Annotated in this window: 226 protein-coding genes and 2 tRNA genes (1 of these 228 running past the window's edge); 105 read left to right on the top strand and 123 right to left on the bottom strand. The window is 66.2% G+C overall.

The genetic code is table 11. The features are described from left to right. From P1K30_RS05990 to P1K30_RS05935, 12 genes are all read right to left on the bottom strand, one after another. Positions 1–666: the 5' portion of a DNA recombination protein RmuC gene (locus tag P1K30_RS05990; RefSeq protein ID WP_275631783.1), read on the bottom strand. 504 nt of this gene lie to the left of the window's left edge; the window shows 666 of its 1,170 coding nt (coding positions 1–666); the start codon lies at positions 664–666; the stop codon falls past the left edge of the window. Continuing rightward, positions 663–2,582: a DNA mismatch repair endonuclease MutL gene (gene mutL / locus P1K30_RS05985; protein ID WP_275631782.1), complete on the bottom strand. Its 1,920-nt coding sequence runs from the start codon at positions 2,580–2,582 to the stop codon at positions 663–665. The genes P1K30_RS05990 and mutL overlap by 4 nt, the downstream gene beginning before the upstream one ends. Before the next feature lie 20 nt (positions 2,583–2,602). Beyond that, positions 2,603–3,433, bottom strand: a complete 831-nt coding sequence (locus P1K30_RS05980; protein ID WP_275631781.1) for a UPF0280 family protein — start codon at positions 3,431–3,433, stop codon at positions 2,603–2,605. Then, entirely contained in the window at positions 3,433–4,902 is a 1,470-nt protein-coding gene (locus P1K30_RS05975) for a 6-hydroxynicotinate reductase (protein WP_275631780.1), read from the bottom strand. The genes P1K30_RS05980 and P1K30_RS05975 overlap by 1 nt, the downstream gene beginning before the upstream one ends. Before the next feature lie 124 nt (positions 4,903–5,026). Beyond that, positions 5,027–7,741 (bottom strand): molybdopterin-dependent oxidoreductase, encoded by a 2,715-nt coding sequence (locus tag P1K30_RS05970; RefSeq protein WP_275631779.1) that lies wholly within the window; start codon positions 7,739–7,741, stop codon positions 5,027–5,029. Then, positions 7,738–8,592 carry an FAD binding domain-containing protein gene (locus P1K30_RS05965; RefSeq protein WP_275631778.1) on the bottom strand — a complete coding sequence of 285 codons (855 nt, stop codon included), beginning with the start codon at positions 8,590–8,592 and terminating at the stop codon, positions 7,738–7,740. Before P1K30_RS05965 ends, P1K30_RS05970 begins: the two co-directional genes overlap by 4 nt. A 163-nt stretch (positions 8,593–8,755) precedes the next feature. Continuing rightward, a complete protein-coding gene (locus tag P1K30_RS05960; protein WP_275631777.1) occupies positions 8,756–9,451 on the bottom strand; it encodes an ABC transporter ATP-binding protein in 696 nt (231 codons plus the stop codon). Further along, a complete protein-coding gene (locus P1K30_RS05955; RefSeq protein WP_275631776.1) occupies positions 9,444–10,148 on the bottom strand; it encodes an ABC transporter ATP-binding protein in 705 nt (234 codons plus the stop codon). Before P1K30_RS05955 ends, P1K30_RS05960 begins: the two co-directional genes overlap by 8 nt. Beyond that, positions 10,145–11,089 carry a branched-chain amino acid ABC transporter permease gene (locus P1K30_RS05950; RefSeq protein WP_275631775.1) on the bottom strand — a complete coding sequence of 315 codons (945 nt, stop codon included), beginning with the start codon at positions 11,087–11,089 and terminating at the stop codon, positions 10,145–10,147. Before P1K30_RS05950 ends, P1K30_RS05955 begins: the two co-directional genes overlap by 4 nt. Next, positions 11,086–12,012 (bottom strand): branched-chain amino acid ABC transporter permease, encoded by a 927-nt coding sequence (locus P1K30_RS05945; RefSeq protein WP_275631774.1) that lies wholly within the window; start codon positions 12,010–12,012, stop codon positions 11,086–11,088. The genes P1K30_RS05950 and P1K30_RS05945 overlap by 4 nt, the downstream gene beginning before the upstream one ends. A 218-nt stretch (positions 12,013–12,230) precedes the next feature. Continuing rightward, positions 12,231–13,511, bottom strand: coding sequence for an ABC transporter substrate-binding protein (locus tag P1K30_RS05940; RefSeq protein WP_275631773.1), 1,281 nt, complete (start codon positions 13,509–13,511; stop codon positions 12,231–12,233). Between the two features lie 79 nt (positions 13,512–13,590). Next, entirely contained in the window at positions 13,591–14,970 is a 1,380-nt protein-coding gene (locus P1K30_RS05935; RefSeq protein WP_275631772.1) for a hypothetical protein, read from the bottom strand. A gap of 44 nt (positions 14,971–15,014) precedes the next feature. Between P1K30_RS05935 and P1K30_RS05930 the strand changes: the two genes are divergently transcribed. The 6 genes from P1K30_RS05930 to P1K30_RS05905 all read left to right on the top strand — a co-directional run bounded on the left by P1K30_RS05930 (position 15,015) and on the right by P1K30_RS05905 (position 22,943). Then, positions 15,015–15,749, top strand: a complete 735-nt coding sequence (locus P1K30_RS05930; protein WP_275631771.1) for a copper chaperone PCu(A)C domain-containing protein — start codon at positions 15,015–15,017, stop codon at positions 15,747–15,749. Positions 15,750–15,803: 54 nt separating this feature from the next. Then, positions 15,804–17,852: a hydantoinase/oxoprolinase family protein gene (locus tag P1K30_RS05925; RefSeq protein ID WP_275631770.1), complete on the top strand. Its 2,049-nt coding sequence runs from the start codon at positions 15,804–15,806 to the stop codon at positions 17,850–17,852. Then, the gene (locus P1K30_RS05920) at positions 17,849–19,510 is read left to right on the top strand and encodes a hydantoinase B/oxoprolinase family protein (RefSeq protein ID WP_275631769.1); all 1,662 of its coding nucleotides are present in this window, start codon (positions 17,849–17,851) and stop codon (positions 19,508–19,510) included. Before P1K30_RS05925 ends, P1K30_RS05920 begins: the two co-directional genes overlap by 4 nt. 392 nt (positions 19,511–19,902) lie before the next feature. Continuing rightward, complete coding sequence (locus P1K30_RS05915; RefSeq protein ID WP_275631768.1) at positions 19,903–21,456, top strand: hybrid sensor histidine kinase/response regulator; 1,554 nt, start codon at positions 19,903–19,905, stop codon at positions 21,454–21,456. Positions 21,457–21,555: 99 nt separating this feature from the next. Beyond that, the gene (locus P1K30_RS05910; RefSeq protein WP_275631767.1) at positions 21,556–22,353 is read left to right on the top strand and encodes an SDR family oxidoreductase; all 798 of its coding nucleotides are present in this window, start codon (positions 21,556–21,558) and stop codon (positions 22,351–22,353) included. A gap of 146 nt (positions 22,354–22,499) precedes the next feature. Beyond that, positions 22,500–22,943, top strand: coding sequence for an RrF2 family transcriptional regulator (locus P1K30_RS05905; RefSeq protein ID WP_275631766.1), 444 nt, complete (start codon positions 22,500–22,502; stop codon positions 22,941–22,943). 14 nt (positions 22,944–22,957) lie between these two features. Here the strand turns inward: P1K30_RS05905 and P1K30_RS05900 are convergent, their stop codons facing one another. The 3 genes from P1K30_RS05900 to P1K30_RS05890 all read right to left on the bottom strand — a co-directional run bounded on the left by P1K30_RS05900 (position 22,958) and on the right by P1K30_RS05890 (position 25,878). Further along, positions 22,958–24,100, bottom strand: coding sequence for a saccharopine dehydrogenase family protein (locus P1K30_RS05900; protein ID WP_275631765.1), 1,143 nt, complete (start codon positions 24,098–24,100; stop codon positions 22,958–22,960). 68 nt (positions 24,101–24,168) lie between these two features. After that, positions 24,169–25,215, bottom strand: a complete 1,047-nt coding sequence (locus tag P1K30_RS05895) for a saccharopine dehydrogenase (RefSeq protein WP_275631764.1) — start codon at positions 25,213–25,215, stop codon at positions 24,169–24,171. A gap of 9 nt (positions 25,216–25,224) precedes the next feature. Beyond that, complete coding sequence (locus P1K30_RS05890; protein WP_275631763.1) at positions 25,225–25,878, bottom strand: histidine phosphatase family protein; 654 nt, start codon at positions 25,876–25,878, stop codon at positions 25,225–25,227. Between the two features lie 148 nt (positions 25,879–26,026). Here P1K30_RS05890 and P1K30_RS05885 point away from each other — a divergent pair, with 148 nt between their 5' ends. Then, entirely contained in the window at positions 26,027–27,223 is a 1,197-nt protein-coding gene (locus P1K30_RS05885; RefSeq protein WP_275631762.1) for a hydantoinase/carbamoylase family amidase, read from the top strand. Between the two features lie 4 nt (positions 27,224–27,227). On the opposite strand, the gene P1K30_RS05880 is transcribed toward P1K30_RS05885, so the two are convergent. Next, the gene (locus tag P1K30_RS05880) at positions 27,228–27,389 is read right to left on the bottom strand and encodes a hypothetical protein (protein ID WP_275631761.1); all 162 of its coding nucleotides are present in this window, start codon (positions 27,387–27,389) and stop codon (positions 27,228–27,230) included. Positions 27,390–27,554: 165 nt separating this feature from the next. On the opposite strand from P1K30_RS05880, the gene P1K30_RS05875 reads away from it, so the two are divergent. The 10 genes from P1K30_RS05875 to P1K30_RS05830 all read left to right on the top strand — a co-directional run bounded on the left by P1K30_RS05875 (position 27,555) and on the right by P1K30_RS05830 (position 37,106). After that, on the top strand, positions 27,555–29,525 hold the full coding sequence (locus P1K30_RS05875) for an AMP-binding protein (protein ID WP_275631760.1): 1,971 nt from the start codon (positions 27,555–27,557) through the stop codon (positions 29,523–29,525). Next, positions 29,522–30,079 carry a hypothetical protein gene (locus tag P1K30_RS05870; protein WP_275631759.1) on the top strand — a complete coding sequence of 186 codons (558 nt, stop codon included), beginning with the start codon at positions 29,522–29,524 and terminating at the stop codon, positions 30,077–30,079. The genes P1K30_RS05875 and P1K30_RS05870 overlap by 4 nt, the downstream gene beginning before the upstream one ends. Next, the gene (locus P1K30_RS05865; RefSeq protein WP_275631758.1) at positions 30,076–30,894 is read left to right on the top strand and encodes an ABC transporter ATP-binding protein; all 819 of its coding nucleotides are present in this window, start codon (positions 30,076–30,078) and stop codon (positions 30,892–30,894) included. Before P1K30_RS05870 ends, P1K30_RS05865 begins: the two co-directional genes overlap by 4 nt. A gap of 56 nt (positions 30,895–30,950) precedes the next feature. Beyond that, on the top strand, positions 30,951–31,937 hold the full coding sequence (locus P1K30_RS05860) for a branched-chain amino acid ABC transporter permease (protein ID WP_275631757.1): 987 nt from the start codon (positions 30,951–30,953) through the stop codon (positions 31,935–31,937). Positions 31,938–31,977: 40 nt separating this feature from the next. Further along, positions 31,978–32,175 carry a hypothetical protein gene (locus tag P1K30_RS05855; RefSeq protein WP_275631756.1) on the top strand — a complete coding sequence of 66 codons (198 nt, stop codon included), beginning with the start codon at positions 31,978–31,980 and terminating at the stop codon, positions 32,173–32,175. A 25-nt stretch (positions 32,176–32,200) separates the two neighbouring features. After that, positions 32,201–32,425, top strand: a complete 225-nt coding sequence (locus P1K30_RS05850; RefSeq protein ID WP_275631755.1) for a hypothetical protein — start codon at positions 32,201–32,203, stop codon at positions 32,423–32,425. Next, the gene (locus tag P1K30_RS05845) at positions 32,426–33,502 is read left to right on the top strand and encodes a branched-chain amino acid ABC transporter permease (RefSeq protein ID WP_275631754.1); all 1,077 of its coding nucleotides are present in this window, start codon (positions 32,426–32,428) and stop codon (positions 33,500–33,502) included. An 82-nt stretch (positions 33,503–33,584) separates the two neighbouring features. Continuing rightward, the gene (locus P1K30_RS05840; RefSeq protein ID WP_275631753.1) at positions 33,585–34,868 is read left to right on the top strand and encodes an ABC transporter substrate-binding protein; all 1,284 of its coding nucleotides are present in this window, start codon (positions 33,585–33,587) and stop codon (positions 34,866–34,868) included. 118 nt (positions 34,869–34,986) lie between these two features. Continuing rightward, positions 34,987–35,811 (top strand): ABC transporter ATP-binding protein, encoded by an 825-nt coding sequence (locus P1K30_RS05835; protein ID WP_275631752.1) that lies wholly within the window; start codon positions 34,987–34,989, stop codon positions 35,809–35,811. Positions 35,812–35,882: 71 nt separating this feature from the next. Next, positions 35,883–37,106: a phenylacetate--CoA ligase family protein gene (locus P1K30_RS05830; RefSeq protein ID WP_275631751.1), complete on the top strand. Its 1,224-nt coding sequence runs from the start codon at positions 35,883–35,885 to the stop codon at positions 37,104–37,106. A 90-nt stretch (positions 37,107–37,196) separates the two neighbouring features. On the opposite strand, the gene ykgO is transcribed toward P1K30_RS05830, so the two are convergent. Both ykgO and P1K30_RS05820 read right to left on the bottom strand, forming a co-directional pair. Next, entirely contained in the window at positions 37,197–37,322 is a 126-nt protein-coding gene (ykgO, locus tag P1K30_RS05825) for a type B 50S ribosomal protein L36 (protein ID WP_039685556.1), read from the bottom strand. A 65-nt stretch (positions 37,323–37,387) separates the two neighbouring features. Next, positions 37,388–37,462: transfer RNA gene (locus tag P1K30_RS05820), tRNA-Val, on the bottom strand. Positions 37,463–37,612: 150 nt separating this feature from the next. Here P1K30_RS05820 and P1K30_RS05815 point away from each other — a divergent pair. Continuing rightward, a complete protein-coding gene (locus P1K30_RS05815) occupies positions 37,613–38,473 on the top strand; it encodes an N-formylglutamate amidohydrolase (protein ID WP_275631750.1) in 861 nt (286 codons plus the stop codon). Positions 38,474–38,837: 364 nt separating this feature from the next. On the opposite strand, the gene P1K30_RS05810 is transcribed toward P1K30_RS05815, so the two are convergent. Together P1K30_RS05810 and P1K30_RS05805 are read right to left on the bottom strand one after the other, a co-directional pair. Beyond that, positions 38,838–39,983: an iron-containing alcohol dehydrogenase gene (locus P1K30_RS05810; protein WP_275631749.1), complete on the bottom strand. Its 1,146-nt coding sequence runs from the start codon at positions 39,981–39,983 to the stop codon at positions 38,838–38,840. A 2-nt stretch (positions 39,984–39,985) separates the two neighbouring features. After that, a complete protein-coding gene (locus P1K30_RS05805; RefSeq protein WP_275631748.1) occupies positions 39,986–41,362 on the bottom strand; it encodes an aldehyde dehydrogenase family protein in 1,377 nt (458 codons plus the stop codon). Between the two features lie 550 nt (positions 41,363–41,912). Here P1K30_RS05805 and P1K30_RS05800 point away from each other — a divergent pair. The 7 genes from P1K30_RS05800 to P1K30_RS05770 are packed head-to-tail and all read left to right on the top strand — an operon-like array spanning position 41,913 to position 49,350. Beyond that, positions 41,913–44,042: an SEL1-like repeat protein gene (locus P1K30_RS05800; protein WP_275631747.1), complete on the top strand. Its 2,130-nt coding sequence runs from the start codon at positions 41,913–41,915 to the stop codon at positions 44,040–44,042. A 32-nt stretch (positions 44,043–44,074) separates the two neighbouring features. Next, positions 44,075–44,839 carry a DUF459 domain-containing protein gene (locus P1K30_RS05795; RefSeq protein ID WP_275631746.1) on the top strand — a complete coding sequence of 255 codons (765 nt, stop codon included), beginning with the start codon at positions 44,075–44,077 and terminating at the stop codon, positions 44,837–44,839. Further along, positions 44,823–45,719: a DUF459 domain-containing protein gene (locus tag P1K30_RS05790; protein WP_275631745.1), complete on the top strand. Its 897-nt coding sequence runs from the start codon at positions 44,823–44,825 to the stop codon at positions 45,717–45,719. The genes P1K30_RS05795 and P1K30_RS05790 overlap by 17 nt, the downstream gene beginning before the upstream one ends. 3 nt (positions 45,720–45,722) lie before the next feature. Further along, positions 45,723–47,114: an MBOAT family O-acyltransferase gene (locus P1K30_RS05785; protein ID WP_275631744.1), complete on the top strand. Its 1,392-nt coding sequence runs from the start codon at positions 45,723–45,725 to the stop codon at positions 47,112–47,114. Between the two features lie 7 nt (positions 47,115–47,121). Next, positions 47,122–47,355: a hypothetical protein gene (locus P1K30_RS05780; RefSeq protein ID WP_275631743.1), complete on the top strand. Its 234-nt coding sequence runs from the start codon at positions 47,122–47,124 to the stop codon at positions 47,353–47,355. A gap of 19 nt (positions 47,356–47,374) precedes the next feature. Further along, entirely contained in the window at positions 47,375–48,166 is a 792-nt protein-coding gene (locus P1K30_RS05775) for a L,D-transpeptidase (RefSeq protein ID WP_275631742.1), read from the top strand. Next, the gene (locus P1K30_RS05770; RefSeq protein WP_275631741.1) at positions 48,163–49,350 is read left to right on the top strand and encodes a CapA family protein; all 1,188 of its coding nucleotides are present in this window, start codon (positions 48,163–48,165) and stop codon (positions 49,348–49,350) included. Before P1K30_RS05775 ends, P1K30_RS05770 begins: the two co-directional genes overlap by 4 nt. A gap of 4 nt (positions 49,351–49,354) precedes the next feature. On the opposite strand, the gene P1K30_RS05765 is transcribed toward P1K30_RS05770, so the two are convergent. The 11 genes from P1K30_RS05765 to P1K30_RS05715 all read right to left on the bottom strand — a co-directional run bounded on the left by P1K30_RS05765 (position 49,355) and on the right by P1K30_RS05715 (position 58,704). Next, positions 49,355–50,128 (bottom strand): TIGR02186 family protein, encoded by a 774-nt coding sequence (locus tag P1K30_RS05765; protein WP_275631740.1) that lies wholly within the window; start codon positions 50,126–50,128, stop codon positions 49,355–49,357. A 4-nt stretch (positions 50,129–50,132) separates the two neighbouring features. Further along, complete coding sequence (locus P1K30_RS05760; RefSeq protein WP_275631739.1) at positions 50,133–51,047, bottom strand: sulfite exporter TauE/SafE family protein; 915 nt, start codon at positions 51,045–51,047, stop codon at positions 50,133–50,135. 103 nt (positions 51,048–51,150) lie between these two features. Continuing rightward, on the bottom strand, positions 51,151–51,960 hold the full coding sequence (locus P1K30_RS05755; RefSeq protein ID WP_275631738.1) for a purine-nucleoside phosphorylase: 810 nt from the start codon (positions 51,958–51,960) through the stop codon (positions 51,151–51,153). A 54-nt stretch (positions 51,961–52,014) separates the two neighbouring features. Then, the gene (locus P1K30_RS05750) at positions 52,015–52,980 is read right to left on the bottom strand and encodes an ABC transporter permease (RefSeq protein WP_275631737.1); all 966 of its coding nucleotides are present in this window, start codon (positions 52,978–52,980) and stop codon (positions 52,015–52,017) included. A gap of 3 nt (positions 52,981–52,983) precedes the next feature. Beyond that, positions 52,984–54,075, bottom strand: coding sequence for an ABC transporter permease (locus P1K30_RS05745; RefSeq protein WP_275631736.1), 1,092 nt, complete (start codon positions 54,073–54,075; stop codon positions 52,984–52,986). 40 nt (positions 54,076–54,115) lie between these two features. After that, positions 54,116–54,250, bottom strand: coding sequence for a hypothetical protein (locus P1K30_RS05740; RefSeq protein ID WP_275631735.1), 135 nt, complete (start codon positions 54,248–54,250; stop codon positions 54,116–54,118). A 57-nt stretch (positions 54,251–54,307) separates the two neighbouring features. Then, the gene (locus P1K30_RS05735) at positions 54,308–55,930 is read right to left on the bottom strand and encodes an ABC transporter ATP-binding protein (protein WP_275631734.1); all 1,623 of its coding nucleotides are present in this window, start codon (positions 55,928–55,930) and stop codon (positions 54,308–54,310) included. A 2-nt stretch (positions 55,931–55,932) separates the two neighbouring features. Continuing rightward, complete coding sequence (locus P1K30_RS05730) at positions 55,933–56,931, bottom strand: BMP family lipoprotein (protein ID WP_275631733.1); 999 nt, start codon at positions 56,929–56,931, stop codon at positions 55,933–55,935. Between the two features lie 162 nt (positions 56,932–57,093). Further along, complete coding sequence (locus P1K30_RS05725; protein WP_275631732.1) at positions 57,094–57,513, bottom strand: GNAT family N-acetyltransferase; 420 nt, start codon at positions 57,511–57,513, stop codon at positions 57,094–57,096. Continuing rightward, complete coding sequence (tsaB, locus tag P1K30_RS05720) at positions 57,510–58,154, bottom strand: tRNA (adenosine(37)-N6)-threonylcarbamoyltransferase complex dimerization subunit type 1 TsaB (protein WP_275631731.1); 645 nt, start codon at positions 58,152–58,154, stop codon at positions 57,510–57,512. Before tsaB ends, P1K30_RS05725 begins: the two co-directional genes overlap by 4 nt. After that, positions 58,147–58,704 carry a NifU family protein gene (locus P1K30_RS05715; RefSeq protein ID WP_275631730.1) on the bottom strand — a complete coding sequence of 186 codons (558 nt, stop codon included), beginning with the start codon at positions 58,702–58,704 and terminating at the stop codon, positions 58,147–58,149. Before P1K30_RS05715 ends, tsaB begins: the two co-directional genes overlap by 8 nt. A 226-nt stretch (positions 58,705–58,930) precedes the next feature. On the opposite strand from P1K30_RS05715, the gene P1K30_RS05710 reads away from it, so the two are divergent. Continuing rightward, positions 58,931–61,234: a M10 family metallopeptidase C-terminal domain-containing protein gene (locus P1K30_RS05710; protein ID WP_275631729.1), complete on the top strand. Its 2,304-nt coding sequence runs from the start codon at positions 58,931–58,933 to the stop codon at positions 61,232–61,234. Positions 61,235–61,252: 18 nt separating this feature from the next. Here the strand turns inward: P1K30_RS05710 and P1K30_RS05705 are convergent, their stop codons facing one another. Together P1K30_RS05705 and P1K30_RS05700 are read right to left on the bottom strand one after the other, a co-directional pair. Beyond that, a complete protein-coding gene (locus P1K30_RS05705) occupies positions 61,253–61,708 on the bottom strand; it encodes a universal stress protein (protein WP_275631728.1) in 456 nt (151 codons plus the stop codon). A 75-nt stretch (positions 61,709–61,783) separates the two neighbouring features. Continuing rightward, positions 61,784–62,647 (bottom strand): branched-chain amino acid aminotransferase, encoded by an 864-nt coding sequence (locus P1K30_RS05700; protein ID WP_275631727.1) that lies wholly within the window; start codon positions 62,645–62,647, stop codon positions 61,784–61,786. A gap of 533 nt (positions 62,648–63,180) precedes the next feature. On the opposite strand from P1K30_RS05700, the gene P1K30_RS05695 reads away from it, so the two are divergent. Further along, positions 63,181–64,002, top strand: coding sequence for a transglutaminase family protein (locus P1K30_RS05695; RefSeq protein ID WP_275631726.1), 822 nt, complete (start codon positions 63,181–63,183; stop codon positions 64,000–64,002). Here the strand turns inward: P1K30_RS05695 and P1K30_RS05690 are convergent. Beyond that, the gene (locus tag P1K30_RS05690; RefSeq protein WP_275631725.1) at positions 63,990–65,072 is read right to left on the bottom strand and encodes a hypothetical protein; all 1,083 of its coding nucleotides are present in this window, start codon (positions 65,070–65,072) and stop codon (positions 63,990–63,992) included. The genes P1K30_RS05695 and P1K30_RS05690 overlap by 13 nt on opposite strands. Positions 65,073–65,076: 4 nt before the next feature. Continuing rightward, on the bottom strand, positions 65,077–66,093 hold the full coding sequence (gene trpS, locus P1K30_RS05685; protein WP_275631724.1) for a tryptophan--tRNA ligase: 1,017 nt from the start codon (positions 66,091–66,093) through the stop codon (positions 65,077–65,079). Positions 66,094–66,166: 73 nt separating this feature from the next. Here trpS and P1K30_RS05680 point away from each other — a divergent pair, with 73 nt between their 5' ends. Continuing rightward, positions 66,167–66,859, top strand: a complete 693-nt coding sequence (locus P1K30_RS05680) for a rhomboid family intramembrane serine protease (RefSeq protein ID WP_275631723.1) — start codon at positions 66,167–66,169, stop codon at positions 66,857–66,859. A 1-nt stretch (position 66,860) separates the two neighbouring features. Here the strand turns inward: P1K30_RS05680 and murJ are convergent, their stop codons facing one another. From murJ to P1K30_RS05665, 3 genes are all read right to left on the bottom strand, one after another. Beyond that, the gene (gene murJ, locus P1K30_RS05675) at positions 66,861–68,399 is read right to left on the bottom strand and encodes a murein biosynthesis integral membrane protein MurJ (RefSeq protein WP_275631722.1); all 1,539 of its coding nucleotides are present in this window, start codon (positions 68,397–68,399) and stop codon (positions 66,861–66,863) included. 95 nt (positions 68,400–68,494) lie between these two features. Next, a complete protein-coding gene (locus P1K30_RS05670) occupies positions 68,495–71,326 on the bottom strand; it encodes a [protein-PII] uridylyltransferase (protein WP_275631721.1) in 2,832 nt (943 codons plus the stop codon). Beyond that, positions 71,286–72,464 (bottom strand): penicillin-binding protein activator, encoded by a 1,179-nt coding sequence (locus P1K30_RS05665; RefSeq protein WP_275631720.1) that lies wholly within the window; start codon positions 72,462–72,464, stop codon positions 71,286–71,288. Before P1K30_RS05665 ends, P1K30_RS05670 begins: the two co-directional genes overlap by 41 nt. Before the next feature lie 95 nt (positions 72,465–72,559). Between P1K30_RS05665 and rsmI the strand changes: the two genes are divergently transcribed. The 4 genes from rsmI (at position 72,560) to P1K30_RS05645 (ending at position 75,770) form a co-directional block, all read left to right on the top strand. Further along, entirely contained in the window at positions 72,560–73,420 is an 861-nt protein-coding gene (gene rsmI, locus P1K30_RS05660; protein ID WP_275631719.1) for a 16S rRNA (cytidine(1402)-2'-O)-methyltransferase, read from the top strand. Positions 73,421–73,488: 68 nt separating this feature from the next. Then, entirely contained in the window at positions 73,489–73,842 is a 354-nt protein-coding gene (locus tag P1K30_RS05655) for a YraN family protein (protein ID WP_275631718.1), read from the top strand. Positions 73,843–73,911: 69 nt separating this feature from the next. Beyond that, complete coding sequence (gene gshB, locus P1K30_RS05650; RefSeq protein ID WP_275631717.1) at positions 73,912–74,859, top strand: glutathione synthase; 948 nt, start codon at positions 73,912–73,914, stop codon at positions 74,857–74,859. Beyond that, entirely contained in the window at positions 74,856–75,770 is a 915-nt protein-coding gene (locus P1K30_RS05645; protein WP_275631716.1) for an alpha/beta hydrolase fold domain-containing protein, read from the top strand. The genes gshB and P1K30_RS05645 overlap by 4 nt, the downstream gene beginning before the upstream one ends. On the opposite strand, the gene P1K30_RS05640 is transcribed toward P1K30_RS05645, so the two are convergent. The 4 genes from P1K30_RS05640 to cobU form a co-directional block, all read right to left on the bottom strand. Next, a complete protein-coding gene (locus P1K30_RS05640; RefSeq protein WP_275631715.1) occupies positions 75,730–77,250 on the bottom strand; it encodes a YifB family Mg chelatase-like AAA ATPase in 1,521 nt (506 codons plus the stop codon). The two genes, P1K30_RS05645 and P1K30_RS05640, sit on opposite strands and share 41 nt — an antisense overlap. Positions 77,251–77,316: 66 nt before the next feature. Continuing rightward, a complete protein-coding gene (locus tag P1K30_RS05635) occupies positions 77,317–78,195 on the bottom strand; it encodes a glutathione S-transferase (protein WP_275631714.1) in 879 nt (292 codons plus the stop codon). A 60-nt stretch (positions 78,196–78,255) separates the two neighbouring features. Continuing rightward, a complete protein-coding gene (locus P1K30_RS05630) occupies positions 78,256–78,828 on the bottom strand; it encodes a histidine phosphatase family protein (RefSeq protein ID WP_275631713.1) in 573 nt (190 codons plus the stop codon). Further along, a complete protein-coding gene (cobU, locus tag P1K30_RS05625; RefSeq protein WP_275631712.1) occupies positions 78,825–79,358 on the bottom strand; it encodes a bifunctional adenosylcobinamide kinase/adenosylcobinamide-phosphate guanylyltransferase in 534 nt (177 codons plus the stop codon). Before cobU ends, P1K30_RS05630 begins: the two co-directional genes overlap by 4 nt. A 105-nt stretch (positions 79,359–79,463) precedes the next feature. Between cobU and P1K30_RS05620 the strand changes: the two genes are divergently transcribed. The 10 genes from P1K30_RS05620 to P1K30_RS05575 all read left to right on the top strand — a co-directional run bounded on the left by P1K30_RS05620 (position 79,464) and on the right by P1K30_RS05575 (position 88,918). Next, the gene (locus P1K30_RS05620) at positions 79,464–80,342 is read left to right on the top strand and encodes an RNA polymerase factor sigma-32 (RefSeq protein ID WP_275631711.1); all 879 of its coding nucleotides are present in this window, start codon (positions 79,464–79,466) and stop codon (positions 80,340–80,342) included. Then, positions 80,339–81,160, top strand: coding sequence for a ChaN family lipoprotein (locus tag P1K30_RS05615; protein WP_275631710.1), 822 nt, complete (start codon positions 80,339–80,341; stop codon positions 81,158–81,160). Before P1K30_RS05620 ends, P1K30_RS05615 begins: the two co-directional genes overlap by 4 nt. Positions 81,161–81,262: 102 nt before the next feature. Continuing rightward, positions 81,263–82,462: a bifunctional phosphopantothenoylcysteine decarboxylase/phosphopantothenate--cysteine ligase CoaBC gene (coaBC, locus tag P1K30_RS05610; RefSeq protein WP_275631709.1), complete on the top strand. Its 1,200-nt coding sequence runs from the start codon at positions 81,263–81,265 to the stop codon at positions 82,460–82,462. 66 nt (positions 82,463–82,528) lie between these two features. Next, on the top strand, positions 82,529–82,999 hold the full coding sequence (gene dut / locus P1K30_RS05605) for a dUTP diphosphatase (RefSeq protein WP_275631708.1): 471 nt from the start codon (positions 82,529–82,531) through the stop codon (positions 82,997–82,999). Then, entirely contained in the window at positions 82,999–84,060 is a 1,062-nt protein-coding gene (locus P1K30_RS05600) for a HesA/MoeB/ThiF family protein (protein ID WP_275631707.1), read from the top strand. The genes dut and P1K30_RS05600 overlap by 1 nt, the downstream gene beginning before the upstream one ends. Further along, positions 84,045–84,530: a GNAT family N-acetyltransferase gene (locus P1K30_RS05595; RefSeq protein WP_275631706.1), complete on the top strand. Its 486-nt coding sequence runs from the start codon at positions 84,045–84,047 to the stop codon at positions 84,528–84,530. Before P1K30_RS05600 ends, P1K30_RS05595 begins: the two co-directional genes overlap by 16 nt. A gap of 73 nt (positions 84,531–84,603) precedes the next feature. Further along, complete coding sequence (locus P1K30_RS05590; protein WP_275631705.1) at positions 84,604–85,404, top strand: transporter substrate-binding domain-containing protein; 801 nt, start codon at positions 84,604–84,606, stop codon at positions 85,402–85,404. 39 nt (positions 85,405–85,443) lie between these two features. Further along, positions 85,444–86,241, top strand: coding sequence for an amino acid ABC transporter permease (locus P1K30_RS05585; protein ID WP_379560230.1), 798 nt, complete (start codon positions 85,444–85,446; stop codon positions 86,239–86,241). 66 nt (positions 86,242–86,307) lie between these two features. Further along, positions 86,308–88,335: a M3 family metallopeptidase gene (locus tag P1K30_RS05580; protein ID WP_275631704.1), complete on the top strand. Its 2,028-nt coding sequence runs from the start codon at positions 86,308–86,310 to the stop codon at positions 88,333–88,335. A gap of 238 nt (positions 88,336–88,573) precedes the next feature. Further along, positions 88,574–88,918: a hypothetical protein gene (locus P1K30_RS05575; protein ID WP_275631703.1), complete on the top strand. Its 345-nt coding sequence runs from the start codon at positions 88,574–88,576 to the stop codon at positions 88,916–88,918. Positions 88,919–88,921: 3 nt separating this feature from the next. On the opposite strand, the gene rnhA is transcribed toward P1K30_RS05575, so the two are convergent. The 7 genes from rnhA to P1K30_RS05540 all read right to left on the bottom strand — a co-directional run bounded on the left by rnhA (position 88,922) and on the right by P1K30_RS05540 (position 93,364). After that, entirely contained in the window at positions 88,922–89,380 is a 459-nt protein-coding gene (gene rnhA / locus P1K30_RS05570) for a ribonuclease HI (RefSeq protein WP_275631702.1), read from the bottom strand. 48 nt (positions 89,381–89,428) lie between these two features. Then, on the bottom strand, positions 89,429–89,884 hold the full coding sequence (locus tag P1K30_RS05565) for a DUF3429 domain-containing protein (protein ID WP_275631701.1): 456 nt from the start codon (positions 89,882–89,884) through the stop codon (positions 89,429–89,431). After that, positions 89,877–90,464, bottom strand: coding sequence for a class I SAM-dependent DNA methyltransferase (locus P1K30_RS05560; RefSeq protein ID WP_275631700.1), 588 nt, complete (start codon positions 90,462–90,464; stop codon positions 89,877–89,879). Before P1K30_RS05560 ends, P1K30_RS05565 begins: the two co-directional genes overlap by 8 nt. After that, positions 90,461–91,072, bottom strand: a complete 612-nt coding sequence (locus P1K30_RS05555) for a LysE family translocator (protein WP_275631699.1) — start codon at positions 91,070–91,072, stop codon at positions 90,461–90,463. The genes P1K30_RS05560 and P1K30_RS05555 overlap by 4 nt, the downstream gene beginning before the upstream one ends. A gap of 57 nt (positions 91,073–91,129) precedes the next feature. Then, the gene (gene ispH / locus P1K30_RS05550; RefSeq protein WP_275631698.1) at positions 91,130–92,080 is read right to left on the bottom strand and encodes a 4-hydroxy-3-methylbut-2-enyl diphosphate reductase; all 951 of its coding nucleotides are present in this window, start codon (positions 92,078–92,080) and stop codon (positions 91,130–91,132) included. Positions 92,081–92,092: 12 nt separating this feature from the next. Further along, positions 92,093–92,647, bottom strand: a complete 555-nt coding sequence (locus tag P1K30_RS05545; protein ID WP_275631697.1) for a dihydrofolate reductase family protein — start codon at positions 92,645–92,647, stop codon at positions 92,093–92,095. Between the two features lie 144 nt (positions 92,648–92,791). Continuing rightward, complete coding sequence (locus P1K30_RS05540; RefSeq protein WP_275632276.1) at positions 92,792–93,364, bottom strand: LabA-like NYN domain-containing protein; 573 nt, start codon at positions 93,362–93,364, stop codon at positions 92,792–92,794. Between the two features lie 476 nt (positions 93,365–93,840). Between P1K30_RS05540 and rpoZ the strand changes: the two genes are divergently transcribed. From rpoZ to P1K30_RS05520, 4 genes are read left to right on the top strand one after another with little or no spacing between them, the layout of a single operon-like run. Beyond that, positions 93,841–94,194 (top strand): DNA-directed RNA polymerase subunit omega, encoded by a 354-nt coding sequence (gene rpoZ / locus P1K30_RS05535; protein WP_275631696.1) that lies wholly within the window; start codon positions 93,841–93,843, stop codon positions 94,192–94,194. Between the two features lie 39 nt (positions 94,195–94,233). After that, entirely contained in the window at positions 94,234–96,354 is a 2,121-nt protein-coding gene (locus P1K30_RS05530; protein WP_275632275.1) for a RelA/SpoT family protein, read from the top strand. 18 nt (positions 96,355–96,372) lie between these two features. Beyond that, positions 96,373–97,032 carry a DUF2062 domain-containing protein gene (locus tag P1K30_RS05525; RefSeq protein ID WP_275631695.1) on the top strand — a complete coding sequence of 220 codons (660 nt, stop codon included), beginning with the start codon at positions 96,373–96,375 and terminating at the stop codon, positions 97,030–97,032. Between the two features lie 9 nt (positions 97,033–97,041). Then, entirely contained in the window at positions 97,042–97,791 is a 750-nt protein-coding gene (locus P1K30_RS05520; RefSeq protein ID WP_275631694.1) for a pyridoxine 5'-phosphate synthase, read from the top strand. Between the two features lie 45 nt (positions 97,792–97,836). Here the strand turns inward: P1K30_RS05520 and P1K30_RS05515 are convergent, their stop codons facing one another. The 7 genes from P1K30_RS05515 to P1K30_RS05485 all read right to left on the bottom strand — a co-directional run bounded on the left by P1K30_RS05515 (position 97,837) and on the right by P1K30_RS05485 (position 106,515). Continuing rightward, a complete protein-coding gene (locus P1K30_RS05515; RefSeq protein WP_275631693.1) occupies positions 97,837–99,150 on the bottom strand; it encodes a M16 family metallopeptidase in 1,314 nt (437 codons plus the stop codon). Beyond that, a complete protein-coding gene (locus P1K30_RS05510; protein ID WP_275631692.1) occupies positions 99,147–100,487 on the bottom strand; it encodes a M16 family metallopeptidase in 1,341 nt (446 codons plus the stop codon). Before P1K30_RS05510 ends, P1K30_RS05515 begins: the two co-directional genes overlap by 4 nt. Before the next feature lie 141 nt (positions 100,488–100,628). Beyond that, complete coding sequence (locus P1K30_RS05505; protein WP_275631691.1) at positions 100,629–101,141, bottom strand: DUF3035 domain-containing protein; 513 nt, start codon at positions 101,139–101,141, stop codon at positions 100,629–100,631. Between the two features lie 61 nt (positions 101,142–101,202). Further along, positions 101,203–101,685, bottom strand: a complete 483-nt coding sequence (lspA, locus tag P1K30_RS05500; protein ID WP_275631690.1) for a signal peptidase II — start codon at positions 101,683–101,685, stop codon at positions 101,203–101,205. A gap of 110 nt (positions 101,686–101,795) precedes the next feature. Then, on the bottom strand, positions 101,796–103,385 hold the full coding sequence (purH, locus tag P1K30_RS05495; RefSeq protein WP_275631689.1) for a bifunctional phosphoribosylaminoimidazolecarboxamide formyltransferase/IMP cyclohydrolase: 1,590 nt from the start codon (positions 103,383–103,385) through the stop codon (positions 101,796–101,798). A gap of 12 nt (positions 103,386–103,397) precedes the next feature. Then, entirely contained in the window at positions 103,398–105,104 is a 1,707-nt protein-coding gene (locus P1K30_RS05490; protein ID WP_275631688.1) for a heparinase II/III family protein, read from the bottom strand. 130 nt (positions 105,105–105,234) lie between these two features. Then, positions 105,235–106,515: an RsmB/NOP family class I SAM-dependent RNA methyltransferase gene (locus tag P1K30_RS05485; RefSeq protein WP_275631687.1), complete on the bottom strand. Its 1,281-nt coding sequence runs from the start codon at positions 106,513–106,515 to the stop codon at positions 105,235–105,237. A gap of 76 nt (positions 106,516–106,591) precedes the next feature. On the opposite strand from P1K30_RS05485, the gene P1K30_RS05480 reads away from it, so the two are divergent. Beyond that, entirely contained in the window at positions 106,592–106,771 is a 180-nt protein-coding gene (locus tag P1K30_RS05480) for a DUF1674 domain-containing protein (protein ID WP_275631686.1), read from the top strand. 102 nt (positions 106,772–106,873) lie between these two features. On the opposite strand, the gene dapB is transcribed toward P1K30_RS05480, so the two are convergent. Then, positions 106,874–107,686 (bottom strand): 4-hydroxy-tetrahydrodipicolinate reductase, encoded by an 813-nt coding sequence (dapB, locus tag P1K30_RS05475; protein WP_275631685.1) that lies wholly within the window; start codon positions 107,684–107,686, stop codon positions 106,874–106,876. Between the two features lie 112 nt (positions 107,687–107,798). Between dapB and rbfA the strand changes: the two genes are divergently transcribed. The 4 genes from rbfA to P1K30_RS05455 are packed head-to-tail and all read left to right on the top strand — an operon-like array spanning position 107,799 to position 110,404. Continuing rightward, entirely contained in the window at positions 107,799–108,197 is a 399-nt protein-coding gene (gene rbfA, locus P1K30_RS05470; protein WP_275631684.1) for a 30S ribosome-binding factor RbfA, read from the top strand. Beyond that, positions 108,184–108,939, top strand: a complete 756-nt coding sequence (locus P1K30_RS05465) for a phosphodiester glycosidase family protein (protein WP_275631683.1) — start codon at positions 108,184–108,186, stop codon at positions 108,937–108,939. Before rbfA ends, P1K30_RS05465 begins: the two co-directional genes overlap by 14 nt. Before the next feature lie 53 nt (positions 108,940–108,992). Beyond that, complete coding sequence (gene truB, locus P1K30_RS05460; RefSeq protein ID WP_275631682.1) at positions 108,993–109,898, top strand: tRNA pseudouridine(55) synthase TruB; 906 nt, start codon at positions 108,993–108,995, stop codon at positions 109,896–109,898. Beyond that, positions 109,895–110,404, top strand: coding sequence for a DUF1643 domain-containing protein (locus P1K30_RS05455; protein ID WP_275631681.1), 510 nt, complete (start codon positions 109,895–109,897; stop codon positions 110,402–110,404). The genes truB and P1K30_RS05455 overlap by 4 nt, the downstream gene beginning before the upstream one ends. Positions 110,405–110,428: 24 nt before the next feature. On the opposite strand, the gene P1K30_RS05450 is transcribed toward P1K30_RS05455, so the two are convergent. The 3 genes from P1K30_RS05450 to P1K30_RS05440 form a co-directional block, all read right to left on the bottom strand. Next, positions 110,429–111,118 (bottom strand): anti-sigma factor, encoded by a 690-nt coding sequence (locus tag P1K30_RS05450; protein WP_275631680.1) that lies wholly within the window; start codon positions 111,116–111,118, stop codon positions 110,429–110,431. Then, the gene (locus P1K30_RS05445) at positions 111,115–111,657 is read right to left on the bottom strand and encodes a sigma-70 family RNA polymerase sigma factor (protein WP_275631679.1); all 543 of its coding nucleotides are present in this window, start codon (positions 111,655–111,657) and stop codon (positions 111,115–111,117) included. Before P1K30_RS05445 ends, P1K30_RS05450 begins: the two co-directional genes overlap by 4 nt. An 85-nt stretch (positions 111,658–111,742) precedes the next feature. Further along, positions 111,743–113,152 carry an FAD-binding oxidoreductase gene (locus tag P1K30_RS05440; RefSeq protein WP_275631678.1) on the bottom strand — a complete coding sequence of 470 codons (1,410 nt, stop codon included), beginning with the start codon at positions 113,150–113,152 and terminating at the stop codon, positions 111,743–111,745. 97 nt (positions 113,153–113,249) lie between these two features. On the opposite strand from P1K30_RS05440, the gene P1K30_RS05435 reads away from it, so the two are divergent. Beyond that, positions 113,250–115,289, top strand: coding sequence for an NADH:flavin oxidoreductase (locus tag P1K30_RS05435; RefSeq protein WP_275632274.1), 2,040 nt, complete (start codon positions 113,250–113,252; stop codon positions 115,287–115,289). A 78-nt stretch (positions 115,290–115,367) separates the two neighbouring features. Here P1K30_RS05435 and hemN read toward each other — a convergent pair whose 3' ends face one another. Further along, positions 115,368–116,723, bottom strand: a complete 1,356-nt coding sequence (gene hemN / locus P1K30_RS05430) for an oxygen-independent coproporphyrinogen III oxidase (protein ID WP_275631677.1) — start codon at positions 116,721–116,723, stop codon at positions 115,368–115,370. 68 nt (positions 116,724–116,791) lie between these two features. On the opposite strand from hemN, the gene fnrL reads away from it, so the two are divergent. Next, the gene (gene fnrL, locus P1K30_RS05425; protein ID WP_275631676.1) at positions 116,792–117,532 is read left to right on the top strand and encodes a transcriptional regulator FnrL; all 741 of its coding nucleotides are present in this window, start codon (positions 116,792–116,794) and stop codon (positions 117,530–117,532) included. A 21-nt stretch (positions 117,533–117,553) separates the two neighbouring features. Here the strand turns inward: fnrL and P1K30_RS05420 are convergent, their stop codons facing one another. Then, positions 117,554–118,393 carry a universal stress protein gene (locus tag P1K30_RS05420; protein ID WP_275631675.1) on the bottom strand — a complete coding sequence of 280 codons (840 nt, stop codon included), beginning with the start codon at positions 118,391–118,393 and terminating at the stop codon, positions 117,554–117,556. A gap of 206 nt (positions 118,394–118,599) precedes the next feature. Here P1K30_RS05420 and ccoN point away from each other — a divergent pair, with 206 nt between their 5' ends. The 4 genes from ccoN to ccoP are packed head-to-tail and all read left to right on the top strand — an operon-like array spanning position 118,600 to position 122,063. Further along, positions 118,600–120,201 (top strand): cytochrome-c oxidase, cbb3-type subunit I, encoded by a 1,602-nt coding sequence (gene ccoN, locus P1K30_RS05415; protein WP_275631674.1) that lies wholly within the window; start codon positions 118,600–118,602, stop codon positions 120,199–120,201. Positions 120,202–120,213: 12 nt separating this feature from the next. Then, positions 120,214–120,987, top strand: coding sequence for a cytochrome-c oxidase, cbb3-type subunit II (ccoO, locus tag P1K30_RS05410; RefSeq protein ID WP_275631673.1), 774 nt, complete (start codon positions 120,214–120,216; stop codon positions 120,985–120,987). Between the two features lie 9 nt (positions 120,988–120,996). Then, positions 120,997–121,179 (top strand): cbb3-type cytochrome oxidase subunit 3, encoded by a 183-nt coding sequence (locus P1K30_RS05405; RefSeq protein WP_275631672.1) that lies wholly within the window; start codon positions 120,997–120,999, stop codon positions 121,177–121,179. Beyond that, entirely contained in the window at positions 121,176–122,063 is an 888-nt protein-coding gene (ccoP, locus tag P1K30_RS05400) for a cytochrome-c oxidase, cbb3-type subunit III (protein WP_275631671.1), read from the top strand. The genes P1K30_RS05405 and ccoP overlap by 4 nt, the downstream gene beginning before the upstream one ends. 147 nt (positions 122,064–122,210) lie before the next feature. Here the strand turns inward: ccoP and P1K30_RS05395 are convergent, their stop codons facing one another. Then, positions 122,211–122,468: a hypothetical protein gene (locus tag P1K30_RS05395; protein ID WP_275631670.1), complete on the bottom strand. Its 258-nt coding sequence runs from the start codon at positions 122,466–122,468 to the stop codon at positions 122,211–122,213. Between the two features lie 104 nt (positions 122,469–122,572). Between P1K30_RS05395 and P1K30_RS05390 the strand changes: the two genes are divergently transcribed. The 6 genes from P1K30_RS05390 to P1K30_RS05365 all read left to right on the top strand — a co-directional run bounded on the left by P1K30_RS05390 (position 122,573) and on the right by P1K30_RS05365 (position 128,642). Continuing rightward, complete coding sequence (locus P1K30_RS05390; protein ID WP_338052344.1) at positions 122,573–123,451, top strand: LysR family transcriptional regulator; 879 nt, start codon at positions 122,573–122,575, stop codon at positions 123,449–123,451. A 153-nt stretch (positions 123,452–123,604) separates the two neighbouring features. Further along, positions 123,605–125,143, top strand: coding sequence for an RdxA/RdxB/FixG family protein (locus tag P1K30_RS05385; RefSeq protein WP_275631669.1), 1,539 nt, complete (start codon positions 123,605–123,607; stop codon positions 125,141–125,143). After that, entirely contained in the window at positions 125,140–125,598 is a 459-nt protein-coding gene (locus P1K30_RS05380; RefSeq protein ID WP_275631668.1) for a FixH family protein, read from the top strand. Before P1K30_RS05385 ends, P1K30_RS05380 begins: the two co-directional genes overlap by 4 nt. Position 125,599: 1 nt before the next feature. Beyond that, the gene (locus P1K30_RS05375; RefSeq protein WP_275631667.1) at positions 125,600–127,780 is read left to right on the top strand and encodes a heavy metal translocating P-type ATPase; all 2,181 of its coding nucleotides are present in this window, start codon (positions 125,600–125,602) and stop codon (positions 127,778–127,780) included. A gap of 1 nt (position 127,781) precedes the next feature. After that, positions 127,782–127,943, top strand: a complete 162-nt coding sequence (gene ccoS / locus P1K30_RS05370) for a cbb3-type cytochrome oxidase assembly protein CcoS (protein ID WP_275631666.1) — start codon at positions 127,782–127,784, stop codon at positions 127,941–127,943. A gap of 33 nt (positions 127,944–127,976) precedes the next feature. Further along, complete coding sequence (locus tag P1K30_RS05365; protein WP_275631665.1) at positions 127,977–128,642, top strand: DNA-3-methyladenine glycosylase I; 666 nt, start codon at positions 127,977–127,979, stop codon at positions 128,640–128,642. Here P1K30_RS05365 and P1K30_RS05360 read toward each other — a convergent pair. The 3 genes from P1K30_RS05360 to P1K30_RS05350 form a co-directional block, all read right to left on the bottom strand. After that, complete coding sequence (locus P1K30_RS05360) at positions 128,639–129,484, bottom strand: 4-(cytidine 5'-diphospho)-2-C-methyl-D-erythritol kinase (RefSeq protein WP_275631664.1); 846 nt, start codon at positions 129,482–129,484, stop codon at positions 128,639–128,641. The genes P1K30_RS05365 and P1K30_RS05360 overlap by 4 nt on opposite strands. Then, positions 129,477–131,186, bottom strand: coding sequence for a tetratricopeptide repeat protein (locus P1K30_RS05355; RefSeq protein WP_275631663.1), 1,710 nt, complete (start codon positions 131,184–131,186; stop codon positions 129,477–129,479). Before P1K30_RS05355 ends, P1K30_RS05360 begins: the two co-directional genes overlap by 8 nt. Positions 131,187–131,424: 238 nt before the next feature. Next, a complete protein-coding gene (locus P1K30_RS05350) occupies positions 131,425–133,071 on the bottom strand; it encodes an electron transfer flavoprotein-ubiquinone oxidoreductase (RefSeq protein ID WP_275631662.1) in 1,647 nt (548 codons plus the stop codon). Between the two features lie 167 nt (positions 133,072–133,238). Here P1K30_RS05350 and P1K30_RS05345 point away from each other — a divergent pair, with 167 nt between their 5' ends. From P1K30_RS05345 to P1K30_RS05325, 5 genes are all read left to right on the top strand, one after another. After that, positions 133,239–133,622 carry a VOC family protein gene (locus P1K30_RS05345; RefSeq protein WP_275631661.1) on the top strand — a complete coding sequence of 128 codons (384 nt, stop codon included), beginning with the start codon at positions 133,239–133,241 and terminating at the stop codon, positions 133,620–133,622. A 115-nt stretch (positions 133,623–133,737) separates the two neighbouring features. Beyond that, positions 133,738–134,208 carry a transcription elongation factor GreA gene (greA, locus tag P1K30_RS05340; protein ID WP_275631660.1) on the top strand — a complete coding sequence of 157 codons (471 nt, stop codon included), beginning with the start codon at positions 133,738–133,740 and terminating at the stop codon, positions 134,206–134,208. Between the two features lie 33 nt (positions 134,209–134,241). Then, a complete protein-coding gene (locus tag P1K30_RS05335) occupies positions 134,242–135,252 on the top strand; it encodes a hypothetical protein (RefSeq protein ID WP_275631659.1) in 1,011 nt (336 codons plus the stop codon). After that, the gene (locus P1K30_RS05330) at positions 135,249–135,956 is read left to right on the top strand and encodes an AzlC family ABC transporter permease (protein ID WP_275631658.1); all 708 of its coding nucleotides are present in this window, start codon (positions 135,249–135,251) and stop codon (positions 135,954–135,956) included. The genes P1K30_RS05335 and P1K30_RS05330 overlap by 4 nt, the downstream gene beginning before the upstream one ends. Beyond that, positions 135,953–136,282: an AzlD domain-containing protein gene (locus tag P1K30_RS05325; protein ID WP_275631657.1), complete on the top strand. Its 330-nt coding sequence runs from the start codon at positions 135,953–135,955 to the stop codon at positions 136,280–136,282. Before P1K30_RS05330 ends, P1K30_RS05325 begins: the two co-directional genes overlap by 4 nt. A gap of 31 nt (positions 136,283–136,313) precedes the next feature. Here P1K30_RS05325 and P1K30_RS05320 read toward each other — a convergent pair whose 3' ends face one another. From P1K30_RS05320 to P1K30_RS05300, 5 genes are all read right to left on the bottom strand, one after another. Further along, positions 136,314–136,910: a hypothetical protein gene (locus P1K30_RS05320; protein ID WP_275631656.1), complete on the bottom strand. Its 597-nt coding sequence runs from the start codon at positions 136,908–136,910 to the stop codon at positions 136,314–136,316. Between the two features lie 25 nt (positions 136,911–136,935). After that, complete coding sequence (locus P1K30_RS05315; RefSeq protein WP_275631655.1) at positions 136,936–137,070, bottom strand: aa3-type cytochrome c oxidase subunit IV; 135 nt, start codon at positions 137,068–137,070, stop codon at positions 136,936–136,938. An 87-nt stretch (positions 137,071–137,157) separates the two neighbouring features. Further along, the gene (locus P1K30_RS05310; protein WP_275631654.1) at positions 137,158–137,670 is read right to left on the bottom strand and encodes a DUF6173 family protein; all 513 of its coding nucleotides are present in this window, start codon (positions 137,668–137,670) and stop codon (positions 137,158–137,160) included. Continuing rightward, positions 137,648–138,715 carry an MBL fold metallo-hydrolase gene (locus P1K30_RS05305; protein WP_275631653.1) on the bottom strand — a complete coding sequence of 356 codons (1,068 nt, stop codon included), beginning with the start codon at positions 138,713–138,715 and terminating at the stop codon, positions 137,648–137,650. Before P1K30_RS05305 ends, P1K30_RS05310 begins: the two co-directional genes overlap by 23 nt. Continuing rightward, positions 138,715–140,430, bottom strand: a complete 1,716-nt coding sequence (locus tag P1K30_RS05300; RefSeq protein WP_275631652.1) for an acyl-CoA dehydrogenase family protein — start codon at positions 140,428–140,430, stop codon at positions 138,715–138,717. The genes P1K30_RS05305 and P1K30_RS05300 overlap by 1 nt, the downstream gene beginning before the upstream one ends. A 97-nt stretch (positions 140,431–140,527) precedes the next feature. Between P1K30_RS05300 and P1K30_RS05295 the strand changes: the two genes are divergently transcribed. Further along, positions 140,528–141,493, top strand: a complete 966-nt coding sequence (locus P1K30_RS05295; protein WP_275632272.1) for an L-threonylcarbamoyladenylate synthase — start codon at positions 140,528–140,530, stop codon at positions 141,491–141,493. A 41-nt stretch (positions 141,494–141,534) separates the two neighbouring features. Here P1K30_RS05295 and P1K30_RS05290 read toward each other — a convergent pair whose 3' ends face one another. Further along, complete coding sequence (locus P1K30_RS05290; protein ID WP_275631651.1) at positions 141,535–142,110, bottom strand: YqgE/AlgH family protein; 576 nt, start codon at positions 142,108–142,110, stop codon at positions 141,535–141,537. A 94-nt stretch (positions 142,111–142,204) separates the two neighbouring features. On the opposite strand from P1K30_RS05290, the gene P1K30_RS05285 reads away from it, so the two are divergent. Next, entirely contained in the window at positions 142,205–143,053 is an 849-nt protein-coding gene (locus P1K30_RS05285) for a protein-disulfide reductase DsbD domain-containing protein (RefSeq protein WP_275631650.1), read from the top strand. Positions 143,054–143,071: 18 nt separating this feature from the next. On the opposite strand, the gene P1K30_RS05280 is transcribed toward P1K30_RS05285, so the two are convergent. From P1K30_RS05280 to P1K30_RS05250, 7 genes are all read right to left on the bottom strand, one after another. After that, entirely contained in the window at positions 143,072–146,491 is a 3,420-nt protein-coding gene (locus P1K30_RS05280) for an efflux RND transporter permease subunit (protein WP_275631649.1), read from the bottom strand. A 38-nt stretch (positions 146,492–146,529) separates the two neighbouring features. Continuing rightward, positions 146,530–147,996, bottom strand: a complete 1,467-nt coding sequence (locus P1K30_RS05275) for an efflux RND transporter periplasmic adaptor subunit (RefSeq protein WP_275631648.1) — start codon at positions 147,994–147,996, stop codon at positions 146,530–146,532. A 303-nt stretch (positions 147,997–148,299) separates the two neighbouring features. Next, positions 148,300–148,842, bottom strand: a complete 543-nt coding sequence (gene moaB / locus P1K30_RS05270) for a molybdenum cofactor biosynthesis protein B (RefSeq protein WP_275631647.1) — start codon at positions 148,840–148,842, stop codon at positions 148,300–148,302. Then, positions 148,839–149,462, bottom strand: coding sequence for a LysE family translocator (locus P1K30_RS05265; RefSeq protein WP_275631646.1), 624 nt, complete (start codon positions 149,460–149,462; stop codon positions 148,839–148,841). The genes moaB and P1K30_RS05265 overlap by 4 nt, the downstream gene beginning before the upstream one ends. Beyond that, the gene (locus P1K30_RS05260; protein WP_275631645.1) at positions 149,459–150,058 is read right to left on the bottom strand and encodes a metallophosphoesterase family protein; all 600 of its coding nucleotides are present in this window, start codon (positions 150,056–150,058) and stop codon (positions 149,459–149,461) included. The genes P1K30_RS05265 and P1K30_RS05260 overlap by 4 nt, the downstream gene beginning before the upstream one ends. Beyond that, a complete protein-coding gene (locus P1K30_RS05255; RefSeq protein ID WP_275632271.1) occupies positions 150,055–150,843 on the bottom strand; it encodes a uracil-DNA glycosylase in 789 nt (262 codons plus the stop codon). Before P1K30_RS05255 ends, P1K30_RS05260 begins: the two co-directional genes overlap by 4 nt. A gap of 62 nt (positions 150,844–150,905) precedes the next feature. After that, complete coding sequence (locus P1K30_RS05250; protein ID WP_275631644.1) at positions 150,906–151,355, bottom strand: GNAT family N-acetyltransferase; 450 nt, start codon at positions 151,353–151,355, stop codon at positions 150,906–150,908. Positions 151,356–151,670: 315 nt separating this feature from the next. Here P1K30_RS05250 and P1K30_RS05245 point away from each other — a divergent pair, with 315 nt between their 5' ends. From P1K30_RS05245 to pyrC, 5 genes are all read left to right on the top strand, one after another. Next, positions 151,671–152,651: an aspartate carbamoyltransferase catalytic subunit gene (locus P1K30_RS05245; RefSeq protein ID WP_275631643.1), complete on the top strand. Its 981-nt coding sequence runs from the start codon at positions 151,671–151,673 to the stop codon at positions 152,649–152,651. Continuing rightward, entirely contained in the window at positions 152,644–153,099 is a 456-nt protein-coding gene (locus tag P1K30_RS05240) for a hypothetical protein (protein ID WP_275631642.1), read from the top strand. Before P1K30_RS05245 ends, P1K30_RS05240 begins: the two co-directional genes overlap by 8 nt. Further along, positions 153,096–153,671, top strand: a complete 576-nt coding sequence (locus P1K30_RS05235) for a hypothetical protein (protein ID WP_275631641.1) — start codon at positions 153,096–153,098, stop codon at positions 153,669–153,671. The genes P1K30_RS05240 and P1K30_RS05235 overlap by 4 nt, the downstream gene beginning before the upstream one ends. Continuing rightward, on the top strand, positions 153,668–154,195 hold the full coding sequence (locus P1K30_RS05230; protein WP_275631640.1) for a PH domain-containing protein: 528 nt from the start codon (positions 153,668–153,670) through the stop codon (positions 154,193–154,195). Before P1K30_RS05235 ends, P1K30_RS05230 begins: the two co-directional genes overlap by 4 nt. A 73-nt stretch (positions 154,196–154,268) precedes the next feature. Next, entirely contained in the window at positions 154,269–155,546 is a 1,278-nt protein-coding gene (pyrC, locus tag P1K30_RS05225) for a dihydroorotase (RefSeq protein ID WP_275631639.1), read from the top strand. A 57-nt stretch (positions 155,547–155,603) separates the two neighbouring features. Here pyrC and P1K30_RS05220 read toward each other — a convergent pair whose 3' ends face one another. After that, positions 155,604–156,599 carry a polyprenyl synthetase family protein gene (locus tag P1K30_RS05220; RefSeq protein WP_275631638.1) on the bottom strand — a complete coding sequence of 332 codons (996 nt, stop codon included), beginning with the start codon at positions 156,597–156,599 and terminating at the stop codon, positions 155,604–155,606. Between the two features lie 61 nt (positions 156,600–156,660). Here P1K30_RS05220 and P1K30_RS05215 point away from each other — a divergent pair, with 61 nt between their 5' ends. The 3 genes from P1K30_RS05215 (at position 156,661) to P1K30_RS05205 (ending at position 157,904) form a co-directional block, all read left to right on the top strand. After that, positions 156,661–156,876, top strand: coding sequence for a putative signal transducing protein (locus P1K30_RS05215; protein ID WP_275631637.1), 216 nt, complete (start codon positions 156,661–156,663; stop codon positions 156,874–156,876). Continuing rightward, positions 156,869–157,642 carry a tRNA1(Val) (adenine(37)-N6)-methyltransferase gene (locus tag P1K30_RS05210; protein WP_275631636.1) on the top strand — a complete coding sequence of 258 codons (774 nt, stop codon included), beginning with the start codon at positions 156,869–156,871 and terminating at the stop codon, positions 157,640–157,642. The genes P1K30_RS05215 and P1K30_RS05210 overlap by 8 nt, the downstream gene beginning before the upstream one ends. Positions 157,643–157,736: 94 nt before the next feature. After that, positions 157,737–157,904: a YdcH family protein gene (locus P1K30_RS05205; RefSeq protein WP_275631635.1), complete on the top strand. Its 168-nt coding sequence runs from the start codon at positions 157,737–157,739 to the stop codon at positions 157,902–157,904. Between the two features lie 190 nt (positions 157,905–158,094). Here the strand turns inward: P1K30_RS05205 and phbB are convergent, their stop codons facing one another. From phbB to P1K30_RS05185, 4 genes are all read right to left on the bottom strand, one after another. Then, positions 158,095–158,817: an acetoacetyl-CoA reductase gene (gene phbB, locus P1K30_RS05200; protein ID WP_275631634.1), complete on the bottom strand. Its 723-nt coding sequence runs from the start codon at positions 158,815–158,817 to the stop codon at positions 158,095–158,097. Positions 158,818–158,877: 60 nt separating this feature from the next. Next, a complete protein-coding gene (locus P1K30_RS05195) occupies positions 158,878–159,705 on the bottom strand; it encodes a patatin-like phospholipase family protein (RefSeq protein WP_275631633.1) in 828 nt (275 codons plus the stop codon). Between the two features lie 36 nt (positions 159,706–159,741). Beyond that, positions 159,742–160,917, bottom strand: coding sequence for an acetyl-CoA C-acetyltransferase (locus P1K30_RS05190; protein WP_275631632.1), 1,176 nt, complete (start codon positions 160,915–160,917; stop codon positions 159,742–159,744). Between the two features lie 200 nt (positions 160,918–161,117). Beyond that, positions 161,118–161,957, bottom strand: coding sequence for an EAL domain-containing protein (locus P1K30_RS05185; protein ID WP_275631631.1), 840 nt, complete (start codon positions 161,955–161,957; stop codon positions 161,118–161,120). A 123-nt stretch (positions 161,958–162,080) separates the two neighbouring features. Here P1K30_RS05185 and P1K30_RS05180 point away from each other — a divergent pair, with 123 nt between their 5' ends. Next, positions 162,081–162,659, top strand: a complete 579-nt coding sequence (locus tag P1K30_RS05180) for a DNA-3-methyladenine glycosylase I (protein WP_275631630.1) — start codon at positions 162,081–162,083, stop codon at positions 162,657–162,659. Between the two features lie 4 nt (positions 162,660–162,663). Here the strand turns inward: P1K30_RS05180 and P1K30_RS05175 are convergent, their stop codons facing one another. After that, on the bottom strand, positions 162,664–163,227 hold the full coding sequence (locus P1K30_RS05175) for a TlpA family protein disulfide reductase (RefSeq protein ID WP_275631629.1): 564 nt from the start codon (positions 163,225–163,227) through the stop codon (positions 162,664–162,666). A 27-nt stretch (positions 163,228–163,254) separates the two neighbouring features. Here P1K30_RS05175 and argH point away from each other — a divergent pair, with 27 nt between their 5' ends. The 3 genes from argH to P1K30_RS05160 are packed head-to-tail and all read left to right on the top strand — an operon-like array spanning position 163,255 to position 165,107. After that, a complete protein-coding gene (gene argH, locus P1K30_RS05170) occupies positions 163,255–164,646 on the top strand; it encodes an argininosuccinate lyase (protein WP_275631628.1) in 1,392 nt (463 codons plus the stop codon). Next, the gene (locus tag P1K30_RS05165) at positions 164,643–164,786 is read left to right on the top strand and encodes a hypothetical protein (protein WP_275631627.1); all 144 of its coding nucleotides are present in this window, start codon (positions 164,643–164,645) and stop codon (positions 164,784–164,786) included. The genes argH and P1K30_RS05165 overlap by 4 nt, the downstream gene beginning before the upstream one ends. Before the next feature lie 3 nt (positions 164,787–164,789). Further along, entirely contained in the window at positions 164,790–165,107 is a 318-nt protein-coding gene (locus tag P1K30_RS05160; RefSeq protein WP_275631626.1) for a DUF2834 domain-containing protein, read from the top strand. Here the strand turns inward: P1K30_RS05160 and P1K30_RS05155 are convergent. The 5 genes from P1K30_RS05155 to P1K30_RS05135 form a co-directional block, all read right to left on the bottom strand. Then, positions 165,104–165,838: a glutamine amidotransferase gene (locus tag P1K30_RS05155; protein ID WP_275632270.1), complete on the bottom strand. Its 735-nt coding sequence runs from the start codon at positions 165,836–165,838 to the stop codon at positions 165,104–165,106. The two genes, P1K30_RS05160 and P1K30_RS05155, sit on opposite strands and share 4 nt — an antisense overlap. Positions 165,839–165,913: 75 nt before the next feature. Further along, on the bottom strand, positions 165,914–168,007 hold the full coding sequence (locus P1K30_RS05150; protein ID WP_275631625.1) for a methyl-accepting chemotaxis protein: 2,094 nt from the start codon (positions 168,005–168,007) through the stop codon (positions 165,914–165,916). A gap of 71 nt (positions 168,008–168,078) precedes the next feature. Continuing rightward, positions 168,079–168,837 carry a LamB/YcsF family protein gene (locus P1K30_RS05145; RefSeq protein ID WP_275631624.1) on the bottom strand — a complete coding sequence of 253 codons (759 nt, stop codon included), beginning with the start codon at positions 168,835–168,837 and terminating at the stop codon, positions 168,079–168,081. Further along, positions 168,834–169,841 (bottom strand): 5-oxoprolinase subunit C family protein, encoded by a 1,008-nt coding sequence (locus P1K30_RS05140; protein WP_275631623.1) that lies wholly within the window; start codon positions 169,839–169,841, stop codon positions 168,834–168,836. The genes P1K30_RS05145 and P1K30_RS05140 overlap by 4 nt, the downstream gene beginning before the upstream one ends. After that, complete coding sequence (locus tag P1K30_RS05135; RefSeq protein ID WP_275631622.1) at positions 169,838–170,566, bottom strand: 5-oxoprolinase subunit B family protein; 729 nt, start codon at positions 170,564–170,566, stop codon at positions 169,838–169,840. The genes P1K30_RS05140 and P1K30_RS05135 overlap by 4 nt, the downstream gene beginning before the upstream one ends. Positions 170,567–170,696: 130 nt before the next feature. Here P1K30_RS05135 and mtnA point away from each other — a divergent pair, with 130 nt between their 5' ends. Beyond that, on the top strand, positions 170,697–171,779 hold the full coding sequence (gene mtnA, locus P1K30_RS05130) for an S-methyl-5-thioribose-1-phosphate isomerase (protein WP_275631621.1): 1,083 nt from the start codon (positions 170,697–170,699) through the stop codon (positions 171,777–171,779). A gap of 153 nt (positions 171,780–171,932) precedes the next feature. Here mtnA and P1K30_RS05125 read toward each other — a convergent pair whose 3' ends face one another. From P1K30_RS05125 to P1K30_RS05065, 13 genes are all read right to left on the bottom strand, one after another. After that, positions 171,933–172,445 (bottom strand): SRPBCC family protein, encoded by a 513-nt coding sequence (locus P1K30_RS05125; protein WP_275631620.1) that lies wholly within the window; start codon positions 172,443–172,445, stop codon positions 171,933–171,935. 69 nt (positions 172,446–172,514) lie between these two features. After that, the gene (locus P1K30_RS05120; RefSeq protein WP_275631619.1) at positions 172,515–173,261 is read right to left on the bottom strand and encodes a sulfite exporter TauE/SafE family protein; all 747 of its coding nucleotides are present in this window, start codon (positions 173,259–173,261) and stop codon (positions 172,515–172,517) included. A 77-nt stretch (positions 173,262–173,338) separates the two neighbouring features. Then, on the bottom strand, positions 173,339–173,959 hold the full coding sequence (locus P1K30_RS05115) for an SOS response-associated peptidase (RefSeq protein ID WP_275631618.1): 621 nt from the start codon (positions 173,957–173,959) through the stop codon (positions 173,339–173,341). Between the two features lie 10 nt (positions 173,960–173,969). After that, entirely contained in the window at positions 173,970–175,307 is a 1,338-nt protein-coding gene (locus tag P1K30_RS05110; RefSeq protein WP_275631617.1) for a dicarboxylate/amino acid:cation symporter, read from the bottom strand. A gap of 155 nt (positions 175,308–175,462) precedes the next feature. After that, on the bottom strand, positions 175,463–175,897 hold the full coding sequence (locus P1K30_RS05105; RefSeq protein ID WP_275631616.1) for a PACE efflux transporter: 435 nt from the start codon (positions 175,895–175,897) through the stop codon (positions 175,463–175,465). Positions 175,898–175,918: 21 nt separating this feature from the next. Next, positions 175,919–176,971 (bottom strand): ABC transporter ATP-binding protein, encoded by a 1,053-nt coding sequence (locus tag P1K30_RS05100; protein ID WP_275631615.1) that lies wholly within the window; start codon positions 176,969–176,971, stop codon positions 175,919–175,921. Next, positions 176,959–178,224 carry an MGH1-like glycoside hydrolase domain-containing protein gene (locus P1K30_RS05095; RefSeq protein WP_275631614.1) on the bottom strand — a complete coding sequence of 422 codons (1,266 nt, stop codon included), beginning with the start codon at positions 178,222–178,224 and terminating at the stop codon, positions 176,959–176,961. Before P1K30_RS05095 ends, P1K30_RS05100 begins: the two co-directional genes overlap by 13 nt. 168 nt (positions 178,225–178,392) lie before the next feature. Further along, positions 178,393–179,610, bottom strand: a complete 1,218-nt coding sequence (locus tag P1K30_RS05090) for a carbohydrate ABC transporter permease (protein ID WP_275631613.1) — start codon at positions 179,608–179,610, stop codon at positions 178,393–178,395. 115 nt (positions 179,611–179,725) lie between these two features. Further along, positions 179,726–180,973 (bottom strand): sugar ABC transporter permease, encoded by a 1,248-nt coding sequence (locus P1K30_RS05085; RefSeq protein WP_275631612.1) that lies wholly within the window; start codon positions 180,971–180,973, stop codon positions 179,726–179,728. Positions 180,974–181,057: 84 nt separating this feature from the next. Continuing rightward, the gene (locus tag P1K30_RS05080; protein WP_275631611.1) at positions 181,058–182,365 is read right to left on the bottom strand and encodes an ABC transporter substrate-binding protein; all 1,308 of its coding nucleotides are present in this window, start codon (positions 182,363–182,365) and stop codon (positions 181,058–181,060) included. Between the two features lie 266 nt (positions 182,366–182,631). After that, positions 182,632–183,438: a metal ABC transporter permease gene (locus tag P1K30_RS05075; RefSeq protein WP_275631610.1), complete on the bottom strand. Its 807-nt coding sequence runs from the start codon at positions 183,436–183,438 to the stop codon at positions 182,632–182,634. After that, positions 183,435–184,220 carry an ATP-binding cassette domain-containing protein gene (locus tag P1K30_RS05070; RefSeq protein ID WP_275631609.1) on the bottom strand — a complete coding sequence of 262 codons (786 nt, stop codon included), beginning with the start codon at positions 184,218–184,220 and terminating at the stop codon, positions 183,435–183,437. The genes P1K30_RS05075 and P1K30_RS05070 overlap by 4 nt, the downstream gene beginning before the upstream one ends. Further along, positions 184,217–184,693, bottom strand: a complete 477-nt coding sequence (locus P1K30_RS05065; RefSeq protein ID WP_275631608.1) for a Fur family transcriptional regulator — start codon at positions 184,691–184,693, stop codon at positions 184,217–184,219. Before P1K30_RS05065 ends, P1K30_RS05070 begins: the two co-directional genes overlap by 4 nt. Before the next feature lie 87 nt (positions 184,694–184,780). Here P1K30_RS05065 and P1K30_RS05060 point away from each other — a divergent pair, with 87 nt between their 5' ends. Continuing rightward, positions 184,781–185,737: a zinc ABC transporter substrate-binding protein gene (locus tag P1K30_RS05060; protein WP_275631607.1), complete on the top strand. Its 957-nt coding sequence runs from the start codon at positions 184,781–184,783 to the stop codon at positions 185,735–185,737. Here P1K30_RS05060 and P1K30_RS05055 read toward each other — a convergent pair. Then, positions 185,734–186,372: an exopolysaccharide biosynthesis protein gene (locus P1K30_RS05055; protein WP_275631606.1), complete on the bottom strand. Its 639-nt coding sequence runs from the start codon at positions 186,370–186,372 to the stop codon at positions 185,734–185,736. The genes P1K30_RS05060 and P1K30_RS05055 overlap by 4 nt on opposite strands. Positions 186,373–186,666: 294 nt before the next feature. Between P1K30_RS05055 and P1K30_RS05050 the strand changes: the two genes are divergently transcribed. From P1K30_RS05050 to P1K30_RS05035, 4 genes are read left to right on the top strand one after another with little or no spacing between them, the layout of a single operon-like run. Then, positions 186,667–187,728, top strand: a complete 1,062-nt coding sequence (locus P1K30_RS05050) for an efflux RND transporter periplasmic adaptor subunit (RefSeq protein WP_275631605.1) — start codon at positions 186,667–186,669, stop codon at positions 187,726–187,728. Next, positions 187,725–188,810: an efflux RND transporter periplasmic adaptor subunit gene (locus P1K30_RS05045; RefSeq protein WP_275631604.1), complete on the top strand. Its 1,086-nt coding sequence runs from the start codon at positions 187,725–187,727 to the stop codon at positions 188,808–188,810. The genes P1K30_RS05050 and P1K30_RS05045 overlap by 4 nt, the downstream gene beginning before the upstream one ends. After that, positions 188,807–191,848, top strand: a complete 3,042-nt coding sequence (locus P1K30_RS05040) for an efflux RND transporter permease subunit (RefSeq protein ID WP_275631603.1) — start codon at positions 188,807–188,809, stop codon at positions 191,846–191,848. Before P1K30_RS05045 ends, P1K30_RS05040 begins: the two co-directional genes overlap by 4 nt. Beyond that, positions 191,848–192,528 carry a TetR/AcrR family transcriptional regulator gene (locus P1K30_RS05035; RefSeq protein ID WP_275631602.1) on the top strand — a complete coding sequence of 227 codons (681 nt, stop codon included), beginning with the start codon at positions 191,848–191,850 and terminating at the stop codon, positions 192,526–192,528. The genes P1K30_RS05040 and P1K30_RS05035 overlap by 1 nt, the downstream gene beginning before the upstream one ends. A gap of 66 nt (positions 192,529–192,594) precedes the next feature. Here P1K30_RS05035 and P1K30_RS05030 read toward each other — a convergent pair whose 3' ends face one another. The 4 genes from P1K30_RS05030 to ectA are packed head-to-tail and all read right to left on the bottom strand — an operon-like array spanning position 192,595 to position 196,324. Beyond that, on the bottom strand, positions 192,595–194,031 hold the full coding sequence (locus P1K30_RS05030) for an aspartate kinase (RefSeq protein ID WP_275631601.1): 1,437 nt from the start codon (positions 194,029–194,031) through the stop codon (positions 192,595–192,597). Positions 194,032–194,034: 3 nt separating this feature from the next. Then, a complete protein-coding gene (locus P1K30_RS05025; protein ID WP_275631600.1) occupies positions 194,035–194,436 on the bottom strand; it encodes an ectoine synthase in 402 nt (133 codons plus the stop codon). 6 nt (positions 194,437–194,442) lie between these two features. Continuing rightward, positions 194,443–195,735, bottom strand: coding sequence for a diaminobutyrate--2-oxoglutarate transaminase (gene ectB / locus P1K30_RS05020; RefSeq protein ID WP_275631599.1), 1,293 nt, complete (start codon positions 195,733–195,735; stop codon positions 194,443–194,445). Between the two features lie 55 nt (positions 195,736–195,790). Further along, on the bottom strand, positions 195,791–196,324 hold the full coding sequence (gene ectA / locus P1K30_RS05015; protein ID WP_275631598.1) for a diaminobutyrate acetyltransferase: 534 nt from the start codon (positions 196,322–196,324) through the stop codon (positions 195,791–195,793). Positions 196,325–196,550: 226 nt separating this feature from the next. Here ectA and P1K30_RS05010 point away from each other — a divergent pair, with 226 nt between their 5' ends. The 7 genes from P1K30_RS05010 (at position 196,551) to P1K30_RS04980 (ending at position 203,830) form a co-directional block, all read left to right on the top strand. Continuing rightward, the gene (locus P1K30_RS05010; RefSeq protein WP_275631597.1) at positions 196,551–197,057 is read left to right on the top strand and encodes a MarR family winged helix-turn-helix transcriptional regulator; all 507 of its coding nucleotides are present in this window, start codon (positions 196,551–196,553) and stop codon (positions 197,055–197,057) included. A 94-nt stretch (positions 197,058–197,151) separates the two neighbouring features. After that, a tRNA-Met gene (locus P1K30_RS05005) sits at positions 197,152–197,228 on the top strand. 211 nt (positions 197,229–197,439) lie between these two features. Continuing rightward, complete coding sequence (locus P1K30_RS05000) at positions 197,440–198,969, top strand: ABC transporter substrate-binding protein (protein ID WP_275631596.1); 1,530 nt, start codon at positions 197,440–197,442, stop codon at positions 198,967–198,969. Positions 198,970–199,027: 58 nt separating this feature from the next. Further along, positions 199,028–199,945, top strand: a complete 918-nt coding sequence (locus P1K30_RS04995) for an ABC transporter permease (RefSeq protein WP_275631595.1) — start codon at positions 199,028–199,030, stop codon at positions 199,943–199,945. Next, positions 199,942–200,862, top strand: coding sequence for an ABC transporter permease (locus P1K30_RS04990; RefSeq protein ID WP_275631594.1), 921 nt, complete (start codon positions 199,942–199,944; stop codon positions 200,860–200,862). Before P1K30_RS04995 ends, P1K30_RS04990 begins: the two co-directional genes overlap by 4 nt. Beyond that, complete coding sequence (locus P1K30_RS04985; protein ID WP_275631593.1) at positions 200,859–202,490, top strand: dipeptide ABC transporter ATP-binding protein; 1,632 nt, start codon at positions 200,859–200,861, stop codon at positions 202,488–202,490. Before P1K30_RS04990 ends, P1K30_RS04985 begins: the two co-directional genes overlap by 4 nt. After that, a complete protein-coding gene (locus tag P1K30_RS04980) occupies positions 202,487–203,830 on the top strand; it encodes a lyase family protein (protein WP_275631592.1) in 1,344 nt (447 codons plus the stop codon). The genes P1K30_RS04985 and P1K30_RS04980 overlap by 4 nt, the downstream gene beginning before the upstream one ends. Here the strand turns inward: P1K30_RS04980 and P1K30_RS04975 are convergent. Next, complete coding sequence (locus P1K30_RS04975; protein WP_275631591.1) at positions 203,818–204,747, bottom strand: LysR family transcriptional regulator; 930 nt, start codon at positions 204,745–204,747, stop codon at positions 203,818–203,820. The genes P1K30_RS04980 and P1K30_RS04975 overlap by 13 nt on opposite strands. A 54-nt stretch (positions 204,748–204,801) precedes the next feature. Continuing rightward, positions 204,802–205,029, bottom strand: a complete 228-nt coding sequence (locus tag P1K30_RS04970) for a hypothetical protein (RefSeq protein WP_275631590.1) — start codon at positions 205,027–205,029, stop codon at positions 204,802–204,804. A gap of 243 nt (positions 205,030–205,272) precedes the next feature. On the opposite strand from P1K30_RS04970, the gene P1K30_RS04965 reads away from it, so the two are divergent. The 6 genes from P1K30_RS04965 to P1K30_RS04940 all read left to right on the top strand — a co-directional run bounded on the left by P1K30_RS04965 (position 205,273) and on the right by P1K30_RS04940 (position 210,977). Further along, complete coding sequence (locus P1K30_RS04965) at positions 205,273–206,007, top strand: GntR family transcriptional regulator (RefSeq protein WP_275631589.1); 735 nt, start codon at positions 205,273–205,275, stop codon at positions 206,005–206,007. Between the two features lie 19 nt (positions 206,008–206,026). Beyond that, complete coding sequence (ligM, locus tag P1K30_RS04960; RefSeq protein WP_275631588.1) at positions 206,027–207,427, top strand: vanillate/3-O-methylgallate O-demethylase; 1,401 nt, start codon at positions 206,027–206,029, stop codon at positions 207,425–207,427. A gap of 90 nt (positions 207,428–207,517) precedes the next feature. Next, positions 207,518–208,498, top strand: a complete 981-nt coding sequence (locus tag P1K30_RS04955) for a TRAP transporter substrate-binding protein (protein ID WP_275631587.1) — start codon at positions 207,518–207,520, stop codon at positions 208,496–208,498. 7 nt (positions 208,499–208,505) lie between these two features. Then, entirely contained in the window at positions 208,506–209,015 is a 510-nt protein-coding gene (locus P1K30_RS04950; RefSeq protein ID WP_275631586.1) for a TRAP transporter small permease, read from the top strand. Beyond that, on the top strand, positions 209,012–210,316 hold the full coding sequence (locus tag P1K30_RS04945; protein ID WP_275631585.1) for a TRAP transporter large permease: 1,305 nt from the start codon (positions 209,012–209,014) through the stop codon (positions 210,314–210,316). The genes P1K30_RS04950 and P1K30_RS04945 overlap by 4 nt, the downstream gene beginning before the upstream one ends. Positions 210,317–210,389: 73 nt before the next feature. Beyond that, the gene (locus P1K30_RS04940; protein WP_275632269.1) at positions 210,390–210,977 is read left to right on the top strand and encodes a VOC family protein; all 588 of its coding nucleotides are present in this window, start codon (positions 210,390–210,392) and stop codon (positions 210,975–210,977) included. Positions 210,978–211,120: 143 nt separating this feature from the next. Here P1K30_RS04940 and P1K30_RS04935 read toward each other — a convergent pair whose 3' ends face one another. The 4 genes from P1K30_RS04935 to P1K30_RS04920 are packed head-to-tail and all read right to left on the bottom strand — an operon-like array spanning position 211,121 to position 215,078. Further along, positions 211,121–211,870: an SDR family NAD(P)-dependent oxidoreductase gene (locus tag P1K30_RS04935; RefSeq protein ID WP_275631584.1), complete on the bottom strand. Its 750-nt coding sequence runs from the start codon at positions 211,868–211,870 to the stop codon at positions 211,121–211,123. Further along, a complete protein-coding gene (locus P1K30_RS04930; RefSeq protein WP_275631583.1) occupies positions 211,863–213,020 on the bottom strand; it encodes an SAM-dependent methyltransferase in 1,158 nt (385 codons plus the stop codon). The genes P1K30_RS04935 and P1K30_RS04930 overlap by 8 nt, the downstream gene beginning before the upstream one ends. Before the next feature lies 1 nt (position 213,021). Continuing rightward, on the bottom strand, positions 213,022–213,792 hold the full coding sequence (locus P1K30_RS04925; protein ID WP_275631582.1) for a DUF1365 domain-containing protein: 771 nt from the start codon (positions 213,790–213,792) through the stop codon (positions 213,022–213,024). Next, positions 213,789–215,078 carry an NAD(P)/FAD-dependent oxidoreductase gene (locus P1K30_RS04920; protein ID WP_275631581.1) on the bottom strand — a complete coding sequence of 430 codons (1,290 nt, stop codon included), beginning with the start codon at positions 215,076–215,078 and terminating at the stop codon, positions 213,789–213,791. The genes P1K30_RS04925 and P1K30_RS04920 overlap by 4 nt, the downstream gene beginning before the upstream one ends. Before the next feature lie 222 nt (positions 215,079–215,300). On the opposite strand from P1K30_RS04920, the gene P1K30_RS04915 reads away from it, so the two are divergent. Continuing rightward, complete coding sequence (locus tag P1K30_RS04915) at positions 215,301–215,822, top strand: sigma-70 family RNA polymerase sigma factor (protein ID WP_275632268.1); 522 nt, start codon at positions 215,301–215,303, stop codon at positions 215,820–215,822. Beyond that, the gene (locus tag P1K30_RS04910; protein ID WP_275631580.1) at positions 215,819–216,454 is read left to right on the top strand and encodes a ChrR family anti-sigma-E factor; all 636 of its coding nucleotides are present in this window, start codon (positions 215,819–215,821) and stop codon (positions 216,452–216,454) included. The genes P1K30_RS04915 and P1K30_RS04910 overlap by 4 nt, the downstream gene beginning before the upstream one ends. A gap of 64 nt (positions 216,455–216,518) precedes the next feature. Here P1K30_RS04910 and P1K30_RS04905 read toward each other — a convergent pair whose 3' ends face one another. Next, positions 216,519–217,661, bottom strand: coding sequence for an alpha-D-ribose 1-methylphosphonate 5-triphosphate diphosphatase (locus tag P1K30_RS04905; protein ID WP_275631579.1), 1,143 nt, complete (start codon positions 217,659–217,661; stop codon positions 216,519–216,521). A 49-nt stretch (positions 217,662–217,710) separates the two neighbouring features. On the opposite strand from P1K30_RS04905, the gene P1K30_RS04900 reads away from it, so the two are divergent. After that, positions 217,711–218,385, top strand: coding sequence for a DUF1045 domain-containing protein (locus P1K30_RS04900; RefSeq protein ID WP_275631578.1), 675 nt, complete (start codon positions 217,711–217,713; stop codon positions 218,383–218,385). Here the strand turns inward: P1K30_RS04900 and phnN are convergent. From phnN to P1K30_RS04865, 7 genes are read right to left on the bottom strand one after another with little or no spacing between them, the layout of a single operon-like run. Further along, entirely contained in the window at positions 218,367–218,909 is a 543-nt protein-coding gene (gene phnN, locus P1K30_RS04895) for a phosphonate metabolism protein/1,5-bisphosphokinase (PRPP-forming) PhnN (RefSeq protein WP_275631577.1), read from the bottom strand. The two genes, P1K30_RS04900 and phnN, sit on opposite strands and share 19 nt — an antisense overlap. Then, positions 218,906–219,589 (bottom strand): phosphonate C-P lyase system protein PhnL, encoded by a 684-nt coding sequence (phnL, locus tag P1K30_RS04890; protein ID WP_275632267.1) that lies wholly within the window; start codon positions 219,587–219,589, stop codon positions 218,906–218,908. The genes phnN and phnL overlap by 4 nt, the downstream gene beginning before the upstream one ends. Continuing rightward, positions 219,586–219,843, bottom strand: a complete 258-nt coding sequence (locus P1K30_RS04885; RefSeq protein ID WP_275631576.1) for a hypothetical protein — start codon at positions 219,841–219,843, stop codon at positions 219,586–219,588. Before P1K30_RS04885 ends, phnL begins: the two co-directional genes overlap by 4 nt. A gap of 2 nt (positions 219,844–219,845) precedes the next feature. Then, entirely contained in the window at positions 219,846–220,634 is a 789-nt protein-coding gene (phnK, locus tag P1K30_RS04880) for a phosphonate C-P lyase system protein PhnK (protein ID WP_275631575.1), read from the bottom strand. After that, the gene (locus tag P1K30_RS04875) at positions 220,621–221,022 is read right to left on the bottom strand and encodes a VOC family protein (protein ID WP_275631574.1); all 402 of its coding nucleotides are present in this window, start codon (positions 221,020–221,022) and stop codon (positions 220,621–220,623) included. The genes phnK and P1K30_RS04875 overlap by 14 nt, the downstream gene beginning before the upstream one ends. Beyond that, positions 221,019–221,891, bottom strand: coding sequence for an alpha-D-ribose 1-methylphosphonate 5-phosphate C-P-lyase PhnJ (locus P1K30_RS04870; protein WP_275631573.1), 873 nt, complete (start codon positions 221,889–221,891; stop codon positions 221,019–221,021). The genes P1K30_RS04875 and P1K30_RS04870 overlap by 4 nt, the downstream gene beginning before the upstream one ends. 4 nt (positions 221,892–221,895) lie before the next feature. Beyond that, entirely contained in the window at positions 221,896–222,741 is an 846-nt protein-coding gene (locus tag P1K30_RS04865) for an EamA family transporter (RefSeq protein WP_275631572.1), read from the bottom strand. An 89-nt stretch (positions 222,742–222,830) separates the two neighbouring features. Here P1K30_RS04865 and P1K30_RS04860 point away from each other — a divergent pair, with 89 nt between their 5' ends. Further along, positions 222,831–223,088 (top strand): hypothetical protein, encoded by a 258-nt coding sequence (locus P1K30_RS04860; protein WP_275631571.1) that lies wholly within the window; start codon positions 222,831–222,833, stop codon positions 223,086–223,088. Between the two features lie 5 nt (positions 223,089–223,093). On the opposite strand, the gene P1K30_RS04855 is transcribed toward P1K30_RS04860, so the two are convergent. After that, positions 223,094–223,460, bottom strand: a 367-nt coding sequence (locus P1K30_RS04855; protein WP_275631570.1) for an endonuclease domain-containing protein, incomplete at its 5' end; no start/stop codon positions are given.

The following is a 223,460-nucleotide window of genomic DNA, read 5'->3' as shown; positions in this document are numbered from 1 at the left end:
CTTGTCCTCTGCCGCGCGAAGCCGTTCGTAGGCTTCCAGCGGGAACTTTGCGTCGATGACGATGGGGCCCGGAGGTTCCGGCAGATGGATCAGGCAATCGGCGCGCCGACCGTTCGACAGGGTGGCCTGCAGCGTATAGCTGTCCGACGGCAGAGCCTTGCCCACGATGTCGTTCAACTGGATTTCCCCGAACGCCCCGCGCGTCTGCTTGTTCGACAGGATGTCCTGCAGCGACAGCACGTCGCCCGACAGCCGCGTGATGTTCTCCTGCGCCTTGTCGATCGCTTCCAGCCGTTCCTGCAGCGCCCCAAGCGACCGGGCGGTGCGGGTGGCTGATCCCTGAAGCGCCTCGCCCGTTACCCGGCTGACCTCGGCCAGCCGCTGTTCCATCAGTTGCAGCGTCTGCGCCTGCTGCACCGCCTGCGCCTCGGACACGGAATTCAGCCCGCCGAACAGCTGTTGCTGCCCGTCCGACAGCATTTGCACGCGCTGCCCCAGCCCCGCCATATGCGCCGAAACCTTCTCGGCCGCGGCGGCGGACCGGCCTGCGCGGCGGATCGAGACGATCAGAAGCAGGACAAGAAGCAGCATCAGCCCGCCGCCGCCAAGCGCGACCCAGACGACGGGATCCTGCAGCGAATAGGCGGTGCCGCCGATCTCGATCATGTGCGGCCGAACAGCCGTTCGATGTCGGACAGCTTCAGTTCGACATAGGTCGGACGTCCGTGGTTGCACTGGCCGGAATGCGGCGTCGCTTCCATCTCGCGCAGCAGTGCGTTCATCTCGTCGCCGGTCATGCGGCGCCCGGACCGGACCGATCCGTGGCAGGCAACGCGGGACAGCACCGCCTCGATCCGGTCCTTCACGGTCTGGCTGTCGCCCATGTCGGCAAGTTCGTCCACGATGTCGCGCAGCATGGCGGCGGCATCGACCTGCCCAAGGATCGCGGGCGTTTCGCGTACCGCCACGGCTCCGGCGCCGAAGGGTTCGATCGTCAGGCCCAGACGTTGCAGGTCGTCGGCCAAGTCCAGCAGGGCGGACGCATCGCCGTCCGACATTTCGACCACCTCGGGGATCAGCAGCGCCTGCGCGGCGACGCCGTTCTCGGCCATCTGGCGTTTCAGCTTCTCGTACACCAGCCGCTCGTGCGCCGCGTGCTGGTCGACGATGACCATGCCGTCGTCGGTCTGGGCGATGATGTAGTTCTGGTGAACCTGCCCGCGCGCCGCACCAAGCGGCAGATGCGCGGGCGTCGCGTCGGGCGTGTCATTCTCGATCACGGGCTCGACCCGCGCCTGCCGCGCCCCGGTTTCGGCAAAGCCGTACTGCGGGGCAGGAGCGGAGGAGGCCTGCCAATCAGGTGCCTGCCAGTCACGGGCTTCGGTCAGCGCGCGCGACGAGGCATGGTGCGGCGCGGCATACCCGCCGCGTGGGCGGTCCATCTGGTACACGCGCGGCGCGGAGGCTTCGGGTGCCTCTGGCCGCATCGCGCCCAGCGTCGCACCAGCCACGGTGGTCGAGGCGCGGTGCCCGGCTTCGGCCAGCGCGTGCCGCAGGCCAGATACGATAAGACCGCGCGCGATGCCGGGTTCGCGGAACCGGACCTCGGACTTGGCGGGGTGGACGTTGACGTCGACAAGGTGCGGGTCGCACTCGATGAACAGCACCGCCGCCGGATGCCGGTCGCGCGACAGGTAATCGGAATAGGCCGCCCGCAGCGCACCCAGCAGCATCTTGTCGCGCACCGGTCGTCCGTTGACGAACAGGTACTGCGCCACCGAGGACCCGCGCGAATAGGTCGGCAGCGCGGCATAGCCCGACAGCGACAGCCCGTTGCGGTCGGCCCCGATCCGCAGCGCGTTCTCGGCGAACTCGGCCCCAAGGATGCGCCCAAGCCGCCCGTGCAAGGCGTCGAACAGATCACCCGTTTCGGGATCGGCGCGGAAGGTCACGCGCCCCTCGCCGCCGCCAGAGACGTCGCGCAGCGTGAAGCCGACATAGGGCTCGGCCATCGCCAGCCGCTTGATCACGTCGCCCACCGCCTGACTTTCGGCGCGGTCGCTGCGCATGAATTTCAGCCGCGCGGGGGTAGCGAAGAAGATGTCGCGCAACTCGACCACCGTGCCCCGGTTCAGCGCGGCGGGTTTCACCGGGTCGATCCGGCTGCCGGAAACGGCGATGGTCGCCGCTTCGTTGCCTGAGCGCGAGGTGATCGTCAGCCGCCCGACCGCCCCCAGCGAGGGCAGGGCTTCTCCGCGGAAACCGAAGCTGTGGATGTTCAGCAGGTCGGTCCCGTCGATCTTCGACGTCGCGTGCCGGGACAGCGCCAGCGGCAGTTCGTCGGCGGGGATGCCGTGCCCATCGTCGGTGACGCGGATCAGAGTCTTGCCGCCATCGGCGACGGCGACCTCGATCCGGGTCGCGCCCGCGTCCAAAGCGTTCTCGACCAGTTCCTTCACCGCCGAGGCGGGACGTTCCACGACTTCGCCGGCGGCGATCCGGTTGATCGCGGCTTCGTCAAGCTGACGGATCGGGGTGCGGATGCTTTCCGCTGGGTCTATCTTGGGGTGTGCGCTGGACATGCCACAAGGGATAGCATGGCTCAGCGCGATTCTGCCACGGGGAAAAGATCACCCGTGGTGCGCGTGTCACCGCCCAGCACCAACAGCGCGGCCACGATCAGCCCGCTTGCCCGGTACCGTTCGGCGGCGGCCATGCCGCGGCTGAGGGCCATCGCTTGCTCTGCCTCGGTCAGGGGCAGAACCTCGACGGTCACGGGGCGCGGGCCAAGGTCGCTGTCGGGGAACAGTTCGCGCGCCGGGGTGCGCAGGATGCCGGGATGATCGGGCAGGTCGACGGCGTTGGCGATCATCGTCGCGGCGGCGTCGGCCTGCGCCGCACTGGTGGCCAGCACGGTCACGCTGTCCGCGATGCCAAGCGAGTGGCTGCGCCCCTGCCAGCCTGAGGTGGCGATGCCCCGCACCGGGCCGTCGAACGGCAGGTCGATGCGCGCCGGGACCGGCCCCGCCAAGGCCGCGCTGGCCTGTTCGCCGGCGGTCAGATGAAAGGCGATGTCGCCGCCGTTGTTGGCATGGGCGCGCGTTACGCCGTCCCCCGCCATCGCGGCCACGATCTCGTCCGCGACCGATCCCGCGACGGCGGCCATCGGCGTGACAAACTCTGGCGTGAAAGGCGTGACCGCGTTCAGCATGCGCTGGGCGACCGGACCATCGACAGTTGGAAATTCCGTGGCCGGTGTGCGCAGCATCGGCAGTTCGGTCACCAGTTCTTCCAGCAGCCCGTCGAACCGTGCCGCCGCGCGGCGAAGCGCGTCTTCGCGCGCCGGGCCAGCGGCATCCGCGATGATGTCCATCGGGCCGTGATGCAGATGCAGCCGCCCGTCGGGCAGCGTCGCGGCGGATGCGCGTTGCATCAGGGTTTTCCAGTGGCTTTGATCGCCGTCCCGTACTCGCCGCCCGTCGCGATGATGTCGTCCAGCGACCGAATTTCGGACGTGTGTCCGCCAAGGGCGGCGTAGTCGTCGCTGCGCAGCGTGAATTCCAGCGGCGCCACCAGCGCGGGGGTCGGAACCGACCCGAAGGACCGCGCGGGCAGGGTGGTGACGTCGACCATCAGGGTGATGCCGCCACCGGGCCAGACATAGACCGACGCGCCGCCGCTGGTGACCGTGGTCTTCAGCGCCTGCACGGACCGGGTCAGCGCCACGGGATTGCGCGTCACCCCGGCGCGCAGCGAACCGCCCGCGCCCCCCATGAACATCACCGTGCACAGCGCGGGTTCGCAGTTCTCTTCGATCAGCGCGACCGTCGGTTGCAGCGCCGGGGGCAGCGGTCCGGGTTCGGGGACAAGGTCGTCGTTCAGCACGTAATAGCCGTACTGTTCTCCGGTGGTGGACACCATCAGCAGGGTCAGACCGGGCCGCGCGCCCTTTTCGGGGCGCCACGGTCCAAGGATGGTCAGCGGATCGTCGATGTTGGTGCCGCCCCAGCCAAGCCCGGGTTCGGCGACTTGGAAATAGCGGCCCGGCGTGGACCGGCGGCCCTTGATGCGGATGCCGGTGTCGGGCCAGCCGATCACCTTGCCCGCCTGATGTTCACTGACGACGCCGGTTATATGGTCGTCGACGACGACAACCTCGTCCACCAGCCCCTGCCACTGGTCCGCGAACATGCCGATGGTGGCCGACCCGCAGCCCACGCGCATTTTCTCTTCGCGCTGACCGTCCACGATCGGCGGTTGCCCTGCCTGCACCACGACCTCGGCCCCGGTATCGACATTCAGCGTCACTGCCTCGCCGTTGCACAGGGCCAGCATCGCCTCGCAGGTCGCGCGCCCCTCGGCCTTGGAGCCGCCGGTCAAGTGATCGACGCCGCCCAGCGACAGCATCTGGCTGCCGTACTCGGCGGTGGTGACGTGGCCAATGACCTCGCCCCCGGCGCGCACGGCGGCGGCTTCGGGCCCAAGGTGGCGGTCGGTGTCGATCTTCACCTTCACACCGCAGTAGCTGAAGATCGCCTCGGTCACGACGGTGACGAAATCGGCGCCGTCGATGCTGCGCGACACAAGGAACGGCGCGGGTTTGTAATCCGGATAAGTCGTGCCCGCGCCGATGGCGGTGGGAACCAGCGCACTGTCGGGGGCAATCGTCCCGTCCCAGTCGCGGGCAAGGAAGGGCACCACCTCTTGTCCGGCGGCAAGGCGGCTGTCGAGGATCGTCAGCGGATCGCAGCGGACGATCTGACCGTTCTCGTTGGCATAGCGGTCGCAGGCCCCGGCGCGGCCCTCGGCGATGTAGCACATGACCGGGCAGGCATCACAGCGGATCTTGTCGGCCTTGACGCGCGGGGTCTCACCTTCAGAGGTATCGGCGCGGGTGGTCATGTGGCGATTGAGGGGAATAGGGCAGCGCGCGGCCGCGGGTGGGGGTGAAGCCCCCGCCCGGGAGGGCGGTCGGGGGCTGCCCGGCGGTGCCGCCGGGCGGGCGTCGTATGGGAAAGGATCGGCATCATTGTCCCGCCTCCCGGATCGCGGCCAACACCCGATGCGGCAGCGCGGGCAGCCGCGTGATCCGCGCGCCGCTGGCATGGCGGATCCCGTTCAGGATCGCGGGTGCGGTGGGGATCAGGACATGCTCTCCCAAACCTTTTGCACCCAGCGGCCCCTCGGGGTCGGGTTTCTCGATAAAGATCGTCTGGATTTCAGGCATGTCGCCGGTGGTCGGGATCAGGTAATCGTGCAGGTTCTCGGTGCGGCCGGGGATGTACTCCTCCATCAGCGCCATCCCCAGGCCTTGGGCAATCCCGCCCTCGACCTGCCCCTCGGCCAGCAAGGGGTTCATCACCCGCCCAAGATCATGCGCCGCCGTCATGTGAAGCACGCGAACGGTACCGAGCGTCGCGTCCACTTCAACCTCGGCCACCTGCGCGCCATAGCCGTAAACGGCGTAGGGTTCGCCCTGCCCGTTCTCGTCCAAGGGGCGGGTCGGCGGGTCATAGGTTTCTTCTGCCGACAGCACATAGCCCAGCGGGTTCGCCGGAAGGTCGGCAAGGTGGATCGTGCGGATCGCGCGGCCATCAGTGACGGTCAGCGCGCCGTCCTGCAAAGACAGTTTCGCGGCGGCGCCGGCGTTGGTCAGCGACAGGATCTCGCTGCGCAGCATTTGCCCCGCACGCAGCGCGGCATTGCCGGTCACGAAGGTCTGGCGCGAGGCAGAGGTCTTGCCGCAATCCGGCGTCAGCGCGGTGTCGCCGTCGATCAGCGCGACCTGTCCGACAGGCAGCCCAAGCGCGTCCGCGAAGATCTGCGCGATCACCGTGTTCGCGCCCTGTCCGATGTCCGCCGCCCCCTGATGCAGCACCAGCGTCCCGTCGCGGCGAAGCCCCGCGCGGATCGTCGAGGGGTTCGGCAACCCGGTGTTCCCGCAGCCGTACCAGCAGGACGCGACGCCGACGCCGCGCAGCCTGCGGGGGTCCGTGGTGTCGGCCCGCGCCAGCGCCTGCTGCCACGCGGGGCGCAGCGCCTCCAGACACTCGGCTATCCCGATGCCGCCGGGCGTCTGGCCGCAGACGGTGGTGTCACCGTCGCGCAGCGCGTTCACGATGCGGAATTCCAGCCGGTCGATGCCGGCCTTGATCGCAAGGTCGTCGTACAGGGTTTCCTGCACCAGCGCGGCCTGCGGAACGCCAAAGCCGCGAAACGCCCCGGCGGCGGGGCCGTTGGTGTGCATCGCGCGGGCCTCGGCGTGGTAGTTCGGCGTGCGGTAGGGGCCCGAGGCATGGACAGGAACACGCACCGCGACGGTCGGGCCCCAGCTGGCATAGGCGCCTGTGTTGAAATCCCCGTCGAAGGTCATCCCCGTCACGTGGCCCGCCGCATCGCAACCGGCGCGGCCTTTCATCTTCGCGGGGTGCCGCTTGGTGGTCGAGGCCATGCTTTCGCTGCGGCTGTAGATCATCCGGCAGGGCCGTCCGGTCTTCAGCGTGGCAAGCCCGATCAGCGGCTGCAGCGACACGTCGAGCTTCGCGCCGAAGCCGCCGCCCGTCGCCGCAGGCTGCACGCGGACGCGGTCGGTCGGAAGCGCAAGCACCTTGGCCGTCTCGTCCCGGTCCATCACCGGCGCCTGCGTGCAGGCGCGGATCACCAGCGTGTCGCCATCCATCCACGCGATGCCAGCCTCGGGTTCGATATAGGCGTGTTCCACAAAGCCGGTTTCGACCTGCGCGTCCGACACGAAGGTGGCGTCCCGAAGCGCGGCGGTGGTGTCGCCGCATCGGACAAGCCCCCGGATCATCAGGTTGCCCGGGCGATGCGGATGAAGATCGGCGGGCGGGGCGGACGCAAGGTCGGTGACGGCAGGCGTTGGGGTCCACTTCACAGGAAACGTCGACAGGTCCAGCGCGTCCAGCACGGCGGTTTCGGCGACGACGATCGCGATGGCTTCGCCCCGCTGCCGCACCGACGTTTCTGCCAGGACCGGCTGATCGACATAGTCGGGGATGGTGCCGAACAGGTTCGGACCGGGTATATCGGCGGCGGTAAGAACCAGCACCGGGCCGGGTGCCGCTGCGGTCCATGCTGCGGTGTCGCCCAGCGTGAATGTTGCAGCATGATGCGGCGACCGGATGGCGCGCACCTCTAGCGTGTCGGGCAGGACAAGGTCCGCACCGTACACCTCGGTTCCTGCAACCTTCGGCCCGCCGTCCAGCCGTTCCAGCCGTGCCCCTACGGCAGCGCCCGTCTTTGGGCTGTCGGGTTCAGAAAGTCCCGACATGTCGCAAACCGCGTCGATGATCTTGGCGTAGCCGGTACAGCGGCACAGCACGCCGCCCAAGGCATCCTCGACCTCGCGGCGGCTGGGCGAGGCGTTTTTCTGCAGCAATGCTGCGGCTGCGACCAGCATTCCGGGCGTGCAAATGCCGCACTGCGCCGCGCCGTGCCGCAGGAAGGATCGCTGCAACATCGGGACGATTTTCTGTACCCCTTCGACGGTCGTGACCTCTGCCCCGTCGACGCGGATCGCGGGTGTCAGGCAGGCGCACACCGGGCTGCCGTTCAGCAGAACCGTGCAAGCGCCGCAGTCCCCGGCATCGCAGCCGATCTTGGTGCCGAACTGTTGCAGATCCTCGCGCAGCACCTCTGACAAGCGGCGACCGGGTGCGGCGGCGAAGGGCGTATCGACGCCATTCAGGCGCATGGTTCGGGTGCCGAACGGCTGGTTCATGCCGCGATCCCCACGCGTTTTTCTGCGCAGCGAAGTACCAGTCTGCGGACCAGCTCGGTTGCGGCCTCTATCCGGTATTCCGCGTCCCCGCGAATGTCGTCGATGGGCGAAAGATGCGGCGCGACCGCGTCGGTCGTCACCTTATTGACCGCAGCGGATAGCGGCACGCCTTCTAAGGCGCGCTCTAACCCGGACAGGCGAGCGGCGACCGGGCCGCACGCGCCGACCGAAAGCGCAGCGCGGGTGATCGCGCCACCTTCGGTCTCGAACCGGGCGGCGGCCATCGCGATCGAGATGACAAGATAACGGCGCGCGCCAAGCTTCAGGAAATCGCCCTGTCCCGCAGCGGTCGTGGCGGGAACGCGGATGGCGGTCACCATCTCTTCCGGGCGCAGTGCCGTGCGGCGCGCGCCGGTCAGAAACTGTGCCAGCGGCAGGCTGCGGTTCGCCGTGGCGGATGCAAGTTCGACGGTCGCGTCCAGCGTCATCAGGCACGGTGCCCCGTCACCGGCGGGCGACGCGGTGCACAGGTTGCCCGCCACCGTGCCCGCGGTCTGGATCTGCACCGACCCGACCTCGCGCGCGGCGCGCTTCAGCCCGTCGAACGCGGGCGGCAGATGCGCGCGGATCAGTTCGGCCCATGTCACGCCCGCCCCGATCCGCCAGCCCGCGTCATCGCGGGTGATGCCGGACAGCTCGGAAATGGCGGTGATGTCGAGGATGTCTCCGGGCAGCGCCTTGGCCTGCGTCGCGGGATAAAGGTCGGTGCAGCCGGCGGCGATGGTCACCGGTCCCGACGCCAGAATCTCCAGCGCGTCCGCAAGGGTGGAGGGGCTGTGGTAAGCCGGCAATCGGCGCTCCCTTTGACTGTCCGGTCAAAGCCTGCGCGGCGGATGCGGCACCTGTCAATGCCGGCCGTGCGAGGACGGCTTTGTCGTTGGCGCGGTGCATGGAAAACGGTCGCCTGCGGGAACCCGAGCGACCGCTTGCGGTCACTGGGCGGGCCCTGCCGAGTCAGACGCCAAGGTAGCGGTCGATTGCGGAATGATCGGCGCGCAGATCGGCGGCGTCCCATGTTTCGCGGGTCTGCCCGTTCTCAAGGAACGTCACCCGGTCGGCCACCGCAAGCACAGCGTCGATCCGCTGTTCGACCAGAAGGATCGCCGTGCCTTCGCCGCGCAGCCGCACGATCACGTCGCGGATCGCGGCGATCATCGAGGGTTGCAGCCCCTCGGTCGGCTCGTCCAGCAGCAGCACCTTGGGTTCCGTGCACAGCGCACGCGCGGTGGCCAGCATCTGTTGCTCGCCGCCCGACAGCGTCTGCGCCCGCTGCGACATCCGCTCGCGCAGGCGGGGGAACAGGTCCAGCGCGCGTTCGCGTACGGCAGGCGCGGAACGGCGGGTCATCAGCCCGATCTCTAGGTTCTGCGCGACGGTCAGTTCCCCGAACAACCGCCGTCCCTGCGGGATGTACCCGACGCCGGTCCGGCCGACCCGGTGCGCGGGCAGCGCGCCGATCTCTGCCCCGTCCAGATGAATGGTTCCGCTCCAGACAGGCAGCAGCCCCGCGATGGCCTTCATCGTCGTGGTCTTGCCGGCCCCGTTGCGGCCCAGCAGGCAATGGATCTCGCCCGCCTGCACGTCCAGCGACACGTCGCGCAGCACCTGCGCCGCGCCATAGCCGGTGGACACATCGCGCAGCTCAAGCATCCTCGGTCCCCAGATAGGCGGCCTGCACCGTGCGGTCGGCGCGGATCTGGTCGGGATCGCCCTCGGCAAGGATCTCTCCGAAGTTCAGGACGGTGATGCGGTCGGCCGTCTGCATGACCACGGCCATGTTGTGCTCGATCAGCAGGATCGTGGTTTCGGCCTTCAGTTCGCGGATCAGGGCGCAGAAGGCGTCGATCTCGGTGTCCGAAAGGCCCTGCGTCGGTTCGTCGAGGATCAGAAGCCGTGGCTTCTGCGCCAGCCCCATCGCGATCTCCAGCAGCCGCTGGTGGCCATAGCTCAGGTCGCCGGCCAGTTGCTCGGCGCGGTCGGCCAGCCCGACCCGGTCCAGCGCATGGGTCACGTCCGACAGGGGACCATTCCGGCGGCGCACGGCAAGCGCCACGTTCTCGTGGCAGGTCAGCCGCCCGAAGATGCTGGTGATCTGGAAGGTATAGGCCATGCCCGCCCGGATGCGCCGGTGCGCGGGCAGGGCGGTCACGTCGTGCCCGTCGAACGACACGCTGCCCGCGCTGGGCTCGATCCGCCCGCACAGCATCCCGACGAAGGTGGTCTTACCCGCGCCGTTGGGTCCGATCAGCGCGCGCACCTCGCCTTCGGGCAGGTCAAAATCAACCTCGTGCACCGCGCGCAGGCCCGAGAAGCTTTTCGACAGGCCACGGGTCGACAGCAGCGTCATGGCAGCCACCGCCAGACGCGCGCCCGCAACTCTCCGCCGATGCCCTGCCGGGCGAATAGCGTCACCGCGATCAGCACCGCGCCGACCACCGCCATATAGGCCGAGGTGAAGCCCGAGGTGATGTTGATCAGGTAGAAGATGAACAGCGTCCCGATGAACGGGCCGATCAGGGTGCCGAAGCCGCCCAGCAGCACCCACAGCAGCGGCAGGATCGAATACTGCACGCCCGCGAAACTTGCGCCCGCGTAGCCGAACAGCAGGCCATAGGCCGCCCCCGCCGCCGCCGACATCGTGCCCGACGCGGTCACCGCCGCAAGCTTGTGGCGGAACGTGTCATAGCCCAGCATCTGCGCGCGCGGCTCGTTCTCGCGGATCGCGATCAGGACCTTGCCGAAGGACGACCGCACCAGCCACAGCGACAGGCCAAGGCAGACCGAGAACAGCACCCACGCCGCGATATAGCGGGTCGTGTCGTTGGTCAGGTCCAGCCCCCACAGCATCCGCTCGGCGCGCTGCAGCACAAGGCCGTCGTCGGCGTTCGTCCACTCGCCGAAGTACAGGATCGTCAGGAACGCCGCCTGCGCGAACATCAGCGTCACGATCATGAAGGCGACACCGGCGGTCCGCAGTGCCAGCGCGCCCACCGCCAGCGACAGAAGCGCGCCCGACACCAGCCCCGCCAGCATCGCGGGGGCGGGCGTCCAGCCAAGGTGCTTTACCGTCAGCGCCATGCCGTACATGCCCGCCGAGAAGAACATCGCGTGGCCCAGCGACAGCAGCCCGGTGTAGCCGAACAGCAGGTTGTATCCCATCGCGTAGGTGGCCAGCACCATGACGCGGGCAAGGTTGCCGTGGTGATAGACGGGCAGCAGCCAGTTCAGCGCCAGCAGCAGTGCGACAAGCGCACCGTGCAACAGCAGGACGCGGGTCGTAACGCTCATGCCGTGCGGGTTCCGAACAGGCCCTGCGGTCGGAATACCAGCACCAGCGCCACCAGAAGCGTCGCAAGGATCTTGGCCAGCGTCGGCGAAAAGAAGACGCTGATGATGCCGTCCGACAGCCCGATCAGCAACGCCGCGACCACGGTGCCGGGCAGGCTGCCGAGGCCCCCGATGATGACCACGATGAAGGACAGCAAAAGCGGATCGCCGCCCATCAGGTAATGCGCCTGCTGCACCGGCACGATCAGCACCGCCGCCAAGGCCGCCAGCCCGGCGCCAAGGCCGAAGGTAAAGGCATAGACGCGTTCGACCGGGATGCCGAAGGCCTGCGCCATCTCGCCGTCCAGTTGGGTCGCGCGCATGATCAGGCCGATCTTGGTGTGCCGCATCAACAGCCAGACCACGCCCAGCAGCGCCGCCGCCGCGCCGATCACGAACAGCTTGTACGACGTAGTTGACAGCCCCCACGGCCAATACAGTTGCCAGCCGCTGTCGCCGCGTTCGAACCATGGCAGCGCAAGGCGCGTGTTGAACGGCGGCTCGACCGGGCGGGCGTCGGGGCCGTAGGTCATCAGCGTGACCTGCTGGATCACGTACAGAAGGCCGATGGTGATCACGATGGTCCGTTCGGGATCGTACTCGATCCGCTTCAGCAGGGTCATGTCCGCAAAGGCCGCCAGCACGCCGACCAGCAAGGGCGCGATCACTGCTGCCGCGACGAAGCCGACCCATGCGGGGCCGCCGAACCACGACGACACCCACCACGCCAGCACCGCGCCCAGCATGAAGAATTCGCCGTGCGCCACGTTCACGACCCGCATGATGCCGAACACAAGGCTCAGGCCGACGGCGGTCAAGGCCAGCACCGCAGCGGTGACCGCGCCCTCCAGCGTTGCAAGCATCAGATAGGGACCGAATTCCATGCCGGTGACGTTGCCCGGTAAGGTCCCGGCGGGCAAGCGCAATCCCGCGTTTCGTCGCTGTCGAATCGGACACAGCCGCGATCTTGGGCGCCCGTTCCGGCCAAGGGTCAAACGCGCAGGCGCGACGGAACGGGGGGCGGCGTGATGCGCGCGGGGTTACGCCGCCGCGCGCACAGACCGAGGATCGTCGCGGCCCCAGTACGGGGCCGCGGCGCGCATCAGAAGGACATCGTGGTGTAGTCGACCTCGTCCGGGTACATCCCGTCCTCGATCGAGGTTTCTGCCACCACGTTCAGACGGCCGTCCCCGACTTGGCTGATGTACTGGTGGCCGAACACCTGGTGTGTCTTGCCGTTGAACACCTTGTCGCCCTGCGGGTGGGCGTTCGACTGCGGCATGTCGGTCATCGCCTCGACCGCCTCGACCAGCGCCTGCCGGTCGTCGGGTCCGGCGTAGCTCGCGGCCTCCATCCCGGCCTTGATGACGTGCAGCGTTTCCCAGCAGCCGAACATGTGGGCGTAGGTGGACACGTCGGACGGGTCGGACACCGATGCCCCGTTGGCATCCACGCCCACCTTTTCGCGGTAGAACGTGTCGTACTCGTTGTTGCCCTGCGAGTAGCGCGGGTTGCCTTCCCAGAAATAGGTGCCGTCCAGGAATTCCAGCCCCGGAGACGACAGGTCGATCGCCTCGAGCGAGTCGATGAAGCCGAAGATGGCGGGCGCGGACGGGCCGAAGAATTCGCCCATTTCCCGCACGAAGGTCAGGACGGCGGGGCCGATCATGACGTGATACACGACCTCGGTCTCGCGCGGGATCTGCGGGAAGTAGCGGGTGAACGAGGTTTCGGTGGGCGGGATCGGCACCATGCCGACGATCTCGCCCCCGGCAGCCTCGATCGCGGGCGGAAGGTTGTCGCGGTGATCGTGGCCGAAGGCATAATCGGGGTAGATGATCGTCACCTTCTTGCCGATCGAATTGGCGATAAAGGGTGCCACCGCCGAAACCTGGCTTTTGACGTCGGTGATGCCCGGCTGCAGCGTCCAGCGGTTCAGCGCGCCCGACGCGACGTGGTGACCTTCCGAGACGACGAAATACGGCAGCTTCAGTTCACCAGCGCGCGGGGCAGAGCCCATGACGACGTGGCTGAACAGGGTGCCGAAGGCGATGTCGCAGCCGTGCTGGTTGGCGAACCGTTCAATGACCTCGGCGCCACGGCGCGGGTCGGTGCCATCGTCCTCGGCGATGATCTCGATGGGCCGGCCGTTGATGCCGCCGGCCTCGTTGATCAGCGCGGCGGCTGCGGTGGTCGTGCGGTCGTACCAGCGGCCATACGCGGCGCCGATGCCGGTGCTGTGCACCTGAAAGCCGATCTTGATCGGTTCTGCCGTTTGTGCGTGGGTGTAGCGCGCCCAGAGCGGAAGCGACGCGGCGGCGGCCCCGCCTGCGGCCAGCGTCTTCAGCGCGCCCCGTCGTGTGGTGGATGTCGTGTCGGTCATCGGAAACCCCCCGGTTTGGATCCGTTGCCCGGCAATGGTGCGGGGCAACTCTTGTATATGTCCACGAAAATCCCGCCGATTAGAAGCGTGGTGACGACAACAGCCAGAGACCGAACAAAGTGTAGGCAATCATGAACGCCGCCAAAGGCGCCTGACTAAGCGCGGCGCGGCGGTGGGATCCGAAGGCGCGGATCGCGATGGCGTGGGCGACAAGAACCGCAAGGACATGACCGGCGACCACCGCCCCGGCCTGCGTCAGAAAGATCCTGCGAACGGTGTCGGTCGTGTTGAAGAACCCGGTCGAGACATAGAACTGCCCCAGCCCCAGCAGATCGGCCCCGGTCAGGAACGGATCGCTAAGCGCGACCAGCGCGTATTGCCCGTCGACCATGAAGCTCGTGAGATAATGCGCAACGTGATACCCCAACGCGATGGGCAGCATCGAGGGCGCGAACAGCGCGAAGGCCCGCATCAGGCTCATGTCGCTGCGCGCCAGACGAAGACCGGGCCACAGCGTCAGGGCAAGAACGGCGACAAGCAGCAGGTTGGCCAGCACAAGCCCCAGCAGGTTTTGCACCACGATGAAGGAACGGCCCGGAAACTCGAGCGGGTTCAGGCCCAGCCGCGTCAACCACCAGAACGTCTCGTTCACGCCATCGAAGCTGCCGCACCCAAGCAGCAGCACCGAGATCAAGGCCAGCCCCGGCCCGGCCCCGCGCGTTGCGATCTGCCAGCCGGGAAGCCCCGCCCGCATGCGGCCGCCGCGCCGCCCGAACATGCCCAGCCGGGCGAAGGCGGTCAGCGACAGCGTCAGCCCCTCGCCCCGCCGCAGCCAGCGCGGACCGAAGATACAGGACGCCACGAAGGTGGCCAGCCAGTAGACCGACACCAGCGCGGCCAGCCGGTCGGGGTCGGACGGGGCGGGATCGGCCAGCAGAAAGCCCATGAAGGCAAGGAAAGTCAGGGCGCCGGGCCACGCCCCGCGCACCCGATAGACGGGCCACGCCCCGAACGCGCGGTGCAGCACCGCCAGCGGGCCCGACCACGGGTTCACCCAGCGCCAGACGTCACCCAGCAGCCCCTGCACCGTGACCATCCCGATCCAGAAGATCGTCCAGACCGTCAGGGGCAGCGGATTCGCCAGCGGATCGCGCGGGCCAAGGAAACCTGCGGTCACGACGACCAGCAGGAACAGGAACGACAGGCAACTGGTAAGCACGGGCAACAGTCCGGGCCGCGCCCGCCACAGCCGGACCGTCGCGAACAGCCGTGTCATCAGCCCCGCCGGGGCAAAGGCCAGCAGCACGACGGTGGCCGCAACCGCCGCAACCCCGGCGCCGGTGTAGACATCTGTCGGTAAAAGCAGCACCAGCCCCTGTTCCGATGCGTGCGCATCCGCCTGCGCGGGCAACAGCAGCGGCAGGGCCTTGTACAGCGGCGACAGACGTTTAGGCTTCATGCGATGATCTTTAGCCGGTGGTGCGCCCGTTGAAACCCCTCGCCTTGCTCGGAGCTTTCCTGATCCTCGTGATGGCGGGGGGAGTCCTTGTGCTGTCGGGCCTGTTCCGGACCGCGCCGCCGGTCACCGTCACCGACGCGGTTCTGGTTCCGATGGGCGACGGTCTTGCCCTGACGCTTGCCATCGACAACCCCGGCGGGCCGGACCGTCTTCTTGGCGTGTCGACCGAGGCGGGTCGCCTGCCGTTCATGAACGCTGGCGGCGCCGAGGTGCTGGCCATTCCGGCGGGGGCGAAACCGTCGCTGTCGATGGACGGGGCGCATGCCATGCTGACAGGGTTGGACGATGCCGAAGACGGGCGCCTTGTGCCGGTCACGCTGGACTTCGAAGTCGCGGGTTCGGTGGCGACGCGGGCGCGGATCGATAGCGCCGCCTCGATGTCGCATGATGAAAGCTACGTGGTCCCCGAGGACGAGACCGCGCCAACCATCACGCTGGAGGCAGAGGCCTTCGACAGCGGCTGGCTGATCCGCATCGCGACGACAGATTTCACTTTCGACCCGGATGCGGTGGACGCCGCCCACGTTCCGGGCGCGGGGCATGCGCACATGTACCTGAACGGGCTGAAGCTGGGCCGCGTGTTCGGTGGTGAATACCGGATCGGCATCCTGCCGCCCGGAACGCATAGCTTGCGCGTGGCGCTGAACACCAACGATCACCGCGCCTATGCAACCGCCGACGGGCCGGTGTCGGCCAGTGTGACGCTGACGGCGGATTGACACCCGGCATGGCGCGGTCGTTCACTGGTGCAAAAGGTGGAACGGGCGGGCAGCATGCACAGTGAGGGAACCGGGCAGGTGGCGGGTGTCGACGTGGGCGGCACGTTCACCGATCTTGTGCGTCTGGACCAGCAAACCGGAGAGGTGCGGCTGGCCAAGGTTGCCTCGACCCTCGACAATCAAGCGTTCGGGGTGCTCAACGCGTTGAGCGCGGCAGAGACCGACCTTGCCGCGCTGGACCTGATCGTCCACGGCACCACCACGACGACGAACGCGGTGCTGGAACGCAAGCTGTCGCGCACCGGGCTGATTACAACGCGGGGCTTCCGCGATGTGCTGGAAATGGGACGCCGCACCCGCCCGCAGCCCTATGGCATGAAGGGTAGCTTCCGCCCGATCATCCCGCGCAACCTGCGCCTGGAAGTGCCCGAGCGGATGGACGCTGCCGGGCAGGTCCTGATCCCGCTGGACGGCGACGCGGTGCGCGACGCCGCGAAGGCGCTGCTGGACGCGGGCTGCGAATCCGTCGTCGTCCATTTTCTGCACTCCTATGCCAACCCCGCGCACGAACTGGCCTGCGGCGAGATCCTGCGCGGGGTCTGGCCGAACGATCACATCACGCTGGGCCACGCGCTGCTGTCGGAAAGCCGCGAATTCGAGCGGGGCGTGACGGCGGCGGTCAATGCCTCGGTCCAGCCATTGCTGGCGCGCTATATCCGGCGGCTCGAAGACGCGCTGGCCGAGGGGGGGTATGGCAGCGAGTTGCTGGTGATGAACGGCAACGGCGGCATGGTGTCGTCGCGGCGGGTCGCGGACGAGGCGGCGAAGACGGTGATGTCCGGCCCGGCCTCGGGCGTGATGGCGGCGGCCTACACGGGCCGCGCGGCGGGCATCGGAGAGCTGATCACCTACGACATGGGCGGAACCTCGACCGACGTGGCGCTGATCCGGGGGGCAGAGCCGCAGGTCTCGAACGAGACCGAGATCGAGTACGCGATGCCGATCCACGTTCCGATGGTCGACGTGCGCACCGTGGGTGCGGGGGGCGGGTCCATCGCGCGGGTGGATGCGGCGGGGCTGTTGCAGGTGGGGCCCGAAAGCGCGGGCTCTGTGCCGGGGCCGATCTGCTATGGCCGGGGCGGTTCGCAACCGACGATCTCGGACGCGAACTTGCTGCTCGGCCGGTTGGACCCGGCGCGGCTGGCGGTCGAGGGCGGCGTGTCGCTGGACACGGTGCGGGATGCCTTCGCGGCGCTGGGCGCGCCGCTGGGGCTGGACGCCGGGCAAGCGGCCGAGGCGGTGATCCGCGTGGCCAACGCGCGGATGGCGGGGGCCATTCGGATGGTGTCCGTGTCGCTGGGCGCCGATCCGCGCGACTTCGCGTTGTTCGCCTTCGGGGGCGCGGGGCCGCTGCATGCCTGCGCTTTGGCAAAGGAACTGGGCATTCCACGCGTGCTGGTGCCGCCCCGTCCGGGCATCACCAACGCCATCGGCTGCGTGGTTGCGGACCTGCGGCACGACTACGTCCGCACGCTGGGGCGCCCGCTGGACACGCTGGACATGGACACGCTGCGCGCCGCCTTCGACGAACAGGCCGCCGAGGGCGAGGCGCTGATCGCGGCGGAACGGGTGCGGCTGGCGTGCGTGCGGCGGGTGCATTCGGTGGACATGCAGTTCATTGGCCAGACCCACCTGATCCGCGTTCCGGTGCCGGACCCGGCCATTTCGCGCGCGGCGCTGCAAGAGGCGTTCGAGCGGGTCTATTTCGACCGCTTCCGCGTGCAGTTGTCCGAAATCCGCGCAAGCGTGGTGAACGTGAACACCTCGGTGATCGGAGAACGGCTGCCGATCGACCTGTCGACGCTGATCGATCCCACGGGGCGGAAGGGGGCTGTCGCCGAGGCGCAGACCGGCGAGCGGCCCGTGCGGTTTGGCGACGCGGTGTTCGACACGCCGGTTTATCGCCGCGAGTGGCTGCCGCTGAACGCGGTGATCGAAGGGCCGGCGGTGGTCGAGCAGATGGACACGACCGTGCTGCTGGAACCCGGCGACGTGGCGCGTGGCGATGCGCAAGGGAACTTGCTGGTGGAGGTGGCAGAATGACCCTCGACCCCATCACCCTGTCCGTCATTCAGGCGGGCCTGCAGCAAGTCTGCGACGAGATGGATCTGTCCTTCTCGCGCGCCGCTTTCTCTCCGGTTATCGCAGAGGCGAACGACCGCTCGGATGGCATCTATGCCGCCGAAGACGGCGCGCTGATCGCGCAGGGTGCGGGCGGGCTGCCGGTGTTCGTCGGCACGATGCAGTATTCCACCCGCGTCCTGACCGAACGCATCGCCAGCGGAGAGACCGCGCCGCCAGAGCCGGGCGACGTGTATATCGTCAACGATCCCTACCTTGGCGGCACCCACCTCATGGATGTGCGTTTCGCCCGCCCGTTCTATCGACACGGCGAACTGTATTGCTGGCTGTCCAACACCGGCCATTGGCCCGACACCGGCGGCGCCGTGCCCGGCGGTTTTTCCGCCAGCGCGACGGCGGTGGAACAAGAGGGGCTGCGCCTGCCGCCGGTGAAGCTGTTCAAGCGCGGCACGATGGACCGCGAGATCTATCAGATCATCTGTTCGAACATCCGCGTGGCCGACCAGCGGATCGGCGACGTCAAGGCACAGGCCGCCGCGCTGGAGGTCGGAGAGGACCGGATGAACGCGCTGATGGACCGCTACGGCGACGACACCGTGACCGAGGCCATCGCCGAACTGCGCCGTCGCGCGGCGCAGCAGATGCGGACTTTCATCGCGGGCATTCCCGACGGGTGTTACAAGGCGACCGCATGGATCGACAGCGACGGCGTGGTGAACGAGCCGCTTGCGATCCGGCTGGCCGTGACGCGCCGGGACGACGGGCTGGTGTTCGATTTCACCGGCTCCAGCGCGCCCTGCCTTGGTCCGATGAACTCGGTCCGGGCGACGACGCTGTCGTCGGTCTACCTTGCCGTGCGCCACATCTTCCCCGAGGTGCCGATCAGCGCGGGCGCGTTCGAGCCGCTGGACGTCACCGGGATCGAGGGCACGTTTCTGGATGCGCAGTACCCGCGCCCGGTGTCGGGCTGCGCCGCCGAGGTCAGCCAGCGCATCGCCGAGGCGGTGTTTGCCGCGCTGGTGCAGGCGCTGCCCGACCGGGTGACGGCGGCGCCCGCCGGCACCTCTGGCAACTTCGCGCTGGGCGGGTTCGATCCCGAACGCGGCCGCAGCTATGTGATGTACCAGCTATCGGGCGGCGGCTATGGCGGCAGCGCGGACGGTGACGGCCTGTCGAACGGCTGTTCGACCATCGGCATCTCGAAGGCGCCGCCAGTCGAGATCATGGAGCAGGCCTTTCCGGTCCTTTACCACCACTATCGACTGCACGAGGGTTCGGGCGGCGCCGGAAAACATCGGGGCGGCTTTGGGCTGGACTACATGGTCGAACTGCGGCGGGGCGAGGCCCGGGCGAGTTTCGTGATGGACCACGGCCGGTTCGGTCCGCAGGGCGCGCTGGGCGGCGAGGACGGCGCGCCGAACGCGGTGACGGTCTGGCGTGACGGCGCGGCGCATGTGCCCGAGCATCTGTCGAAAGAACAGGACATTCCGCTGACAGCAGGCGACAGGGTTCACGTCCGGACGCCGGGCGGGGGCGGGTACGGCGATCCGGCTGAACGGGACCCGGACCTGAAACGGGAAGACAGTGTCCAAGGATATTATTTGAATAGACAGCCCTGAAGATAACACTGTTAAATTTTATATCTTAATAAGAATCTTGGTTTAATTGACTTGCTGGCGCCGTGAATGGCCCAAAATAACTTTTCTTTACTGCTATCAGATGTAAATATCCTGATTAATTCCTCACTTAGTGAGGGTTTGAGTGCTTATCATGTTTCGCTCTTTATGGGTGCTTGCGGTCGAGGCGAATTATGTGGGTCTGGGGGTTAGGGGAAACCGTCATGTCCAGTACAGATTCCGATATGTGTCGTATTTCGGCTGTTTCAGATCGCACGTTGCTTGCCGGAAAGATGTTCATTGGCACGCTTCTTTTGGGACTTGTCATCGCCCCGTGGGCGCCTCTTTGGGTGGTTCCGAATTTACATGCCGCCGTGCTGTCTTTTGTTGGCCTGATGGCCCTTGCGACATTCTCCATTGTCTGTCGCCAGCCGCGCGCGCATTCAGCCGACGCCGACCCTGCCCCGTCGAGCGATGTGTTGGAACTGGCGGGGCAGGCGTCGGGGCTGGGCTATGCGGTCTGGAACATGGACACGCAGACGTGCGAGGCGTGCACGGTCGAGATGGCGTCGGTCTTCGGGATGCCGCGCGATGCATTCATGGCGCGGATGCCGCGGCCAAGGGATCTTGCGGACGCCTTGCGCCCCGATGAAAGGGACGGCCTGCGCGCTGCGGTCGCCGGTCTGCCCGGGCCGGGCGCGGGTGTCTCGCGCGATCTGAAGGTGCGCGCCGACAGGAACGGACGGACGCGCCGGATCCGGCTGGTGTTCCACGATGTGCCCGGACCGGACAGCAGGGTGATGTGCGTGGCGCAGGATGTCTCTGGCGCCCACCGGGCCGCCCGCGACGATGCCGAGTCGCAGCGGATGCAAAGCATGGGGCGGCTGACCAGCGGGGTCGCCCACGACTTCAACAATTTCCTGTCGGTAATCCTTGGCAATCTCGACCTGCTGGACGTCACGCAGGACCAGACGCAGCGGCAGGCCCTGTTGGACGAGGTGTCGGCCGCCGCGGCGCGGGCGCGGGATCTGACCGGCAACCTGCTGGGGTTTGCGCGCCGCCCGCAGGACCGGACAGAGCTTTTTCGGCTGGACGCCATCGTGGCCGAGATGACGCCGTTGCTGCGGCGTGCTCTTCCGCCGCGGATCGCGCTAGTTCAGCACATGGATGACGTGACCGCGCTGGTGCGGGTCGAACGCGGGTTGATCGACAGCGTTCTGATGAACCTTGTCCTGAATGCCCGGGACGCGATGAAGACCGCGGGCGGGCGGCTGACGCTATCCGGGCAGGACGTACAGGACGACACCGGTCGTTGGGTGGTGCTTTCGGTCAGCGACACCGGCGAGGGCATGACGGAAGACGTGCGCGCCAATCTCTTCCAGCCGTTCTTCAGCACGCGCGGTGCCGACACCAACACCGGGCTTGGCCTGTCGATGGTCCACACGATGGTGTCGGGCGCGGGCGGACGGATCGAGGTGGACAGCGCGCCGGGGCAGGGCGCGACCTTCCGCGTGTTCCTGCCGGCAGAGGACCCGGCGAATGCGGCACCGGATCGCCTTGGCGCGGTGCCGGCGTCCGAGGGTGCCGCGCTGCGTGTTCTGCTGGTCGAGGATGACCCGGCGGTCGCGCGTGTCCTACTGCGCCAGCTTGCGCTGATGGGGCATCGGGTGACACTGGCCGGCGATGCCGTGGACGCCGAAACGGTGCATGCCAGCGACGGTCCTTTCGATCTGCTGCTATCCGACGTGCGCCTGCCGGGCGCGTTGCAGGGCCCGGATCTGGCCGGAAAGCTGCGCGAGGTGGCGCCGGGACTGGCGGTGATCTACCTGACCGGCCAGCACGAATCCGGGCCGTTCAAGCCTGCGGGTCCCGTGCTTCACAAACCGGTGGGCCGCGCCGAGCTGTTGCACGCGGTCGTCACCGCGCTTGCGCTTGCGCGCAGCACCTGAACGCACCCAGCTGTCTTCCCACGTCGCAATGAACGCCTGTCGCCTTGACCCCGTGCGGCAATGCTGCGCCAATCGCGCGACGACAGAAGGAGACGCCCCATGACCGATTACCATGCCGATACCTGCGCCCTGATCACCGGCGGCACGCAGGGGCTGGGCTTGGCCATCGCGCGCGAGATGATCGCGCAGGGGTGCAAGCAGCTGGTGCTGGCGTCGATCGACGCCCAGACCGGCCCCTCGGTCGCGGCAGAGCTGTCGGTCGACGGGGTGACGGCGCATTTCCTGCACGTCGACATGGGCGATCACGCCGCCGCCGCGCGGATGGTGGACGAGGCCGCAGGGCTCATGGGGCGCGTCACCGCGCTGGTCAACGGCGCGGCGATCATGGACCGGGGGTCCATTCTGGACACCACGCCAGAGCTGTGGGACCGCATAATGGAGGTGAATGCCAAGGGTCCGTTCTTTGCGCTGCAACGCTTTGCGCAGCGGTGTGTGGACGAAGGGATCGCCGGCACCGTCGTGAACATCCTGTCGATCACCGTCCACGGCGGCACATCGTTCCTTGCGCCCTACGGCGCGTCGAAGGCGGCGCTGTTGTTCACCACGAAGAACTCGGCCGCTACGCTATCAAAGCACCGCATCCGCGTGAACGCGATCAACGTGGGCTGGATGGACACGCCCGGAGAAAACGTCACCCAGCAGAAATGGCACGGCCGCGGTCCCGGCTGGCAGAAAGAGGTCGAGGCGACCCTGCCGTTCGGAATGCTGGTGAAGCCCGAGCATGTCGCGGGACAGGTGGCGTTCCTGCTGGGGCCGCAATCCGGCGTCGTCACCGGATCGGTCATCGACTTTGACCAGCAGGTGATCGGCGCCTACATGGACACCGACGCGACCTAAGGGATCGGGAGTCGCTGAGCCGGTTTCAAAACGTGCGGGCGGGAAACATCATTTCCCGTGATTAATGCGCACTTGATTTACATCAATAACGGTCCGGGGACCCGGTGCTACTGGCAATGGATGCCGTAGGATCAGGAGTCCGGCCGATGAGAATTACCAAACGCACCAATCTTGCCATGCGCGTGCTGATGTTCTGCGCGGTCCACAAGGACCGGAACGTCACCAAGGCCGAGATTGCCGAAGGCTGCAATTCATCCGAGAACCACCTTGGCCACGTCGTGAACCGGCTGGCGCAGCTTGGGTTCCTGACGACGATCCGCGGCAGGCGCGGTGGCATCCGGCTTGGTCGCCCTGCGGCGGACATTTCCGTCGGCGAGGTGTTCCGCAAACTGGAGGCCGAGGTGCCGCTGGTCGAATGCATGGTCGCGGACGAGAACACCTGCCCGCTGGTCGGCGCATGCCGGTTGCGCGGGTGTATCCTTGGCGCGATGGAAGCGTTCTACGCCCATCTCGACAAGGTGGTGCTGGACGAACTGGTCGCATCGAACGACGGCCTGTGCCGGATCTTCGAATACGCCGAAGTCGCCTGACCCGGCACGCCGGCTCAGCGCAGCTGGTCGACGACCTGTAGGTGCTGCGCCAGCCGGTCGACCAGTTCCATCCACCGCGCGACCAGTTTGGGATCCTTGGGCGCGGCGCTGACGCCCGCCGGGATCTCGTGCGCCATCACGGCCTTGACCGCCAGCGCCACCGGTTCCGACACCAGCCGTGCCATCGCGGTGCCGCGCGCGTCGCCCCATGCGTCCATGACGTAGGTCTTGTGATACACCGGCTTGCCGTGGTCCTCGGCCTTCAGGTCGACGCACAGCACGACGCGGTCGGGTTCGCCATCGTCATAGGCGTTCTTCTTCCACAGGTCCGCCGACATCTCGGCGATGCGGGCGTCGCCCTCGGGCCCCTCCAGCGTTTCGATCTCTGCGAAGATGTCGGACCACGCATCAGCCCAGCCGTTCAGGCGCAGGGTACCGCGCACGAATTCCTTCACCGGCCAACCCTGTTCGAACCCGTATTCCGCCATGAACGGCACCGAGTCGCGGTTCGGGTACACCTCGAAGCTTTCCGGTTGCGGCAGGGGCGCGGTGTAATGGCTGATCGCATCCCACGGGCGTTTCACCTCGAACTCGGTGAAGTCGCGGATCGACCGCGACGGCGACCGCAGCGCCTTCAGCACACCGGCGGGCGCCCACGAGAACTTGTAGCGGAACGCGTTCGAGATTTTCGGCACGCCGCCGCAGTAGGACAGGAAGGACAGCGTGTTCTTCGGGTTGTACGCGGCAGAGGCGCGGTAGTCCGCCATCAGCCAGTGCGCCATGACATGGTCGATGCCCGGGTCCAGCCCCACCTCGTTGACCAGCGCGACGCCCGCGGTCCGCGCGCTGTCGTCCAAAGCGCGCATCTCGGGCGCGATGTACGACGACGACACGAAATGCGCGCCCTTCGCGATTGCCAGTTCGGCCAGCGGAACGTGCCAGTCGGCCGGCAGCATCGACACGATGACGTCGCCCTTCTCGGTCGCCTCTGCCACAGCGTCGAGGTCGAAGGCACGGATGTCCTCTGCGATGTCGCCGACCGCCTCGCGGGCTTTGTCCACGGTGCGGTTCCAGACAGTGATCTTGTGGCCGTCCGCGATCAGGCTGCGCAGGCCGGGGATGGCGGAAAGGCCGGTGCCGCACCAGTGGATGGTCATGCGAAGGCTCCTGTCTTTTGGCCGGAACGGTCTTGCGTCCGGCGGGGATGGTTCCGGTCAGACGACGATCAGGCGTGCTTGTCGAATTCCGCTTTTGCCCGCGCCCAGACGCCGCTGTCCAGCGCGTCGAGGGTCAGCAGCGACGGCAGAAGCTGGGCTGCGTAATCCTCCGAGCTTTCGGCGGGCAACAGCGAGGGTAGGTTGTCGATGGCGGTGACGTCCAGCGGCGGCCGCCCGGCGGTCCGGGTCGCGGGGTCTTCCCACGTCGTCGCGCGGTTGTAGACCTTGATCGGTGAGAAATCCGACGTCGGATCGCAGGCGATGTCGCCGATCACGGTCAGGCGCCGGTCCGCCGTGACGGCAGAGCGCGGCACGAAGACGGGGCAGCCGGGGTTGGCAAGGATGCAGTTCAGGAAGATCTCGTGCTGCAACACTTCGGGGAACGGGCCGCCGTGGGCGGTTTCTGCCATGTCCCATTTCGTTGTCTCGACCCCCATCGCGGCGCACAGGTCCGACGCGCCGGTGCCGACGCGGCCAAGCGCGCCGATCACGAGGGCGCGGGGCCGGGGCTGGCCCGTGGCGTCGAGTTCCTTTGACAGGTCCGCTTTCAGCGCGTCCGACGACGGGTAAACACCGACCGGACCGCAGATCGAGCCGCGCTGCTGTGCCGCCCAGCACTTCAACGCCACCGCAGCGCCCGCGAACCCCGCCCAATAGCCAAAGGCGGCAACCCGGCGGCCGCTCTCGTCCGTAAGGTATTCAAGGTCGTACAGCTTTCCGCCGCCCAGCTTGAACCGGTCCAGCAACATGCGCCCGTCCGGCTGACCCTTGTAGGCGTGACCGAACATGATGTGCCGGTGGATCAATGGCGAGTTCGCCTCGGGCAGTTCCTTCAGCCCGAACACGATGGCGTCGGCGGGCGCGTCGGGCCAAGAGCCTTCAGGCGCGATGTCGCAGCCCGCCGCGCGGTAGCCGTCGATCGGGATCGCGCGGCTGCCGCTGTCCTCGACGGTGACGCGCATACCCTTTTCGATCAGCGCCTTCGCGCCGTCGGGCATCAGGCCGACCCGCTGTTCGTGATCCCGTTGTTCGGCGCGGACCCAAAGATGTGTCATGGCTGGCTCCTAGTAGGTCGTGCGGGCATGGGCGCGGTCTTCGGCGTCAAGATGCGGTGTTGCGTTGAACCCGGCAAGGATGGTGCCGTGCGGCGCCACCATCACGCGGTGAACCGACGAATTGCGGATCGGCATCAGGACATGCGCCATGCGGCGCGGATCAAGCTGCAACAGGTGGCGCATCACCATCCCGATCACCCCGCCCGACGTCACGCACAGCACCCGCACGCCGGGTTCGGCGGCGGCCTGCAGCACGGCGGCGACGCGGCTTTCGAAGTCGGCGAAGGTTTCCTGCCCGCGGATCAGCGCGCCGTGCCATGCTTCCATGACCTCGACGATGTGGGTCGCGAAGTCCTCTGGCCCGGCGGGCATCGGCCGGCCCGAGTGATCGCGCAGCGCGGCGCCGAGGTTGAAGTAATCCATCTCGTTCAGGCGGGTGTCTTCCTCGGGCGTGGCACCCACCGCGCCGATCGCCTCGGCGGTCTGGCGGTGGCGGCGCAGGCTGCCCATCAGTACCCGGTCGAACGGCGCTTCGTGGGTGCGCAGCCAGTCGCCCAGCCACAGCGCCTGCTGGCGGCCAAGGTCCGACAGACGGTCGTACCCTTCCTCGTCCTGCGAGGCGGAATTTGCCTGTCCGTGACGGACCAGGATGACTTCACCCATCGTATGCTCCTTTCCCGGTGGCTTAGCGTGGGCGGGGCGCAAGGTCACGCCCGGAACGCGGGCGAATTGCCCGACGTCAACAGGGCATGGCGAAAACGATCATGATAAATTACAATCGGGCGGAAACCGTCAGCCCGAGGTGCTTCCAATGATCCCTGTTCAACCCGACCGTTTCTTGGCCGATCTCCATGCGTTGCGGCAATTCGGGGCGTCGGGAATCGGCAAGGGCGTGATCCGGCCCGCCTATTCCGACGCCGACATCGAGGCTCGAAAATGGCTGGCGGGGCGGATGGCCGAGGCCGGGCTAAAGCCGCGGTTCGATCCGGTGGGCAACCTGTTCGGGCTGGCCGGCGACCGCAGCCTGCTGATGGGCTCGCATTCCGACAGCCAGCCCGAGGGCGGCTGGCTGGACGGGGCGCTGGGCGTGATCTGCGGGCTGGAGGTGGCGCGCGCCGCGAAAGAGGCGGGCGGCCCGCCGGTGTCGGTCGTGTCGTTTCAGGACGAGGAAGGCCGCTGGGGCGTGACCACCGGAAGCACGGTCTGGCGGGGCAAGCTGTCGCTGGAGGACGCCGACCGGCTGACCGACCACGGCGGGCTGTCCTTCGGGGACGCGCGGGCGCGGATGGCGGACCTTGCGGGGGATTGGGTGTCGCCCGAGATGTTCACCGGCTTCATGGAGGCGCATATCGAGCAGGGGCCGTGGCTGGAACAGTCGGGCGAGACCATTGGTGTGGTGAACGCCATCGTCGGCATCCGCGACATGCGCATCACCTTCACGGGCCAGCAGAACCACGCGGGCACCACGCCGATGCACCTGCGGCGGGACGCGTTTCAGGGACTGGCGGCGTTCAACGCGAAGATCGCAGAGCGGTTCAAGGGTCTTGTCACCGACGCCACCGTCTGGACCATCGGGCATGTCGCGCTGACGCCCTCGGCCTCGTCCATCGTGCCGGGGAAGGCCGTGTTTTCAATGCAGTGGCGCGACGGCGATGCCGCGCGGCTGGACCGCATGGAACGGATTATCCGCGACACCGCCGCCGAGGTGGCGGACGAACGCGGGCTGGGGCTGTCGTTCGGAGAGATGCTGGGCCTCGATCCGGTGGACATGGACGCGCGGCTGCAGGACGCGCTGGCCGAAGCGGCGGAAGAGGTCGCGCCGGGCAAGTGGCGGCGGATGCCCTCGGGCGCGTTGCATGACGCGACGAACCTGTCGCACCTGATGCCGGTGTCGATGATGTTCGTGCCCTCTATCGGCGGCATCAGCCACGACTTCACCGAAGACACGGACGAGGCGGATCTTGTCGCTGGCCTGAACGTGCTGGCCCGCGCGGCGGCAAAGCTGTGATCGCCTAGCCGCCGATCAGGCCGCGCACCACCGGCAGCGCAAGGCTGGCGGCCATGCCCACCCCGGCGCCCACGGCCAGCCGGACCGCAAGGCGCGGCATCGCCGGAGACGCGGCGCTCAGCCCGCTGCAGACGAGGGCGTAAAAGGCGATTGCGACCGGGTCCATGCGGCGATCCTACCACGGATGACGCAAGGGCAAAGCGTTTCCGCCACACGCGCCGCACCGGAAATCCGTTGACAGGACGCATGCAAAAGAAACAATCTTTCGTACGTTCCGCCGTTGGGAGGCGGTCGGAGCGTGTGGCCGGGCCGGCCACAAGGGAGGAGATGCGTGCCGAACCAGAGCAGCCCTGCGGCTGACCTAGTATCCGTTCCCGCGCTTCTGGCGCGAAACGCCCGAGAGTTCGGCGCGCGCCCTGCATATCGCGAAAAGGAATATGGGATCTGGCAATGCTGGACCTGGTCCGAGACGGCGGACGAGATCCGGTCGCTGGCGCTGGGCCTTCTGGCGCTGGGCGTGAACCGCGGCGACTATGTCGCGGTGATCGGGCGGAACCGCCCGGCGCTGTACTGGTCGATGGTCGCGGCGCAGATGTGCGGCGCCATCCCGGTGCCGCTGTACCAGGACGCGGTGGCCGAAGAGATGGCCTATGTGCTGGAACACTGCGGCGCGCGCTTCGCGGTCTGCGGCGATCAGGAACAGGTCGACAAGGTGATCGAGGTGCAAGAGACCGTGCCCGCGATCGAGCATATCCTGTACCTCGATCCGCGCGGGATGCGGAAATACGACCATTCTCGCCTTCACGCCCTGTCGGACGTCACGGCCGAGGGACGTGCCGCGCACGAACGCTTCGAAAAGGAACTGGACGCGCGCATCGCCGCCATCGGGTACGACGATACGTGCGTGATGCTGTACACCTCGGGGACGACCGGGCGGCCCAAGGGTGTCGTCCTGTCGAACCGCAATATCATCGAGTCGTCCAAGGCGTCTTCGGCCTTCGACCACCTGCGCGCAACGGACGAGGTGCTGGCTTATCTGCCGATGGCATGGGTGGGCGATTTCATCTTCTCGGTCGGGCAGGCCTATTGGAACGGGTTCTGCGTGAACTGCCCGGAAAGCCCGGCGACGATGCACGACAACCTGCACGAGATCGCGCCGACGTATTTCTTCGCGCCACCTCGCTATTTCGAGGAACGGCTGACGCTGCTGATGATCCGGATGGAAGACGCCGGGCGCTTCAAGCACTGGCTGTTCCACAAGTGCCTGAACTTCGCAAAGCGGGTTGGCCCGGATCTTCTGGATGGCAAGCCGGTCAGCGCGTGGGATCGCCTGCGGTATCGGCTGGCCGAGATAGTGATCATCGGCCCGCTGCGCAGCCGCGCCGGCATGAGCCGCGTGCGCGTCGGCTATACGGCGGGCGAGGCGATCGGGCCGGAGATCTTCGAGTTCTACCGCTCGCTTGGGATTAATCTGAAACAGCTGTACGGCCAGACCGAGGCGTCGGTGTTCATCACCCAGCAGCCCGACAACGAGGTGCGCGCGGACACGGTGGGCGTGCCTTCGCCGGGGGTCGAGATCCGGATCGGCGACAGCGGCGAGGTCTACTATCGCTCGCCCGGCACCTTCGTCGAATACTACCGCAACCCCGAAAGTACCGCGTCGACCAAGGACGCCGAAGGCTGGGTGGCGACGGGGGACGCGGGTTTCATCGAGGAAGGCACCGGCCACCTGCGGATCATCGACCGCGCGAAGGACGTGGGCAAGATGGCGGACGGCCGGCTGTTCGCGCCGAAATACGTCGAGAACAAGCTGAAGTTCTATCCCAATATCCTGGAGGCGGTCGTGTTCGGGTCCGGCCGCGACCGGTGCTGCGCCTTCATCAACATCGACCTGTCGGCGGTCGGCAGTTGGGCCGAACGCAACAACATCGCGTATGCGTCCTATCAGGAACTGGCGCAGCATCCGAAGGTCTACGAGATGGTGCAAGCGCATGTCGAAGAGGTGAACCGGTCCATCGCCGAGGACGAGATGCTGTCCGGCTGTCAGGTGCATCGCTTCCTGATCCTGCACAAGGAACTGGATGCCGACGACGGAGAGATGACCCGCACCCGCAAGGTGCGCCGCGCGGTGATCGCCGACAAGTTCTCGGACCTTGTGACGGCGCTGTATGACGGATCGGACGAGATCTACACCGAGACCGAGGTGACCTACGAGGATGGCCGCAAGGGCAGCATCAAGGCGACGCTGAAGATCCGCGATGTCGCGGTTGTCGGTGAAACGCCGAGGATGGCGGCGGAATGACGGTGCGGCGCTCGTACCGGGACAAGCCCGGCACATCGCCCCGCCCGCCATCCCGCGGACAGATCCTGCCGTTCCGCGCGGGGGCACGGGCGCGACCTGCCGCCCCGGCGGACTGCGGCCAATTCGTATCCGACTATCTGGACCGGGTCCGCCGCTGTGTCTTGGCCTGCGAGGAAGGCGGGCGGTTCCTGCGCCCGCACGATCCGGCCCCAGAGGCATGGTCCCTGACAGAAGCGATCCTGCCCGATGATGCTGGCCGGTCGATGAAGCTGGAGCTGCGCGAACGTTGCATCGTGCCGCGCGCATGGATCCGCGCCGCCTCTGCCCTGTTGGAAGACTGGGCCGCGACAGGTTTCCCAAAGGCTGTCGTCTGCCCGGTCCCGTCGCCGCACGGCATCCAGCACACCGAATGGACCGTGCCGCCCACGCCGGACCGCGCCGGGTTCGCCTTTGCGCAGGCCGTGGACCTGCGCGAGTCCGCGGCGGATCGCAGGCTGCCGGCACTGGTCTTCACCCTGCAAGCGCCAGCGTCGGCACAGCGGAGAAAGCCATGAAGGATACCGCCGACAGCTTCACCACGCCCGACGGCCGCACCATCGGCGGCGTGCTGATGGAGATGAAGAACATCACCCTGCGGTTTGGCGGGGTGGTCGCGATCAAGGACATCTCGTTCGACATCCGCGAGGGCGAAATCCGCGCGATCATCGGGCCGAACGGCGCGGGCAAGTCGTCGATGTTGAACGTCATCAGCGGGTTCTACAAACCGCAGGAGGGCGAGGTCTGGTTCCGTGGCGCGAAACGCGGGCCGGTCAAGCCGTATCAGGTGGCGCGGCAGGGCATCGCGCGGACGTTCCAGAACATCGCCCTGTTCGAGGGGATGACCGTGCTGGACAACGTGATGACCGGGCGGATTACCCAGATGAAGACGGGGCTTGCGTCGCAGGCCCTGTGGTGGGGCAAGGCGCAGCGCGAAGAGGTCGAGAACCGCGCGCATGTCGAGCGGGTGATCGACTTTCTCGAGATTCAGGCGATCCGCAAGACGCCGGTGGGCCGGCTGCCCTATGGGTTGAAAAAGCGCGTGGAACTGGCGCGCGCGCTGGCTGCCGAACCCAAGCTTCTGCTGCTGGACGAGCCGATGGCCGGGATGAACGTCGAAGAGAAAGAGGACATGTCCCGCTTTATCCTCGACGTGAACGACGAGTTCGGCACCACCATCGCCCTGATCGAACACGACATGGGTGTTGTGATGGATCTGTCCGACCGGGTCGTTGTGATGGATTACGGCAAGAAGATCGGCGACGGCACCCCGGACGAAGTGCGCGGCAATCAGGACGTCATCGACGCCTATCTGGGGGTGGCGCATGACTGACGGGGTTCGCTGGTTCGTAGTCCGGGGAAATCGCAAGCCGACTGAGGTGCAAGCTGATGCCTGACCAACTTCTCTTCGCGATGGAAGTCACCCTGAACGGCCTTATGGCCGGGGTGCTGTACGCGCTTGTCGCGCTGGGGTTCGTGCTGATCTACAAAGCCAGCGGCATCTTCAATTACGCGCAGGGCGTGATGGCGCTGTTCGCCGCGCTGACGCTGGTGGGGATCATGGACGGGCAGGTGCCGTTCTCGCACCTGATCAACGCCATGTTCGGGACCGAGGTGCACCATTTCGGCTGGCACGTTCCGGCGGTCGCGGCCATCGTCCTGACCATCGTGGTGATGATCGCGCTGGCTTGGGCGGTGAACCGGTTCATCTTCCGTCACCTTGTGAATCAGGAACCCATCATCCTGTTCATGGCCACCATCGGGCTGGCCTATTTCCTTGAGGGTTTCGGCGACCTGATGTGGGGGTCGGATATCAAGAAGCTGGACGTCGGCCTGCCGCAGGGCATCAACCTGTGGATCGACGACACGACGTTCAACGCTTTCGGCTATGGCTTTTTCATCGACAATCTCGACATCGTGGCCACCGTGATCGCGGCGCTTCTGGTGATCGGGCTGGTGATCTTCAGCCAGTACACCAAGCAGGGCCGCGCGCTGCGGGCAGTGGCCGACGATCATCAGGCCGCGCTGTCGGTCGGGATTTCGCTGAACTTCATCTGGGTACTGGTGTGGTCGGTGGCGGGCTTCGTCGCGCTGGTCGCGGGGATCATGTGGGGCGCCAAGTCGGGGGTGCAGTTCAGCCTGTCGCTGATCGCGCTGAAGGCGTTGCCGGTGCTGATGCTGGGCGGCTTCACCTCGATCCCCGGCGCCATCGTCGGCGGGCTGATCATCGGTGTGGGCGAGAAGCTGTTCGAGTTCCTTGTCGGCCCGCTGGTGGGTGGCGCGACCGAGAACTGGTTCGCCTACGTGCTGGCGCTGCTGTTCCTTGTGTTCCGGCCGCAGGGTTTGTTCGGGGAAAAGATTATCGAGCGGGTGTGACGGGCACTGGCCCGGCGCGGCGCGCTGAGAAGGAGGCGTCATGGACGCGACGACGATGAGGAAATGGATCGCCAACGGCAACGTACTGGGTTGGTCGGTGTTCTGGGTGTTCGGCTTTCTGGCCGTCACCGCGCCGGCGGATGCGGTCGGCCAGATGATCGGCGCCGCGGTGCTGGCCTTCATGGGGCTGGTGCTGGGTGTGTGGTGCTATCTGCGGATCGTGCGCGGGGACGTGTAACGCGCCGCAACCGGGGGAGGGACCGATGAGCCTGAGAGCGATGGGACAGGACCTGCGACAGACCGCAACCGTGGGCGACGGGCTTTGGCCGATGCGGCGCCTGCTGGGCGCGGCGGCATGTTCGACCGGTCTGTGGGGCGCCAGCGTGCTGCTGGCCGCACCGCTGGCGGCGAAGCTTCTGCTGCTGGCGGTCGCGGTAGTGTGCTGGATTTTCGTCCTGCGTCGGTTGGCGACGGGAAGGGGCGGCTGAATGTTCTATCGTGAAGCGGGCGAGTTCCGCACCTCCTACAAAGACGACAGCCAGACCTTCCCGATCGCCTTCGACAGGTGGCGGTATTACGCGGTGCTGGCCATTGCGTTCCTTGTGGTGCCCTTCGTCATCAACGACTACTGGGCGAACGCGATCTTCCTGCCGTTCCTGATCTATGCCATCGCCGCCATCGGGCTGAATATCCTGACCGGGTACTGCGGGCAGGTGTCGCTGGGGACCGGCGGGTTCATGGCGGTGGGGGCCTATGCCTGCTACAAGCTGATGACCGGCTTTCCCGATGTCAGCATTTTCTTCCACGTCATCGGGGCGGGGTTCATCACAGCCGGCGCAGGCGTGCTGTTCGGGCTGCCCAGCCTTCGGATCAAGGGCTTCTACCTTGCCGTGGCGACGCTGGCGGCGCAGTTCTTCCTTGTGTGGCTCTTTAACCGGGTGCCGTGGTTCTACAACTACTCGGCCTCGGGCCAGATCAGCGCGCCCGAGCGGGCGGTGTTCGGCGTGCCGGTGACCGGCCCCGCGACGGAACCTTGGGCGGCCTATCTGTTCTGTCTTGTCTTCGTCACGGCGCTGGCGTGGATCGCGCGCAACCTGACGCGCGGGTCGGTCGGGCGCAAATGGATGGCGATCCGCGATATGGACATCGCGGCCGAGATCATCGGGGTGAACCCGCTGACCGCCAAGCTGTCGGCCTTCGCCGTATCGTCCTTCTTCGTCGGCGTCGCGGGGGCGCTGTTCTTTTCCGTCTACCTTGGCGCGGTCGAGGTGGGCGAGGCGTTCGGCATCCAGAAATCGTTCCTTGTACTGTTCATGATCATCATCGGCGGGCTTGGGTCGATCTTCGGAAGCTTCGCGGGCGCCGCCTTCATGGTGCTGATGCCGGTGCTGCTGAAGAACGTGCTGGTCGGCGGGCTTGGCTGGGCCACCGACCTTGCGGCGCATATCGAGTTCCTGATCGTCGGTGGCCTGATCGTCACGTTCCTTGTGGCGGAACCGCATGGGCTGGCGCAGCTGTGGCGTGTCGCGAAGGAGAAGCTGAGACTTTGGCCCTTCCCCTACTAGGGGCGGGGAAATCGGGTGCCCGCGTCCGGGGGAGGAGACCGGGGCAAGGGCATCGAACAAAACCCAAGGGAGGAGATCACGAATGAGACTGAGACTAGCAGCCCTTGCGCTGGTGGGGGCGGTTGCCGCCGGGCCGGCGCTGGCCGACCTGACGTTCCCGTCGCTAAGCTATCGCACCGGGCCCTATGCCGCGAACGGCATTCCCTTCGCCGACGGCTATGCCGACTATTTCACGCTGATCAACCAGCGTGACGGCGGCATCGGCGGCGAGATGATCAACCTGATCGAGTGCGAGACCGGCTATAACACCGAGAAGGGGGTGGAGTGCTATGAGTCGACCAAGGGTCAGGGCAGCCTGATCTACCAGCCGCTGTCGACCGGCATCACCTATCAGCTGATCCCCAAGGTATCCGCCGACGGCATCCCGATGCACTCGATGGGCTATGGCCGCACCTCGGCCGCGAACGGCAAGGTGTTCGAGTGGGTGTTCAACTATCCCGCCAACTACTGGGATGGCGCGTCAATCGCGGTCAAACACCTGCTGGAGATCAACGATGGCGACCTGAGCGGCAAGAAAATCGCGCTGGTCTACCACAACTCGGCCTACGGCAAGGAACCGATCCGCACGCTGGAGGAACTGTCCGAGAAGCATGGCTATGAGCTTAGCCTGCTGCCGGTCGACCATCCGGGGCAAGAGCAGAAATCGCAGTGGCTGCAAATCCGCCGCGACCGGCCCGACTATGTGCTGATGTGGGGCTGGGGCGTGATGAACCAGGTCGCGATCCAAGAGGCCGCGAACATCCGCTTCCCGATGGAAAACTTCATCGGCATCTGGTGGTCCGGGTCCGAGAACGACGTGCTGCCGGTGGGCGAGGGCGCGAACGGTTACAAGGCGCTAAACATGCACCTGCCGGGCGCCGATTTCCCGATCTACGAGGATCTTCAAACCCACGTCTACGACACCGGCATGGCAGCCGGCGCCGGCGATCAGGCCGGAACGGTTCTGTATAACCGGGGTCTCTATGCCGCGATGCTTGCGGTCGAGGCGGCGAAAAAGGCGCAAGAGATCCACGGCACGTCCGCCATCACCCCCGCGATGATGCGCGACGGGATGGAGGCTTTGGTGATCGACGCGGCGCTGATGGAAAGCCTTGGCCTTCCGAACTTCGGACCCGAGTTCGAAGTCTCGTGCGAGAACCACGGTGGCTCGGGGCTTGGCATCGTGCAGCAGTGGGATGCAGAGGCCGGGACCTGGACCCAAATCACCGACTACATCGCGTCGGATCGCGACGTGCTGGATCCGCTGATCGTCGAGGATTCGACGGCCTATGCCGACGAGGCCGGCGTCGAGACCCGCTGCGACTGATCCAAGCAGTCCCGGGCCCTGCCCGGGGCCGGACGCATGAAAGGTGCGGGCGCCCTGGGCGCCCGCATCGACCACACAGGTCCCGGACCGCATCCGGGACAAAGAGAGATGGACGCAGATGCTGGATGCCGCACGCACCGAAGAGACCCTGCTAGAGGTCAACAACGTCGAGGTGATCTATAACCACGTGATCCTTGTGCTGAAGGGCGTGTCGCTGTCGGTGCCGCGCGGCGGGATCACCGCCCTGCTGGGCGGCAACGGCGCGGGCAAGACCACGACGCTGAAGGCGATCTCGAACCTGCTGCGGTCCGAACGCGGCGAGGTCACCAAGGGGTCGATCGTGTACCGTGGCGAGCGTGTGCAGGACCTGACGCCCAGCGACCTTGTCACACGCGGCGTCGTGCAGGTGATGGAAGGCCGCCACTGCTTCGAACACCTGACGGTCGAGGAAAACCTGATGACCGGCGCCTACACCCGCAAGGACGGCAAGGGCGCGGTCGAGGCCGATCTGCAGATGGTCTACGACTATTTCCCCCGCCTGAAAGAGCGGCGGAAATCGCAGGCCGGTTACACCAGCGGCGGCGAGCAACAGATGTGCGCCATCGGGCGGGCGCTGATGTCGCGTCCCGAAACGATCCTGCTGGATGAACCCTCGATGGGTCTTGCGCCGCAGCTGGTCGAAGAGATTTTCGGCATCGTGAAGGGCCTGAACGACAACGAGGGCGTGTCTTTCCTTCTGGCCGAGCAGAACACCAACGTGGCGCTTCGCTTCGCGCATTACGGCTACATTCTGGAATCGGGGCGCGTCGTGATGGACGGCCCGGCAGAGGCCCTGCGCGAGAACCCGGACGTGAAGGAATTTTATCTGGGCATGTCCGACGAGGGCCGGAAATCGTTCCGCGATGTCCGGTCGTACAGACGCCGCAAACGGTGGCTGAGCTGACGCGCTGACGCCGCGCTTTACCGGGACGGTTCGCGCATGTTGAGGTGGCGGCGGAGCGAGGAGGAAACCGCATGACATCCTATTTCGACGCGCTGGAAACGCGCAGCCCCGACGCACGCGCCGAGGCCTTGGCCGGGTTGCTGCCGGCGCAGATCCGGAATGCCCAATCCCGCGCCCCGGCGCTGGCCGAGCTTCTGGCCGAGATCGACCCGCGCGACGTGATCGACCGCGCCGCTTTGGCGTCGCTGCCGGTGATCCGCAAATCGGCGCTGGGCAAGGCGCAGTCCGAGGCGCCGCCGCTGGGCGGGTACGCCGCGCAGGCGCCCGTGGCTTTCGATCACCTGTTCCAGTCCCCGGGCCCGATCTATGAACCCGGCCGGATGGGCGGCGATTGGTGGCGGCTGGGCCGCTTCGTCCACGCGGCGGGGATCGGATCGGGCGATATCGTGCAGAATTGCTTTTCCTACCACATGACCCCGGCGGGCATGATGTTCGAAAGCGCGGCGCGCGCCGTCGGGGCCACCGTGTTCCCGGCGGGCACCGGGCAGACGGAACTGCAGGCCCGCGCGGCGGCGGACCTTGGCGTGACGGCCTATGCCGGGACGCCGGATTACCTGAAGGTGATCCTCGACAAGGCGGACGCTCTAGGGTTGACGCTGTCCATCACGCGGGCCGCCGTCAGTGGCGGTGCCCTGTTCCCGTCGCTGCGTCAGGACTACGCCGACCGGGGCATCGGCTGTCTGCAGTGCTACGCGACCGCCGACCTTGGCAACATCGCCTACGAAAGCGCGGCGATGGAGGGGATGATCGTGGATGAGGGCGTGGTGGTCGAGATCGTGCGCCCCGGCACCGGCGACCCGGTGCAGGATGGCGAGGTCGGCGAGGTCGTCGTGACGACGCTGAACCCCGACTATCCGCTGATCCGCTTTGCGACGGGCGACCTGTCCGCCGTGATGCCGGGCACCAGCCCCTGCGGGCGGACGAACCTGCGCATCCGGGGCTGGATGGGGCGTGCCGACCAGACGGCGAAGATCAAGGGCATGTTCGTCCGGCCCGAACAGGTGGCCGACCTTGTCGCCCGTCACCCCGAGGTGCAGCGCGCGCGCGTCACCGTGAGTCGCGCGGACGAACAGGACGTGATGGAGATCGCGCTAGAGACCGACGCAGACAATGCCGCACCGTTCGAGGCCAGCGCGGCCGAGGTTCTGAAGCTGCGCGGAAAGGTCCAGCTGGTGCCGGTTGGCAGCCTTCCGAATGATGGCAAGGTGATCGACGATCAGCGCGACTATTCCTGACCGCCAGCGCACGCGGATTCGCCGGCACCTGAAAAAGAAAAAGCCGCCCCGAAGGGCGGCTTTTTTCGCGCAGCGACGCGCTTGGTGGTTTTAGCCCTGACGAGCTTTGAACCGCCGCTGAGTCTTGTTGATCACGTAAACGCGGCCCTTACGGCGCACGATCCGGCAATCGCGGTGCCGGTTCTTCAGCGAGCGGAGCGAGTTCCGAACTTTCATCGGTCATCTCCTGTTGCCGGCGCCGGTGCGCCAGTGGTTACGTTTGCCCCGTTGCCGGGGTGGAATGGTGGGCGGTACTGGGATCGAACCAGTGACCCCTACGATGTCAACGTAGTGCTCTACCGCTGAGCTAACCGCCCTCCTGCGCGTGGCCACGTCTTGCTCTTAACGAACAAGACGCGGGTGAACCCCGCGCCGGTCGGCAAGCCTATAAAAGGTCTGTGCGCGGTGTTCAAGGGCTTTTGGCAGGCAATCGGTATGTCTATATTGGCGCGAAGAGGAGACCGCATTTGACCAAGGCGCCATTTACCCTTCGGGTACCGAAGCAGCAGTCCACGTCCGTCGTTTTTGCGTCTCCGCACAGCGGTCGGGACTATCCCTGGTCCTTCCTGCGCGGTTCGGTTCTGGACGAAAAGGCGATTCGGTCGTCCGAGGATGCGTTCGTCGATCAGCTGTTCGATTGCGTGACCGAATACGGCGCACCGATTCTTTCTGCCACCGCGCCCCGGGCCTACATCGACCTGAACCGCAGCGCCGAGGAACTGGACCCCGCCCTGATCGAAGGCGTGCGTCGCGGGTCGCACAATCCGCGCGTGACCTCGGGGTTGGGGGTGATTCCCCGCGTCGTGGCCAATGGGCGTGCGATCTATCGCGGCAAGATCACTTTGGAAGAGGCGCACACGCGGCTTCGCGATTATTGGCGGCCGTACCACGAACGGCTTCAGAAGCTGCTGGACGACACCCGCGAACAGCATGGTGAGGTCATCCTGATCGACTGCCACTCGATGCCGCACGAGGCGATCGACAGTGTCGGCACCCGTGGCACGCCGCATCCGCAGATCGTGCTGGGCGACAGGTTCGGCGCCGCTGCAGACGGCGCGATCGTCGAGCGGATCGAAGCCGCCTTTTCCGACGCCGGGCTGCGTGTCGTGCGCAACTCTCCCTTCGCCGGGGCCTACACCGCGCAGCACTATGGCCGCCCGTCGCGGCGACAGCATGTCGTGCAGGTCGAGATCGACCGTTCGTTGTACATGAACGAGCGGCTGATCCGCCCCAACGCCGACTTCGACCGGTTCCGGTCCCTGATTCGAAGCATCGTCGCCGATCTCACGGGCATTGGCCGCGTCGACGTCCCGCTGGCGGCGGAGTAACTTTTCCGAAAATGGGCTAAGGACGAGGCGGCAACCGGTCAGGTCGATCGGACGCTCCGTTGCATCGCCTTGCCGAGGTTCCTCTGTGGCGAACCTGCCCGGCGTGCAATGTCGGGCAGCGTGTACCGGGCCGGACCCTCGGGAGGAGGAGGAGAGGCGGTACCCGGCACACTCTGCATATTCAGGATGCCGTGTCCGGGCCAAAGCGCAAAGTTGTTCTGCGGGTGCAGCGCGCTCGTTTGGGATGTTTGCCCAAAAGATGCGCGGAAATGCCGCCTAATGTTTAAGCGAACGGCGTGGGAGTGTACGCCGCCGCTATATCTGGTGGCTGACGCGCCGCGATGCCTAGCCGCGGCGCAGCATTCTAAAGGACCGCTTCGTATAGCGGCCGCGTGTTTTCCGCGGTCATTTCGACCGGGTTGCCGCCGCAGGACGGGTCTTTCAGCGCGTCGGCGGTCAACACGTCCAGATCCGGGTCTTTGACGCCCAGCTCTGACAGGGTCTTCGGGATGCCGAGGCTGTCGTTGAACCCGTCGACGAAATCGCAGAACCCATCGAAGCCGCCGTCGATGCCAAGATAGGCCGCGGCGCGGTCGAACTTGTCGCGGATCGCGTCGGCGTTGAACTTCAGGACCACCGGCATGAACACCGCGTTGGTGGTGCCGTGGTGGGTGTGATGATGCGCGCCGATGGGATGGCTTAGCGAGTGGATCGCGCCAAGTCCCTTCTGGAACGCCGTCGCGCCCATCGCCGCCGCGCTCATCATCTCGGCGCGCGCTTCGATGTCGGTGCCGTCGGCATAGGCGCGCGGCAGGAACTCTTTCACCAGCCTCATACCTTCCAGCGCGATGCCTTGGCTCATCGGATGGTAGTGCGGCGAAGAATAGGCCTCGACGCAGTGCGCGAAGGCATCAAGACCGGTCCCGGCAGTGATGTGCTTTGGCATGCCCACGGTCAGCTCGGGGTCGCAGATCACGACAGCGGGCAGCATCTTCGGGTGGAAGATGATCTTCTTCTCGTGGCTCGACGTGTTGGTCAGCACCGTGGCGCGGCCAACCTCGGACCCGGTCCCGGCGGTGGTCGGCACGGCGACGATCGGGTGGATGCCGTCGGGATCGGCGCGGGTCCACCAGTCTCCGATGTCTTCGAAATCCCAGACCGGGCGCGTCTGCCCGGCCATGAAGGCCAGCGTCTTGCCGAGATCGAGGCCCGAGCCGCCGCCGAACGCGACCACGCCGTCATAGCCGCCTTCACGGTAAACCTTCAGCGCCTCTTCAAGGTTGGTGTCGGACGGGTTCGGATCGACCTCTGCGTACAGGGCGCGGCCCAGCCCGGCCGCCTCGACCACGTCCAGCGTCTTTGACGTGATCTCCATCCCGGCAAGGCCGCGGTCGGTGACCAGCAGCGGCTTCGACATCCCGGCGGCAAGGCAGGCCTCGGCAAGTTCCGAGATGCGGCCAGCGCCGAAGCGCACAGCGGTGGGATAGGACCAGTTCGCGGTAGGGGACATGGCTACGCCTTCTTCAGATGGTAGGATTTCGGGCGGGTCAGTGCCTGATAGGCCAGCTTCGACAGCCCGGCGCCGCGGCCGGTGTCCTTGCAGCCCGTCCAGCACAGCGCCGGGTCGAGATAGTCGCAACGGTTCAGAAAGACCGTGCCGGTTTCCAGCCGGTCGCCGATCTCTTCGGCTGCGGCGGGGTCGTTCGTCCAGATCGAAGCGGTCAGACCAAAGCGGCAATCGTTCATCAGCGCGACGGCTTCGTCATCGTCCTTCACCCGCATGATGCCGACCACCGGACCGAAGGTCTCGTCCCGCATCACGCGCATATCGTGGGTGACCCCGGTCAGCACCTGCGGCGTCATGTAGGCACCGCCGTCGTCGGCGGGCATCGTCGCGATATGCGCCGTCGCGCCTGCCTCGACCGCCTCGGCCACCTGTGCGCGGGCCTCGGCGGCGAAGCGGACATGCGCCATCGGGCCAAGCGTGGTGGCGGTGTCCAGCGGATTGCCCAGCACCTGCGCCCCGGCCCAAGCGACCGCCTTTTCGACGAAGGCGTCGTACAGGCTTTCGTGGACATAGATCCGCTCGATCCCGCAGCAGCACTGGCCCGCGTTGAAGATTGCCCCGTCCATCAGCCCATCGACCGCCGCGTCCACATCCGCATCGGCGCGGACATAGCCGGGGTCCTTGCCGCCCAGTTCGGTCGACACCGGGATGAAAGTGCCTGCCGCCGCGCGTTCGATCGCCTTGCCGCCGCCGACCGAGCCGGTGAAGTTCACGAAATCGACGTGGCGTTCGGAAATCAGCGTGCCGGTGGTGTCGTGGTCGATGACGACGTTCTGGAACACGTCCTTCGGCACACCAGCTTCGTGCAGGGCGTCGGCCAGCCGTTCGCCGACCTGAAGCGTCTGCTGCGCGTGCTTCAGGATCACCGTGTTCCCGGCGATCAGCGCGGGCGCGACGGTGTTGATCGCGGTCATGTAGGGATAATTCCACGGCGCGATCACCAGCACCGTTCCCCAAGGGATGCGCTTCAACACGCGGCGCGCGGTTTCGCTGTCTTCGATGACGTCGTGGGCCAGCCCTTCTGCCGCGATATCGGCCATGTAGGTCAGCCGTTCGCTGAACCCGCCGAACTCGCCGCCATAACGCACGGGGCGGCCCATCTGATGCGCCAGTTCCAGCGCCATGCGGTCGGTCGAGGCGCCGATAATCTCGTTCGCCTTGCGCAGCATCGCGACCCGGTCTTCCAGCGGCAAGGCAGCCCATCCGGGCTGTGCGGCACGGGCGCGGGCGGCGGCGTCGACGGCGGCGTCGAGGCTCAGGTAGTCACGGGTCAGGTAGACCGAGCCGTCGATCGGCGAGATCAGGTCAAGGGTCTTGGGCATTGGCGTTCATCCGGTCTGTCTTCGCCGGGATTAGCCGTTCCGGTTTCGCCAGTGTCAAGAAGGTTGCCCAGGGCGTCACGTTCTGGCGCACGCCCGCCGTGGCGGAGCGCCGCCCGGTCGGGCGGGACGCGTATTTCAGATGCAGCTTTGTAAGCCCATGAAAGTCATGCGTTTCCGGGTCTGAAATGCATGGCAACCCGCCGGGCGGTCACAGGATGATGGTTAACTGATTCCCTTTCGACTTCGCCGCGGTGCGGGAATCTGCGCCTGTGGATAGGGTCCGGTGGCGTCGTTTGTGCCCGGGCTGCAACAATCGCTTGGGGGCGTCGCGGGACTCGGATCACAAATCCGGGGACAGCCGGGGCAGGCGGTTGTCGGATAGGGTCGGCGGCACTACCGTCGACCTGCCTCGATGCGGAACCCTCCGCAACGTCCATGAGGAGTTTTTCCTGTGCCCCTGGCTCGCTCTTTCAGAACTTTCGCGTCCATTCTGACGCTTTTCGCCGTCTCCGTCGCCGCGCCCGTCCGCGCGGCCGAGGAAGACCCGCGTATGCAGATCCTGTTCGTCGGTGCCGCCCCCGAAGCGGGGCTGGACAAAAGCCTGCCCGCCGACGCCCCCGTGATTGCCATCGGCGCGTTGCCAGAGGCCGATGCCGTGCGCCAAGAAGTGTTCGCCGCCCGTCTGCGCGCGAACCCGGTGTCGACCTTCGTGTCCACCCCGACAGAGACCGGCAAACAGTTCGAACAGTTCTTCCTTGTCGCCCGCGCGACGCTTTCGGCGAATGCGGAAGGCTTCCGGCTTGGCCTTGGCGACGGCGATTTCACGCCCGAGGATTTCGCCAGCCGTCTTGGGTCCGCCGTGCAGGCGTTCGATCCGCTGAACCGCCACGTCGGGTTCCTGCATATCGTGGACCGGGACGATGTCTTCCCGCGCGCGGTGCCGGAGCTTCAGACCGTTCTGGACCAGCTTGGCTTCGACATGATGGTACTGATGGTCGAGGGCGCCGAAGCCGCGCAATGCACCGCCGGGCAACCGCTCCATTACAGCGTGGTCAGCGGCATGGCCGACCGCGCCCCCTTTGGCGACGCCGACGGTGTGTCCAGCATGGCCGAGGTTGAAACCTACCTGTCCGAGGCACTAAGCCGTGCCGACTCGCGCGGGTGCGGGCCGGCATACAGCCTGATCCTGAAATCGACGGACGATCCGCAGCACGCCGTGGTCGGCCAGCCTGCCGCGCCCTTCGTGGAAATGGAAAACCGCCTGTACCACGAGACGTTCGAGGCGATGTTCCTGATGGAATCGGACGACATCGCCAGCGTTCAGACCTTCCTTGAATCCTGCGTCTATTGTCCGAACGAGGCCGAGCTTGCCGGTCGGATGAAGTCGATGGAAGACGCGACCCGCACCGCGATGCTGGAACAAGAGATCTGGGACCGCATCAAGCAGGACGACAGCCGCGAGCGTCTGGCGATCTATGTCGAAAACTGCGTGCTGTGCGCCCACCGCGACGAGGCGACGACGATGATCGACCTGATCGAGGCGAAGGCCGCCGCCTATTCGCAGGAACAGTCCGATTTCGCCGCCGCGCGCGAGGCGGGCGACCTGTCCGCCCTGCGGGCCTATGCCGAAAGCTGCGTCGCCTGCACCTACCGCGAGGAAGCCGACGCGCAGATCGAGCAGATCGAGACCGACGAGGCCTATCAGGCAGAGCGTGCCCTGCTGGCCGAGGCGGTCCGCACCCGCAACCCCGCGCGGCTGGAAACCTATATGCGGTCCTGCACCGTCTGTGACGGAGAGGCCGAGGTGTCGCAGACGCTTGCGATGATCTCGAAGCTCGAGTCGATGCGCGAGCCCTGTCTGGAACTGGCCGGGCTTCCGCAGTTCGAAGGCCCGCGCAAGCTGGAAGACATCGACCGGACCCGCGCCGTGGCCGTCTGCGAAGCCGCCGCGCGCGAGTTCCCCGAAGACGGGCTGCTGCGCACCATGATCGGCCGCATCGCGCAGGCCGCTGGCAATTTCGAAGAGGCGAAGGCCGCCTATGCCTTTGGCATGGAACAAGAGGTGCCCGCCGCCTACGGGCTTGCCGCCTATAGCTTCTATTCGCCCGAGGACGGCGCGGGCGTCGATCTCGACAAGGTCGAGGAACTGGCCGCGAAGGGCGCCGAGATGGGCGACTGGCTAAGCCACGAGATCCTGACGGTGATCTATTCCAAGGATCTGGTGCCCGGAAAGTCCGGCCCCGAGGCCTTTGCCGTCGCCAAGGCGGTGGCAGACCAAGGCAACCCTTTGGCCGAATTCTTCGTCGGGTACTATTACCTGACCGGAACCGGGGTCGCTCAGGATGACGACATGGCCGCCCAGTGGCTGCGCAAGGCGGTGGAACAGGGCTACACGCACGCCTATTCCTTCCTTGCCGAGTTGCACGAACGCGGCGTGAACGGTATTGCCAGTGCAGAACAGGCTGCCGATCTTTACTGGGATGCGCTTCAACAGGGCGACCCCACCGCGACCGACCGCCTGACAACACAGCTGAACAACCGGGATCGCGAAGTCGTGCGGATCATTCAGTCCAAATTGAGAGACGCGGGCCTGTATCGCGGGCCGGTCGATGGGGTAGCCGGGCCGGGTACGGTGTCGGCAATCCGTGAATATGCCGTCTCTCTGACGCGGCAGGGCTGAGCACACAAAGCGAGAACCGAGAGGGGGCAGGCATGAGGAACTACCTTTTGGGGGCCATTCTGGGCCTTTCGGCGCTGGTCGCGACGATGGGCCAGGCTCAGGCACTGGACGCTCCGTCCTGTCCGAAGACGCCGATGCGCGTCGTCGTGCTGGGGGACAGTCTGGCCGATGGCCTGTGGTCGTCGCTGTACCGGGTGTTCGCCCAGTGCGACACGATGAATGTCGTGCGCCTGACGGCGGTGTCCGACGGGCTTGCCAAGACGTCCGACCAAGACTGGATTCACCGCTATGTGTCGAAAGCTGGCCAGCCGCAGGACAAGTCTAACGACATCGTGATCGTCCAGATGGGCGCCAACGACATCACGACGATTCGCAACGGCCGTACCCGCGAAAGCTTCAATACCGAGGTCTGGAACGCACTGTACCAGCAGCGTGTCGTGACGCTTGCCCGCACGCTGGAAGCGAACTCGGCCAAGCTGTACTGGGTCGGCCTGCCCGTCGTCGGCAATACCAGCTGGGAGCCGTCCTACAGGATCATCTCGCAGCTGCAGTCCGCCGCCGTGCGCAAGGCGGGCGGCACCTTCGTCGATATCCACGAACTGACCACCTTCGGCACCGGCGACTTCTCGATGAACGGTAACTTCGAGGGGCGGCTCATGCAGCTGCGCGCCGCCGACAAGGTGCATTTCACGAAGCCGGGCTACGACTATGTCGCAAGCGTGGTGCTGGCGGACCTTGGGAAGGTCATCGAGAATCACAATCGCAGGATCGCTTTGCAAGATGTTCAACTTCAGTAAGGCGCTTCTGCCCCTCGTCCTGATTGGCCTGACCGCCTGCAGCACCCCGCCGCGTTCCGCTGGCGCACAGGATCTGTCGGTCGAGTTCCATTCTCCTGCACCGGAAGCCGCCGCAGAGACCGAGACAACCGTGACCACGCCGCCGCCCAGCCCGAACCGGCAAGCCTTCTTCGCCCCCACCGGGGGATCGATCCCGGCCCGTGTCACGCGCGCCATCACGCCCGAGGCGCCGCTGCGGATGATGATCGTCGGCGACAGCCTTGCCGACGGGTTCGGCATGTTCATGAAACAGCGCGTCGCGAACCGCGGTCTGCCCGTCAGCGTCGACAACCGGGGCAAGACCTCGACCGGGCTGGCCCGTGGCGATTTCTACGACTGGCCCGGCAACTTTGCCGCGATGGCCGCCGCGAACCGGCCCGACGTCGTAGTCTTCCACTTCGGCGCCAACGACAACCAGCCCCTGCGCTATGCCGCGGGTGGGTCGGTCCCCTACGACACGCCCGAATGGGAGGCCGCCTATCGCGCCGAGGCGCGCAAGATGCTGCAGGCGGCCGCCGCGACCGGCGCTGTCGTCTACTGGCTTGGCCCGGCGCCCGACCGCGATGCCCATCGCAATTCGCTGCTGACCCGCGCGAACGTCTGGTTCCGCGAAGAGGCGCTGAAGGCCGGCGCGCATTTCATCTCGATCCCCGCGTTCGCGGCCGGTCCCAGCGGCGAGTTCGTCACCACCGCCGGAGGCACCACCATCCGCGCCGGCGACGGATCGCATTTCACCGCGAACGGGTATTACCTTGTCGTGGACAACATCCTGCGGGCGCTTGAACGGGACAATCCCGGCATCTTCAATCCGCCCTCGGTGGAGGTTGCGGGCCTGCAGTAAGCCATGGTCTTCCCGACGCTCCAGTTCATCGGGTTCTTCGCCGTTGTCCTGGCGCTGAACGGGCTATTCTGGAACAGCAATGCCCTGCGCAAGGGCATGCTGCTTCTGGCCTCTTACGTCTTTTACGCCGCTTGGGATCCGCGCTTTGTCCTGCTGATGGCCTTTGTGTCGCTTGTGGCGTGGGGCGCGGGGCTAGGGGTGAAGGTGCCGGGACTTCGGCGGCTGTCGAAGGTGCTCAGCATCGTCGCCATGCTGGGCGTGCTGGCGGTGTTCAAGTACTTCGACTTCTTCATGTTCCAGCTGCAGGCGCTGCTGCAGGACACCGCCTTTGCCCGAGACCTGACATGGATGACCGTCATCCTGCCGGTCGGGATCTCGTTCTATACCTTTCAGGCAATTAGCTACGTGATGGACGTGGACCGGGGGCATATCACGCCCTGCCGCAACCCGTTCGACGTCGCGCTGTACATCTCGTTCTTCCCGCAGCTTGTGGCGGGCCCGATCGTGCGGGCCGCGCATTTCCTGCCGCAGCTCGACAACCCGCGCCGCCCCGATGCCGTTGCCCGCGCGACGGCGGTGGTGCTAATCCTGTCGGGGCTGTTCAAGAAGATGGTCGTCGCGAACTACCTTTCGGTGATGCTGGTCGATCCTGCTTTCGGGCTGCCGGACGGCCAGTACTGGCTGTCCGCGCTGACGGCGACGCTTGGCTATGCGATCCAGATCTACTGTGACTTCTCGGGCTATTCCGACATCGCCATCGGCGTCGCGCTGCTGCTGGGGTACGAGTTCAACCGCAACTTCAACCAGCCCTACCGCGCCGAGTCCCTGCGCGATTTCTGGCAGCGGTGGCATATCTCGCTGTCCACGTGGATCCGCGATTATCTTTACATCCCGATGGGCGGCAGCAAGGGCGGCACGGTCCGCCGATCCTTCACGCTTGTGCTGACCATGACGCTGGCGGGCCTGTGGCACGGGGCGGGCTGGAACTTTATCCTGTGGGGGTTCCTGCACGGCGCGGGGCAGGCCATCGAGCGTGGCTTTCGCGGGCTTGGCGTGGCGCTGCCGCGTCTGCTGGGCATCGTCCTGACCTTCGCCATCGTCGCTGCGCTGTGGCTTCCGTTCCGCGCTCACAACTTCGCGGACACGCTGTCGATGCTGGCCGCTTTCGGCAAGACCGAGGGCTACGCCGCCCCAGAGCTGACCCCGACCGTCTGGGGCCTGATCGCAATCGGGTTCGCGATGAACTGGCTGCCGCTGGCATGGCGCGACCGCGCGACGATGGTGCTGGCCCGGCTTGCCCCGGAATTACAGGCACTGATTCTCGGAATCGGCATCTTCGCGTTGTTTGCAACCGCTCAAGAAGGCGTCGCACCCTTCATCTATTTCCAGTTCTGAGGCCAAGATGAGCCAGATGACCCGCTTCACCCTCGCCTGTATCGCCGCACTTGTTGCAGCTTGGCTACTTTCGGGAGAACGGTTCCTGGATGCGGTTTTCAACATGATGGACCTTGGGTCAGTCGACGATACGATCATCGCCGGGGTTGTCGTGCTGGAAGACTGGAAAGCTGGTCTTTCGCTGCCGGATGTCTTTGGGTCCATTCGCATGGCAATCCACAGAGGCCTGGGATTGTTGTGAGATGGACATATCAAGACGGATGGCACTGGCCATCGGCGCGGCATTCGTCGCGCGGCCCGCGCTGGGGATAGAAACCCCAGGCGTCGGCATTCCGTACCTTGAGGAGCTGGGTCGACCCGGCGCGCTGCCTGACGGGATGGCTTTCGTCCCGCCGTCGCGCGTCGACCTTGCTTACAGCCATGTCATCTACATCAATGCCGCACTGTCCGGGCCGGGGGCGCAGAAGATGTGGGTCATCGAACGCGCCCCCTCGGGCACCGCAAGCGGCTGGAAGCTGGCGTTGCACGACCCCGAATTGTGGGCCGATGCCACGCCGGAATATTCGTGGCCGGTCTCGACGGGCCGCTATTATCAGGGCGACAACCGTTCCGGCCCGACGCCACTGGGCGTGTTCAACGTCGACGACCGTGGCTATCGCCATGTCAGGGGCTGGGGCGCGCCGGGCATGTACAACTCGATCTTCATCGACCTGCATTACAGCGGCGGCCGCATCTCGGGCGTGGCGATGCACGGCACCACGCAATCGAAATACTCGCTGCTGGGCCGGCCCGACAGCCACGGCTGCATCCGCATGGAACAGCCCAACGCGGACGCGATCTGGTCGATGTTCCACGGGGACGGAACGCCGGGCGAAGGCTCGCCGCTGTGGTCGGCGGCGGTGCCCCGGTATTTCACGTCAGAGCCCGAGCAGAACTGGAACACGCGCTGGAACTACACCCGCGACGGCAGTTTCCTGTACGACGCGTCGGGCGAGCGGCTGACCAAGCCGGGTTATTCCGCCCTGTTCGTGATCTTCCGGGACGATCTGTGACCCGACTGCGGGGGCTGTGCGGTGCGCTTGCGCTTGTCGCGGGCCTTCTGGGCCTGCCAGCGACGGCCCCCGCGCAAGAGATCGTCATCACCTTCGCCGGCGACACCAACTTCGCCGGCTCGCACCAGACCCCGAACCCCGCGCTGGTGCGCAAATGGGGCACCTATACGCTGGACGACCTGACCGAAACCGTCCGCACCGAATGGACGGGCGACGTTAACTTCGTGAACGTCGAGACGGTGGTCGGCTATTACGACGGTGCGCCGCAGGGCAAGCAGTTCGTGTTCCGCAGCCACCCCGACCAGTTCCGGCACCTGATGGATCTTGGCGTCAACGCCTTCGCGCTGGCCAACAACCATTCGTGGGATCACGGCTGGCCGGGGCTGGAGATGACCCATTCGTTCTTCGCCTCCGAGGACCGCGCCGACCGTCCGCTGCTGTTCGCCGGGGTCGGGCCGGACCAGATCCCGTACGAGCCCAAGGTGATCACGGTGAAAGGGGTCCGCGTGGCCCTGTCCGCGATGTCCTTCGGGTCGGGCGCCTACGCTCCCGGTCCGGGGCGGTCGGGCATGGCCTATATCGGCGACTACGACCGCATCCTCGACGCGCTGCGCCGGACCGAGGCCGACATCAAGCTGCTGTCGATCCACTGGGGCACCGAGAACGACATCGGGCTGGGCTGGGGGCAGGCCGACCTGTTCCGCCGCGCGGTGGACGAGGCGGGGGTGAACCTTGTGATCGGGCATCATCCCCACGTGGTGCGCGCGGTCGAAGCGCGGCCGTCGGACAGCGCGGCGATCTTCTATTCGCTTGGCAACTTCCTGTTCATCGGCGGGGCCGCGAAAGACAGCCACCCGCTTGGGCACGACTACGGTCTGATGGGCAAAGCCTATTTCGACGTGAAGGACGGCGATGTCCGACTGGCGGCGTTGGAAGCGGTGCCGTTGAAGGGCGTGCACGAGGTGCCGCGCCGCCCGAACCCGGCGCGTGCCGCCGCCACGATCGAGCATCTGAACGGCCTGTCCTCCCGCGACCTTGGCGCGCTGGGCGCTTGGTTCCGTGTCACCGATTCAGAGACGCCGCGCGGGCTGGCCTGCTATGGCGGCCCCTACGGTCCCAAGGCGCGCGCCATGTGCTGCACGATGGAACGCAGCGTACACTGCGACCTGCCCGACCTGATGTAGCGCGCTAGCTGCGGATATAGCGGAACACGGCCGACGCCAGCCAGCCGGACGCGATGGCCAGCGCAATGGACAGCAGCCCGTAAAGCAGCGCGTGGTTCTGTGCCAGAACGTACAGCCAACGCTCCAGCCCAACCTTCTGCACGTAGATCACCGTTTCATAGGCATCCAGCACGTTGCCGCCACGGGTCAGGAAGATCCGCGCCGTGTAGTTGCCTTCGTGCAGGTTCGCCGGAAGCCCGATCGAGGTGCGGAACAGCGTCTCTTCGGAAACCTCGACGGTGCCTTCGTGCAGTTGGTACAGGTCCGACCGTTCGCGTATCCGCATCAGCGCCGCTGTGAACTGGCTGGCATCCGCAACCGTCGCCGGGGCGCCGACAGAGCGGATCGCCCGGCCAAGCGACACCTTGTGGCGCAGGTCCTCGACATTGGACAGCACATCGTAGAACGGGCCAGAGGTCGCGACGGCGTAGAAGCTCGGGGCCCGGTCGACCTCGACCGCGTCGGTGTTCACCCAGATGCCCGCCACGCGCTCCTTCCGCCAGACCGTCAGCGGAACCGACGGCCCGGCGACGGCCACCAGAACCTCTAGCGGCGGGGCATCGTCGGGCACCGGCTGGAACCGTTTGACCGCGCCGAAGATCAAGATCTCGGACCCTTCGAAGCTTGCCGTGATCGACACGCGGTTCTGGCTCATGCCGGCGACGACGGTCTCATCCGCGCGTGCGGATGGGGTCAGCACCGGCACCAGAAGCAGCAGCAGGAGAAGAGCGACGCGCATCGTCTCAGTCCTCCCGCACCGGTGCGACCGAGTACAGCTCGGACGGTTCAAGCAGCAGGTCCAGCGCCAGCTTGACGCACACCGCCAGCACCAGCAGGGCCAGCAGGATGCGCAACTGCTCGCCGCGCAGGTAGACGGCGATCCGGGTACCGATCTGGGCCCCGATCACGCCACCGACGATCAGGACCAGCGCCAGCATCATGTCGACGGAGTAGTTCGCCATCGCGTGCATCAGGGTGGTCGCCCCGGACACGAAGATGATCTGGAACAGCGACGTGCCGACGACGACCTTGGTTGGCATCCCAAGAAGATAGATCATCGCGGGCACCATGATGAACCCGCCGCCCACGCCCATGATCGCGGCCAGCACGCCGACCAGTAATCCGACCAGCAGGGGCGGGATCACCGAGATATACAGCCCCGAGGTTCGGAACTTCATCTTGAAGGGCAGGTTGTGGACCCAGTTGTGCTTCTTGCGCTTCGGCAGCTTGCCCGACCGGGTCTTCAGCAGGGCATTTAGGCTTTCGACGAACATCAGCGCGCCGATGATCCCAAGGAACACCACGTAGAACAGCGTCACCAGCAGGTCGACCTGCCCGAGGGTGCGCAGATAGGCGAACACCTGTACCCCGGCGGCAGAGCCGACAAGGCCCCCGGCCAGCAGGACGCAGCCCATGCGCATGTCGACGGTCTTGCGTTTCAGGTGCGCGAGCAGACCGGAAAAGGACGAGGCGACGATCTGGTTCGCCCCGGTCGCCACCGCAACGGCGGGCGGGATGCCGGTGAAGAACAGCAGCGGGGTCAGAAGAAAACCGCCACCGACGCCGAACATGCCGGACAACAGCCCCACGATGCCGCCCAACCCCAAAAGGAGGAAGGCATTTACCGATACCTCGGCGATGGGGAGGTAGATCTGCATGGGCACCCAATGGGTTCGGCGGGTGCTTGTTTAATGACCCGATTGCAGAGCCCTAGTCAAACACCCGCCCATACAATTTTGCGCGTGCGGCATATCCGTCCGGTTATGTCGATGCCTTCGTCCGCAGATAGCCACGCAGGATGCGTTCCAGCTTCGCCGCGCCCAGCGGGGCCATCGCCTTGGTATGTTCGTGGCTGATCGCCTCGTCGCTCATCCCGGCGGCCATGTTGGTGATGGTCGAGATCGCTGCGACCTTCAGCCCGAGGAACCGTGCAAGGATCACCTCTGGCACGGTGGACATGCCAACCGCGTCGGCGCCAAGGATGCGGATCGCCTTGATCTCGGCCGGGGTCTCGAAGGACGGGCCGGAATACCACGCATAGACGCCAGCCTTCAGGTCGATCCCCTCGGCCGTGGCCGATGTGGCAAGCGCGGCGCGCATCTCGGGGTCATAGGCGTCTTTCATCGGCACGAAACGCGCGTCGGTCGGCTCGCCGATCAGCGGGTTCAGGCCCGAAAAGTTGATGTGGTCCGACAGCAGCATCAGGTCGCCCGGCGGAATGTCCGGCCGCATGGACCCGGCGGCGTTGGTCAGGATCAGCCCGCCGGCGCCCAGTTCCTTCAGAACCTCCAGCGGCAGGCGCATCGCATCGCCGCGCCCGCTTTCATAGTAATGCGCCCGCCCGCCGAACACGGCGACGCGGCAGCCTTCAAGGTCGCCCACGACCAGCTTCGGGTTGTGCCCGCTGACGCCCGCGTGCGGGAAACCGGGCAGGTCGGTGTAGTCGATGGCAACGCCGTCCACCGCCTCGGCGAGGTGGCCCAGCCCCGACCCCAGCACAAGGCCGAAAGCGGGCGGGGCATCCCCGGCGCGGTCGCGGATCAGCGCCGCAAGGGTTTGCGGATCACTCATGGTCACAATACTCCGTTCGTGGGATGGGGGTTTCCCCCCATCATGCGCCTGCTGCTACCGTTCCTTGACGTATGGCTGCCCGCCGGCGCGGGGCGGGATCGCCTTGCCGACGAAGCCGGCAAGGATCACCACGGTCAGGATATACGGCAGCGCCTGCATAAACTGCGTCGGGATGTTCACGCCCAGCAGCTCGATGTTCTGGAACCGGTTGCCGATGGCGTCAAGGAAGCCGAACAGCAGGCAGGCCCCCAGCGCGTACCACGGCCGCCACTTGGCGAAGATCAGTGCCGCCAGCGCGATATAGCCGCGCCCCGCGCTCATCTCTTTGACGAAGCCCGCCGCAAGGCCGGTGGCCAGATAGGCCCCGCCGATGCCGCACAGCACGCCCGCGATGACGATCGCGCCATAGCGCAGCCGCGTGACCGAGATCCCGGCGGTGTCCACCGATTCCGGGTTCTCGCCCACGGCGCGCAGGTGCAGGCCGAAACGGGTGCGGTACAGCACCCACCACGTCAGCGCGACAGTGGCGAAAGCGCCGTAGACAAGGAAGGTGTGGCCCGAGATCAGGCCGGAATAAATTGGGCCGATCACGGGCACGTCGGCCATCGCCTCGGCGCCCGGCAGGGTGATCGGCTGGAACCGCCCGGAGTCCGGAAGCTGGGGCGTCCGTCCGCCCAGTCCGAACCAGCTTTCCCCGATCACCACGGTCAGCCCCGAGGCAAGGAAGTTCAGCGCGACGCCCGAAATCAGCTGATTGCCGCGGAAGGTGATCGAAGCGATGCCATGCACAAGCGACAGCGCCAGCGACGCGCCGATGCCGGCTAGAAGCCCGATCCAGACCGACCCAGAGGCTGCCGCCATCCCGGCCGAGAAGAACGCGGAAATCAGCAGCTTGCCTTCAAGCCCGATGTCGATGATGCCCGAGCGTTCCGAGAACAGGCCGGCAAGGCACACGAACAACAGCGGCGTCGCGGCTCGTAGCGTCGCGGTGAGGATCGGGATGATGGTTGCCCAGTCCATAAGTTACGCCCCCGCCTTCTGGTATTTTGCAAAGAACTTCTCGAACGGGCGCCGGATCATGTTGTCCAGCGCGCCGGTGAACAGGATCACTAGCGCCTGGATCACCAGGATCATCTCGCGGCTGACGGCGGGGATCTCGAACTCCAGCTCGCCCCCGCCTTGGTACAGCATCCCGAACAGCAGGCCCGCAAGGAACACGCCCAGCGGGTGGTTGCGCCCCATCAGGGCCACCGCGATGCCGACGAACCCGGCGCCCTGCACCGGGTCGATCACAAGGCGCTCGGCCTCGCCCATCACTGCATTGACGCCCATCAGACCCGCCAGCCCGCCCGAGATCAGCATCGTGATCATCGTGATCTTCACCGGGTTGATACCGGCGTAGACAGCGGCTTGCTCCGACTGGCCGAACGCGCGGATCTGGTAGCCGAGGCGCGTGCGCCAGATCAGCAGGTAGACCAGCACGCAGCACAGGACGGCGACGAAGAAGGTGACATTCATCGGGGCTGACCGTGAAAAGCCCAGCCACGAGAACATCTCGTACCCGTTGGGCAGGTGCGTGCCTTCGGGGAAACGTGCGGTTTCGGGGGCCATGCCGCCCGCCGGTTTCAGCACGTTCACCAGCAAATAGACCAGCAGCGCCGAGGCGATGAAGTTGAACATGATCGTGGTGATCACGATGTGGCTGCCACGTTTGGCCTGCAGGTAGGCCGGGATCGCGGCCCACGCGGCGCCGAACAGCGCCCCGGCGACGATCGCCGCGGGCAGCGCCAACAGCCAGTGGGGCCACGGCACCGCCAGACACATCAGCGCCACGCCAAGGCTGCCAAGCGCGGCCTGACCTTCGCCGCCGATGTTGAAGAACCGCGCCTGATAGGCGACGGCGACGGCAAGGCCGGTGAAGATGAAGTTGGTGGCATAGTACAGCGTGTAGCCCCAGCCATAGGCCGAGCCGACAGCGCCGTTCACCATGATCGAGATCGCCTCGAACGGGTTTTCGCCGATGTACAGAATGACCAGCCCCGACACGACCAGCGCCAGCAGCAGATTGATCAGCGGAATCAGGGCAATATCTACCCAGGCGGGGATCTTGGTCATTGCGCCGCCCCCATGTGGTTCGGGGTCGGCGGGGTCGCGATCAGGCCGCCAGCATCATCACGAAGGCGCTTGCGATCGTGACCGAACCGGCTGCCAGTACAGACAGGACCGCCTTTCGCGTACCGCGCGGCGGCACGTCCAGGGTTAGCGCGGTGAGGTCGTCGTGCGAGCGCATGATGTATCTCCTTCTCCGGAGATATGGTTCGCATAACCGCGTTAACAAATACTTTCATCAGGTGACTTTCCCCTGCGTCTGGGCGAGGTTCGCCTCGACCTCGTCTACGGTCACGGGCTTGGACGTATCGGTGATCCCAGCCATCAACAGGCCCAGTTCTCGTTCGTCGGTCTCGGACGGAAGCCGTTCGCCCATGACCTTGCCATCGAACATCACCGCGATGCGGTCCGACAACGACATGATCTCGTCCAGTTCGACCGACACCAGCAGCACGGCCTTACCCTGATCGCGCAGGGCGACGATCTGGTTGTGAATGAACTCGATGGCGCCGATATCGACGCCGCGCGTCGGTTGTCCGACCAGCAAAAGGTCGGGGTTCTGCTCGATCTCGCGCGCGCAAACGATCTTCTGCTGGTTGCCGCCGGAGAACGACTTGGCCGGCAGGTTCGGGTTCGGCGGGCGCACGTCGAAGCGGTCCATCTTGGCCTGCGTCTCGGCCCGGATCGCGGCGTTGTCCATCAGAACGGCGTTCTTCTGGTACGCCGCGTCATGGTGATAGCCGAAGATGGTGTTCTCCCACGCGAAGAACTCCATGATCAGGCCAAGGTGCTGACGGTCCTCCGGCACATGCGCGATCCCGCGCGCGCGCCGCGACTGGCCGTCGGATTTCGCGCCGGTCAAGTCGATCTCTTCGCCGTTCATTCGGACCGTGCCCGTCGCAGCCGAGATCCCGCCCAGAACCTCTAGCAGTTCGGACTGCCCGTTCCCGGCGACCCCGGCGATGCCAAGGATCTCGCCCGCGCGCACGTCCAGCGAAACACCCTTCAGCCGCTCGACGCCGTCCGCATCTACGACGCGAAGGTTCTCGACCTCCAGCACCTTGCGGCCCGGTTCGGCTGGTTTCTTGTCGACGCGCAGCAGGACTTTACGGCCCACCATCAGCTCTGCCAGCTCTTCGGGGTCGGTGTCCGCCGTCTTGACTGTTGCGGTCATCTCGCCGCGCCGCATGACGCTGACGGTATCGGTGATTTCCATGATCTCGCGCAGCTTGTGCGTGATCAGGATGATCGTCTTGCCCTGCGCCCGAAGCCCTTCGAGGATGCGGAACAGGTGGTCCGCCTCGGCCGGTGTCAGCACGCCGGTGGGTTCGTCCAGGATCAGGATGTCGGCCTGCCGGTACAGCGCCTTCAGGATCTCGACCCGCTGCTGCATCCCGACGCCGATCTCTTCGATCAGCGCATCGGGGTCGACCGAAAGCTCGTACTCCTCGGCAAGCCGCTTCAGCTCGCTTCGCGCCTTGGAGACGGACGTCTTCAACAGGGCGCTGTCTTCGGCGCCGAGAATGACATTCTCAAGCACCGTGAAATTCTGCACCAGCTTGAAATGCTGGAAAACCATGCCGATCCCGGCCGCGATCGCCTGCTGGGGTTCGCGGATTTCGGTCTTCTTGCCGTTGACCCAGATCTCGCCGCTGTCGGCTTGGTAGAAACCGTAGATGATCGACATCAGCGTGGACTTGCCTGCGCCGTTCTCGCCGATAATGCCGTGGATCGTACCGGGCATGACCCGGATCGAAATGTCCTTGTTCGCCTGAACTGGCCCGAATGCCTTCGAGATGCCCTTCAGTTCAATGGCAGGGGCGGCCTGTTCAGGCCGCCCCGTATCTTGCGTCACGCTCATTCTCAGAAGGTCAGAGCCGGGCAGCTGTCGTCCGAGGTGTAATCGTGCACCTCGATGTCGCCCGCGATGATACCGGCCTTGGCTTCTTCCACGGCAGTGGTGATCTCGTCGGTGATCAGTTCCTCGTTGAACTCGTCGACGGCATAGCCGACGCCTTCGGACTCGAGGTTAAGAACCGTGACGCCGGGCTCGAAGCCGTCGAGGCCTTCCGAGAACACCTCGTACACGGCGTTGTCCACGCGCTTCAGCATCGAGGTCAGGACCGACCCGGGGTGCATGAAGTTCTGGTTCGAGTCGACGCCGATCGAGAACACGCCTTCGTCGGCCGCAGCCTGAAGGATGCCCACGCCAGTGCCGCCAGCCGCGGCATAGATCACGTCGGCGCCTTGGCTGACCTGAGCCTTCGCCAGTTCGCCGCCCTTCACCGGGTCGTTCCACGCGGTCGGCGTGGTGCCGGTCATCGAGGAAATCACGGTCGCGTCGGGGTTGGCCGCCATCACGCCCTGGGCGTAGCCGCAGGCGAATTTGCGGATCAGCGGAACGTCCATGCCGCCGACGAAGCCGACGGTGCCGGATTCCGATTTCAGGCCAGCGATCATGCCGACAAGGAAGCTGCCTTCATGTTCCGAGAACACGATCGACTTCACGTTCGGCTGATCGACGACCGAGTCGACGATGGCGAACATGGTGTCGGGGTAATCGGGCGCGACCACTTCCAGAGTCGAGGCGTTGGCGAAGCCAAGCACGACGATCGGGTTCGCGCCGCGCTCGGCCATGCGGCGCATGTTCTGTTCGCGCTGCGCCTCGGACTGCAGTTCGGTCTCGAGATACTCGCCGCCGGTCTCCTCGACCCAGCGAGAGGCACCGTTGAAAGCACTTTCGTTGAACGATTTGTCGAACTTGCCGCCAAGGTCGATGATCAGGCCGGGCTCGGCCATCGCCGCCGCGGCGCTGACGGCGAACACGGCGCCGGCGCTCAGAAAGCTCTTGAGAAGGGTCATTCAGTTCTCCCAGTTGGCTGTCGGGTTCCGACCTCGGACGTCACCCGTTTGCAGGACATTTTCCCACGATACAGGGATTTAGTTCAAAGCCAAATGGGACGGTCAACCGCAATTTAACCAAACGGTCATGTTTCGCGCGGGAAGACCCACGGTCAGGGGGTCCTACGCTGCGGAAAGTGCCTTTTGCATGACCACAGCGTCAACGCGGGTGCCGTCGGGGCGGCGGTAATATCCCTTGCGGCGCCCGACGTCGACATAGCCGCAGGCGGCATAAAGCCCGCGTGCCGCCGCGTTGTCTTCGGCGACCTCCAGAAACACGGTTTCGGCGCCGCGTCTCAATGCTTCGGCGTGGAAATCTTCCATCAGATTGCGTCCACTTCCCCGCCGCCGTGCGTCGGGATCGACCGCAAGCGTCAAAAGCTCTGCTTCCCCGGCCAGCGCACGGCCCAAGGCGAACCCGTGCGGGGCGGCACACAGGAACACCGACTCGGTCGCCAGCAGGGACGCGAATTCGGGTTCCGTGAACGGGCGGGGGGTAACGAAGCAGCGGCCGTGCAGCGCCGCCAAAGCGGCGGGCGTCACGGCAGAATCGCCGGCGGTGCTTCGCGCGGGGGGGCGGCGTCGGCCTGCCGCAGGTACAGCGGGGCGGGACGTTCAAGACCGTCCAAAGACCGGACAGCTGCAATGCGGGCGATCGCGGATGCCGGGGTGAACCGGGCGGCTTGCACTGTGCCACCGATGCGCGCTGCGACGGCCTCTGCGCCACTGCCGACGCAGGGCAGGCCCCCAAGCCCATCGGGCAGATCGTCAACGTCCGCCATCACCGGCGCACTGTCGCCCCGGCCATGCACTTGCAGGAACACCTTGCCGCGCCGCGCGTCGAGACAGGCGACCAGCGGACCCTCGGCCCCCAGCGCAAGCGCATCCAGCACAGACACGCCGAAGGCGGGGATCTTCAGCGCCAACGCCAGCCCTCGCGCGGCGGAAACGGACAACCGGATGCCGGTGAAGTTACCGGGGCCGATGCCCACGCCGATCCGGTCCAGCGCCGCCCAGTCGGCGCCGCCCTCGGCCAGGACGTCGTCCAGCATCGGCATCAGGCGTTCGGCCTGACCCTTGCCCATCTCTTCGTGCCGCTCGGCCAGCACGCGGTCACCCCGCAGCAAAACGGCCGCGCAATGCGCGGCCGATGTGTCGAAGCCAAGAACCAGCGGGTCAGGCAACCGGGCGCACCTCGGTCACTTCGGGAATGTAGTGCCGCAGCAGGTTCTCGATCCCCATCTTCAGCGTCAGGGTCGAGGACGGGCAACCGGCACAGGCGCCCTGCATGTGAAGGTATACCACGCCGCGCTCGAACCCGTGGAATGTGATGTCGCCACCATCCTGCGCCACGGCGGGACGCACGCGGGTGTCCAGCAGTTCCTTGATCTGGCCGACGATCTCGCCGTCGGGGCCGTCATGTTCGGCATGAGCCGCGCCCGCGCCGTCGCCTTCGATGGTGGCGTCGCCGGACTGGAAGTGTTCCATGATCGCGCCAAGGATCGCCGGTTTGACATGTTCCCACGCCACCGTCTCGGCTTTGGTCACGGTCACGAAGTCGGACCCAAGGAACACCCCGGTCACGCCCTCTACGCCGAACACGCGGCGCGCCAGCGGCGATTTCTCTGCCGTGTCGGCCGACGGAAAGTCGGCGGTCCCGCTGTCCAGCACGGTCTGGCCGGGCAGAAACTTCAGCGTCGCGGGGTTCGGGGTCGATTCGGTCTGGATGAACATGGCGTGCTCCCTATCAGACCCCCGATATGCGGTTTCGCGACCGAAGCGTCAAGGTTTGGAATGATTCTAAGGAGTGATCAACCTAAGGGACACATAACTCGTGAAGGTAAAAGTCTCTACAGGTGTATTTTGCGCCTGCGGCGAACCATTCATTGCCAGAAGGCCATGAGCCAATAGTCTTCACCTGAGTTTTCAAGTCGAGAGAATATAATTTTACGGAGGTAAAATGACGAAGGTCATTGTGTTTGGCGATCCGACGGGCTGGGGTGTCTACGGTTACGTGCCAGAAGCCGATTATACATATACGATTTCGGAAGAAGCATTGTATTTCAACACTGGTCCGAATGGTTTCAGTGCAGCGGAAGGCGGTTTCGTTTTTCGCGCAAGACCTGAAGGCGGTGGGGCCGAATACCTTGCTTATTCACAAGGCGGAGCGGTTAGCCAGATCCTTTACGCTTCTGACGGCGGCGGTATCGCGAACCCTAACCTCTTTGTCGAGTTTGCCGGCGAGACCGTATATCGCGAGGGCCTCGGCAACGATCTGTCGATCACGCAAGGCAGTGGTGCCCCCATTCGCTTGTTTGATACTGCATCTGACTATCAGGTCATCGGCGACAGCCTCTATGTCCTGACTGGGGGCGATCTGGTACGCGTTCGGGATGACCTGAGCACCGAAGTGGTGGCGGATCCCGGCGAAGGACCGACGACGTTGTCGTCCATCGCTTACTATTTCGAGTTTCAGGGCGACGTGTGGATCCGTGGTGGAGGATACTTCGAGAACGATTTCTTTCGATATGATACCGATACCGGTGTTCTGACCGAAATGAACATCGCCGAGAACTCTGGTGGTGACTCGCTCTATTTCTATACCTCCGGTGCGGGTGACAACTTGATGTATGGTTGGATCAATCCCAATCCCTATGATTACGGACTAGAGCCGTTTGTTTCCGACGGAACAGATAGCAGTTGGTCGCGGATCAAAGACATCTATCCTGGCAGTCAGTCGTCCTACTACTCAACGGCCTATGTCGATGATGTGGCAACTCTCGGAGACCTTCTGATATTCGCCGCCACTCCTGGCGGTGCAGAAGGAGACGAACTTTGGGTCACCGATGGTACTGAAGTTGGCACGATGGCACTCAGCGGGGCGGGAACACCAGCAGGCGCGCTGTCTTTCGGATTCGGGATCGATCCATACATTGTCGGAGATCAGGCGTACTTTATTGCCTACCGCGCCGACATTGGGCGGGAATTGTTTGTCACCGACGGGACAATTGCTGGGACGCGTCTGGTTGAAGATTTCAACCCGGGCACCGGGAACGCATCAGTAGAGTTTCTCGGCCAAATGGACGGCTATCTGATCTTCTCGTCGCGGAATCTGGACGGTACCGCAATCTGGAAGACCGATGGGATAACGGTCGAGATGATCACCGACCCGAACCCAGAAGAATACCCCCTGAACAACGAGGTCGCCTCGCTTGGCATCTTCGACCTCGATCCGGCGAACATCCCGGTCGAGCCGATCATCGGAACCTCCGGCGATGACGACCTGACCGGCACGCTTTTGTTCGAACGGTTCGAGGGTAAGGTCGGCAACGACACGATGGCGGGGGGCGAGGGGGACGATACCCTGATCGGGAGCGCCGGGATGGACGTGCTGCACGGCCAGGGCGGAAACGACGACCTGTACGGCGGTTACGACGATGACGAGATGAACGGCAACGCCGGCAACGACTTTCTGTTCGGCGGCGTCGGGCAGGACACCATGGTCGGCGGCGGCGGCCACGATGACATGAGCGGCGGGCTGGGCCACGATTCAATGCAGGGCGGGTCCGGCAACGACGTGATGTTTGGCGACGCCGGGAACGACTCGATGCACGGCGGGTCCGGCAAGGACCAGGTGTTCGGCGGCTCGGGCGATGACGTCCTGTCCGGCGCATCGGGCACCGACGTCGTGTTCGGCGGGCTGGGCGACGACACGATTTCCGGCGGCGGCGGGGCCGACAGCGTTCTTGGCGGCGACGGCAAGGACGTGGCCTATGGCGATGCGGGGAATGACACGCTGTCCGGCGACGCGGGCACTGACACCCTTGACGGCGGATCCGGCGACGACCTGGTTCATGGGGACGGCGGTGCCGACCTGCTGCTGGGCGGGATCGGCAACGACACCCTTATCGGCGGACCGGGCAACGACACGATCATCGGCGGTGAAGGCATCGACCAGATGTCGGGAGAGGGCGGGGCGGACGTGTTCGTTTTCCAGACCGTTGCCGACAGCCCGGTCGGTACGCCCGACGCGATCATGGACTTCGAACCGGGGTCGGATGTCATCGACCTGTCGGACCTTGTCCCGGGCCTGCTGACGGCGCGTATCGGGGCATCCTTCACCGGCACCGCGCCCGAGCTTCGCACGCAAGAGGTCGGCGGCTCGACGGTGGTCCGGATCGACGTGGACGGCAACGGCAGCAGCGACATGCGGATCATTCTCGACGGAACCACCGGAGTGACCGAGACCGACTTCCTGCTGTAACGCCTTCGGGGAACGGCTTTAGGTCACCGCCTCTAGCCGTTCCTTCGACATGTCGCCGGGCACGATGGTGATCGGCACGGGCAGGGTGCCCGCGTTGCGCGACATCTGGCTGACCAGCGGACCGGGCCCGCCCTTGTCGACCCCCGCGCCCAACACCAGCACGCCGATGTCGGGATCCTCGCGGATCTGGGCAAGGATCTCGGGCACCGATTCCCCTTCGCGGATCACCAGTTCGGGATCAATGCCCTGACGGTCGCGCATCCACTTGGCGAAGACCTCGTAGTGGGCCTCGATCCGCTCGCGCGCCTCTTCGCGCATGATTGCACCGACACCGATCCAGTGCTGGAACTCTTCCGGCGGGATGATCGACAGGATCTGCACGCCGCCGCCGGTATTGGCCGCGCGCATCGCCGCGAAACGCATCGCGTTCAGACATTCGCGGCTGTCGTCGAGGATCACGAGGAACTTGCGCATCAGGGGGCACTCCGTTCGTCCGCCGGATAATGGCGCAGCCGCAGCGGGCAGGCAAGCCCGCCCTTGGTGCGGACGTTACTGCCCCGACCGGGCCCAGTCCCAGTACAGTTCGCGGACCCGCCGTGTCATCGGACCCGCCTGATAGGGCGTGCCGTCGAACTCGGTCACCGGGGTCACCTTCATCAGGTTGCCGGACATGAACACCTCGTCCGCGGCGCGGAAATCGTCGAAGCCCAGCACCGTCTCGTGCACCGTCACGCCATCGGCCTTCAGGTTCGAGATGTGGCGGGCGCGGGTGATGCCGGCAAGGAAGGTGCCGTTCGGGATCGGGGTGAAAACCTCGCCGTCCTTCACCATGAAGATGTTGGCGCTTGCCGTCTCGGCCACGTTGCCCATCGCATCGGCCACCAGCGCGTTGCTGTAACCCTTCGACATCGCCTCGTGCAGCATCCGCGCGTTGTTTGGGTACAGGCACCCCGCCTTGGCGTTCACCACCGCGTTCTCCAGCAGCGGGCGGCGGAACCGGGTGGTGGTCAGCGTGGCCGAGGCGTCCGGCGCGGCCATCGGAATCTCTTCGAGGCAGACACAGAACCCGGCGGGCGCGTCGCCGGGCAGGATGCCAAGGTGGCCGCCCTCGATGCCCCAGTACATCGGGCGGATGTAGACCGCGGCGTCGGCGGGAAACAGGGCCAGCCCTTCGCGCACGATCTCGACGATCTCGGCGGTGGTCTTCGACGGCGTCAGCATCAGCGCCTCTGCCGACCGGTTGACCCGCGCCATGTGAGGCTCGAGATCGGGGGCCACGCCATCCACATAGCGCGCACCGTCGAACACCGTGGTGCCCAGCCAGGCGCCGTGATCGGCGGCGCGCATGATCGGCACGTCGCCCTTGTGCCAGCTGCCGTCGTACCAGGTGTGAATGTTGCTGCCAGTCGCCATGTCGCTGCCTCCCGCAATTGCCGGGCGACCCTAGGCCCACGGTTGGCCAAGGTCCAGCGTGGGAAGGGAAAAACGCCTTCGGCCCGCAATGGACCGAAGGCGCAAGTCGGGTTTCGGCGGGTGGGAACCGCCCGGAACAGTCCGGCAGGACCGAGACGCGCGAACCGCAGATCGCGCGCCGGACGGGACGAAGCGCGGCCCGCCGGGACTGAGATCGAAGAAAGCGCCGCGTGCAAGGATCAGGTGATGAAAACGGGTTGCGAAGCCTGCGTGCGTCTCCTTCGGTGGGGGCACGCTAGGAACGCCACATGCCGCCGGTGTGACGGTGGCGAATCGGATTTGTGACAATGCTTCATGGGCACGGCAGGCTGTTCCGACAGCAGGGGGGCAGGGGCAGCCAACCGGATGCCGGCGAACCTGTGCACAAGTTTTCATCCGCCGCCCTTGTACGGCACAGGATCCGAGTGCGCGGCCTTGACCGCGACAGGCGACAACGGTGCAATCGTCCGTGACATCAGGCGCAGGGGGGATCGATGCGCTTTTCCGTCCGCCACGCGACGGTGTATCGCTATTCAAAGCCGGTGCGGCTTGGCGCCCACCGATTGCGCATGTCGCCGCGCGGGCAGAACGTGTCGCTGCACTATCAGGAAATCCACGTCTCGCCCGACCCGGCCGCGCGACGCGACGGGCTGGACCCTTACGGCAATCCGGTGACCGAGCTGGAATTCGGCGACCCGGCCGAGCTTCTGGCCTTCGAAAGCGCGTTCGAACTGGACACCATCGCGCCCCTGCCCGTGTCTGCCGCCAACCTGCCGCCGCTGCCTTGGCCGCGGGGCACCGGCGATGCCACCTTCCTGCCCACTGCGGCGCCGGACGCCGCAGTGGCCGAATTCGCCGACGGCCTCGTCCGCGCGACGGATTGGGAGGCGGCCGAGTTCCTCGACCTGCTGAACGAAACCTTGTTCACCCGCACAGATCGCCACATCCGCCCCGACGGGGCGGCGCAGGCCGCGGGTGTCACGCTGCGCACGGCGCGCGGGGCCTGCCGCGACCTGACCGTGCTGTTCATGGAAGCCGCCCGGACACAGGGCATCCCCGCCCGGTTCGTCAGCGGCTATCAGGCCCGCGCCGAAAGCGTCGATGGCCAGCGCCACCTTCACGCGTGGCCCGAGGTCTTCCTGCCGGGTCACGGTTGGCAGGGCTACGATCCCACCCATGGAATGCCGGTGACCGACGGCCACGTCGCCCTGTCCGCCGCGCCGGATCAGGCCGAAACCATGCCGGTCGAAGGCGGCTTCTACGGCGACAACGTCACGTCGAAGCTGGAATACGAGGTCGAGATCTACGCCGACTGAGACGGCTTGCGCGCCATGCGCCGCAGGGTCGTCAGGCAAGCCCGCGAGAGGATCGACCAGAGCAGGCCGACCAGCGAGACCAGCGCCGCGAACACTGCTGAGATCGCCCACCAGACCTCGTCCGACCAGCGCATCGCAAGCCGGACGAAGCGGTTGTTGCCCAGCAGCTCAAAGGCGCCCACCGTGCGCTGCCCCGCCACCCTGGAAATGCGGGAATAGGCCGACAGGTCGCCCAGCGTTTCTGCCTTTGGCAACATGTGAAGCGTGGCGGCGAGGCCGACCGAGTCGCGCAGCTCGTTCACATCGGTCAAGGCGCCGGTCACCGGGCGCATCGCGCGCGGGCGGAACACGCCGCCGAAATCGTCGAAGCCTCGCACCGCGGACACCTTGGGCCAGTCGATCCCCTCGCGGAATGCCCGGCGCAGCGCCCGCGCCAGCGCTGGTGGCAGCCGCCCTGCGGACTTGGCCACCTTGAGAAGGGTCGCACCGCCCTTGATCACCATGCTGGAGCCGCCGGTCGCCAGCGCCAGCGCGGTGGCGCCAAGGCCGACCGCCGCAAGGCCGAGGTCCAGCGTGTCGACCTCGCCGCCGGTCACGTACTGCGTGGCGCCGCGGACGAGCGAGACAATGTCGCCGAACGGGGTGACGTCCAGCGCAACGCGGCAGGCCAGCAATTGGCCCGGCGTGCAGGTGGTCGGGTCGATCGCACAGGCGCCGCACGCCTTGGTTCGCTGCCAATAGCCGCTGTCGTGGTCCCGTGCGGTTTCGATCTGCTCTGTGATCGCGGGGCTGATCGCGATCGCCCGTTCGTCGGCCAGTTCGAGCAGCGCGTCGACGGCCAGCCAATTGCGCGGCTCTTCCGATAAAAGCGTCGCCAGCCGGGTTTCGAAGGCGTCGGGGGTGGCGGCCTTCGCCAGCGCCCGTTCCAGCGCCGCGCCAATCCGGTCCTCGGCGTGGGCGACCAGCAGGCTGCTCGGCCAGCCGGTCGCAAGCCTGTAGGTACTGTACCCTGTCCCGATCAATGAGGCGAGCAGCAGGATGGTCAGGATCGCCCTGGCCGCCCTGCGCATCGGATCAGGCCCCGACCATTCCGACGATCTCGTAGGTCTTCTTCAGGATCGGCGCGGCAAGGGCGCGGGCCTGTTCGGCGCCGTGGCCAAGGATGCGGTCGATCTCGTCGGGCTGTTCCATCAGGCGCGACATCTCGGTCGAGATCGGCGCCAGCTTGTCCACCGCAAGATCGGCCAGCGCCGGCTTGAAGGCCGAGAACTGGCTGCCGCCGTGGTCGGCAAGAACCGCGTCGGGCGTGGTCTCGGCCAGCGCGGCGTAGATGTTCACAAGGTTGCGCGCCTCGGGGCGGTCGTCCAGACCGTCGACCTCGGACGGCAGCGCCTCGGGGTCGGTGCGGGCCTTGCGGATCTTCTGCGCAATGGTGTCGGCGTCATCGGTCAGGTTGATCCGGCTCATGTCGGACGGGTCGGACTTGGACATCTTCTTGGACCCGTCGCGCAGGCTCATGACCCGCGTCGCGGCACCCTCGATCACCGGCTCGGTTTCGGGGAAGAAATCCACGCCGAAGTCGTTGTTGAACTTGATCGCGATGTCGCGCGTCAGTTCCAGATGCTGCTTCTGGTCCTCGCCCACCGGCACATGGGTCGCGTGATAGACAAGGATGTCCGCCGCCATCAGCGCGGGATAGGCGAACAGCCCCAGCGACGCGTTCTGCGAATTCTTCCCGGCCTTGTCCTTCCACTGGGTCATCCGCTGCATCCAGCCCATGCGGGCGACGCAGTTGAAGATCCACGCAAGCTGCGCGTGCTCGGCGACCTGGCTTTGGTTGAACAGGATCGATTTCGACGGGTCGACGCCCGCGGCGATGAAGCCGGCGCACAGTTCGCGCGTGGCACGGGTCAGCGCGGCGGGGTCCTGCCAGACGGTGATCGCGTGCAGGTCGACCATGCAATACACGGTCTCGAATTTCCCCTCGTCCTGCATCGTGACGAAGCGCTTCATCGCGCCCAGGTAGTTGCCCAGGGTCAGGCCGCCGGAAGGCTGGATGCCCGAGAAGACGCGGGGAGTGAACGCGGCCATGAGTGTCTCCGTCTGGATTTCTGCGCCGCACTCGCGTAACGCGGGGGACAAAGGCCGTCAAGGAAGCCCGCACATGAGCAGCCACAACCCCCACAGCGAAAGCCCGTTCAATGCCTTGCCGCCCGTCGTGGTGTTTCTTGCGCTGGCGATTGCCGGGGTCGAGATCGGGCTGCAACTGGGCCAACGCGGACTTCTGGGCGGACCCGAGGCCGTCGGCTGGCGGCTTGGTCTGATCCAGAGGTTCTCGGTCGTGCCCGACCTGTTCCGCGCGATGTGGGCGCAGGGCATCTGGCCGCCCGAGCATCTGCTGCGGCTGGTCGCCTATCCGTTCGTCCACGCCAGCTTTGGCCACGCGATTTTCGTGGTCGTCTTCATCCTCGCGCTGGGCAAGATGGTGGCCGAAGTCTTCGCCGCGTGGGCGGTGCTGGTGGTCTACTTTGGCGCGTCGGCTGTCGCGGGGCTGGTCTATAGCTTCGTCGTGCCGTCCGAGATGCCGTTGTTCGGAGGCTATCCCGGCGCTTATGGGCTGATCGGCGCCTTCACCTTCCTTCTATGGACACGGCTGGCCGCCAGCGGCGGGCCGCAGGGTCGCGCGTTTTCGTTGATCGGTTTCCTGATGGGCATCCAGCTCTTGTTCGGCCTGCTGTTCGGCGGCGGGCTGGACTGGGTGGCCGATCTTGCCGGGTTCGCCACCGGGTTCCTGCTGTCCTTCGTGGTCAGCCCCGGCGGTTGGGCGCGCGTGTCCGAGCGGCTGCGCCGGCGCTAGCTTAGCGCCGCAGCGACCGGCGGATGTCATTCAGGGGCAGGCCGCCTATCCAGTGGGCCAGCGCGAAGTAGGTGACGATGCCGATCGTCACCAGCAGCGCCAGCGCAAGATACCGCCACGCGCCCGCGGCCAGCAGCGGACCCAGCAGCAGGTTGCCCACCCACAGCACCACGCCCATCAGCAGCGCCGCGACGATGATCCGCCAGATGCGCCGTTTGAAGCGCTCGTCCAGCAGTACCGCTTCGCCATACCGGCGCGAGCCGAGCCACAGCTGCAAGACCATCGACCAGCCCGCCAGTGTCGTGCCAAGCGCCGCTGCGATATAGCCGATGAACGGCGCCAGCCCGATCGCCACCACGGCGTTCACCGCCAGCGAACCAAGGGCATAGTAGAACGGCGTCCGCGTGTTCTCGCGCGCGAAGAACAGCGGCTGAAGCGCCTTTTGCAGCACGAAGGCCGGCAGCCCCAGCCCGTAGATCGCAAGGGCCAGCGCCGTTGCGGCGGTGTCGTCGGGGCCGAACTCGCCACGCTGGAACAACACGCTGATCAGGGTCAGCGGGATCGCCACAAGCGCCACGGCGGCGGGGATCGTCAGCGCAAGGCTGATCTCTGCCGCGCGGTTGAACGCGTCGCGGCCGCCCGCGGTGTCACCTGCGCCAAGGCGGCGGGACAGGTCGGGCAGCAGTACGACGCCGATGGCGATGCCCACGACGCCAAGCGGCAACTGGTACAGCCGATCGGCATAGCTTAGCCACGCGACGGCACCGTCGAAGAAGCTGGCGACCTGCCGCCCGATCAGCAGGTTTACCTGCACCACCCCGCCCGCCAGAACGGCGGGGGCCGCGATGCGGGCCAGACGCTTCAGTTCGGGCGTCAGCCGGGGCCGTGTCGGGACAAGCCGATACCCGGCCCGCGCCGCTGCGATCCAGACCAGCGCAAGCTGCGCGATCCCCGCGATCGGCACGGTCCACGCCAGCGTCAGCCCCATCGGCCAGTCCAGCAGGTTCGCCAGCACCATCGCGGCGACGAACAGGACGTTCAGCAGGACGGGCGCGGCGGCGGCGGCGGCAAAGCGGCCGGTGGCGTTCAGAACGCCCGACAACAGCGCCGCCAGCGAGATGAACAGGATGTAGGGGAACGCGATCCGCCCGAACACGACAGCAAGGTCGAACCGTTCGTCACCGGCGAACCCCGAGGCCATCGCCAGCACCAGCCACGGCATCGCCGCCTGCGCGATCAGCGAGAAGACGATCAGCACCGTGGCCAACCCGGAAAACGCGTCCTGCGCAAAACCTTTATGGTCTGCGTCCGTCTCGAGCTTTTTCGAGAACATCGGGATGAACGCCATGTTGAACGCGCCTTCGGCGAAGAAGCGGCGGAACATGTTGGGCAGCGAGAAGGCGACAAGGAACGCCTCTGCCACCGGGCCCGACCCAAGGTAGGCGGCGATCATGATGTCGCGGGCAAAGCCCAAAAGGCGGCTTGCCATCGTCCAGACGCCGACGGTGAAGAACGCGGCCATAAGGCGGATCGGTTTCATCTTGGATGGACGTCCCGGCTGGGGCGCAATCTGCCCCGGTTATCCCTGTGTCGGCAAAACCGGTGCCGGACGGCGCCGGACCGGGTTTGCCTGAATCATGCTTCCTTGGCGCGGATCGCACCCTGTTCGATGGCGTGCCGCAGCTTTTTCTCAAGCGACCGCTGCCGGTTCTCGGAATACAGCTTCAGACCGAACATGTCCTTCACGTAGAAGCTGTCGACCACCTGTTCGCCATAGGTCGCGATTACCGCGCTGGAAATCTGGATGTTGTCCGCCGCCAGCGTGCGGGTCAGGTCGTACAGAAGGCCCGGACGGTCGCGCGTGTCGACCTCGATGATCGTGTAGATCTCGGACCCCTCGTTGTCGAACACCACCGATGTCGGCACCCGGAACGCGGCCTCGCGCTTTTTCAGCTTGTCACGCTGGCGCATCGCCTCGGTCGGCCTGACCTCTCCGCGCAGGGTCTTTTCGATCATCTGACGCAGGCGCGGCAGGCGGCTTGCCTCATAGGGCGAGCCTTCGCCGTCCTGAATCCAGAAGGCGGCGGTGACCCAGCCGTCCTTGGTGGTGAAGGTGCGCGCGTCCTTGATGTTGGCGCCCACCAGCGCCAGCGCGCCGCACAGCCGCGAGAAGATGCCGGGATGGTCCGCCAGTGCAAAGGTCACGCGGGTGGCGTCGCGATCTTCGTCCGGGGTCAGTTTCAGACGCAGCTCGTCCGCGCCGAGACCACGCAGAAGTTCGGCGAAATCGACATGCGCGGTGACGTGCAGCCCCTGCCAGTAGGGTTCGTAATGGCGGTCGATCTCGGCCTTGATGGCCTTGTTCTCCCAGCCGTCGAGCGCCTCGCGCAGGTTGCGCTTCGCTTCGGTGCTGCGCTGGCCGCGGTTCAGCGCCTCCAGCCCGTCTTCCATCGCGCGTGCAGTCTGCCGGTACAGCCCGCGCAGCAGCGCGGCTTTCCAGTTGTTCCAGACGTTCGGACCGACGCCGCGGATATCGCAGACGGTCAGCACGGTCAGCAGGTCCAGCCGTTCCTTGGTCTGCACCGCCTTCGCGAAGTCGCGCACGGTGCGGGGGTCCGCGATGTCGCGCTTTTGCGCCATGTCGGACATCAACAGGTGATAGCGCACCAGCCATTCGACGGTGACGCATTCGCCCGGCTTCAGGCCAAGACGCGGTGCGATGGTGCGGGCCAGCTTGGCGCCGACGACAGAGTGATCCTCGTCCCGGCCCTTGCCGATATCGTGGCACAACAGGGCAACGTACAGGACCCGGCGGTTCACGCCGTCTTCCAGAATCCGGCTGGCGACAGGCAATTCCTCGATCAACTCGCCGCGTTCGATCTGCGCGAGGGTCGAGATGCATTGGATCGTATGTTCGTCCACCGTGTACGAGTGATACATGTTGAACTGCATCATCGCGACGATGGGCGCGAATTCCGGGATGAAGGTGCCCAGCACGCCCAGTTCGTTCATGCGCCGCAACGCGCGTTCCGGGTTGCCGTGTTTCAGCAGCAGATCGCGGAAGATACGGGTGGCTTCCTTGTCCGACCGCATGTCGTCGTCGATCAGCTTCAGGTTCGCGGCCACAAGGCGCATGGCGTCGGGGTGGATCAGAAGCCCGGTGCGCAGGCCTTCCTCGAAGATCCGAAGCAGGTTCAGCTTGTCGGACAGAAACGCGGCCTCGTCCGCGACGGCAAGCCGGTTGTTGACGATCTTGTAGCCGTCACGAACCTTCCGCCGCCGTTTGAACAGCCCGACCAGCTTCGGCTCGCGCTTGACGTGACGCTCTTCCAGAGCGGTCAGGAAGATGCGGGTCACCTCGCCGACCTCGGTCGCGTGACGGAAATAGTCCTGCATGAAGATCTCGACCGCCGGGCGGCCGGCGGCGTCGACATATCCCATCGCATCGGCCACCTCGACCTGCATGTCGAAGGTCAGCTGGTCCATCGCGCGGTTGGTGATCAGGTGCAGGTGGCACCGCACCGCCATCAGGAAATCCTCGGCGGCGAGGAAGGCGTCGTATTCGGCCTGCCGGAACACGCCCAGTTCGACAAGGTCGGCGGCGGATTCCACGCCGTGCACGTACTTGTCGATCCAGAACAGAGATTGCAGATCGCGCAGGCCGCCCTTGCCCTCCTTGACGTTGGGTTCGACCATGTAGCGCTGGCCGCCCTGCTTGCGGTGACGCTTCGCCCGCTCGTCCAGCTTCGCCTCGATGAACTCGGCGGCGGTGCCCTTGAACAGGTCGTTGCACAGGCGGCGCTTCAGCTCTGTCTCCAGCGGCGGGAAGCCGTCGATGAACCTGTGTTCCAACAAAGCGGTGCGGATCGTGTAGTCGTCCTTGGCCAGCCGCAGACAGTCCTTCACCGTGCGGCTGGCATGGCCGACCTTCAGGTGCAGATCCCAGAAAATATAGAGCATGGATTCAATCACGCTCTCGGCCCAGGGGGTGATCTTGTAGGGCGTCAGGAACAGCAGGTCGACGTCGGAATACGGCGCCATCTCGGCCCGGCCATAGCCGCCGACCGCAAGAACCGCGATGCGCTCGGCCTCGGTCGGGTTGGCCAGCGGATGGATGTACTGCGTCGCGATCCGGAAGACAGAGGTGACGATGCCGTCGGTCAGGTGCGAATAGGCGTGGACCGTGGGCCAGGCGTTCATCGGGTCGGCGCGGAAAGCGGCGGCGATGGCATCGCGGCCCTCGCGCATCGCATCGCCCAGAATGGTCACGGCGGCGGCCCGGATGTCCTTGGCGTCGGCCGCGTCGCGACAGGCGGCGTCCAGCCGGCCGCGCACGGCGTCGGCGTCGAACACCTGCGCTGCGGGCAGGATCAGGTCGTCGGTCTGGTCGGCGGGGCCCGGAACGTGGTCCCGGGCCGGCGAACGGTCAGAGGCCGGCGCCAGCGAAGCTTCGGGGGGCGGGGTCAATGACGGTTACCTGCTTGTCGATGATCGTGGCGATGGCCAGCCCGCGTTCGTTCGTGCCGTCGGGACGGAACCGGAAGATCCCGTTCACGCCGACGAAGCCCGTGGGCTGGGTCAGGGCTGCGGCGGACAGCGACCCGGCATTGCCGGCGCTGACCAGCGCGCCGATAGCGGCGATGCCGTCGAAGGCCAGCCCCGCGATCGGATGGGGCGGCTCGCCATAGGCGGCTTCGTAGCGGGCTTCGAACTGGGTGGTCAGGCTGGGCGAGGGCAGGGCGAACCAGCCGCCTTGCAGGCCGGGAAGATCCCGCGCACTGGGCGGAATGTCCCACCGCTGAAGCCCGATGAACTGCGTTTCGGTCGGGTCGATGCCGTTCTCGCTGACCAGTTGGGTCAGGATCGGCAGCGCACCGGCGGTGCCCGAGGTGTAAAAGATCGCGTTCGCGCCCGAGGCCTTCGCGGTGTCGGTCACCTCGCTCACGGCCTGAACGACGCCGTTCTGCGACAGCTCGAACGAGGTCTCGCCCGCAAAAGAACCGCCGTAGACGCCGATCGCGGTGGCGATGGCATCGCGCCCCTGACGTTCGGCGGTGTCGTTGCCGTAGGCGATCATGATGTTGGAATTGCCCTGACCCACGGCGTAGGCGGTCAGCCGGTTCGCCGTGTTCTCGAAGGTGTGGCCAAGCACGAAGACGTTGCCGCCCGCGATGCCGGTGTTGTTCGAGAAGCTCAGGACGTTCACGCCGCGCCCGGCAACGGCCGCACCGGCCGCGTTGGCAGAGGCGGCATAGACCGGACCCAGCAGGATCTTGGCGCCGTCGCTCACGGCTTCGGCGGCGACGGTCGCGGCGGTCTGGGCGTCGCCGGCGGTCCGGTAGACCCGCAGATCGACCTCGACCCCCTGAAGTTCGGCCATCGCCAGCCGCGCCGCGTTCTCAAGCGACTGGGCCAACGCCTCATCCCCGGCCTGACCGGACCCGGCGGGCACCAGAAGCGCGACCTGCACCGGATCGCCCGCGTTCAGGCGCGGACCATTGGCGGAAGGGGTGGGAAGGCTGTCACAGGCAGCAAGCCAGAGAGCAGAGGCGATAGCGAGAAGCCGCACCGCTTGGCGGCGGGTCCGGCGAAAAGTGGTCGTCATGGTCTGTCCTTGGCCGTTTTGCTGCGCTTGCAGGCCGTGTCAGACTATGCGCTACAACGAGGAGAGTAAACGTCTGCCAAACGCGAGGGAAATTCGTGACCGTAGAGATCAGGCAGCTTCCCGCCGGGCTGTATTTCGTCGCCACGCCGCTGGGCGCGGCAAGAGACATCACGCTGCGGGCGCTGGACGTGCTGGCGTCGGCGGACGTGCTGGCGGCCGAGGACACCCGTACCCTGCGCCACCTGATGCAATTGCACGGGATCGCCGTGGGGGACCGCCCGATGATCGCCTATCACGATCACAACGGCGCCGAGGTCAGACCAAGGCTGATTCGCATCATGCAGGAGGGCAAGTCGGTCGCCTATGCCTCTGAGGCCGGCACGCCGCTGGTGGCCGATCCGGGCTATCCCCTTGCGCGCGAAACGGTTTCCGAAGGCATCAAGGTGGTGCCGGTGCCGGGCCCCTCGGCGGTGACCGCGGCGCTGACCGTGGCGGGCCTGCCCACCGACAGGTTCCTGTTCGCGGGCTTCCCGCCGGCGGCCGCAGGGGCCCGCAAAAGCTGGATGGCAGAGATCGCACGGGTCCCGGCGACGCTGGTGATCTATGAAAGCCCGAAGCGCATTAACCGAACATTATATGAACTGTGCGAGGTTGCCGGAGGTGAACGGCAGGCGGCTGTCTGTCGCGAACTGACCAAGCGGTTCGAGGAAACGCTGCGCGGGACGCTTGCCGACCTTGCGGCGGCCACTGCGGAACGCCCCCCAAAGGGTGAGATCGTGCTTGTCGTCGACCGCGGCCGCGAAGAAGCGACGGAACAGGACATGGAAACCGCCCTGCGCGCGGCGCTGGAAGACATGAGCGTAAAGGACGCGGCTGCGGCTGTAGCGGGCGCTTTGGGTTTGCCGAAGCGCGACGTGTACCAAGCGGCGCTGCGGCTGGATCGCGGGGACGATTGATCTTTTCGGGCCGGGGAGCGGCCCGAGAAACGGATACGGCCTGCGGGGCCGGGTGCGGAGTGTGCGGTATGAGTGGTCGGGTATCCTATTATTCGGGACTGGCGGCGGAAGAGATTGTCGCGCGGGACTACGAACGGCGCGGGTATATGCTGCGCGAACAGCGCTGGCGCGGTCCGGGCGGAGAGATCGACCTGATCTTCGAAAAGGCGGGCGCGCTGGTGTTCGTCGAGGTGAAGAAAGCGCGCGACTTTGCGCTGGCGGCGGCGCGGATCACGCAGCGACAGGTCGACCGCATCCTGACGTCGGCCAGTTGCTACCTTGGACGGATGCCCGCCGGGCAGAATACCCAGATGCAGGTCGATGCCGCGCTTGTGGACGGTCGCGGCAAGATCCAGATCCTTGAAAACGCGCTGGCCTTCTAGCGCCTTGCCGTTCCGAGGTGCCTGCGCCATGTAAGGGGCTATCCAAATTGCTTGCGCGGAGCCCCCGACATGTCCCTCAAAATCGCCATCCAGATGGACCCGATCGGCCCGATCGACATCGACGCCGACAGCACCTTCCGTCTGGCCGAGGAAGCCCAGTCGCGGGGGCATTCGCTGTTCTACTACACCCCCGACCAACTGTCCTGGCGCGAGGGGAAGGTGATCGCGAATGGCTGGCCGCTGACCGTAAAGCGCGTGAAGGGCGACCATTTCGAACTGGGTGAGCGGCAGACGGTGGACCTTGCCGAATTCGACGTCGTTTGGCTGCGGCAGGATCCGCCGTTCGACATGGGCTATATCACCACGACCCACCTGCTAGAGCGGCTGATGCCCGAAACGCTGGTGGTCAACGATCCGTTCTGGGTCCGCAACTGCCCCGAGAAGCTGCTGGTGCTGCAGTTCCCCGACCTGATCCCGCCGACCCTGATCGCCCGCGACCTTGGCGCGATCCGTGCCTTCAAGGAAGAGCACGGCGACATCATCCTGAAGCCGCTGTACGGCAACGGCGGCGCCGGCGTGTTCCGGCTGGACCCCAACGACCGCAACCTGTCGTCCCTGCACGAACTGTTCACCGGCATGAGCCGCGAGCCGCTGATCGCGCAGAAATTCCTGCCGGACGTCTCGGCCGGCGACAAGCGGGTGATCCTTGTCGACGGCGCGCCGGTCGGCGCGATCAACCGCGTCCCCCAGCCCGGCGAAACGCGGTCGAACATGCATGTCGGCGGCCGTGCCGAAAAGGTCGAGCTGACCGCCCGCGACCGAGAGATCTGCGACGCCATCGGCCCGCGCCTGAAGGAATACGGGCAGATCTTCGTCGGAATCGACGTGATCGGCGACTACCTGACCGAGATCAACGTGACCTCGCCCACCGGCCTGCAGGAACTGGAACGCTTCGACGGCACCAATGCCGCAGGCCTGATCTGGGATGCGATCGAAGGGAAACGCGCCGGAAAATGAGTTGGCAGCTCGCCGTTCTGCGGCGGTCCCTGAAGCGGACCGCCTATCCGGTCATGGGCCGGGTGCGGAACTGGGGGATTGCCCGCACGGCCTTCCGCCTGTCGGCGAAGCTTGCCTTCCGCAGCGTGCGCGGCACCCGGTACGTGCAGGCCGAGGGCGCTCTGGCGCCGGGCCTGTTCGTACGTGGCCGGGCCGAGCCGAAGCCGGGCGTGATCCTGTACCTGCACGGCGGCGCCTACATCATCGGAAGCCCCGGCACCTATTGGGAACTGGCTGGCCGCATCGCGCGGCAGACGGGGCACCGGGTGTATCTGCCCGATTACCCGCTTGCCCCCGAAGCCCCGGCGCCCGCCGCCTTTCATGCCGCCGTCCTTGCGTGGGAGGCGCTGCTGGGGGATGGGCTGCGCCCGGATCAGATCGTCATCGCCGGAGACAGCGCGGGCGGCGGGCTTGCGCTGGCGCTGCTGGCGCATGTGCTGGCCGAGGGGCAGCGGCCGGCGGGCGTTGTCGCCTTCTCGCCGTGGACCGACCTGACCCTGTCCGGCAAGTCGCTAAAGACCAACGCCGACACCGACGTGCTGCTGCCTGCCGCCCGCGTACACGAGATCCGCGACCTTGTGGTGGGGGCGCTGGCCCCCGACGATCCCCGCGTCTCGCCGCTATTCGCCCGGTTTCCCAATTGTCCGCCCGCCTTCATCGCGTGGTCCGAGACCGAGATCCTGCGCGACGACGCAGTGCGCATGGCGCGCAAGCTGCGCGACGGCGGCGCCTTCGTCGAACAGGACGTGCAGGCCGACGCGCCCCATGTCTGGCAGCTGTTTCACGGCATGGTGCCCGAGGCGAACGCGTCCCTGCACAAGGCGGCGCGGTTCATCGTTGCGGCGCTGGCGCGTCGGGAAGCCGGAAGCTGACCGCCTCGGCGACGTGGTGGCGTCCGACCGCGTCGCAGCCGTCGAGGTCGGCGATGGTCCGCGCCACCCGCAGCACCCGGTGATAGCCCCGCGCCGTCAGGCCGAACCGTTCCGCCACCTGTGACAGCAAGGCAGAGCCCGCTGCATCCGGTGTCGCGCTGGCCGCCAGCGCGGCGCCCTCGGCGTCGGCGTTGGACCGGATGCCGGGATGGTCGGCGTAGCGGGCCAGTTGCACCGCGCGCGCCTCGGCCACGCGCGCGGCGATCGTGGCCGAACAGTCGCCGTCCTCGGGCAGGTCGAGGTCGGTGTAGCAGACCGGCGGCACGTCGATGCGCAGATCGAACCGGTCCATCAGCGGTCCCGAAATGCGGCCCATGTAATCCTCGCCGCAACCCGGCGCGCGGGCGCAGGCCCGGTTCGGGTCGCTGAGATAGCCGCATTTGCAGGGGTTCGCCGCCGCCACCAGCATGAACCGGCAGGGATAGCGTACATGGGCGTTCGCGCGGGCGACGACGACCTCGCCGGTCTCGATGGGCTGGCGCAGCGTCTCCAGCACCTGCCGCGAGAACTCGGGGAATTCGTCCATGAACAGCACGCCGTTGTGCGCGAGAGAGATTTCACCGGGCTTCGCGCCGCGCCCGCCGCCGACGATGGCGGCCATCGAAGCTGTGTGATGCGGTTCGCGGAACGGCCGTGTCCGGGAAATGCCGCCCTCGTCCAGCAGTCCGGCCAGCGAGTGCACCATCGACGTTTCCAGCGCCTCGGTGGCGGACAGGGGCGGCAGGATGCCGGGCAGGCGGGCGGCGAGCATCGACTTGCCAGAGCCGGGGGTGCCGACCATCAGGACGTGATGCCGACCGGCGGCGGCGATCTCCAGCGCGCGCTTGGCGCGTTCCTGACCCTTGACCTCGCGCAGGTCGCGGCTGCGGGCGGGGTCGGTGATTTCTCCGGGCGTGGCGGGGTCCAGCACGCGCTGGCCGGTGAAGTGGGCGATGGCCTGCGCCAGGGACCCCGGCGCGATCACAGCGCAGGCGCCGACCCACGCGGCCTCGGCGCCGCAGCCTTCGGGGCAGACAAGGCTGCGGTCCTCTTCGGCGGCGGCCATCGCGGCGGGCAGGGCGCCGGTGACCGGGACAAGGTTGCCGTCCAGCGACAGCTCTCCCAGCGCGACGCAGTGTTCGACCGCGTCCTTCGGCAGGATGTCCAGCGCCGCCAGCAGCGCCAGCGCGATGGGCAGGTCGAAGTGCGAGCCTTCCTTGGGCAGGTCGGCTGGCGACAGGTTCAGCGTGATGCGCTTTGACGGCAGGGCGATCGACATCGTCGCCAGCGCCGCGCGGACCCGTTCCTTCGCCTCGGACACAGCCTTGTCGGGCAGGCCGACAAGGCTGAAGCTGGGCACGCCGGGGGCCAGCGCGCATTGCACCTCGACCATGCGCGCGTCCAGCCCTTCGAACGCCACGGTATAGGCGCGCGCGACCATTCCCTTGCCCCCGTCAGTTCGGTTTCCGAGTGGTTAACGGGTAAGGCAGGGATGGTTTAGGAAGCGTTAACTGGTGCTGTCGAGAAGCGCGGTGAACTTCGGCCACGCCGCCGGGTCGTTGACGGTCTTGTCGCGGCAGAAGGCATTGCAGAAGCCAAAGACCTTACCGCCGGTTTCAAGGAAGTGGGTGACCGGATCGCCGGAATAGGGGCAGGTTTCGTTCTCCGACGGTCCGCTGTCGACCGCGCGGGCCGGGATCGGCGCGGGGCCGGGCCATGCCGAGGTGGGAAGGTCCAGCGCATAGGGCACGGGATCGTAGGATTTCGTCAGCCCCATCGCGCGCCAGCGGCGGAAGTCGGGCTGTGCAAGATGCGCATCGACATAGGCTTGCGCCTCGGGGCCGGCGGCAAGCCCATAGCCCGCGATCCGGGCGGCCACGGGCGCATAGAACACGTCCGCCAGCGAATAGTCCCCGAACAGCCACGGCGTGTCCGAGCCGGACGCGGCCCGCGCCGTGGCCCACAGCTGTTGCACACGGTCGATGTCGGCAAGCACCGCGTCCGAGGGGGCGAAGCCGTCCCAGCGGTACAGCAGTTGCATCGCGCAGTCGCCGCGCAACGCGCCGAAGCCCGAATGCATCTCGGCCACCAGCCAGCGGGCCAGCGCCCGCAATGCGGGGTCGGCGGGCCACAGGCCGGCGTCCGGGTGCCGTTCGTGCAGCGTCTCGGCCATCGCCAGCGTGTCGGCGACCACGGTGCCTTCGGGCGTCCGCATCACCGGCACAAGCCGCGCGGGTGCCAGCGCCGAGAGATCCTCGCGCAGGGTGCCATCGTACAGTCCGACCATGTGGGTCCGGACGGGGAGGCCGAAGCGGGCAAACATAAGCCAGCCGCGGAGCGACCACGAAGAAAAGCTTCGGTCGCCGATGTAAAGATCATAGGTCATGGAACGCAGGTTAAGCGAATTGCCGCGCCGCAGAGAAACGCATTTTGAAGATGTTTTGCTTCACGGTTCGTGATTGATTTCGGACGCCCGCCACCCGCCGTCCAGTGTCAGCCGGGTGACCGACAGCGGCGCGATGCGGATCGCCAGCGTCTCGTAGGCGGACAGCCGCAACGCGCGCTGCACCTGCGTCAGGATCACGCCCATGTGGGCCACCACGATCACGTCGCCGCCGCGATGCGTGCGGGCAAGCCGGTCTGCCGCGTCGGACACGCGCGCCGACAGGGCGTTCCAGCTTTCGCCGCCGGGGGCGGGAACCGTGCCGGGGCTTTCGTGAAAGGCGCGCAGGGCGGCGGCCTGCTCGGGCGGCATCCTGTCGGCGCGTTGCCCTTCCCAATCGCCGAAGTGCATTTCGCGCAGGGCGGGGTCGGCGTCCAGCCGGGGCCGGTCGCCGCGCAGCGCGTCGGCGGTGTCGCGGGCGCGGCTTAAGTCGGACGAGACGACAGGCGCATCGGGCAGGTACGCCGACAGCCGCGCGATGCGGGCGGTGTCCGACAGGTCGGCGGGCAGGTCCGTCCAGCCGATCATGCCTTTCGCATGGGTCGGCCCGTGGCGGATCCACCAAAGCCGGGTCACGCCATGTATCCCGGCAGCGTGCCTTTCAGCACCAAAGGAAGCCCGGCAGCCACCAGCACCACAAGATCCGCGTCGGCCGCAAGTCTTTGATTCAGAATGCCCTGCGCGTCCGCGAACCGGCGGGCCAAAGCATTTTCGGGGACTATTCCGCTGCCGACTTCGTTCGAAACCGTGACAAGCGTCCCGTCGAAGCTAGATAGCCCGGTCAGAAGGCGGTCCGTTTCGGCCCCAAGGTCGCTTTCGTCGAGGAGGTGATTGGTCAGCCAAAGACTGGCGCAATCGAACAGGACACATGCGCCGGACGGGAGGGATCCGAGCGTTTCGACAATTTTTTTCGGCTCTTCCACGGTCCGCCAACCGGCCCCACGGCGGTCCTTGTGGGTCTTTATTCTGTCTTTCATTTCAAGGTCATAGGCCTGCGCGCTGGCAATGTAAGTCCAGGGCGCCGGGCAGCCTGTGACAAGCCTTTCGGCAAAAAATGATTTCCCGGAGCGGGAACCACCTAGGACGAGTGCGCGTTGGAAAGACATCAAAATGCGCCGATTGATCTGGGACCGGGGCCGATCCGTAACAGCATCATCGGTAAATTATAAGTACTCCGCGTCCGCGGACTGGCTTGGGGGCCGAAGACAGACATGCCATTTGATGGATTCAACGACCAAACCCTTCCGCGCCGTGCCATGCAGGCTGAACTTCTGGATGCGGAAACCGAGCTGAGGCTGGCCTACGCCTGGCGCGACGATCGCGACGAAGCGGCCCTTCACCGACTGATCAACGCTTACATGCGCCTCGCCATTTCGATGGCGGCGAAATTCAAGCGGTATGGCGCGCCGATGGGCGACCTGATCCAGGAAGCTGGGCTTGGTCTGATGAAAGCGGCGGACAAGTTCGACCCCGATCGCGGCGTCCGCTTTTCGACCTACGCAGTGTGGTGGATCAAGGCCTCGATCCAGGACTACGTGATGCGGAACTGGTCGATGGTGCGGACGGGTTCGACCTCTTCCCAGAAATCGCTGTTTTTCAACATGCGCCGCGTTCAGGCCCGGCTGGAACGTGAAGCCGCTGCAGAAGGCCGCACGCTGGAACGCCACGTGATGCGCGAGCTGATCGCGACCGAGGTGGGCGTGCCGCTGCACGACGTCGAACTGATGGAAGGCCGTCTGTCCGGCTCGGATTTCTCGCTGAACGCGACCCAGTCGGTCGAGGACGAGGGCCGCGAGTGGATCGACACGCTGGAAGACGACAGCGCGCAAGCCTCGGAGACGGTGCAGAAGCACAAGGACAACGACGTCCTGCGCACGTGGCTGGTGACGGCGCTGAGCGGGCTGAACGATCGCGAGCGGTTCATCGTCAAGGAACGCAAGCTGCGCGACGACCCGCGCACGCTGGAAAGCCTTGGCAACGAACTGGGCCTGTCGAAAGAGCGGGTGCGCCAGCTTGAGGCTGCGGCCTTCGGCAAAATGCGCAAAAGCCTTGAGTCCCAGTCGCGCGAAGTGCACCACTTCTTCGCATGACACCTTCCGGATTTCTTGCTGCGGCCGCCGTTTTCTCGGCGGCCGTTTCGTTTGCGGGCTCCGCTTCGGCAGCAGAGGTCGGCGCCGCGGATCTAAACGATCTGCCCGAGGCAGAGATCTACGTGCTGGGCGAGATCCACGACAACCCGGCGCATCATCTGACTCAGGCCACGGTGGTCGGCGCCGGTGTCGCCGCCGTGGTGTTCGAGATGCTCACGCCGCAGCAGGCGGAGGGCTGGCAGCCCGGTCTTGCGGGTGACGCCGCCGCGCTGGGCAAGGCGCTGCAATGGTCCGATGGCTGGCCGGACTTCGCGATCTATTACCCTATTTTCGAGGCGATCGGTGACGCTACCGTCTACGGCGCGGCCCTGCCGCGCGAGGATGTGCGGCAGGCAATCTCGGTCGGCGCGGCAACTGTCTTCGGCGATGGCGCCGGGCGGTTCGGGCTGGACCTTCCGTTGCCCGCCGAAGAGACCGCGTTGCGCGAAGCCGACCTGAACGACGCCCACTGCGGCGCACTGCCGGTCGAAATGCTGCCCGGAATGCTCGAGGCGCAGCGCCTGCGCGACGCGGCCTTCGCGCGCGCCGCGGTGTTGGCGTTGGAAGAGACCGGCGGCCCGGTCGCGGTGATCACCGGCAACGGCCATGCCCGCCGCGACTGGGGCATGCCGCGTGCGCTGGCGACCGCCGCGCCCGATGTGTCGGTCCTGTCGCTGGGCCAGTTCGAGACGACCGCGCCCGACGCGCCGCCCTTCGACGTCTGGGTTGTGACCGACCCGGCAGAGCGCGACGACCCCTGCGCCGCCTTCGCCGGGTGACAGGCGCCGCCCGACCGGCGCGGGGCGGGCATGCTTGAGTTCGCCCCAGCCTCGGCGTAGACCTGTCAGCAGGCAATTTCTGACCGGAAAGCCGAGGGATACATGCTCGCAGGCAAGCGGATTCTCCTGATCGTCGGCGGCGGTATCGCGGCCTTCAAGTCGCTGGACCTGATCCGGCGTCTGCGCGAACGCGGCGCGACCGTCGTCCCCGTGCTGACCAAGGCCGCAGAGGAATTCGTGACGCCGCTGTCGGCGTCCGCACTGGCGGCGCAGAAGGTCTACCGCGACCTGTTCGACCTGACGGACGAAGCCGAGATGGGTCATATCGAGCTGTCGCGCGATGCCGACCTGCTGGTCGTGGCGCCCGCCACCGCCGATCTGATGGCGAAGATGGCGAACGGGCATGCGAACGATCTTGCCTCGACCCTGCTGCTGGCCACCGACAAGCGGGTGCTGATCGCGCCCGCGATGAACGTGCGCATGTGGGATCATCCCGCCACCCAGCGAAACCTGGCGACGCTGACGTCCGACGGCGTCCTGGTCTGCGGCCCGAACGAGGGCGACATGGCCTGCGGCGAACATGGGCCGGGCCGCATGTCGGAACCGCTGGAGATCGTCGCCGCGGTCGAGGCTGCGCTGGCCGACGGGCCGCTGAAGGGGCGGCATATCGTCGTGACCTCGGGGCCGACGCACGAACCGATTGACCCGGTGCGTTACATCGCGAACCGTTCGTCGGGGGCGCAGGGCACTGCGCTGGCGCGGGCGCTGGCGGCGCTGGGGGCCGATGTGACCTTTGTCACCGGCCCCGCGACCGTGCCGCCGCCCGACGGCGTGAAGGTGGTGAAGGTGCAGACCGCACGCGAGATGCTGGCGGCGGTTCAGACCGCGCTGCCCGCCGACGCCGCCGTTTTCGCCGCCGCCGTCGCGGATTGGCGCATGGCCGAGGATCACGGCCAGAAGATCAAGAAGGACGGCAGCGGCGCACCGCCCGTGCTGTCCTTTGCCGAGAACCCGGACATCCTTGCCACGGTGTCGCAGATGAAGACCGGACGACCGAAGCTGGTGGTCGGCTTCGCCGCCGAGACGGAAAAGGTCGAGGCGCACGCCACCGCCAAGCGGCAGCGCAAGGGCTGCGATTGGATCGTGGCGAACGACGTGTCGCCCGTGACGGGGATCATGGGCGGCGACGAGAACGCCGTCGTGCTGATCACCGACGCGGGCGCCGACCGCTGGCCGCGGATGCGCAAGTCGCTGGTCGCGAACCGTCTGGCCGAGCTGATCGCGGAGGCGTTGGCGCAGTGAACTTTCCGCCTCCGGCGGGGATATTTCCGGTCAGAAGAAGCAAATGGATGCACGAGAGGAAGTGACGTGAGCGGACCGATCCTGCGCGTTCTGCGCGATGACTGGGCGGATGCGGATGTTCCGCTGCCGTCCTACGAGACGACGGGCGCGGCAGGCGCCGATATCCGTGCGAACCTGAAGCCCGAGGACCGCGACGCCGGGCTGGTGCTGGCGCCGGGCGCGCGGGCGCTGGTGCCGACCGGGCTGCGGCTGGAGATCCCCGAAGGGTTCGAGGTGCAGATCCGCGCGCGGTCCGGGCTGGCGTTCAAGAACGGGATCGGGTTGCCGAACGCTCCGGGCACGATCGACGCCGACTATCGCGGCCCGCTGGGCGTGCTGCTGGTCAACTGGGGCGCCGAGCCCTTCACGGTGGTCCACGGCGAGCGCATCGCACAGATGATCGTCGCGCCGGTGGTGCAGGCGCAGTTCGACCTTGTCGAGGAGCTGGGCGAGACGGTGCGCGGCGCGGGCGGCTTCGGGTCGACGGGCCGGGGCTGATGGTCTGGTTCCTCGTTCTTGCGGCGGGGCTGTGGTTCCTTGGCGGTCGTCTGGATGCGCCGCGCAACGCGCGGTGGCTGATGATCGCGTTGCTGTACGTTGCGATTCTTGCGCTGCTGGTCGTGACCCCGCGCGGCGGTGGCTTTGCGCAGGCGATGGGCGGCAGCGTCGGCGAGTGGCTGGTCCTTGGCACGCTGGCGCTGGCGGTGTGGGGCTATTCGATGGTGCTTGGCCGTCTGAAGCGGCGCGCCGTCGCAGGCGAGGCCAAGGTCGAGGCGGATGTCGCGGCGGCGTCGCCGCAGGGCAGCCTGTTCGCACCGGGCGAGATCGACCGCTATGCCCGCCACATCATCCTGCGCGAGATCGGCGGCCCGGGGCAGGCGGCGCTGAAGAAGGCCAGCGTGCTTGTGGTCGGCGCCGGGGGGCTTGGGTCTCCGGCGTTGTTGTACCTTGCGGCCGCCGGTGTCGGACGGATCGGCGTGATCGACGCGGACGTGGTCGAGGCGACGAACCTGCAGCGGCAGGTGATCCACGCCGATGCGCGGATCGGGCAGCCCAAGGTGTTTTCCGCCGAAGCCGCGATGAAGTCGGTGAACCCGTACGTCGACGTGCGGCCCTACAACCGCCGCCTGACGCCCGAGGTCGCAGAGACGCTGGTGGCCGAGTATGACATCGTGCTGGACGGCACGGACAATTTCGACACCCGCTATGCGGTGAACGCGGCCTGCGTGGCGGCGGGCGTCCCGCTGGTGTCGGGTGCGCTGACCCAGTGGGAGGGGCAGCTAAGCGTGTTCCACCCGGCGTCCGGCGCGCCCTGTTATCGCTGCATCTTCCCCGAGGCGCCCGCGGCGGGGCTTGCACCGTCCTGCGCCGAGGCGGGTGTGCTGGGGCCGCTGCCCGGGGTGGTGGGGTCGATGATGGCTGTCGAGGCGGTCAAACATATCACCGGCGCCGGACAGGGACTGGTGGGGTCGATGATGATTTACGACGCGTTATGGGGCGAGACGCGCACCATCGGCGTGAAACGACGCGAAGGATGCGAGACATGCGGAACGGCCTGAACCTGCGCTGGGCAGAGGTCGAAGAGGTCGAGCCGCTGGCGCAGATGTGGCGCGCCGCATGGCGCGACGGGCATCTTGGCCACGTGCCAGAGGCGCTGGTGACGCAGCGCACGCCCGAGCTGTTCGTGCAGCGCGCGCGGGACAACCTTGCCCGGATGAAGGTTGCCGGTCCGGTTGGGCGTCCGCTGGGCCTGTGCATCGTCGACGAAGACCAGCTGTACCAGCTGTTCGTCGCGGCCGAGGCGCGGGGCACCGGGCTGGCCGGGCTTTTGTTGCGGGATGCGGAAACGCGCATGGCCGAGGACGGGGTGCGCCGGGCGTGGCTGAAATGCGCGGTGGGCAACGCGCGGGCCGCCGCATTCTATCGCCGCAACGGCTGGGAACTGGAAAGCACCGCCGAAACGAGGTTCGGGCAGGAGGTCGGCGACGGCATCCCGGTCGAGACGTGGGTGTTCGCCAAGACGCTGTAGGCGCTTGCGCGCGGGGCGGTTGCCGCCATAGGCTTCGGGGCAGACATATTGTCCCGCCAGGAGATTTCCCGAAATGAACCGCCGTCAGATCCTTGCCGCCGCGCTGGCCGCAGGCGCCGCCCTTTCCCCTGCCGCCCATGCCCAGGACGGGCTTCCCGACCTTGAAGGCCGCACCGTCGTGATCGCGACCGAGAACGCCTATCCCCCGCTGCAGTTTGTCGACCCCGCCAGCGGCGATCCGATCGGCTGGGAATACGACGCGATGGCCGAGATCGCCGAGCGGCTGAACTTCACCGTCGAGTACGAGACGATCAGCTGGGACGCGATGATCCCCGCCGTGGCCGAGGGTCAGTTCGACCTTGGCATGACCGGCATCACGATCCGCGACGACCGGGCCGAGGTGGTCGACTTCTCGGACGCCTACATGCGGTCCGAGATGGTCATGCTGGTGCGGGGCGACGAGGACCGGTTCTCGGACGCTGCCGGGTTCGCCGCCGACAGCGATCTGCTGGTCGCCGCCCAGCCCGGGACCACGCCGTTCTACGTGGCGGTCTATGACGTTCTGGACGGCGACGAGGCGAACCCGCGCGTGAAGCTGTTCGAAACCTTCGGCGCTGGCGTTCAGGCGCTGCGCACCGGCGACGTCGACCTTGTGCTGACCGACGGCACCGCGGGCGAGGGCTATGTCAGCACGTCGGACGGCGCGCTGAAGATCGTGGGCGAGAAGCTGGGAACCGAGGATTTCGGCTTCATCTTTCCCAAGGGGTCGGACCTTGTCGAACCGATCAACGCGGCCATCGCCGCGATGAAGGAAGACGGGACCATCGATGCGCTGAACAAAACGTGGTTCCTTGATTACAAGATGGGTGGCTGATACGTCGCGCGCCGCCTGCAAGACCCCGGAGCGCCGCGCGTGATCCCGTCCCCGAAGAACGACAAGGACTTTCCCTGGTGGCTTCTGGTCGCCGGGGCGATCGCCGCGTGGATGATCTTCGAGATCGTGACGGACGACCTGTACACGCAGGTTTTGCGCACGCTGTCGCGGGGTATCGGAATCACCATCTTCGTCACGCTGGTCGGGTTCTTCTCGGCCTGCGTGATCGGGCTGATGCTGGCGTCGGCCTGCCTGTCGAAATACATCGTGCTGCGGCAGTCCGCGCGGTTCTATATCGAGATCGTGCGCGGCATTCCGATCATCGTGCTGCTGCTGTACGTGGCCTTCGTCATCGCCCCTGCGCTGGTGGCCGCGTGGAACTGGGCGGCGACGGGGCTGGGGTTCGAGCCGATCCGGACCCGCGATTTCCCGCTGTTGTGGCGGGCGATCCTTGCGCTGACCATCGGTTATTCGGCTTTTATCGCCGAAGTGTTCCGCGCCGGGCTGCAATCGGTGGACGAGGGGCAGATCGAGGCGGCCGAGGCGCTGGGCCTGTCCGGCTGGCAGCGGTTCCGCCACATCGTGTTCCCGCAGGCGTTCCGCATGATCCTGCCGCCGCTTGGCAACGACTTCGTCGCGATGGTGAAGGACAGCTCGCTGGTGTCGGTGCTGGGGGTGACGGACATCACCCAGCTGGGCAAGGTCACGGCGGCGGGGAACTTTCGGTATTTCGAGACCTACAACGTCGTGGCGTTGATCTACCTGATGATGACGGTCACCCTGTCATTGGGATTGCAGCGGCTGGAACGGCGGTTGCGGGCCAAGCGCACGGAATAGGGCGTTTCCCACTGGCAGGTCCGGCGCGGGCTTCCTAGGTTCTGTGCAACACCAAAGGAGTCCCCCATGACGAACCCGCTTCTCGAAGACTGGTCCACGCCCTTCGACATGCCGCCCTACGACCGGATCACGGACGACGACTATGCCGAGGCGTTCGAGGTTGCGATGTCCGAGGCGCGGGAGAACATCGCCGCGATCGCCGACAACCAAGAAGCCCCGACCTTCGCCAACACCATCGAGGCGCTGGAGCGCGCCGACGAGACGCTAAGCAAGGTGCTGTCCGCCTTCTATGCGATCGCAGGCGCGGACAGTAACGACAAGCGAGAGGCGCTGCAGCGCGAGTTCTCGCCCAAGCTGGCGGCCTACGGGTCAGAGATCACGATGAACAAGGCGCTGTACGACCGGATCGCCGCGCTGTGGGAACAGAAGGACAAGCTGGACCTGACCGACGAGCAAAAGCGCGTGCTGTACCTGACGCATCGCGGTTTCGTGCGGGCGGGGGCGCAGCTGGACGGTGCGGAACGCGACCGGCTGAAAGAGGTCAAGCAACGGCTGGCCGTGCTGGGCACCGAGTTTACCCAAAACCTGCTGGCCGATGAACGGTCGTGGTTCATGGAACTGTCCGAGGACGACCTGGAGGGGCTGCCGGGTTTCGTGGTCGACAGCGCCCGTGCCGCGGGCGAGGAAAAGGGGGCCGACGGCCCGGTCGTGACCCTGTCGCGGTCGCTGATCGTGCCGTTCCTGCAATTTTCTCCGCGCCGCGAACTGCGCGAACGGGCGCACCGCGCGTGGACCTCGCGCGGGATGAACGGCGGCAAGACCGACAACCGCGAGATCGCGGGCGAGATCCTGAAGCTGCGCGAAGAGCGGGCGAACCTTCTGGGGTACGCCAACTTCGCCGAGTACAAGCTGGAAACCGAGATGGCCAAGTCGCCCGAGGCGGTGCGCGACCTGCTGCTGCAGGTCTGGAAGCCCGCCAAGGCAGCGGCCGAGGCCGACGCCGCCGTCCTGACCGACATGCTGCACGAGGACGGTATAAACGGCGACCTCGAAGCGTGGGACTGGCGATATTATTCGGGCAAACGGCGGAAGCTGGAACACGACCTCGACGAGGCGGAGCTGAAGCCGTACCTGCAACTGGACCGCATGATCGAGGCTGCGTTCACTTGCGCCAACCGCCTGTTCGGGCTGGAATTCCGCCCGCTTGATGTGCCCGGCTATCACCCTGACGTGCGGACCTTCGAGGTTCTGCGTGACGGCAAGCACCTTGCCGTGTTCATCGGCGACTATTTCGCGCGCGGGTCCAAGCGGTCCGGCGCGTGGTGTTCCGCGATGCGGTCGCAGCAGAAGCTGGCAGGTGACATCCGGCCCATCGTCATCAATGTGTGCAACTTCGCCAAGCCGGAAAAGGGCAAGCCCGCGCTGCTGTCCTACGACGACGCGCGCACCCTGTTCCACGAATTCGGCCACGCGCTGCACCAGATGCTGTCCGACGTGACCTATGAATCGATCTCGGGCACCTCGGTCGCGCGGGACTTCGTCGAGCTGCCCAGCCAGCTGTACGAACACTGGCTGGAAGTCCCCGAGGTTCTGGGCGAGTTCGCAACCCACGCCGAAACGGGCGAGCCGATGCCGAAGGACCTGCTGGACCGTCTGCTGGCCGCGACCAGCTATGACAGCGGTCACGCCACGGTGGAATACGTCGCCTCGGCGCTGGTCGATCTGGAATTCCACGACGGCAGCGCCCCCGCCGACGCGATGACGCGGCAGCAAGAGGTTCTGGACGACCTTGGGATGCCTAAGGCGATCGGGATGCGCCACGCGACGCCGCATTTCGCGCACGTCTTTTCGGGCGACGGCTATTCCTGCGGCTATTACAGCTACATGTGGTCCGAAGTGATGGACGCCGACGCGTTCGAGGCGTTCAAGGAAAACGGCGGTGCCTTCGATCCGACGATGGCGAAAAAGCTGGAGGACAACATCCTGTCCGCTGGCGGCATCGAAGAGGCCGACGTCCTGTACACCCGGTTCCGTGGCAAGATGCCGGGGGTCGAGGCGCTGCTGAAAGGCCGCGGTCTGATCGGCGCCGCATGATCGCGAATAGGTGCTGGCGGGCCTCTCCGCCGGCACCGCTTTGCCCGCCATCCGCCTGGACCCAGGTGCGTGCGCAAACTGCATGGTGTTCCATCAGCCCTGCCCGAAAACGCGACATCCGGCTGTTTATGGCCGCTTGTCGGACCTTCGAAATGTGAAATCGCGGCCGCAGGCGGAACAGACCGTTAACGCTCACAGTTTACGTGTCAGAGTGTTGGTGCATGGCAAAGGAAAAGACATGGCCGATCAATCTGACATCTGGGTATTGGAACGTGCGTTCTGGCTGGATTCGCCGGAATTCTGCCGGTCTCACATGGCGCAGGAAGCCCTGATCGAATTCATGCCGCCGGTCGGGCGCATCCCGATACAGGACCTACAGGCGCGCCTTGCAGCGGAACCGCAGCTTTCGATGGTGGAATTCGACGAGGCCGAGGAATCCGACGACGGCTGCGAGGCGGTTCTTTCGTACCGCGCGGCGGGTTGGGGGGCTGAACTTCGCCCCGTGGTCGCGCGCTGTACCAGCCGCTATCGGCGAGAGGCCGGGGCGTGGCGGATGATCGGGCACCAGAGGGTGCCGCAGTAACCGTCATTTCTTGGGCTTGAAGGGCTCCATGCCCGCGCGGGCCAGTTCATCGGCGCGCTCGTTTTCCTCGTGGCCCGCGTGGCCCTTGATCCACTTCCACGTCACGTTGTGCCGTTTCTGCGCCTCGTCCAGCCGCTGCCACAACTCGACGTTCTTTACCGGCTTCTTCGCGGCAGTCTTCCAACCGTTCCGCTTCCACCCGTGGATCCAGCCGGTCACCCCGTTCTTCACATAGGCGCTGTCGGTCACCACCGTGATCTCGCTGGATCGGCCAAGGGCTTCCAGCGCGCTGATCGCGGCCATCAGCTCCATCCGGTTGTTCGTGGTCGCGGCCTCGCCGCCGTTCAATGTACGTTCCTTGACCACGCTGTCGCCGTCCTTGGCAAGCAGCAGAACACCCCAGCCACCGGGGCCGGGATTACCGGAGCACGCTCCGTCGGTGTAGGCGTATAGATCGGGCATGGGGGGCGATTACCAACGGCTGCGAAGGGCGGCAAGCGGGATCGGGCGTCACACGAAGACGGCGGTGGCAAGGCAGGCGACGACGACTGCCGTCAGCCCGCCGCGCAGGCGCATCCACCACGACGGCGCAAGGTCGTGGCGCCAGAACACCCAGTCGATCCCCAGAAGTCCGATGAACCCAAGGATCAGATAGGACGCGGCGGTGACCGCGCCGCCGCCCACGAAGAAGAAGGCCCACAGCGCGGGCAGCACCGACAGGCCATAGCAGATCGCGGCGGCCTCGCCGGTGGCGCGGGTCGAAAAGCCCCACAGCACCCCGGACATGAAGGCCAAGATGATCGTGCCGTAGGACAGCATGACATACGGGCCAAGGAACCGGGGGCCCAGCGTGCGAAAGCTGAAGGCGGCAAGGTCCGCAGACAGCACCGTCAGCGCGCCCCAGACGAAGGGGATCAGGCCGCCGATGCCAAGGATCAGGGCGGGGCGGGGGATACGGTCAGGCATGGGACAGCAGGAAGATCCAAGGTTCGGGGTGGCCGGCCAACCCTGCACTTTCGCCCTGACGCATGTCGACCGGGGTGAACCCGGCACCGGCCAGCTGATCGCGCAAGTCTTCCTCGGCGTGGTAGGTGTAGTGGCGGCCAAGGCTGTCGGGCGCTTCGCCGTCGCCCAGCTTCATGGCCAGCCCGAACGGCGCGCCCGGCGTCGCGGCCGCGTGTAACTGCGACAGGTGGCGCGGAAAGTCTCCGCGCGGGGCGTGCAGCAGCGAAAAGCTGGCCCAGATGCCGTCGAAGGTGCCAAGCGTCGGGATGTCCTCGAACAGGGCCTGCCGGGCGGTCACGCCGGGGCGGCCTTGCGCCATCGCCACCATCTCGGCCGAGCCGTCGACGGCCAGCACGTCGTGCCCGGCGGCGGCGATCCGTTCGGATTCGTGCCCCGGACCGCAGCCAAGGTCCAGAACGCGGCTGCCGGGCCGCAGCACTTTCAGGAACAGCGCAAGACCCGCAAACTCGACCCCGCTGGCCATCTTGCGATAGTCCTCTGCCATGCGGTCGTAGACCGTCAGGGTGGGGTTGCCGGTCATGCGCGTTCCAGTGCCAGTCGGCCCGCAAGCAGCACGAAGATCGCCGCAAATGACCGGTTGAGCCAGCGCATGACGCGGGCGCTGGACAGCAGCCACGCGCGGGCCTGTGCCGCGAACAGGCCGTAGACGGTGAAGATGCCGAAGGTCAGCGCCATGAACACGGCCCCAAGCTCTGCCATCTCGCGGGTCGCGGTGGCGGGATCGCCGGACAGGAAGGGCGGCAGCAGGGCAAGGAAGAAGATCGAGAGCTTCGGGTTCAGCACGTTCAGCAGAACCGCGCGCCACGCAACCCGCAGGCCGGGCTCGCGTTGCCGGTTCTCTTGTACGGCCAGCGTGCCGCCGGCGCGCACCGCCTGCCATGCCAGCCACAGCAGATAGGCGACGCCCGCGACCTTCACCACCGTGAACAGCAGGGCCGAGGCATGCAGCACGGCGGCAAGGCCAAGCGCCGCGGCGGCGATGTGCGGGACGATCCCCAGCGTGCAGCCGAACGCGGCCCAGACCGAGGGCCAGCGTCCCTGACCCAGCCCGATGGCAAGCGTGTAGATCACGCCGGTGCCCGGGATAAGGCAGACGACGAGGGCGGTCAGAAGGAATTCGGCGGTCATGGAAGGGTCTCCGGAGTTCGCCCGACCCTTGCGCGGTCGTCGCGCCGCGTCAACAACTCAGGCCGGTTCGCGCAGGACCCGGGGCACCTTGAATTCGACCCGCTCGACCGCCGTCTCGACGGGTTCCACCGTTACGTCATAGCGGTCACGGAACGCGTCGATCACCTCGTTCACCAGCACCTCGGGCGCGCTGGCGCCGGCAGTGATGCCGACCGAGCGGATGCCGTCCAACGCGCGCCAGTCGATGTCGGTCGCCCGTTGCACCAGCTGGGAATACGAGCAGCCCGCCGAGGCGCCCACTTCGACCAGCCGCTTGGAGTTCGACGAGTTCGGTGCGCCGATCACAAGGATCGCGTCCACCTTCGGCGCGATGGCCTTCACCGACTCTTGCCGGTTCGTGGTGGCATAGCAGATGTCTTCCTTGTGCGGCCCGACGATGGCCGGGAACCGCGCCTTCAGCGCCGCGACGATCCCGGCGGTGTCGTCCACCGACAGCGTGGTCTGCGTGATGAACGCCAGCTTCGCGGGGTCGCGCGGTTCAAGCCCGGCAACGTCGGCCTCTGTCTCGACCAGCAACACCTCGCCTTCGGGAAGCTGGCCCATCGTGCCCAGCGTCTCGGGGTGGCCAGCGTGACCGATCATCACCATCTGCAGCCCGTTGGCATGGTGCCGCTCGGCCTCGATATGGACCTTCGACACAAGTGGGCAGGTGGCGTCGACATAGACCATCTCGCGCCGCGCGGCCTCTGCCGGGACGGCCTTGGGCACGCCGTGGGCCGAAAAGATCACAGGGCGGTCGGCGGGGCATTCGTCGAGTTCCTCGACGAAAACCGCGCCCAGTTCGCGCAGGCTGTCGACCACGTACTTGTTGTGCACGATCTCGTGCCGCACGTAGACCGGCGCGCCCCATTTCTCGAGAGCCATCTCGACGATCTTGATCGCGCGGTCGACACCGGCGCAGAAACCGCGGGGCGCGGCGAGGTATAGGGTAAGCTTGTCTTTGGTCATCTTGTGCGGAACCTATGTGCGGCCAGCGTCTGTGTCGAGGGCGAGCTGATATGTCGAGGTCACGATGCCGGACGCGAAGGCGCGGGTCTCGATGTGCTTCAGCGGGAAGTCGCCGTTCAGGCTGCCGAACAGCGGGATGCCAGAGCCAATCAGCACCGGAAGGCGACTGATCACGATCTCGTTCACCAGCCCCTCGCGAAGGAAGCTGCGGCAAAGTTCCGCGCCGCCGATGTTCACACGGGTGAAACCGGCCCCGCGCATTTGCCCGACCACCTCGGCCGGGCTGCCGCCCGTCAGGACGATCTTGTCCCGCAGCGCGCGCGGAACGTCGTCGGGGGTCAGGCTGCGGCTCATAACCCAGACCGGCCTGTCATAGGGCCAGCCATACAGATCCATCAGCGTCTCGAAGGAACCGCGTCCGATCAGATAGGCGTCCGTCGCCGCCTCCATGATGTCGCGGCCGTGGTCCTCGGCGGCCTGCCCGGGGATCTCGGTCCAGTCCAGCGCACCGTTTTCGCGCGCGATGAAACCATCAAGACTGGTCGCCGTCGCGATGTAGGTTTTCATGCCGCACTCCGGATGGTCGTCTGCCGGCCTTCTGGCCGCTTGGATCCTGCGCGTCCAGCCCGTCGCAGCGCGAACCCCCAAATGAGAAACGCCCCACCGGGAGTGACCGGCGGGGCGTTTCGAAAACGCATTCGCGCATGTGGATCAGTCCACGGTCTCTTCTGCGTTGTCCGCCGGTTCCCGCGGTTCGCGCGGGGGACGGCCGATCACTTCCTTAAGCTCGTCGAGCTCGATGAAGTTGTCGGCCTGACGCCGCAGTTCGTCGGCGATCATCGGCGGCTGCGAGCGGATGGTCGAAACAACCGACACCCGAACGCCTTTTCGTTGAAGAGCCTCGACCAGCGGGCGGAAATCGCCGTCACCGGAAAACAGCACGATGTGATCGACATGGGCCGCAAGCTCCATAGCATCGACAGTAAGTTCGATGTCCATGTTGCCTTTGACCTTACGCCGTCCTTGGCTGTCGATGTACTCCTTCGCGGGTTTCGTCACCATCGAGAAACCGTTGTAGTGGAGCCAGTCGACCAGCGGACGGATCGGCGAATAGTCGTCGTTTTCCAGCAAAGCCGTGTAGTAGAAGGCCCGCAGAAGCTTGCCGCGCCGCATAAATTCCTGGCGCAACAGCTTATAATCGATATCGAATCCTAGCGACTTGGCGGCCGCGTACAGGTTCGAACCGTCGATGAACAGCGCAAGCCGTTCGTCTCTGTAGAACATATATATCGCCCCTTCGACAATGCGTTCCGCCAATGTGTTTCCGTGAGTGAGATTGCAAACAATCGTTCTGGCGAAACTGGCATGTAAAATAAGCTGAATTTCCACGCTCGCAAGACGCCAGAAGGGTCAAATGCTTCATAATTCCGTAACGTCCGATGCATTAATGGACAGGCCGCCTTGCACTCGGGGATGCGCGTCCCTTGCGCAACGGCACGCACGTCGTGGTCTTGGCCGATCATATCTACTGATTCGGCGGGGTCCGCTGCGTCTCGGAGGACCATCCCGCACGGGTCATTTTTGCCGCCCGCACGGGGCCCGGTCCCGGCTGCGGACCGCGAACGCGGCGCCAACTGGGCGCAGACGTGCCGTCAGAGCCTTGTAGATCACGCCGTTTTGCCGCGATCGCCTTGTCAACAGGGGTGGATGCGCGTAATAAAGCCTTTCGACATCTCCCCCAGTTTAGGATTGGAGCAGACATGGCCCGCGTTACGGTCGAAGATTGCGTTGACAAGGTACCGAACCGGTTCGAGCTGGTGATGCTTGCCGCTCACCGCGCGCGCGAGATCTCCTCGGGTGCCCCGATCACCGTGGATCGCGACAACGACAAGAACCCTGTCGTGTCCCTGCGCGAGATCGCCGAGGAAACCCAGCAAGCCGAAGATCTGCGCGAGCGCATGATCGAAAGCAACCAGACCCAGATCGAGGTCGACGAGCCGGAAGAAGACGCGATGGCGCTGCTGATGGGCGCCGAGCAGGACAAACCGGCCGAGGACGATATGTCCGAAGAGAAACTGCTGCGCGCCCTGATGGAAGCGCAGGAGCCCAAGTAAGGGCCTTTGAAGGGGTGACGTGACATGGCGCTGGACCGCCTGATCGAGGTCGACGACCTGATCGACAGGGTCCGCGCCTATAACCCCCGCACCAACGCGCAACTGATCCGTGCCGCCTATGAATACGGCGGCCGGATGCATGCCGGTCAGTTCCGGCAGTCGGGCGAGCCCTATTTCACCCACCCGGTCGCCGTCGCCTCTATCCTGACAGAGATGCGGCTGGACGATGCGACCATCATCACCGCGCTGCTGCACGACACGATCGAGGATACCCGTTCCACCTACAAAGAGGTGACCGAACGGTTCGGCGCGCACATCGCCGAGCTGGTGGATGGGGTGACCAAGCTGACGAACCTTCAGCTGTCCTCGTCCGAAAGCAAGCAGGCCGAGAACTCCCGCAAGCTTCTGATGGCGATGTCCAAGGACCTTCGGGTGATCTTGGTGAAGCTGGCGGACCGTCTGCACAACATGCGGACCATCAAGTCGATGCGCACCGAAAAGCAGGTGCAGAAGGCGCGCGAAACGATGGACATCTACGCGCCACTCGCCGGCCGGATGGGCATGCAGTGGATGCGCGACGAGCTAGAGGACCTGTCCTTCGCCGTTCTGAACCCGGAAGGGCGCAACTCGATCATGCGCCGCTTCATCCGGCTAGAGCGCGAGACCGGCGATGTGGTCAAGAAGATCACCGCCGACATCCGCAAGGAACTAAAGAAGGCCGGGATCGATGGCGAGGTGCGCGGTCGTGCCAAGAAGCCTTATTCGATCTGGCGCAAGATGCAGGAGAAGGGCCTGTCGTTCTCGCGGCTCAGCGACATCTATGGCTTCCGCATCCTGTGCGCGAACGAGGCGGAATGTTACGCGATCCTCGGCGCCATGCACCAGCGGTGGCGCGCGGTGCCGGGGCGGTTCAAGGACTATATCAGCCAGCCCAAGTCGAACGGCTATCGCTCGATCCACACCACCGTGTCGGGGCGTGACGGGCGGCGCGTGGAAATCCAGATCCGCACCTTCCAGATGCACGATGTGGCAGAGGCCGGCGTTGCCGCGCACTGGTCCTATCGCGACGGTGTGCCGTCCGAGAACCCGTTCGCCGTCGATCCGAAGAAATGGATCACCTCGCTGACCGAACAGTTCGAGGCCGCCGAGGATCACGACGAGTTCCTCGAGCATGTGAAGCTGGAAATGTACGCCGACCAGGTGTTCTGCTTCACGCCCAAGGGCGACGTGGTGAAGCTGCCGCGCGGTGCGACGCCGCTGGACTTTGCCTATGCCATCCACACCCGGATCGGCGACAGCTGCGTCGGCGCGAAGGTCGACGGGATGCGCGTGCCGCTGTGGACCCGCCTGAAGAACGGCCAAAGCTGCGAGATCATGACCGCCGCCGGCCAGCGCCCGCAGTCGACGTGGATCGACATCGTCGTGACCGGCCGTGCCAAGGCGGCCATCCGGCGCAGCCTGCGCGAGGAAGATCGCGAACGGTTCGTCAAGCTGGGCTGGGAACTGGCGCGCGTTGCGTTCGAACATGTCGGCAAACGCGCCTCGCAGAAGGCGCTGGACACCGCCGCCCGCCACATGGGGCTGGGCGAGGCAAGCGAACTGCTGGCGCGGCTGGGTTCGGCAGAGCTGACCGCGCGCGAGGTCGTGTCGGCGTTGTACCCCGACCTTGGCGGAGAGGCGCCGGACGAGATCGACGTCGCGCGCTCGGTCATCGGGCTGGGCCCGGACCAAAGCTTTGAACGCGCGCAGTGCTGTCAGCCTGTGCCGGGCGAACGCATCGTCGGCATCTCGTACCGCGGCAAGGGCGTCATCGTGCACGCCATCGACTGCCCGGCGCTGGAGGAATTTCAGGACGAGCCCGGTCGCTGGGTCGACCTGCACTGGCACTCGGGGAACCACCCCGCTGCCCATACGGTGAGCCTTGACCTGACGATAAGCAACGATGCCGGGGTGCTGGGGCATATTTGCACATTGATCGGCGAGCAGAAGGCCAATATCTCTGATCTGCATTTCGCGGACAGGAAACCGGACTTTTATCGCCTGATTATTGACGTCGATCTGCGGGATGCTGAGCACCTTCATGCGGTCATGCTGGCCGTCGAGGCAGAAAGCGACGTCGCTTCGATCAGTCGATATCGGGACCTGAACCGACGGCCCTAAGAGGGGAATAGGCAGACTGTGGTCTTCAAGCGCCGGACGCCACGCACCTGGCTGCAGGTCATTGCAGAAGGCTTCTGGCCGCGCGGCGGCTGGAACCGGGCGGTGTACTACGTCGTCCATCGCCTGCGCCGGTTGCCCGACCCGCCGCACCGCATCGCGCGGGGCATCGCGGCAGGGGTGTTCGTGTGCTTCACGCCGTTCTTCGGCTTCCACTTCTTCCTGGCCACGCTTCTGGCCGTCATCATGCAGGGCAACATCTTCGCCGCGCTGATGGCCACCTTCGTCGGCAACCCCCTGACCTTTCCCTTCATCGCGGCGATCAGCCTGGAACTGGGCGAATTCCTCATGGGTCGGCATGCCATCCCGATCCACCGCGTCTTCGGCGCGTTCACCCAGGCCAGTCAGGAACTGTGGCACAACCTTGTGTCGATCTTCACCCATGACCCGACGCATTGGGATCGCCTTGCGCGGTTCTGGCAAGAGGCCTTCCTGCCCTACATGGTCGGCGGTATCCTTCCGGGAATTGTGGCCTCGGTCATCGCCTATATGCTGGCGCTTACGGCGGTGAAGGCCTATCAGGCGCGCCGGGTCAAGAAACTGCGGGACAGGTTCGAGAAACGCCGCGCCGCGCTGTCACAGGCCAAGCCCGGCAAATCGGACGGTGCCCCGGCCGAGTAAGGAGTCCTCATGGAACCGTTGGGCAAGCTTCGCCTTGGAGTGAACATCGATCACGTCGCCACCGTCCGGAACGCAAGGGGATCGGCCTATCCGGATCCCGTGCGCGCCGCCAAGCTGGCCGAGGAATACGGGGCAGACGGGATCACCGCCCACCTGCGCGAGGATCGGCGCCACATCTCGGACGACGACATTGCCCGGCTGGCGGACGAGCTTTCGGTGCCGCTGAACTTCGAGATGGCGGCGACGCCTGAGATGCAGGCCATCGCCCTGCGCCATCGGCCCCATGCCGTCTGCCTTGTGCCGGAAAAGCGCGAAGAGCGGACCACCGAGGGCGGCCTTGAAGTGGCGCGTGAAGAGAACCGGCTGGCCCATTTCATCGCACCGCTGGCCGATGCCGGATGCCGGGTGTCGATCTTCATCGCCGCCGATCGCCCGCAGATCGAAGCCGCGGCGCGTATCGGCGCGGCGGTGGTCGAGCTGCACACCGGCGCCTATTGCGATTTCCACGCCGAGGGCCGGTTCGGCGAGCGCGACGCGGAACTTGAGCGGCTGCGCGAGATGGCGACGCTGGCGCATGGCCTTGGGCTGGAGGTTCACGCCGGGCACGGCCTGACCTACGACACGGTCAAGCCGGTGGCGGCGCTGCCAGAGGTGATGGAGCTGAACATCGGCCACTACCTGATCGGCGAGGCCATTTTCCTGGGTCTTGGTCCCGCGATCACAGAGATGCGGCGCCTGATGGACGAAGCCCGCGCCTGAGCGCGCCCCGTAGGGTGCGCGGTCCCCGCGCACCCCTTCGGTTTCTTAATTCGTCGTTTCCAGCCCTTCTGGCTGCCCGACCACCACGAAATGCAGACGGTCCGGGCGCAGGATCCGTTCCGCCACGCGCTTGATGTCTTCCATCGTCACCGCTTCGATATTGGCGTTGCGGGTCTCGATGTATTCGGGCGGCAGGCCGATCATCTGCATCCCGACAAGGATGCGCGCGATCCGGCCATTGCCGTCGAACCGAAGCGGGTACGAACCGGTCAGGTAGGTCTTTGTGTCCTCCAGCTCTTCCTCGGTCACGCCGTCTTCCGCCATCTTCCGCCACTCGGCCCGGATCAGGTCGATCGCTTCGGCGATGGTGCCGTTGGCCGACTTGATCTGGCCGTTCAGCACGTCGGCATAGTCCCAGTCCGACAGGTAGGTATAGACGCCATAGGTCAGGCCCCGCTTTTCGCGCACTTCCTCGAACAGCCGCGACGTGAAGCTGCCGCCGCCAAGGATCTGGTTCATCACGTAGGCCGCGAAGTAATCCGGGTCGTCGCGTTCCAGACCCTCGTGGCCGAATACGGCGGTGGACTGCGGCGACGCGAAGGGCACGACCGTGACACCGGCCTCGAAATCCATCTGGGCCTCGTCCGGGTAAGGCGCGCCTTCGGCGGGAAGATCGCCCAGTAGCTCGTCCAGCAGCCGGCCCAGTTCCTCTGGGGTGATGTCGCCCACGGCGCCCACATAGATGTGGTCGCGGGTCAGGATGCGCTGATGCGCTTCGAACAGGTCGTCGCGCGTCAGGGCGGCGACGCTTTCGGCGGTGCCGTCGCCGTTCGTGGCATAGGGATGGTCGGGGAAGGCGTAGGCATCGAACGCCCGCCACGCCAAGGAATCCGGGTCCGTCGCATCGCTGCGGATGCCGGACAGCACCTGTCCGCGAACCCGCTCGACGGCGTCCTCGTCGAAGCGCGGATCGGTCAGGGCGGTCTTCAGCAGTGCGACCGACTCGTCGCGCGTCTCGTTCAGAAACCGGGCCGAGACCGACAGCGCATCCGCGCCGACGGAAAAGTCGAAGTCCGCCGCCAGCGTTTCAAGCGCGGCCGCGAAGCCCTGCGCGTCCATATCGCCCGCGCCTTCCTCGATCAGGCCGGTCATCAGGTTGATGGCGCCGCGTTTTCCGTCGGCGTCCAGCGACGTGCCGCCCTTGAACCGGATTTCCAGCGCGGTGAAGGGCAGTTCGTCCTCTTGCACAAGCCATGCCTTGATGCCGCCGGGGCTTTCCACCTGTTCGATCTCGACGGCGGCCCGGGCGGGCAGGGCGGCGAACAGCGTCGCCGCAAGAATAAGGGCAACGCGGATCATTGGCTTACCTCCTCTTCGGGTTGCGGCGCGCGCGCCCAGCCTGTGACGGCACTGCGCCGGTCCAGAACGCGGGCGGCGACGTCCATCACCTGTTCGGGTGTCACGGACTGAAGCACGTCGGGCCACGCGGCCACGTCTTCGACCGTCAGCCCGGACGTCAGGGCAGAGCCATAGCGGCGGGCCAGACCCTCGGTCGAATCCTCGGCGTAGATGTACGCGGCGCGCAGCTGGAACTTGACGCGTTCGAACTGTTCGGGGTCGATCCCTTCGTCCATGAACTCCGCCAGCGCGCCGTCCAGCGCGGCTTCGGCGTCTTCCAGCGAGACACCGGGCGCCGGCATAATGCCAAGACCGAACGTCGTCTCTTCAAGCGACAGCTGCGAGTAGTACGCCCAAGTGTACAGCGCCTTGTTCTCTTCGAAGACCAGCTTGCGCGGTAGAACCGAGGTAAAGTCGTTGCCGCCCAGAATCTCGGCCAAAAGCACCAGCGCGGCGGCATCTTCCTGCGCGCCGGATTGCCGGGCGGGGGCGATGTAGTCGCGGACGATGTAGGGCTCTGAGATCCGGGGATCTTCGAACGTCATGCGGCGTTCGGCCAGTTGCGGCGGCTCGACCGGACGTTCCCGTTCCCCGATGGCGGGGTTGGGCGTAAGCGGGCCATAGTGCGTTTTCGCCAGTTCCAGAACCTCTTCGGGCTCGACGTCACCGGCGACGATGAGGATCGCGTTGTTGGGGGCATAATACTGTTCGTAGAAGGCCAGCGCGTCGTCCATGTCCAGCGCCTCCATCTCGTGGCGCCAGCCGATCACGGGGATCCCGTAGGGGCTGTTCTGGTACAGCGCGGCCATGCGCTGTTCGTTGAACATGCTGTTGGGGTTGTTGTCGATGCGGCTGGTCCGCTCTTCAAGGATCACCGCGCGTTCCGATGCGATGTCGTCTTCCGTCAGGCGCAGGTTCTGCATCCGGTCGGCTTCCATCGTCATCATCAATTCCAGCCGGTCGGCTGCGACCCGCTGGAAGTACCCGGTGTAGTCCTGATTGGTGAAAGCGTTGTCCGACCCGCCGTTGCGCGCGACGGTCTGCGACAGTTCGTTCGGTTCAAGGTTCTCGGTGCCCTTGAACAGAAGGTGCTCAAGGTAATGCGCGACGCCGGACACGCCCGGCGCCTCGTCGGCGGCGCCTGCGCGATACCAGACCATGTGCACGACGACGGGGGCGCGGTGGTCTTCAAGAACGACGACCTCCATCCCGTTGTCCAGCTCGTAACTCGTGACATCGGCAGCGTATGCCGGGATCGCCGTGCAACAGGCGATCAGCAGGAAAACAAAGCGGCGCATGGGCCCTCCCGTCCATCAATCGGATTGGGCGCCAAGGTACAGGCCCATTTCCACGACGCAAGCGCGGGAACGGAGTTGTGACATGCCGGGACGTTAACGATCGGCGGCGCTATGCCCGCCGTCGCCGGGGCTTGCTTGGGCTTACTGGGGCTGGGGCGGCGCGGCCGGGGTGCGGACCCCAAGGCGGCGGAAGCGTTCAAGCTCGGCGTACTGGTCCAGCGACATGCGGCGGTAAGCCTTGAAGTAGACGCTGACGTTGAACAGCCGTTCCAGCAGGCGGCCGTCGTTCTTGCGCCGGAACTCTAGGTCTTCGGCCGCCAGAGTCGCGCGAATATTCGGGGTCACGCCATAGCGCGTCACCGTGTTGACGATCGCGGCGTCGGTGCCGGGGATGTCATTCAGCGCCTCGGGGCGTCCGCCCAGTGCGATGATCGCCTCTGCCTCGGGGCTGGCGTCCGAACGGTTGAAGCCACCGGGCGTGGGCGTCGGCAGGCTGGCATAGGTGTCGGGTGCCTGAAGCGGTTTGTTCGGCACGATCGCGAACTCGTCCGGACCCTCGGTGGTAGAGGTCAGGTTCAGAAGCTTGGGATCGCCGCTGCTGCACGCGGCCAAGGCGGCCGCGGCCAGTACGCCACACACTGCTTTCCCGATCATGCCCCGCATTCCCTGCACCTTTTGCGCTTTCGCGTATGTCTAACGTATCCCGAACCAGAGGTCACGGGGTGTTCTTCCGCTTCTTCCGGGGCTCTCCGGTGAACAGGATAAGGCCCACGGCGCCCGCGAAAATCGCGATGTCGGCGACGTTGAAGCTGTACGGATTGGTATAGCCGCAGCAGGACATGTTCAGGAAATCCGCCACCGCGCCATAGGCGATACGATCGACCACGTTGCCCAGCGCGCCGCCCAGCAACAGCCCGCCCGAGACATGGGCCATCGGCCGCTTTTCTCGGCGCATCCACCAGATGACCCAGCCCGAAATCCCCAGCGCGATGGCAATCAGGACCCACCGCTGCGGCCCGTCCCCGTTCGAGAACAGGCCGAAGTTGACGCCATAGTTCCACGCCATCCGCAAATTCAGGAACGGTGGCCAGATGTCATAGGCGATCTTCTGGTCGAGATTCACGACCTGCAGAATCGCCAGCTTGGAAAGCTGGTCGAGAACGAACACCACAACGGCGGCAATCCAGAACCTGCGCATCTGCCCTAGCCCTTCTCCGAGGTTCCCGTGGCTGTAGCCCGCGCCCCGCGAAAACGAAAGCCCCCCGACGCGCGGGGGGCTTCAACTTGGCGAAATTGCTCCGGCCCGCGTCAGTGGCGGAAGTGGCGCATCCCGGTGAAGACCATCGACAGCCCGGCCTCGTCCGCCGCCGCGATCACCTCGTCATCGCGCATCGACCCGCCCGGCTGAATCACCGCGGCAGCACCGGCGCCCGCGGCTTCCATCAGGCCGTCGGCGAAGGGGAAGAACGCGTCGGACGCCACGACCGAACCCTTGGTCAGCGGCTCGGGCAGTCCCAGCACCTCGGCCATACGCTCGGCCTTCTTGGCGGCGATCAGGGCCGAATCCACGCGGCTCATCTGGCCCGCGCCGACACCAACCGTGGCGCCGTCCTTGACGTAGACGATGGCGTTCGACTTGACGTGCTTGGCCACCTTCCACGCAAAGCGCATGTCGGCCAGCTGGCCTTCGTCGGGGGCGATCTTGGTCACGACCTTCAGCGCGTCCGGCGCGACCTGACCGTTATCCTTGCCCTGCACAAGGAAACCGCCCGACACCTGCCGGTAGGTGGTTATGTCCTCGGACGGGTCGGCAAGACCGCCGGTGGTCAGCAGGCGCAGGTTCTTCTTGGCGGCGAAGACCTCGATCGCGTCTTCGTCGGCTTCGGGGGCGATGACGACCTCGGTGAAGATCTTGACGATCTCTTCCGCCGTCTCGCGGTCCAGCTTCTGGTTCAGCGCCACGATGCCGCCGAAGGCCGAGGTGCGGTCGCAGTCGAAGGCCTTGCGATAGGCCTCGGCCAGCGTCGCGCCCACGGCGACGCCGCAGGGGTTGGCGTGCTTGATGATCGCGCAGGCCGGGCCGTCCTCGGGGCGGAACTCGGACACCAGCTCGAACGCGGCGTCGGTGTCGTTGATGTTGTTGTAGGACAATTCCTTGCCCTGCCACTGCTTCGCGGTGGCCACGCCGGGACGGTTGGTGCCGTCCAGATAGAACGCCGCCTGCTGGTGCGGGTTCTCGCCATAGCGCAGGGTCTGCGCCAGCGTGCCCGCGAAGGCGCGGCGGCGCGGGGTCGCTTCGCCGATGGCGCCGGCCATCCACGTCGACACGGCCGAATCATAGGCGGCGGTACGGGCATAGGCGATCTGCGCCAGCCGCTGGCGGAACCCGTACGAGGTCTGGCCGTCGTTCGCCGCCAGTTCGTCCAGCAGCGGCTGATAGTCTTCCACGTCCGTGACGACGTTGACGAAGGCGTGGTTCTTGGACGCGGCGCGGATCATCGCGGGGCCGCCGATGTCGATGTTCTCGATCATCTCGTCATAGTCCGCGCCCCGGGCCAGAGCGGCCTCGAACGGGTAGAGGTTCACGACCAGCAGGTCGATGGCGCCGATCCCGTGATCCTGCATCGCCTTGACGTGATCGTCCTTGTCACGCAGGGCCAGAAGGCCGCCGTGCACCGCCGGATGCAGCGTTTTCACGCGGCCGTCCATCATCTCGGGGAAGCCGGTCACATCCGCCACGTCGCGCACCGTCAGCCCCGCGTCGCGCAGCATTCCCGCGCTGCCGCCGGTCGACAACAGCTCGACCCCGCGGTCCGCCAGCGCCTTGGCCAGGTCGACCAGTCCGGTCTTGTCGGAAACGGAAATCAGCGCGCGGCGCACGGGATGAAGATCGGTCATATCGACGGGTCCTTAGGTCTGTTCCAGTATCTCGCTGTCGTCCCGCTCGAGATCCCTAAGGTGCGAAGGCGTGTCCTGCGCCTTGGCGAGCGTCCAGCGAACGCGCGTCGCATAGCGTATCGCGCGGGAAGATAGAACGACCTGTTTCGTCGCGCGGGGCTTGATCCGCGCCTTTTCGAGGTAAACCGACGGCTCCAGCGTCAGTTTCGCGGTTCCGTCGTGCCGAAAGATCCAGATCTCGCCGCTTTTCAGCACCATCGACACGGCGCTGCCGCCAAGGTCCAGTTCTGCGTCGACGTCGGGATGCAGGTGGAACCGGATCTGGAACGGGATACCCTGCAGGCGCATCCGGTCCATCGCCTTGTCGAAGGCGGTGCGATGCGCGTCCTCGATGGCGGCAAGCATATCCTCGCCGGCGACGCCGCGCCCGTTCTGCGCCAGTTCGATCTGCCGCACATGGGTCAGCCCATGGGTCGCCACGTATCCGTCATGACCCGCCACAAAGCCGGCCTCGGCGGCGTCGGTCCCGATCTGAAGCTTCACGGGGCCGGGGCGGTCCACCAGAAGCTCTCCGGCGGCGCCACGCACCGAACCGCCGAAACGCGACGAGCTATACCCCTCGATCGCCAGCACCGAATGCGAGGCGGTGGCCCGACCGGCACGCGCCCATTCGCGGCCGAACTGCCGCCCGTCGCCGCAGTTCACGATCAGCGGCCGCCGTCCCGATGTCAGTTCGAACGCAAGGGTCGAGGCATGCGCGTGGGCCGACGCGCCGTCGGCCGGCGGCTCTGCCGCGTCGATCACCGCCGAGGTTCGCCCGGCCTGCAGCCGCAAAAAGCCCATCGCCAGGCCGATCCGAGCGCGGCCCCGGACCCCGGATGCGGCAAGCGCCGCGTCCAGCCGGCCCTCCAGCCCGCGCCCGCCACCGTGGAACCGGGCCAGCCCGCCGTCGGAATGGCGCAGCGCCCGCAGCGTGGGCGCGATACGCTCGATCGCGGCCAGATGGTCGGGGGCGGGGTCGTTCCCGGTCTCGGCCAGCGCCTGCGCAGCCCAGCCAAGCAGGGTGAACACTTCCAACAGCTCTTCCGGGTTCCGGGTCCGGATGCCGCCCGCGGAATCGATGTGCTCGTTGCAGTCGCGCGCCAGCGCCCGTTCGGCGGGGTCGACGTGGCTTTCCATGCCGGTCAGCGACAGTCCCGCATAGATCAGGCCGGTCAGCGCCTCGAACCGGGGCACGCCATGCGCTGCGGCCTTCCAGCGGCGGCTGAGGAAAATGGTCTGGCGGGACAGCGACCGGTAATAGTCGTCCGACATCGCGCTGCCGTCGCCCTGCATCAGCAGGACGGCGTGGTTGATCAGGCGAATGACACGCCGCCCGGTGGTGTCCGGTGTCCAGCCCGGTCCGCGCCCGGTGCCGTAGCGGGCCAGCCAGTCCGCCGTCCACCGCTGCGCCAGTTGCCGCGCCTGCCGGTTGCCGACAGCGGCAAGGTCGTCAAGCCACGTGAAGCCGTGCAGTTCATCGTCGAAAGCGGGGCCGAAATCGCCAAGGTCCCAGATCGATCCGTCCGGCGCCTCGACCACCTGCCCGGCGACAAGGAAATTCCCGGCGCACAGCTGCTTGCCGCGGGCATAACGGCCAATGGAACGGGGTTCGGGTTGCGACACGAATCCGGTCGCAGGCCGGGCCCAGCCGGCCCGGTGCGCATGGTACCGGTTCATCCAGTGCGACCAGCGCCCGGACATGCGTTGCTTCAGGGACAAGTCCCGCCTCACCCGTTTCTTCAACCGCCTTCGTGGTTTGACGGCATACTAGGCAGAAGGCTGCCCCGAGTCATGCCGGGAATCCGGCTCAGGCGTCTTTTCGCAGGGCTGCGATGAAGAAGCCGTCCATTCCGCCACGGTCCTTCCACAGATCCGGGGTCAGGCGCAGGCCCTCGTCGCACAGCCACCCGTCCTCGACGCCCGGGACCCGAAGCACGTCGGTCTCCAGCCGAAGGCTGGGGTGTCGTGTCAGGGCCTCTTCGATCTGCACTTCGCCTTCGTCGGGCAGCAGGGAACAGGTGCAATACACAAGCAGGCCGCCGGGTTTCAGCCAGTCGACGGCGCGGTCCAGCATCGCTTCCTGCAGGGCGAAGAGGCCAGCGAACTCGGCGCCGTCGCGGGCGTGGGGCAGGTCGGGGTGGCGGCGGATGGTGCCGGTGGCGGAACACGGCGCGTCCAGCAGGATCGCGTCGAACGGCGCGTCAGGTGTCCATTCCAGCGCGTCAGCGGTGACGGTCTTGGCCGACAGGCCGGTGCGGGCGAGGTTCTCGGCCACGCGGGTCATGCGATGTTCGGACAGGTCCAGCGCGGTCACCTCGGCGCCGGCGGCGGCCAGTTGCATCGTCTTGCCGCCCGGCGCGGCGCACATGTCCAGCACGCGCGCGCCCGTCGCCGGGGCCAGACCACCGGCAAGGGCCCGGGCGGGGGTCGCTGCGGCGGCATCCTGCACCCACCAGTCGCCGCTTTCGAAACCGGGCAGGGCGGTGACCTGCGCGCGGCTGTCGAGGCGCACGCTGCCTGTGGGCAGCGCCACGCCCCCGACACGTGCACCCAGCGCGGCGGCGTCGCCGTCCTTCGGGGTCAGGTCCAGCGGTGCACCGGCGGCATGGGCGGCTTCCATCGCTTCGATCTTGCGGCGCCCGTATCCGGCGATCAGCGGCCCGCGCAGCCAGTTCGGCAATTTCGGAAGCTGCGTGCGGTCCCATGCGGCCACGTCCACCTTGCGCAGCACGGCATTCGCCAGACCGGCGGCGGGCTTGGTCTTTTTCGTCTCGCCCATCAGGGTGACGGCCGCGTCCACGACCCCGTGCGCCGCCGCGCCGTCGACGGCCATCTCGACCACCGCCATCCGCAGCGCGTTGCGCACGGGCAGGTTGGGGGCCTTTTTCAGGAACGGTTTCAGCACCCGGTCGGCCCGGTCGGCCCAGCGGAGCGTCTCGACCGTCAGGCGCTGGGCCCGCGCCCGGTCCTCGGGCGGCAGTTTGTCCAGCGCGCGGGGCAGAAGTTCCGACAACAGGCGGCCTTCGCCCGTCACCTGGCCCAAAAGCCAGAGGGCGCTGCGGCGCGGAGCGAGCCCGGGTTTGGTCATTGGCAGGGACCTTTGAATTGCGGAACGACCCGCGCGGGGTATATCACGGAACGCGAACCGGCAAGGAGCGTGACCGATGGCCGACGACACCAAGAAGGACCTTCCCCCCGCCGCGCAGCGCGCGCTGGCCGAGGCCGAAGAGCGCCGCAAGGCCGCGAAAGCGGTAGAGCTGCCCACCGAACTGGGTGGCCGCGACGGGCCGGAGCCCGTGCGCTATGGCGATTGGGAGAAGAAGGGGCTGGCCGTCGATTTCTGACGGTCCTGTCCGGAACAGGGGGCGCTGCCCCCGCCGCGCCTTGCGCGGCTCCCCCGAGGTATTTGGAAAGAGAAGAAGCCCCGGGGGACAAGGGGCGCGGGCCTAGTCCAGCCCGAGCACGTCCAGCATGTCGTATTCGCCGGGCTTCTTGTCCTGCCCCCACAGCACGGCCTTGAGCGCGCCCTTGGCGAACAGGCTGCGGTCCGAGGCGAGATGGCGCAGCACGAGGCGTTCGCCGTCGCCCGCGAAGATCACGTCGTGTTCGCCGACGATGTCGCCGCCACGGATCGCGGAAAAGCCGATGTCGCCCGTCTTGCGAGCGCCGGTGATCCCGTCGCGGCCCGAATCGCGGACCTTGTCCAGCTGGACGCCGCGCCCTTCGGCAGCGGCTTCGCCCAGCATCAGCGCGGTGCCCGAGGGGGCGTCGACCTTGCGGTTGTGGTGCGCCTCGACGATCTCGATATCGTAGTCCTCGTCCAGCGCGGCGGCGACCATCCGGGTCAGCTTGACCAGCAGGTTCACGCCCAGCGACATGTTTCCGGCGCGCACGATCACCGCGTGGCGGGCGGCGGCTGAGATCTTTTCAAGGTGCTCGGGCGCCAGCCCGGTGGTGCCGATGACGTGCACCGCGCGCGCCTGCGCCGCGATGCCGGCGAACTGCACGGTGGCCTCTGGCGAGGTGAAATCAAGGATGCCCTGCGCCTTGGCGAAGGCTTCCAGCGGATCGTCGGTGACAGTGATGCCGCACTGCGGGCCGCCCATCGCCTCGCCCAGATCGCGGCCGACCCAGTCGCTGCCCGGGCGCTCGACCGCGCCCACGAGGCGCAGGTTGTCCGATTCCATGACGAGCTTTGCCAGCATCTGCCCCATGCGGCCCGATGCCCCCGTCACCACGATTCCCGGCGTGCCTTCCATGCGTCCCTCCGTCGTTTGCCCCGTTGCTGGGTTCGACCGGACTTAGCGCCGTGGCGCGGATTTGGCAAAGGCCGGGATTGCAAGAATGGCTGTTCCGGCCTAGATGGCGGGCATGGCCAGACAGCTATCAGACCGGGGCGCGGGCCCCTCCCAGCGCCAGCTGCGCGTCGGCGAACTTATTCGCCGCACGTTGTCGGACGTGTTGAACCGGGCCGAGATCCACGATCCGGACCTGAACCGCATGTCGATCACCGTGGGCGAGGTGCGGACCTCGCCGGACCTGAAGGTGGCGACCGCTTTCGTCATGCCGCTGGGTGGCGGCAACCGGGACGAGGCGCTGGCGGCGCTGCGCCGGAACCGGCACGAGCTGCGGCGCGCGGTGAACAAGGGGCTGACGCTGAAGTATTCCCCCGAGCTGCGCTTCGTCATCGACGAGAGCTTCGACCGGATGGACGAGACGCGGCAGCTGCTGGACCGCGACGACGTGCGCCGCGATCTTGACGAGGACTGAGCCGGTGCGCCTGCTGGCGTTCCTTCTTGGACTATTCGCCGCGCCCGTGGCCGTTCAGGCCGGCGCCTGCCAGACCGACAGGTTCGACGGTGCGCGCATCACGTGGTGCACGGTGGACCTTGCGGCAGAGGACATGCGGCTGTGGCTGAACGACGCCGACGCCGCGCCCTTTGGCACCTTCAACCGGATCGACGCGGCGCTTGGCGCCCGGGGCGAGCGGCTGGGCATCGCGATGAACGCGGGCATGTATCACCAAGACCGCGCACCCGTCGGCCTGTATATCGAGGACGGGGAAGAGATCGCGCCAATCGTCACGTCGAAAGGGCCGGGCAATTTCGGGATGCTGCCGAACGGGGTGTTCTGCCTGCAGGACGGTCGGGCGCAGGTGATCGAAAGCCGCGCCTATGCCGCCGATCCGCCCGCCTGCCGCTTTGCGACCCAGTCGGGGCCGATGCTGGTGATCGACGGGGCCCTGCATCCGCGGTTTCTTCCGGCCAGCGAAAGCACCTATGTCCGAAACGGTGTGGGGGTCCGGCCCGGCGGGCGCGAGCTGGTGCTGGCGATCTCGGACGAGCCGGTGAACTTTCACCTGTTCGCGCGGTTCTTCCGCGACCATGCGGGCACGCCGAATGCGCTGTACCTCGACGGGAACGTGTCGCGGCTTTACGCGCCGCAGCTGGACCGGGTCGACGGCGGGCGCCCGATGGGGCCGGTGCTGGGCACGGTGGTGCCGGCAGGTTGACTTGACGGCCGCGCCGGGCTAGCCCGCGCGCTCAATTTTCAACGGAGACGGCGATGGGACGCAGACGCAAGGGCCGCGACATTTCGGGGTGGCTGGTGGTGGACAAACCCGCTGGCATCACCTCGACCTCGGTGGTCAACAAGGTGCGCTGGGCGTTCGACGCGAAGAAGGCGGGACACGCCGGGACGCTGGACCCGGATGCCACCGGTGTTCTGGCCGTGGCGTTGGGCGAGGCGACCAAGACCGTGCCGTATATCACCGACGCGATGAAGGCCTACAGCTTCATTGTCCGTCTGGGGCAGGCCACCAACACCGACGACGCCGAAGGCGAGGTCATCGCGGATAGCGACGCACGCCCGACCGACGACGAGATCCGCGCCGCGCTGGGGCAGTTCACCGGCGACATCATGCAGGTGCCGCCGCAGTTTTCGGCCGTGAAGATCGACGGCGAGCGCGCCTATAAACGGGCCCGCGACGGGGAAGAGATGGAACTGGCCGCGCGGCCGCTGTTCGTCGAGGAACTGAACCTAGTCGCGCGCCCCGATGCCGACCATGTCGAGCTTGAGATGATCTGCGGCAAGGGGGGCTACGTCCGGTCCATCGCGCGCGATCTTGGCGCGGCGCTGGGCTGTCACGGGCATGTCGTCTCGCTGCGCCGCGTCTGGTCCGGCCCGTTCGAGGCCGAGGACGGCGTGTCGCTGGATCTGCTGGACGAACTGGCGAAATCCGAGGAGCTGGACCAGTACCTGCGTCCGCTGGAGGAAGGTCTTGCCGACCTGCCGGAACTGCGCGCGACGGCAGAGGGAGCGGCGAAGCTGCGGAACGGCAATCCCGGTATGGTGCTGACCTCGGACGCCGAGTACGGCGACGAGGCATGGGCGTCCCACGACGGGCGCGCGGTGGCCGTGGGGATTTATCGCGCCGGGGAACTGCACCCCAGCCGGGTGTTCAACACGTGATCAGCCGCGACTTTCAGAAGGGCGACGCGCAGTCCACCGCCGTCTATTCCGACTGCGAGCAGTATCGTTACCTGCTGACCCGGACATGGGACCCGGCGGGGCGGAAGGCGCTGTTCATCATGCTGAACCCGTCGACCGCGACCGAGGTACAGAACGACCCGACCGTCGAACGCTGCGAGCGGCGGGCGCGCACGCTGGGGTTCGGCGCGTTCCGGGTGACGAACATCTTCGCCTATCGCGCCACCGACCCGAAGGTGATGCGCGCCGTGGCCGATCCGGTGGGTCCAGAGAACGATGCCGCCATCGCCGACAGCGCGCCGTGGGCGGACCAGATCGTCTGTGCGTGGGGCACGCATGGCGCGCATCTGGACCGGGGGGCGCAGGTGGAACGCCTGCTGCGGGCGACCGGCCTGCCGCTGTTTCACCTTGGATTGTCGAAGCACGGGCATCCGAAGCACCCGCTGTACATCGGCTATGCCGTTCAGCCCGAGCTATGGGCGCACTAGCAAAGGCGTATTAGGCCGGGCGGACTAGGCGGCGGGCGAGATTTCCCCGACGGCCAGCACGTCTCCGGTCGGCGCCCCTGTGGGTGATCCGCCTTCGGGTTCGTCCGAGACCGCAAGCACGGCGCCTTGCAGGGCGGCGCGCTGTTCCGGTGCCAGCGTCAGCACGGTGACCGGCTCTTCGCCCAGCAGGCCAAGCGATATCGGCCCGTCCGCCCCTTCGGGGATCAGCCAAAGTTCCAGCGACCGGCCCGCACGGGGGGTGCCTTCGGTCCGGTTCAGGCGGATTTCGCCCGTGGCTTGGTCCAGCGTGGCCGCGATCAGCAGCGAACTGTCCTCGGCCGCGATTTGCGCGGTGTGGGTGGCCATCGGCGCCGGACGGTCCGGCGGGGTCAGGAACATCAGCCCGACGATCAGCGCGGCCGCGATCAGGCCGCCGGCAAGGGTGCCCTGCCACGGCAGCGGCCAGCGCCGGCGCGGTGCGCCGAACAGGCGGCGCTCGATCCGGGCCTGAACGGCGGGCGGCGGCGTGGTTTCGGGGATGGTGTCGGCCAGCGCGACGAAATGTTCGTCCCACGTGACAACCATCGAGCGCAGCGTGGTTTCATCGCGCAGACGCAGTTCGAACCCGCGCAGTTCTTCGGCGGGAAGCAGACCAAGGACGTATTCGCCGGCAAGGGCGACATCATCGTCATCATGGTCCGTCACGCCAGTCATCGGGTCAGACAATCCCTTAGGTTCAGCAGGCTGCGGCGCAGCCATGTTCGCATCGTGTTCAACGGGACGCCGTAGCGTTCCGCGAGATCCTTGTAGCTGTCCCCATCAAGATAAGCGCCGCGCACAGCGCCCGCGCGGTCGGCGTCGAGTTCCTTGAGGCAGTCCATGATTTGCTGCCGTTCGGACGCGGCGATCACCTCGCCTTCCGGGGTCAGACCCGGCGAGGCGACGTCAGCGGCCTCTTCGATCCCGGAAGACGGCGTCTTGCGGGCCCTGAGCTTGTCGATGGCGATGTTGCGCGCCATCGTGATCAGCCAGGTCATCGGTGAGTACCCGTTCGCGGAATAGGCGTCGGCCTTGTTCCAGATGCGAACGTACACGTCCTGCAGCGCCTCGTCGGCTTCTGCCCTGTTCTTCAAGACACGAAGGCAGACGCCATAGAGTTTCGCCGATGTTTCGGCATACAGCGTCGAGAACGCCTCTCGGTCACGCAGTTTCACCCGCGCGATCAGTTCCTCGATTTCGTCCCGTGTCGCCATCGGCGTCCGATTTCCTCCCGGCGCGAGGTCCGCCGCCGCAGGGTGCGGCGCGGCGTCTCTGCTTGGCCAAGCCTAGCGTACCGGTTCAATCGGGCAAGACTTTCCCGGGGTTCAGCAGATTCTGCGGGTCCAGCGCGGCCTTGATGGTACGCATGACGTCGATCGCCACCGGGTTCTTCCGACGTGCCATCGACGGCTTCTTGTACTGCCCGATCCCGTGTTCCGCCGAGAACGAGCCGCCAAGCGACAGGACCACGTCCTCGACCTTTTCGACCAGCGCGTCCTGCAACGCGGGGTCCTTCTTCGACGGGTAGGCGGTATAGTGCACGTTGCCGTCGCCAAGGTGAGACACGCAGATCCACTGGGCGTCCGCGTCCAGTTCGGCCAATACCTGTTCCATCCGCTCTAGGAAGACATGCACCTTGTCCAGCGGCAGGGCGACGTCGCAGTTCACCAGCGGAAGCCGCCCCGTCGTCACCTGCGCGGCCTCTTCGCGGCGCTGCCACATCTCGCGGCGCTGTGCTTCGTTGCGGGCGACCACGGCGTCCAGCACCGCGCCGTCCTCCATCATCTCGGCCAGCACCTCTTCGAGGTAGTCGACGATCGGAACCGATCCAACGTCGCCCGGCGTCGCGTCGCGCGGGGCCAATGCGCCGACCTCGACCATCAGGTTGATGTCGTGCGGCGCGTCGAACGGTTCGCGCTGGTCGGGAAAGCGGGCAAGGTGGCCTTCGATATAGCTGCGGGGCATGAACTCGAACGCCTCGACCGCGCCGCCGGTGGCGATCTGCAGCCGGTTCAGCAGTTTCAGCGCATCGGGCAGCGTCGGCGTCGCGACCATCGCGGTGGCATAGGCGGCGGGCTTGGGCGACAGCTTCATCACCGCGGCGGTGATGATGCCAAGCGTACCTTCCGCGCCGATGAACAGATCCTTTAGGGCATAGCCCGAGTTGTCCTTGTGCAGCTCGCTCATCAGGTTCATCACCCGGCCATCCGCCAGCACGACCTCAAGTCCAAGGCACAGGCCCCGGGTCGAGCCATAGCGCACCACGTTCGACCCGCCCGCGTTGGTCGACAGCACCCCGCCGATCATCGCCGAACCCTTCGCGCCGAAGGTCAGCGGGAAGACAAGGTTCTTCGCCTCGCACGCTTCGTGAAGATTGCTTAGGATCACCCCGGCCTCGACGATAGCGGTGCGGGCGTCAGGGCGGATTTCGCGGATCTTGTTCATCCGCTCGACCGACAGCAGGATCTGCCCGTTTGCCTGCGCGCCGCCGGTCAGCCCGGTGCGACCGCTGGCGGGCACCACGGGGGTGCCGGTTTCGGCGGCCAGCTTTACGATTGCCGAAACCTCGTCGGTGGTCGCCGGACGCACCACGCACAGCGGGTCGGACGGGAATTTCTTCGTCCAGTCGTCGCGATAGGGTGCGGTCGCGTCGCCGGTCAGCACTTGCGTGTCGCCCACGATGTCCTTCAGACCTGCGATAAGATCCATGCGTCCCTCCCATGATGCGCGGATGACCCCTCACATGACGTTTTTCGCCCTGACCGGCAAGGGGTTGGCCGATAGGTTCACCTTCGGAGGTAACGTCATGTCCAACGATCCGCTGCTTCAGCCCTACCGTTTGAAGCACCTCACGCTGAAGAACCGCATCATGTCGACGGCGCACGAACCGGCCTATTCCGAGAACGGGATGCCGACCGAACGCTATCGCCTGTACCATCAGGAAAAGGCCAAGGGGGGCTGCGCCCTGACGATGACGGCGGGGTCCGCCGTGGTGTCGCGCGACAGCCCCGAGGCATTCGGCAACCTGCTGGCGTGGAAGGACGAGATCGTGCCGTGGCTGGCCGAGCTGACGGACGCCTGCCATCAGGAAGGCTGTGCTGTGATGATCCAGCTGACACACCTTGGCTGGCGCACCGGCTGGAACAAAGGCGACTGGCTGCCCGTCGTTGCGCCGTCGGCCCTGCGCGAACCGGCGCACCGGGCCTTTCCGAAGGCGATGGAAGACTGGGATTTCGAGCGGATCGTCGCAGACTATGCCACCGCGGCGCAGCGGATGCAGGCGGCGGGGCTGGATGGGATCGAGTTCGAAAGCTACGGCCACCTGATCGACGCCTTCTGGTCGCCCTATCAGAACCGGCGCGACGACGACTATGGCGGGTCGCTGGCCAACCGGCTGCGGTTCATGTGGCAGGTGATCGACGGCGTGCGCGACGCGGTGGGACCGGATTTCATCGTGGGTCTGCGCATGGTCGCAGACGAGCAGTTCGAGAAGGGGCTAAGCCGCGAGGAAGGGGTCGAGATCGCCCGCCGCGTGGCGGACAGCGGCAAGGTCGACTTCATCAACCTGATCCGCGGCCGCATCGCCACCGATGCCGAACTGACGGGTGTGATCCCGGTGCAGGGCATGGCCAGCGCGCCGCATCTGGATTTCGCCGGAGAGGTTCGCGCCGCGACCGGGTTCCCGGTGTTCCACGCCTCGAAGATCTCGGACGTGGCGACGGCGCGGCACGCCGTGGCCAGCGGCAAGCTGGACATGGTCGGCATGACCCGCGCCCACATCGCGGACCCCCACATCGCGCGGAAGGTCGCGGCGGGGCACGAGGACCGCATTCGGCCCTGTGTCGGCGCGACCTATTGCCTTGACCGGATCTACGAAGGCGGCGGCGCGCTGTGCATCCACAACGCCGCGACAGGGCGCGAAGAGTCCCTGCCGCACGAAATCCCGAAGGCCGCCACGCCCAAGCGCGTGGTCGTAGTGGGCGCCGGTCCCACCGGGCTGGAAGCCGCGCGCGTGGCCGCCGAACGCGGGCACGACGTGACCGTGTTCGAGGCGTCCGACCGCGCGGGCGGGCAGATGAACCTGCTGGCCGCCAACCCCCGCCGGCGCGAGATGATCGGCATCGTCGACTGGCGGCTGGAGGAACTGGACCGGCTGGGCGTCGAGATCCGCTATAACCTGTACGCCGAGGCCGAGGACGTTCTGGGCCAGCGCCCGGACGTGGTGATCGTCGCGACCGGAGGTCTGCCGCAATCGCCAGAGATGGATGGCGATACGCTTGCAGTGTCCAGTTGGGACGTCCTGTCCGGAGAGGTGAAGCCCGCGGGCCGGGTGCTGGTCTACGACGACAACGGCGGCCACCCCGGCATGAGTGCGGCCGAAATCATCGCCGCATCGGGCGCCGAGGTCGAGATCGTCACCCCCGAACGCCAGTTCGCACCCGAGATCGGCGGCATGAACCATGCGCCCTACATGGCTGCGTTCCAGAAGGCCGGCGTCCGCGTCACCATCAACACCCGCGTCACCGCGCTGCGCCGGGACGGCAACACGCTGGTCGCGACGCTGGGGTCGGATTATGCGCCCGGCTATTCCGAAGAGCGACGAGTCGATCAGGTGGTGGTCGAACACGGCACCGAGGCGCTGGACGAGCTGTACCTCGCGCTGAAGCCCCAGTCGCGCAATCTGGGCGCGGTGGACTACGACGCGCTGGCGACAGGAACGGGAGAGCTGTTGCCACAGCGGAACCCCGAAGGCGCGTTCCTGCTGTACCGCATCGGCGACGCGGTGGCGTCACGCAACATCCACGCGGGGATTTACGACGCGGTGCGCTATGGCATCCGATGGTGAGCGGTAGGTGAAGCGTTGAAGACAAAAAGCCGCGCGTCGGGAAGGCGCGCGGCTTTGGCATAGGGTCGTCCCGATCGGTCAGACGGCGTGGCTGTGGCCCGAAGCCGGTGCGGCGTAGGCGTCGAAGTGGCGTGCGATCATGCGGGCCAGCGGGCGGCCTTCGGGCAGGATCTCGATCAGCCCGTCCGTCACCGTCAGCATCTCGGGGAAGGCCTGCGGCAGGGTCTTCGCCTGTGCCAGCACGGCTGCCGGGTTCGTTCCGGTCTCGGATGCGGCTTGGTCGATGTCGGCGCGGAAATCGCACAGCAGCATCTCGATGACCCGGCCGCGCAGCAGGTCTTCGCCTGCGAAGGCGTGGCCGCGAGACGTTGCCAGCGCGCCCTCGCGCACCCGGCGCTGGTAGCCCGAGGTCGACGGATCGTTCTGCGCGTAGCCTTGCGGATACCGCGAGATCGACGAAGCGCCCACACCGATCAGCGTGTTCGAACTGTCCTCGGTGTAGCCTTGGAAATTTCGGCGCATAGTGCCGTCGCGCCATGCGACTTCCAGCCCGTCGCCGGGGCGGGCGAAGTGGTCGATGCCGATCTCTTCGAACCCGTCCCACAGGAACAGTTTGCGGGCGGTGTTGAACAGGGCAAGGCGTTCTTCGGGCGCGGGCAGCGCGTCGGTCGGGATCAGCCCCTGCCGCTTGGCCATCCAAGGCACGTGGGCATAGCCGAACAGCGCGACCCGGTCGGGGTTCAGCGACAGCAGCTTCTGCACCGAATCCGCGATCTTCGCTTCTGTCTGGTACGGCAGCCCGTACAGGATATCGGCGTTCAGGCTGTGGATGCCGCGGGCGCGCAGACCCTCGACCGCCTTGCGCGTGATGTCATAGCTTTGCGGGCGGCCAATGGTTTCCTGAATTTGCGCGTCGAAATCTTGAATGCCCAGCGAGGCGCGGTTCATCCCGGCCTCGGCCAGTGCGTCCAGGCGGGCCTCGTCGATCTCGTTCGGGTCGATCTCGACCGAGAACTGTGCGCCCTCGGCCAGCGGCGCGACCTCGAAGATCGCGCGGGCGAGGTCCAGGATAAGGTCTGCCGACATCAGCGTCGGCGTGCCGCCGCCCCAGTGCAGGTGTTCCAGCGTCACGCCCTCGGGCAGGGCGCGTGCGATGGTCGCAAGCTCGGCCTTCAGCGTTTCGACATAGGCCGCGACGGGCGACAGTGTTGACGTCCCCTGCGTGCGGCAAGCACAGAACCAGCACAACCTTCGGCAGAACGGGACGTGGACGTACAGCGACACCTGTCCGCCGGCCGGGATTGCACGCAACCACGCCTGGGTTTCATCGGCCCCGACAGCGTCGGAGAACTGCGGTGCGGTGGGGTAACTTGTATAGCGCGGCACACGCGCATCAAAGAGACCCAGCCGCTTGAGTTGCGTTAGCTGTTCCATGAGCGTAGCATGTCACGACGCGATGGGGGCCACTTTGATCCGGATCAAGTGGCAGAAGAAAGCCAGTCATGACCGAGTTGTTGCTTGAAGAGCGGAATTGCGAAAGCTGCCCGATTCGACATCGAGCAGTCTGTTCCAAGTGTGAACCGGACGAACTGCACCTTCTGGACAGCATTAAGTACTACAGGACTTACGAAGCGGGGCAGCCTGTCGTCTGGGCGGGTGACGAAATGGATTTCGTCGCGTCAGTCGTCAGCGGCATCGCGACGCTGAGCCAGACGATGGAGGACGGGCGCACCCAGATGGTGGGCCTGCTGCTTCCGTCGGATTTCCTTGGTCGTCCGGGCCGCGTGACCGCGCCGTATGACGTGACCTCGAACAGCAACCTGACGTTGTGCTGCTTCCGCCGGCGCCCGTTCGAGAAACTGCTTCACGACACCCCTTCCATCGCCCAGCGCCTGCTGGAGATGACGCTGGACGAACTGGACGCGGCGCGCCAGTGGATGCTGATCCTTGGCCGCAAGACCGCGCGCGAGAAGATCGCCAGCCTGCTGACCATCATCGCCCAGCGCGAGGCTTCGCTGCACAAGCGGCGCCCGACCGACGGATCGACCTTCGAGCTTCCGCTGACGCGCGAGGCGATGGCCGACTATCTTGGCCTGACGCTTGAAACCGTCAGCCGGCAGGTGTCGGCGCTGAAGCGCGACGGCATCATCGAGCTGGAAGGCAAACGCCTTGTGACGGTGCCCGACTTCGAGGCGCTGATGGCCGAGACCGGCGATGACGCCGATGGCGGTCTGCCGGTCTAGGCCGTTCCTAAGCACGATCCGTCAGTGCGCCATCAGGACGGGAACGTCCGCGTTTTCCAGCATGTTGCGCGTTGCCCCACCAAGGATCGCCTCGCGGAAGCGGGAATGGCCGTAGGCGCCCATCACGATCAGGTTGGCGCCGCGGTCGTCGCACAGCCGCAGGATGATGTCGGACACTTTCGGCATAGATTTCGCCAGCACGCAGATCTCTGTCCGGACACCGTGCCGCACCAGAACCTGCGACAGCTCGCCGCCCGGATCGGACCGGTCGGGGCTGTGGGTCGGGGGTTCGACGATGGCGATGCAGGTGTCGTCGGCCTGCTTGAGCAGCGGTAGAGCCGCACGGACCGCTGTCAGCGCCTCGGCGCTTTCGTTCCAACCGATCACCACGTTCGAGAAATTCGCGGGAAGCGTCGCCCCATCAGGAATAACCAGCACGGGAACCGATCCGTTGAACAGCGCGGCCTCGACGATTGCCTCGGTCTCGACCGACTTGTCCGCGCCATAGGGCTTGGGCAACACGACCAGATCCGCAAGCCGGGTCCGGTACGCGATCAGCGGCGTCATCGCGGCGATCTGAGTCGTGGCCGAGCGGACGGCATAGCTGAGTCCCTGCCGGCTCAGCAGCGCGTCGACCGCGGATTCCAAAGCCTCGGCATCGGCCTGCGCCTGAACAAGGTTGTCCTGCAGCACGACGGCACTGGCGCCGGAATAATAGAACCCGGGCTGCGTCCGGTCGACACCAAGGCACAGCACGTCCAGGTGCGCCTCTTCGCGCGTGGCAAGGGCGATCGCCGCGTCCAGCGCGGCCTGGTCCTTGCCCAGGTCGGTCACGATAGTTGCGATTGTTTTGTAGGACATGCTGCATCCCTCCGAAGAGCGTTTCCGGGCGTCGCGATGCGTGACGCCCGATCCGTATGGACATCGTCATACTGTCAGAACTGCCGTCCCAAGCATTGACATGGATCAAGGAATTCCCGCCGTCGCCGGTGCACATGCAGGGTGTCGGAAAAGGACCGGCGCACGAAGATTCCATGCGCCGGGATAAGGACAAAAGGGACGATTCCATGTGGAACACAGTGAAGCTGGTGGTGCTTGGACTCGTGGCGCTTTTCGCCGCGATCGCCGCCAACTACGGTCGGGACCTGTCTTATCAGGTTCACGCCGTGATCATCATGTTCGTCGCCGCCGGGCTGTTTATCTGGACCCTGCGGCGCTTTGACGAACCGGTGGCAGCAGCCAACCCCAACGAGTATCTCGATGGGCCGATCCGGGCGGGCGCGATCGCCACGGCCTTCTGGGGCGCGGTGGGCTTTCTTGCGGGCGTTTTCATCGCCGCGCAGCTGGCCTTTCCGGTGCTTAACTTCGAGTGGGCGCAGGGCTATGCCAACTTCGGGCGGCTGCGGCCGCTGCATACCTCGGCGGTGATCTTCGCGTTCGGGGGCAACGCGCTGCTGTGTACGTCGTTCTACGTGGTCCAGCGGACCTCGGCCGCGCGCCTGTTCGGCGGCAATCTCGCCTGGTTCGTGTTCTGGGGCTACAACCTGTTCATCGTTCTGGCGGCCACCGGCTATCTGCTGGGCGGCACCCAGTCGAAAGAATATGCCGAGCCCGAATGGTACATCGACCTGTGGCTGACGATCGTCTGGGTCGCCTACCTTGTGGTCTTCCTCGGGACGATCCTGAAGCGCAAGGAACCCCACATCTACGTGGCGAACTGGTTCTACCTGTCCTTCATCGTCACCATCGCGATGCTGCACATCGTGAACAACCTGTCGATCCCGGTGTCGATCTTCGGATCCAAGTCGGTGCAGGTCTTCGCCGGGGTGCAGGACGCCATGACCCAGTGGTGGTACGGCCACAACGCCGTGGGCTTCTTCCTGACCGCGGGCTTCCTGGGCATGATGTATTACTTCGTGCCGAAGCAGGCCGAGCGCCCGGTCTTCAGCTACAAGCTGTCCATCATCCACTTCTGGGCGCTGATCTTCCTGTACATCTGGGCCGGTCCGCACCACCTGCACTATACCGCGCTGCCCGACTGGGCCTCGACGCTGGGCATGGTGTTCTCGGTGATCCTGTGGATGCCCAGCTGGGGCGGCATGATCAACGGCCTGATGACCCTGTCCGGGGCATGGGACAAGCTGCGCACCGACCCGATCATCCGCATGATGGTTATCTCGATCGGCTTCTACGGCATGTCCACCTTCGAAGGCCCGATGATGTCGATCCGCGCGGTGAACTCGCTGTCGCACTACACCGACTGGACCATCGGCCACGTCCACTCCGGCGCGCTGGGCTGGAACGGCATGATCACCTTCGGCGCCCTGTACTTCCTTGTTCCGCGCCTGTGGAACCGCGAGAAGCTGTATAGCCTGTCGATGGTCAACTGGCACTTCTGGCTCGCCACCATCGGCATCGTTCTCTACGCGGCGTCGATGTGGGTCACGGGCATCATGGAAGGCCTGATGTGGCGCGAAGTCGATGCGCAGGGCTTCCTTGTGAACTCCTTCGCCGACACCGTCGCCGCCAAGTTCCCGATGTACGTCGTCCGTGCCCTTGGTGGGGTGATGTACCTCACTGGTGCGCTGATCATGTGCTACAACCTCTGGATGACCGTGCGGGCCCAGCCGAAGATTTCGGATGCGCCTGCCATGGTCCCGGCCGAATAAGGAGGGCCGGAGATGGCTGATACCCAAGTCAACACGCCCGAAGCGCCGAAACCGCGCAAACAGGGCATCCTCGATCGCCACAAGATCCTGGAAAAGAACGCCACGCTTCTGCTGGTCTTCTCGTTCCTCGTGGTCACCATCGGCGGCATCGTAGAGATCGCACCGCTGTTCTACCTTGAGAACACCATCGAAGAGGTGGAAGGCGTGCGGCCCTACTCTCCGCTCGAGTTGGAGGGGCGGAACGTCTACATCCGCGAGGGCTGCTATGTCTGCCACAGCCAGATGATCCGCCCGATGCGGGACGAGGTCGAACGGTACGGGCATTACTCGCTGGCGGCGGAATCGATGTACGATCACCCGTTCCAGTGGGGCTCTAAGAGGACGGGTCCCGACCTTGCCCGCGTGGGCGGTCGCTACTCTGATGCGTGGCACGTCGCGCACCTTGTGGACCCGCAGTCCGTGGTGCCGGAATCGGTGATGCCGAAGTACGGGTTCCTGAAGAACACCCTGATCGACGGCCGCTACATCGAGGACGTGATGGCCACCAACGCCTTCGTCGGCGTCCCGTACTCTGACGAGATGCTGGAAAACGGCCTTGCCGACTTCCGGGCGCAGGCGGATCCCGACAGCGACTATGACGACATGCTGGACCGCTATCCGGGCGCGCAGGTGCGCAACTTCGACGGCGAGCCGGGCATCTCGGAAATGGATGCGCTGATCGCCTATCTGCAGGTTCTGGGCACGATGGTCGACTTCTCGACCTTCACCCCGGACGAGAGCCGCTAGGAGGACACGATGAACTATCACATCCTTCGCGAAATCGCGGACAGCTGGGTTCTGTTGGCCCTGTTCGCCTTCTTCGTCGGCGCCGTGCTGTGGGCGTTCCGCCCCGGCAGCCGCCAGACCCACCGGGACAGCGCGAACATCCCGTTCCGCCACGATGACAGACCGATCACGTCCAAGGAGCAGCGGCCATGAGCAAGAAACCGGCCGATCAACCGACCAAGGTCGATACCACCGGCCATTCCTGGGACGGTATCGAGGAATACAACAACCCACTGCCACGTTGGTGGCTGTGGACCTTCTATGCGACCATCGTCTGGGGCGTGATCTATACGCTTCTCTTCCCGGCGTGGCCGCTGGTGGAGCGGGCGACGGGGGGCTTCCTTGGCTTCTCGACGCGCGGGCAGGTCGAAGAACAGATCGCCACGTTCGAACAGCAGAACGCGGGGCTGGATTCCGACCTTGCAAGCGTCGAACTCGCGTCGCTGGCCGACAACGGCGACCTGCACAACTTCGCCATCAACAAGGGCGCGGCCGTGTTCCGGAACAACTGTTCGCAGTGTCACGGCTCGGGGGCGCAGGGGGCCGAAGGCTTCCCGAACCTGCTGGATGACGATTGGCTGTGGGGCGGCACGATCGACGAGATCGCCTATACCGTCACCAACGGCGTCCGGAACGAGGACAGCTTCGACGCGCATTGGTCCGAAATGCCCGCCTTTGGCCGGGACGAGATCCTGACGGACGCGCAGATCACCGAGGTGGTCCAGTACGTGCGCCAGATTTCGGGTCAGGACCACGACGCGGCGTTGGCGACCAGCGGCGAGCAGGTCTTCGCGGAGCAATGCGCCGCCTGTCACATGGATGACGGCACCGGCGACACCGCGCTGGGCGCTCCGAACCTGACCGACGCGATCTGGCTGTACGGCGGCGACGTCGCGTCGATCACCGAGACGGTCACCAACGCCCGCTTCGGCGTGATGCCGGCTTGGTCGCAGGAATACCGCAGCGCCTTCGGCCTGACGGACTCTGAGATCAACGCGGTCGCGGCCTACGTCCACCAGCTGGGCGGCGGCCAGTAACAGAGTTCTTCGCGGCTTCGGCCGCGAAGGAGGCGTCGGGACCGGGATCCTGTTCGCGCGTTTCTTTTCGGTCCCGACGCCGCAAGACAAAACCGGCCGTCCATCTGGGCGGCCGGTTTCATTTTTTCCGGGTCTGCGGGCGTGGGGTCACTGGGTGGGCAGACCCGCCTGTGCGCGCCGCCCGAACAGCCGCAAGCTGCCAAGGCGCGGCAGCCGGAACAGCGGGCGCCGGGTCTTGCGGACGATGCCGGGCGCGTCTGCCGGGGTGCGGTTCACCATCGGTGCGGCCCGAAACCGCGGGCGCAGTTCGCGGTCGCGCAGGTTGGCGGGATGATCGGCTTCCCACGAGGCCGAGTGATGTGTGCGGGTGGCGATCATGAAACTATCTGCAAGCGGGTTGATCATTGGTCTGGCTCCTGTTTGCGCTGCGGTATGCTTGGAATATTGCGTTTCCGGGGTTCAAATGCGAATCAGGAAAAATTCCGATATGTAAGTCTGGGTTTCAGATCATGTTCCGCGACCTTCCGCCTCTTTCGCAGCTTCGCGCCTTCGCCGCATTGGCCGAGGCGGGCGGTATGTCGGCAGCGGGCGCGCTGCTGAACGTCAGCCACGCCGCCATCGGGCAGCAGGTGCGCACGTTGGAGGAACGGCTTGGCGTGCAGCTGTTCGTGCGCGAAGGGCGTGGCATCGCCCTGACCGCCGAAGGGCAGCGGCTTGGCGGCGTCCTGCGCGAGGCATTCGGGTCTATCTCGCGCGAGATAGAGGATCTGACCGGCGCCGATGCCGACCGCCCGTTGCAGGTGACGACCACGCCCAGTTTCGCCGCCCGGTGGCTGATGCCCCGGCTGGGCAGCTTCCGGGCGCAGCATCCCGACATCGACCTGATGCTGAACCCCACGGCGGATGTGGTCGACCTTGCCCCCGGGGGCGTGGAACTGGCCGTACGGTTCGGCAAGGGCGACTGGAAGGGGCTGGAAAGCACCTTACTGCTGCGCACCCCTTTCGTCATCACTGCTGCCCGCAGCCTGATCGGCGACCGCACCATCGACAGCCCGGCCGAGTTGCTCGACTTTCCGTGGCTGCAAGAGATCGGCACCGACGAGGCGAAGGAATGGCTGACCGGGCAAGGGGTGGCCGAGGGGCGCGTGCGCAACATGACCAGCCTGCCGGGCAACCTGCTGCAGGACGCGCTGCGATCCGGCGAAGGCGTCGCCGCCACGGCGCTGGCCTTCGTCGAACGCGAGGTCGACTCCGGCGACATCGTCGTGCTGTTTCAGGATGACGGGCGCGGGGCCGGCTATTTCCTTGTCACCCGCCCCGGCGTCCAGCGTCCTGCCTTGCGCGCCTTCATGCGCTGGCTTGTGAAGGAAGCGCAGGCAGACGGCTGACAGGCGCGGGGCATCCGGTTCGGACCCCGTGCGACGTTCTGTCCGGTGACCGGGAAAAGGTGACTTAAAGACACTTGATTCAGGTCAAGGTTCTTTTCTTTGTGCCCTGTCAGAAGCGTAGCCAGCCGGAATGCACCGAACGGAATCCGTTTCATGAGCAGTACAGAGCCAGAAAACCTTTACGCCGCGCGCGAGCCGATCTTCCCGCGCCGGGTGAAGGGCAATTTTCGCCGTTTCAAGTGGGTGATCATGGCGATCACGCTTGGCATCTACTACCTTGCGCCGTGGATCCGCTGGGATCGCGGCCCCGAACTGCCGGATCAGGCGATCCTTGTCGATCTCGCCAACCGCCGGTTCTTCTTCTTCTGGATCGAGATCTGGCCGCACGAGTTCTACTTTATCGCGGGCCTTCTGATCATGGCGGGGCTGGGGCTGTTTCTGTTCACCTCGGCGCTGGGCCGGGTGTGGTGCGGCTATACCTGTCCGCAGACGGTGTGGACCGACCTTTTCATCCTGACAGAACGCTGGATCGAAGGTGACCGCAACGCCCGCGTCCGCCTGTGGAAGGCGCCGTGGGATGCCCGCAAGTGGCGCCTGCGGATCACCAAGTGGGTGATCTGGGCCTTCATTGGGCTCGCCACCGGCGGGGCGTGGGTGTTCTATTTCACAGACGCGCCGACGCTGCTGGTCGATCTTGTGACGCTGAACGCGCATCCCGTAGCCTACACGACGATGGCGATCCTGACCTTCACGACGGTGCTGTTCGGCGGTTTCGCGCGCGAACAGGTCTGCATCTACATGTGCCCGTGGCCCCGGATTCAGGCTGCGATGATGGATGAAGATACGCTGACCATCGCCTATCGCGAATGGCGCGGCGAGCCGCGCGGCAAGGGCAAGCGCCGCCGCGAGATCGCGGAGGCCGCCGAGGCCGTGACCTATGCCGCAGGAGAGAAGCACGGCGGCACCTCGCCCCGGCTGCCGATGCCCGGCCTGCCGACGGGTGTGGGCGGTGCTATCCCGGCGAAGGAAGGCTACGGCGACTGCATCGACTGCAACGCCTGCGTCAACGTCTGTCCCACCGGCATCGACATCCGCGACGGACAGCAGATGGCCTGCATCACCTGCGGTCTGTGCATCGACGCCTGTAACGAGGTGATGGACAAGATCGGCAAGCCGCGTGGTCTGATCGACTACATGGCTCTGACCGACGAAACCCGCGAACGGGCGGGGCAGCCGCCGAAGCCGGTTATCAAACACATCCTGCGGCCCCGGACCATCCTGTACACCACGCTGTGGACGCTGGTCGGCGTCGGCCTGCTGGTCGCGCTGTTCATCCGCAGCGACATCGACGTGACCGTCGCGCCGGTGCGGAACCCGCTGTACGTGACCCTGTCGGACGGGTCGATCCGCAACGCCTATGACGTGCGTCTGCTGAACAAACATGGCGAGGAACGGGCGTTCCGCATCTCGACCACCGGCGACGAGTCTTTGGTTCTGTCGCTGGAAGGCACCGATGGTGATACGGTGACGGTGCCGGCGGACTCGACCATGCTGCAGCGGGTCTACATCGTCGCGGCGCCCGAGTCCGACGCGGCCGAGGGCGGGCGGACGGACATCCGGATCTGGGTCGAGGATCTGGCAAACAGCGAACGGGCCCACAAGGACTCGACATTCCACGGGAGCGGCGAATGAGCGCGAAACCGATTACCGGCCGAAAGGTCTTCTTCATCACGGCATCTGCCTTCGCGGTCATCATCGCCGTGAACGTGACGATGGCGGTCAAGGCCGTGGGCACCTTCCCGGGGCTTGAGACCAGCAACTCCTATGTTGCCAGCCAGCAGTTCGATGCCGCGCGCGCCGCGCAAGAGGCTTTGGGCTGGGACGTCGCCGCCAGCACCGACGGCGACCGGGTCCTGATCGCCATCACCGGCCCGGACGGCGCCCCGGTCGCGCCGCCCCAGATGTCGCTGATGGTGGGCCGCACCACGGTGCGCGACCATGACGTGACCCCGGACCTTCGTTTTGACGGCACCGCCCATGTCGCGGACGTGGCGCTGGAGCCGGGCAAATGGGAACTTCGGGTGGCCGCCACCGCCGAAGACGGTACGGCCTTTAACCAACGGATCATCCTGAACATCGAGAACTGACTTGAGCACGACCCTTCAGACCTCTGCCTGCCCGGCCTGTGCCGCGGCGCCGCTTGCCGAACAGGTGGCGGGCCGCGCGCCTGCGGGCGGCGATCAGGTCATGCTGTCCCTTCCCAAGATCCACTGCGCCGCCTGTATCGCGGGCGTGGAGCGCAGCCTATCGACGATGCCGGGCGTCCGCCGCGCGCGGGTAAACCTGACGCTGAAGCGGGCGATGGTCGATGTCGATCCGGGCACCGAGGCCGCCGCTTTGGCGCGGGCGCTGTCCGAAGGCGGCTGGGAAGCGCACGAACTGGACAGTGCCACGCTGGCCGGCACGCAGGTCGACCGCACGGGGCGCGATCTGTTGATGCGGCTGGGCGTCGCGGGCTTCGCGATGATGAACGTGATGCTTCTGTCGGTCGCGGTCTGGTCCGGGGCCGAGGCCGCGACCCGTGACCTGTTCCACTGGATCAGCGCGACGATCGCGATCCCGACCATCGCCTTCTCGGCGCAGCCGTTCTTCCGCAACGCATGGTCCGCCCTGCGCGCTGCGAGGCTGAACATGGACGTGCCGATCTCTCTGGCGATCCTTCTGGCCGCCGGGATGTCGGTGTACGAAACGGCGCAGTCCGGCGCGCACGCCTATTTCGATGCTGCGCTTTCGTTGACGTTCTTCCTGCTGGCGGGCCGGTATCTTGACTATCGCACGCGGTCCGTCGCGCGTTCGGCGGCGCAGGAACTGGCCGCGCTGGAAGTCCCGCGCGCGTTGCGCATCAGCGACGACGCCGAGGCGATGGTGCCGGTGTCGGAACTGACGGTGGATGACATGGTGCGCGTCCTTCCCGGCGCGCGGGTGCCGGTGGACGGCATCGTGACCGACGGCACCAGCGAGATCGACCGCTCGCTGCTGACGGGGGAAAGCCTGCCCGTGGTGTCCAAGCCCGGGGCGACCGTGAACGCGGGCGAGGTCAACCTGACCGGCGCCCTGACCGTACGCGTGACGGCGGCGGGGCAGGACAGCACGCTGCACCGGCTTGCCGATCTGGTCGCCGTGGCCGAGACGACGCGCAACCGCTACACCTCGTTGGCTGACCGGGCGGCGCGGATCTATGCCCCTGCCGTTCACCTGCTGGCGTTCGCCGCGTTCCTTGGGTGGCTTTGGATCTCTGGCGGCGACGTGCGGCTGGCCCTGAACATCGCGGTGGCGGTGCTGATCATCACCTGCCCCTGCGCGCTGGGCCTTGCCGTGCCCGCCGTCACCACCGCCGCCAGCGGTCGCCTGTTCAAGCGCGGCCTGCTTATCAAAAGCGCCACCGCGCTGGAACGGCTGGCCGAGGTCGACACGGTCGTGTTCGACAAGACCGGTACGCTGACCACGGGCGCGCCGGAGGCCGAGAACCTTGGCGACCATTCGCGTCGCGATCTGGAACTGGCGCTGGCCCTGGCCGAGGGTTCGGCCCATCCGCTGGCGCAATCGCTGGCGCAGGCCGCCCGCGCGGCCGGGGTGCGCCCGGTGAAGGTGACCGACATGCACGAGGTGCCGGGATACGGGGTCGAGGCGCAGTGGCAGGGGCAGCGCGTGCGGCTTGGCCGCGCCGACTGGACCGGCGCCGATGCGGCGGCGCAGACGGCGACCTATCTTCAGGTAGGGGCGCGGGTCCTGACCTTCCGCTTTGCCGACCGCCTGCGCGACGGGGCCGAGGCCGCTGTCGCGGCGCTGAAGGCGCAGGGGATGCGCGTGCTGCTGCTGTCCGGCGACACGGATGCCGCCGTGTCCGATCTGGCGCAGCGTGTCGGAATCGAGAGCTTCGAGGCTGGTGTCCTGCCGCAGGACAAGGCCGCGCGGGTCGATGCCCTGATGGCCGACGGGCACCGGGTGCTGATGGTCGGGGACGGCCTGAACGACACTGCGGCATTGGCTGCGGCCCATGCGTCGATCTCTCCGGCGTCGGCGCTTGAAGCGACGCGCGTGGTGTCGGACATCGTGCTTCTGGGCGGCTCGCTTGCGCCGCTGGGCGACACGCTGGCGACAGCACGGTCCGCCACGCGCCGCATCCGCGAGAACTTCGGCATCGCCGCCGTCTATAACATGATCGCGATCCCGATTGCTCTGACCGGCTTTGCCACGCCGCTTGCGGCGGCGCTGGCGATGTCCGGATCGTCGATCTGCGTGTCGCTGAACGCGCTGAGGCTGCGCTGAGATGGAAGTTCTGGTCTACCTTATCCCGATTTCGCTGATCCTTGGCGTTCTGGGCCTTGGCGCCTTCGTCTGGACGCTGAGATCGCGCCAGTACGACGACCCGGACGGCGACAGCCAGCGCATCCTGTCCGATCAGTACGACGACCGGCCGAAGCAAGATTGACCAGACGCGTCCTGCCGGTGTTACCATGACGGCATGAGACGCTTCGACGAGATCTTCGCGATCGCCGCCGACCGCAAGGGCGGAGAGGACGTGCTGGAATCGCTTCTGGACCGGCCCCGGCCGGCTGCCGAGCTTGCGGCGATCCCGGACGACCGCTGGCTGTCGAAGTTCACGCAGATGATCTTCAACTCGGGTTTCAATTGGAAAGTGGTCGAGTCCAAGTGGCCGGGCTTCGAGGACGCCTTTGCCGGGTTCGACGTGGGTCGCTGTTCGATGATGGATGACGACTGGTTCGATGCGCTGCTGAAGGACACCCGCATCGTGCGGCACGGAGCCAAGATCCGGTCGGTCCGCGACAACGCCGTCATGCTGCGCGACCTTGCGGATCACCACGGCAGTGCGGCGCGCTGTTTCGCCGACTGGCCGCGCGAGGATTTCGCGGGCTTGCTTGCGCTTCTGAAGACGCGGGGCAACCGGCTGGGCGGCAACACCGGCGCCTATGCGCTTCGGTTCATGGGCGTCGACAGCTTTATCCCATCGCAGGACGTGGTGGCGCGGCTGGTGGCCGAGGGCGTGATCGACAAGGCGCCGACATCGCGAACGGCGATGGCGAAGGTGCAGGCGGCGTTCAACGACTGGGCGGCCGAGTCTGGTCGCAGCTTTACCGAAATCAGTCGCGTTCTGGCGATGAGCGTCTAACCCGCGTCCGCGCTGTAAGGTGCGGCGGCGGCGATCCACCAGTCGGGATGCAGCTTTGTCAAAGAGTCGGCGGCTGCCTGCGCCTCGGTCAGCGTTTCATACAGCGCGAAACAGGTTGCGCCGGACCCTGACATGCGGGCAAGCAGGCAACCGTCCGTGGCACCAAGCCGCGACAGGGTGACGCCGATGGCGGGGGCGATGCCGCGGGCCGGGCCTTCCATGTCGTTGCGTTGTTCACCCAGCCAGCGCGCGAAGGCGCGGGCGTCGGCCCAGTCGGGCAGGCGGGCGGGCATCGGGGCGTTGTCGCGGCTGGACAGGGCGCCGAACACCGCGCCCGTGGGGACCGAGACGCGAGGGTTCGCCAGCACCATGCCGAAGGGGGGCAGGGACGGCAGCGGATCGACCTGTTCACCAATGCCGGACATGCGCGCGGGTCTTGCGGCAAGGCAGACCGGCACGTCCGCGCCCAGCGACAGGCCCCGGTCGCCGGGAAGCGGTGCGCCCGTCGTCTCGGCCAGCAGCCGCAACGCCGCCGCCGCGTCGGACGACCCGCCGCCGATCCCGGCTGCGGCTGGCAGGTGCTTTTCAAGATGAAACCCGACCGCGTCGATCCCCATCGCCTGCGCCGCGCGCAGGACAAGGTTGCTGTCGTCCACGGGCACGCCGACCGCCATCGGCCCAGACACGCGCAGTGTAGGGCGGTCAGACGGGAAGGTGTCCAGCAGATCGCCCACGTCCGCGAAGACGACCAGAGAGTCGAGCAGGTGATACCCGTCGTCCCGCCGGCCGGTAACGTGCAGTGTCAGATTGACCTTCGCCGGGGCAAAGCCCGGGTCAGCCATCCGATTGCGTCACGCGGATCGGATCTTCGCCCTCTTCGGTCAAAACGGCGTCCAGCCCGACCTCCAGCTTGCGGCGGATGCGTGCGGCTTCCTCTTCCTCGGGGTCGAAGGACAGGGCGCGCTTCCACTGGAACTCGGCCTCGGTAACGCGGCCGACGGCCCAGTAGGCATCGCCGAGGTGGTCGTTGATCACCGGGTCCACGGCCATCAACTCGGTCGCGCGTTCAAGGCTCACGACGGCCTCGTCATAGCGGCCCAGCTGGAACTGCACCCAGCCCAGCGAGTCGATGATGTAGCCCGAGTTCGGAGCAGCCGCGACGGCCGCCTCGATCATCGTCAGCGCCTCGTCATAGTTCTCGCCCATCTCGACGAAGGAATAGCCAAGGTAGTTCAGCACCTGCGGCTGCCCCGGACGCAGGTCCAGCGCCTTGCGGAAATCGGCCTCTGCCTCGTCCCAGCGTTGCTGGCGCTCGTGGGTGATGCCGCGCGCAAAGTACAGGATCCACTGCGGTTCCTGCGGCTCGTCGAACAGGGCAAGCGCCGAGTCGTAGGCCTGCGTCGCCTCGTCATAGCGTTCCAGCCCGCGCAGCGTGTCGCCAAGCGTGACGAAGACGGCCGGGTTGTCGGATTCCAGCCGGGTCAGCTGTTCCATGACCTCGATCGCGGCTTCGGTCTTGCCGGACTGACGCAGCGCCTCGGCGCGGCCAAGCTCGGCGGCGGCGAAGGCGGGATGTTCGCGCGGAATGCGGTTGTAAGTCTCGGTCGCGAGTTCGTAGCGTTCAAGGCTTTCCAGCAGGCCCGCCGACAGCAGGATCGCATCGACATGGCCCGGGCGCAGATATTCCGCGATGCGGCTGTACAGAAGAGTGTAGCTGTCCGCCGTCTCGCCCGAAAGGGCGGTGGCGACGACAAGGAACACCTCGGCGGCGCCGTCCTTGGCGTTGCGCACGGAATCGAACGGCAGAACCTCGCCGTCTTCCAAGTCGGCCCGCATTCGTTCCAGTTCGGCATCCAGCCCGTCGCCGAAAACCTCATCCAGAAGTTTGATCGCGTCGTCGTTGCGTTCCAGCTGGCTCAGAACTTCGGCATAGGCGATGATCCCGCGCCGTGTCAGGTTCAGCGGGCCTGCGGTCTCGCCCGAGAGGATCTCTGCGGCGCCCTCGAAATCGCCGACCGTCGCAAGGGCCATCGCCTTGTGGTACAGGCCGAACAGCTCCATGCCTTCCTTCTGCGCAAGCTCGTCGAACGCTTCCAGCGCCTGAGACATGCGGCCAGCGCCAATCTGCGACCATGCTCGGATCAGCGGATCCATCACCTCGCCGATGGACAGGCCGTTTTCCATGCTTTCGATAACGCTGTCGAAGCTTTCGGATTTCAGCTCTTCGGCCAGAAGCGCCATGTTGGCGATCTGGCTGCTGACACCCAGCGAGTCCAGCCTGCGGGCCACGGCGGCGGCTTTGTCGACTTCGCCCAGCGCGATGTAGGACATCGCCGCGCTTTCCAGAAGCGCGGGGTTCGACGGGTCTTTCATGATCGCCTGGCCGTAGTAATCGGCGGCGGCGCGGAAATCGCTGAAGATCGTCGCATGGCGGGCGGCCAGATAGGGCCCTGCCACGCCCTGCGCGGCGGACGGCGCGGGTGCGCTCAGCCCGAGGCCGGCGAGGGCGAAGGCGATCACTTTCACGGAAACACGGTCGGACACGGTCAAGCCTCTCTCTACCAGTCGGCAAAGACTAGACCTGCAGGGGTTACGACGCAATGAGCGCCGCCGCGACGGCTTGCCGCCACACGGGACTGTTACCCCCGGGAACCAATTTCCCGGCAGAAATGTGCAGATTTCCGCTGGAAACCGCCGAAAAGAAGGCGTGCAGGCCATGATCGTCGGCCTGCTGCGTCCCCGGCCCGGTCAGACGCCGGGCCGGTTCGCACGTCCGGTTGGATCACATGTTGGGATAGTTCGGCCCGTCCCCGCCCTGCGGCGTGGTCCAGTTGATGTTCTGGCTGGGGTCCTTGATGTCGCAGGTCTTGCAGTGGACGCAATTCTGGAAGTTGATCACGAACTCTGGCTTGCCGTCTTTCTCGACCACCTCGTAAACGCCCGCCGGGCAGTACCGCTGCGCCGGTTCGTCGTATTGCGGCAGGTTGACCCGGACCGGGACCTCGGGGTCCTTCAGCTTCAGGTGGCAGGGCTGGCTTTCCTCGTGGTTCGTCATCGAGAAACTGACCGAGGTCAGGCGGTCGAAGCTGATCGTGCCATCCGGTTTGGGATAGTCGATCGGCTTGAAGTCCGAAGCCTTGCCGGTGGCGTCCGCGTCGGACTTGCCGTGCTTGAGGGTGCCGAACAGAGACAGGCCGAACAGGTTGTTCGTCCACATGTCGAAGCCGCCCAGCGCCAGCGAGGCCGCAAGGCCGAACTTCGACCACATCGGTTTCACGTTGCGCACGCGTTTCAGGTCCTTGCCGACCGGACCTTGCTTCAGCTCGGTGGCGTAGCTTTCCAGAACGTCGCCTTCGCGACCGGCCTTCAGCGCCTCATACGCGGCTTCGGCGGCGGCCTTGCCGGACAGCATGGCGTTGTGGTTGCCCTTGATGCGGGGCACGTTCACCAGCCCGACCGAGCAGCCCAGCAGCGCGCCGCCGGGGAACACCGGACGCGGCATCGCCTGATATCCGCCCTCGGTGATGGCGCGGGCGCCATAGGCGACGCGCTTGCCGCCTTCCAGCAGGTCCGCGATCACCGGGTGGTGCTTCATCCGCTGGAATTCCTGATAGGGGCGCAGGTACGGGTTCTTGTAGTTCAGGTGCACCACGAACCCGAGGAACAACTGGTTGTTCTCGGCGTGATAGGCAAAGGACCCGCCGCCCGCATTCGACCCAAGCGGCCAGCCCATCGTGTGGGTGACGGTGCCCTCGCGGTGTTTCTCGGGGTCGATGTCCCAGATTTCCTTGATGCCGATGCCGTATTTCTGCGGCCCGCTGTCCTTGGACAGGTCGTACTTGGCGATCAGTTCCTTCGCGAGCGATCCGCGCACGCCCTCGGCGATGAACACGTACTTGCCGTGCAGTTCCATCCCCGGTTCCGTGTTCGGGCCATAGCTGCCGTCGGGCTCTAGCCCGAAGACACCGGCCACGACGCCCTTCACGCGGTCGCCGTCATAGACCACCTCAGAACAGGCCATGCCCGGGAAGATCTCGACGCCCAGCTCTTCGGCCTGCTCGGCCATCCAGCGGCAGACATTGCCCATCGAGACGATGTAGTTGCCGTGGTTGTTCATCAGCGGCGGCATCGGCCAGTTCGGCACCCGCATGTGGCCGCCTTCTCCCAGAAGGTAGAAGTTGTCCTTCGTTACCTTCGTCTTGATCGGGGCGCCCTTTTCCTTCCAGTCCGGGATCAGCGCGTCGATGCCCGACGGGTCCAGCACGGCGCCCGACAGGATGTGCGCGCCGACTTCGGACCCTTTTTCAAGGACGACGACGCTGAGGTCGGAATCGAGCTGTTTCAGACGGATGGCGGCCGACAGGCCAGCGGGGCCGGCGCCCACGATGACCACGTCATATTCCATCGACTCGCGTTCGATCTCCGCCATGCCTTGCGTCTCCCTGTCCTGCTGTCCGCGTGGTGCGCTGAGTTGGACCACAGGTAAAGTCAGGCGCGGCGGGGGTCAATCGCGACACGCCACGGCGGGCGGCTTGACCTCAAGTGGACTTGAGGCCCTAGAAGTCGATTCGGATCATGCAGACAGGAGGAGCACCCATGACCCGTTCCGTTCTTGAACACACGAATTTCACCGTGGCCGACCCGGACGCCACCGCCGCGTGGCTGTGCGACGTGTTCGGCTGGAAGATCCGCTGGCAGGGCGCGTCCATCCACGGCGGACGGTCCGTCCACGTCGGGACCGACGACAGCTATCTTGCGATCTACAATCCGGGGTCGACCAGCGGCGCGGGCGATGACAGCTATCACACCATCGGCGGGCTGAACCACGTCGGCATCGTGGTCGACGACCTTGCCGCGACAGAGGCGAAGGTGAAGGCGCAGGGGTTCGTACCGCACAGTCATGCCGACTATGAGCCGGGCGAAAGGTTCTATTTCCGCGATGGGGACGGCATCGAGTTCGAGGTCGTCAGCTACCGCTAAGGCGTGGGCAGCGCCGTGCCGGTTTTGGCGCGGCGCTTGACTTTCGCGCCCCATGCGATGAGGTAATGCGCCAAGGCAAATCCAATCCCACATCTCAAACCTGGCCGCCGGACGCATGGAAAAGATACCGCTGACCCGCGCGGGTTACACCGCGCTGAACGATGAACTTAAGACCCTCAAATCGGTCGAACGTCCCGCAGTGATCCGGGCGATCGCCGAAGCGCGCGAGCATGGCGACCTGTCGGAGAACGCCGAATATCACGCCGCCCGCGAGAAGCAGGGCTTTATCGAGACGCGGATCAAGGAGCTTGAGGCGATCATCGGCCGCGCCGATGTGTTCGACCCGGAAAAGCTGTCTGGCACGATCAAGTTCGGCGCCACCATCAAGCTGGTCGACGAGGACACCGACGAAGAGAAGGTGTACCAGATCGTGGGCGAGCCCGAGGCCGACATCGCCGCCGGCAAGCTGAACATCGCCTCGCCGCTGGCGCGCGCGCTGATCGGCAAGGACGAGGGCGACAGCGTCGAAGTGCGCACGCCCGGCGGCGAGAAGAGCTACGAGGTTCTCTCGATCGAATACAAGTAGGCTGCGGCCCCTTCTGGAAGCGTTGACACCGGCATGGCCGATACCGACAGGAAGACCAGGCGCCCGGCGTCCCAACGGCACGAAACGCCCTACCGGATAACGGCGGCAGAGATCATCGCCGTCGTGCTGTCGGTGATGTGGGTCGCCGGTGTCGGGCTGTTCTTCCTGTTCACCGGGGCGAACCGCCCGTCCGTGGACTCGGGCAGTTTCGTGATGACGCTTATCGCGATCTTCATGCCGGTCGCGGTGATCTGGGTCGCTGCCGCCACCGCCCGCGCGAGCCGCGTCATGCGCGAGGAAAGCGCCCGGCTGCATGCGACCATCGACGCGATGCGCGAGTCCTACATGCAGCAGGAATATCCCGGCGGCCTGCCGCGCCCGACGGTCGAGGACAAGCTGGACGAGATCGCCCGCGCCGCGCGCAAGACGGAAACCGCGCTGGCCACCTTCACGTCGATCCGCGAACCGGTCGAGATCCACCCGCGACAGGTGCCGCCCCCGGCGCCCGCCTCTGCGCCCGCCGACGACCAGCCCGCGCTGGCGCTTGGAACCTCGGCGGAAGACATCGCCGAGCCGGTGTCGACCCCCGATTTCCTGCGCGCGCTGAACTTCCCCGAGAACGGCGAGGACAAGGAAGGCTTCCGCGCGCTGCGCCGGGCGCTGCACGACCGCCAGATCGCACAGGTCATCACCTCGGCTCAGGATGTGCTGACGCTGTTGGCCGAGGAAGGCATCTACATGGATGACCTTGCCCCCGATCGCGCCCGTCCCGAACTGTGGCGCCGCTTTGCACAGGGCGAGCGGGGCAGGGCCGTCGCCGGTCTTGGCGGCGTGCGGGACCGGTCGTCGCTTGCGCTGACGGCGGGGCGTATGCGGCAGGACCCGACGTTCCGAAGCTCTGCGCACCAGTTCCTGCGCCGTTTCGACAAGATGCTTGCCGATTTCGAGCCGCGCGCCACCGACGCCGAGATTGCCCAACTGTCCAACACGCGGACGGCGCGGGCGTTCATGCTGCTTGGACGTGTGACAGGCGTCTTCGCGTGACGCTCACGGTCCGGTCTGCCTATTGGCGGGGGTTCCGCGCCGGTCTGCCGTTCCTTGTGGTGCTTATCCCGTTCGCGATGGTGTTCGGCGTCGTCTCGATCGAGGCAGGGCTGTCCGTGGCGCAGGTGCTTGGCTTTTCGGCCTTGGTGATCGCCGGGGCGGCGCAAATCACCGCGCTGCAACTGATGCAGGACAACGTGCCGACGGTGATGGTGCTGGCCGCCGCGCTGGCGGTGAACCTGCGCATGGCGATGTATTCCGCCGCGCTGGTGCCCTATCTGGGTGCCGCGCCGATGTGGCAGCGGGCGATCCTGGCCTATTTCAACGTCGACCAGACATTCGCGCTGGCGCAGGTCGAATACGAGAAACGCCCGGCGATGACGGTGCCCGAGCGGGTCGCGTTCTTTCTTGGCGTCGCCACGCCGGTCTGCCCGCCGTGGTACCTGTTCACATGGATCGGAGCCGTGGTGGGCGCGCGCATTCCGCCTGAATACGGGCTGGATTTCGCGGTGCCGATCACCTTTCTCGCGATCATCGCACCGGCGCTGCGCACCCCGGCGCACCTTGCCGCCGCGCTGACCTCGATCGTGGCCGCGCTGGCGCTGGCATGGATGCCGTCGGGCATCGGTGTGCTGCTGGCCGCGGCGCTGGCGATGGTCGTCGGCGCCCGGGTCGAACTTTGGCTGAAGGCGCGCAGCGCATGAGCTATTCGTCGGCCGCGATCTGGGCGATCATCGTCCTGCTTGGACTTGGGACGTACCTGATCCGCTTTTCGTTTCTGGGACTGCTGGGCGACCGCAAGCTGCCAGAGTGGGTCCTGCGCCACCTTCGCTATACGCCGGTGGCCGTTCTGCCCGGCCTGTGCGCACCGCTGGTCCTGTGGCCGGAAGCCACGGGCGGCGAACCCGACGCCGCACGCCTGGCCGCCGCGGCGGCAACCTTCGCGGCGGGATACCTGACCAAGAACTTCATGGCGGCCGCCGTCACGGGCGGCGTCGTGTTGTCCGGGATGCTGTATCTGGTCGGCTGAGGCAGCCGCCCTGCCGGGATCACAGCCCGGATCACAGTACCGCGGGCGCCTTGATGAAATCGTTGTTCGCCGGGGAATCGTCGCGGAATTCGGACCGGGTGACGCCCGGCCGCGCGCCGAAGGCCCGCATCACGGCAAGCGGGCTGAACGTCTGCGGGATGTTTCCGAAGCCGGGCAGGTCGTTCAGGATATCCGACGTCGCCTGCGCGCACATCGCCTTGGGAACCGCGCCATACGCCTGAATCCGCTGCAAGGCGGCTTCGGCGACTTCGGGGGACACGACGACGTCCTGCCGCACGACATGCCACGTCACGCGGGCGTGGTACTCGTTGTAGAACTGCACGGCCCGGTCGGACATGCCGAACACGACGTCGTTGCGTTCCGGAAGGGCAGGATGCTGGAACGTACCGGCGGGATCGAAGATGGCACGGTGCGAACCGTTGACCATGATCGCGGAATGCCCGCCGGACCCGTTCTGGTTGGAGATCACGGTGAACAGCGTGATCGTCGGCGGCCCGTCATGCCGGTAAAGCGCGCGCTGCACCGCGTCGTCGGGCGCCCAAGTGCTTTCCGCGCCGCAGGCAGCAAGGAACAGCGGCATCAGCAAAACAAGGGCTATCCGCCGCATCGCGTGTCTCCTGCCTGTGTCCGGCTTAGCCGTTGATCATCGCGAGAAGCACAAGGAAGACCAGGATGCCGACGGCGCTCCAAGTCACGGCTTTCATGAAGCCGTGGAAGGTCTTTTCCTGTTCGGTGATGTCCATTTCGCCCGGCTTGTGGTCGGCCATGTCGCAAGTTCCCGATCGCGTTGTGTCTTTGTCGACCCGGGGTTTAGACGATTCCAAGCGCCCTGTCACGCGCCGCTGCGCCGCAGGTCAGTCCTGTTCCGGCGCGGTATCGTCCGTGTCGGGCGTGTCGTCTTCCAGATCGGCGGCAAGCCGGAACCCGATGCGCCGTGGAGCGTCCTCGGGCGCGCGTTTCGGCACCGCGCGCAGCAGGACGTTCAACTGGCTGACGTGCTGGATCAACTGATTCCGCCCGCCCACCGGATCGGTGCCGTAGAAAGTGACGATGTCGGGGTCGTAATATCCGATGCCCTCGATCCGGATCACCCCGGCCTCGGCCCCGGTGAAGCCCATCGCGACCTCGTGCTCGTTGTCGAGCTGCTTCTCGAAGTTGCGGATGTACAGGATCAGGCGTTCGTAGGCCCAGCGTGCCGGGCTTTTCGCGGAAAGAGGCTGGTCCGCGACGCCATCGGGAATCTCAAGCGCGCAGTTCCGCGCCTCTTCCTCGGGGTCGGCGTGCACGGAATGGGCGCGCGGGATGGCGGCATCCTCGTGGGCCTCGGCGGTGGTTCTGATCTCGTCAGTCGTCCGGGTGTTGGTCATGGCCGGAGCCTATCCGGTGCCAAAGCCACGCGCCATCCCCGCCGCGGTTCCGGGCGACCTTGCCCTGAAACAGCAGGTGGTTCAGGTGCGCCACCGCCTCGACCAGCGCAAGACCGTAGTTGCCTTCGTTGATGGTCGACCGGAACAGCACGGAAAAGCAATCCGCCGCCGTCTTGGGTGTGTCGAGCGACGCCAGAAGCCGCGCAAGCGCCTCGTGGTGGTTGTCCACCAGCTGCATCATGCGCGTGGGCAGACCGGTATAGGGCAGCTTGTGCCCCGGCAGCACCAATTGATCGTCCTTGGCGAAGGGCGACAGCCGCAGGCAGCTGTCCAGCCATTCGCCCACCGGGTCCGCGCCCGGTTCGGTGGCGTAAACCCCGAGGTTCGGAGAAATCGACGCAAGCAATTGGTCGCCGCCCAGCACCAGATCGCCGTCGCGGCTCCAGAGCGTTGCGTGTTCGGGGGCGTGGCCGTCGCCCATCCGCACGTCCCAGACGCGCCCGGCGAGCCGCAGCACGTCGCCCTCGCGCAGGCGGGTGAAGCCAAGGGGCAGGGGGTCCACGATGTCGGCGAAGTTGAAAGGACGCTTGTCCTGCGCCTTTTCCAGCAGGTCCGGCGCCATGCCGGCGCCGCGCCAGAACGCGACCTGCTCGGGCGCGGGGCGGTCCTGGTCGTCCAGCACCAGCATCCGCGCCATCAGCCAGCCGGTGCGGGGCATGATCAGCTCGGCCCCCAGTTCCGACTGGAACCAACCGGCCAGCCCGACGTGGTCGGGGTGGTGATGCGTGACCAGCAGCCGCTTCACCGGCTTTGCCGACAGCGGTCCGTCCAACGCGGCGCGCCAATGGTTTCGGGTGGTTTCGCTGCCGACGCCGGTGTCCACGATGGTCCAGCCGTCGTCGTCGGCCAATGCGTAGCAGTTGACGTGATCCAGCTTCATCGGCAGCGACATGCGCAGCCAAAACACCCCGTCGGCGACCTCGACCGCTTCGCCGGGCTGCGGTGCGGTTTCGTGCGGGAAACGAAGGGGGGCCGATCCGTCCATCAAACTGCCAGCGCCTCTGTCGTGACGTCGTACAGGCCCGACGCGCCCTGCCGGACATGGGCGCACAGCCCCGCGTGTTCGGGCAATAGGCGGCGAATGTGGAACGCGGCCAGCGCGCTGCGGTCGCCGGTGCCGTCCTCGGCATGGGCCGCGCGCAGGAAATAGTGGCCGCCCAGAACGCGGGCCCAAGCCTTCAGGAAGGGCACCGCCACGGCGAAACGGTCGGACATGTCCTGCGCGACCAGCCATTCGGTCGTCTCGCGCAGGTTCTCGGCGGCGTCCCAGACCTGTTGTGCAAGTTCGGACATGACGCCCCGCGCCGCCTCTGCGCTGGACTGGATCTCGTCCAGCAGGCGATAGGCGCATTCGCCGCCGTCCATCATCTTGCGCCCGACAAGGTCCATCGCCTGAATGCCGTTGGTGCCCTCGTAGATCGCGGTGACCCGCACATCGCGGTAATACTGCGCTGCTCCGGTTTCCTCGATATAGCCCATGCCGCCGTGGACCTGCACGCCAAGCTCGGCAACGGCCACGCCGGTGTCGGTGCCGTAGGCTTTGGTGATCGGCGTCAGGAAGGCCGCGCGCGAGACCCACTCGGCCTCGCCCGTGGCGTTCGCCATGTCGATGGCGACGGCGTTCGACAGCGCGATGGCGCGGGCCGCGAAAGTCTCGGCCTTCATGGTCGCCAGCATCCGGCGCACGTCGGCATGGTCGGCGATGCTGCCGGTCCCGTCGGGCAGCGGGCTGCGGCCCTGTGTCCGGTCCAGCGCGTATTCCAGCGCCTTCTGCGTCGCCGCCTCGGCCACGGACAAGCCCTGCACGCCGACGCCCAGCCGTGCGTTGTTCATCATGGTGAACATCGCCGCCATGCCGCCATGTTCGGGCCCCACCAGCCAGCCGGTCGCGCCGTCGTATTCCATCACGCAGGTGGGCGATCCGTGCAGGCCCATCTTGTGTTCAAGGCTGACGACCCGCAGGTCGTTCGTCCGGCCGGGATTGCCGTCGGCGTCGGGGATATACTTGGGCACAAGGAACAGGCTGATGCCCTTGGTGCCGGGCACCCCGTCGGGCAACCGCGCCAGCACAAGGTGGCAGATGTTCCCGGCAAAGTCGTTGTCGCCCCAAGAGATGTAGATCTTCTGACCGCTGACCGCATAGGTTCCGTCGCCGTTCGGCACGGCCTTGCTGCGCAGCGCGCCCACGTCGGACCCGGCCTGCGGTTCCGTCAGGTTCATCGTGCCGCACCACTCGCCCGAGATCAGCTTGGGCAGGTACAGGTCCTTGAGCGCGTCGCTGGCGTGGGCCTCTAGCGCCTCGATCTGGCCTTGGGTCATAAGCGGGTTCAGTTGCAGCGCCAGACAGGCAGAGCCCATCATCTCGTTCACCGCCGTCGTCAGGGTCAGGGGCAGGCCCATGCCGCCGTGTTCGACCGGGGCGCTGGTCGAGATCCAGCCGCCCTCGGCGATCGCGGCATAGCCTTCGGCAAAGCCCGGAGACGTGCGCACGACACCGTTTTCCAGCCGGGCCGGATGCAGGTCGCCGGCCCGCTGCAGCGGGGCAAGCTTGTCCTCGCACATGCGGCCGGCCTCGGTCAGGATGGCGTCCACGACATCGGGCGTGGCGTCGGCGAAGGTTTCGGTTCCGGCAAGCTGGTCGAACCCTACGACATGCTCGAACAAGTACCGGAATTCGGCAACAGGCGCGCTATACGGCATCCCGGACCCTCCTCTCTTGCGCAGCGGGGACCCATCCCGCTACATCGCACGAAACCTAACATGCGGTTTTGCACCGCCGCAGCAAGGACGCAGCGTCATTCCCGTGGCCCCGACCGAACACCTGTACGCCGATACCGCCGGTCTTTCCCGTGCCGCAGACCTGTTGCGGTCCGGCGCGCTTGTCGCGCTGCCGACGGAAACGGTCTATGGGCTGGGCGGCGACGCAACCGATTCCACCGCCGTGGCCCGGATCTTCGAGGCGAAGGGCCGGCCAAGCTTCAACCCGCTGATCATCCACCTGCCCGATGCGGCAGAGGCGGGCCGTTACGTCGAGATGGACGACGACGCGCGGCGGTTGGCGGATGCGTTCTGGCCCGGTGCGCTGACATTGGTGCTGCCGCTGAAGCCGGACTCTGGCATCGCGTCGCTGGTGACGGCGGGCCTGCCCACGGTGGCCGTGCGGGTGCCGGCGCACCCGCTGGCGCGCGAATTGCTGCGCCTGACGGGACGCCCGGTCGCCGCCCCCTCGGCGAACCCGTCCGGACGCATCAGCCCGACCACGGCGCAACACGTCCTTGACGGTCTGGACGGCAGGATCGCGGCTGTGCTGGACGGTGGGCCATGCCCTGTAGGCGTTGAATCGACGATCGTGACGACGCAGCCCGAGCCGACGCTGCTGCGCCCCGGCGGGCTGCCGGCAGAAGCGATCGAAGCCTGTCTTGGCGTGCCGCTGGCCAGCCACGGCGGCGGCATCAACGCGCCGGGGCAGATGAGTTCGCACTATGCGCCCGATGCCGCCATCCGGTTGCAGGCCGATGCGGCGCAGCCGGGCGAAAGCCTGCTGGGCTTCGGCCACATGGACTGCGACCTGAACCTGTCGCCCGCCGGCGATCTGGTCGAGGCGGCGGCGAACCTGTTCTCGGCGCTGCATACGCTGGATGCGGCTGGCAAACCCATCGCGGTGGCCCCGATCCCCGATCACGGGCTGGGCCGCGCGATCAACGATCGTTTGCGCCGGGCCGCGGCGCCACGGGACGCGGCGGAGGGCGGCACGATCCTCTAGAAGATCGCGCGTCGCAGTATTTTCTGGAAGATTCTGGTGCCTCAGGCGTGACCGGCTTCGGCGGACAGCGACAGCGGGTCGATGCCCAGCGATGCCAGAGCGGCCGCCCATTTGCCGTCATTGTCGGCGGCGAACACGATCTCGGGGGTGGCGTCGCAGGTCAGCCAGCCGTTCTGCTGGATCTCGTCCTCCAGCTGCCCCGGCCCCCAGCCGGAATATCCCAGCGCAAGGATCCGCTTCTGCGGCCCGCCACCGCTGGCCATGTCCTGCAGGATGTCCAGCGTTGCGGTCATCCCGAACCTGTCGTCGACGTGAAGCGTCGAGGATTCGGTCGCATAGTCGCCGCTGTGCAGAACGAAGCCGCGCCCGTGTTCGACGGGACCGCCAAAGTAGACGCCCACGCCCTCGCTTGCCGCGCCGCGGGGAATGTCGAGCTGTTCCAGAAGGTCGTCCATCGCCACGCCGGGGGCGGGCTTGTTGACGATCAGCCCCATCGAGCCGTCGTCGGAATGGGCGCACATGAAGACGACGCTTTTCTCGAATCGCGGATCGCCCATTCCGGGCATCGCGATCAGAAGCTTGCCGCCAAGATCGTTGAAATGGCTGTCGGGGACCATGGTGCCATTCTCCGCAGATTCCGGCCGGTGCCGCAAGTGGGTGATTTAACACACCCACGTTGGCATCGCCCGAATGTGATTTCCGGTTTCGCCGATGACGCATAAGTTGGCGACGATGCTAAAGAAGCTGTGTACATACGCCCTTTTGTCAATGGCGGCCGTCGGGTCGGGCGCCGTTGTGCCGACTCCTGCCGTCGCGCAAGCCGTGAGCCCCGATCAGGCCGCCAACGTCACTGTCCTGCCCGGATGGCGCACGCCGTCCGGCACCCGCATGACCGCGCTGCGGATTCAGCTTTCGCCTGGGTGGAAGACCTATTGGCGCGCGCCGGGCGACGCGGGCATCCCGCCACGCTTCGACTGGCAGGGCAGCAGCAACCTTCGCACGGTCGCCTTCCACTGGCCGACACCCTCGGTGTTCGACGTCAACGGGATGCGCACGATCGGCTACAAGAACGAACTGATCCTGCCGATCGAACTAACACCTGAACGCCCGGACCAACCGATCGTGCTGAACGCCGCTGTCCAGCTTGGCGTTTGTCACGACGTTTGCCTGCCGCTGAACGTCACCGTCTCGGCCGATCTGGCCGACGCCGGACAGTCCGACCCCCGCATCAACGCCGCGCTGGCTGCGCAGCCGTTCTCGGAGACCGAGGGCAGCGTTACCTCCGCGCGGTGTGCGGTCGAGCCGATCCGCGACGGGCTTCGGATCACGGCAACGGTCGCCATGCCCAGCCTTGGCCCGGGCGAGGTCGCGGTGTTCGAGCATCCCGACCAGACGATCTGGGTCGCCGAGGCCGAGGCTCATCGGAACGGCGACGCGCTGACCGCCGTGACCGAGATGGTGCCGCCCAACGCGAAGCCGTTCTCGCTGGACCGTTCGAAGCTGCGGATCACCGTTCTGGGCAACGGCCGCGCGGTCGATATCTGGGGCTGCACCGGCTAAGCCATTTCCCGGCGGCGTTTACTCTGCCGCCGTTGCCCGCCCGGGCCGCCCACGCCGCCCGGTGATCAGCGTCAGCGCCATCGCCACCAGCCAGATCGCCAGCACCCAGACCGCCGTTCCGACAAGGAACAGCGCCAGCGCGAAGGTCATTCCCACCGCGCCCACCGGCAGCAGTTCGGCCAGCGGCGCAGGCAAGCCGCCCGTCGCCATCGTCCAGCCCAGCGTTCCGACAAGCATCGCGCCCACGCCCAGCCCGGCAACCACCGCCGCCGCCGAAACCGCGCGGCCCTGCGCCGGCATCCGCAGCGCCCGGCGCAACGCACCGACTTGCCGTGCGACGTCCTGCTGCATCGCCATCAGCGCCGGCACGACCATCAGCACCAGCACCATGCCGAAGCCGAGCCCGTAGACCAGCGTGATGACCGTGGGCTTCAGGAACTGCGCATCCTGCGAGCTTTCATACAGCAGCGGCGCAAGGCCCAGCACCGTGGTCAGCGTCGTCAGCATCACGGCCCGCAGCCTGTCGCACGCCCCGTCCACGATGGCCGGGAACAGCCCGCGTTCGGCGGCGTATTCGTCCACCGTCGTGACCAGCACGATCGAGTCGTTGATGATGATCCCCGTCATCCCGATCAGCCCCACGACCGAGAACATCGACAGCGGGACGTCCCACAGAATGTGGCCGTAGAAGGCGCCGATCAGGCCGAAGGGGATGATCGACATCACCACCGCCGGCCGCGTCCAACTTCCGAAGATCCACGCCAGCACAAGATAGATCCCAAGCAGACACAGCAGGAAGCCGGTGCGCGCGTCGGTCAGGAACTCGTCCTCTTGCTCTGACAGCCCCGCCAATTGCGAGGACACGCCGAACCGTTCCTCCAGAGCGGGCAGAATCACGGTTTCCAGTTCGGTCATCACAAGGCTTGCGCGCGCCGGGTCGTCCTCGGACAGGTCGCCATTGACCGAAATCAGCTGCAAACCGTTCTCGCGCCGGACCGAGGAAAAGCCAGCCTCGCGCTGCACCGTCACGATGTCCGCCAGCGCCACGTAATCGCCCGACGCGGCCCTCATCCTGGTGCGGTCAAGGAAGTCGGCGGTCAGTTCGCCTGGCGGCAGTTCGACCATGATCGACGCGGTGCGCGGCCCGTCCGGATAGGTCGCCGCTTCGATCCCGTTCAGCCGCGCGCGCAGCACGCTGCCCAGTTCGCCGATGGTGAACCCCAGCGCCTGCCCCTGCGGCGTCAGTTGCAGGATCATCTCTTCCTTGTCGTAGGACAGGGAATCCTCCAGCGCCGACACCTCGGGGTATTGCGACAGCGACTGCTTCAGGCTTTCGGCGGCGTCCTTCAGCGTGTCGGCAGAGGCGCCGTAAAGCTGAACGTCGATGGCGTCGCCACCGGGGCCGGACCGCCAGCCACGGAAGCTGACCGTTTCGGCCATCGGGTGCTGGCGCACCTCTTCCTGCAGCATCGCGACGAACTCGAAGCTGGAATAGGGCCGCAGGTCGGCGCCGATCAGTTCGATCGCGATCGAGCCAAGCTGATAGTCTTCCTTGTTCTCGGACCCGGCCAGCGCGCGCCCGGTGTTGCCGCCGATCTCGGCGATCACATAGTCCAGCGGGTTGGTGCCGTGTTCCTCTGCCAGCCGCTCGGCCACCGCGTCGGTGGCGCGCTGCATCTCGCGCATCATTTCCACCGTGTCCTCGCGGGTGGCGCCGGGCGCCATCGCGAAATTGCCGGACACCGACCCCTGCTCGGGCGAATTGAAGAACCGCCACTGCAGGTCGCCGCGAATGAACGACGCCATCTGCAACGCCAGCAGGACAACCGCCAGCGCGACCACCGGATAGCGCGCCCAGACCACGAACCGCATGAACGGGCGGAACAGCGTTTCGCGGAACCACCGGAACCCCCGGTTCACGGTGCGGCTGGGCCAGTCGTACCAGTGCTGCTTGCCGGAGTGGGCGATGGAATGCGCCATGTGGTTCGGCAGGATCAGGAAGCATTCGACCAACGAGGCGATCAGGACCACGATCACCGTGAACGGAATGTCAGCGATCATCTCGCCGAACCGCCCGCCGATGGTGACAAGTCCGAAGAAGGCGATCACCGTGGTGATGGTCGAAGAAAACACCGGCGGAAACATCTTGCGGGCCGCGTTCTCGGCCGCCTCGACCGGGGTTTCGCCCAGCCGCCGCGCCCTGTGGTCCGCGTGTTCGGCAACCACGATGGCGTCGTCGACCACGATGCCCAGCGTGATGATCAGCGCGAACAAAGAGATCATGTTCAGCGTCAGCCCGAAGGCATACATCATCGCGATGGCGCTGGTCATAGCCACCGGGATACCGGCTGCCACCCAGAACGCGCTGCGGGCGTTCAGGAACAGGAACAACAGCAACAACACCAGCCCCAGCCCCATCAGCCCGTTGTCGGTCAGGATGTTCAGCCGGTTCGTGATCGCCTCGGCCCGCGTGCGGATCAGGTCGATAGACACACCGGCGGGCAGGGTGGTCTCCATCAGCGCGGCGACTTCTTCCACCGTGCGCTGGATGCCGATGGCGTCGCCTTGGTCCGACCGGTCGACCCGGACCGAAATGGCGGGATCGGGCCCGACGAAATAGGCGCGCTCGCGGTCGACGCCGCCGACGGTCACAGTCGCCACGTCGCCGATGGTCAGCTTCGACCGGTCCTCGTTTGTGCGCAGCACGATGCCCGCGATCTCGTCCGCGCGGGTCTTGGCGACGCCGGTCCGCACCCGCGCATTCGCACCGTCCACGTCGCCAGACGGGTTCGCCTCTGACTCCGCCGCGATGGCGTCCGCGATCTCGCGCATGCTGATGTCATGCTCGATCAGCGCGATGGTCGGCACCTCGACCACCGTTTCGGGCGCCGCGACGCCCCGGATCGTGGTGCGCGTGACCCCCTCGGCGAACAGCCGCGTGACGAACTCGTCCGCGAAACGGCCCAACTGGTCGACACCCACCGGCCCGGTGATCACCACGTCGGTCACCCGGTCACGCCACCCCCCGCGCGACACGCGCGGATCGTCGGCGTCCTCGGGCAGGTTGTTGACGCTGTCCACCGCCGTCTCGACATCGTCCAGCGCCCGGGCCATGTCCCAGCCGGGCTCGAACTCCAGATCGATCCGGGCGCTGCCCTCGGACGATCGCGCCTCGGTCGAGGCCACACCTTCGACCGCCATCAGCACCGGTTCCATCAGCTGCACGATGGCGCGGTCGACGTCCTCGGCCCCGGCGCCGTCCCAGCTGACAGAGACCTGAATCTCGTCGACGATCACATCGGGAAAGAACTGCGCCCGCATCCGCGGAAAGGCCAGCACGCCCGCCGCGATCAGCAGCACCAGCAGCAGGTTCGCCGCGGTCGCATGGCGGGTGAAGTAAGACAGGATACCGCCGACCTGTCGAAAGCGTTCAGCCATTCTCGCCTCTCATTCGGGCGTATCCCCCGGACAGGGGATCAGCCGCCCCTGCGGGATTCGATCCGTTCCACCGTGGCCGCCGGCACCATCGGTTCCGCCAGTTGCGCCAGCACCCGGTCTTTCGCGGCCTGCGGCATGAACTGGTTCGCCTCGACCAGCGCCACCAGCGCGGCACGGCGCTCCTCGGTCAGCTCGACCATCGCGGGCGCCTCGGCCTCGGCCCGGGCGCTGTCCAACTCCGGCGACACCGGGCGTACCTTGATGCCCGCGCCCAGCAAGGGCGAGCGTTCGGCAACCACCAGACGGCCCTCCAGCCCCTCGCCCCGGACGATCACGTCGTCGCCTTGCCGCCGCAGCAACTCGACCTGCGCGATTTCCAGCCGTTCATCCTCTCCGACGACCAGCACGGTCCCGGCCGCGTCCAGCGCGGTCGACGGCAGCACGGCCACATCCTGAAGCTCGGGCTCGTCGACATGCACGCTGACGAAGTCGCCGGGCCGGAAGCCGCGCGGTGCATCGATCCGGGCAAAGATCAGGCGGCCCGTGGTGCCGGTCCCGACCGACGCGCTTTCGCGGGTGATCACGCCGTCGGTCACAAGGTTCCCGCCCAGCACGTCCAGCGAGATCCGGACCGGCGCCTGCATCAGATCGCCATCGGCATCCAGAATCCGGGCGTACTCGGCGTTGGAGATCCGGAACGAGACTTCCAGCCGGTCCGGGTCAACAAGGTTCGCAAGCTGCTCGTTGTTCTGCACAAGCCGCCCCTCGACCACGGTGACATCCGACAGGGTGCCGGTGAACGCGGCATACAACTCGGTGTCGGCTAGGGCGCGTTCGGCGTCCGACAGCGCGATTTCCGCCCGGGCCAGATCGTTCTGCGCGATGTCCACCCGCGCCTCCGCCGCCGCCAGCGCCTGCCGCCGGGACAGGATCGCCTGCAGGGCCGAGGCCTCGGCCAGCGCCGCGTCATCCACTGCCGCCTCGGTGCCGATCCCGCTCGACGCCATGTTGCGCGCCCGGGCCAGCGCCTGCGTTCTCAGCGCCGCCTGATCCTCGGCCGAGACGACGTCGTCCCCCGCCAGCACAAGCGCCCGCCGCGCGTCGCGCAGCTCCGCCTCCGCACCCGCAAGGTCGGTCCTCGCCACTTCCAGCGCCGCCTCGGCGGTGCGGGGATCGACACGCAGCAGCAGGTCGCCCTCGCGCACGGTGCCGCCATCCTCGAACGCCTCCGCCAGTTCGACCACGGTGCCCGACGCGGTGGCCCTCACCTCCAGCGTGCGCCGGCTGCGCACCTCGCCGAACCCGGTCAGGACCGGTGTCACCGTAACGGCGTCATAGGCGCGTACGTTCACCGCGAAGATCCGTTCGTTCGCGGGGCGCACCCGCTCCTCCCGGTTCCACACGGTCTCCAGCGCGCCATAGACGGCATGACCGGCATAGGCCAGCAGCCCGACGGTCACGGCCATCAGGAACAGCCCAACAAGGGATCGGCGCAGAAATCGCATTCCAGAAATTACCCTCTTTCCCGGGTTATCTCAGACTACCCACGGCCCGACCTCGCGCCAAGCCACAACGGTGTTACGGCCACGCGCACGAAGTCCGTCGCAAAAAATCGCGGCGGGGTGTGATAATCCCAACGCGCCCAAGCCGCGCCCAAGACGCCAAACGCCCCAAAAGCGGCCACCTGGTCTTCTCTTCTCTTCTCTTCGAAAATACCTCGGGGGAGGAGCGCAGCGACGGGGGCAGAGCCCCCTTACTCCCTCGACTAAGCACACCTCCGGTGAGACGGGGGCAGAGCCCCTTTCCCCTCACTTCCGCCGCAGATGCTCGTCCAGCCGAGGCATGATCTCGACGAAATTGCAGGGCCGGTGCCGGTAATCCAGCTGCTTTTCCAGGATCTCGTCCCAGGCGTCCTTACAGGCCCCCGGAGAGCCCGGCAGCGCGAACAGATAGGTCCCGTTCGCCACCCCGCCGGTCGCGCGGCTTTGCACCGCCGACGTGCCGATCTTTTGCATCGACACGATGGTGAACACCGTCCCGAACGCGTCGATTTCTTTCTCGTAGACATCGCGGTGGGCCTCGACGGTCACGTCGCGCCCGGTCAGCCCGGTGCCGCCGGTGGACATCACCACGTCGATGCCCGGATCGGCGCACCAGTCCCTCAGCTTCGCCGCGATCTCTTCGCGCTCGTCGCGCAGGATCTCGCGCGCGGCGACCGTGTGCCCCGCTTTCTCGATCCGCTCCACCAGCACCGCGCCCGAGCGGTCCTCGTCCGGCGTCCGCGTGTCCGACACCGTCAGCACGGCAATCCGCACCGGCACGAAGTCCTTGGTTTCGTCGATCCGGCTCATGCTCTCTCCATCACTGCAAGCCGCGCGGCAAGCGCGGCGAAGACCCCGGCGCTGATCCATCCCAGCACCTTCGAGAACCGCTCCGACCGGGCCACGGTGCGCCCGATGCCGCCCGCGAAGATGCCAACCGCGCCGTTCACGAAGAACCCGCCCAGCGACAACACGCCGGCAAACACAAGGAACTGCGGCAGCACCGCCCGCGCCGGGTCGACGAACTGCGGCACGAAGGCCAGCATGAACAGCACGATCTTCGGGTTGGTCAGGTTCACGACGAAGGCATCGCGAAACGCGTGGTGCGTTCCGGCGGGCACGTCGTGGCCTGCGCCGCGGACCGGCCCGCTGCGCAGCGCCTGCACCGCCAGCCACAGCAAATACGCGACGCCGACCCACCGGATCACGTCGAACAGCCACGGCATCCCCGAAACCAACGCTCCCAGCCCCAGCCCGGCGACCAGCCCATGCGCCAGCCCGCCCGCCGCGATCCCCGCGCTGGCGGCGATGGCGGCACGCGGCCCGTGCCGCAGGCCCTGCCCAAGGCAGAACATCATGTCCGCCCCCAGCGTCAGGTTCAGCGCCAGAGCCGCCGGCACGAACGCCAGAAGAACCAGCGGGTCGATCACGCCGCCACCTCGAACCAGTTCGGCATCGGGCCAAGGTTCACGACCCGCGTCGCGCCGATCGTCCCCTCTGTGCCCCAGCTGTCGTGGATGTGCCCGCAGACCGCCAGCTTCGGCGCCAGCCGCGCGATCGCATCCCGGATCGCCACCGATCCCACCGACTGCCCGGCCGAGGTCACGTCGGCCACGCCTTTCGGCGGCGAATGCGTCACCAACAGGTCCGCCCCGCCGCAGGCGCCCAGCATCGCCGCCGCATCCGCTTCGGACAGGTCGCACGACCAGCCGCCGAACGGCGTCACCGGCACGCCATAGCCCAGCCCGAACACCCGCAACCCGCCGACAATCGTGCTCGCGCCATGCAACACGGTCACGTTCTTAGGCGCGGCGGCGCGCAACTCGTCCGCACTCTCGGCATTGCCCGGCACCACGACGAAGGGCGCGGGGATCCCATCCAGCAGCGCCATCGCCTCGGGCAGTCCCTTGCGCATGGTGCAGAAGTCCCCGGCGCCGATCACAAGGTCGGCCTCGTGGCTGGCCTCGACCAGCGCCGCGGCCCGCGACGCCGACAAATGCAGGTCCGAGAAGGCCATGATCTTCATTCCGCGCGCCTCAGCCGGTCCTGCAACATCAGCAGGTCGTGCCACGCATCGCGTTTCGCATGCCCGTTCCGCAACAGGTAGGCCGGGTGGAACATCGGCAGCGCCGGCTTCCCCAGCGCCTCGGTCCATGTGCCGCGCAGCCGGGTGATCCCCTTCCGCCCCAGCAGCGCAAGACACGAGATGTTCCCCATCAGCACCAGCACCTCCGGGTCCGCCAATTGGACGTGCCGCGCCACGAACGGCAGCATCATCCCGATCTCTTCCGGGGTCGGATCGCGGTTCTGCGGCGGTCGCCACGGCAGGATGTTGGTGATGTAAACGGATTTCAGCGCGTCCGGATGCGCGCGCCCCATGCCGATGGCATCCAGCATCCGGTCCAGCAACTGCCCGGCCCGCCCGACGAAGGGCTTGCCCTGCATGTCCTCGTCCCGCCCCGGCGCCTCGCCCACGATCATCACGCGCGAGGCGGGGTTGCCGTCGGCGAACACCGTGTTCCGCGCGCCGCGCTTCAGGTCGCAATGGTCGAATGCCGCGATCGCCTCGGCCAACGCCTCCAGCGACCCGGCAGACGCGGCGGCGGCGCGGGCGACCTCGGCGGTATCGACCTGCCGAGCCGGGACCGGACCGGACGGCGCCTTTGGGGCGGCGGCCTCGGCCACCGGCTTCGGCGGCTTGTCGGCGATCTCGTAACGGTTGATCGGCGCCTCGGCGATAGCCTCGGTCGCGCCAAGCTCGACCTGCCATTCCAAAAGCGCCCGCAGCGCATAGTGATCCATCGATTCCACCTGCATGCCGCCATGCTAGGCCGCGCGGCGGGAAAGTTGAATGGCCCGCAGCGCGCCTGCCGTCACGCCAGCCGCTTGCGCAGCCGGTTCGGATCGTGCGGCAGCGGCTCGTAACCGCAGGCCACATAGGCCCCGCGGGCCGCCGCATTCTCTGCCTGCGTACCGATGGTGACGAAACTGCTTCCCAACCGCCGCGCCGATGCCTCGACCGCCGCCAACATCCGGCGTCCCAACCCGCGCCCGCGCCGGTCCGCGTCGACATACAGGTGTTCCACCTCGATCCCGCGCAGCCCGTCGCCCAGCTTCGCCCGCCGCCCCATCGCGGCATAGCCCACGCAGGTCCCGTCGTCCTCGGCCACCAGCATCTTCAGCCACGGCGTCGGCCCGAACAGGTCGCGCCGCAGGTCCGCCACCGTCACAAGCGCGCCCTCGCCATGATGCGACGCCAGCGCCGCGATCATCTCGCGCACCTTGGGCAGATCGCCATGCTCCACCGGTCTGATCCTGATCATCTTCTCTTCCTTCTCCATGCCGGAGGCGGAAAAGAAAAATGGCCGCTCTCCGGCGGCCATAAAACTCACGTCACGACACCGCCCTGCTATGGCAGGACGAGATAAAATCGCGTGCTGTGAAGACGTGTATCCATGCGCCCCTTTTCCCGCCCGGCCTAATGCCTGTCAAGACAAAGCCCCCTTCTTCTCTTTGCGAAATACCTCGGGGGGCCGCGCAGCGGCGGGGGCAGAGCCCCCTTCGGTGCCATCGGCCGGGCGCCTTGCCCGCAGGGGCGCGGGTTCCTATAAACGGTCCAACCATCGTCGGGGGGCCGCATGAATTTCCGCCAGAAACACCTTCTCGGGATCGAAGAGCTTCACCCGCTCGAAATCACCGAGATTCTCGACCTTGCCGACACCTATGTCGATCTCAACCGGTCCGAGACGAAGCACGGCGACGTGCTGAAGGGCCTGACCCAAATCAACATGTTCTTCGAGAACTCGACCCGCACGCAGGCCAGCTTCGAGATCGCGGGCAAGCGGCTGGGCGCCGACGTCATGAATATGGCGATGCAGGCCAGTTCGATCAAAAAGGGCGAGACCCTGATCGACACCGCGCTGACGCTGAACGCGATGCACCCCGATCTGCTGGTCGTGCGGCACCCGCATTCCGGCGCGGTGAACCTGCTGGCCGAAAAGGTGAACTGCGCGGTGCTGAACGCCGGCGACGGGCGGCACGAGCATCCGACGCAGGCGCTGCTGGATGCGCTGACGATCCGGCGGGCCAAGGGGCGGCTGCACCGTCTTAACATCGCGATCTGCGGTGACATCGCGCACTCGCGCGTGGCGCGCTCGAACCTGCTGCTGCTGGGCAAGATGGAAAACCGCGTGCGGCTGATCGGGCCGCCGACGCTGATGCCGTCGCAGATCGGCGCGTTCGGGGTCGAGGTCTATCAGGATATGGAAGAAGGCCTGAAGGACGTCGACGTCGTGATGATGCTGCGCCTTCAGAAGGAACGCATGGACGGCGGCTTTATCCCATCCGAACGCGAATACTATCACCGCTTCGGGCTGGATGCCGAGAAGTTGGCATTCGCCAAGCCGGATGCCATCGTGATGCACCCCGGGCCGATGAACCGCGGGGTCGAGATCGACGGCACCATCGCCGACGACATCAACCGCTCGGTCATTCAGGACCAGGTCGAGATGGGCGTCGCGGTGCGGATGGCGGCGATGGACCTTCTGGCCCGCAACCTGCGCGCCGCGCGGGCCGACCAACGCGCCGCCGGGCGCAGCGGGGAACCTGCCCATGCCTGACGGCGGCAACCGCACGCCTTCGGTCCCGCTTCGGGATGACGAGGACATCGTGCAGTCGTTCCGTCCGTCGCGGTCCATCTACATCCGCGACACCACATGGATGGCCGCCATCGCGATGGCCGGGGGGATGCTGATCCTGTGGATTGCTGGCAATCCTCATGTCTGGACCGGCGCGGTGGGCGGGCTTGCCGCCATCGCTCTGCGGGGCTGGTATCTGGCGTCCGAAGAACTCGCCGTGCGCTGGGACCTGACCGACCGCCGCCTGCTGGGGCCCGGCGGCCGCAGCGTGTCGCTGGCCGAGATCGTGCGCCTGCGCGCGCTTGCCAGCTCGGTCCAGATCGTCACAGCGGGCGGCGACAAGCACCTGATGAAGTACCAGCCCGATGTTCAAGACACGCTGACTCGTCTGCGCGAGGCGGTGGACCGTGCCGGAGGCCATGTCGCATGAACGATGATCCGCTTCACGTACCGGCCGCAGAGGCCGAAGTTGTCCGCGTGTTCGCACTGGACCTGCCCGAGGAGCAGGCCGAGAAACTGGCCGACCAGCCACCAGCGAATGGCCGCCCGTCGCCTTTGGCAGAGCTTGCGGGCGTGCCGGGGCTCGACCGCGCCCATGTCGAGATCTTTCCCGTCTCTGACCTGCGTGGCGTCGGGCTGGCGGGCTATCTTGTCGACGGCCTTGGCATCGACGCGGCCGAGGTCGAAGCGGCCCGGATCGGGCTTGAATCCGAGACCGGCTATATCGTGATCCTGCATTCGCGGGCTTTCGGGGGCCACGAGGTGACCATCCAGCCCAAGATGGGCCTGCGGTGGCTGGGAACCTATCGCTTGGCGCAGGCCGATCCGGCGGGGCAGATGCCGCGCGTGGCGTCGGCCGAACGCCCTGCCGCGACGGACGAAGATCCCACGCCCGCGCCGCCGGTCGGCCGCGTGTCGCGCGTCGCGATGCTTTTGATCCTGCTGGCCGCCGGTCTGCTGGTCCTGATCCTTGCCTTCCTGTTTGGAAGCAGCCGCGGATGAGCACGACGCCCGCCGGGTGGGAAGGTATTCTGAACGAGGGCGAGACGATCTTGTGGCAGGGCCGCCCCGGCCACCGCCTCGTTATCGGCGTCGGTCAGATCGCCGCGATGATCTTCGGCCTGTTCTTCTCGGGGTTCGCGCTGCTTTGGATGATCCTTGCGGCGCAGGCGGGCGGCTTTTTCTGGATGTTCGGCCTGATCCACTTTTCGGTCGGCCTGTCCATCGGGGTCCTGCCGCCGTTCTGGAGCGCATGGAGCCGCCGCCACACGTGGTACACCCTGACCGACCGACGCGCCTTCATCGCCACGGACATTCCGTTGATGGGCCGCAAGCTGAAGGACTACCCGATCGACACGCAGACCCCGCTGACGTGGGACGACGGCGAACGCGGCAACGTCTGGTTCGCCAACGAGTATCGCAAGACCAAGAACGGATCGCGCAAAATCCCCATCGGGTTCGAGCGCATCCCGGACGCGCGCAAGGTCTACGACCTGTGCCGCAAGGTGAAGTCTTCGGCCGAATGACGACTGTGGCCTTCCCGCGCGAAATGCGGCAGGACACCTCTGCCCAGTCCAGCCGCCAAGAAGGGAGCCGTCCATGACCGGCACGCTTTTTACCAACGCCCGCCTGATCGACCCCGACGCGGGAACCGACACGATAGGCGCCTTGCGGGTCAGCGGCGGCCGCATCGCTGAAATTCTGTCCGGACCGGCGGACGCCACCGGCGATACCGTGATCGACTGTGGCGGCAAATGCCTTGCCCCCGGTATCGTGGACCTTGGCGTGAAAATCTGCGAGCCGGGCGAACGGCACAAGGAAAGCTTCCGCTCTGCCGGGCGCGCGGCTGCGGCGGGCGGGGTGACCACGATGGTCACGCGCCCCGACACCCTGCCCACCATCGACAGCCCGGAGCAGTTGGAATTCATCGCCCGCCGCGCCGCCGAGGCGACGCCGGTCCGCATTCACCCGATGGCCGCGTTGACCAAGGGGCGCGAGGGGCGCGAGATGGTTGAGATCGGCTTTCTGCGGGACGCCGGGGCCATCGCCTTTACCGACGCCGACCGCGTGGTTGTCGACACCAAGGTCTTCGGTCGCTGCCTGACTTATGCCCGTTCGCTGGGCGCGCTGGTCATCGGCCACCCGCAGGAACCGATCCTGTCGAAAGGGGCTGCCGCGACCTCTGGCAAGTTCGCTTCGCTCAAGGGCATTCCCGCCGTTTCGCCGATGGCCGAACGGCTGGGGCTGGAACGCGATCTTGCGCTGCTGGAAATGACCGGCGCGCGGTATCACGCGGATTCCCTGTCCTCTGCCGCCGCGCTGCCCGCGCTGGAACGCGCGAAGGCAGCAGGGCTGGATGTGACCGCGGGCGTCGACATCCACCACCTGACCCTGAACGTGCTGGACATCGGCGACTATCGGACCTTCTTCAAGCTGAAGCCGCCGCTGCGGGACGAAGAGGATCGGCTGGCGATGGTCGAGGCGGTCGCCTCGGGTCTGATCGACACCATCAGTTCGATGCACACGCCGCAGGACGAGGAATCCAAGCGCCTGCCGTTCGAAGAGGCCGCATCCGGTGCGGTCGGGCTGGAAACCCTGCTGCCGGCGGCACTGCGGCTGTACCACGCCGACGCACTGACCCTGCCGCAACTGTTCCGGGCTATGGCGCTGAACCCGGCGAAACGGCTGGGCCTGCCGACCGGACGGCTAGAGGCCGGAGCGCCGGCGGATCTGGTGCTGTTCGACCCGGATGCGCCGGTGGTGCTGGACCGCTGGACGCTAAAGTCGAAATCCAAGAACACGCCGTTCGACGGCGCGCGCCTGCAGGGCAAAGTGCTGAACACCTACGTGGGTGGAACCGAAATCTATGCGGCGTGACGCAGCAGGATTTTCTAGAAAATCCTGCACATAACGATCTTCTAGAAGATCGTGGCTTTAGCTGATCCGCGCGACCACGTAATCGGCAAGGCCGTGCAGCATGTCGCGCAGGTCGCTGGCGGGCAGGGTGTCGATTGCGGTCTTAGCCTTTTCGGACCACGCCAGCGCGTCGGCGCGGGTCGCGTCCATCGCGCCGTGCTTCGCCAGCAACTCTAGCGCGTGGTCCAGATCGCCGTCCTGCTGGTCGCCCTTTTCGATGACGCGCTTCCAGAACGCGCGTTCCGTGTCGTCCGCCGCGGCGACCGCCTTGATGACCGGCAGCGTCAGCTTGCGTTCCCGGAAATCGTCGCCGACGTTCTTGCCCGTTGCTGCGGTATCCCCGCCATAGTCCAACAGGTCGTCGACAATCTGGAACGCGATCCCCAGCGCATCGCCGTAATCGTAAAGCGCCTGTACCTGATCTTCGGGCGCGGCGGCGATCACGCCACCCACCTGCGTCGCCGCCGAGAACAGCGCCGCCGTCTTGCCGCGCACCACCTGCAGATAGACCGCTTCGTCCGTCTTCAGGTCCTGCGCCGCGGTCATCTGCAGCACCTCGCCCTCGGCGATCACGGCGGCGGCGTTCGACAGGATGTCCAGCACGCGCAGGTTGCCCGGCTCAACCATCAACTGGAACGACCGAGCGAACAGGTAGTCGCCGACCAGCACGCTGGATTTGTTGTCCCACAGCAGGTTGGCCGTCGGGCGACCGCGCCGCTGCTTGCTTTCGTCAACCACGTCGTCATGCAGCAGCGTCGCGGTGTGGATGAACTCGACCGTCGCGGCCAGATGGACGTGGTAAGGACCGTCGTAGCCGCACAGCCGCGCCGCCGCGAGGGTGAGCATCGGACGCAGACGTTTGCCGCCGGCCTCGACCAGATGCGCCGTGACCTCGGGGATGCGGGGGGCGTGCTCGGACGCCATCCGCTTCCGGATCAGGGCATTCACCGCGTCCATGTCCCCGGCCAATGCCTCGGCCAGTTGCTCGTGCGGTTTCTGCGGCGTGTCACGCATCGGTCTCACCATTCCGTCAGCCTACTCGACATCCGCCCCTTCTTATCCCTTAATCCACGGGATGAAAGAGCTTTTGCGCACCAATGATCCGACAGTGATCGCTTACGCTTCGGCACTTCTCGAGGGAGAAGAGATCGGCAGCTTCCAGATGGACGTGCACATGAGCGTGCTTGAAGGGTCCATCGGTATTCTGCCACGCCGCTTGATGGTGCGGGACGGGGATCTGCACCGCGCGCGGCGGGTCCTGCGCGACAACGACATCGACGTGGATGGCTGACGACGGCCTGACCTGCGACGGGTTTCTGGGCGGGCAGCTTCGGATCTTCCAGCCGGCGAAGGGCTACCGCGCCGGGGTCGATCCGGTGCTGCTGGCCGCTTCTGTCACGGCACGCCCGGGCGACAGCGTGCTAGAGCTTGGCTGCGGTGTCGGGGTTGCAGGGCTTTGCCTTCAGTCGCGCGTCGGCGGACTCGATCTGGTCGGATTGGAACTGCAACCGGAGAACGCCGAGCTTGCGCGCCGGAACGCTTCTGGAAACGGTCTGTCGATGGATGTGGTCACGGGCGATCTGTCGCAGATGCCGGGTGGCTTACGTGCGCGGAATTTCGACCATGTGATCGCCAATCCGCCATACTACCTTCGCGATAGCGGCACCGCGGCGAACGGAACTGCCAGAGAGATCGCGCTGGGCGAGGTTCTGCCGCTGTCAGCGTGGGTCGACGCCGCGACGCGACGTCTGAAGCCGCGGGGCGTGCTGACGATGATCCAGCGCGCGGACCGTCTTATCGACCTTCTGTCGGCGTGCGACGGGCGGCTGGGGGACATCGCGGTTCAGCCATTGGCGCCCCGGGTCGGGCGCGCGGCGGAACTGGTTCTGCTGCGCGCGCGGAAAGGCGCGCGGGGTCCGTTCCGGCTGCATTCTCCGATTGTGCTGCACAGCGGCGAAAAACACGAACGCGATGGCGACAGCTATACGCCAGAGATTCGCGGCGTTCTGCGCGACGGCATGTCCTTGCCGACGGGATGGCACGCCGAAATTGGATGATTAACTAATCGTTTACGTGGAAGGGTGACAGTAGCGTGACAAAATCGGAATTTTGTGGTGCACTTGATCCCATCAGCAGAGAAGGAGGACGGCGATGAGCTTGAGTTCACATCTCGAGGAACTCCGTAGAAAGCACCAAAATCTGTCGGCACAGGTCGAAACGGCTTTGCAGAGGCCCGGCTCCGACGATTTGGAAATCACCGCACTCAAGAAGCAAAAGCTTCGCCTGAAGGAAGAGATACAGCGCCTAAGCAGCGCCTGAGCGCAGACCGCACGACGGCTATGGGCCGCGTGGACGGCCCTTGCCACTGCCCGACCGGCAGGATCGGTCAGGTGACGACATTCAGGCCACCGGCAGGCGTCACCAAAAGGCGCGGCGACAGGCGGCCAGCGAAAACGCCGGCCCCCAAGGGGACCGGCGTACCGCAAAATTCTTTAACCAAAGCCGTGTCTTAGGCGAAGAACTGCGCCCCGTTGGCAGAGATCGTCGAGCCGTTGATGAACCCGGCGTCGTCCGACGCAAGGAACGCCACGCAGCGCGCGATTTCTTCCGGTTCGCCCAGCCGTCCGGCCGGGATCTGGCCGATGATCGCTTCGCGCACCTTTTCGGGTACCGCCATCACCATCTCTGTCGCGATATAGCCCGGACACACAGCGTTCGCCGTGATGTTGTAGCGCGCGCCTTCCTGCGCCAGCGACTTGACGATGCCAAGGTCGCCCGCCTTCGTGGCGGCATAGTTCACCTGCGCGAATTGGCCTTTCTGTCCGTTGATCGAGCTGATCACGATGATCCGGCCGAACTTGCGTTCACGCATCCCGGGCCAGACCGGATGAACCGTGTTGAACACGCCGGTCAGGTTGGTGTCGATCACGTCCTTCCACTGATCCGGGGTCATCTTGTGGAACGGCGCATCCCGCGTGATGCCCGCGTTCGCCACGACCACGTCAATCGGGCCAAGATCGGCTTCAACCTGTTCGATCCCAGCCTTGGACGCGTCGTAGTCGGCCACGTTCCACTTATAGGTCTTGATCCCTGTCGCCTCGGTGAAAGCCGCAGCCTTTTCGTCGTTGCCCGCATAGGTGGCGGCAACGTCGTACCCGGCGGCTTTCAAGGCTTTCGAGATCGCCTCTCCGATGCCCCGGCTGCCGCCGGTGACAAGCGCTACTTTACTCATGGATATCCTCTCCTCTCCTCCACACTTCTGACGTTACGAGACTTTTTGCGTTCGCTCAAATCAGGCGTGGCCCTCGTGGTCAAGGAATCTGCGGGCGTCGCTTTCGCCCTGCGCCCAAGTGTCCCGAAGCTTTTGACCATCGGTGAAATCGATCTTGTCCGCCGGGGTCTCGTCGGACGGCATGACATAGCGGCGCCCGTCCACATCCGGCAGGGATTTATAGCGCCGCGTCAGCAGCACCAGCGTGTCGCCGTCGTCCGGATCCGGCATCGGCGCCTGATCGGCCATGCCCGCGTCGATGACGGAACGGCCGTCCCATTCCGCGGGCTCGAACACCGGCGGGATCACCGCCGCACCGCACACAAGTTCGGCAAGCTTGCCGTCTCTTGCGGCAGCGTTCGCATCGATCAGACGCGCCGACAGGCCGAACTTCTCGGCCCAGTTGAAATGTGGCGACCCGACGATGTGCAGTTCCGCCTCGTAGGCCACCGTCATTGCGGCGCCGGTCATTCTGGCCGACGGGCGTTCGGGCGGATGCGCGATCAGGATCTGGAAGGCCGGGCCATCAGCCACCTTGGCCTGCGCCTCGGCGTCCAGAACCTGCTCGACCACCTCGCAGTACAGGCTTTGGTGCGGGGTGATGCCCTTGTCGCCGTTGTGGAAAAGGTCGACGTTGCTGCCCTTGGTCTCGAACACGTCGCACATGGTGTCCAGCAGCTTCTGTTCGCACCCGGCCAGCCACGCCGACCCGGCAAGCGCGCCGCCACTGACGCCGGTCACCCGTTGGGGTTTCAGCGGATTCGTTTCGTCCATCACGGTCATGAAGCCGCCCTGCCAGAAGCAGCGCAGGCCACCGCCCGAGAATACGATCTGTTTTGGATTGTTCATGCGATACGGGCGGGCACAAGGCCCGCCCTGATCTGCTTAGGGGCGCTCGACGCACAGGGCGACGCCCATGCCGCCGCCGATGCACAGGGTGGCGAGACCCTTCTTCGCGTCGCGCCGCTTCATTTCGAACAGCAGCGTGTTCAGCACACGGCAGCCCGAGGCGCCGATGGGGTGACCGATGGCGATGGCGCCGCCGTTCACGTTCACGATCGACGGATCCCAGCCCATGTCCTTGTTCACGGCGCAGGCCTGCGCGGCGAAGGCTTCGTTCGCCTCGACAAGGTCAAGGTCGCCGACGGACCAACCAGCCTTTTCCAGCGCCTTGCGCGAGGCGTGGATCGGGCCGACGCCCATGATCGACGGGTCCAGACCGGCGGTGGCGTAAGACGCGATGCGGGCCAGAGGTTCGATGCTGCGCTTTTCGGCCTCGGCGTCGGACATCAGCAGCACGGCGGCGGCGCCGTCGTTCAGGCCCGAGGCGTTCGCCGCGGTGACCGTGCCGTCGCGGGTGAACGCGGGGCGCAGTTTCTGCATCGCTTCAATGGTCGCGCCGTGACGGATGTATTCGTCCTTGTCGACCACGATGTCGCCCTTGCGGGTTTTAATGGTGTAGGCGATCACCTCGTCGTCGAACTTGCCAGCCTTCTGCGCGGCCTCGGCCTTGTTCTGGCTGGCGACGGCGAATTCGTCCTGCTGGTCGCGGCTGATCTGCCATTTTTCGGCGACGTTCTCGGCGGTCTGCCCCATGTGATAGCCGTTGAAGGCGTCCCACAGGCCGTCCTTGATCATGGTGTCGATGAACGACAGGTCGCCCATCTTCTGACCCTGCCGGATGTTCTGCGCATGGGGCGACATCGACATGTTTTCCTGCCCGCCGGCCGCGACGATCGACGCATCGCCAAGCATGATGTGCTGTGCCCCCAGCGCGACGGCGCGCAGGCCCGAGCCGCAGACCTGGTTGATGCCCCAAGCCGCCGATTCCTGCGGCAGGCCGGCGTTGATGTGGGCTTGGCGCGCGGGGTTCTGGCCCTGCGCTGCGGTCAGAACCTGACCAAGGATGGTTTCGCTGACGTCTGCCTTGTCGATCCCGGCGCGTTGCACGATGGCTTCAAGCACGGCGGCGCCAAGGTCATGGGCCGGGGTGTTTGCGAACGAACCGTTAAAGCTGCCCACCGCGGTACGCGCGGCGGATGCGATTACGACATTGGTCATGACTGGTCTTCCTCCATCAGGGTGCCGGGCGGAGTCCGGTGCCGATGGTCAGAAAGCGTCGATGCCCCGCCCGTTTCGCATTCGGTGGTATGCGGTGGCGCGGGTCAATGCAAGAGATTGACGTAGGTGCAGCAACGGGTCGCGGGCACTGCGGCGACCGCGTCGTATCCGGGCGGCGGCACGCGCCCTTGCCGGCGCCGTCATCCGACCTGCAGGTCGTCGGCCTTGACCGACCAGAACGGCCGCGTGGTGGGCGCCCCGAAATAATAGCCCTGCATGCAGTCGATCCCGATGTCGCACAGGAACTCTGCGTCTTCGGCGGTTTCGACGAACTCGGCCACCGTGAACATCTCGAAATGGCGGGCGATCGAGATCAGCGCCTGCGTCAGGACCTGGTTGTCCGGGTTGTCGTGAATGTTGCGGATGAACTGGCCGTCGATCTTCAGGATATCGAAGTAGAATTCGCGAAGATAGCGAAACGCGGTGTAGCCCGCGCCGAAATCGTCCAGCGCGAAGGACACGCCGCGATGCTGCATCTCGGCCATGAACACCTGAACCGTGTCGGGGATCACCATCGCCGAGGATTCCGTGATTTCAAGGATCAGGCGCTCCGCGACCGTGGGGTCGCGCCGCAGACCGTTGTCCAGCGTTTCGGTCCAGCGGGGATAGCCGATGGACCGCGCGCTCATGTTGATGGAAAGGCGCAGGGCCGGGTTGTCCGCCAGCGTTTCAAGGCCCAGTTCCAGCGCAAGGCAGTCGATCTGGCGTCCCAATTCGGTGGTTTCCACGCTGTCGATGAAATCCCGCGCCGGGATGACACGACCGGCTGTATCCAGGATACGGATCAGCCCTTCCCAGAAAGCGGGTCGGTCGGGGTCTGCCGCCTGCACCACTGGCTGGAAGGCCAGCAGGACATTGCGGTGCGCAATCGCGTCGCGGACCATCGCGTGAATGCCCCTATCACGTTCGGCCAACGCGTATCCAAGCGGGCTGTCCGGGTCGCCCGGCGCCGGGACGGTGGGTCTGTCCGTCTGGGGCATTTCACACTCCGTTCTGTCCGTGGCACGGTGCGCGAGGGATGTTTACATAAGGTGAAGTTTCTGGTTTGTTCTAATTTGAAATGGATGCCCGGTTTCTTTTAACTACCTGACGGAGCGCAAGAAATGGATGGCCGGTGCAGCTGGTGCGGCGAAGACCCGCTTTATGTCGCCTACCACGATACCGAGTGGGGCGTGCCCGAGTACGACAGCCGCGCACTTTGGGAAAAGCTGATTCTCGATGGCTTTCAGGCGGGGCTTTCGTGGATCACCATCCTGCGCAAGCGCGACAATTTTCGCGCCGCGTTCGATGGGTTCGATCCGCAGGTCATCGCGGGCTGGGACGAGGCGGACGTAACGCGCCTGTTGGCCGACTCCGGCATCGTCCGCCACCGCGGCAAGATCGAAGCGACCATCGGCAACGCCCGCGCCTACCTGAAGATCGAAGAGCGCGAGGGGTTCTCTCGCTTTCTCTGGGATCGGGTCGGCGGGGCGCCGATCCAGAACGCTTTCGCGTCGATGGCCGAGGTGCCCGCCGAAACCCCCTTGTCGCGCCGGATCTCGAAGGACCTGAAGGCCGAGGGGTTCAAGTTCTGCGGCCCGACCATCGTCTATGCGTGGATGCAGGCCTGCGGCATGGTGAACGACCACGTGACCGGCTGCGCCCGGCACGCGCAGGTCGCGGCGATGGCACCGCCGCGTTGACCTATCAGCTTTCGCCGCCGACCAATGCGGATACGATCGCCCGCGCGCTGTCGCCGTGCCAGTCGGCGTCGCCCATCAGCCGCGCGATCTCGCGCCCTTCGGGGTCTAGGATCACGCTGACCGGCAGCGCCAGCACAGCCATCTGCCGCGCCAGCTGTTGCTTGGGGTCGCGGTACAGCGGCAGATTGTCGACGCCGACCTCTTCGAAGAACCGACGCATCCCGGCCACCGGGTTGCGGCCCGTGGCGATGGTCACGACCTCGAAGTCGTCGCCTCCGAACTCGGCCTGAAGCGCCGACAGCGACGGCATCTCTTTCCGGCAGGGCGCGCACCACGTGGCCCAGAAATTGACCAGCACGTACTTGCCCCGGTACTGGTCCAGGCTGACCTCGGCATCTGCCGCGTCGACAAAGCTGATATCGGGCACCGCTTCCGGTTCGGGGTGGATCACCAGCTTGCGCATGTCGCCCTCGCGCATCGTCTCCAACGCCGACGGATCGGCTGCCAAGGCGCCATTTGCGCAAAGGCCAAGGCAGGTGTAGAGGACGGCGAACCGGAACCAGCGCATGTAATCTTCCCTCCGAGGGTCAGCCAAATGAACGACACGAAATCGAATGCCATGTGGGGCGGACGCTTCGCCGCGGGGCCCGATGCGATCATGGAGGCGATCAACGCCTCGATCGGCTTCGACAAGCGGCTCTACGCCCAGGACATCCGGGGCTCGCGCGCCCACGCCGCGATGTTGGCGGCGCAGGGCATCCTTACCGATAAAGACGCCGAGGCGATCCGGGAAGGCCTGCTCACCGTTTTGTCAGAGATCGAGGGCGGTACGTTCGAATTCTCGACCGCGCTGGAAGACATTCACATGAACGTCGAGGCGCGGCTGAAGGCCCTGATCGGCGAACCCGCCGGGCGCCTGCACACGGCGCGGTCCCGCAACGATCAGGTCGCGACCGATTTCCGCCTTTGGGTCCGCGACCAATGCGACGCCGCCATTGACGGGCTGACCGCGCTGATGTCCGCGCTTGTCACTCAGGCCGAGGCGGGGGCCGACTGGGTGATGCCGGGCTTCACCCACCTGCAGACCGCGCAGCCGGTGACGTGGGGCCACCACATGATGGCCTATGTCGAGATGTTCGCCCGCGACCGCAGCCGGTTCACCGACGCGCGCGTGCGGATGAACGAAAGCCCGCTGGGTGCCGCCGCGCTGGCTGGCACCTCTTTCCCGATCGACCGCCACGCCACGGCAACGGCGCTGGGCTTCGACCGGCCGTCCGCGAACTCGCTGGACGCCGTGGCCGACCGCGACTTTGCGCTGGAATTCCTGTCTGCCGCCGCGATCTGCGCCATGCACCTGTCGCGCTTCGCAGAAGAGCTGGTGATCTGGTCCTCGGCCCAGTTCCGGTTCGTGGCGCTGTCCGACCGCTTTTCGACCGGCTCGTCGATCATGCCGCAGAAAAAGAACCCCGACGCGGCGGAACTGATCCGCGCCAAGATCGGTCGCATCCTTGGTGCGCAGGTGGCGCTGTTCACCATCATGAAGGGCTTGCCGCTGACCTATTCCAAGGACATGCAAGAGGACAAGGAACAGACCTTCGACGCCGCCGACAGCCTGATGCTGGCGCTGGCGGCCATGGAAGGCATGGTCAAGGACATGGAGGCGAACCGCCCCAGCCTCGAGGCCGCCGCGTCCTCGGGCTTCTCGACCGCGACCGATCTTGCCGACTGGCTGGTCAGGGAACTGGACCTGCCGTTCCGCGACGCGCATCATGTGACCGGAACGCTGGTTGCGATGGCCGAGAAGAAGGGCTGCGATCTACCCGACCTGTCGCTGGCCGAGATGCAGTCGGTACACGAGGGCATCCGCGACGATGTCTTCGGGGTGCTGGGCGTGCACAATTCGGTCGCCAGCCGGATGAGCTATGGCGGCACCGCGCCGGATCAGGTCCGGGCGCAGGTGGCGCGCTGGAAGGAGATGCTGGGATGAAACCGGTCTGGGCTGCCTTGCTGGTGCTGACGTTCGCCGCGTCCTGCGGCGTCGATGGCGCGCCGGTGCCGCCCGGCTCGGGGATCGACCCGAACAACATCACCGACCCCAGCCAGATCGACCCCGACGGGTTCTTCTAGGCCATGTCCGCGCTGCGCTGGATCTACCTTGGCCTTGCCGTCTGGGGCGCGATCCATCCGATGTGGTGGTTCGTGCGGCACTGGCGCGAGAACGGGGTATCGCTGTCGGGTCTGGTGGACAGCTGGTTCGTGACGTCCGGCAGCACAGGGCTGGTGTGGGATCTGACCATCGCGGCCATCGCGCTGACCGTGTTCGTGCTGGCGGAAACATGGGTGCGGCGGAACTGGATCGCCCTGCTGGCGATCCCGGCCACATTCTGCATCGGGGTCAGCTGCGGTCTGCCGCTGTACCTGTTCCTCCGCACGCGGCCCGTCGCCTAGCCATAGCGCGTCACGAAGTTCCGCAAGATCAACTCGGGCGCGTCGACCCGGGCGGCATCGACCATCGCATGCAGATCGTCCGCCTCTTCCGGGCGGAAGTAGCCGCGATGGCGGTAGATATCGATCCTGACATGAAAGCCTGCCGCGTCCGCCTCGGGGTGGAACTGGGTGGCATAGACGTTCTGCCCGTGGCGGATCATCTGGAACGGGCAGGCATCCGAGGCAAGCAGGTGCGCCGTGTCGGGCGGAAGCTCTTGCGCGGCCTCCTTGTGGCCGACGAAAGCCTCGAAGCTGGTCGGCAGGCCGGTCAGTAGCGGATCGGCGGCGCCGTCCGGGGTGACGTGGCACAATGAGGTGCCGACGGGTTCGCCATAGCGTGCCTTCGAGACCTCTGCGCCCAGATGGTGGGCAAGGATGCCGATGCCATAGCAGCACCCGAGAAAGGGCAAATCGGCGCCGGTGATCCGGGGCATCAGCGACAGAACAGAGGCTTCGATCCGCGCCTCGACCTTAGATTTCTTTTCGGGCGGGTCCGATACGCACCCCGGGCCGCCACCGACGATGGTGCCGGCATAGCGGGACAGGTCAAGATCGTCGGGCAGCGGGTCCTGATCCAGCCGGATGCGATGCACCCGGTCGGGGGTCAGGGCGCCCTTGGACAGGAACGCCTCGAACTCGTTGTCGGCGGCGTCGGTTTCTGGCCGAAGCTGCAGGATCAGGAAGGGCTTCATCGTCGACGTCACACCATGCGGATTGCACGGGGTGATGGCCGAGGAACCCGGTACGGTCAAGCACGTCGGGCAGGATCAGGCGCTTCGGCGTGCTTCGGCCCGGTCCGCTGCGTCGCCCCAGCTTCCGCTGTCTGCGCCGTCGCCTAGGGAAAACTGGCGGGTGCTGTCCGACAGATCCGTCACCTCGCGCTTCAGCGATTGGGTGGCGGCGGTGGTTTCCTCGAACATCGCCGCGTTCTGCTGGGTGACCTTGTCCAGTTCGCCCGCTGCGGCGTTGATGTCGTCCAGCCCGCGCGACTGTTCCTGCGCGGCGGCGGCAAGGCCGGCCACTTTCTTGCGGATGTCGCCGACGAAGGCCGCGATCCGTTCCAGCGCGCCGCCGGAATCGTCCACCAGCTTTACGCCGGACTGGATCTGGCTGGAGGTCGCGCGGATCAGGTCCGCGATTTCCTGCGAGGCTTCCGACGAGCGTTGCGCAAGCTGCCGGACTTCCGAGGCGACGACGGCAAAGCCGCGCCCCGTCTCTCCGGCGCGTGCCGCTTCGACCCCGGCATTCAGCGCAAGCAGGTTGGTCTGGAACGCCAACGCGTCGATGGTGTCGGTGATCCGGGATACCTTGTTCGAGCTTTCCGCGATCTCGTTCATCGCAGCCACTGCTCGTTTCACCGTTTCCAGCCCGGTGGTCGTGCTGTCCTCGGCCGAAGTCGAGGTTGCGGCGGCCTCTTCGGCGCTGGCGGCGGCATTGCGCACCGACCCGGCCATCTGGTCCAGCGCCGCCGCGGTTTCTTCCAGCGTGGCAGCCTGCCGTTCGGTGCGTACGCTCAGGTCGTCTGCGGCGGATTCGATCTGCGCCGCGTCCGCCAGAATGCGATCCGTGCGCTCTGAAATGCCAGCGATGACCGTCGACAGGGCATCCATCGACTGGTTGAACTGCGATTTCAACGCCTCGAACTCGGGCGGCACGCTGTCGTTGATGCGGACGGCAAGATCGTTGCCGGCCAGTCGGGACATCGCGGTCTGGAACGCCGCGATCGCAGTCTTGGACCCGGTGATGTCGTTCGCGAACTTCTCGACGCGGAACACCTTGCCCTGACTGTCGGCGACCGGGTTGTAGGTTGCCTGAAGCCAGATCTCGCGGTTGTTCTTGCCGACCCGCTGGAATTCGCCCGCCTGAAAGTGGCCTTGCCGCAGGTCGTCCCAGAACCGCGCGTATTCCTCGGTGCCAACGGCGTCCGGGGGCATGAACATGCGGTGATGCTTGCCACGGATTTCCTCGATCGAGTAGCCGACGCAAGACAGGAAATTCTCGTTCGCATCGCGGATCGTGCCGTCGGGCTCGAACTCGATGATGGCCTGCGCGTCGCTCAGCGCGTCTAGACGGGATTGCGACAGCAATGAATCCAGCTTGTCTGCGGTGATATCCGACGCGATCTTCACGACGCCCCGCGTGTTCCCGCTTGGGCCAAGGATCGGGTTATAGCTGGCCTGAAGCCAGATCTCGTGCCCGTCCTTCCCCATGCGCCGGAACTCGCCCGCTGTGTGCTGCCCCTTCGCGAGGTTGTCCCAGAACCGTGCATACTCGGGGCTGGCGGCATAGTCCTTGTCGCAGAACATGCGATGGTGCTTGCCGATGATCTCGTCCCTGTCATAGCCGACGACCTTCAGAAAGTTGTCGTTGGCCATCCGGATCGTGCCGTCGGGGTCGAACTCGACGCGGGCCTGCGACCGGTCCAGCGCATCCAGACGGCTTTGCGCCTCGGCATTGCCGCGCACGGATTTCGTCACGTCGCGCGCGAACAGGATGACACGGCGCAGCGCACCGTCCTCGTCCATCACCGGGAAGTAATTCGCGCCGATCCAGACGGTGTTTCCGCTGCCGTCGATACGGGGGAACGCGTCGTCACCACGGATCTTGCCGTGGTTCAGGTCATCCCAGAACCGTGCATGTTCCGGGCTTCCGCGATCTTTCGGCTCTAGCAGCTGTTCGTGGGGCAGACCCTTCATTTCCCCGGACTCATAGCCCATCAGATCGCAGAACCGGTCGCTTGCGTCCTCGATCTGACCATCGGGAGAGATCCACGCAACGGCCATGTTGTCGCGAACGGCATGAGCAAGGTCCGCAGGCAACCCGATTTGGTGCCTGTCGGCGCCCCGTTTTCCAGTCCGCATCCCGCGTCTCCTTCGCTTGGTCGCGCGAGTCCTACGGGGATTCGGGTTAACAGCCGGTGATCGCCTCAGCGTCAGATCGGTCGCACCGCGATGCCCGCGTCTTCCAACGCACGGCGCACCGCCGTGCTCAGCGCGACGGCCTCGGCGTTGTCGCCGTGAACGCAGATGGTGTCGATCCGCGTCGGGATCTGCTTGCCGCTGTCGCACAGGATCGCGCCCGCCTTCACCATCTTCACGATCCGCTCTGCCCCAAAGGCGGCATCGTGGATCACGGCACCGGGCCGGGACCTGTCCACCAGCGTCGCGTCGTCGTTGTAGGCACGGTCGGCGAAGACCTCGGCGGCGAAGGCGCATCCCAGCTTTTCGGCGGCGCGCTGCTGGGCGGTCGCGGCGATCACCATGATGGTCAGGTCCGGATCGACGTCCAGCGCGGCCTCGTAACAGGCGCGGGCCATCGTCTCGTCCTCCGAGGTCATGTTCCCCAGCGCGCCGTGCAGTTTCAGGTGGCGGACCTTGCCGCCGACCGAAGCCGCCATCGCCCGCGCCGCACCAAGCTGGTAGCGCACCCAGTTTCCAAGAGTCTCGTTCGGAACCTGCATCCGGCGGCGGCCGAAGCCTTGCAGATCCATCAGCCCGGGATGCGCGCCGATGCCGACCCCGCTCTCGACCGCCAGCCGCATGACGCGCGCCATGTGATCCGGATCGCCCGCGTGGAAGCCGCAGGCGATGTTGGCCGAGCTGATGATCTTCAGCAGCGCGGCATCGTTGCCCATCGGCCAAGGGCCGAAGCTTTCGCCCATGTCGGCGTTCAGGTCGATGGCTAGGGTCATGTCTCGTCTCCGGCTGTGACACCTCCGATCAGCTGATAGCTCAGAAGATCCGGGATGTCGTGCGGGTTGCGGATGCGGGGCCGGGGCGCGCGCGGCAGCTTCGCCAGATGAGCGGCGTGGGCGCGATGGGCGGCCAGCGCCTGTTCGCGGGAAACAAAGGCGAACCGGATCGTTGCCCCGGGGCCGGCCTGCGCGATGCGGGGCAGATCGGCGGGGATCACGGTGGCGATGCGGGGATAGCCCCCCGTGGTCTGGCATTCTGACAGCAGCACGAACGGCGCGCCGTCGCCGGTTGCCTGTATGTCGCCGGGCACGATGATCTCGGACAGGATCACCAACTGGTCCTGCGCAGCGAACGGGTCGCCCTCGAACTGCATCTTGACGCCCATCCGGTTGCCGCGCGGATCGCGGGTGAACGGCGTGTCCTCGAACCGCTGCAGGTCGGCGGGCGCGAACCGGTCGGTCTGCATCGACGGAACCACCCGGACCGTCCCGCCCGAGACCCTGTCGGCCACGTCCAGCATCATCCCGGTTTCACCGCCACGGTCCTGTCCAAGCGGCAGCGTGTCCCCCTTGCGCAAGGCGGCGCCAAGACCGGCGGCAAGGTGGGTGGCGCGTGACCCCAGAACAGGCTCGGTCGCGATGCCGCCGCCGATATGCAGGTAGCCATAAGCGCCCTGCGTGACGCCGCCGAGGGCCAAGGTCTTGCCGGCCTCCAGCAGGTGACTGGCGTTCCATGCCAGGCGTTCGCCATCGACGGTCGCCTGCATCGGCGCCCCGGTCAGGGCGATGCGAAGATCGCGGTCCGCGCGGAACGTGCCGCCCATCGCCGCCATCTCGATCGCCGCCGTATCGGGGGGCTGGCTCAACAGCGCCGCCCCTTCGGCAAGCGCCAGCGGGTCGGCGGCACCGCCGCGCGACAGGCCGGTCGCAAGGTGGCCGGGCCGCCCCGCGTCCTGCACCGTGACGCCGGGACCGGCGCTAAGAACCGTCAGCTGGCTCATGCGATGGGCTCGGAGGTGGCGCCGATGCCGTCCCCGTCGGCCAGCCGCGCGATGGCGTCGGGCGTCGTCGGCTCGAACCGGATCTCGTCGCCGGGGGTCAGCGGGAAAGGCGTGTCGGTGCCGGGCCGGAAGGACTGGAACGCGGTCTGCCCGATATGCCGCCAGCCGGTGGGCGTGGTCCGGGCGAACACGATCAGCTGCCGGATCGCGGCAACCAGCGCGCCTTGCGGCACATTCGGGGACAGATCGCGCAGCCGGGGAATGTTCCAGTGCTCGGGTAACTCTCCGAGATAGGCCTGACCCGGCGCGAAGCCGATGGTCAGCACCCGGGTGCGGGCGGCGGCGATGTCCTCGGTTGCGGCGTCGGGGGACAGGCCCGCCGCGTCGGCGGCCTCGTCGAACTGCGGACCGCTGTCGCCGCCAAGCGCGACGGGAATGGTCCACAGCGTGCGCCCCTCGGGCAACGGTTCTGCCAGCCAGTCGCGACCGCTCAGCATCTCTTGCAGCCGGTCCTTCAGCGCGTCGTGGTCCAGTTCCAGCGGATCGAAACGGATGAAGGCCGACGCCAGCGACGTCGCAGTCTCGTGCACGCCGTCCCACCCGGCCTGATCGACCGCCGCGCGAAACGCCAGCGCGGCGCGGTTCGCAGGCTCGGACAGGCGGTCGGCGAAGGTGACAAGCATGCCCGACAGGCCGATGTCGCGGATCAGGGGGGACGTGGTCATGGCCGGAACGTCGCGCGCGACGCGGCCAAGTGCAATGGGGTACAGAACCACGGCGCCGCGTCTTTCCCCTTGAAGCGATGCCGACCACGCGAGACACTTGCCCCGACACCTGCAACCACAGGAGATCCGCATGAAGGTCGGCGACACCCACTACCGCTCCATCTGGTTCGAGAACGGCGAGGTCCGGATCATCGACCAGCGCTGGCTGCCGCACGAGTTCCGCATCGTTACGCTGGAAAGCCTTGACGATTTCGCGACGGCGATTCGCGATATGTGGGTCCGGGGGGCGCCGCTGATCGGGGCGACGGCCGCCTACGGCGTGGCCTGCGCGATGGCGCGCGACGCCTCGGACGGCAATCTGGCCGAAACCTGCGAAGCCCTGAACGCCACGCGTCCGACCGCGGTGAACCTGCGCTGGGCGCTCGAAACCATGCAGACGGCGCTGCGCCCGCTGCCGGTGGGTGACCGCGCGACGGCGGCCTTCGCGAAGGCGGCGGCGGTCTGCGACGAGGATGTCGAGACGAACCGCATGATCGGCGTCCACGGGCTGGAGCTGATCAAGGACATCGCCGCGAAAAAGGACGGGCCGGTCAACGTGCTGACCCACTGCAACGCGGGCTGGATCGCGACGGTCGACTGGGGCACCGCGACCTCGCCGATCTATCAGGCGCACGAGGCCGGCATCCCGGTGCATGTCTTCGTCGACGAAACCCGGCCCCGAAATCAGGGTGCGCTGCTGACCGCATGGGAACTGGGCGGCCACGGCGTCAGCCACGACCTGATCGTGGACAACGCCGGCGGACACCTGATGCAGCGGGGCGAGGTCGACCTTGTCATCGTCGGCACCGACCGCACGACCGCGCGCGGCGACGTCTGCAACAAGATCGGCACCTACCTGAAGGCGCTTGCGGCGCAAGACAACGGAGTACCGTTCTACGTTGCGCTGCCGTCTCCGACGATCGACTGGACGATCCAGGACGGGTTCGACATCCCGATCGAAGAACGCGGCGGCGCGGAAGTCACCCATGTTCAGGGCAAGCTGGCGGACGGAACGGTGACACAGGTGCAGATCTCGCCCGACACGACCGGCGCGCGCAACCCGGCCTTCGACGTCACACCCGCGCGATTGGTCAGCGGACTGATAACCGAACGCGGCATCGCCGCCGCATCGCCGGACGGGCTGGCGGGGCTGTTCCCGGACCGCGCGGCCTGATCACACCTGACGGAAGCGAGGGGCCAGCCCCTCGCGCTCCCCGAGGTATTTCAAAAGAGAAGAAGAGCGCGAAGGGGCTGCTTCTTCTCTTTGAAAATACCTCGGGGGAGCCGCGCCGAAGGCGGGGCGGGGGCAGAGCCCCCGGAACCGGCGTCAGCCTCTCAGGCGCGACAGCCAGCCTTTTTTCTTCTCTTCCTCCGGCGCGTCGTCCGGCACCGCTTCGGCGGTGCCTTCGATGGCGGTCTGGAAGCGTTCGAAGAACTGGTCGGCCATCTTCTTCGCGAAGCCGTCGATGATGCGGCTGCCCAGCTGGGCGAGTTTGCCGCCAACCTTCGCGTCGACCTCGTAGGACAGCAACGTGCCGGTCTCGGTCGGTGTCAGTTTCACGTCGGCTGCCCCCTTGGCGAACCCGGCGGGGCCGCCTTTGCCTTCGCCCACGAGGGTCAGGCTTTCCTGCTCGACCCGGTTCTCGACCGTGACCTGGCCCTTGAAGGTCGCCTTGACCGGGCCGACCTTCTGCACGACCGTCGCCTCGAACCCGTCGTCGGCGTTGCCGGACATCTCCTGGCAGCCGGGCACGCAGGCCTGCAGCACCTCGGGGTCGAGGATCGCGGCCCAGACTTCCTCTGGCGGGGCTGCGATCTCGCGTTCGGAACTCATTTGCATGGGGTGATCCTCCTGTATCTGGAGCGCGAGGATATACGGGCGTGCGGCAGTGGCAAGTGGGCGCGGTGATCAGAAGATCACGTCGGCGATCAGTTTCAGCGACAGCAGCAGCAGCGCGGTCTCGACGAAGGCGAAGAACAGTTTCTCGGGCAGTACGCGGGTCAGGCGATACCCCGACCACGCGCCGAACAGAGCCACCGGCGTCAGCCACAGGATCGCCGACAGGCTGTGCAGCGTGATCTGCCCGGCCATGACGTAGGGCGGCACCTTCATGAGGTTCACGCAGGCGAACAGGATCGTGGCGGTGCCCGCGAAGACCATCTTCGGCAGCTTCTGCGGCAGGGTATAGGCTTGGAACGGCGGGCCGCCCGCGTGCGAGATATAGCTGGTGAACCCCGCCAGCGCCCCCCAGAACAGGCCGCGCGGCACGTCGGCGGGCCGGGGCGGCATACTGGGGTTCAGCCGCCTGCGCATCTTGTCGGCAAGGTAGTATAGCCCGGTCAGCGCTACGGCGAGTTTCACCGCGTCGCCCGGCACCCATGCCACCGTTATGAACCCCAGTGCGATACCGATCCCGGCGGCGGGGATCAGGATCTTGAGGTTCCGGGCCGAGTACTCGCGCCGGTACAGCCAGACGCCGTAGATGTCCGAGATGATGTAGACCGGCAGCAGCAGCCCCGCGGCCGCCGCGGCGGGCATTTCGAAGGACAGGATCGGCACCGACAGCAGCGCGATGATCGGCAGGCCGCCCTTCGACATGCCGACGAAAAGCGATGCGATCGCGGCGAGGGTCCAGAATGTCGCGGTGAATTCCATGCCGGGATCATTGAACCGGCCGCAGGGGAAAGGAAAGCGGGATTGTCGGCGTTGCGGCGCCCGAGCCTTCGCAGACTCTAGGGCGCGGTCCAGTCGACGCCGGTCGCGGTTTCGACCAACAGGCTGCCATCCGGGTAGGGCCGCATCAGTGACGCGGCCGCCTCGGTGTCGTCGCCCAGCCAAATCGGGAACTGGTCGGGGTCCAGCAGGACGCCCATGCGGTCATGGATGTGCTTCACGTCGCCCGACGGCGGGCAGGTAACGGTCGCCACCTGCGGCAGCCGAACGCCGCCGGGCCCGTTCCAGACGTCGAAGATCGCCGCGAAGGCCAGCAGCCTCCCGTCGCGCCGGGCGATGCGCCACGCGGTCTTTTTCCGTTTCTCGCCGGTCCATTCGTACCAGCCGTTCGCGGGCACCAAAGCGCGTGTGACGCCGTCAAACGCGGATTTGGAGAACACCGTTTCCGACCGGGCGTTGACGATGGTCTCCATCACCGGCCGTCCCCGCGCGTTCACGCGGCCGACCGGGATCATGCCCCATCGCATCTGGGTCAGTGTGCGGTCGGGCGGGCACGTCAGGACCTGCTCGCCCGGGGCCATGTTGAACCGGGGCGGGTCGGGCGCGACCCCCGTGGCGTCGACGCCGAGGAAATCCGCGACCCCGGAAAGCGATGCGGTCAGGAACAGGCGACCCGGCACGGTTGCCGGGTCACTCGGCCGGCGCGTTCCGCGGGGGATGCGCCGCAGAGGCCAGCCGCGCCTCGGCGGCGGGGTCGATGTCCAGCTCGTGGTCGATGATCACGCCGGCGTCCGGGTCGCGGAACACGGCCATGTCCAGCTTGCCCTCGGACTTCGCGACGATGGTCGACACCACCGCGTCGCCGGTGATGTTCACCGCCGTGCGGATCATGTCCATCAGCCGGTCGACACCGAGGATCAGGGCGATGCCCTCGATCGGCAGGCCGACCTGTCCCAGCACCATCGTCAGCATCACCAGCCCCACGCCCGGCACGCCGGCCGTCCCGATGGACGCAAGGACCGCCATCGCAATCACCGTCAGGTAGCCGCCGACGCCAAGGTCGATGCCGTAGACGTTGGCAAGGAACACGGTGGCCACGCCCTGCATGATCGCGGTGCCGTCCATGTTGATCGTCGCGCCGAACGGCACGGTGAAGGACGCGACCGAGTTGTCGGCCCCGATCCGCTGCGTCACGCAGCGGAAGGTGACCGGGATCGTCGCGTTCGACGACGCGGTCGAGAAGGCGAAGATCTGCGCCGGGCGGATCTTGGTCATGAAGGTGAACGGGTTCAGGCCCGCCAGCACCTTCAGCATGATCATCAGCGTGACGAACAGGTGGAAGAACAGCGCCACCGTCAGCGTCCCGACATAGGCGAGCACCGGCACGAACAGCTCGATCCCCTGTTCGGTAAACGTCTTGGCGATCAGGCAGAACACGCCGTAGGGCGCGAAGGCCATCACGATGGACACCACCTTCATCATCAGCTCGTTCATGTATTCGCAGGCTTCGATGAAAGGTCTGGACCGGTCGCCCAGCATCAGCGCGGCGATCCCGACGATGATCACGTAGAAGATGATCTGCAGCATCTCGCCGCTGGCGAAGCTGGCAATCGGGTTGGTCGGAACGATGCCCGCGAACACCTGCCAGACGGTCGGCGCCTCGCGTCCGGTGACGCCCGAGGTGTCGACGCCGGTCATGTCGAACCCGTCGCCCGGCGCCACGATCAGCGCCATCAGGATCGCGATGGCGATCGCGACCGCTGTGGTGAAAAGGTACAGGCCGAAGGACTTGCCGCCGACGCGCCCGAGCACCCGGATGTCGCCGATCCCGGTCACGCCGCAGATCAGCGAGAAGATCACCAGCGGGACCACCAGCATCTTCAGGGCGTTGACGAACATCGTGCCGACCATCGCGAAGAAGCCGCCGACGATGTGCGTGTTGATGAAGTCCGAGTCGATGGCGTTGAATACGATGCCGACGATAAGCCCTGCCACCATGCCGATCATGACTTTGACAGTCAGGGACATTCCCTTGCCTCCCGAAGCGGGGCTGCTGTCGGACATCCTTCTCTCCATCACTTGCTAAGACGGGTTAATTCTGGCGCAACACTCGCGTTGGGCAAAGAACTTTTCGCCGCGAGGTTGTGGGGGCGCCGGTTTCGGCGCGAGATTGGGCGGCCGGGTCAGCCTTTCGGCGGCACCGGCGCGTTCGGGATCGGGAACACCGCGTCGTAGGCGATGTTGTACAGGAAGGTGTAGACTAGGAAGAAGCCCGCAAGGGCGATGTCCATCATCAACGCGACCCAGATCGTCACGCCAAGGTGCCATGCGATAAAGGGAACCAGCAGGGCCAGCAGCCCGGCCTCGAACAGCACCGCGTGCAGAATGCGGTGGCGCATCGCCTTCACGCTACTGCCCGTCGCGCGCAGCATCGCGCGGTCGAACAGCAGGTTGTAGACATAGTTCCACAGCATCGCGACCATGCTGCAGACAAGCGCGACGATGCCGAAGTCGAACACCGGCACGCCGAAAGCGATCGCGCCCAGCGGGGTCACGATCAGCAGCGCGAACACTTCAAGAAGCAGCGAGTGGCGGATGCGGTCGGCGGTGGTTCTCATACGGGCCCGGTATAGGGCCGGTCAGCGCCGGACCGCCAGCCCCTTGTCGTCGAAGAAGTGCAGACGATCCTCGCGGAATTTCAGGCCGATCTCCTGACCCGGCTCTGCTTCTTGCTCGCCGTGGCTGCGGATCGTCATCTGGCCAAGAGGGCCGGCATCGACGATCACGTAGCTGTCGGCGCCAAGGTATTCCAAGACGTCGACGCGCGCATCGACCTGTCCTTCGCCGGGGGCGCCGATGTCGATGTGTTCGGGGCGGATGCCAAGCTGAACAGCGCCGTGATCGCCGGTGTAGACCCCGCCACGCCCGCCTTCCAAGCCATAGCGGCCGTCCGACGTGGTGCAGGGCACGATGTTCATCGCCGGAGAGCCGATGAACTGCGCCACGAACAGGTTCGCGGGACGTTCGTACAGCTCTTTCGGAGTCCCCACCTGCGCGATGGTGCCGAATTCCAGCACAACGATCCGGTCGGCGAGGGTCATCGCCTCGACCTGATCGTGGGTGACGTAGATCATTGTCGCCTTCAGCGCCCGGTGCAGCTTGGCGATCTCGTACCGCATCTCGACCCGCAGGGCGGCGTCGAGGTTCGACAAAGGTTCGTCGAACAGGAACGCGGTCGGGTCGCGCACGATCGACCGGCCGATGGCGACGCGCTGTCGCTGGCCGCCGGACAGGGCCTTGGGTCTGCGGTCAAGGTAGGGTTCCAGCTTCAGGATCGCGGCGGCGTTGTTCACCTTGTCGTCGATCTCGGACTTCGGCGCGCCGGCAGTCTTCAACGAGAAGCCCATGTTGTCGCGGACCGACATGTGCGGGTACAGCGCATAGCTTTGGAACACCATCGACAGGCCGCGCTGGTGCGGCGGCTGGTCGGTGACGTCCTTGCCGTCCAGCAGCAGTTTCCCGCGCGACGTTTCTTCCAGACCGCCGATCATCCGCAGCAGGGTGGACTTGCCGCAGCCCGAGGGGCCGACGAAGACGATGAACTCGCCGTCGTGGATGTCCAGGTCGATGCCCTTGATGACCTGAAGGTCGCCGAACCATTTTTCGACGGATTGAAGGCTTATGCTGCCCATGGTGTTTTCCCCGTGTTGGGAGAGGCCCAAGCCAGCCAGACGGCGGCGGTCCAGGTAAAGTCGCGCCCGCCTGCGGGGGCGCCGTTCGTCGGGTCGAAATACTCGGCGAAGCCGTTCTTCGAGATCAGCGCGCGGGTGTTGTCCGTCAGCGCCTTTGCACGGTCGACATGGCCGGCCTCGCCCAAGCCGGTGGCGACCAGCATGTTCATCATCGCCCAGACCGGCCCGCGCCAGTACCGCTTGGGCTCGTAGGCCGGATGCGCCGGGTCGGTGGACGGGACATAGTATTTCGTCAGGCCCGCGATGCGGTCGAACTGCTCCAGCATCCGGTCGCCGCCGACGCCGGCATACCACGACAGGAACGAGGCGTTGGACACGACGCCGGTGTGCTTGCCGGCGCGGATGTCATAGCAGTCGTACGTCCCGGCCTCGGCGTTCCACAGCCGTTCCGAGCCGTCCTCCATCTCGGCGATCCAGCGGTCGATCTCGTCCACCGGCTCTTTGAACCGTTCGGCCATCGCCTTCAGGTCGCGAGTGGACCGCAGCAGGGTGAAGGTCATCGTGGGGTCGGCGACGCGGAACGGCGTGGTGTCCTTCAGCTGCGCCTCGTCCCAGCCGCACTCGGCGCCCAGCTTCACAAGGTACAGGTAACGGTCATAGTCGTAGCGACGCGGGCGTTCCTCTTCGACGACATGCGTCGTGTCGCGGCGATAGTATTGCTCGACGCCCTCGGGTTCGATCGCGGCGAACGGGCCATCCCAGTCGGGGCAATTGTCGCGCCCGGTTTCCCACGGGTGGGTGACGACGATGGCGCCGCCCTCGTTGCGCCACGTCATGAACCAGCGGTGCCAGTCCATCAGTGGTTTGAACAGGGCGCGGGCGCGCGGCTGGGCGCCAGGGTTCCGGTCTAGCAGCCAGCGCACGAAGGTGCCTGCGATGGGCGGCTGCGAGATGCCTGACGACGGGATCGGGCCGACGCCGCGCCAGACATCAGGGCCGGGGAAGTAGCCGGGGTCGACCTGATGGAACAGGATATGGGGCACCATCCCGTTGGACCACTGGCCCCGGAACAGCGTCTCGATCTCGGTCCACGCGCGGTCCATGTCATGCTCGGCAAAGCCGATGGCGGCGAACACGCTGTCCCAGTTCCACTGGTACGGGTACAGGTTTGCCGTCGGCACGGTATAGCCGCCACGGTCGTTCTTCGCGAGGATCGCGCGCGCCTCGCGGTCGCAGGTGGTGGCATCAGCCATTTGTTTCGGCTCCCAAAGCGTAAAGGCCATTTCCGGCGGGCGCAGGTCCATGAACCACGTCCCGCCCGGCGGCGACGCCGGGCAGCGCCGACCCGCCCCCCAGGGGCGGCGCTAGTGCGCCACCCCTCGGGTACGGCGCTGCCCTCATCGTGGGGAACGAACGGCAGCTCATCCTTTGACACTCCCCGCTGTCAGGCCCTTGGTCATGAACTTCTCAAGCCCGAGGAAAAGCACCATGATTGGCACCGTCGCGATCACCGCGCCCGCCATCAGGTGCTGGCGCGGGATCTCGGACGAGTTCAGCATCGCGACGCCGCGGGTCAGGGTGAACTTGGACGGATCGTCCAGCAGCATGAAGGCCAGCAGGAACTCGTTCCACGCGATCATGAACACGTAAAGCGACACCGAGGCCAGCGCAGGCAACGACAAGGGCAGGGTGATCTTCCAGATCACCTTCAGCCGGGTCAGCCCATCCATCAGCCCGGCTTCCTCGACCTCGGCGGGCAGGCCGCGGAAATAGCCCTGCAGCATGTACAGCGCCACGGGGATGGTCGTGACCGGGTAGATGATGACGATACCGAAGATGGTGTTCCGTAGGCCGGTCATCGAGAACACGATGTAGATCGGCAGGGCCAGCACGATCATCGGCACCATGTAGATCAGCAGGATCGACCGCGAGAAGGCCGTCCGCCCGGCGAAGCGCAGCCGCGCCACCGCGTAGGCGCCGGGAACCGAGAACAGCAGCGTGATCGCCACGGTCAGGCAGGACACGTAGAACGAAGTCCACAGGTAGCTGCCGAAGTTGAACTGGCTGAACAGCTCGACATAGCTTGAAAACAGGTCCAAGCCCTTCGACAGGTCCAGCGAGAAGTCGAGCGGGTTCTGCACCAGTTGCTGCTGGTTCTTCAGGCTGGTCATGACCATCACGTAGAACGGGATGGCGACGAGCGCGGTGAAAAGGATATAGCCGGTGCCGGTCAGGAACCGGATCACGGCCGCCTCGAATATGTGCCGGTTCAGCGCGCCGGCGGGCATGGCGCCGAGGATGCGCGTCATCGACCAGCCGAAAGCGAAGCCCAGCACGGCGTTGGTCGCGATCAGCAGCGCGGGGGACGTATCGCCGGTACTTATGATCGGGCCAAGGCCAACGGCCGCCAGAAGGCCGAACAGCACGGTCGTCGCGATCTGAACCACCAAGGGGCGGTCGCCGAGCATCACGCAACCCAGCCCCGTCACCACCCCAAGCACCGCGATGAACAGCAGCGCGGGCCGGATCTCTGCCCCCGCGCCGAAGGCCACGGCCACGGCGAAGGCCGAGGCGAGAATGAACAGCCAGAGAAGGCCGATGACGAGACCGGTCAGCCAGCCGTGCCGCAGCGCGCTCATCGGTCGGCCCCCGGCATGGCGGGGTGCAGGGGGGGCTCTGCCCCCGTCACGCTGACGCGTGACTCCCCCGAGGTATTTGCAAAGAGAAGAAGCGGGCGCGCGGTTTGCATGGTCATTACAGGCCCTCTTCGCGGCTGACGTATTTCAGGAAGAAGATCGAGAACACCAGCAACACGCAGAAGATCACCACCGCGACGGCGGCGCCCGCGCCGATGTTCGAGACCGCGAAGGCCTGTTCGTAGACATTCACCGTCAGGGTGCGGGTTCCGGCGTTGCCCCCGGTCAGCAGGAAGATGTCGTCGAACTTGTTGAAGGTCCAGATGAAGCGCAGCAGGAACAGTACCGACAGGATGCCCAGAAGCTGCGGCAGCGACAGGTACCAGAACTGCTGGAACGGCGAGGCGCCGTCCATGTCGGCGGCCTCGTACATATCCGTATCGATCGACTGCATCCGGGCGAGGATGAACAGGAACGACAGCGGGAAGTAGCGCCAGATCTCGAACACGGTGACCATGATCAGGGCCAGCGGGCGCTGTCCGAAGAAGTTGATCGGGCTGTCGACCACGCCCATCTGAACCAGCAGCGCGTTCGCAGATCCCGAGAACGGGTCGAACAGCGTCACCCAGGTGAAGGCGACCGCGATGACCGGCGCCACGTAGGGAAACAGGTACAGGCCGCGCAGGATGCCTTGGCCGCGGAACTCTTTGTTCAGCAGCATGGCGGCGAACAGCCCGACCACCAGCGCGCCCACGGTGCCGAAGACGGTATAGAAAATGGTGGCCCAGAGCACGGTGATGAACTCGTCGCCGCTGAAGATGCGCGAGAAGTTGTCCAGCGTGAATTCCGCGTTTGTCAGGATGTTGTCGGCGCGCCCGGTGATGCCGGGGGCCGTGTCTTCGACGTCGGCGCCGCTGTCGAGATAGGCCGCCTCGACGGTGACCGGGATCTCGATGGTTTCGCGCTGGCCGCCTTCGAGGTCGCCGAAGTCGCAGAACAGGTCGCGACCGTCGAGGCTGCAGCGCGGGTCGATGTCGCCCGTGATGGTCAGCCCGTCTGGCAGGGTGTCGGACAGGGTGACGCCGAGGATCGGCTTGTCCTGTGACGAGTTGCGCAGGCGGTATTGAAGTTCGCCGTCGTCCCCCGGTGCCTCGGGCCGGCCGCGCAGCGATTCACGCACCACGGGTGCGGGCGGGCGCAGGTCGGCAAGGCCGATGGGTTTGAAGCTGATCCAGAAGATCGACAGCAGCGGCAGGATCACCACCAGCGACACCGATATAATCGTGGGCAGCAGCAGGCCCCAGGCCAGCCGTGCCTCTCGGCGGGCAAGGGGGCCGCGGCCCGTTGGGGGGGTGGCTGTGGTCATGCGTCCTGTCCGGTCTGTCGGGGAATGCCCCCTTGTCTGCCCCTCCCCCCGTCGGGGGAAGGGGCGTGCGGGTCTTGCGACCTGTTATTCGATGGCGGACAGTTCCGCGTTCATCGCCTCGACCGCCGCCGCAGCGTCGATCTCGCCGTCGATGTACTGACGCACGACGCGGTTGATCGCGCCCGAGTTGATGATCTTCGAGGCCAGCGCCAGCTGTCCTTCTTCGACGCCCCAGCGTTGCGCCACGTCGAGGCCGCCGACGACCTCGTCGATCATCTCTTGCGCATAGACGTCACCCATCGGCGCCTTGCGGTCGACACCCATCGGCAGCGTGGCCCACGCGTCGATGAACTCGGTCGGGTTCTCGGCGGTGCCGTTGCGGACCGGGAATTTGCCCTCGGGCGCGATCGACAGAGTCGAGGTATAGCCGTCGCCCATCGAGTACTCGACGAACTGCATCGCCTCGTCGATGTTGGCGTCCACCGTGATGCCGAAATAGCGGATGTCGGCCCAAGCCGCGCCGTCCGGGTTCGACGGGCCGGCGAAGTTGGTCACGATGCCGGTTTTCGACGCCAGTTCGGGCGAGGTCGGGTCGTCGGTGATGGTCGGCGGCGCGCTGTCGCGCAGACCGGCGAGTTCATCGAGGATGAACGGCGACCAGATGATCATCGCGGCCTGCCCGGCGAAGTAGAGCGTGCGCGACTGGTCCCAGTACAGCTCGCCCGGGGGCGAGGCTTCGGCGATGGCCTTGTAGAATTCCAGAACCTCGGTGGTCTTCGCTTCGTCGAAGCCGGCGAACCCGTCCGGGCCGACCGGCGTGGCGCCGTTGGCGAGGAAGACGTGCTCCAGCACCTGGCTCATGAAGTTCTCGTCCACCTTGGTCGCCGCTACGAAGCCGAACATCTCGGGCGGGTTGTGCAGAGCTTCGACCGCCGCAAGCACGTTGGCATAGGTGCTGGGCGCTTCCAGACCGGCCTCGTCGAACAGGTCCTTGCGGTAGATGATCATCTGCGTCCAGCCGTCCACGGGAACGCTGGCCCAGCCTTCGTCCACCGAGGCCATGCCCAGCGCACCGGGGGCGAAGGTGTCTTCGCCCAGCGCCTCGATCACCTCGGTCGCGGCGTCGGAATCAAGAATGCCGGCTTCGTACCACGGCAGGGCGTACTGCAGCGTGTGATAGATCACGTCGGGCAGATCGCCTGCGGCGAAGGCGGCTGTCGTGCGGGTGCCAAGGTCGCTTTCCGTCACTGGAATGACCTCGACCGCGATGCCGGTCTCTTCCTCGAAGGCGGTGGCCATTTCCTGTTGAAGGGCAAGGCGTTCGGGCTGTTCCTCGGTGGTCCAGAACCGGATGTCGGCAAGTCCCGCGGTCGCGGTCAGCGCAAGGGCCATCGCCCCGCCGAGCATATAACGCGCCCGTTTAGAATGTCCGAAATGCATATGAAGGTCTCCCTATTGGTACGTCGTCCGTAGCGTCTGTGCGAGAGGCCATCCCGTGCCCGTGCAACAGGGCAGGGCAAATACTCACGCAGACCGGCCTCTCACGGGCCTTGTCGCGGTCAACACTGTGAGCCGGGGATGCCTTCCAGTCCTCCCACCGGCATATTTGCGGCCCAAACCGCTTTGGGCAAGAAAATTTTTGAAATAATTTCGCTGCGTTAGCGAAGAAGCCTGCGGCGCAGCGCGTCGAGCGTGCCGCTGATCAGGAACAGGATGGCGGCGACGCAAACGATGGTCGGACCGGTCGGCGTATCGAGGATATAAGCGAACTGCATCCCCCCCGCGGCCGACACGACGCCAATGCCCGCGGCGACGATTGCCATGCCTTCCGGGGTGCGTGCGAAGGGTCGGGCGGCGGCGGCGGGGACCAGCAGCAGCGCGACAATCAGAAGGATGCCCACCACCTTGATCGCGACGGCGACGACGATCGCCAAGGCAAGGGTCAGGACCAGTTGTTCGCGCCTAGGGTCGATCCCGGCGGCATGGGCCAGATCGGGGTTCAGCGTCGCCGTCAGGATCGCCGACCAGCGCCACCAGATCAGCGCCAGCACCAGAACGGCGCCGCCCCAGATCAGCGCGATGTCCACCCGGCCGACGGCGAGGATGTCGCCGAACAGATAGGCCGACAGGTCGACCCGCACGCCGTCTAGAAACGAGACGGCGACAAGTCCGAAGGCCAGCGACGAATGCGCCATCACGCCCAGCAGCGTGTCCATCGCGAAGCCGCGCCCGGCAAGGACGGACACCAGCGTCGCCATCGCCAGCGCGGCCAGCAGCACGCCCCCGAAGACCGGCACGTCAAGCGCCAGCGCCAGCGCCACCCCAAGTATCGAGGCGTGCGCGGTCGCGTCTCCGAAATAGGCCATCCGGCGCCACACGATGAAACAGCCCAGCGGTGCGGCGGCAAGGGCGGTGCCGATCCCGGCAAGGGTGGCGCGGGCAAGGAAGCTGTCGAGAAGGGTCAATTTGCGTGCTCGTGCCCGTGTTTGTGCCCATGGTCGTGATCATGCGCGTGATCGTGCCCGTGGGAATGATCGTGGTCGTGGCTGTGCGTGTGTTCGTGGCGGTACAGCGCCAGCGCGCCCTGCGTGCCGGTGCCGAACAGGGCGCGGTACTCGGGGGCTGACGCCACATGTTCCGGCGCGCCTTCGCAGCAGACGTGCCCGTTCAGGCAAACCACCCGGTCCGAGGCGGCCATCACGACGTGAAGTTCGTGGCTGACCATCAGCACGGCGCAGCCCAGTTCGGCCCGGACCTTTTCGATCTGGCGGTAGAACTCGGCAGAGCCCGGCTGATCCATGCCCTGCGTCGCCTCGTCAAGGATCAGCAGGTCGGGCCGGGTCAAAAGCGCGCGGGCCAGCAGTACCCGCTGGAATTGCCCGCCGGACAGGTCCGCCATCTGGTGTCCGCCCAGATGTCCGGCGCCGGAGGCGTCCAGCGCCTGCTGCGCCGCGTCGTCCGCGACGGGATGCGGCAGGCCCAGAAACCGGCGCGCGGTGATCGGAAGGGTCGGGTCGATATGCAGCTTTTGCGGGACATAGCCGATGCGCAGGCCGGGCTTCAGCTTCACCGATCCCGACTGCGGGCGGACGGCGCCGACGATGCAGCGCAGCAGGGTCGACTTGCCGGACCCGTTCGGGCCGACGACGGTCACGATCTCTCCGGGGTCCATGCGGAAGGTGACGTCATGCAGGATCTGGCGTCCGCCGGCCTTCACGCCAAGACCGCGGATGTCGACAAGGCTCATGCGGCGTCCTTGCAATTGGGGCAGACGCCCTCTGCCTCGACCACGGCGCGTTCGATCACGAACCCCGTCTCTGCGGCGGCGTGGCCCAGCATTCCGCTGGCCGGATCGGCGCTGGCCTCTGCCACGCTGTCGCAGACGCGGCAGATCAGGAACGCCGGAGAGTGGCGCGCGCCGGGATGCGAGCAGGCGATGAAGGCGTTCAGCCGTTCGATCCGATGCACGAAGCCATGCTTTTGCAGGAAATCCAGCGCGCGGTACGCCACAGGCGGCTGCGAGCCCATGCCTTCCTCGCGCAGGACGTCGAGGATTTCGTAGGCGCCAAGGGCGCGATGCCGTTCCAGCAGGATTTCCAGCACGCGGCGGCGCTGGTTCGTCAGCTGAAGTCCGTTCTGCGCGCAGTAGGCGTCCGCCGCGGCAACGCCGTCGGCGATGCAGTGGTGGTGATCGTGGTTTTCGAAACCGACCGGGTCCATCGTCGTGTCCTCCGTTGGTTCCCACTTGATATGTTATGCTGTATCGGTCATCAAGCCCGCTCGCAACCCGGGCCGGAGACCGCTTCCATGTTCAGACAGACCGCCATCGCCTCGCTTCTGGCCGCAACCTCGGCTCCGGCTTTTGCCGACGTCCCCGCCGTGGTGACGGACATCGGTCCGGTGCATTCGCTTGTGTCGCTTGTGATGGGCGATCTGGCCGAGCCCGGACTGATACTGCCGCCGGGCGCGGACCCGCATTCGTACTCGATGCGCCCTTCAGAGGCGGACGCGCTGGAACAGGCCAACATGGTATTCTGGATCGGCGAGTCCCTGACGCCTTGGCTGGCCGCACCGATGGAGACGTTGGCTGGCGGGGCCGAGCATGTGTCGCTGATGGATGCCGACGGGACAAAGCGGCTGGCGCTTCGGTGGGCCGATGCGTCGGATCACGCGGACGAACACGGTCATGACGAAGACGACCACGGCGAGGACGACCACGGCGAGGACGACCACGGCGATGGCGGACACGCGCATGACACGGGCGGGCTCGATCCGCACGTCTGGTTGTTGCCTGAAAACGCCCTGACGTGGCTGGATGTCATCGCGGGGCGGCTGTCGGACGCGGACCCCGACAACGCCGAGGCGTACCAAAAGAACGCGGCGGCGGCGCACGAGCGCTTGACGGCGCTGTTTGCGGAACTGAACGACACGCTGGCACCGATCCGGTCGGTCGACCTTATCCTGTTTCACGACGCGACGCAGTATTTCGAGGCCGGGTTCGGCCTGCACGCTGCCGGCACGATGACGATGGGTGAAAGCGCGCCCAGTCCCCGGCGGCTGTCCGAGCTTGCCGAAGAGGTCGCCGCGCTGGATCACGCCTGCATTGTTCTGGAACCCCATGTCAGCCCCGGACTTGCCCGGGCGGTCGGCGCGGACGTGCCCTACGCGGTCATCGACCTGCAGGGGGCCGAGAACCCGACCGGCCCCGATTTCTACGGCGCCTTGCTGCGCGGGATTGCCGACGACCTGAAGGGCTGTCTTTAGACCACCAGCATGTAGACCAGCGTTGCCGCGCATCCGATCACGCAGAACCCGATCACCGAGATCAGCCCGTCGCGCACCAGAAGCGACAGCGAGAACAGCGTGACCGCGCCGCCGAGGATCGAAGAGGTAAACGGCAGCAGTTCGAGGAAGGGCATCGCAAGGCCGCACAGCAGGCACGCAAGCTCTGTGACCCATGAGAATGGGCGCGAGACAAGGAAGCTGACCCTTTCGCGCGACATGCGGTCAAGGAAACCCGCCGGTTTGCGCAGCCAGCGGGTCGCCTTGAGAAGCGACTCGGACTTCACCTTTCGGCGCATCATCCAGTCGGGCAACCACAGGTGGTCGCGGTTCATCAAAAGCTGGATCGCCACAAGCGCGATGGTGATGCCGCAGATCGAAGAGAACGCCGGAACGCCCGACAACGGCGACAGAACGGCCAGCGCAGGCGCCATCAGAACAGGGACGAAGGACGCCTCGCCCAGCGCCGATACGACCTCGCGAAGGGTGGTTTCGTCACCGTCGGCAGAAGATTCCATGCGGTCGATGACGTCACAGACGGATGCCGGCCCCGAGTCGTGAACCGAGTCGCCGTTTTCGACCGCGTTGCGGCCCATCTGGGTGTCAGTGCTGGTCAATCTTTAGTCCTCGGAAACGGTCGTGCGAAACATGCGGGCCACTGTGCGTTGCATGGATGTCGCGGGTGTGAAACGAGGCTTGGTCCGCCGCAAGCGACGGATAAACAACACTTCATCACCTGCGACGCATCGCGTACTAACAGCTTCTATAACGCCCGACGGCGCTTGCGGTTCCGCCTTAGGTCGGACCCGGCGCGGCAACCCGCCGCACAAATGTTTCAGTCGTAGTATTGACAGAAGTGTCATTTTGAACAAATTCCCGGTCGCGGGCCATCCGGTTCGGAGGGTGAGATTATGAGTGGACTATTTCGGGCCGCAGTCGCGGCCGGGCTGATCGCAGTGACTGCCAGCGCCGCAAGTGCGGAAACCGCGCTTCCCGTACAGATCGTCGAGGTAACCGAGCAAACGCTGCCGCGTGACTATGTCCTGATCGGGTCGATCGAGGCGCAGAACAGCTATCCCGCGGCGTTCCGCACCGGCGGCCGCATCGTCGAGATCGCCGTCGAGGTCGGGGACGATGTGAACCGCGGCGACCTGATCGCGCGGGTCGATCCGGCGCAGGCGAACGCCTCGCTCAGCGCCGCCGAGGCGTCCTTGGCCGCCGCCGAGGCCGCGCTGGTTCAGGCCGAGCAGGCTCGAGACCGCGCCGCGAACCTTGTCGAACGCGGCGTCGGCACGCAGTCCACCCTCGACGAGGCGGAAGAGGCGCTGACCTCTGCCATTTCTTCCCGCGATCAGGCAGCGGCCCAGCTTGACCGCGCCCGGCAGGCGGTCGAAGACACCGAGATCCGCGCCATCGAAGACGTGATCGTGATCGAGCGCAGAGCCGACGTGGGCGAGGTGGCGACGGCTGGATCGGCCGTTGTCTCTCTGGCAAGTCAGGGCAAGCGCGAAGCGGTATTCTATGCCCCCGACGTTGGCGGTCTGTCCGCGTTCATCGGCAGAAGCTTCACCGTTTCGCCACGGGGAAGCGACGCCGAGTTCAAGGCGCGCGTCCGCGAGGTGTCGCCGGTCCTGACCGAGTCCGGCACCGTCGAGGTCCGGGCGGAAATCCCGGAAGACCTTGGCGAAGCGATGCTGATCGGCGCCACCGTGACCGGTTCTGTCACCATCACCAGCCTGCCGATCATGCGGGTCCCTTGGAACGCCCTGACGGCCACAGCGGACGGCCCGGCGGTCTGGCTGGTGGACCCGGAAACCATGCGCGCCCACCTGTCCGGGGTCGAGGTCTGGGCCTATGCGGACGTGTTCGTCGCGATAACGGGTGGCCTTGAAGAAGGCGACCTTGTCGTCGGTGCGGGGTCGCAATTCATGTACGACGGTCGCCTTGTCGAGGCAGGGGAGGGTTCGGAATGAAACGCGTTATGGTCCTTGTCGCGTCGGCGTTCCTGTTGCCCGCACCGCTGCCTGCAAGCGAACCCGTGGTGCCCGCCGAAGAACCTCTGGTGACCGCGGATGTGCCGCGGCCCGTGATCTCGGAAATCGTGTCCGAAGACCAAAACACCGAACGCGGCTTCGCGGGCGTGGTGCAGGGCGAGAACGTCGTGACGCTGGCGTTCCAGACCAGCGGCCGGCTGTCGACCTTGAACGTGGACGTCGGCGATGTCGTGGCGCGCGGCGATGTTCTGGCGACGCTGGACGGCATCACGCTGGAAGAAGACCTTGCCGCCTCGCGCGCCGCGCTGAGCGCCGCCGCCGCCGAGGCGCGGCTGGGCCGCCAGCAATTCGATCGCACCACGCGGCTTGTCGAGCTGGGCGTCGCCACCACCGCCGCGCTGGAGCAGGCGCGCGCCTACCGGGACGCGACCGCCGCCAGCCTTCGCAGCGCCGAGGCGCAGCTGTCGCAGGCCGAGGACGCCGCCGCCTATGGCACGCTTTTGGCGCCGCGCGATGGCATCATCCTGTCGACGCAGGCAGAGCCGGGCACGCTTGTGTCGCCCGGCACGGCGATCCTTGAACTGGTCGACGTTCTGGGGCGCGAGGCGGTGATCGACGTGCCCACGGAATACGTCACGCTGCTGCCGCGCCGTGCGATCTTCGACGTGCGGCACCATTCCGCCAGCGTCACGCCGGTGAAGGCTGTGCTGCGACTGGTCGAGCCGGTGGCCGACGCCAACCTGGATACCCGCCGCTTGCGGCTGACCCTGCAGGATCCGCCGGACGATTTCCGCATCGGCAGCCTTGTCACCGCGACCTACGCGACCGAGACCGCGCCGGTGATCTCGCTGCCGGCGGGCGCCATCGGGGGCACCGAGGACGCGCCGGGGGTCTGGCGTGTCGGGCCGGGTCGAGCGGTGGAATTCGTTCCCGTGGAACTGGGTCCCGAGGTGGGACGCCGGGTGGTGATCACGTCGGGTGTCGGTGACGGCGACGAGATCGTGGTGCGGGGCGCGTCGAGCCTCGAAGAAGGACAGATCGTCGGGGAGCATCGGGAATGAAAGGCTTCAACCTGTCCGACTGGGCGCTGGGGCACCGGTCCTTCGTCTGGTTCCTGATGCTGGTCTCGCTGATCGGCGGCGGCCTGTCCTATATGTCGATGGGGCGCGAAGAAGATCCGTCTTTCACCATCCGCACCATGGTCGTGTCCGCATCGATGCCCGGTGCCACCGCCGAAGAGACCGTGACGCAGGTCACCGACCGGATCGAGCGGAAGCTGCAGGAACTGGACGTTCTGGATTCGACCCGCTCGGTCACCTATCCGGGGCAGGCCGTGGTCTATGTCGATCTGCGCGACGACATGGATTCGTCCGAGATTCCGATCGCATGGACCAAGGTCCGCAACATGATGTCGGACATCCGTGGCGATTTTCCGAACGAGTTCGCGGGCTTCGGGTTCAACGACAACTTCGGCGACGTCTACGGCAACATCTTTGCCTTCACGTCCGACGGCTACCGCCCGGAAGAATTGAAGGACTATGTCGAGGATGTCCGCGACGCGGTCCAGCAGCTTCCCGCTGCAGGCAAGGTGGACCTGATCGGAACCCGCGAACGGGTCATCTATCTTGAATTCTCGACCGAGCGCATGGCGGCCCTTGGCCTGAACGCGCAGACCGTGCTGACCACGCTGGGCGCGCAGAACGCCATCGTGCCGTCGGGCACGATCCACACCGAACGAGAACGCCTTCTGCTTCGCGTCGGCGGTCAGTTCGAAGATGCCGAGGCGCTGGCCGCCGCGCCGCTGCGGTCGGGCGACATCTTCTTCACCCTGTCCGACGTGGCCGACGTCAGCGAAGGCTATATCGATCCGCCGGATTCGTTGGTGCGGTACAACGGGGAACCGGCCATCGGGCTGATCATCGGCATGCGGCCCGGCGAGAACATTCTCGACTTCGGCGAGGAAATCGACGCGCTGATGGCCGAGATGGTCAAGGACCTGCCGGTCGGGATCGAGGTGCACAAGGTCGCCGACCAACCGCATGTGGTGGACGAGTCCGTCGGCCACTTTGTGCAGGCGCTGGCCGAGGCGGTTCTGATCGTGCTGGCCGTCAGCTTCGTCTCTCTCGGCATTCGGGCTGGCTTTGTCGTCAGCCTGACGATCCCGCTGGTGCTGGCGCTGACGTTCCTGATCCTGAACGAGATGGGCATCACGCTGCAGCGGATCTCGCTAGGGGCGCTGATCATTGCGCTGGGGCTGCTGGTGGACGACGCGATGATCGCGATCGAAACGATGATCTCGCGGCTGGAGCGCGGCGAAAGCCGGACGAAGGCGGCGGCCTATGCTTGGACGACGATCGCGTGGCCGATGCTGACCGGCACGCTGATCACCGTCGCGGGCTTCATTCCCATCGGGCTGAACGGCAGTCAGGCGGGCGAATACACGATCTCGCTGTTCTACGTCATCGCGGTTTCGCTTGTGCTAAGCTGGATCGTCGCCGTCCTGTTCGCGCCGGTGCTGGGCGCGACCTTCCTGCCGAAGAAATGGAAGCACACGCATGGCGAACCGGGTTGGTTGCGGCGCAGGTTCCACGGCGTGTTGCGGCTGGCGATGCGGTTCCGGTGGCTGACGATCCTTGTCACGCTTGCCGCGTTCGCTGTCGCACTGCTTGGCATGGCGAAGGTCGAACAGCAGTTCTTCCCGACGTCCGACCGGACCGAGATCGTGGTGGACGTGACGCTGCGCCAGAACGCTAGCTTCAACGCGACCAATTCGGAGATGGCGGATTTCGAGGCATGGCTGGCAGAGCAGGAGGAACCGACCTTCTGGACCGCCTACATCGGGGACGGGGCGCCCCGGTTCATCCTGACCCACGATGCGCCCACCGCCGGGCCGAACATCGGGCAGGTGGTGATCGTGACCCCTGATCTGGACGCCCGCGATGCGCTGACAGCGAAGATCCGTGAATACTCGCTTGAACATGTCGCGGTCGAGTTCTTCCCAAAGTTCATCGAGCTTGGGCCGCCGGTCGGCAAGCCGGTGCAATATCGCGTGGCCGGAACCGACTATGCGGTGCTGCGTGAAGAGGCGCTGAAGCTGGCGGCGGTGCTGTCGAAGGATCAGCGACTGGACGCCATCAGCCTTGACTGGAACGAGCCCAGCCGCGTGATACGGGTGGATCTTGACCAAGCGCGGATGCGGCAGCTTGGCCTCACGCAGGCCGACGTCGCCAACGTGCTGACCAGCCTGTTCGAAGGCACCACCGTCACCCAGCTGCGCGATGGGCGCACGCTGGTGGACGTGCTGGCGCGGGGCGAGGCGCAGGACCGTTCGACGCTGTCCTCGCTTGAGGATCTGCAGTTCGCCGGCGGGGACGGGACACCGATCCCGCTGTCGTCGATCGCCAGTCTGACGTGGACGACCGAACAGCCGATCATCCGTCAAGAGGATCGGACGCCGGTGATCACCGTGAAGGCCGCCGTCATCAGCGACGACCAGCCGGCCACCATCGTGAACGATCAGGCCGCCGATATCGAAGCGTTCCGCCAAGAGTTGCCAAGGGGCTACACGGTCGAGATCGGCGGCGTCGTCGAGACCAGCGCCGAAAGCCAGGCGCCCATCGTCGCCGTCGTGCCGATCATGATCCTGATCATTCTGACGCTGACCATGATGCAGATGCAAAGCTTCCGCCTGATGGCGGTGGTCATGGCAGTTGCGCCGCTGGGCCTGATCGGCGTGGTCGTGGCGCTGCTGGGGTCCGGCGCGCCGATGGGCTTCGTCGCGGTGCTGGGGGTGCTGGCGCTGGTCGGCATCCTGATCCGGAACTCGATCATCCTCGTGCAGGCAATTCAGGACCTGCTAGAGGCGGGCCGCAGCCGTTGGGACGCCGTGTTCGAGGCCTCGGACCAGCGTGCCCGCCCGATCCTGCTGACCGCGGCGGCGGCCAGCCTCGCGCTGATCCCGATCTCGCGCCAGATCTTCTGGGGGCCGATGGCCTTCGCGATGATGGGCGGCATCATTGCAGGGACGCTGATCACCCTGCTGTTCGTCCCGGCGCTGTACTGCGCCGTGTTCAACGTCAAACGACCGGAGAAGGAATGATGAACGCGATGGGAGACCACCGCACCCGTGTGGCCGAACAACGGCGCGTGAAGATGCGCCGCCGCCTGATCGAGGCCGCAACCCGCGTTTTCGCGCGGCAGGGTCCGGAAGGCACGGTGATCGAGCATGTCATCGAAGAGGCCGGCGTTGCCCGTGGCACGTTCTACAACCACTTCCGCAGCATCGACGCGCTGCTAGAGGCCGCGAAGAACGAGCTTGGCCACGAGATCATTCAGCTGGCATCCGCCTCGGCGCGGAAGAACAGCGGCGATGCGCGGGTGCAGATGGTGCAGGGGCTGAAAGGTTTCATCGACGTCGCACGTCGCTATCCGCTGTTTCTGGAATTCCTTGCGCGCCTTGGTATGCGCGGCGCCGGGCCGGGCAGCTACGTCCGCGAGGTCACGCCGATCTACCTTGAAGAGGGGATGAAGGCGGGTCTGTTCTGTCCGATCCCGTCGCAGATCGCCATCGACATCCTCGAATCCAGCTCGCTGGCGGTCCTGCGTCGGCTTCACAATGGTTGCGATGTCGACGTCGACGCCTTCGTGGCGGCGATGCTGCGCGCGATGGGGGTCGAGCCCGAGGAGTCCGAGCGTCTGGCGGCGGTGCCGCTAGAGGCGCTGGAGGTTCCCGAAGACAGCATGATCGCCCAAACCGACGCGTTCCGGGTCGCAAGCTGACCCAAATGAAAAGGGCCGCCCCGGGAAAGTGCGGCCCTTTGTCATTTCAAACCTGCCGATGGCGGATCAGGCGGCTTTCCTAGGAAAAGCGGCCGGCTGGTTTTCGACCAGCGCGCCGTGCAGCGCCTTGATCGCCGGCTTCAGGTCGTCGCGCTCAAGGACGTACAGGACGTCCACATTGCGCGGGCCTTGGCTGGCGCCGATGGATTCCAGACCGGCATCCGCGATGGCCTGAAGGCCACGGGTCAGCACCGACAGACCGCGCAGGTCGCGGCCAATGACCGATGCGACGCTTAGCGTCCGCGACCGGACTTCGGCCGACGGATAGCGTTCCGACAGATCCCGTTCGACGCGCCGCATGGTCTTCAGCGAGGCATCGACATAGTGGGTGATCGTGTTGGCGTTCGACACCTTCGACACGATCCGCACGTTGTGGCGCGTCAGCACCTCAAGGATCGCGGCGTCGTAGCCTTTCACGCCCACCATGTCCTGTTCGAACAGTTCCAGCGCGATGATGTCGAGGCCGGTCACGATCTCGACCGCGGGTTCCTCGGCCGGCTGATCGTCGATCAGCGTGCCCGGATCGCCCGGCTCGAAGGCGTTCGTGACGCGCAGCGGCACATCGGCCTGGCGCAGCGTCTTGGCAGCCTTCGGGTGGATCGCTTCCATGCCCATGTTCGACAGCTGGTCGGCCACGTCATAGTTGGTCCGGCCCAGCTTGCGCACGGCGTCCTGACCCACAAGGTTGGGATCGGCGGACGACAGGTGGAATTCCTTGTGAATGATCGCCTCGCGCGCACCCGTCAGGGCGGCGAGCTTCGAAAACGTCACTTCGGAATAACCCCGATCAAATTCACGCATCAGGCCTTCGGCGCATTGCGCGTAGCCGGTCACGATCGGCATCTCAGTCGCCGGATCGACACCGCTCATGGCAGAGTTGATACGTTCTTCCAGCGACACGTCGCCTTGGTCACGCCAGCCCGACAGATCCACCAGACGCGCGTTCACGCCCGCCCGCTGAAGCATCTGGGTCGTGACGAAGGCGGAATGCGCCTCGCCCAGCCCGGACAGCAGTTCGCGGATCTGCAGCATATGTTCCGATAGGCGGAAGTGGCCGTAGGAACACAGGCGCTGCAAGTCGATCAGGCAGTTGCGCGCGCCTTCGATCCGTTCGCGGACGAAGCCGTCGGCCCGTTCGATGTCGGCCGAGTGCTCCAGCACCTTGCCGTGCGCCTCGGTCATCGCTTCGGCGACCTTGTCTAGCGCCTCGTGCCAGCCGTGGTCGTTGTCCGAGTTGGCAAACCGGGCATAGACGCCCGCGTCACCGGACTTCTTGTGTTCTAGCAGCAGGTTGGTGATGCCGCCAAAGGCCGACACGACGAAGACGCGCCCGTAAAGGTCGGCGCCCGTGCGCTCGCCGATGAACAGCGTGTCCCGCAGTTCATCGACGCGCGACATGGACGTGCCGCCGATTTTTTCGACTGTGTGGTTTTGCTCGGTCATGGCTTAGTCGGCAAGTTCCTTCGCCGGTGCATAGGACCCGTCCTCTTGGTGGACCTCGGTCCCGGTCACGGGCGGATTGAAGCAGCACGCCATCACGAGTTCTTCCTCGGCTTTCAGCGTGTGCTTGTCATGTTCGTTCAGCGCATACATGACGCCGGGCGTGATCTCGTGCGTCTCGCCGGTGGCGAGGTCGGTGATCGTGCCCTTGCCCTGCATACAGTAAACGCTCTCGAAGTGGTTCTTGTAGTGGAACGTGTGTTCCGAACCCGCCTCGAGAAAGGTGATGTGGAAGGAAAAGCCCATCCCGTCCTGGGCCAGCAGCATCCGCACGCTGGTCCAGTTGGCATCGGACACCACGCGGTCGCGCTCGTCCTTTACGATCTTGTTGAAGTCACGAACGATCATGTCGGGTTACTCCGCAGCAATAGTGTTGTTGGTGGTGACGTCGCGAGCCGCATCGAGAACGATGTTCAGGCCCTTGCGGAACGTCTCCTTCGGGGTGGTCAGCGGCGCCAGCACCTTGACGACTTCGTCGTCCGGGCCGGAGGTCTCGATGATAAGACCTTTCTCGAACGCGCGACCGCAGATTTTCGAGGCCAGCTCGCCCGAGCCGACGTCGACGCCACGCATCAGGCCGCGGCCCTTCAGCTTGCCGCCGTCGACGATCTCGGCCAGATCGGCCAGCGCCTCGGTCAGGATCTCTTCCTTCTCGGCCAGCTCTTTTTCAAAGCTGTCGTCGGCCCAGAACTTCTCGATCGCCACGCGGGCGGTCACGAAGGCATGGGTGTTGCCGCGGAAGGTGCCGTTGTGCTCGGCCGGGCCCATCACGTCATGTTCGGGGCGCACAAGGACAAGGCCCAGCGGCAGGCCGAAGCCCGAGACCGATTTCGCCATCGTCACGATGTCCGGCTGGATGTCCATTTTCTCGAACGAGAAAAACGTGCCGGTCCGGCCACAGCCCGCCTGAATGTCATCGACGATCAGCAGCGCGCCGTGTTCCTTGGCCAGTTTGGCAACCTTCTGGACCCACTCGGTGCGGGCAGCGTTCAGGCCGCCTTCGCCCTGCACGGTTTCCAGCAGGATCGCAGCCGGAGCGTCAACGCCGGACGAGGCGTCTTTCAACACGGCTTCGAGGAACTTCGTGGTGTCGCAGTCTTCGCCCATGTAGCGGTCGAAGGGCATACGCGTCACGCCGGTCAGCGCAGCGCCAGCGGCGCCGCCACGGTGATAGCCGTTGCCGGTTGCGGCAAGGGCGCCCATCGTCACGCCGTGGAAGCCGTTGGTGAAGGCGATGATGTTGGTGCGGCCAGTCACCTTGCGGGCGATCTTCATCGCCGCCTCGACGGCGTTCGCGCCGGTCGGGCCGGTGAACATCACCTTGTGGTCCATCCCGCGCGGTTCGAGGATCTTCTCCTCGAACGTCGTCAGGAAGTCGCCCTTGGTGTCGGTGTGCAGGTCAAGACCGTGCGCGATACCATCGTTCGAGATGTGGTCGATCAGCGCCTGCTTCATGTCCGGGTCGTTGTGCCCGTAGTTCAGCGACGAGCAACCGGCCAGGAAGTCGATGTAGGTATTGCCTTTGTCGTCGGTCAGTTCGGACCCGGACGCGCTGGCGAAGGACGTCGGGAAGCCACGGCAGTAAGAGCGGGCTTCGCTTTCGCGACGTTCGTAGATCTCATAGTTTTTATTCATGTCTTTCGGCATGTCGTGCTCCTTTCGGGAAGGAATTTCTGTCAGGGGAAACCGGGTGCGGCGGCGCTTATGCAGCGCGCGCCAGCGGGGCCGGTTGCGGCAGTTCGACCGTCACCATGTGCTCGGTGTCGTGCTTGCCGCCAAAATGTTCTTCGCTTTCGAAATGCGGCTCGTCCGACAGGTCGCCGCCGATATGGCGGGCGAAGCTGCGGAAAAGACCCCACGAAGCGTCGTTGTCTTCGGTGATCGTGGTCTTCAGGTGCGTGGCACCTTCACATTCGTCGCGGTTCACCAGCTCGAGCAGCATCTTGCGCCCAAGGCCAAGACCGCGCGCTTTCGGGCCGACAGCGACCTGCCAGACGAAAAGCTCTTCTTTCGCCGGGATCATGTGGCCCGAGATCCAGCCCACGATTTCGCCGTTCAGTTCCGCCACCACGCAGGTGTCGCGGAAATGGTCGGCTTGGACCAGATTGCAGTACATGGAATTTTCGTCGAGCGGTTTGCAGGCTTTCACCAGCTCCCAGATTTCGGCCCCGTCCGTCGCGTCCGGCTTGCGCAGAAGGGGCGTCCGCGATCGGGGTGTGATGGTGTCTTTCGGCATGGCTTTTACCGTTCCTCGCATTTCGTTCGGTAGACTAAATAGATTGGACGCCGTTTGGTTTCAACGAATGAAAGAAAAATCCACGAATTTGTTGCTAAAATAGTGATATGCGGAAAAAATCTTTCACATAGCGAAGGAATTTGCCCTGAAAAGTCCTTCATCTCATGAAGGATGTGCCACCGGCGGGGTGTTGCCGATCCCTGCGGAGCGAGGATAAACCCGTCATATGGCCGAAGATGTAAGCCCCAGAACCGACCAAAGCCTGATCGCGCTTCGCAGGATTCTGCGTGCGACAGAGCTGTACGAACGCAACCTCGCGCAGGCCGCGGGGCTGACGCCCGCGCAGTTGCGGGTGCTGCAGCTGGTGGCCGGCGGGAAGAACGCCGGGGTCACACCGAAAGAGCTTGCGAACCGCATGGGCGTCAGTCAGGCGACCGTGACGGCGCTGGTCGACAAGCTGGTCGCGCGGGGCATGGTCACCCGCTACCGGTCCGAGGCGGACCGCCGCCAGACGGACGTTGTCATCACCGACGCGGGCCGCGCGGCGGTCGATACCGCGCCGGATGCCTTGCAACAGCGGTTCGTGAAATCCTTCGAGACGCTGAAGGACTGGGAGCAGGCGCTGCTGATCTCGTCGCTGGAGCGGGTCGCCTCGATGCTGAATGCCGAGGAAATGGATGCCTCTCCGGTGCTGACCTTCGGCGAGATCAAGTCGAGCGCACCCAAGCGATAAGGGCCGCCGCAACGGCAGCGGATTTTTCCGCCATGCGGGCGGTTTTTCCCGCTTGACGCCCTGCGCCGCCTCGCATACCTACGCCGGCGGTTCCGGCGGAGTAGCTCAGTTGGTTAGAGCAGAGGAATCATAATCCTTGTGTCGGGGGTTCAAGTCCCTCCTCCGCTACCACCACCTTCCAGTCACGACTGACATGCACGATCGCGGCGCTTCGGCGCCGCGCCGTCGTGTGTCTTACAGTCACGCGGCGATGCGCTGGCATGGCGTGTGCCGTGCGGTTCCTGCACCTCAGTTGCGCCTGACGCAAGTAAACGTCTTATATTTGCAATTTTAGCATATAGGCGGCGACGCTAGTATCACTGGCATCGAAAGGGAGGAAACCATGAGAATGTCACGCTGGCGCAGTGTCTGCGCCGCGAGTGCCCTTGCGCTCGCCACGTCCTTCGCCACGGCCCACGCAGGCCCCGAGGACGACACGCTTCGCGCCGCGATGGCGGAAGAGATCCTGAACCTCGACTACAACTACACCACCAAGCGCGAGTACATCATCCTTGCGCAGCTGACCGATGCGACGCTGTTCAACATCGATCCGGAAACGCAGGAGGTGAACCCCTCGATCGCGACCGGGTACGAATGGGTCGACGACATGACGCTGGACGTCACCCTGCGCGACGACGTGAAGTTCCACGACGGCAGTACCCTGACGCCGGAAGACGTCGCCTACACCTACAACTGGATCGCCAGCCCCGAGAGCGAGTCGAACGCCACGGGTGTGGTGGAACGCTGGCTGGACAATGCAGAGGTGACCGGGCCCGATACCGTGCGCTTTCACCTCAAGTCCGTGTATCCGCTGGTGATCCGCGACATGGCCAACCGGATCATGATCCGCAAGGACGGCACCTATAACGAAGGCGGAGAGATCGACCGCGACGCGATGTCCAGCGATCTGATCGGCACTGGCCCCTACCGTGTCGTCAGCTTCGAGCCGGGCACCGAGCTGGTGCTGGAAAGGTTCGACGACTACTTCGGCGAGGCGCCCGAGATCGGCAACGTCGTGGTGCGCAACATTCCCGACGTCGGCACGCAGCAGGCAGAGCTGATGTCCGGCGGCATCGACTGGATGTTCAAGGTCCCGCTGGATCTTGCCGAAAGCCTTGGCGCCACGCCGATGGCCTCGCATCTCAGTGGCCCGGACCTGCGGGTCGGCTTCCTTGTGCTGGACGCTGGCGGCTACACCGACCCGGACGGCCCGCTGACCAATGTGCTGGTGCGCCGCGCGGTCAATCACGCGCTGAACACCGAGGAGATGGCCGAATTCCTGATCGGCGGCTCGGCAGAAGCGATCCACACCGCCTGTCACCCGGCGCAGTTCGGGTGCGACCAGGCCGCGGTAGCTTATCCCTACGACCCCGAGAAGGCAAAGGCGCTGCTGGCCGAGGCCGGATATCCCGATGGCTTCCCGCTTGAGCTGTGGGCCTACCGCGACAAGGCGGCGGCAGAGGCGATCGCGTCGGATCTGACCAAGGTCGGCATCGACGTGACCCTGCGCTATGTGAAGCTGGAAAGCCTGAACCAAGCCCGCGCCGCACGCGAAATCCCGGCGTACTTCGGCACTTGGGGTTCGGGCGGCACCGCCGACACGGCGGCCATCGCGCGCATCCACTTCTCGGGCCAGTCCGACCGCGACATGTCGGGCGACGGTGATCTGGCCGAGCTTGTGCTGTCGGCCGAGCAGACCAGCGACCAGGAAGAGCGGAAGGCGATCTATTCTGACGCCATCGGCAAGATCGCGGACGAGGCCCTGTGGGCGCCGCTGTTCTCTTACTCGGCGAACTACCTCGTGTCGCCAGAGCTTGATTTCCCGCTGGATCCGGACGGGCTGCCCCGTCTGCAGAACGCCAGCTGGAAGTGACACGTCCCGTGCGGGGGCCGATACTGTCGGCCTCCGCACCAGATAGGACCCTTGCCTCATGTTGCGATACATCGCCCTGCGCGGGCTGCTCGCGCTTCTTGTCGCCTTCACGGTCTCGCTTGCCGCGTTCCTTCTGCTTAACGTCGCCGCCGACCCCGCCCAAGCCATCGCCGGAGAGGACGCGACCCCCGACGTGGTCGAGGCGATCCGCGCCCGCTATGGGCTGGATCGTCCGCTGTCGGTCCGCTACTTCGACTGGCTCGGCGGCGTGCTGCAGGGCGATTTCGGCGAAAGCTATTACTGGCACAAGCCGGTGGCCGAACTGGTCGCGGACCGCGCGGACGAAACGATCACGCTGGCCCTGTCGGCGCTGGCCGTCACCATCCTGATCGCCATTCCCCTGGGCGCGCTGGCCGCGCTGAACCCCAACAGCTGGATCGACCGTTTCGCGCTGGGCGTCGCCGTGTCGGCGCAGGCGGTGCCGAACTTCTGGCTGGGCTTGATCATGATTATCCTGTTCGGCGTCATGGTCCCGATCTTCCCTGTGTCGGGCGATGACAGCTGGCGCCACTTCGTCCTTCCGGCCTTCGTGCTGGGCGCGTCCTCGGTCCCGGCGGTCATGCGGCTGACGCGGACCGGCCTGATCGAGGTGATGGGCGCCGACTATGTCCGCACCGCCCGGTCGAAGGGTTTTCGCGGCTGGCCGCTGCTGCGCCGCCACGCGATGCGCAACGCGCTGCTGCCAGTGATCTCGGTCCTTGCGGTCCAGCTGGGCCAGAAATTCGGCGGCTCTGTCATCACCGAGTCGATCTTCGCCATCAACGGGCTGGGCCGGCTGGCGCTGGAATCGATCCTCGGCGCGGACATCCCGACCGTGCAGATGCTGATCTTCGTCTTCGCCATCGTCTTCGTCGCCATGAACCTTCTTGCCGACATCCTGAATGCGGCACTGGACCCGAGGATCCGGATCGGATGACCAGTACAGACCTTAGCTTTTCCACCACGCCCGCCGATGACGAGGCACAGATCGTGCTGACGCCGGGCCAGATCTTCCGCCAGCGGCTGTTCGGTCACACCGGCTTTCTGATCGGGGCGGGCCTGATCCTTGTGATCGTCGTGATCGCGATCTTCGCGCCGCTGATCGCGCCGCACGATCCCTATGCGCAATCGCTGTCTGCGCGGATGCTGCCGCCGGTCTGGGTCGAGGGCGGCAACTGGGACTATCTGCTGGGCACCGACCAGAATGGCCGCGATTATCTCAGCCGGCTGATCTACGGCACCCGCGTGTCGATCACCATCGGCATTGGCGCGGCCACCGTCGGCCTGCTGATCGGCGTGACGCTGGGCGTTATCGCCGGGTACTTCGGCGGCTGGGCGGACCATGCGATCAGCTTCCTGCTGACCGCGCAGCTTGCGCTTCCCGGATTGCTGCTGGCGATGGCGCTGGTGTTCATCATCGGCCCGTCGATCTGGGTGGTGATCGGCATCGTCGGCGTGCTGCACTGGACCTACTACCTCGTGGTGACTCGTGCCGCCACGCAACGCATCCGCAGTCAGGACTTTGTCGCCGCCGCCGCCGCATCGGGGGCCAGCCCACGGCAGATCATCTGGCACGAGATCATGCCCAACCTGCTGAGCGCGATCATCGTGATCTTCACCTTCGAACTGGGCATCGCGATCCTTGCCGAAAGCTCGCTGAGCTTCCTCGGCGTGGGTATCCAGCCGCCGACCCCGTCGTGGGGCCTGATGATCGCCGAGGGCAAGCAGGCCATGTTCTATCGGCCGTGGCTGGTCGTTCTGCCGGGCATCTGCCTGTTCCTGCTGGTCATCGGCGCCAACCTAATGGGCGACGGCCTGCGCGACATCACTTCGCCAGAGGGGCGCAACGAATGAGCCAGCTTCTGGATATCCGAAACCTCGACATCTCGCTGGCCCTGCCGGGCGGCATGTTGCACGCGGTCAAGGACGTTTCGCTGTCGCTGGACCGGGGCGAGGCGCTGGGCATCGTTGGCGAAAGCGGCTCTGGCAAGTCGATGACGGCGCTGGCCCTGATGCGGCTGCTGCCCCGCAGTGCCCGGCCAAAGGCCGCACGGCTGGCCTTCGACGGGCAGGATTTGCCGCAGCTTGACGACCGCACGTTCGCCGCGACCATCGCGGGCCCGCGGATCGGCATGATCTTTCAGGAACCGATGACGTCGCTGAACCCGGTCTACACCATCGGGCGCCAGATGACCGAGGCCGCCGTGGCGCGCGGTCTGATGTCCGCCTCGGCGGCGCGGAAGAAGGCGGTCGATCTGCTGGACCGTGTCGGCATCCCCGATCCGCAGGGCCGCATGAGCCAGTTCCCGCACCAGATGTCCGGCGGCCAGCGGCAGCGCGTGATGATCGCGATGACGCTGATGCTGGACCCGGACCTGTTGATCGCGGACGAGCCGACGACCGCGCTGGACGTGACGGTGCAGGCGCAGATTCTCGACCTGCTGGACGACCTGCGGCGCGAACGACAGATGGGGCTGATCCTGATCTCGCACGATCTTGCCGTGGTAGCAGAGAGGACGGACAAGGTCGCTGTGATGTACGCTGGCGAACTGGTCGAACAGGGGCCCGCCAGGCAGGTCATGTTTTCCCCGCAGCACGACTATACCCGGATGCTGCTGGATTCGATCCCGCGTCTGGATGGCGAACCGGCGCATGTCATTTCGGCGCGCGCCTCCGACGACGAGGTGATCGTCGCCCGCGACGTGACCCGGCTGTTCACCTCGCGCAAGGGACTATTCGGCCCGAAGCGCGAGATCCGGGCGCTGGACGGTGTCAGCCTGTCGGTGAAGCGCGGCGAGACGATGGCCCTGATCGGTGAAAGCGGTTCGGGCAAATCGACACTGGCGCGCATTCTTCTGGGGCTGGACCAGCCGACATCCGGTGCGGTGTCGATGCTGGGCCGTCCGCTGGCCGACCTGCCCGCGACGGAACGGGCGCGGTTCGTGCAGCCCGTGTTTCAGGACCCCTACACCTCGCTCAACCCGCGTCGACGGCTGTCCGAGATCATCGCGCGGCCGCTGGTGCTGCGGGGCGAGGGGGACGGCACGAGCCGCATGGCGGCGGTGAAAGAAGCGATGGAGCATGTCCGCCTGCCCGCTCGCTTGCTGCACGCCTATCCGTCGCAGCTGTCCGGCGGGCAACGCCAGCGCGTCGCCATCGCCCGCGCGCTTGTCACCCGGCCCGAGGCGCTGATCTGCGACGAGCCGACCTCGGCGCTGGACGTGTCGGTGCAGGCGCAAATCCTGAAGCTGCTGGAAGACCTGCGCCGCGAGATGGGGCTGACCACGTTGCTGATCACCCACGACATGGCGGTGGTGCACGAAACGGCCGACCGGGTCGCGGTCATGTATCAGGGCCGCATCGTCGAACACGGCACCGCCGCCGACGTCCTGTCGAACCCGACGAATGACTATACCGCACGCCTGCTGGCGGCGGCGCCGCGCTTTGGCGACGGGGCGCCGGTGACAGAGGATGCCCGATGAAGCTTGGAACCCCGAACCTGACGCCCGACACCCTGTTCGCGCGCGAAACGCTGTGGCAGTCGTGGCTGGACGTCGAGGCCGCGCTGGCCGAGGTGCAGGCCGACATGGGCATGATCCCGGACCACGCCGCCGAGGGCATCCGCGCCGCCGCGCGGCTGGACACCATCGGGATCGAGGCGTTGCAGGCCGACATCCGCGTCACCCATGCGCCGATCCTGTCGCTGACCCGGCTGCTGGGGCGCGCCGCGGGCGAGGCCGGGGCGTGGGTCCATTGGGGCGCGACGACGCAGAACGTGATCCAGACTGGGCGCATCCTGCTGATCCGCGAAGCCGACCGCGCCATCCGCAAGGCGCTTCGGTCGGTGCTGGAACAATTGGCCGACACCGCGACGACCCATGCCGAAACGCTGATGGCGGGCCGCACCAACCGGCAACACGCGTTGCCGATCACCTACGGGTTCAAGGTCGCTGGTTGGATCGAAGAGATGACCCGCGCCATCGACCGGCTGGACCACGGCGGCCGCCGCCTGTTCGTGCTTCCGTTCGGCGGCGCGGTCGGCGCAATGCACGCCTATGGCGCGGGCGGGCAAGAGCTGAACGCGCGGCTGGCCGCGCGGTTCGGGCTGGACGCGTTGCTGGTGCCCGGGCGCGCGATCAACGACCTGTTCGCGGACTACGTGCTGCAACTGTCGCTGCTGGCGATGACCATCGAGCGTATCGCGTCCGAGCTGTACCTGCTGATGACCGAGGAAATCGGAGAGGTGTCGGAAACACTGGACGCCGGGACGGTCGGGTCCTCGACCATGCCGCACAAGATCAATCCCAAGTATGTCGTCCGCGTGCTGGCCGAGGCGGCCGAACTGCGCGGGCTGGCGGGCTCGGCGCTGGAAACCGGGGCCTCCAGTCACGAGGGCGACGCGGTGCGCAACCAGTTGGTCAACGCTGTGCTGGACCGCGCGGTCCCGCTGGCGTGGACGCTGGCCGAGGGGTTCGATGGCTTGCTGCGCCGGATCGCGGTCGATCCTGACCGAATGGAGCAGAATTTGCGGGCCACCGGCGGGGCCATCGCGACCGAACGGCTGATGATGATGCTTGCGCCCCGGACCGGGCGTGCGGCGGCGCACGACCTGATCCACCACGCGCTGGACCACCGGGCGGCGGGGCAGACGGTGCTGGACGCGCTGCTGTCGGATAGCGCGGTGCGCCAGCACATGACCGAACCGGAAATTCGCGACGGTCTGGACCCGGCTGGCTATTGCGGCGACAGCGCCCGCATTGCCCGCGATGCCGCCGCCCTTGCGCACAAGGTGGCCAATAGCCTTACGGATCAGATCAGGTAGACGCTGTCGGCAAGCCCGGGTTCGGTGGCGCGGCGGTCTTCGACATGGGCCATGATGCCATCAAGAAAGACCTCTGCCAGCTCGGCGCGCGGCCCTTTCGCGTGCACGCTGGCGTAGGTGATCCAGTGGTCGCCCTCTAGCGGGCGCAGCGCCATGCCCTGCATCGTGGCCGGGGTCATCACCATCGGGTCGATCAGTGTCAGTCCAAGCCCCTGCCGCACCATCTCGACGGTCACGATTGTCGATCCCGTTTCGAACGCGATCTCGGGCCGCAGGCCTGCGGTGCCCATCACGTCTTCCAGCCGGTCGCGCCACCTTTGCCCCGCCGCCAGCGACACCAGCGGACCGGCGGCCAGATCGCCAAGTGCGACCTCCTTCGCACGTTCCAGCGAATGCCCCGCAGGCATCAGCACGCACAGTCGCGACCGCAGCACGGGCATGATGTCGATCGGGATGATCTCGTTCTCGACCGGAAGCGAGATAAGGCCCATGTTATAGCCCCGCGCGGCAACCTTGCTTTCGATCTCGAACCGGCTTTCGACGTGGACCGTGCATTGCAGGTCGACGCCCTCGCGCCGCAGTCGGGCGATGGTGGGCACGACTAGGCCGTTCGCCAGCGGCGCGGCGGTGACTACCGACAGCCAGTTGCGGGTCCGCGTGCGGATGTCGCGGGCGATTAGCGGGATCTCGTCGATGCCGTCCAGCGTGTTGGAAATCTGCTGGTAGAACAGCGCGCCTTCGTCCGTCAGTTCAAGGTTCCGCCGCGAGCGCGAGAACAGCGTCAGCGACAGTTGACCTTCCAGCTGTGTCAGCAGGCGGCTGGCGGCGGATGGTGACAGGTTCAGCCGGTCGGCGGCCTCTGACAGCGAGCCGGTGGCGACGACATAGCGGAACAGGCGAAGACCCCGAAGGTTCATGGCAGGCTCTGGATTGCGATAATTGCATCCAATTGCCGTATGTTTGCGGTTTTGTCAAAACCGCGCCGAGGCTTGGCTGGCATGACGTTCGGTCGAATCCGACGGTGCGGCAAGCACGATCACGATGACGGTGCACAGGATCAGGATCGCCGAGCCGGATGCAATGACGATGGCACGGGACTGCAGCAACCCCTTGCGGGCATGGCACCGGCCACACAGGCGCCCGGCCAGCCGCATCCGGTGACCGCATTCGCGGCAGCGGAAGACCCTGAGTGCAGGCATCTTCGTCGTCTCCCCAAGACTGAACATTCACGTATGCCGTACCTCGGAAAATCACCGGCGATGGTTAAATTTCGCTTAATCGGCGGCAGGTTGGCTGGGTGGATCGTTGGCCCGCTGGAACGGGCGCCGATCACATTTCTGTATACATAAGCGCCCCGTGATGGCCGTATGTCCGCCGTGCGTTATTCTTTGACAGGGAAATGTATACAGAATAGCGTTTCGCCAGCGGCAAAGGGAGGAACTATGCCGACGGAGGAGAGAGTCTCTCAGTACGAGAAGGCGCTGCAGGAGTTGCGCGCGCTTATCCTGAACGGCGGGGTCGAGGCGAACACCCGACTGGCTGAGACCGCGCTTGCCGAACGTTTTGGAATTTCGCGCACGCCGCTGCGGCAGGCGATGGACCGGCTGGTCGAGGAAGGCCTGCTGGAACGCGCCGACACCGGGCGCTGCCGTGTCGCGAGCTTCACCATGGAAGACATCATCGACGCCATCGAACTGCGCGGCGTCGTCGAGGGCACGGCGGCCCGGCTGGCGGCCGAACGCGGCGCGGATCCGGCGCTGGCGGTCGAATGCCGCGCGGTGCTTGATGCGCTGGACCGGGCGACGGCGTCGGCGGATGCGATCGACTTCACGGCCTACGTGCGGCTGAACGCGCGGTTTCACGAACTGATCGCCGCGCTGGCCGGAAGCCGGGTGGTGCAGCGCGAGGTAGAACGCGCCGCGCGCTTGCCACTCGCGTCGCCCAGCGCGTTCTTGCAGGGGCAGGAGGTCGTGCACGACTTCCGCGCCTCGCTGCCCCGTGCGCAACGTCAGCACCGCGCCCTGTTCGACGCCATCCTCGCCCGCGAAGGCGCGCGCGCGGAATCGCTGGCCCGCGAACACGCGCGGCTTGCGCGGATCAACCTTGAATACGCCATGCAAGCCGGACCGGACATCGCCGAACGCGTGCCGGGTCTTGCGCTTGTTTCAGACAACTGACCATAGGAGGAACCACATTATGTCCAGTCTCAGTGACGCGATTGCAAAGGCCGGAAACCCGGTCGACATGCTTCGGAACTCGGCCATCGGGATGTACGTCTATCCCGTCGTTGCGCCCGAGTTCACCAACTGGCGCGACGAGCAGCGGGCGTGGCGCGAGTCGGCGGTGCTGTTCGATCAGTCCCACCACATGGACGAGCTGATCGTCGAGGGCCCGGACGCCGAGGCGTTCCTTGCGCATGTGGGAATCAACGGTTTCGCCAACTTCGACCTTGCCCGCGCCAAGCACTTCGTGCCGGTCACCCCGGCGGGCCATGTCATCGGCGACATGATCATTTTCCGCGAGCGTGAGGACAAGTTCATCCTCGTCGGCCGCGCACCGACCGCGAACTGGACCAAGTTCCAAGCCGCCATCGGCAGCTGGAAGGTCCGCCTGATCCACGACCCACGCTCTGACAGCCGCCCCGATGGCGAGCGGGTGCTTCGCACGCACTATCGCTTCCAGATCCAGGGCCCCGACGCGCCGAAGATCTTCGAGGTGATGAACGGCGGGCCGGTTCCGGACATCAAGTTCTTCCACGTCGACTGGATCAACATCGGGTCCAAGAAGGTGCAGGCCCTGCGCCACGGCATGTCTGGCGCGCCCGGTCTGGAAGTCTGGGGTCCTTACAAGGACAAGGCCTACATCCAGTCGGTGATCATGGAATCCGCCGAGAAGGCGGGCGTGAACCTCGTGCGCTGCGGCAGCCGCGCCTATTCGACCAACACGCTTGAATCCGGCTGGATCCCCAGTCCGCTGCCCGGCATCTACACCGGCGACGGCATGATGCAGGAGTACCGCGATTATCTTGGCGCCGACGCATACGAAGCCGTGGGTTCGATCGGCGGCAGCTATGTCAGCGACAACATCGCGGATTACTACGTGAACCCGTTCGAGCTGGGCTATGGCTTCTACATCGGCTGGAAGAAAGACGACTTCATCGGCAAGGATGCCCTGGCCAAGATGAAGGACGGGCCGAACCGCAAGAAGGTCACCTTCGAGTGGAACAAGGACGACGTTCTGAAGGTCATCGCCAGCGGCTTCGAGGACGGCACGCCCTACAAATGGATCGACTTCCCGCAGCCGAACTATGCCAGCTCTAGCGCCGATATGGTGATGCAGGGCGACAAGATGGTCGGGATGAGCATGTTCAACGGCTATTCGTTCAACGAACGCTGCATGCTGTCGCTGGGCGTGGTCGACGAAAGCGTTCAGGAAGGCGACGTGCTGACCATGAAATGGGGTGAGCCGGACGACACCGGCAAGACCTCGACAGAGACGCACAAGCAGGCCGAAATCCGCGTTCGCGTGTCGCCTACGCCTTACTCGCGCGAGGCGCGCGAGGGCTATGCGGCCGATAGCTGGCGGGCCAAGGGTTAGAAATAACGAAGAATTCTATTTTCGCGGGGGCGGGCAGAGGTTAGGTTCGCCCCCGTCAACATCACTGGTGTCACCAGGGGAGGGAACGACATGAAATTCGACAGACTGATTGCAGCCGCCGCCATCGCGGTCGGGTTTGCCGGAACGGTTTCGGCGCAGGAACTGAAGTTCGCAAGCTTCACGCCGCCGTTCCACACGATCAACGCCAGCGTCATCGAAAAGCTGAACGCCGACGTCTCGGCGGCCACCGACGGTGCGCTCACCGTTCAGGGCTACCATGGCGGCGAGCTTGGCGCCGGTCCGCTGGAACAGTACGTGCGCGTCGTGCAAGGCGCGGCGGATATGTCCTGGGGCCTGCCGGGCTATACCTCGTCGCAGTTCGAGAAGACGATGATCGCGGAACTGCCGGGCGCGATCCCGGATGACAAGCCCGGCTACGAGGCGCTGTGGGCCGCGTTCGACAGCGAACTGGCGGGCGAATTCCCGGCGACCAAGGCGCTGGCGCTTTGGACGTCCGAGCCCAACATCTTCATCATGCGTGAAACGGCGATCCGTACGCCCGAAGACCTAGCCGGCCTGAAGGTCCGCGTCGCGGGTGCGACGGCTGCCGAGGTGGCGACCGCTCTGGGCGCGACCCCCGTGCAGATGCCGATGACCGAGGTCTACAACGCGATGCAGACCGGCCTGATCGACGGCGTGATCACCGGCGTGTCCGTTCTGACCGACTTCAAACTGAACGAGGTGACCGGCGCCGTGACCATCGGCGCGCCGCTTGGCCGCCTGACGTTCTACACGGTCATGAACCAAGGCGTGTACGACGGCCTCGGCGATGCAGAAAAGGCCGCGCTGGACGAAGCGTCGGGCATGGGCCTGTCGAAAAGCGCCGAGGATGCGTGGAATGCCGTCGCGGACGAGGCGCTTGCCGCCGCACGCGAGAACGACGCGATCGAGGTGGTCGACCTGTCCGAGGACGAGCAGGCGGCCTTCGCCGAAGCCGTCGCGGATGTGGTGGATTCCTACGTCGCCCGCGTCGGTGGCGAGTCCGCGCTTGCGGCACTTCGCGGCGAGTAACGGCTGAATGCACGCGATACGAAAACTGGCGGACGGGCTGATCGGCCTGTCCGCCATTCTCGGCACGCTCGGCCTTCTGGCCGAGCTTGTCGTGATCCTGATCGACGTCATCGGCCGGGCCCTTGGCTCTCCGCTGTATGGCGCGCAGGACGTCACCACCATGTCGATGGTCATTCTGGTGTTCGGCGCGATGGCGCTGTGCGACCGGGCTGGTGGCCACATCTCGGTCGACCTGCTGGAAAACCGTTTTCCCGGCTGGCTGAACCGCATCCTGGATATCGTGTCGGCGCTGTTCGGGGCCGTGATCTTCGCCGCGCTTGCGTGGACCGTGATGGAAAGCGCGAAGCTGTCGGTGATGCTGAACCTGTCGACCAACCTGATCAAGCTGCCGAAGGCGTGGTTCCAGTACGCCCTGTCGGTCTTCGCCATCGTCACGGCGCTGGGCATGTTGCTGCGCGCGGTAGAGCTGACCTTTACCGACCGTGACGTGCGCAAGGAAGGAACCCCCGAAGCATGACCCCCGCCGCGACCGGCCTTGTGGGCATTATTGCCCTGTTCGTTCTGTTGGCCCTGCGCATTCCCGTCGCCTTCGCCATGTTCATCGTGGGTTTTGTCGGCATCGCCGCGCTGAACGGGTTGAACGCCGCCACCTCGCTGTTGGCGTCCGAGGCGTTCACGCTGGGCTCGTCGGCGGAACTGGTGGTGATCCCGCTGTTCATCCTGATGGGCAACATCGCCTCGGTCACCGGCATGAGCCGGCGGCTGTACGACGCGGCCTATGCCGTGATCGGCCAACTGCGCGGCGGCCTGGCATCGGCCACGGTGATCGGCTGCGGTGGCTTCGCCGCGCTGTCCGGGTCATCCGTCGCCGCCGCGCTGACGATGGGCCGGGTGTCGCTGGCCGAGATGGACCGCTTCAACTATGACACGCGGCTGTCCACCGGCGTCGTCGCCGCGGGCGGCACGCTGGGCATCCTGATCCCGCCGTCGACCGGCTTCGTGATCTACGCGATCCTGACCGAACAAAGCATCGGCCGCCTGTTCCTGGCCGGCGTGCTGCCGGGCATCCTGCTGCTGTCTTTGTTCCTGCTGACCATCACCGTGATCTGCTGGATCCGCCCCGAAATGGGGCCTGCCGGTCCGCGTACGACCATGTCCGAGAAGGCGCAGGCGATGGCGGGCGCGATCCCGATCCTTGCGGTGATCGTGCTGACCATCGGCGGCATCTACGGTGGCATGTTCTCTCCGACAGAGGCCGCTGCGGTGGGCGCGGGGGCGGTCGTGCTGATCGGCTTCGCAATGCGCACGCTGACGTTGCGGACGCTGTGGAAGGCCAGCCGGGATTCCATCGTCACGACGGCGACGGTCATGCTGATCCTGATCGCCGCGCACCTGATCAACCCGTTCCTTGCCCTGTCGCACATCCCGCAGGCTGTGGGCGAGTTCCTGACCGGGCTGAGCCTGCCGGTGACCGGCGTGCTGGTCATCATCCTGCTGATCTATCTTGTGCTTGGCTGCTTCCTCGAGGGCTTCGCAATGCTGGTCCTGACGCTGCCGATCTTCTTCCCGGTGGTCACGCAGCTGGGCGTCGATCCGATCTGGTTCGGGGTGCTGGTGGTGCTGACGCTGGAGATGGGGCTGATCTCTCCTCCGGTCGGGATCAACGTGTTCATCGTGAAGTCGGTGGCGCAGAATGTGTCGCTGGCCCGGATCTTCCGGGGCGTGCTGCCGTTCTGGCTGGCGATGATGGCGGCGGTGGCGATCCTGATCGCCTTCCCGCAGATCTCGTTGTTCCTGCCGGATACGATGATCCGATAGCTGGCAATCCCTCCCCGCTGGGCTAAACTTCGCATAAGCGAAGCCGGCAGGGGAGGGCGCCATGAGCAAGGACATCCGGAAGATCCAGACGCAGGGGGTGCATCATATCACCCTGATGGGCGCGGACCGGCAGACATCCATCGACTTCTGGGAGGGCGTGCTGGGCATGCCCTTCATTTTCGACCAGCCCAACCTGGACGACCCGGAGCAGGGCCATTTGTATTTCGATCCGGGCGACGGGCGGCTGATCACGATCTTCACAAAGGAAGACCGGGCCGTCGACCCGCGCCGGACGCCCACGGACACCGGCTGTGTCCACCACATCGCCTTCAACGTCAGCCGCGCGAGCTTTAGCCAGGTCGTCGAGCGGCTGGAAGCGCGGGGCATCGGACATTCCGGCCCGAAGGACCGGGGCTTCATGGATTCGATCTATTTCAAGGACCCGCTGGGGCTATTGATCGAATTGGCCTGCTATCGCTTCGAGCCGCCCGAGGGCCACCGCCACGCCGACGTGATGATCGAGGCGCACCGCATCCGCGTGGCGCGCGGCGACGATCACATCCAAGAGGTGCATCTGGCGGACGCGATCGAGCTGTTGGTGGAACGGTCGCAACAATCGCTTTCGGACGACCGCAGCGCGAAGAACCCGTATTCGCGCTAGGCGCTGTGCAGATCCGGCGGGCTTGGGGGGCCTTGCCCCCCGCGTATCGCTGGTGCGCATACGAAACGCAAAGGGGCTCTGCCCCCGTCACGCTGGCGCGTGACTCCCCCGAGGTATTTCGGAAGAGAAGAAGCCGGACCGGGTCAGGTGAAGATTTTCTGGAACCACGACAGCGGCAGGTGGCGGCCCACAGTGAACAGCCACGCGAAGGGCTTGGGGAAGCTGTGCGAGAAGCGGTTCGAGCGGATGCCTTTCAGGACCTCTTGCGCGGCGGCGTCCGGTTCCATGATCTGCGGCATTCGGAAGTCGTTCTTGTCGGTCAGGCGGGTGCGGATGAAGCCCGGATTGACGCGCTGGACGGTGACGCCGGTGTCCTTCAGGTCGGCGCGCAGGTTTTCCGCCAGATGCATGACCGCCGCCTTCGATGCGCCGTAGCCCACCGCGCCGGGCAGGCCCGCGAAGCCAGACAGCGATCCGATCAGGACGATGCGGCCTCGGCCACGGCGCAGCAGCGCCGGGACCACCGCGCCAAGGACGTTCACGCAGCCTATGAAGTTCACCTGTGCCATCTTGCGGACGGCGCCGGCGTTCCAATCGGTCGCCTTCACGGGCTCGTAGAACCCGGCGCCGAAGATGATGCCATCGAAGTCGCCCGCGGCGAGCACGGCGGCCTGCGCCGCGTCCGGGTCGGTGACGTCCAACGGCAGGGCGCGGGCGTCCGTCAGGCCAGCGGCGAGGTCGTTCAGGCGGTCTTCGCTGCGGGCGGACAGGATCAGGCGGGCGCCCTTGGCGTCCAGCGCCTCGGCCACGGCGCGGCCAAGGCCCTCGGACGCGCCGACGATCCACCACGTCTTGCCACGAAACGGGCCGGTGTCTGGCTCTGTATCAGGCATGGGCGAGTTCGACCTGCACGACATCGGTGTTCCCCACCGCGAAGGCGGCCGAGCAGATGCCAAGGTAATAGCGCCACGAGCGCAGGAAGCGTTCATCGAACCCGAGCGCGCGGATGCGGTCGGCCTGCGCGTCGAGCCGGTCCTGCCATTCGGCGCAGGTACGGGCATAGTCCTGCCCGAACGAGAACACGTCCTTCACCGCAAGCCCGGCGCGGCGTGCCTGTTCGGCGATGCGGTCGTCGGACAGCAGCATGCCGCCCGGGAAGGTGTACTGCCGGATGAAGTCGGACGTGCGCCGGTAGAGGTCAAAGCGGTGGTCCGGCACCGTGATCGCCTGCACCACCGCGCGGCCCCCGTCCGACAGACGGTTTTTCAGCGTCGCGAAATAGGTCGGCCAATAGGCCTCGCCCACTGCCTCGATCATCTCGATCGACACGATGTGGTCGTAGGTGCCCTCGCTTTTGCGGTAGTCCTGCAGCCGGATGTCGGCGCGCCCGTCCAGCCGCGCATCGGCATAGCCCTTCTGGGCGTGCGAGATGGTCAGCCCGGTCACATGCCGGCCCTGATCGGCGGCGCGCTCGGCAAAGCCGCCCCAGCCGCAGCCGATTTCAAGGATGCGCTCGCCTTCGGGCAGGCGGTCGAGGATGCGGTCGTACTTGCGGTCCTGCGCGCGCGACAGGTCGCCGTCCTCTGCCGTGTAAAGCGCCGAGGAATAGGTCATGCCGGGGTCCAGCCAAAGCTGGTAGAACTCGTTGCCGACGTCGTAATGGGCGCGGATGTTGCGCGACGCGCCGGTCGGCGAATTGCGGCGCAGGATGCGGTCGGCGATGCGGAACTTCAGCGTCTGCCAGAACCCGGCGTCGGTGAAGCTGTCGAACTCGTCGTAGTTTTCCAGCGCCAGACCGATCAGCGTCGCGATCGACGGGGTGTCCCACAGGCCGGCGACGTAAGCCTCGCCCAGCCCGACGTCGGCGCGCGCGGCGGCGGCGGTCACGACGGACCAGTCGTGGATTTCCATCACCGCTTCGGGCGCGCCTTCACCGAATGTCAGCCAGTCGCCCTCGGGCGTCCGAAGGCGCAGCGTGCCGTTCTTGATGCGCGCGCAGCTGTCTAGGAATTCGCGCCGGACGCGGTCGCTGAGAAACGGCATTTCAGGTGATCTCCTTGGCGGGTGGTTCTGGTCTTGGACGGTAGCGCGCTCCCTTGAGTTTCAAGACGAGAGCCTGCCAGTAGATTAGGGAAATCGTCCGCATCGCGCCAAGAGGGCGGCGCAGGCTGGCGGCGACGATCCCGCGCGAGGTCAGCGGGCGGCGCGGACCCGTCAGCGTGGCGATCAGGCCCTCGTCCCCGTTGCGATGAACGATGCGGATCGCGATGCGGTCGGGGCGCATGTCGAAGGTGAATTCGTAGTCGCCCGCCACGTCCTGAAACGGCGAGACGTGCAGCGCCTTCTGCGCCGTGATGCGGTCGTGGCGCGTGATGGGGGCGAAGCCGGGCAGGTGGCACAGGTAGCTGTGGCGGTCGTGGAACGGCGTCGACACCTCGGCGATCACGGCGCACAGGCTGTCGCCCTCGAACGCAAGCCAGAAGCTGACCGGGTTGAAGGAATAGCCAAGAAACGACGGCTGCGTCAGCAGCAGAAGCTGCCGGTCGGCCAAGGGGCCCGGGGCATCAAGGTCGAACCCATGTGCCGCAAGCGCCTCGCGCGCCCAGTCGGCGCCGCGTCCGTCCCCCAGCGGGCCGCCGTGGTCGCGGTCGCGCACGGCAGCCACGTTGCGCCGGTTGCGCGAGAACAGCCACGGCCCGCCACGATAGGTTGGGTCGATCAGCACATAGTCCACGCCGTAGCGGAACCTGTTGCCGATCGACCCGCGCCGGATGTGAGTGGTGGCGCATGGAATATGTTCGGGGGCGTGGGTCACGCCGCCTGCGTCTGCGGTGTGGCGGCCTGCATCGCGCGAACGATGCGAACCGCGCTGGCGAACCCGTCCTCGTGGAACCCGTGCCGGGTCCACGCCCCGGCGAACCAGGTGCGATGGGTGCCCTGCAAACCGTGCAGTCTTTGCTGCGCGGCAAGAGCGGCCTCGTCGAACACCGGATGGCGGAAGGTCGTCTCGTCGTAGGTCAGTGCCTCGTCCACCGGGGTGGACGGGTTGAGCGTGACGAACAGCGGGTCGCTTTCGGGAATGTTCTGCAGCCGGTTCATCCAGTAGGTCACGCCGATCGCGGTTTCGGGGCGGCTTGTGTCGGCCTTGTAGACCCAGCTGGACCACGCCTGACGGCGGCGCGGCATCTGGCGGGTGTCGCGGTGCAGCACCATGCGGTTGTCCTGGAACTTGATCGCGCCGAGCGTCGCGCTTTCGTCGGCAGAGGGGCGCGCCATCAGGCGCAGCGCGACGTCGGAGTGACACGCGAAGATCACGTCGTCGTAGCGTTCGGACCCGCTTGCGGTGCGGATGGTGACACCGGCGGCGTCACGCTCGACCGCCTGCACAGGCGTCCCGGTCCGCATCGCAACACCGTGGCCGCGCAGGTGGTGTTCCAGTCGGGTGACGTATTCGCGGCTGCCGCCGTCGACCGTCCACCATTGGTGCTGGCCCCCGGCCGACAGCAGGGCGTGATTGCGGAAGAATTGCACCAGCGCGCGGGCAGGGAAGTCGCGGATCTTGTCGGTGGGGGTCGACCAGATCGCACCGCAAAGCGGGGTGAGATAGTAATCCTGGAACCATGCGCCAAGGTTCAACTCGTCCATGAGGTCGCCGATGGTCCCGGTGCCGGCATAGCTTTCGGCCCGCGCGTTGAACCGCAGGATGTCGCGCACCATGCGGGCGAAGCCGGGGCGCAGGGCGTTGCGGGGCTGGGCCAGCATCGCGCGCAGGCTGCGCAGGGCGTACTCGATCCGGCCATCGTCGATCGTCGCGCCGAAGCTCATGTCGCTTTTCGCCACGGGCACGTCGAGATCTTGGAACATGCGGGTCAGGTGCGGATAGGTCGCGTAGTTGAAGACGATAAAGCCCGTGTCGACGGGCTGATCGCCGCGCAGGCCCGCGGTGACGGTGCGGGCGTGACCGCCCAGCCGGGGGGCGGCTTCGTACACGGTGACGGGCCGGCCCGGGGCCAGCAGATAGGCGGCGGCAAGGCCGGAGATGCCGCCGCCGATGATGGCGACGCGGCCCTGCGGCGAGGTCTGGACGAGATCGAGCGACATGAGTTCCCCTCGGGGTGCTTTAACCGGTTACGCGAGCCGCAAGATTGCGGATCATTTTTTGATCCGATGCTGCAAGTGTTCCGTAAGAACGGTATGCTTATCGGAAACGTGGAACCTGCCGACCTCGAACCGCCTGATCTTTCAGGTCTTCTGTCGGCGCAGACGGGGACCCGAAAGACGGTGCTTAGTAAGCGGGCCGAGTATTCGGACCAGACGTTATGGATGCTGGCGGTGCGCGACACGCGCGACCGGGTAGCGTTCGGTCGCCTGTTCGACCATTTCGCACCTCGCCTGAAGGCGGTGGTGCTGCGGTCGGGCAGCGCGGAAGGGCAGGCCGAGGAAATCGTGCAGGAGGTCATGCTGACCGTCTGGCGCAAGGCCGCTCAATTCGATCCGGAACGGGCGCAGGTTTCGTCCTGGATCTATCAGATCGCGCGGAACCGTCAGATCGACGTTGTCCGCAAGGAAAACCGGCCCGTGCCGGAGGAACTGGGATACGAGGCCGAGGCTGAACCGGATGCAAGCCGGGTCATCGCCGTCGAAGAGGAATCGGGCAAGCTGCGTGCGGCACTGGGGGCGCTGACCCCCGAGCAACGCAGCGTGATCGAGAAAGCCTATTTCGGCGAGATGACCCATCAGGACATCCGCGACGATACCGGGTTGCCGCTGGGCACCATAAAGTCGCGGATCCGGCTTGGGCTGGAACGGCTTCGCCATGAACTGAAAGGACTGCGAGACGAATGACGCAGATTGTGCATCACGTACCGGAACGGTTGCTGGTGGCCTATGCCGCTGGCACGTTGCCGCAGGCGTTTTCGCTTGTGGTCGCGGCGCATGTTTCGATGTGCGACCAGTGCCGCGCCGCTTTGGAAGCCCACCATGCGGTGGGTGGGGCGCTGCTGGAAGACGAGCCGAAAAGCGACCTGTCGGAACGGTTGAAGGCGGACCTGATGTCCCGGCTGGACGACGCCGTGCCGGACGAACCCGTCTATCGCCGTGAAGGGCCGTTCCCGGCCCCGGTGGTTGCGGCCATGCAGGGCCGCGGCCCGCGCTGGACGAAGCTGGGCGGCGGCGTGAAGCAAAGCATCCTGTCGGCGGATGCCACCGGATCGGTGCGGCTTTTGTCGATCCCCGGCGGGCAGGCCGTCCCCGACCATACGCATGGCGGGCTGGAACTGACGCTGGTGCTGCAGGGCGCTTTCGCGGACGAGACCGGGCGCTTTGGCGCCGGCGATCTGGAAGTCGCGAACGACGATCTGGAGCACAAGCCCATCGCCGAGGCGGGGCCGGACTGCATCTGCCTTGCCGCGACCGATGCGCCGCTTCGGTTCCGGGCGCTGGTGCCCCGGCTGTTGCAGCCGTTGTTCCGCATCTGACAGAGCCGCACGCAGCACGATCTTCCAGAAGGTCGTGCTGCGCAGGATTCTCTAGAGGGTCCTGCTACCCCACCCGCTGACCGCGCGACCAACTGCCCCGGATCACCGGGAAATTGTCTGTCGGGCGCACGCGCACCAAGTCGGCGCGGCGGCCTTCGGCAAGTTCGCCGCGATCCGCCAGACCGGTTGCGGCGGCGGGTGCGGCGCTGACCGTCCGGATCGCACGCGGCAGGTCGTCCCAGAACGCGCCCAGCCGGAACGCCGACAGCATCAGCGCCGCCGGAACGTAGTCTGACGACACCACGTCCAGCAGATCCAACCCCGCCAGTTCCAGCGCCGAGACGTTGCCTGAGTGCGATCCGCCCCGGATGATGTTCGGCGCGCCCATCATGATCGCGATGCCCTGTTCGCGGCAGGCGCGGGCGGCCTCGACGGTGGTCGGGAATTCGGCCAGCCGGATGCCGTGCGCGGCCGAGGTCGCGACGTGGTCCGCCGTGGTGTCATCGTGGCTGGCCAGCACGGCCCCGTACCGGGCGGCCTCGCGCACGGCCAGCGCCTCGTGCCGGTCGCCATAGGCGTCGCGCAGGGACTTGAGGTGGGTGAAGTGCTCTTCGACCTCGGCCTCTGTCATGTGTTTCTTGCCCATCAGGTAGTGGCGCAGCTTCGACACGTCGCGGAACTGGCGCTGGCCGGGCGTGTGGTCCATCAGGCTGACGATGCCGACACGGTCGCGGGGGCCGAATTCTTCCATCTCCTCGGCCAGCGTGGCCGAACAGATCTCGGCCCGCAGGTGCAGGAAGTGGCTGATCTTTGTCAGGCCCGCGTCGCGCAGGCGCAGGATCTCGGACGCAGTCGACCGGGCGTATTTGTCGTACCGCCCCTTACCCTCGGTGATGGACCCCACGCGCAGCGCGTCGAACACGGTTGTGATGCCGGTCGCCGCAAGCTCGCCGTCATGGGCAAGGATCGCGGGCGCCAGCGGCCAGTCGACGCCGGGCCGGGGCTGAATGTGACGTTCAAGGTTGTCGGTGTGCAGCTCGACAAGGCCGGGGACGATGTAATCGCCGTCGCAGTCGATGGCGCCCGTCGGCACGTCCGGGGTTTCTTCGACCGACGCGATGGTGTCGCCGTCGAAGGTGAGGCGCCCGTGCGCCACGCGGTCGGACAGCACGATGCGGGCGTTGGCGAGGCAGGTTTCCTGTGACACAGGGGTGTCATCTGTTTCTGCGATCCGGGACGGCGGGAAAGGGGAATTCATGTCAGACTACACCCGATATGCGATCTATTATCTGCCGCCCGAAGGCCCGCTTCAACGGTTCGGGGCGGAATGGCTTGGTTGGGACGTGGGGCGCGGCGCAGCGGTGCCGCAGCCCGATGTGACGGGGATCGCCGAGATCACGGCGACGCCCCGCAAGTACGGTTTCCACGGCACCCTGAAGCCGCCGTTCCGGCTGGCCGAGGGGTGCGCCGCCTATGACCTGCACGCGGCCGTCGCGGCGATGGTCGCCGACCAGCCGCCCGTGCGGCTGGATGCGCTGGTGCCCGGCGCGCTGGGCCATTTCCTTGCGCTGAAGCCCAAGGGCGAGACTGCCGCGCTGGCCGCGATGGCGGCGCGTTGCGTGGCCGAACTCGACGCCTTCCGCGCCCCCGCGCCCGAGGCCGAACTGGCGCGGCGGCGCAAGGCGGGTCTGAGCGCGCGACAGGAAGAGATGCTGCTGCGCTGGGGCTATCCCTACGTGTTCGACGATTTCCGCTTTCACATGACCCTCAGCGGTCGCCTGCCGCCGGACGAACTGACCCGCGTGCTGGCCGAGGTCGAGGCGCGTCTGCCCGCGCTTCCCGAACCCTACATGATCGATCAGGTGGCGCTGGCGGGCGAGCGTTCCGACGGGATGTTCGAGCTGATCCATCGCTACACCTTCACCGGGTAAAGGGCGTTCAGCGCGGCCGCGACCGTTTCGTCCAGTGACCCGTCGTTCGAGATCTCGATGACGGGCACGCCCTCGGGGATGCCAAGGGCCGAACGTTCCAGCCGCTTCGCGATGCTGTCCGGCGTTTCGCGGCCACGGCCCTGAAGGCGGCGGGCCAGCGTTTCGGGCGTGGCGGTCAGCGACAGGATCGCCGAGTTCGCAAAGGCGCGCTTCATCTCGGGCAAAACCGACCGAGACAGGTTCACCAGCAGGTCGGTGCCACCGGCCAGCTGGTCGCGCACGGTGGCGGGGATGCCGTACAGCAGGCCATGCGCGGCCCAGTGCAGGCAAAAGGCATCGGCGGCCAGCAGTTCGGCAAAGCGGTCCTCGGTGACGGGGGTATAATCCTCGCCGCCCAGACCCGGCGCGCGGGTGATCACCCGGCGTACCAGTTCGATGGATGGGCGGCGCTCCGCCAGCGCGGTCATCACGCTGTCCTTGCCGACGCCCGAAGGGCCGACAACGGCGATCAGGCGCCCGGTCATGCCGCCCGCGCCGGGGTGAAGGCCGACACGTCGATCTGCCGGTCGCAGACCCGGTCGCGCGCGTCCGCGTCGTGGAAGATCCCGACGATCGCCGCGCCGCGCGCTTTGGCCTCTTCGATCAACGTCAGCACCGTCTCGCGGTTGATCGCGTCAAGGCTTGCGGTCGGTTCGTCCAGCAACATCGCCGGGAACGGATGAGCGAAACCGCGCGCGATGTTCACGCGCTGCTGCTCGCCGCCCGAGAAGGTGGTGGGCGACAGCCCCCACAGGGTGCGCGGGATGTTCAGCCGGGTCAGCAGGGTTTCGGCCCGTTCGCGGGCGGCGTCGGTCCCTCTGCCGGTCGCCAGCAGCGGCTCCATCACCACGTCCAGCGTCGGCACCCGGGGCACGACCCGCAGGAACTGCGAGACATAGCCAAGGACGGTGCGCCGCAGCTCGAGGATATCGCGCGGTTCGGCTGTGGCGACGTCAGTCTCGCCGACCCGGATCGAGCCCGAGGCGGCAAGGTAGTTGCCGTAGATCATGCGCATCAGCGTGGATTTGCCCGCACCGGATGCGCCGGTCAGCGCAACGCATTCGCCGGGCGCGACGGACAGGGTCGCCCCCTCCATCACCGGAATGGCGGCGCCGCCCTGATTGTGCAGGCGAAAGGTCTTCGTCACATCGCGGATCTCGATCATAGCCAAGTCTTCCATTCAAGCAGCAGGTGGGCGCCAAGCGTGGGCAGGGATACACCGCGCAGCGTCGCCGAGGCGCCATCGGTCGGGCGGGGTTGCGGTTTGGTGGACGCGAGCAGCATCACGACGGCAGGACAGAGGCTTATGCCGCTGGTCTGCCGCGAACCGATCCGGCCACCGCGCTCCTCGGCCACCGACGCGCGGGGCATGGCGAACGGGGCAAAGCTCTGCCCCGACCGTTCGTATGCAACACGCATGGTCACACCTGCAGGACCGAGCTGACAAGCAGCTGGGTATAGCCATGCTGCGGGTCGTCCAGCACCTGATCGGTCAGGCCGGTTTCGACCACGTGCCCGTCTTTCATCACCATCAGCCGGTGCGCCAGCAACCGCACCACGGCCAAGTCGTGGGTGACGATGACGGCGGACAGGCCCATGTCGCGGACAAGACCGCGCAGCAGGTCCAGCAGCCGCGCCTGCACGCTGACATCCAGCCCGCCGGTGGGTTCGTCCATGAACACAAGGCGGGGTCCGGTCACAAGGTTTCGGGCGATCTGCAACCGCTGCTGCATGCCGCCGGAAAAGGCGGTGGGGCGGTCGTCAACCCGGTCGGCGGCGATCTCGACCCGGCCTAGCCAGTCGATCGCGGTCTCGCGGATCTCGCCGTAGTGCCGCGCGCCGACGGCCATCAACCGCTCTCCGACGTTACCGCCAGCCGACACGCCCATGCGCAGCCCGTCGCGTGCGTGCTGATGAACGAAGGCCCAGTCGGTGCGGCCCAGCATCCGCCGCTCGGGCTCGGACATGGTCAGCGTGTCGCGGGGGCCATCGGCACGGGTGTCGAAAATGACCTGCCCGCTGTCCGGCGGCAGGTGCCCGGCAAGGCAGTTCAGCAATGTCGACTTGCCCGACCCGCTTTCGCCGACGATGCCCATGACCTCGCCCGGGTACAGGTCGAATGAGACGTCGGCACAGCCGATGCGCGCGCCATAGCGGCGGGTCAGGTCCCGGACGGACAGCAGCGGGGTTACGGGGTCATCGCGGGTCATAGCTGAACTCCAACCGGGCGCCGCCGGGTTCGTTGATCATGAAATGCACCTTCGGCCCGGCGCCCGAAAGCTCTGGCGCGAACTCGACCGCGACACCCGGCCAGCCGCAGACGCGGTCGTACAGGCGATCCAGCGCCTCGCGCGTCGGCACCCTCAGCGCCACATGGTGCAGGCCGACGTTCGCGTGCCGGTCGAAGTCGCGAAGGTCGTCGCCCTTTTGCTGCCAAAGGGTCAGCTTCGCATGGCCGTTGGTGACGTAGATCGCCGGATAATCCGGGTTGCCACCGAACCGCGTCCAGCCAAGCCCGTCGATGAAGAAGCGGGCCGAGGCGTCAAGATCCGACACCGTCAGACCAAGATGGTCGATCCCAAGATGATCTGCGGTCATGCCGCGTCCTCCGCCAGCGCACCCGCGTGCCCGGCGGCGCGCCGGCCTTCGCAGTAATCGGTGTCCGAGCAGACGAACATCCGCCCGCCCGCATCGTCGGTGATCACCTCGTCAAGGTAACTGTCGTCCGCCCCGCACAGGGCGCAAGGATGCGGCGCCTTCGAGGCGTCGAAGGGGTGATCCTCGAAATCAAGGCTGACCACCTTCGTGTAAGGCGGCAGCGCATAGATCCGTTGCTCGCGCCCCGCGCCGAACAGCTGGATCGCCGCCATCTCCATCTTCGGGTTGTCGAATTTCGGGATCGGCGAGGGATCCATCACATAGCGGTCCTCGATCTTCACCGGATAGGCGTAAGAGGTCGCGATGTGTCCGTGCCGCGAGATGTCCTCGTACAGCTTGACGTGCATCAGCCCGTATTCTTCCAGCGCGTGCATCTTCCGCGTCTCTGTCTCGCGGGGTTCGAGGAACCGCAGCGGCTCGGGGATGGGAACCTGATAGACAAGGATCTGGTCCTCGGTCAGGTCCTCTTCCGGGATGCGGTGGCGCGTCTGGATCACGCTTGCCTCGGCTGTGCGGGTGGTGGTCGCGACGCCGGCGGTCTTCTGAAAGAACTTCCGGATCGACACCGCGTTCGTGGTGTCGTCCGCGCCTTGGTCGATGACCTTCAGCGTGTCGTCCGGGGTCAGCGTCGCCGCTGACACCTGCACCCCGCCGGTGCCCCAGCCATAGGGCATCGGCATCTCACGGCTGGCGAACGGCACTTGGTACCCCGGCACGGCCAGCCCCTTGAGGATGGCGCGGCGGATCATCCGCTTTGTCTGCTCGTCGAGGTACGCGAAGTTGTAGTCGGCAAGGGTGTCGTCACTCATGGTCCTAGGTCCGGTTCAGGCGCAGCATGATCGCGCCGGTCAGGGTCATTGCGGTCGACACGACCTTGGCGAGGCTGATGCGCTCGCGCAGGACGGTGACGCCGATCAGCAGGGCGAAGACGATGGAGGTTTCGCGCAGGGCGGTGACAAGGGCGATGGGCGCCTGCGTGAAGGCCCACACCACGAGAAGGTAGGCAGTGAAGGACGCGCCGCCGCCAAGGAAGAAATGCTTGCGCAGCCGCAGCGCGTCGCGGATCACGGTCGGCCGCACCACCGCCCAGCCCGCAAGGAACGCGATGCCGTCGATGGCGGCGAGCCAGCCGTAGAACCCCAGCGCGCTTCCGGCCAGTCGCGCGCCGTGCCCGTCGATGATCGAATACCCGGCGATGAAGCCGCCGGTGATCAGCGCCAGCAGCGCGGCCTTGCCCTGAAACAGCCCGTCCGCCTTGCGTGCAAGGCTGGTCGAGGCGATGCCGACCGAGATGATCAGGATAGACGCAAGCTCGAAGGTCGAGAAGGTCTGGTGAAAGAACAACGCGGTGCCGATCACCACAAGCAGCGGCGAGGCACCGCGCGCGATGGGATAGACCTGCGTCAGGTCGCCGATCCGATAGGCCTGAATCAGGAAGACGTTGTAGCCAAGGTGCAGCGCCACCCCGGCCAGCAGCCACGGCCAGACCTCGGGGGCGGGGACCCCGGCGAAGGGCAGCAGTACAAGGCCGAACAGGCCCTGACCCACGATCACGGCGGTCATCGACGCGGCTTTGTCCGCGCCGCCCTTGACCATCGCGTTCCAGATCGCGTGCAGCAGGGCCGCCAGCATGACGATGGCGAAGACGGTTCCGGTCATCCGCGGTCTCCTTGCCGTGGTCCGCGGCGTGTCAAAGTTGCGCCGCGTTCTTCGGTCAGGCTGTGGCCAAGCCAACCGAAGGATGCCCGATGTTCCAATCCGTACCCTGCCGCGAAACGGTCAGCCTGCTGTGGTCGCTGGTGTTCGGCGCGGGCGACGCCTGCGTGTCGCTGTCGATGTGGTCGGTTCTGGGCGCGCTGATCCCGTTCGGCGTGGCGGTCTTCGCGCTGCAATGGGTGGTGAAGCGCCTGCTGTTCGGCCGTCCGTTCGCCCCCCGCGGTCGAGAGGTCGCGCCACCGCTGCGGGCCGGTCAGCGCCGCGCCGCGCACCTTCGCGAAGGCGACTGAGCGCGTCAGGCAAGCCTGAGCCGCAGGTCCTCCAGCACGCCGGGCAGGTTGGTCAGAACGTCCGGGTTCCAGTAGCGCAGCACGGTATAGCCCTTCGCCGACAACCAGGCGTCGCGGACGTGGTCCCGCGGGTTCTGTGCATGCTGGCCGCCGTCGACCTCGATCACCAGCCGGCGCGACGGGATCAGGAAGTCGACGATGTAGGGTCCGATCGGCGCTTGCCGCAGGACGGACAGCCCCATGAAACGATGCGCGCGCAGCTGATGCCACAGACGCTTCTCGGCCTCGGTCATCGTGCTGCGCAACTGCTTCGCGCGGGCCCTTTGGGTCGCGGTGCGGAAGCCGGTCATCGGGGTTCCCTGTTGCCTTGGG

The organism is Psychromarinibacter halotolerans (assembly GCF_029168315.1).
Classification (GTDB): domain Bacteria; phylum Pseudomonadota; class Alphaproteobacteria; order Rhodobacterales; family Rhodobacteraceae; genus Psychromarinibacter; species Psychromarinibacter halotolerans.
This window is presented reverse-complemented; position numbering and strand designations above follow the sequence as displayed.

Bases quoted from the DNA above. Each gene is read 5' to 3' on its own strand.
- mutL (WP_275631782.1), bottom strand. From the start codon at position 2,582: ATGTCCAGCGCACACCCCAAGATAGACCCAGCGGAAAGCATCCGCACC.
- P1K30_RS05980 (WP_275631781.1), bottom strand. From the start codon at position 3,433: ATGCAACGCGCATCCGCCGCGACGCTGCCCGACGGGCGGCTGCATCTG.
- P1K30_RS05975 (WP_275631780.1), bottom strand. From the start codon at position 4,902: ATGACCACCCGCGCCGATACCTCTGAAGGTGAGACCCCGCGCGTCAAG.
- P1K30_RS05970 (WP_275631779.1), bottom strand. From the start codon at position 7,741: ATGAACCAGCCGTTCGGCACCCGAACCATGCGCCTGAATGGCGTCGAT.
- P1K30_RS05960 (WP_275631777.1), bottom strand. From the start codon at position 9,451: ATGCTTGAGCTGCGCGATGTGTCCACCGGCTATGGCGCGGCGCAGGTG.
- P1K30_RS05955 (WP_275631776.1), bottom strand. From the start codon at position 10,148: ATGACGCTGCTGTCGACCCGTGGCCTGTCGAAAAGCTTCTCGGGCCTG.
- P1K30_RS05950 (WP_275631775.1), bottom strand. From the start codon at position 11,089: ATGAGCGTTACGACCCGCGTCCTGCTGTTGCACGGTGCGCTTGTCGCA.
- P1K30_RS05945 (WP_275631774.1), bottom strand. From the start codon at position 12,012: ATGGAATTCGGTCCCTATCTGATGCTTGCAACGCTGGAGGGCGCGGTC.
- P1K30_RS05940 (WP_275631773.1), bottom strand. From the start codon at position 13,511: ATGACCGACACGACATCCACCACACGACGGGGCGCGCTGAAGACGCTG.
- P1K30_RS05935 (WP_275631772.1), bottom strand. From the start codon at position 14,970: ATGAAGCCTAAACGTCTGTCGCCGCTGTACAAGGCCCTGCCGCTGCTG.
- P1K30_RS05925 (WP_275631770.1), top strand. From the start codon at position 15,804: ATGCACAGTGAGGGAACCGGGCAGGTGGCGGGTGTCGACGTGGGCGGC.
- P1K30_RS05920 (WP_275631769.1), top strand. From the start codon at position 17,849: ATGACCCTCGACCCCATCACCCTGTCCGTCATTCAGGCGGGCCTGCAG.
- P1K30_RS05915 (WP_275631768.1), top strand. From the start codon at position 19,903: ATGGCCCTTGCGACATTCTCCATTGTCTGTCGCCAGCCGCGCGCGCAT.
- P1K30_RS05910 (WP_275631767.1), top strand. From the start codon at position 21,556: ATGACCGATTACCATGCCGATACCTGCGCCCTGATCACCGGCGGCACG.
- P1K30_RS05905 (WP_275631766.1), top strand. From the start codon at position 22,500: ATGAGAATTACCAAACGCACCAATCTTGCCATGCGCGTGCTGATGTTC.
- P1K30_RS05900 (WP_275631765.1), bottom strand. From the start codon at position 24,100: ATGACCATCCACTGGTGCGGCACCGGCCTTTCCGCCATCCCCGGCCTG.
- P1K30_RS05895 (WP_275631764.1), bottom strand. From the start codon at position 25,215: ATGACACATCTTTGGGTCCGCGCCGAACAACGGGATCACGAACAGCGG.
- P1K30_RS05890 (WP_275631763.1), bottom strand. From the start codon at position 25,878: ATGGGTGAAGTCATCCTGGTCCGTCACGGACAGGCAAATTCCGCCTCG.
- P1K30_RS05885 (WP_275631762.1), top strand. From the start codon at position 26,027: ATGATCCCTGTTCAACCCGACCGTTTCTTGGCCGATCTCCATGCGTTG.
- P1K30_RS05880 (WP_275631761.1), bottom strand. From the start codon at position 27,389: ATGGACCCGGTCGCAATCGCCTTTTACGCCCTCGTCTGCAGCGGGCTG.
- P1K30_RS05870 (WP_275631759.1), top strand. From the start codon at position 29,522: ATGACGGTGCGGCGCTCGTACCGGGACAAGCCCGGCACATCGCCCCGC.
- P1K30_RS05865 (WP_275631758.1), top strand. From the start codon at position 30,076: ATGAAGGATACCGCCGACAGCTTCACCACGCCCGACGGCCGCACCATC.
- P1K30_RS05860 (WP_275631757.1), top strand. From the start codon at position 30,951: ATGCCTGACCAACTTCTCTTCGCGATGGAAGTCACCCTGAACGGCCTT.
- P1K30_RS05855 (WP_275631756.1), top strand. From the start codon at position 31,978: ATGGACGCGACGACGATGAGGAAATGGATCGCCAACGGCAACGTACTG.
- P1K30_RS05850 (WP_275631755.1), top strand. From the start codon at position 32,201: ATGAGCCTGAGAGCGATGGGACAGGACCTGCGACAGACCGCAACCGTG.
- P1K30_RS05845 (WP_275631754.1), top strand. From the start codon at position 32,426: ATGTTCTATCGTGAAGCGGGCGAGTTCCGCACCTCCTACAAAGACGAC.
- P1K30_RS05840 (WP_275631753.1), top strand. From the start codon at position 33,585: ATGAGACTGAGACTAGCAGCCCTTGCGCTGGTGGGGGCGGTTGCCGCC.
- P1K30_RS05835 (WP_275631752.1), top strand. From the start codon at position 34,987: ATGCTGGATGCCGCACGCACCGAAGAGACCCTGCTAGAGGTCAACAAC.
- P1K30_RS05830 (WP_275631751.1), top strand. From the start codon at position 35,883: ATGACATCCTATTTCGACGCGCTGGAAACGCGCAGCCCCGACGCACGC.
- ykgO (WP_039685556.1), bottom strand. From the start codon at position 37,322: ATGAAAGTTCGGAACTCGCTCCGCTCGCTGAAGAACCGGCACCGCGAT.
- P1K30_RS05810 (WP_275631749.1), bottom strand. From the start codon at position 39,983: ATGTCCCCTACCGCGAACTGGTCCTATCCCACCGCTGTGCGCTTCGGC.
- P1K30_RS05805 (WP_275631748.1), bottom strand. From the start codon at position 41,362: ATGCCCAAGACCCTTGACCTGATCTCGCCGATCGACGGCTCGGTCTAC.
- P1K30_RS05800 (WP_275631747.1), top strand. From the start codon at position 41,913: ATGCAGATCCTGTTCGTCGGTGCCGCCCCCGAAGCGGGGCTGGACAAA.
- P1K30_RS05795 (WP_275631746.1), top strand. From the start codon at position 44,075: ATGAGGAACTACCTTTTGGGGGCCATTCTGGGCCTTTCGGCGCTGGTC.
- P1K30_RS05790 (WP_275631745.1), top strand. From the start codon at position 44,823: ATGTTCAACTTCAGTAAGGCGCTTCTGCCCCTCGTCCTGATTGGCCTG.
- P1K30_RS05785 (WP_275631744.1), top strand. From the start codon at position 45,723: ATGGTCTTCCCGACGCTCCAGTTCATCGGGTTCTTCGCCGTTGTCCTG.
- P1K30_RS05780 (WP_275631743.1), top strand. From the start codon at position 47,122: ATGAGCCAGATGACCCGCTTCACCCTCGCCTGTATCGCCGCACTTGTT.
- P1K30_RS05775 (WP_275631742.1), top strand. From the start codon at position 47,375: ATGGCACTGGCCATCGGCGCGGCATTCGTCGCGCGGCCCGCGCTGGGG.
- P1K30_RS05765 (WP_275631740.1), bottom strand. From the start codon at position 50,128: ATGCGCGTCGCTCTTCTCCTGCTGCTGCTTCTGGTGCCGGTGCTGACC.
- P1K30_RS05760 (WP_275631739.1), bottom strand. From the start codon at position 51,047: ATGCAGATCTACCTCCCCATCGCCGAGGTATCGGTAAATGCCTTCCTC.
- P1K30_RS05755 (WP_275631738.1), bottom strand. From the start codon at position 51,960: ATGAGTGATCCGCAAACCCTTGCGGCGCTGATCCGCGACCGCGCCGGG.
- P1K30_RS05750 (WP_275631737.1), bottom strand. From the start codon at position 52,980: ATGGACTGGGCAACCATCATCCCGATCCTCACCGCGACGCTACGAGCC.
- P1K30_RS05745 (WP_275631736.1), bottom strand. From the start codon at position 54,075: ATGACCAAGATCCCCGCCTGGGTAGATATTGCCCTGATTCCGCTGATC.
- P1K30_RS05740 (WP_275631735.1), bottom strand. From the start codon at position 54,250: ATGCGCTCGCACGACGACCTCACCGCGCTAACCCTGGACGTGCCGCCG.
- P1K30_RS05735 (WP_275631734.1), bottom strand. From the start codon at position 55,930: ATGAGCGTGACGCAAGATACGGGGCGGCCTGAACAGGCCGCCCCTGCC.
- P1K30_RS05730 (WP_275631733.1), bottom strand. From the start codon at position 56,931: ATGACCCTTCTCAAGAGCTTTCTGAGCGCCGGCGCCGTGTTCGCCGTC.
- P1K30_RS05715 (WP_275631730.1), bottom strand. From the start codon at position 58,704: ATGTTCATCCAGACCGAATCGACCCCGAACCCCGCGACGCTGAAGTTT.
- P1K30_RS05710 (WP_275631729.1), top strand. From the start codon at position 58,931: ATGACGAAGGTCATTGTGTTTGGCGATCCGACGGGCTGGGGTGTCTAC.
- P1K30_RS05705 (WP_275631728.1), bottom strand. From the start codon at position 61,708: ATGCGCAAGTTCCTCGTGATCCTCGACGACAGCCGCGAATGTCTGAAC.
- P1K30_RS05700 (WP_275631727.1), bottom strand. From the start codon at position 62,647: ATGGCGACTGGCAGCAACATTCACACCTGGTACGACGGCAGCTGGCAC.
- P1K30_RS05695 (WP_275631726.1), top strand. From the start codon at position 63,181: ATGCGCTTTTCCGTCCGCCACGCGACGGTGTATCGCTATTCAAAGCCG.
- P1K30_RS05690 (WP_275631725.1), bottom strand. From the start codon at position 65,072: ATGCGCAGGGCGGCCAGGGCGATCCTGACCATCCTGCTGCTCGCCTCA.
- trpS (WP_275631724.1), bottom strand. From the start codon at position 66,093: ATGGCCGCGTTCACTCCCCGCGTCTTCTCGGGCATCCAGCCTTCCGGC.
- P1K30_RS05680 (WP_275631723.1), top strand. From the start codon at position 66,167: ATGAGCAGCCACAACCCCCACAGCGAAAGCCCGTTCAATGCCTTGCCG.
- murJ (WP_275631722.1), bottom strand. From the start codon at position 68,399: ATGAAACCGATCCGCCTTATGGCCGCGTTCTTCACCGTCGGCGTCTGG.
- P1K30_RS05665 (WP_275631720.1), bottom strand. From the start codon at position 72,464: ATGACGACCACTTTTCGCCGGACCCGCCGCCAAGCGGTGCGGCTTCTC.
- P1K30_RS05655 (WP_275631718.1), top strand. From the start codon at position 73,489: ATGAGTGGTCGGGTATCCTATTATTCGGGACTGGCGGCGGAAGAGATT.
- gshB (WP_275631717.1), top strand. From the start codon at position 73,912: ATGTCCCTCAAAATCGCCATCCAGATGGACCCGATCGGCCCGATCGAC.
- P1K30_RS05645 (WP_275631716.1), top strand. From the start codon at position 74,856: ATGAGTTGGCAGCTCGCCGTTCTGCGGCGGTCCCTGAAGCGGACCGCC.
- P1K30_RS05640 (WP_275631715.1), bottom strand. From the start codon at position 77,250: ATGGTCGCGCGCGCCTATACCGTGGCGTTCGAAGGGCTGGACGCGCGC.
- P1K30_RS05635 (WP_275631714.1), bottom strand. From the start codon at position 78,195: ATGACCTATGATCTTTACATCGGCGACCGAAGCTTTTCTTCGTGGTCG.
- cobU (WP_275631712.1), bottom strand. From the start codon at position 79,358: ATGTCTTTCCAACGCGCACTCGTCCTAGGTGGTTCCCGCTCCGGGAAA.
- P1K30_RS05620 (WP_275631711.1), top strand. From the start codon at position 79,464: ATGCCATTTGATGGATTCAACGACCAAACCCTTCCGCGCCGTGCCATG.
- P1K30_RS05615 (WP_275631710.1), top strand. From the start codon at position 80,339: ATGACACCTTCCGGATTTCTTGCTGCGGCCGCCGTTTTCTCGGCGGCC.
- coaBC (WP_275631709.1), top strand. From the start codon at position 81,263: ATGCTCGCAGGCAAGCGGATTCTCCTGATCGTCGGCGGCGGTATCGCG.
- P1K30_RS05600 (WP_275631707.1), top strand. From the start codon at position 82,999: ATGGTCTGGTTCCTCGTTCTTGCGGCGGGGCTGTGGTTCCTTGGCGGT.
- P1K30_RS05595 (WP_275631706.1), top strand. From the start codon at position 84,045: ATGCGGAACGGCCTGAACCTGCGCTGGGCAGAGGTCGAAGAGGTCGAG.
- P1K30_RS05590 (WP_275631705.1), top strand. From the start codon at position 84,604: ATGAACCGCCGTCAGATCCTTGCCGCCGCGCTGGCCGCAGGCGCCGCC.
- P1K30_RS05580 (WP_275631704.1), top strand. From the start codon at position 86,308: ATGACGAACCCGCTTCTCGAAGACTGGTCCACGCCCTTCGACATGCCG.
- P1K30_RS05575 (WP_275631703.1), top strand. From the start codon at position 88,574: ATGGCCGATCAATCTGACATCTGGGTATTGGAACGTGCGTTCTGGCTG.
- rnhA (WP_275631702.1), bottom strand. From the start codon at position 89,380: ATGCCCGATCTATACGCCTACACCGACGGAGCGTGCTCCGGTAATCCC.
- P1K30_RS05565 (WP_275631701.1), bottom strand. From the start codon at position 89,884: ATGCCTGACCGTATCCCCCGCCCCGCCCTGATCCTTGGCATCGGCGGC.
- P1K30_RS05560 (WP_275631700.1), bottom strand. From the start codon at position 90,464: ATGACCGGCAACCCCACCCTGACGGTCTACGACCGCATGGCAGAGGAC.
- P1K30_RS05555 (WP_275631699.1), bottom strand. From the start codon at position 91,072: ATGACCGCCGAATTCCTTCTGACCGCCCTCGTCGTCTGCCTTATCCCG.
- ispH (WP_275631698.1), bottom strand. From the start codon at position 92,080: ATGACCAAAGACAAGCTTACCCTATACCTCGCCGCGCCCCGCGGTTTC.
- P1K30_RS05545 (WP_275631697.1), bottom strand. From the start codon at position 92,647: ATGAAAACCTACATCGCGACGGCGACCAGTCTTGATGGTTTCATCGCG.
- P1K30_RS05540 (WP_275632276.1), bottom strand. From the start codon at position 93,364: ATGTTCTACAGAGACGAACGGCTTGCGCTGTTCATCGACGGTTCGAAC.
- rpoZ (WP_275631696.1), top strand. From the start codon at position 93,841: ATGGCCCGCGTTACGGTCGAAGATTGCGTTGACAAGGTACCGAACCGG.
- P1K30_RS05520 (WP_275631694.1), top strand. From the start codon at position 97,042: ATGGAACCGTTGGGCAAGCTTCGCCTTGGAGTGAACATCGATCACGTC.
- P1K30_RS05515 (WP_275631693.1), bottom strand. From the start codon at position 99,150: ATGATCCGCGTTGCCCTTATTCTTGCGGCGACGCTGTTCGCCGCCCTG.
- P1K30_RS05510 (WP_275631692.1), bottom strand. From the start codon at position 100,487: ATGCGCCGCTTTGTTTTCCTGCTGATCGCCTGTTGCACGGCGATCCCG.
- P1K30_RS05505 (WP_275631691.1), bottom strand. From the start codon at position 101,141: ATGATCGGGAAAGCAGTGTGTGGCGTACTGGCCGCGGCCGCCTTGGCC.
- lspA (WP_275631690.1), bottom strand. From the start codon at position 101,685: ATGCGCAGGTTCTGGATTGCCGCCGTTGTGGTGTTCGTTCTCGACCAG.
- purH (WP_275631689.1), bottom strand. From the start codon at position 103,385: ATGACCGATCTTCATCCCGTGCGCCGCGCGCTGATTTCCGTTTCCGAC.
- P1K30_RS05490 (WP_275631688.1), bottom strand. From the start codon at position 105,104: ATGAACCGGTACCATGCGCACCGGGCCGGCTGGGCCCGGCCTGCGACC.
- P1K30_RS05485 (WP_275631687.1), bottom strand. From the start codon at position 106,515: ATGACCAAACCCGGGCTCGCTCCGCGCCGCAGCGCCCTCTGGCTTTTG.
- P1K30_RS05480 (WP_275631686.1), top strand. From the start codon at position 106,592: ATGGCCGACGACACCAAGAAGGACCTTCCCCCCGCCGCGCAGCGCGCG.
- dapB (WP_275631685.1), bottom strand. From the start codon at position 107,686: ATGGAAGGCACGCCGGGAATCGTGGTGACGGGGGCATCGGGCCGCATG.
- rbfA (WP_275631684.1), top strand. From the start codon at position 107,799: ATGGCCAGACAGCTATCAGACCGGGGCGCGGGCCCCTCCCAGCGCCAG.
- truB (WP_275631682.1), top strand. From the start codon at position 108,993: ATGGGACGCAGACGCAAGGGCCGCGACATTTCGGGGTGGCTGGTGGTG.
- P1K30_RS05450 (WP_275631680.1), bottom strand. From the start codon at position 111,118: ATGACTGGCGTGACGGACCATGATGACGATGATGTCGCCCTTGCCGGC.
- P1K30_RS05445 (WP_275631679.1), bottom strand. From the start codon at position 111,657: ATGGCGACACGGGACGAAATCGAGGAACTGATCGCGCGGGTGAAACTG.
- P1K30_RS05440 (WP_275631678.1), bottom strand. From the start codon at position 113,152: ATGGATCTTATCGCAGGTCTGAAGGACATCGTGGGCGACACGCAAGTG.
- P1K30_RS05435 (WP_275632274.1), top strand. From the start codon at position 113,250: ATGTCCAACGATCCGCTGCTTCAGCCCTACCGTTTGAAGCACCTCACG.
- hemN (WP_275631677.1), bottom strand. From the start codon at position 116,723: ATGGAACAGCTAACGCAACTCAAGCGGCTGGGTCTCTTTGATGCGCGT.
- fnrL (WP_275631676.1), top strand. From the start codon at position 116,792: ATGACCGAGTTGTTGCTTGAAGAGCGGAATTGCGAAAGCTGCCCGATT.
- P1K30_RS05420 (WP_275631675.1), bottom strand. From the start codon at position 118,393: ATGTCCTACAAAACAATCGCAACTATCGTGACCGACCTGGGCAAGGAC.
- ccoN (WP_275631674.1), top strand. From the start codon at position 118,600: ATGTGGAACACAGTGAAGCTGGTGGTGCTTGGACTCGTGGCGCTTTTC.
- ccoO (WP_275631673.1), top strand. From the start codon at position 120,214: ATGGCTGATACCCAAGTCAACACGCCCGAAGCGCCGAAACCGCGCAAA.
- P1K30_RS05405 (WP_275631672.1), top strand. From the start codon at position 120,997: ATGAACTATCACATCCTTCGCGAAATCGCGGACAGCTGGGTTCTGTTG.
- ccoP (WP_275631671.1), top strand. From the start codon at position 121,176: ATGAGCAAGAAACCGGCCGATCAACCGACCAAGGTCGATACCACCGGC.
- P1K30_RS05395 (WP_275631670.1), bottom strand. From the start codon at position 122,468: ATGATCAACCCGCTTGCAGATAGTTTCATGATCGCCACCCGCACACAT.
- P1K30_RS05390 (WP_338052344.1), top strand. From the start codon at position 122,573: ATGTTCCGCGACCTTCCGCCTCTTTCGCAGCTTCGCGCCTTCGCCGCA.
- P1K30_RS05385 (WP_275631669.1), top strand. From the start codon at position 123,605: ATGAGCAGTACAGAGCCAGAAAACCTTTACGCCGCGCGCGAGCCGATC.
- P1K30_RS05380 (WP_275631668.1), top strand. From the start codon at position 125,140: ATGAGCGCGAAACCGATTACCGGCCGAAAGGTCTTCTTCATCACGGCA.
- ccoS (WP_275631666.1), top strand. From the start codon at position 127,782: ATGGAAGTTCTGGTCTACCTTATCCCGATTTCGCTGATCCTTGGCGTT.
- P1K30_RS05365 (WP_275631665.1), top strand. From the start codon at position 127,977: ATGAGACGCTTCGACGAGATCTTCGCGATCGCCGCCGACCGCAAGGGC.
- P1K30_RS05360 (WP_275631664.1), bottom strand. From the start codon at position 129,484: ATGGCTGACCCGGGCTTTGCCCCGGCGAAGGTCAATCTGACACTGCAC.
- P1K30_RS05350 (WP_275631662.1), bottom strand. From the start codon at position 133,071: ATGGCGGAGATCGAACGCGAGTCGATGGAATATGACGTGGTCATCGTG.
- P1K30_RS05345 (WP_275631661.1), top strand. From the start codon at position 133,239: ATGACCCGTTCCGTTCTTGAACACACGAATTTCACCGTGGCCGACCCG.
- greA (WP_275631660.1), top strand. From the start codon at position 133,738: ATGGAAAAGATACCGCTGACCCGCGCGGGTTACACCGCGCTGAACGAT.
- P1K30_RS05335 (WP_275631659.1), top strand. From the start codon at position 134,242: ATGGCCGATACCGACAGGAAGACCAGGCGCCCGGCGTCCCAACGGCAC.
- P1K30_RS05325 (WP_275631657.1), top strand. From the start codon at position 135,953: ATGAGCTATTCGTCGGCCGCGATCTGGGCGATCATCGTCCTGCTTGGA.
- P1K30_RS05320 (WP_275631656.1), bottom strand. From the start codon at position 136,910: ATGCGGCGGATAGCCCTTGTTTTGCTGATGCCGCTGTTCCTTGCTGCC.
- P1K30_RS05315 (WP_275631655.1), bottom strand. From the start codon at position 137,070: ATGGCCGACCACAAGCCGGGCGAAATGGACATCACCGAACAGGAAAAG.
- P1K30_RS05310 (WP_275631654.1), bottom strand. From the start codon at position 137,670: ATGACCAACACCCGGACGACTGACGAGATCAGAACCACCGCCGAGGCC.
- P1K30_RS05305 (WP_275631653.1), bottom strand. From the start codon at position 138,715: ATGGACGGATCGGCCCCCCTTCGTTTCCCGCACGAAACCGCACCGCAG.
- P1K30_RS05300 (WP_275631652.1), bottom strand. From the start codon at position 140,430: ATGCCGTATAGCGCGCCTGTTGCCGAATTCCGGTACTTGTTCGAGCAT.
- P1K30_RS05290 (WP_275631651.1), bottom strand. From the start codon at position 142,110: ATGGTCCCCGACAGCCATTTCAACGATCTTGGCGGCAAGCTTCTGATC.
- P1K30_RS05285 (WP_275631650.1), top strand. From the start codon at position 142,205: ATGACGCATAAGTTGGCGACGATGCTAAAGAAGCTGTGTACATACGCC.
- P1K30_RS05280 (WP_275631649.1), bottom strand. From the start codon at position 146,491: ATGGCTGAACGCTTTCGACAGGTCGGCGGTATCCTGTCTTACTTCACC.
- P1K30_RS05275 (WP_275631648.1), bottom strand. From the start codon at position 147,996: ATGCGATTTCTGCGCCGATCCCTTGTTGGGCTGTTCCTGATGGCCGTG.
- moaB (WP_275631647.1), bottom strand. From the start codon at position 148,842: ATGAGCCGGATCGACGAAACCAAGGACTTCGTGCCGGTGCGGATTGCC.
- P1K30_RS05260 (WP_275631645.1), bottom strand. From the start codon at position 150,058: ATGAAGATCATGGCCTTCTCGGACCTGCATTTGTCGGCGTCGCGGGCC.
- P1K30_RS05250 (WP_275631644.1), bottom strand. From the start codon at position 151,355: ATGATCAGGATCAGACCGGTGGAGCATGGCGATCTGCCCAAGGTGCGC.
- P1K30_RS05245 (WP_275631643.1), top strand. From the start codon at position 151,671: ATGAATTTCCGCCAGAAACACCTTCTCGGGATCGAAGAGCTTCACCCG.
- P1K30_RS05240 (WP_275631642.1), top strand. From the start codon at position 152,644: ATGCCTGACGGCGGCAACCGCACGCCTTCGGTCCCGCTTCGGGATGAC.
- P1K30_RS05235 (WP_275631641.1), top strand. From the start codon at position 153,096: ATGAACGATGATCCGCTTCACGTACCGGCCGCAGAGGCCGAAGTTGTC.
- P1K30_RS05230 (WP_275631640.1), top strand. From the start codon at position 153,668: ATGAGCACGACGCCCGCCGGGTGGGAAGGTATTCTGAACGAGGGCGAG.
- pyrC (WP_275631639.1), top strand. From the start codon at position 154,269: ATGACCGGCACGCTTTTTACCAACGCCCGCCTGATCGACCCCGACGCG.
- P1K30_RS05220 (WP_275631638.1), bottom strand. From the start codon at position 156,599: ATGCGTGACACGCCGCAGAAACCGCACGAGCAACTGGCCGAGGCATTG.
- P1K30_RS05215 (WP_275631637.1), top strand. From the start codon at position 156,661: ATGAAAGAGCTTTTGCGCACCAATGATCCGACAGTGATCGCTTACGCT.
- P1K30_RS05210 (WP_275631636.1), top strand. From the start codon at position 156,869: ATGGCTGACGACGGCCTGACCTGCGACGGGTTTCTGGGCGGGCAGCTT.
- P1K30_RS05205 (WP_275631635.1), top strand. From the start codon at position 157,737: ATGAGCTTGAGTTCACATCTCGAGGAACTCCGTAGAAAGCACCAAAAT.
- phbB (WP_275631634.1), bottom strand. From the start codon at position 158,817: ATGAGTAAAGTAGCGCTTGTCACCGGCGGCAGCCGGGGCATCGGAGAG.
- P1K30_RS05195 (WP_275631633.1), bottom strand. From the start codon at position 159,705: ATGAACAATCCAAAACAGATCGTATTCTCGGGCGGTGGCCTGCGCTGC.
- P1K30_RS05190 (WP_275631632.1), bottom strand. From the start codon at position 160,917: ATGACCAATGTCGTAATCGCATCCGCCGCGCGTACCGCGGTGGGCAGC.
- P1K30_RS05185 (WP_275631631.1), bottom strand. From the start codon at position 161,957: ATGCCCCAGACGGACAGACCCACCGTCCCGGCGCCGGGCGACCCGGAC.
- P1K30_RS05180 (WP_275631630.1), top strand. From the start codon at position 162,081: ATGGATGGCCGGTGCAGCTGGTGCGGCGAAGACCCGCTTTATGTCGCC.
- P1K30_RS05175 (WP_275631629.1), bottom strand. From the start codon at position 163,227: ATGCGCTGGTTCCGGTTCGCCGTCCTCTACACCTGCCTTGGCCTTTGC.
- argH (WP_275631628.1), top strand. From the start codon at position 163,255: ATGAACGACACGAAATCGAATGCCATGTGGGGCGGACGCTTCGCCGCG.
- P1K30_RS05165 (WP_275631627.1), top strand. From the start codon at position 164,643: ATGAAACCGGTCTGGGCTGCCTTGCTGGTGCTGACGTTCGCCGCGTCC.
- P1K30_RS05160 (WP_275631626.1), top strand. From the start codon at position 164,790: ATGTCCGCGCTGCGCTGGATCTACCTTGGCCTTGCCGTCTGGGGCGCG.
- P1K30_RS05155 (WP_275632270.1), bottom strand. From the start codon at position 165,838: ATGAAGCCCTTCCTGATCCTGCAGCTTCGGCCAGAAACCGACGCCGCC.
- P1K30_RS05150 (WP_275631625.1), bottom strand. From the start codon at position 168,007: ATGCGGACTGGAAAACGGGGCGCCGACAGGCACCAAATCGGGTTGCCT.
- P1K30_RS05145 (WP_275631624.1), bottom strand. From the start codon at position 168,837: ATGACCCTAGCCATCGACCTGAACGCCGACATGGGCGAAAGCTTCGGC.
- P1K30_RS05140 (WP_275631623.1), bottom strand. From the start codon at position 169,841: ATGAGCCAGCTGACGGTTCTTAGCGCCGGTCCCGGCGTCACGGTGCAG.
- P1K30_RS05135 (WP_275631622.1), bottom strand. From the start codon at position 170,566: ATGACCACGTCCCCCCTGATCCGCGACATCGGCCTGTCGGGCATGCTT.
- mtnA (WP_275631621.1), top strand. From the start codon at position 170,697: ATGAAGGTCGGCGACACCCACTACCGCTCCATCTGGTTCGAGAACGGC.
- P1K30_RS05125 (WP_275631620.1), bottom strand. From the start codon at position 172,445: ATGCAAATGAGTTCCGAACGCGAGATCGCAGCCCCGCCAGAGGAAGTC.
- P1K30_RS05120 (WP_275631619.1), bottom strand. From the start codon at position 173,261: ATGGAATTCACCGCGACATTCTGGACCCTCGCCGCGATCGCATCGCTT.
- P1K30_RS05110 (WP_275631617.1), bottom strand. From the start codon at position 175,307: ATGTCCCTGACTGTCAAAGTCATGATCGGCATGGTGGCAGGGCTTATC.
- P1K30_RS05105 (WP_275631616.1), bottom strand. From the start codon at position 175,897: ATGAGAACCACCGCCGACCGCATCCGCCACTCGCTGCTTCTTGAAGTG.
- P1K30_RS05100 (WP_275631615.1), bottom strand. From the start codon at position 176,971: ATGGGCAGCATAAGCCTTCAATCCGTCGAAAAATGGTTCGGCGACCTT.
- P1K30_RS05095 (WP_275631614.1), bottom strand. From the start codon at position 178,224: ATGGCTGATGCCACCACCTGCGACCGCGAGGCGCGCGCGATCCTCGCG.
- P1K30_RS05090 (WP_275631613.1), bottom strand. From the start codon at position 179,610: ATGAGCGCGCTGCGGCACGGCTGGCTGACCGGTCTCGTCATCGGCCTT.
- P1K30_RS05085 (WP_275631612.1), bottom strand. From the start codon at position 180,973: ATGACCACAGCCACCCCCCCAACGGGCCGCGGCCCCCTTGCCCGCCGA.
- P1K30_RS05080 (WP_275631611.1), bottom strand. From the start codon at position 182,365: ATGGCCCTTGCGCTGACCGCGACCGCGGGACTTGCCGACATCCGGTTC.
- P1K30_RS05070 (WP_275631609.1), bottom strand. From the start codon at position 184,220: ATGAGCCTTGTCGACATCCGCGGTCTTGGCGTGAAGGCCGGCGGACGC.
- P1K30_RS05065 (WP_275631608.1), bottom strand. From the start codon at position 184,693: ATGGACCCGGTCGGTTTCGAAAACCACGATCACCACCACTGCATCGCC.
- P1K30_RS05060 (WP_275631607.1), top strand. From the start codon at position 184,781: ATGTTCAGACAGACCGCCATCGCCTCGCTTCTGGCCGCAACCTCGGCT.
- P1K30_RS05050 (WP_275631605.1), top strand. From the start codon at position 186,667: ATGAGTGGACTATTTCGGGCCGCAGTCGCGGCCGGGCTGATCGCAGTG.
- P1K30_RS05045 (WP_275631604.1), top strand. From the start codon at position 187,725: ATGAAACGCGTTATGGTCCTTGTCGCGTCGGCGTTCCTGTTGCCCGCA.
- P1K30_RS05040 (WP_275631603.1), top strand. From the start codon at position 188,807: ATGAAAGGCTTCAACCTGTCCGACTGGGCGCTGGGGCACCGGTCCTTC.
- P1K30_RS05035 (WP_275631602.1), top strand. From the start codon at position 191,848: ATGAACGCGATGGGAGACCACCGCACCCGTGTGGCCGAACAACGGCGC.
- P1K30_RS05030 (WP_275631601.1), bottom strand. From the start codon at position 194,031: ATGACCGAGCAAAACCACACAGTCGAAAAAATCGGCGGCACGTCCATG.
- P1K30_RS05025 (WP_275631600.1), bottom strand. From the start codon at position 194,436: ATGATCGTTCGTGACTTCAACAAGATCGTAAAGGACGAGCGCGACCGC.
- ectB (WP_275631599.1), bottom strand. From the start codon at position 195,735: ATGCCGAAAGACATGAATAAAAACTATGAGATCTACGAACGTCGCGAA.
- ectA (WP_275631598.1), bottom strand. From the start codon at position 196,324: ATGCCGAAAGACACCATCACACCCCGATCGCGGACGCCCCTTCTGCGC.
- P1K30_RS05010 (WP_275631597.1), top strand. From the start codon at position 196,551: ATGGCCGAAGATGTAAGCCCCAGAACCGACCAAAGCCTGATCGCGCTT.
- P1K30_RS05000 (WP_275631596.1), top strand. From the start codon at position 197,440: ATGAGAATGTCACGCTGGCGCAGTGTCTGCGCCGCGAGTGCCCTTGCG.
- P1K30_RS04995 (WP_275631595.1), top strand. From the start codon at position 199,028: ATGTTGCGATACATCGCCCTGCGCGGGCTGCTCGCGCTTCTTGTCGCC.
- P1K30_RS04990 (WP_275631594.1), top strand. From the start codon at position 199,942: ATGACCAGTACAGACCTTAGCTTTTCCACCACGCCCGCCGATGACGAG.
- P1K30_RS04985 (WP_275631593.1), top strand. From the start codon at position 200,859: ATGAGCCAGCTTCTGGATATCCGAAACCTCGACATCTCGCTGGCCCTG.
- P1K30_RS04980 (WP_275631592.1), top strand. From the start codon at position 202,487: ATGAAGCTTGGAACCCCGAACCTGACGCCCGACACCCTGTTCGCGCGC.
- P1K30_RS04975 (WP_275631591.1), bottom strand. From the start codon at position 204,747: ATGAACCTTCGGGGTCTTCGCCTGTTCCGCTATGTCGTCGCCACCGGC.
- P1K30_RS04970 (WP_275631590.1), bottom strand. From the start codon at position 205,029: ATGCCTGCACTCAGGGTCTTCCGCTGCCGCGAATGCGGTCACCGGATG.
- P1K30_RS04965 (WP_275631589.1), top strand. From the start codon at position 205,273: ATGCCGACGGAGGAGAGAGTCTCTCAGTACGAGAAGGCGCTGCAGGAG.
- ligM (WP_275631588.1), top strand. From the start codon at position 206,027: ATGTCCAGTCTCAGTGACGCGATTGCAAAGGCCGGAAACCCGGTCGAC.
- P1K30_RS04955 (WP_275631587.1), top strand. From the start codon at position 207,518: ATGAAATTCGACAGACTGATTGCAGCCGCCGCCATCGCGGTCGGGTTT.
- P1K30_RS04950 (WP_275631586.1), top strand. From the start codon at position 208,506: ATGCACGCGATACGAAAACTGGCGGACGGGCTGATCGGCCTGTCCGCC.
- P1K30_RS04945 (WP_275631585.1), top strand. From the start codon at position 209,012: ATGACCCCCGCCGCGACCGGCCTTGTGGGCATTATTGCCCTGTTCGTT.
- P1K30_RS04935 (WP_275631584.1), bottom strand. From the start codon at position 211,870: ATGCCTGATACAGAGCCAGACACCGGCCCGTTTCGTGGCAAGACGTGG.
- P1K30_RS04930 (WP_275631583.1), bottom strand. From the start codon at position 213,020: ATGCCGTTTCTCAGCGACCGCGTCCGGCGCGAATTCCTAGACAGCTGC.
- P1K30_RS04920 (WP_275631581.1), bottom strand. From the start codon at position 215,078: ATGTCGCTCGATCTCGTCCAGACCTCGCCGCAGGGCCGCGTCGCCATC.
- P1K30_RS04915 (WP_275632268.1), top strand. From the start codon at position 215,301: ATGCTGGCGGTGCGCGACACGCGCGACCGGGTAGCGTTCGGTCGCCTG.
- P1K30_RS04910 (WP_275631580.1), top strand. From the start codon at position 215,819: ATGACGCAGATTGTGCATCACGTACCGGAACGGTTGCTGGTGGCCTAT.
- P1K30_RS04900 (WP_275631578.1), top strand. From the start codon at position 217,711: ATGTCAGACTACACCCGATATGCGATCTATTATCTGCCGCCCGAAGGC.
- phnN (WP_275631577.1), bottom strand. From the start codon at position 218,909: ATGACCGGGCGCCTGATCGCCGTTGTCGGCCCTTCGGGCGTCGGCAAG.
- phnL (WP_275632267.1), bottom strand. From the start codon at position 219,589: ATGATCGAGATCCGCGATGTGACGAAGACCTTTCGCCTGCACAATCAG.
- P1K30_RS04885 (WP_275631576.1), bottom strand. From the start codon at position 219,843: ATGCGTGTTGCATACGAACGGTCGGGGCAGAGCTTTGCCCCGTTCGCC.
- phnK (WP_275631575.1), bottom strand. From the start codon at position 220,634: ATGACCCGCGATGACCCCGTAACCCCGCTGCTGTCCGTCCGGGACCTG.
- P1K30_RS04875 (WP_275631574.1), bottom strand. From the start codon at position 221,022: ATGACCGCAGATCATCTTGGGATCGACCATCTTGGTCTGACGGTGTCG.
- P1K30_RS04870 (WP_275631573.1), bottom strand. From the start codon at position 221,891: ATGAGTGACGACACCCTTGCCGACTACAACTTCGCGTACCTCGACGAG.
- P1K30_RS04865 (WP_275631572.1), bottom strand. From the start codon at position 222,741: ATGACCGGAACCGTCTTCGCCATCGTCATGCTGGCGGCCCTGCTGCAC.
- P1K30_RS04860 (WP_275631571.1), top strand. From the start codon at position 222,831: ATGTTCCAATCCGTACCCTGCCGCGAAACGGTCAGCCTGCTGTGGTCG.